Consider the following 184638-nt stretch of genomic DNA (forward strand, 5'->3'; position numbering starts at 1 on the left):
CGCCACAACGCTCGTGCCCTCACCGCCGCACATCGCTCCTTGCCCTTCGGGACCAAGGTGCGGGTGACCAACACGGCCAATGGCCGCTCGGTCGTGGTGCGCATCAACGATCGCGGCCCCTTTATCCGCGGTCGCGTCATCGATGTCTCGACCGCCGCAGCGGAAAGCCTCGGCTTTCGTCAGCGCGGAGTGGCGCGGGTCGACCTCGCCGTGGTCGAGTGACTATTCCGGAGTGAACGCCGCGCCGGGACGATGGTTCCTGAGTCGTGCTCAGGCCTCGCCCCGGCGGGCTTCCAGCAGCAGGCGGTAGCATTCCTGCAAATCGACCAGCGCCGCCTTCAGCTGCCGCACCTCGTCGTCCGAGAGGCCGTCCTCCGGCCCCTGCAGCGGACGGAACGAGGTCAGCCGTGCCGACGGCTCCTCATGCGCGGCGGATGCCGGCGCATAGGGCGCGGAGAACGGCTCGGGCGGCTCCGCATGGCGGGATGCCGTCATGGGCGGCTCCGGCTCGCCGCCGACGCCACGGAACGGAAACACCAGCCCGTCCTCGTCGGGGGAATCGAAACGGGGCGCGACATGTCTAGGCTCGACATGCCTCGGCTCCTGATGCGGCTCGACATGGCGCGACTCGGAATGCCGCGGCTCCATAGGGCGCGGCGGCTCGAAGCGCGGCGCGACATGACGCGGCTCCGTCTGGCGCGGATCGATGTCCGGCAGCAGCGGCATGTCGAGAAAGTTCGGTTCGTCATCGGACGGCCGCCGACGGCCCGGCTTGCGCGATGCCCCGCGCTCCGGCTCGATCTCGGGCTCGACCTCCCGCGTCGAGGCGCCACCGCGGCGGCCCGGCAGCAGGCCGAAGAACCCGCTCAGCGACGATGTCCTGGCTTCCGGCGCCGAGCGGCCCTCGCCGGCATCGGAACCGCCGCTCCCCGGCTCGCCCTCGCCTGGCGCGTCCATGGCTTCGCGCAGCACCGCCTGCACGTAGCGCGGCCCCTCCTCCTTGAGGATGCGCTGCACGCCGCGGATGGTGTAGCCCTCCCCGTAGAGCAGGTGGCGGATGCCGCGCAGCAGCTCCACGTCGTCGGGTCGGTAATAGCGGCGGCCGCCGCCGCGCTTGAGCGGGCGGATCTGCGGGAACTTGGTTTCCCAGAACCGCAGCACGTGCTGCGGCAGATCGAGCTCTTCGGCGACCTCGCTGATGGTGCGGAAGGCGTCCGGGCTCTTCTCCACGGCGAAGGTTCCTTCCCTTCGGCTCACGACACGGTTCGGCTCACTCTTCAGTGACCTCGTCGCCGTTGATTTGCTGCTTGAGGATGTTGGACGGCTTGAACACCATCACGCGGCGCGGCGCGATCGGCACTTCCTCGCCGGTCTTCGGGTTGCGGCCGATGCGCTCGCCCTTCTGGCGCACCACGAAGGAGCCGAAGGAAGAGAGTTTCACCGTCTCGCCCTTCGCCACGCAATCGGCGATCTCGGTGAGCACGGTCTCCACCAGCGCGGCGGATTCGGTCCGCGACAGTCCCACACGCTGATACACCGCCTCGCAAAGATCCGCGCGCGTGATCGTCCGACCTGCCATTGCCCCGTCTCCGCCTTCTTCGTGTTGTGGCGCTGCCCTGCGTCAACCTAGGCGCCGTCGCCCGCACAGGTCAACGGGCGAACGCATCGACGCCGTGCCGGCGTGCAGCCTACCAGCGAACCAGCGCCGAGGCCCAGGTGAAGCCGCCGCCCATGGCTTCCAGCAGCACGATGTCGCCGGCCTTGATCCGCCCGTCCGCCACCGCGGTGGCGAGCGCCAGCGGGATCGAGGCGGCGGAGGTATTGCCATGCCGGTCGACAGTCAGCACCACCTTTTCCGGCGCGATGCCGAGCTTGACCGCGCTGGCATCGATGATGCGACGATTGGCCTGGTGCGGCACGAACCAGTCGATGGTCGACGAGTCGATTCCGGTGGCATTGTAGGCATCGGTGATGACGTCGGTGATCATGCCGACCGCGTGGCGGAACACCTCGCGGCCTTCCATGCGCAGATAGCCGGTGGTCTTGGTCGAGGAGACGCCGCCATCGACATAGAGCTTGTGCTTGTGGCGGCCATCCGAGCGCAGATGCGTGGTCAGCACGCCGCGCTGGTCGGGCGCGCCGCTGGCCGGCACCGCCTCCAGCACCAGCGCGCCGGCGCCATCGCCGAACAGCACGCAGGTGGTGCGGTCCGACCAGTCGAGGATGCGCGAGAAGGTCTCGGCGCCGATGACCAAAGCGCGGCGGAAACTGCCGGCCTTGAGAAAATTGTCGGCGGTCGCCAGCGCGAAGACGAAGCCGGAGCACACCGCCTGCACGTCGAAGGCGGCACCATGGGTGATGCCGAGCCCGGCCTGCACCGTCACCGCCGAGGCCGGGAAGGTGTTGTCCGGCGTCGAGGTGGCGAGCACGATGAGGTCTATGTCCTGCGCGTCGAGCCCGGCATTGGCGAGCGCCGCCTGCGCCGCCTTGATTGCCAGATCGGACGTCACCTCGTCATCGGCGGCGATATGCCGCTCGCGAATGCCGGTGCGCTGGACGATCCACTCGTCGGAGGTGTCGACCATCTGGGCGAGGTCGGCATTGCTGAGGGCACGCGCCGGCAGATAGGCGCCGACGCCGCGCACCACTGAAGTCAAGCTGCTCACGATGAAACCTGCAATTCTGCCGCCTGCGTTCCGTCCTCGCCGGGCGAAGCGCCGGCGGAGGCCGCCTGCGGCCGCCCCTTGATGCCCGCCTCGATGCGCGACAGCAAGGCGTAACGCACCATGTCGTAGCCGATGTCGATCGCCGAGGCGAAACCCTCGGCATCGGTGCCGCCGTGGCTCTTGATCACCACGCCGTTGAGCCCGAGGAACACCCCGCCATTCGACTTGCCGGGGTCGAGCTTCTCGCGCAGCAGCCGGAAGGCGCCGCGCGCGAACAGATAGCCGATCTTCGCCATCAGGCTGGAGCGCATCGCCCCGCGCAGGAATTCGGCGAACTGCTTGACGGTGCCCTCGGCGGTCTTGAGCGCGATATTGCCGGAGAAGCCCTCGGTCACCACCACGTCGACAATGCCGCGGCCGATATCGTTGCCTTCGACGAAGCCATGATAGGCGAGCCCGGCATAGTCGGCGGCCCTGAGCGTCGCCCCGGCCTCCTTGACCTCCTCGACGCCCTTGATCTCCTCGACCCCGACATTGAGCAGGCCGACCTTCGGCGTCTCGATGTCGAACACGATGCGCGCCATCGCCGCGCCCATCACCGCCATGTCGACGAGATGCTGGGCGCTGGCACCGATCGAGGCGCCGACATCCAGCACCACGCTTTCCCCGCGCAGCGTCGGCCACAGGCAGGCGATGGCGGGGCGGGAGATGCCTTCCATGGTCTTGAGGTTGACCTTGGCCATCGCCATCAGCGCACCGGTATTGCCGGCCGAGACGGCGCAATCGGCCTCGCCGAGCCGCACCGCGTCGATCGCCTTCCACATGGAGGAGACCTTGCGGCCGCGCCGCAGCGCCTGGCTCGGCTTGTCCTCCATGGTGACGACGACGTCGGTGTGGACGATCGTGCTCGCCGCGGCGAGCTTGGGATGCTGGGCGAGGAGGCCGCGGATCTTCGCCTCGTCGCCGAACAGCAGGAAGCGAATGTCCGGGTGCCGCGTCAGCGCGACGGCGGCGCCGGGAATCACGACGTCGGCGCCGTGGTCCCCTCCCATAACGTCGAGCGCGATTCGGACGGGCGATGACATGAAGCGGCTACTGATCTCGTTCATTCGGGGCCGGCGGCTCGCGGCCGGCCGATCAGGGCATGCCCCAGTTGCGGGCGCGTGACAATAGCGGCTGGCCGCTGCGGGGCAACTTTACGGTCAGCTGTCGCCGCCGCTCTCGGTGTTTTTCAGCCGGGCGAGCGCGGCGAAGGGCGAGATTTCCTCCGGGCCCGGCCCGGCCGGCTTCTTGAACACCGCCCCCGGCTTGCGCGGATAGGGGTCGAGCCCCAGCGCCAGGAATTCCGCCACCACCGCGCCGATATCGATGACGCCGTCGACGATCGGATCGGGCAGGTCCTGCTCGCTCACCTCGATCTCCTGGCCGGGCCGAACCTCTGGCAGCCGGTCGGCCGGCGCGAAGCTGAGGTCGATCTCCTCACGCGCCGGCGCGTCGAAATCCTCCAGCGTCGCCACGCAGGTCTGGCGCACCACCGCCTCGATATGGCCGCCCACCCGGACGCCGCCGCCCCGCTCCGGGGTCAGGGTCACGGTGGCGTCGAGCCGGGGAATGCCGACAATGCCGAAATCCTTGGCGAGCGCCGCGCGCGCTGCCTCGTCCGGCGCGATTTTCACCGTCAGCCCGTCATCGGGGATCGAGGCGACAAGGATGGGATGGGTCAGGGGGGCCGCATCGCTCATGATGATGTGTTCTCCACGAAGGTGGGCGCGCCGGCGGCCGGCAGGGGCAATTCGCCGCGCGCGAAGGTCTCGAACGGCGTCGCTGCCAGCGCCGCCACCAGTTGGCGAAGCCGCACCGCCAGTGCGACGGACTCGGCCTGACGGTCCGGCGCCAAGGCATAGACGTTGCGCAGCAGCGCCTCGGCCAGCGCCGCCTCGCCGGTGCCGAGCGCCGTATCATAGACGCCGACGCGGCCATAGAAAGCCGAGGCGACCTTCTTCATCTTCTTCGGCACGGTGAGGTCGCCCACGCCCATCTCGCGCAGATTGGCGTCCATGTCCTTGCAGAAGGCGTCGAACACCCTCTGGCCCAGCTGCTTGCCCGCCTCACCGTCGTCCTTGAGGCGGTGAAACAGCAGGAAGGCATGCAGGAGGACCATCTCGAAGCGGCCGGCAATGGTGTCGGCGACGCCATAGATCGTGTAATAGGCGGGATCGCGCGACTGCGCCACGATCGCGCCATAGAGCCGCTGGATGGTCTCGCGTCCGTCGTTCCGGCGGAAGAATCGCAGGATCATGGCGGGCCTCTGCCTCGTTGCCGCCGCGCTGGCGCCGTATCGGGGCGGGTTAGCGCGGGTGTGAACGACTGGCAAGCCCGGACCGGGATTTCCCGTTGCCTCGCGGCGGCTCCTTGTGCTTTTTGCGCGGGACGATGTGCGAGAGTAGGCACAGGAGTAGGATGAATGGCAGTGCGGTTTGAGAGACGGCAGGCGGACCATCGGGGCGGACGCACCGGGCAGCGGCCCGCGCGCATCGCCGGGGTCGGCGGTGTCGCCGTCATCTGCGCCGGCCTTGCCGCCTGTGCCGACATGCCGGTGTCGACCGCCAGCATGGGCCTCGCCCGCACCCCCTCGAACTTCGTTTCCGAGCAGCAGCGCGGCTATGTCCCCACTCCCGGCGCGCTCGACCAGATCCCGGTCGGCTCCAGCCAGGAGCAGGTGCTGCTGGTGCTCGGCACGCCCTCCACCGTCGCCACCGTCGATGGCGAGGTGTTCTATTACATCTCGCAGAAGACCAAGAAGGTGATGTTCATGCGGCCCGAGGTGATCGAGCAGCGGGTGCTGGCGATCTATTTCGACCCCAAGGACAAGCGCGTCACCCGCATCGCCGACTATGGGCTGAAGGATGGCAAGGTGTTCGACTTCGTCTCGCGCACCACCCCGACCGGCGGCCAGGAACTGTCGGTGCTCGGCCAGATCTTCACCTCGGCGCTCGGCGGCCCCAGCAACGACTGACCGGCCTGCCGGCCGCCCGCCACGGCCCGCCGGCAGGCTTCAGCCGAAGCGCGCCGGCGCGAACGGTGCCGGGTCCACCGTCGGCGTCTCGCCGCTCATCATCTCGGCGAGCAGCCGCCCGGTGATCGGGCCGAGCGTGAAGCCGAGATGCTGGTGGCCGATGGCCAGCCACAGCCCGTTGAGCTTCTCGCCGCCGGGCCCCGTCGCCGGGCCGATCGCCGGCAGCATGTCCGGCAAGGCCGGCCGGCAGCCCATCCACGGCTCGGCCTCGACGCGCGCACCCAGCGGGAACAGCTTGCGGGCGATCGCCTCAGTGCGCTCCAGCTGCACCGGCGTCTTGCGGGCATCGCGGCGGGCGAATTCGACGCCGGTGGTCAGGCGGATGCCGAGCTCCATCGGGGTGATGACATAGCCGCCTTCCTCGTCGAGCACCGGCCGCGACAGCTTCGCCCCGCCCTCGCTCCTGTAGTGCATGTGGTAGCCGCGCTTCACCGCCAGCGGCAGCCGCACCCCGAAGGGCCGCAGCACGTCGTCCGCCCACGGCCCCAGCGCCACCACCACTTGGCGCGCCTCGACGAGGCCGCCGGCAGTGCTCATCGCCCAGCCGCTGCCGAGGCGGACCAGGCCGCGGGCGTCGCCGATGCGGATCTCGCCGCCCAGAGCCGCGAAGTGCCGCGCATAGGCGGCGGTGACGCCGCCGGGGCTGGAGACCGAATGCGGATCGCTCCAGATCACCGCGCCGGTGAAGTCCGGCCGCAGGTCCGGCTCCAGCGCCAGCGCCTCGTCGACGCTGAGCTCGCGCATGGAGAGCCCGTATTGCCGCGCCAGCGGGAATTCCAAGCGCTCATGGTCCAGCCCCTGCGGCGTGCGGTAGAGCTTCAGCCAGCCGCCCTCGCGGAAATAGGACTCAGCCCCGCTCAGCGCCGCCAGCCGCGCATGCTCGTCGAGGCTGTGGCGCAGCAGCGTCTCCATGGTGCGGGCATAGGCGAGGATGCGCTCCGGCGCCGAGGCCTTCCAATAGGCGTACATCCACGGGACCAGCCCCGGCAGCGCGTCCCAGTGGTAGTTCGCCGCCGGATTGCGGCCGAGAGCCACCTCCATCAGCGCCTTCAGGTCACGCGGGAAGGCGACCGGGTAGATCGACGCCCGCTCGACGAGGCCGGCATTGCCGTAGGAGGTCTCCTCGCCCGGCCCGCGCCGGTCCACCAGCACCACCGTCTGCCCGCGCAGCTTGAGATTGAGCGCCACGCTGGTGCCGACGATGCCGGCGCCGAGCACGAGCGTATCGACTTTCATGGGAGTTACCATCCGCTGGCCGACGCAGGCGCCGGGCTGACCTCGGCTGAGGGAAGACCGGCGCGGCCGCCCGCCGGGGACCGCCGCGCCGGTGAATGCGAGACCGCCGTCTCAGTAGATGTCGAAGGGGAAGTACTTCGCGTTGATCTTCTTGTAGGTGCCGTCGGCGACGATCTCCTTGATCGCCGCATTGATCTTCTCCCGCAGCGCGTTGTCCTCCTGGCGGACCGCGATGCCGGTGCCCTGCGGGTTGACGTCCTTCAGGTCCGGGCCGACGAACGTGCAGCACTTTCCGTCGCTGCTCTTCTCCAGCCATTCATACAGCACGAACTTGTCGGCGAGGATGCCGTCGAGCCGGCCGGCGGCGAGGTCGGCATTGGCCTCGTCCTGGGTCGGATACAGCTTGATCTCGGAATCCTTGTACTTCTCTTCCAGATACACCGCCGCCGTCGTCGAGGACTGGGTGCCGATGGTCTTGCCCTTCAGCGCCGCCGGCGAGATGTCGGTGATCTCGGTGTCCTTCGGGGCGATGAAGCTGCCGGGCGTCTGGTAGTAGGGGGCGGTGAAGGCCACCTTCTCCTTGCGCTCGTCGGTGATCGACATCGAGGCGACGATGGCGTCGAACTTCTTGGCGAGCAGCGCCGGGATGATGCCGTCCCAGTCCTGGGCGACGAAGGTGCATTCCACCTTCATCTTCTCGCACAGCGCCTTGGCGATATCGATGTCGAAGCCGACCAGCTGGCCGGAGGAATCGACCGAATTGAAGGGCGGATAGGCGCCTTCGGTGCCGATGCGGACGGTTTCTGCCTGCGCGGCGCCGACGGTCAGGGCGAGCACGGCGGCGGCGGCAAATAGCTTGGCGATCTTCATTGGCGAAGCCCTCGGTTGGGCGGGCCGGCGGGCCCGTCTGGGCGCAAGCTAGGGCGCCTCGATGTCATGGGCAATCCGCGGAAAGGCCGAGACGGCCGGTACCCTCAGAAATGACTGAAGCTGCGGCGGGAGAGCGCCATCTCGCTGCCGTCCGGCGCCCGCACCGCCAGCCCGGCGCCGGCAGGGTCGGCGGCGGGATCGATAGCATGGGTGGCGCCGATCACCGTCAGGCCGAAGCCGGCGGCGGTCGCCACCATGCTCAGCGCGTCGAGCCGGTCATGCGGCACCGTGGCGAGGATCTCGTAATCGTCGCCGCCGGTCAGCGCCGTCTCCAGCAGCGCCGGCTCGGCGGCCACCGCCGCCCGCGCCGCGGCGCTCAGCGGCACCGCACCGGCCTCGATGGTGCCGGCGACGCCCGATACCGCCAGGAGTTTCGCCGCATCGCCGATCAGCCCGTCCGAGATATCCATGGCGGCGCTGGCATGCGCGCGCAGCGCCTCGGCAAGCGCCAGCCGCGGGCGCGGATGCAGGTAGCGGTCGGCGAGCACCGCCCTTTCCGCCGGGCTGAGACCCCGGAAGCCCGGCCGCGCCGGATCGAGCCGCAGGGCGAGGCCCAGCGCACCGTCGCCGATGCTGCCGGTCACCACGATCGCCTGTCCGGGCCGGGCGCCGGAACGCCTCACCATCGTCCCGCTCGGCACCGCGCCGAGCGCGGTGATCGAGACGGTGAACGGTCCGGGCGTCTTCACCGTATCGCCGCCGAGCAGCGGCGCGCCATAGTCCCGCGCATCCTCGCCGATGCCGCGCGCGAACGCCTCCAGCGCCGCGGCATCCATGCCGGGCGGGATGGCGAAGGCAAGCAGCACCCCGAGCGGGCGGGCGCCCTTGGCGGCGAGATCGGAGAGGTTCACCCGCATCGCCTTGCGGGCGATGCTCGCCGGCGGATCGTCGGGGAAGAAATGCACCCCGGCCACCAGCGCGTCCTTGGTCAGCACGAGGTCGTGGCCGGGCGGCGGGGTGAGGAAGGCGGCGTCGTCGGTGAGCCCCAGCGCGCCGGGATGGGTGGCGAGCGAGCCGAACAGGCGGGCGATCAGCTTGTCCTCGCCGGAGGCACCTTCTTGACGGGAGGAACCCGCCTCGCCGGGGGCTCCGCCTTCGCCGGAGGGCTTCGCCCTGCCGGAACCGCCGCCCCGCCTGCCCGTCATGATCGCCTCAGCCGCCGAATTCACCCGCGCGCATCTCACGCGCCAGTCCATCCAACACCGCATTGACCATTCCGGTTTCCTCGCGATCGAGAAAAGCCGCGGCGACGTTGACATATTCGGCGACGACCACGCGGGCGGGAATGTCCGGCCGCCCGTGCAGCTCATAGGCGCCGGCGCGCAGCACCGCCCGCAGCACGGTCTCGATGCGCTTCAACGGCCAGCCCTTCACCAGCGCGGCGTCGAGCATCGGGTCGATGGCCCGCTGCTCGCGCACCACCCCGCCGACCACGTCGCGGAACAAAGTGAGGTCGGCGCTGGCGATCTCGTCGCCCTCGATCTCCTGGCCGATCCAGTGGCTCTCGAACTGGGCCAGGATCTCGGGGAGCGGCGTTGCCGCCACGTCCATCTGGTACAGCGCCTGCACCGCATTGAGCCGTGCCGCGCTCTTGCGCAGCGGCTTGTGGTTCGCCGGCTTGCCGCCAGAGGACTTGGCGTCGGTGGTTTTGGCGTCGGTGGTTTTGGCGTCGGTGGATTTGGCGTCGGTCGAGTTGTTCATCTTGGCCTCACCACGAACGGCGCTTCAGGCGCAGCAGCGCCAGCGCCGCCTCGACGGCGCCGCCGCCCTTGTTGCCGTCGGTCACCCGCGCGCGCGCCCAGGCCTGCTCGTCATTCTCCACCGTGAGAATGCCGTTGCCGAGCGGCAGCTTGCGGCTCACCGTCAGATCCATCAGCGCGCGGGAGGATTCCCCGGCGACGATCTCGAAATGATAGGTCTCGCCGCGCACCACGCAGCCGAGCGCCACCGCGGCGTCGAACGGCTTGCCGGCCGCCTCGGCGTCGTCGAGGGCGACGAGGATGGCGGTCGGAACCTCCAGCGCGCCGGGCACGGTGACCACCTCGCAGCTGGCGCCGACGGCCTCGACGGCGGCGCGGGCGCCGGCCAGCAGTTCGTCATTGAGGTCGTCGTAGAAACGGCCTTCGACGATCAGGATGCGAGCGCCGTCTAGACGCTCGGCCGCCTCGACGGCGCGGCGGGGGGTCGCCATGTGAAGAAACCTCGCATTCGAAAACGAAGCGACGACGTACGCCGCCCAGCGGAACTCCGCAAGACACGTCAGCGCAACTCTGATCTCCGCGCCGGCGCAACGCTGCCCCCGCCGCCGGGGGGCGACGCCGAAATCCCGCCTCAGCGAAATTCCGCCAGCCGCGCGGCGTAGCGGGCCATCATGTCGACCTCGATGTTCACCCGGTCGCCCGGCTGCACAGCGCCCCAGGTGGTATTGGCCAGCGTGTGCGGGATGAGCAGGCAGGAGAAGCGCTCGCCCTCCACCGTGTTGACGGTAAGCGAGGTGCCATCCAGCGTCACCGAGCCCTTGATGGCGATGAACGGCGCCAGCGCGCGCGGCGCGGCGAAGGTGAAGCGGGTGGTCTCGCCGAGGTCCTCGCGGGCGATCACCTCGGCCTGGCCGTCGACATGGCCCTGCACGATATGGCCGCCGAGCTCGTCGCCGATCTTCAGCGCCCGCTCCAGATTGATCCGCGCCCCCTCGGCCCAGTCGGCGACGGTGGTGAGCGCCAGCGTCTCCGGCGCCGCCTCCACCGAGAAGCGCGCCGGCTGGGTCTCCACCACGGTGAGGCACACCCCGGCGCAGGCGATGGAGGCGCCGAGATCGACGGTGGCGGTGTCATAGGCCGTCGCGATGGTCAGCCGGCGCACGTCGTTGCGGCGCTCCACCGCGACCACTTCGCCGATATCGGTGACGATCCCCGTGAACATGCTAGCGTCGCCTCAGAATGCGCAGCCGGTCCGGCCCGTGCCGCTCGGTTTCAACGGTGGTGAGATAGTCATCGAAGGCCGAGAGCGGCACCCCCTCCAGCGCATCGACCGCAGTATGTCCCAGCACGGTCGGCGCCTCGAACAGGCTCGCCTCGTCGACGAGGCCGGCGGCGAGGAAGGCGGTGGACAGCCTCGGCCCGGCCTCCACCATCGCGCGAGTGATGCCCCGCACCGCCAGCAGCCGCAGCGCCGCCTCGAGATCGAGCGCCCCGGCGGCGGTCATGCCGACCCGCATCACCTCGACGCCGCGTGCCACCAGCGCCCGCTCGGCCTCCGCCGGCGCATCCTCCCCGGCGACCACCCACACCGGCGCGACGTCGATATTGCCGAGCAGCCGCGCCGTCTGCGGCAGCCGCAGAGAGCTGTCGAGCACCACCCGCACCGGCGAGCGCTCCGCCATGCCGGGCAGGCGGCAGGTGAGGTCGGGATCGTCGGCCAGCACGGTGCCGATGCCGGTGAGCACCGCGTCAAAGGTGGCGCGCATCATGTGCACCCGCGCCCGCGCCGCCTCGCCGGTGATGGCGGCCGGACGCCGCCCCTCCAGCCCGGCCTTGCCGTCGGCGGAAATGGCGAGCTTCAGCATCACATGCGGGCGGCCGCGCAGGATGCGGCTGATATGGCCGGCATGGGCCAGCCGGGCCTCCCCGGCGCCCGGCCCCACCGTCACCTCGATGCCGGCCGCGCGCAGGATGGAAAAGCCGCGCCCGGCCACCCGCTCGTCGGGATCGCCGATCGCCGCCACCACGCGGGCGATGCCGGCGGCGCGGATGGCGTCGACGCAGGGCGGCGTCCGCCCATGATGCGAGCAGGGCTCCAGCGTCACGTAGAGCGTGGCGCCGCGCGCCGCCTCGCCGGCCTGGGCGAGCGCGTGTGGTTCGGCATGCGGGCGCCCGCCGGGGGCGGTGGCGCCGTGGCCGAGGATGAGCGGATTTTCCGCGCCGTCGAACCGGGCGACGACGGCGCCCACCGCCGGATTCGGCCAGGTCTGGCCGAGATGCCGGCGGCCCATCGCCAGCGCCGAGCCCATCAGCGCCGCATCCATCGCTTCCATATCCTTCGCCCTGGCATCGAGGCGCGGTTCGCCCTTCGGCTCGGGCGTCACCGGCCCGGATAGCTCGGGAGACGTGGCTAGGTCACTCTTTGTCGGGGTCGGCATCGGCGGGCAAACCGATCGGCACGTCGCGGGTCTGCAATTCGCCGATCAGCGCGTGGAAATCCTTCGCCTCGCGGAAATTGCGGTACACCGAGGCGAAGCGGACATAGGCGACGTCGTCGAGCTGCTTCAGGCTCTCCATCACCAATTCGCCGATCATCTCGGAGGAGATCTCGCTCTCGCCCTGGCTCTCCAGCCGGCGTACCAGGCCGGAGACCAGCCGCTCCACCCGCTCCGGGTCGACCGGCCGCTTGCGCAGCGCCACCTCGATGGAGCGGGCGAGCTTGTCGCGGTCGAACGGCACCCGGCGGCCGGAGCGCTTCAGCACGGTCAATTCGCGCAGCTGCACCCGCTCGAAGGTGGTGAAGCGGCCGCCGCAATCCGGGCAGATGCGGCGGCGGCGAATGGCGGCGCTGTCCTCGGTGGGACGGGAGTCCTTCACCTGGGTGTCGAGGCTCCCGCAATAGGGACAGCGCATGGCGTTTCCTTTTTGAGGCGATTTCCCTTTCGGGCGGGCCTCAGTTGTAGATAGGGAAGCGGGCCAGCAGCCCCTTGACCTTCTCGCGCACCGCGGCCTCGACGAGGCTGTCCTCATCGGTGCCCTTCTGCGACAGCACGTCCAGCACCTCGGCGATCATGTCGCCGATCTGCTGGAACTCGGCGACGCCGAAGCCGCGCGTGGTGCCGGCCGGGGTGCCGAGGCGGACACCCGAGGTAACGAACGGCTTCTCGGGATCGAACGGGATGCCGTTCTTGTTGGTGGTGATGTGGGCACGGCCGAGCGCGATCTCCGACACCTTGCCGGTGAGCTTCTTCGGCCGCAGGTCGACCAGCATCAGATGCGTGTCGGTGCCGCCGGAGACGATCTCGAAGCCGTGGCCCTTCAGGTTCTCGGCCAGCGCCTTGGCGTTCTCCACCACGTTCTTCGCATAGACCTTGAAGTCGGGGCGCAACGCCTCGCCGAACGCTACCGCCTTGGCGGCAATCACATGCATCAGCGGCCCGCCCTGGATGCCGGGGAAGATCGCCGAGTTGATCTTCTTGGCGATGTCCTCGTCATTGGTGAGGATCATGCCGCCGCGCGGGCCGCGCAGGGTCTTGTGGGTGGTGGTGGTCACCACATGCGCGTGCGGGATCGGCGAGGGATGCACGCCGCCGGCCACCAGCCCGGCGAAATGCGCCATGTCGACCATGAGATAGGCGCCGACCGAATCCGCGATCTCGCGCATCTTCGCGAAGTCGATATGGCGGGGATAGGCCGAACCGCCGGCGACGATCAGCTTCGGCTTGTGCTGCTCGGCCAGCTTGGCAACCTCGGCATAGTCGATGCGCTGGTCGTCCTCGCGCACGCCATAGGGCACCGCCTTGAACCACTTGCCGGACATGTTGACCGGCGAGCCGTGGGTGAGATGCCCGCCGGCCGCGAGGTTGAGGCCGAGATAGGTGTCGCCCGGCTGCAAGAGCGCGAAGAACACGCCCTGATTCGCCTGGCTGCCGGAATTCGGCTGCACATTGGCGAAGCCGGCGCCGAACAGCTTCTTGGCCCGCTCGATGGCGAGGTTCTCCGCCACGTCGACGAACTGGCAGCCGCCATAATAGCGCCGGCCCGGATAGCCCTCGGCATATTTGTTGGTGAGCACCGAGCCCTGCGCTTCCAGCACCGCCCGCGAGACGATGTTCTCCGAGGCGATCAGCTCGATCTCGTCGCGCTGGCGACCGAGTTCGGCGGAGATCGCCGAGGCGAGTTCGGGATCGGTCTCGGCAAGGCTCGCGGAAAAGAAAGAGTTCGCCGGCTGGGCGGCGGAAACGGGCGACGACATCAGGGGGCCTCCGTGGCTCCGGGCGCGACAGGCTTGGCGGAGAGAAGCGTGGCCGCACGCGCCCGTGCGAACATGCCGGGTCGCTTACCACAGCGGCAGCGGCGATTCAAAGCATGCCGGCGCAGGGCTGGCATGAAGACGGCGGCTTCGCCGCGCCCGGCGGCGCCAGCCTCACGTCTGCAGCACCCGCACATCGGCGCCTTCCAGCGCCACGCAGCTCAGCCGCCCGGTCTTGTAGGCGCCGGTATCGACGTCGATGCGGTTCGGCCGGATATCGACCCGCTCCACCGGCGTATGCCCATGCACCACCCGCTTGCCGAAATCGGCGGTGGAGTTGAGGAAGGCGCGCCGGATCCAGATCAGGTCCTCGTCGGTCTGCCGCTCCAGCGCTACGCTTGGCCGCACCCCGGCATGGCAGAAGAAATAGCCGCCGAAACTGGCGCTGACCTCGAGCGCCGCCAGGAACGCGGCATGCCCGGCCGGAATCGCCGCCTGCGCCGCCCGGCGCAATTCGGCCTCGCGGTCGCGGCCGTCGAAATCTTCCGCCCGCACGCCATAGGAGGCGAGCGCCGCGGCGCCGCCATTGTCGAGCCACCGCTCGAGCGGGCCGCTGCCGTCCAGCGCGGCGCGCATCATCGCCTCGTGATTGCCGGTGAGGCAGATGGCGCCGCGCGCCGCCTTCAGCACGGCCAGCCGCTCGATCACCGCCCGGCTGTCCGGCCCGCGGTCGACATAGTCGCCGAGGAACACCAGCCGCACATCCGCATGGCCGGCCGCGTCACGCTCCACCGCCTCCAGCAGCCGTTCCAGCAGATCGAGGCGGCCATGGATGTCGCCAAAGGCATAGACCCGCATCCCGTCGGGAATACGGTAGGGGGATGTCCCGGTGACGGCACCGCCCACGCTGTCCTCCCGCGCCCGCTTCACGGCGCCCCGAGCAGTTCCACCAGCCGGGCGGCGGCGCGAAAATCGCGCCAGCGTGCCTGCCGGCGCAGCTCGGCCTCGCGGTCGACGCCCCAGAACTCTTCCTGCACTTCCTCGTCGATATGCGCGGCGCGCCAGCCCTCTTCGGCGGTCAGGCGCCCGTGCAGCACCGCGAGGGCGATCAGTGCCGAGCCGCTCAGCGTGGTCATCAGGCTCAGCGCGGCGAGGCGCAGCGGGTCGCCGGGCAGCTGCGCCGCCACCGCGTCGAGCGACGCCGGCGGCTGGGCGACGTGCATCACCCCCTCGGCGAGCAGGAACCGCGCGTCGAACCGCGCCTTCGCCCAGTCGAGCACCGGGTCCCACAGCTCCGCCTGCAAGGCCACCAGCTTCACCGGCCCGTCGGTGCGGTAGCAGACCAGGTCGCTGCCGGCATAGCGCACGATCTCCGCGCCCACCGCCTCCATCGCCGCGGCAACGCCGTCATGCGCCGAATTGACCAGGCGGGTCACCGGCATGGAGACGGGATCGATGGTCTCGCCCTGCCCCGCCCATTCGGCGGCGATCTCCTGCGCCAGCGCCGCGCCGGGCACGCTGAGCGGGCGGCGGCCGGGCGTGCGCACCGGGCGGCCATCCAGCTGCACCTGGAACCCGTCCGGGCCCGGCACCGCGCTCACTTCCTTGTAGAAGCGCTTGATCGGCGCGGCGGCGCTGCCGAGGCTCATCGCCGAGTCCCCAAATTCTCCGTCCCCAAATTCTCCGCCACCAAACCTTCCGAGCCCAAACCTTCCGCCCCCGCGCTTTCCTGCGCCAATTGCTGCCAGATCTCGTCGAGCCCCTGCGCCAGGTCGCCGGCGCCGTTCACCAGCAGGTGCGCGCCGCCCTCCTCCAGCATGTCCGGCGCATGGTAGCCCCAGGTGACGCCGATGGCGCCGACCCCGGCGGCACGCGCCATGATCATGTCGTAGCTGGTGTCGCCGATCAGCACGGTCTCGTGCCGGCCAGCCCCCACCGCCGCCATCGCCTGCTCCACCATCGCCGGGTGCGGCTTGGAGGGCGCGTCGTCGGCGGTCTGGATGGTGACGAACCGGCCTTCCATGCCGTGATGCTTGAGCACCGAGGCGACGCCGCGCTGCGACTTGCCGGTGGCCATGCCGACCAGCACGTCGTCGCGCCGGTGCAGCGCCTCGATGAGATCGCGCATGCCGGGGAACATCGGCTCGGTGAAGTTGCCCTCGTCGCGCAGTTCGTGGAACGCCGTGCGGTAGAGCCCGGCCAGTTCCTCGGCGGGAAAATCCGGCGCGTTGTCGCCGAGCTTGCGCATCGCCTCCACCAGCGACAGCCCGACAATGCCGAGGATCGCCTCGCGCGGCGGCCGCACGATGCCGGCGCGGTCGAAGGCGCGGGTCATGGCGGAGACGATGACATGCTGGCTGTCCACCAGCGTTCCGTCGCAGTCGAAGAGGGCGAGTTTCACGTTCTTCCCATCCGGCATCGCGCCGGCTCCGGCCAGTCGCGACCGCTCGCGACAGGCGTCGATGGCATGAAGGAAAGCCGATGGCCCCTGGCCTGCGGTATCGGCTCGCCGCGCGGCGCGCTGCGGCCGGTGGTGGGCGGTGACGGGCTCGAACCGCCGACCCTCTCGGTGTAAACGAGATGCTCTACCAACTGAGCTAACCGCCCTCGCCGACCCGCGGCCATGCCGCTGCGTGTCCGGGCGTTGCCGATGGCCGCCGCACTGGCGGCCGAGGGCAGCACCCCGCCAGCCATGGCCGGCGCATGGGCGAGATAATCGGAATCAGCGGCCGCGTAAACGGTCTTGCCGCATATTCCCGCCGGATCGGCCGTGAACGGCAGCGGGCCGACGGGGTTTTGAAACCGGAATGCGGCGAACGGTGCCTCGCATATCCGTCGGCAGCGGAGCGCAACGCCCCGGTGCGGGAGCCTCCGCCGGCCAGGCGGCCGGCCGGAGGAGAACCGGAAACCCGCAAACCGGCTTCCCGCCGGGCAGCCCGGCATGGCGCCGGCTGCGGCAGGGCGCGCCCACTTGCGTGGCTGGCGCGCCCCGGTCCGCGCGTCCGAGCGGCGATCAGCCGTTGACGGTTTCCTTCAGGCCCTTGCCGGGCGTGAACTTCGGCGCCTTGGAGGCCTCGATCTTCACCGGGTTGCCGGTGCGGGGATTGCGGCCCTCGCGCGCGGCGCGGGTGACGACGGAAAAGCTGCCGAAACCGATGAGCTTCACTTCCTCGCCGGCCTTCAGCGAAGCGGCAATGGCATCGAAGGTCGCGTCGACCGCAGCGGCGGCGGCCGCCTTCGTCAGCTTGGCCTGCTCGGCCACGGCGGCGACGAGTTCGTTCTTCGTGGTCATGAGACCGTTCCTTCCCTTGATTGCACAAGAATCGTCAGTGGAGTGCACGGACGACGGGCGCGTACCTTTCCCTAAATTGCGGCGATTGCAAGCACGATCGGCCTCAAAACCCGCATGAATAAACGGTTTTATGCAGTTTAAGGTATTCTGATACATCAAGCGTGAGGTGTTTTGCACGCCTCCAATTTGAGCGTGGCGGCGCGTCCATCCGCCGCGCCGACTCAACGCCCGGTCGCCGACGACCGCCGGCCCAAACGAAAACGGCCCCGGATGTCCGGGGCCGTTCGCGTCTCAGGCGGTGGAACGGTCAGTGGGCGGCGGCAGCGCCACCTTCCTCCCGCGCGATCACCGGCTCGACCGGCGCCGGCGCGTCGATCGGCTTCTCTTCCCACACGATCGGTTCGAGCGGGCGCACCAGCGCATGACGGAGCACTTCGTCCATCCGCGACACCGGCACGATCTCCAGCGCGTTCTTCACATTGTCCGGGATATCCGCCAGATCCTTGGCGTTCTCCTCGGGGATGAGCACCTTCTTGATGCCGGCGCGCAGCGCCGCCAGCAGCTTCTCCTTCAGCCCGCCGATCGGCAGCACCCGGCCGCGCAGCGTGATCTCGCCGGTCATGGCGATGTCGCGGCGGATCGGGATGCCGGTCAGCACCGAGGTCAGCACGGTCGCCATGGCGACGCCGGCCGACGGACCGTCCTTCGGGGTTGCCCCCTCGGGAACGTGGACATGGATGTCCCGGCGCTCGAACAGCGGCGGCTCGACGCCGAAATCGACGGCCCGCGAGCGGACATAGGAGGCCGCCGCCGAGATCGATTCCTTCATCACGTCGCGCAGATTGCCGGTCACCGTCATCTTGCCCTTGCCGGGCATCATGACGCCTTCGATGGTCAGGATCTCGCCGCCGACTTCCGTCCAGGCAAGACCCGTCACCACGCCGACCTGGTCCTCGAGCTCGGCCTCGCCATAGCGGAACTTCGGCGGGCCGAGATACTCCTCCAGCTGCGCCACGGTGATCTTCACGCTCTTCTTCTTGGTGAGCATGAGTTCCTTCACCACCTTGCGCGCGAGGTTGGAAATCTCGCGCTCAAGGTTGCGCACGCCGGCTTCCCGCGTATAGCGGCGAACCAAAGTGAGCAGCGCCTCGTCGTCGATCGACCATTCCTCAGACTTCAGGCCATGCTTGGCCAGCGACTGCGGAATGAGATGCTTCTTGGCGATCTCGGCCTTCTCGTCCTCGGTGTAGCCGGCGATGCGGATCACTTCCATACGGTCCAGCAGGGCCGGCGGAATGTTCAGCGTGTTCGCCGTCGTCACGAACATCACGTTCGAGAGGTCGTAATCCACCTCCAGATAGTGATCGTTGAAGGTCGAGTTCTGCGACGGGTCGAGCACCTCGAGCAGCGCGGCGGAGGGATCGCCGCGGAAATCGGCGCCCATCTTGTCGATCTCGTCCAGCAGGATCAGCGGGTTGGCCTTCTTGGCCTTGCGCATGGACTGGATGATCTTGCCGGGCATGGAGCCGATATAGGTGCGCCGGTGGCCGCGGATCTCGGCCTCGTCACGCACGCCGCCCAGCGACATGCGCACGAATTCGCGCCCCGTCGCCTTGGCGATCGACTTGCCGAGCGAGGTCTTGCCGACGCCGGGCGGGCCGACGAGGCACAGGATCGGGCCGGTCAGCTTGTTCTGGCGGCTCTGCACCGCGAGATACTCGACGATGCGCTCCTTCACCTTGTCGAGGCCGTAATGCTCGGCGTCGAGCAGGCCCTGCGCGAAAGGCAGGTCCTTCTTGACCTTGGAACGGTTGCCCCACGGGATCGACAGCAGCCAGTCGAGATAGTTGCGCACCACGGTGGCTTCCGCCGACATCGGCGACATCTGCCGGAGCTTCTTCAGCTCGTGCGTCGCCTTCTCGCGGGCTTCCTTCGACAGCTTGACGGTCTTGATGCGCTCTTCCAGTTCGGCGAGTTCGTCGCGGCCTTCCTCGCCGTCGCCGAGTTCCTTCTGGATCGCCTTCATCTGCTCGTTGAGATAGTACTCGCGCTGGGTCTTCTCCATCTGGCGCTTGACGCGCGTGCGGATGCGCTTCTCGACCTGGAGCACCGAGATTTCGGACTCCATCAGCGAGAGAACCTTCTCCAGCCGCGCCGGAACCTTGAGGATCTCCAGCACCGCCTGCTTCTCGGGGATCTTCACCGCGAGATGCGAGGCGACGGTATCGGCCAGCTTCGAGTGGTCCTCGATCTGGGTGACGACGCCGACGACTTCCGGCGAGACCTTCTTGTTGAGCTTCACATAGCTCTCGAACTCCGAGAGCACCGAGCGGCCCAGCGCCTCGGCCTCGATCTTGTTGCCGCCGTCCTCCTCCAGCGCCACGGCCTCGGCCTCATAGAGGTCGGAGCGGTCGGTGTAGTGGCTGACCTTGGCGCGCGAGATGCCTTCGACCAGCACCTTCACGGTGCCGTCGGGCAGCTTCAGCAGCTGCAGCACGGAGGCGAGCGTACCGATCTTGTAGATGGCCTCGGTGGCCGGATCGTCGTCGGAGGCGTTCTCCTGCGTGGCGAGCAGGATGAAGGTGTCGTTGCGCATCACTTCCTCGAGCGCGCGGATCGACTTCTCGCGACCGACGAAGAGGGGCACGATCATATGCGGAAAGACGACGATGTCGCGCAGCGGCAGAACGGGGAAGGTCTGCGGAACGCCGGGCGTGAGCGCGGTGCGAGGCTTCGGGCTCGTCATGGCTCTTTACCTTTCTGTTGACGGCCGGCCGCCGGAGCTTTGCGCAGGATGAAATCCACGCAGCTTGCCGTGGGACCGTGCCGCAATGCGGCCGGAACGCGAACGAACTTTTGCTTGCGATTGCGGGAGGTTACGCCGCGTCGGGCAGGTCGTTCCGATCGAGGACCGGTGGTTGAAGCTCAGATGGAGATGCCGTCCGGCTCCGTCAAGGGCGCCTTCACCCCGTGGGAGAACCGCCGCCGCGCCCCGCGCGGCAACGCTGGTTCGGCTCCTCTGGGAAGCCTCGGCCGGGCCTTGGCGCCCGGCCGTATCCGTCCTTAGCGCGCCGTCAGGCACTCGCGCCCGCGTCGCCGGCAGCGGCACGGTCCGCATAGATGTAGAGCGGACGCGCGTTCTGCTCGACGACCTCCTTGGAGATCACCACCTCCTCGACGCCTTCCAGCCCCGGCAGGTCGAACATGGTGTCGAGCAGGATGCCTTCCATGATCGAGCGCAGGCCGCGGGCGCCGGTCTTGCGCTCGATGGCCTTGCGGGCGATGGCGCCGAGCGCCTCCTCATGGATGGTGAGCTCGACATTCTCCATCTCGAACAGGCGCTGATACTGCTTCACCAGCGCGTTCTTCGGCTCGGAGAGGATCTTCTTCAGCGCCGCCTCGTCGAGATCCTCGAGCGTGGCGATCACCGGCAGGCGGCCGATGAATTCCGGGATCAGCCCGTATTTCAGCAGGTCCTCCGGCTCCACCTCGCGAAACACCTCGCCCGGGCGACGGTCTTCCGGGGCATGCACGACCGCGCCGAAGCCGATCGAGGTGCCCTTGCCGCGCGAGGAGATGATCTTGTCCAGCCCGGCGAAGGCGCCGCCGCAGATGAACAGGATGTTGGTGGTGTCGACCTGCAGGAACTCCTGCTGCGGATGCTTGCGCCCGCCCTGCGGCGGCACGGAGGCGACGGTGCCTTCCATGATCTTCAGCAGCGCCTGCTGCACGCCCTCGCCCGAGACGTCGCGGGTGATCGAGGGGTTGTCGGACTTGCGGCTGATCTTGTCGATCTCGTCGATATAGACGATGCCGCGCTGCGCCCGCTCGACATTGTAGTCGGCCGACTGCAGCAGCTTGAGGATGATGTTCTCGACATCCTCGCCGACATAGCCCGCCTCGGTGAGGGTGGTGGCGTCGGCCATGGTGAACGGCACGTCGAGGATGCGGGCCAGCGTCTGCGCGAGCAGCGTCTTGCCCGAGCCGGTCGGCCCGATCAACAGGATGTTGGACTTGGCGAGCTCGACGTCACCATGCTTGGTGGCGTGGTTGAGCCGCTTGTAGTGGTTGTGCACCGCCACGGAGAGCACGCGCTTGGCGTGGAACTGGCCGATCACGTAATCGTCCAGGACCTTGCAGATCTCCTTGGGGGTGGGAATCCCGTCGCGGGACTTCACCAGCGAGGACTTGTTCTCCTCGCGGATGATGTCCATGCACAGCTCGACGCATTCATCGCAGATGAACACGGTCGGTCCCGCAATCAGCTTGCGGACCTCGTGCTGGCTTTTGCCGCAGAACGAGCAGTAGAGGGTGTTCTTGCTGTCGCTGCCGCCAACCTTGCTCATGCGTCTCTCCGTCCGCTCGGCGGACCGGGGATGCCCGGCCTCGCCTCAGTCTCGCAGGCCGCCGCGGGCCTCCAAGAGGGAGAAACGCGACGGCATCAGGGCCGTCTGTCAGAAAGTGACCCGAGGGTCCGAACCGCCGGCAAGCCGACCACACCTAGCCAACATTCCTAGCCAAGCATGGGTCCGCCGGACCGATCAAGAAGGCAATCGTGCCGTCCCCGCTTTCACATGGACCGAACGCTGCCTGTCGTCACCTCGTCACACCGCCTGATCAACAATTACGCACGCTGCCGCATCATGCAAATCGTCGCGACGCATGTCACCCATGCAAGCGCGATGCCGCCTTGTGTGCAAGTGCCGGTTTCCCGGACAGCCCGCCCTTTGCTCATATAGGGAGCCGGCGTTGCCCGGAAAACACGTTGTCACACGATATTCAGGTTACGTGGCTTAGCTTTTGGCGGATGCGTCATCAGGACGCTTGTCGATCACTTTGTCGATAATGCCGAACGCCTTGGCCGCATCGGCGGTCATGAAGTTGTCGCGCTCCAGCGCTTCCTCGACCTTTTTGAGCTCCTGTCCGGTGTGGTGGACATAGATCTCGTTGAGCCGCCGCTTCAGGCTCTCGACCTCGCGGGCGTGGATCAGGATGTCGGTGACCTGGCCCTGATAGCCGCCGGAGGGCTGGTGCACCATGATTCGCGCGTTCGGCAGCGCAAAGCGCATGTCCTTCTCGCCGGCGGCGAGCAGCAGCGAGCCCATCGAGGCCGCCTGGCCGATGCACAGCGTGGAAACCGCCGGCTTGATGAACTGCATGGTGTCGTAGATCGCCAGGCCCGACGTCACCACCCCGCCCGGGGAGTTGATGTACATCGAGATTTCCTTCTTGGGGTTCTCGGCTTCGAGGAACAGCAGCTGGGCGACCATCAGCGTCGACATGCCGTCCTCGACCGGCCCGGTCAGGAAGATGATGCGCTCCTTGAGCAGGCGCGAATAGATGTCGTAGGAGCGCTCGCCCCGGTTGGTCTGCTCGACCACCATCGGGACCAGATAGTTCATGTAAGTATCGATCGGATCACGCATATTTTATCCTCGACGGATCGGCGCCACAGGGCACCGCGAATCTTGTCCCACCCCACAATAGTGGGAAACGGCGTACCGACCAGCCCGCCCGGCCATTAAGCCGCGGGCATCCCCGCATAAGCGGAAGCCGCCGGCCGGGGGGCCGACGGCTTCGCAAGATCTCGACGATCTATCGAAAGCGTCAGGCCTTTTCGGCCGGCTTCTCGTCAGCGTCCTCGGCGTAGAGCTCCTCGCGGGTGACGGGAATTTCCTTCACCTGGGCGAGCTCCAGCAGGAAGTCGACGACCTTCTCCTCGAAGATCGGCGCGCGCAGCGTGGCAAGCGCCTGGGCGTTCTTGCGGTAGAACTCCCACACCTGCTGCTCCTGGCCGGGGAACTGGCGGGCACGTTCGACGACGGCGCGGGTCACTTCGTCGTCGCTGACCTGAATGTTGTTCTTCTCACCGATTTCCGCAAGCACCAGGCCCAGACGCACGCGGCGCTTGGCAATCTTCTCGTAGTCGGCGCGGGCGTCTTCCTCGGTGGTGCCCTCGTCGGAGAAGCTCTTCTTCTGGGCTTCCATCTCCTGGGTCACCGAACCCCAGATGCCCTCGAATTCCTGCTCGGCAAGGGTCGGGGGCACGTCGAACTGGTGCAGGCCGTCGAGCGCGTCGAGCAGGCGGCGCTTCACCTTGGCGCGGCTGGCCGCGGTGTGCTCCTGCACGATGCGGCTCTTCACCTGCTCCTTCAGCGCCTCGAGGCTGTCCATGCCGAGGATCTTGGCGAATTCGTCGTCGACCGTCAGCTCGCCGGGAGCCTCGATCTTCTTGGCGGTGGTCTCGAACTCGGCATCCTTGCCGGCGAGCTGCGCGGCCTGGTAGTCGGCCGGGAAGGTCACCTTCACGATGCGGGTCTCGTCGGCCTTGATGCCGGTGAGTTGATCCTCGAAGCCGGGGATGAAGCTGCCGGAGCCGATCACCAGCGGCACGTCCTCGGCGCTGCCGCCGTCGAACTTCTCGCCGTCGATCGAGCCGACGAAGGAGATGGTGACGCGGTCGCCCTTCTCGGCGGCGCCTTCCTTGTCGGTGAACGGACGGTTGGCCTCGGCGATGCGGGCCACCGCCTCGTCGACTTCTGTGTCGGCCACGGCGAGCACCGGCTTCTCGATGGCGATCGACTTGAAGTCGCCGAGCTCGATCTTGGGCAGCACCTCGATGCCGACGGTGTAGGAAAGGTCCGCCTTGCCGTCGATGACTTCCTGCACCGCCGCCTCGTCCTGCGGCAGCTCGACCTTCGGCTGCATGGCGAGCTTGAAGCCGCCATCCTCGACGATCTTGGAGTTGGCCTCGTTCACCGCCTGGTCGATGACCTCGGCGAGCACCGACTTGCCGTACATGCGCTTCAGGTGCGCGACCGGCACCTTGCCGGGGCGGAAGCCGTTGAGGCGGACCTTGTCCTTCATCTCGGCGAGACGGGCGTTCGCCTTGGCGTCCAGTTCGGTGGCCGGCAGCACCACGCGATATTCGCGCTTGAGACCTTCGGCGAGGAGTTCGGTGACCTGCATTGTCGTTCGGCCTTCGTCGTGAGCGCCGCGTCGTGGCGCATCTGATAGCGTCGGTTGCGAGGATGGCGCCGCGCGGAGCGGCCCCTGCCCTCGACGATGGGGTTGGCTCGGCGACAACGGACGGGGTCAAACCCTGGTGCGGGCGGAGGGGCTCGAACCCCCACGACTTTCGTCACTGGAACCTAAATCCAGCGCGTCTACCAGTTCCGCCACGCCCGCTTTGCACGCCGCCGCTTCGGTCATCGGCAGATGCCATCGACCAAGGCACACGGACGCGCGCACCCGAATAGGTGCCGCCAGCCGGGTGCGGGCTTATAGCACGGACCTGCCGCCGCGCCAGCCCAAAATGCGCGTGAGCTTTGGGTTCAGGCCGGCCCGCCGAGGCGCGCGAACAGCTGGCGATAGACCGGCCGCAGCGCCGCGACGAGATCGTCGGCGACCAGGCCCGGCCCCGCCGCGCGGCCGGCCTCGCCATGCAGCCACACCGCGGCGCTCGCGGCCTCGAAAGCCGGCATGCCCTGCGCCAGCAGCCCGCCGACGATTCCCGCCAGCACGTCGCCGGCGCCGGCGGTGGCGATATAGGGCGGGGCGTTGGCGGCGATGGCGGCGCGGCCGTCCGGGCTCGCCACCACGGTATCGGGGCCCTTCAGCAGCAGCACGGCGCCGGTGAGCGCCGCCCCGGCCCGCGCCCGCTCCAGCTTCGAGGGCGCCTCCAGCACCGAAGGCTCGTTGGCGAACAGCCGCGCGAACTCGCCGTCATGCGGCGTCAGCACCGCGGCGGGGGAGCGGGAGAGTGCCGCCGCCAGCTCCCGCGCATCGCCGGCAAAGGAGGTGATGAGGCCGGCATCGACCACCAGCCGCCGGTCGGCCGCCACCGCCAGCTTCTGCCGCGTCTCCGGCCCCACCCCGGCGCCGGGGCCAAGCACCACCGTGCCGAGCCGGCGGTCGGCGAGCAGTTGCGCCAGCCCGTCGGCATCCTCGACGGCGCGCACCATCACCGCCGAGAGCTTCGCGGCATGGATCGCCAGCGCCGCCTCCGGGCAGGCGACCGTCACCAGCCCGGCGCCGGCGCGCAGCGCCGCCGCCGCCGCCAGCCGCGTCGCCCCGGCGGCGGAAGCGGGACCGGAGACCGCGACGAGATGGCCGCGGCTATATTTGTGCCCGTCCATGCGCGGCAGCGGGAACTGCCCCGCCCACAGCTCCGGGAGGTTGGCGAAGGCAAGCGGACGGATCGCCTCCAGCACGCCGGCGCCGATGCCGATATCGGCGACCTCGAGCCGGCCGGCCAGCATCCGCCCCGGCATCAGCAAATGTCCGGGCTTCGGGCGGAAGAAGGTGACGCTCGCGCTCGCCCGTATCGCCACCCCGCGCACCGCGCCGGTCGCGCCGTCGATGCCTGACGGCAGGTCCACCGCCACCACCGGCACGCCGGCGGCGTTCACCCGCTCGACCAGGGCGAGCGCCTCCCCGTCGAGGTCGCGGGCGAGACCGGCGCCGAACAGCGCGTCGATGATCAGATCGGCCTGCCCGACATCGGTTTCGGCCGCTTCATACACCTCACCGGTCCACAGATCGGCCATGGCGGCGGCATCGCCGCGCAGGCCCGAGCGCGCGCCGAGCAGCGCCAGCGTGACCCGGTAGCCCTGCCCCGCCAACCGCCGCGCCGCCACGAAGCCGTCGCCGCCATTATTGCCCGGCCCGCACAGCACCAGCACCCGCCCGCCGGGAAGGCACAGCCGTGCCGCCGCCTGCGCCACCATGGCCCCGGCCCGCTCCATCAGCCGTGCCCCCGGCGTGCCGGCGGCGATGGTCAGGGCGTCCGCCCGCCCCATTTCGACGGGCGTCAGCAGCTCGATCCCGGCCATGTCGCCGCCTGCCCTTCGTGAGGCTGTGGACATCTCGCCCTCCTGCTTCGGCCGCGGGAAGCGGCAAAGCGACACACTTTGCCTAATTAAAGCGCAGCGCCCGAGCGGAATCCGGGTCGATTCCCGCTCGTTTCGTAATCATACTGACCAATAAATAATCATTCCCGCCCTACCGGTCGCTACGCTCGTCATACGCCACCTCGCAACAAGCTGATATCATGCGGCTTTCAGCGCTGCTATCGTGCTTGGCATGGGTTCTGCTTTGACGCGGGTGGCTCGGCGGCGGTGACGGCCGGGCCAGGGAGACGAGATCAGATGAAGAAGATTGAGGCCATCATCAAACCCTTCAAGCTCGACGAGGTGAAGGAAGCGCTGCAGGAAGTCGGCCTGCAGGGCATCACCGTGACCGAAGCCAAGGGTTTTGGCCGGCAGAAAGGCCACACGGAACTCTACCGTGGCGCCGAGTACGTGGTAGACTTCCTGCCTAAGGTGAAGATCGAGGTCGTCGTAGGCGACGAGATGGTGGAGACGGCGATCGATGCCATCCGGCGCGCGGCCCAGACCGGCCGCATCGGCGATGGCAAGATTTTCGTCTCCAATATCGAAGAGGCGATCCGCATCCGCACCGGGGAGTCCGGCGTCGACGCCATCTGATGGGGTTGTGCCGGGCTCTTGAATCACGCCCGGCAATCCCCGCTGCCTGACAAGGCAGGGCACATCAGAGGCAAGATACTATGACGACGGCCAAGGACGTCCTGAAGCTCATCAAGGACAACGACGTCAAATACGTCGACCTGCGCTTCACCGATCCGCGCGGCAAGTGGCAGCACGTCACCTTCGACATCACGATGGTCGACGAGGATTTCTTCGCCGAGGGGCAGGCGTTTGACGGTTCGTCCATCGCCGGCTGGAAGGCGATCAACGAATCCGACATGCATCTGCAGCCGGACCTCGATTCGGTCTGCGTCGACCCCTTCTTCGCCGAGACGACGCTGGTCGTCGTCTGCGACGTGCTGGAGCCGACCACCGGCGAGCCTTATGGGCGCGACCCGCGCGGCATCGCCAAGAAGGCTGAGGCCTATATGAAGAGCACCGGTGTCGGCGACACCGTCTATATCGGCCCTGAGGCCGAGTTCTTCATTTTCGACGACGTCCGCTTCAAGGCCGACCCCTACAATACCGGCTTCAAGCTCGATTCCAGCGAGCTGCCGACCAATGGCGACACCGACTATGAGGGTGGCAATCTCGGCCACCGCGTGCGCACCAAGGGCGGCTACTTCCCGGTTCCGCCGGTCGACAGCGCCCAGGACATGCGCGGCGAGATGCTGGCGGCGATGGCCCGCATGGGCGCCAAGGTCGAGAAGCACCACCACGAGGTGGCTTCCGCCCAGCACGAGCTGGGACTGAAGTTCAACACCCTCGTCACGATGGCCGACCACCTGCAGATCTACAAGTACTGCATCCACCAGGTCGCCAACGTCTACGGCAAGACCGCCACCTTCATGCCGAAGCCGGTCTATGGCGACAACGGCTCGGGCATGCATGTGCACCAGTCGATCTGGAAGGACGGCAAGCCGCAGTTCGCCGGCAACAAATATGCCGACCTCAGCCAGGAATGCCTGTGGTACATCGGCGGCATCATCAAGCATGCCAAGGCGCTGAACGCCTTCACCAACCCGCTGACCAACTCCTATAAGCGGCTGGTTCCGGGCTATGAGGCGCCGGTGCTGCTCGCCTATTCGGCGCGCAACCGCTCGGCCTCCTGCCGCATCCCCTACACCACGTCGCCGAAGGCCAAGCGCGTCGAGACCCGCTTCCCCGACCCCGGTGCGAACCCGTACCTCGCCTTCGCCGCGCTCTTGATGGCCGGCCTCGACGGCATCCAGAACAAGACCGATCCCGGCCCGGCGATGGACAAGGATCTCTATGACCTGCCGCCGCGCGAGCTGAAGAAGATCCCGACCGTGTGCGGCTCGCTGCGCGAGGCACTGTCCTCGCTCGACAAGGACCGCGAGTTCCTGAAGAAGGGCGGCGTGTTCGATGACGACTTCATCAACGCCTATATCGAGTTGAAGATGACCGAGGTGATGCGCTTCGAAATGACGCCGCACCCGGTCGAGTTCGAAATGTACTATTCGGTCTGATCCGATCGCGGGCTGCAAAGCCCCGAACGGCTGCCGCGAAACGGAAAAGGGCGCCACCGGCGCCCTTTTTCATGCGGGTCTGTTCGGCCGCATCTCGGCCGGCGCGGATGCATCACGACTCCGGACGGCTCGCCACGGCAGCGCCCAGCCCGCCGCCTGGCCGCTCCGCGCCACGGTCCCCGGCCGCGTGCAGCATCACCCGGTCGCGCCCTCCCTGCTTGGCGGCATAGAGCGCCATGTCCGCCTGCTCCTGCAGCGCCGCCAGCGCCTCGCCCGGCACGAGGGTCGGCAAATGGCCGGTCGCGATGCCGATGCTGGCCGATAGCCGCGTCTCGCGCATCGGCAGCTCCTCGCCGGAGTGACGGAAGGCGATACGGATGCGCTCGGCGATCTCGCGCGCCACCGCGGTCTCCGCTCCGGGCAGCACCACCCCGAACTCCTCGCCGCCCAGCCGTCCGACGATGTCGGTGCCGCGCAGATTGTCGCGCAGCACCCGGGCGAACAGGCGCAGCACGTCGTCGCCGGCGGCGTGGCCGTAGACGTCGTTGATGGTCTTGAAGCGGTCAAGATCGAGAGCCAGCACCGCGACCGGACCGCCGGCGGCGACGGCATCGCGGGTGCGGGTCAGAAATCCGCGCCGGTTCAGCAGGCCGGTCAGGTCGTCGATCAGCGCCGCCTCTTCGAACTGGCGCTCCCGTCGCTCGCGCACGAGGCCGATGACACAGAAGGCCATCAGCAGCTGAAACGCCACGAGCTCGAAGGCATAGACGATGAGCCCCGGGTCCCGCAGGATGTTGCCCTCGACATCGATGGTGGTGAGCCCGAACAGCAGCAGAGACGGCCGCGCCAGCAGCGCGCACAGATGCAGCGACAGCAGCCCGATCGCCAGCCAGCGCGCCACCAGCCCGTCGGCGCGGCGTCGATAAAGCTCGCGAATGCTGAGCAGCACCAGCAGGCTGGTAAAGGCCAGCATCGCCCACATGCGCGGCACCGCATCGTCACGGAGCGCGGGCAGCTGGCAGATGGCGAGCCACACGCCGATCAACACCGCCGGCAACAGAATCACCGGGCGGCGGCGATCGAAGGCGCGAAAGCCGTTCCAGCCCAGGCCCCAGGCCAGCAGCAGCGCGGCATTGGAGAGTTCGACGGAAATGAAGGCCGGCACCACGCCGCGCGCCGCGAGGCCGGCGAGGCTCATGGTCGTCACCACGAAGGCGATGCCCCAATAGCCGAGCGCGCTCTCTCCTGGCCACATGACCCAGGACACCAGCAGCACGCCGGCGATCAGCAGCGTCGAGAAGGTTGTGAAGGACCAGATCGTCAACGGGTCGTAGAACATGCGTCCTGCACCGAACGGGGCGGTTCCCCTGCCCTCCGAGATAGCGGAACGGCGCCGCCCTGCCTAGCAACCTTCCGAGGCTGGTCCCGCCTGGCGGCAAGGCGGCAAACAAAAAGGGCAGGCCGCGAGGCCTGCCCTTCGATGCGATGGCGAATGAAAGCGCCGATCAGCGCTTCGAGAACTGGAAGCTGCGGCGGGCCTTGGCACGGCCGTACTTCTTGCGCTCGACGACGCGCGAATCGCGGGTCAGGAAGCCGCCCTTCTTCAGCGGGCCGCGCAGCTCGGGCTCATAATAGGTGAGCGCGCGGGAGATGCCGTGACGCAGCGCGCCGGCCTGGCCGGAGAGGCCACCGCCGGAGACGGTGCAGACCACATCATACTGGCCGGTGCGGGCAGCCGCGGTGAAGGGCTGCTGGATGATCAGCCGCAGCACCGGACGCGCGAAATAAACTTCGAGCGCGCGGTCGTTGACGGTGATCTTGCCAGTGCCCGGACGGATCCAGACGCGGGCGACCGCGTCCTTGCGCTTGCCGGTAGCATAGGCGCGGCCGAACTTGTCGAGCTTCTGGACGTGCTTGGGCGCCTCGGGAGCCTGCGGCTTCAGGGCGTCGAGGGCGTCGAGGGACTGGAGAACCTCGGCCATGATCAGTTCCTCACATTCTTGCGGTTCAGCGCAGCGACGTCGAGCGCCACCGGCTGCTGGGCCTCATGCGGGTGAGCCGGGCCCTTATAGACGCGCAGATTGCCCATCAGCTTGCGGCCGAGAGGACCGCGGGCGAGCATGCGCTCTACCGCCTTCTCCACCACGCGCTCCGGGAAACGGCCGTCGAGCAGGAACTTCGCGGTCCGCTCCTTGATGCCGCCGGGGAAGCCGGTGTGGTGGTAATAGACCTTGTCGTTGCGCTTGTTGCCGGTCAGCGCCACCTTCTCGGCGTTGATGACGACGACATTGTCGCCGCAATCGACGTGCGGGGTGTAGATCGCCTTGTGCTTGCCCTTCAGGCGCGTGGCGATGATGGTCGCGAGACGGCCGACCACGAGGTCGGTCGCGTCGATCACCACCCACTTCTTCTCAATGTCGGCGGGTTTTGCCGAAAACGTCTTCATGGGATTGATCCATATACGTAAGGGTGCGGCCATGCGGCTGCACTTCACTTGGCGCGGCTTCTAACCGAGCGGCGCGTGCGCGTCAATCGCACAATGCGCAAATTAATGCAGCAAAATCAATTGCTTATAAAATAGGTATAAAAATACCTTGAAATAAGCCCCTCAAATCCCTCGCGGCGGGATGGAATAGGTGGTCACCGCGTGGGCGCACAGCTCGTCCTCCCCCTCCCCGCGCAGCGCGATCTCGCACACGGCCAGCCGCCGGCCGAGCTTCAGCAGGCTCGCCTGGGCGAGCATCGGCCCCGGCGCCGGCCGCCGCAGGAAATTGATGGAGAAATTGGTCGTCACCGCCAGCGGCACCGGACCGATGGCCGCGAGGATCGCCGCATAGGCGGCGATGTCGGCAAGGCCCATCATCGTCGGGCCGGAGACGGTGGCGCCGGGCCGCAGATGCTCGTCGCCGGCGATGAACCGCACCGTCACTCCTTCCGGGTCGGCGCCGGCCACCTCGTGCGGCCGGCCGGGACCGAAGGCCTGCGGGAACTCGGCGACGAGGTAGGACTGGAGCTGCCCGGCATCCATTGCCGCATCCGGCCGGCGGCTGGTCCCGGTGCCGGCCTCGCGCTGCGTCACATCCATTGCGTCCTCCCTTGCCTCGTTTGCGGCAGTATCGCCGCCGCCGGCGCTCCCGTCAGCCCGCGGTTCGGAGCATAGATTTCATGGGCGCCATCACCATATGCGATCGAAACCCATCGGGAACCGCCGCATGAATCACGACGCCTATTCCGACGCCTATATCGCCGAGCAGCTCGGCCGGGTGCGTACCATCGCCGTGGTCGGCGCCAGCCCGAATCCGGCGCGGCCCAGCCATGGCGTCGCCCGCTATCTCGCCTTGCACGGCTTCAAGGTGTTCGCCATCAATCCCGGCCAGGCCGGGCGCGACATTGCCAGCCTGCCGACCTATGCCCGCCTCGCCGACGTGCCGGAGCCGATCGACATGGTCGACGTGTTCCGCGCCCCGGAATATCTGCCGAAGGTGGTCGAGGAGGCGCTGGCGCTCATTCCCCTGCCGAAGCTGATCTGGTCCCAGCTCGGCGTGCGCGACGATGCCGCGGCGGCGCGCGCCGAAAAAGCTGGCGTCGCCGTCATCATGGACCGCTGCCCGGCCATCGAGATTCCGCGCCTGCGCCTCGCACGGGTCGATAGCTGACGCGTAGCGGGGCAGGCCGGCTCAGCGATAGCTGTAGAAGAAAATTTCGAAGGTTCGGAACTGCGGATTCCGCCTCGGCAGGACGGCGCCCTGTAGGACCTGGCTGGCCGGCACCAGCGAGGCCTGAAGCTGGCAGGAGGACAGGAAGGCGTCGAGGATCGACTTCACGAAGTCGGCGCGCAGCTCGGGAAGATCGGCATTGGAGTAGCTGGTCCCCACCGGCCGCACCGTCGGTTGGCGATCATAGACCAGCATCGGCGGCGACAGGGTCGGCAGATAGGCGAGCGCGCGCGGGCTGCCCGCTTGAACCGGCCGGCTGAAGCTATCCGACTGATCGGCGAAGCCCCGGACGAGAAGGCGGAACTGTCCGTAATTTTCGTCGAGCGCGAAATCCCAGAGATAGAGCGCCACGTAGAAAATCGATGTCAGCAGCTCCGCGGCATTCTGCACGGGAATATCGATGCCTCCCGCGCCGACCGAGCCTCCGGGACTGAACTGCGGCACCAGAAATCTGGCGTTCTGCTGGCGGCGCTCCCGCACGAACTCCTGCGCCAGCCGGCAGAAATAGGCACCGAAGGCAAAGGTGTCGGTCGGGTAATAGCGAAACTGATATTGTTCGGAGGCAAAGAGTTCGCCGAACTGCGGCCGCCCGGACGGCGTGATCTTGAATATGAGCGGATCGGCATCGCCGCGAATGATGGGCGCGTCGACCGAGGTGACCGTCAGCGCGGGAAACTGGCGCGTCAGCGTTTCCGCCATGTCGAGCCGTTCCTGCTGCGTGAAGCTGCGCTGCGGCGAGGAACTCGTCTGCGCCTCGGCAAACGTCATCGCGCCGACGAGCCAGAGCCCCGCCGCCAAGATGCGCGAAATCTGTAGAGGAGCTCGAAACGCCGCCATAGGTCGCCACCTCGTGCGATCCCCATCCCCACTACGATTCCACCGCGTGCGAACGATGTCCAGCACCGAACCGGGCACCCTCGCGCAGCGCGGTCTCGTACACGCGCGCGCATGGCCAAGCCGTGGACCACGCCCCATATTTACAGCACAAAAATGGCCTTATAACTGGTTCACGTCCATCTTGCGTTTTTTTGTGGCCCGGCGTGAACTGCCCATCAACACGCCCCAGCTCCGAGGAACGCCACGTGACCGATACATCCCAGCCGCAGACGCCCGGCTTCGCCACCCTCGCCGTCCATGCCGGCGCCGCGCCGGACCCGACCACCAAGGCGCGCGCCACGCCGATCTATCAGACGACGTCCTTCGTGTTCGACGATGTCGATCACGCCGCCGCGCTGTTCGGGCTGAAGGCGTTCGGCAACATCTATACCCGCATCGGCAACCCGACCAACGCGGTGCTGGAGGAACGGGTGGCGGCGCTCGAGGGCGGCACTGCCGCACTGGCGGTCGCCTCCGGCCATGCGGCGCAGCTGCTCGCCTTCCAGACGCTGCTGTCCCCCGGCGACGAGTTCATTGCCGGCAACAAGCTCTATGGCGGCTCGATCAACCAGTTCAACCACGCCTTCAAGAGCTTCGGCTGGAACGTGGTGTGGGCGGATGTCGATGACGTCGCCTCGTTCGAGCGCGCCATTTCGCCGAAGACCAAGGCGATCTTCATCGAATCGATCGCCAATCCGGGCGGAATCGTCACCGACATCGCCGCCATATCGAAGATCGCCAAGCGCGCCGGCGTGCCGCTGATCGTCGACAACACGCTGGCGACCCCCTATCTGATCCGGCCATTCGAGCACGGCGCCGACATCATCATCCACTCCGCCACCAAATTCCTTGGCGGCCACGGCAATTCCATCGGTGGCCTCCTCGTCGATGGCGGCAGCTTCAACTGGCTGCGCGAGGGGCGCTACCCGTTCCTTTCGCAGCCGCGGCCGGAATATGAAGGCATCGTCATCGGCGAGACCTTCGGCAATTTTGCCTTCGCCATCGCCGCCCGCGTGCTCGGCCTGCGCGATCTCGGGCCGGCGCTGTCGCCCTTCAATGCCTTTCTGATTCTCACCGGCATCGAGACGCTGCCGCTGCGGCTCCAGCGCCACAGCGACAACGCGCTCGCCGTCGCCAAATTCCTCGCCGAGCATCCCAAGGTGGAATGGGTCAGCTATCCCGGCCTGCCGGGCGACCGCTATTACAATCTCGCCCAGCGCTACACGCCGAAGGGCGCCGGCGCGGTATTCACTTTCGGGCTCAAGGGCGGCTTTGATGCCGGCGTGGCACTGGTGTCGAACGTCAAGCTGTTCTCCCACCTCGCCAATATCGGCGACACCCGTTCGCTGATCATCCATCCGGCCTCGACCACCCACCGCCAGCTTTCCGATACGCAGAAAGTGGCGGCCGGCGCCGGCCCGGACGTGGTGCGGCTGTCGGTCGGCATCGAGGACGTGGCCGACATCATCGCCGATCTCGATCAGGCACTGGCTGTGGCCTGAGTGCGGCGCAGCAAAGGCCAGCCGTGCAATTATGAATGAATTGTGGGCGTCTCATGCGCTCGACGCATGGCTGGGATGCCACATACATCCTACTGGATAAGCATGTTGTCGAATATATAGGCAGCGAAATGATTACGGAGCGTGCAGCCAAACCCGGTGACCGCTCCGCTTTCGCAACCTGATGGAGACTAACATGCTGCTCTGGGGCTTTATCGCCAAGCAGATCCGCCGCTGGCAGGCGTATCGTCGTACCGTTGTCGAACTTTCCCAGCTCGACGACCGCACCCTCGCCGACATCAATGTGTCGCGTTCGGAAATCTTCCGCGTGGCGCGTCAGGCGGCTGCTGCGGCCTGATGGCGGCTCACCCCGCCTGCGGATCTTCTGAGAACGCGGACTGAGCGGCCCCGGCCTTCCGGGGCCGTTTTCGTTTGCGGCCAGGGCTTTACCGGCCTTTCATGGATCCCCCTTGGGCCTCCCGCGTCTTGCTGGCACCCGGCTTCCTGCCGATGCGCGCGTGCGATAGTCCTGCGCCCGGCCACGATCCGTGCTAAGGGGCCGCCCGGAAAAGCGGACCCGACCGAGCATGAGCCTGAACACCCCTACTCCTGTCCATATCGTCGGCGGCGGCCTTGCCGGTTCGGAAGCCGCCTGGCAGCTCGCCCGTCGCGGCGTGCCGGTGGTGCTGCACGAGATGCGGCCGCACCGCGGCACCGATGCCCATAAGGGCGACGGCCTCGCCGAGCTGGTCTGCTCCAACTCCTTCCGCTCGGACGACCACACCTCCAACGCCGTCGGCGTGCTGCATGCGGAGATGCGTCGGCTGGGCTCGCTGATCATGGCCTGCGCCGATCGCCACCAGCTTCCCGCCGGCGGCGCGCTGGCGGTCGACCGCGACGGCTTCTCGCAGGCGGTCACCGAGGCGATCACCTCGCATCCGCTGATCACGCTGGAGCGCGGCGAAGTCGACGGACTGCCGCCGCCGGAGTGGGACAGCGTCATCGTCGCCACCGGCCCCCTCACCTCGCCGGCGCTCGCCGAGGCGATCCGCGCGCGCACCGGCGAAGGCGCGCTGGCGTTTTTCGACGCCATCGCCCCCATCGTGCATTTTGATTCGATCGACATGGACGTCGCCTGGTTCCAGTCGCGCTACGACAAGCCGGGGCCGGGCGGCACCGGCGCCGATTACATCAACTGCCCGATGGACAAGGCGCAGTACGACGCCTTCGTCGCCGCGCTGATCGCCTCCGACACCGTGCCGTTCCGCGAATTCGAAGCCAACACTCCCTATTTCGACGGCTGCCTGCCGATCGAGGTGATGGCCACGCGCGGCCCGGAGACGCTGCGCCACGGCCCGATGAAGCCGGTCGGCCTCACCAATCCGCGCAGCCCCGAGGTGAAGTCGCACGCCATCGTCCAGCTGCGGCAGGACAATGCGCTCGGCACGCTGTTCAACATGGTCGGCTTCCAGACCAAGGCCCGCCATGCCGAGCAGGTACGCATCCTGCGCATGATCCCCGGGCTGGAAAAGGCGGAATTCGCCCGCCTCGGCGGTTTGCACCGCAACACTTATCTCAACTCGCCGCGCGTGCTCGATCCGACGCTGCGGCTGGCGGTAGAGCCACGCCTGCGCTTCGCCGGCCAGATCACCGGCTGCGAGGGTTATGTGGAAAGCGCCGCCATGGGGCTGATCGCCGGCCTGTTCACCGCCGCCGAGCGGCTGGGCCAGCCGCTTCCGCCGCCGCCGGTCACCACCGCCCATGGCGCGCTGCTCGCCCACATCACCGGCGGCCACATCGAGACAGTGGAGCCGGGCCCGCGCTCGTTCCAGCCGATGAACGTCAATTTCGGCCTGTTTCCGCCGCTCGACGCCAATCCGACCCGCGACGCCGAGGGCAACCGCCTGCGCGGCACCCAGAAGACCGTCGCCAAGAAGCAGGAAATGGCCCGCCGCGCCCTGCGCGACATCGACGAATGGGCGCGCAGCGCCGTCCCCGGCGATGGCGAGGTGGCCGCGTGACCCGCCGTTTCGTCGATCCGCCGATGCCGACCGCCCGCTCCTCCGGCGGCCGCTTCGAGCTCGACACCGTGCTCAAGCGGGACATCTTCTCCACCATCGAGCGCGGCGTCTGGCACGATGCCGACGGCGAGCATCCCGCCGTGCGCCGGCACTATGCCGGCGTGAAATGGTGGGTGAAGCCGCTCGCCCGGCACTTCGCCCGCCGCGAGGCCCGCGCCCTGCGCCGGGCCAATGGCAGCGGCCACACCGTGCCGGTGTTCGCGCTGGAGGAAGGCTGGCTGGTGCGCGGCTTCGTCGATGGCCTGCCGCTGCAGATCGCCCGTCCGGTCGGCAACGCCGCCTGGTTCGCCGCCGCCCGCGAGGGGCTGCGCCAGGTGCATCGCCGCGGCATCGCCCACAACGATCTCGCCAAGCCGCAGAACTGGCTCTATGCCGCCGATGGCGGTGCGGTGCTGATGGATTTCCAGCTCGCCGTCTGCTTCTCCCGGCGCACCAAGCTGTTCCGCATCGCCGCTTACGAGGACATCCGTCACCTCCTGAAGCACAAGCGCAGCTTCTGCCCGGAGGCGCTCACCGCGCGCGAGAAGAAGATCCTCGCCCGCAAGAGCCTGATCAACCGGGTGTGGATGGCGACCGGCAAGCAGGTCTACATCTTCGTCACCCGCAAGCTCTTGAATTACCACGACACCGAAGGCCGCGGCCCGCGGGCGATGGAGGAAGGCCCGCGCATCGCCGCGGCGCTGGCCGCCGCGCCAGGGGTAAGGGCGGCGCATATCACCGATTTCCCGACCCCCGGCGGCAGCTTCGGCCTCTACGCCTTCGTCGAGGCGGGGCCGGAGGTCGCGGAGGCGCAGTTGCGCGCCCATCTCGCCGCCGCCCTGCCCGGCCACAATCCGCCCGAGCACGTCCAGCTGGTCGCCGAATTGCCCCGCGACGAGAAGGGCGAGGTGCGCGACGACCTCTTGCGCCTCGTCGCCCTCAACCAGCTCGACCAGATGGAGCAGCTGCCGCGCACGCCGGCGCAGCAGGCGGCGCTCGATGCCATCATCCGCGGGCGCCTGAACCTCAGCGACCGGGTGCGGCGCGGCATTTAGCCTCCGCAAGGACCACCCTGCCTTTCTCTTTCCTCTCCCCGTTGGGGAGAGGTGGCCCGCACAGCGGGTCGGTGAGGGGCTACGCCATTGGAAGGCGAAGAAGCCCGCTCATCCCACCCCTCTCCCCGACGGGGCGAGGGAGGCTCCCAAGCCGGCAGCGGCGGCTTCACCCACCCCCGCCACCGCCCGCAATTCCCGCACGAAGGCGTCGATCAGCGGCCGCTCGCCCTTGAGCCGCCGCGTGGCGACGAAATGCGCCGATTCGAAGCCGTAGCTTTCCGGCCGGATGACCCGCATCTGCCCGCGCCGCACCCAGTCCTCGCCGATATGGCGCGGCAGGTAGCCGATGAAATGGCCGGAGAGAATCAGCATCACCTGCGCCTCCATCTGCACGATCGAGGCGCTCGCACGCGGATGGTTCACCCGGTACAGGTCGTCGAAATGGCGATAGCCGCGCACGCTGAACAGCGCCGCCTCGATATCCGCCTGCCCGATCTCCCGCGCCGGTCGCTCGAACAGTTTATGGCCGCGCCCGCAATAGAGCGCCTGCGGCTCGCGATGCAGCGGGATATAGGCGATGCCCGGCACCTTCTGCGAGAAGGCGCCGATCACCACGTCGCGCTCGCCGTCCAGCAGCGCCTGCTCCAGCTCCTGCGGCGTGCCGAGCACCAGGTCGACGAACACATCCGCCGCATAGGCCATGTAGCGCGACAGCGCCGTCTGCAGGCCGAGATGCGGGTTGGTCACCACCCCGTCGAGAATGCCGATGCGCAACCGCCCGACCAGCCGGTGCCGGTCCTGGCCGATGCGGGCATGAAACCCTTCGATATCGTCGAACAGCCGGCGTGCCGCCGCCAGCGTCGCCTCGCCGAAGGGGGTAAGCCGGAATCCGGACCGCCCGCGCTCGCAGAGTTGGCCGCCGAGCTTGCGCTCCAGCGCCGCCAGATGGGTGGACAGCGTCGATTGCGACAGGTTAAGCGCGATCTGCGCGTCGTGGAAGCCGCCCTCATCGGCCAGCACCACGAACACCCGGAGCAGCCGCAGGTCGATATTGTCGAGGCGGCGCATCGCGGCTCCGGGCATTACATCGATAATTATCGATATAATCTTCCATTAAATGTGATTTCTGTGAATGTGAATCTGCGCCAGCATCGGTGGGTAGCTGGGAGAGACGCATGCCCGATATCGGCCTCGCCGGCCTTGCCGGCCGCACCGTGCTTGTGACCGGCTCCAGCCGCGGCATCGGGCTCGGCATCGCCCGCGGTTTTGCCGCCGCCGGCGCCCGGCTGCACATGCTCGCCGATGACGAGGCGGTCTTCGAGGCCGCCGAGCGGCTCGGCGCCACCGGGCACCGGGTCGACATCACCGATGCCGGCGACGTCGCGGCGCTGGCGGCGCAGCTGCCGCGGCTCGACGTGCTCGTCAACAATGCCGGCCTCGAACTGATCACCCCTCTCGACGATGCCAGCGAGGCGAACGAAGCCGCCTTCCGCCGCGTCGTCGAGATCAATGTCGTCGGCACCTTCCTCGTCACCCGCGCCGTGCTGCCGGGCATGGGTGCGGGCGGGCGCATCGTCAACACCGCCTCGGTGTGGTCGCGCGGGTCGGAAGCACTGTTCGGCGCCTATGTCGCCTCCAAGCACGCGGTGATCGGCCTCACCAAGACATGGGCGAAGGAACTCGGGCCGCGCGGCATCACCGTCAACGCGGTCTGCCCCGGCTGGGTGCGGACCGAAGCCTCGCTGCGTTCGCTCCATCGCATGGCTGAGACGCGCGGCGTTGCACCGGACGACCTCCTCAAGGAGATCGTTTCGGCGCAGATTCTCCCCGGTTTCATGGAGCCGGACGACATGGCCGGCACCTACCTGTTCCTGGCGTCCGACCTCGCGGCCAACATCACCGGCCAGAGCCTCGGCGTCGATCGTGGAGAATTCCCATGGTAGCGCCGCACAGGGATTTGCGGGTCGTCATCACCGGCGCGGCAAGCGGCATCGGCCTCGCCAGCGCCAACGCGCTCGCAGCCGCCGGCGCCAAGGTGGTCGGTTTCGATCTGCACCCGCCGGAGGTGGCGAACTGGCCGACCATCCTCACCAATGTCGCCGACGAGGCCGCCATCGCCGGCAGCATGGAGGCCGCCGCCGCCCATCTCGGCGGGCTCGACGTGATCGTGAACTGCGCCGGCATCTGCATCGAGACCCCGCTCGCCAGCTTCGACATCGCCGCCTATGAGCGCATGGCCAGCGTCAATATTCGCGGGCCGATCCTCATGGCCCGCGAGGCGCTGCGTTATTTCGCCGGCGAAGGATCGGCGAAGGGACGCATCATCAACATCGCTTCCGAGCTCGCCTTTCTCGGGCGTGCCGGCTATTCCGGCTATGCCGGCACCAAGGGCGCGATCATCACCCTCACCCGTTCCTGGGCGCGCGAGCTTGCCCCGCATATCCAGGTCAACGCCATCGCGCCCGGCCCGGTCGATACCCCGCTGCTCGACTTCGACAATCTCAGCGACGAGCTGAAGCGGCTGGAGACCGGCAACCCGTTCGGCCGCGTCGGCCGGCCGGAAGAGGTGGCACAGGCAGTACTGTTCCTCGCCAGCCGTGCGACAGGCTTCATCACCGGCCAATGCATCAGCGTCGATGGCGGCGCGGCAATGCACTGACATCAAAAACCCCAGAGGAAGAACATGGTCGACAGCATCCGTCTCGACGAACTGAGCTGGCCGGAATTCGCGCACAAGATCGCCGCCGGCGCCCCGGTCCTCCTGCCGCTTGGCACTACCGAGCAGCACGGCCCGCATCTGCCGCTCAATGTCGACGTGGTGCTGCCCACCGGCGTATGCGAGCGCGTCGCCCGGCAGGTCGGCGGCCTCGTGGCCCCGACCATCCCTTATGGCTACAAGTCGATGCCGCGCTCCGGCGGCGGCGAGGCCTTCCCCGGCACGCTCAGCCTCGACGCCAACACCTTCTCGCTGGTGGTGCGCGACGTCATCCGCGGCCTCGGCCATCACGGCGTGCGCCGGCTCATCGTCGTCAACGGCCATTTCGAGAATGCCTGGCCCTCGGTCGAAGGCCTCGATCTCGGCCTGCGCGAACTGCGCCGCGACGGCATCACCGACATGCAGGTGATGCGGCTGGAATATTGGGATTTCGTCAGGCGCGCCACGCTGGACAAGCTGTTCCCCGACGGCTTCCCCGGCACCGAGCTGGAGCATGCGAGCCTGCTGGAGACCTCGCTCATGCTGCTTCTGCGTCCGGAGTTGGTCGAGATGGACAAGGTTCCCTCCGATGGACCGGCGACATTCCCCACCTATGACTGCTTCCCGGTGCCGGCCGATTTCGGCCTCCCTCCCTCCGGCGTGCTTGCCGTCGCCCACGGCTCCTCCGCCGAAAAGGGCGGGTGGCTGATGGACGATCATGTGGCGCTGATGAGCGCCGCCATCCGCAAAGAATTCGGCCTCTGAGCCTCCGTCGCCTCTACCCGAGCAGGACATCCATGACCACGCAGTTCGAGCCGCTCGATTCCGGCGCCGTGCCCCGCTATGCCGGCATCCCCACCTTCATGCGGCTGCCGCAGGCCGAGCCGGCGGAAGTCGATATCGCCCTGCTCGGCATTCCCTATGATGGCGGCGCCACCAACCGGGTCGGCACCCGCCACGGCCCGCGCGAGATCCGCAACCAGTCGAGCCTGATGCGCCGCGTGCATCATGTCTCCGGCCTGTCACCCTATGACCGCGCCCGCATCGCCGATTGCGGCGACGTGCCGGTCGATCCGATGGACCTGATGCGCACGCTCGACCTCATCTCGGCGCATTATGCCGGGGTGAAGGCGGCCGGGGCGCTGCCGCTCACCGCCGGCGGCGACCATCTGGTGACGCTGCCGATCCTGCGCGGCCTCGCCGCCGACGGGCCGGTGGGGCTCATCCAGTTCGACGCCCATTCCGACACCTATGACAGCTTCTTCGGCGGCAGCCGCTACAATCACGGCACGCCGTTCCGCCGCGCCATCGAGGAAGGGCTGATCGATCCGAAGCGCTTCGTGCAGATCGGCCTGCGCGGCGCCATCTCGGATGCCTCGAACTACGATTTCGCCAAGGCCTGCGGCATCCGCATGATCTTCATCGAGGAGTTCACCGAGCGTGGCGTCGCCGAAATCATGGCCGAGGCCCGCGCCCTCGTCGGCGACCTGCCGACCTACGTCACCTTCGACATCGACGGCATCGATCCCTCGCAGGCGCCCGGCACCGGCACGCCGGAAATCGGCGGCTTCTCCACCCGCGAGGCGCAGCTTCTGGTGCGCAAGCTCGAAGGCCTGAACCTCATCGGCGCCGATGTCGTCGAGGTCGCCCCGCCGCTCGATCCGTCGGGCCTCACGGCGCTGACCGGCGCCACCATCATGTTCGAGCTGCTCTGCGTGCTCGCCGGCGTGGTCGCCAGCAAGGGAGGCAAGTAATGGCCCATGGTTATGAAGGCGGCCGGCTCGACCTGCCCTTCGTCGGCATCTGCACCTTCGGCAAATACCCGCTCCAGCTCGACTGGGAGAAGATCGACGCCGACGTCGCCGTGCTCGGCGCCCCCTTCGACCTCGGCACCCAGTGGCGCACCGGCACCCGCACCGGGCCGCGCGCCATCCGCGAAGCCTCGACGCTGTTCGCCTTCGGCCATGCCGGCGCCTATGACCACGAGGACGACGTCACCTATCTGGCGGCGGAGAACACCCGCATCGTCGATATCGGCGACGCCGACATCGTCCATACCGACACGCTGCGCAGCCACGCCAATATCGAGGCCGGCGTGCGCGCCATCCTTAAGGCCGGCGCGCTGCCCGTGGTGCTGGGCGGCGACCATTCGATCAACATCCCCTGCATCAACGCCTTCTCCGAGCAGGAGCCGATCCACATCGTCCAGTTCGATGCCCATCTCGATTTCGTCGATGAGCGGCACGGCGTGCGTTTCGGCCACGGCAACCCGCTGCGCCGCGCCGCCGAGAAGGATTATGTGACCGGCCTCACCCAGCTCGGCATCCGCAACGTCTCCTCCACCGCGCGGGAAGGCTACGAGGCGGCGCGCGCCATGGGCTCGGACATCCTCAGCGTGCGGCAGATCCGCAAGCTCGGCGCCGAGGCGGTGCTGGCCCGCATCCCCGCCGGCAAGCGCTACTACGTCACCATCGACATAGACGGCTTCGATCCCTCGATCGCGCCGGGCACCGGCACGCCGAGCCATGGCGGCTTCGCCTATTACGAGGTGCTGGAGCTGCTGGACGGGCTGACCAAGCGCGGCACGGTGGTCGGCGTCGATCTCGTCGAGGTCGCCCGCGAATACGATGCCGGCGGCATCACCGCCATCCTCGCCGCGCAGGTGCTGTTGAACTTCATCGGCCGCATCCTGCACAACCGCCGGGCCTGAGCCTTCTCTGGCACGCCATTGCGGCAAGATGCCTGCCGCTTGAACTGCGCGGTGCCCGCCCGATTTCCTCTGTATCGACGCCGCGCGGGGGTGGCCTCCCGCGCCCCGGCGGTGCCAAGATGCGCCGCCGGGTTCGTCAGTGTGAGAGAGAGGCGACATGCATTCGCACAAAACCAGCAACGATCTTCCGTCCAACGCCAAGAACGTGGCCATCGACCTGCTCAACAGCAATGTCGCGGCCTCCATCGACCTCGCCCTCGCCACCAAGCAGGCGCATTGGAACCTCAAGGGGCCGCAGTTCATCGCGGTGCATGAGATGCTGGACGGTTTCCGCACCCAGCTCGACGACCATGTGGACACCATGGCCGAGCGGGTGGTCCAGCTCGGCGGCACCGCGCTCGGCACCACCCAGACGGTGGCGAAGACGACCTCGCTCGATCCCTACCCGACCGACATCTTCAAGGTGAAGGCGCATCTGGAGGCGCTGATCGAGCGCTACGCCAAGGTGGCGAACACCGTGCGCAAGGCGATCGACGAGGCCGACGAGGCCGGCGATCCGACCACCGCCGACATCTTCACCGCCGCCTCGCGCGATCTCGACAAGGCGCTGTGGTTTCTCGAAGCGCATCTCCAGGAACCCGCCTGAGGCGACCGCCGCCTCGGCCGTCGCTCCCCTTCGCCGGCAACGGCTGGACCGGTTTCATTCGGTCCAGCCGTACGCAAAGCAGGGTGGACCGATGAGAAACGCCCCTGCCGGGCGAGCGGCCCGGGGGCAAGGAGAGGCCATGGTTGCCGGCCACTACTTGGCGGAGATCCCTCGTGGGCAAGCTAACTTTGCCTCTCTCCTCATATTTGTCTTTTTCGTACCAGCATTTAGGATCCAACTGCTAAAGAATCGGTGCGGTACCTTGCGGGGGTGCTGGAAAACCGCTGTATTGCGTCGGCAAGAGGGGATGGTACCGTATGGCTGGTAACGCGGCTTCGCCCGGCAAAACGCCGGAGAACGAGTTCGATCGCGACCTCATGCCACCGGATCCGCAAGGGTCTCACGATGTGGCGGGTGATTCGATCATCACCCATCTGGAAATTGCGCGGCTGATCGAGCGGGCACATCGGCGCTTCCTCGACCTTTTGCGCATGGAACTCACGCGCCTGTCCACCGATGACATCAGCCCCTCGCAGGTCATGCTGCTGTTCACCATCGGCGCGGACGAATTGTCGGTGCGCGATCTGCTGGAGCGTGGCCACTATCTCGGCTCCAACGCCTCCTACAATCTCAAGCAGTTGGTGGATGCGGGCTATGTGAACCGCACGGCGTCGCAGCGCGATCGGCGCTCGGCGCGGTTGCGGCTGACGCCCAAGGCGGTCGAGCTGTGCGACCGCATCCGCGCCATCCATGATTCGGTGCACCGCCAGAACGTGCGCGACGATGCCGATGCCCGCGATCTCGTCACCGCCTATAATGTGCTGCGTCGGCTCGAAATGTTGTGGACAGGTTCGCTGCGCTACGGCGAGGGCAACTGAGCCGCCATCAGCGCAAGCCGGACACAACAAAGCCGGACAATAAAAAGGGCGCCTGAGGCGCCCTTTTCTTGTTTTCGAGGCTCTCGTATTGCTCTCAGGTGACGACGTCCGGCGCGCTGCGCCCGGTGCGGCCTTCGATATCCGGCAGGCTGCGCGAGATCGCGATCAGGTCGGCCAGCGCCGCCTGCGTCTCCAACTCATGCTTGCCGGCGTCCGGCTCGAAACGCTCGATATAGACGCGCAGCGTCGCCCCGGCGGTGCCGGTGCCGGACAGACGGTAGACGATGCGCGAGCCGTCGGTGAAGAACACCCGCACCCCCTGCTTGGTCGTCACCGAGCCGTCGACCGGGTCGTGATAGGCGAAGTCGTCGGCCTTCTCCACCGTGAGTCCGCCGAGCGCCTGCCCGGCCAGCCCGTCGAGGCGGCCGCGCAGATCCGCCATCAGCCCGTCGGCGGCGGCGCTGTCGACCTCCTCATAGTCGTGGCGCGTATAGTAGTTGCGGCCATAGGTCGCCCAGTGCTCGCGGACGATCTCGACCACGCTCTGCTTGCGGGCGGCGAGGATGTTCAGCCACATCAGCACCGCCCACAGCCCGTCCTTCTCGCGCACATGGCTGGAGCCGGTGCCGGCACTCTCCTCGCCGCAGACGGTGGCGAGACCGGCATCGAGCAGGTTGCCGAAGAACTTCCAGCCGGTCGGCGTCTCGTAGCAGGTGATGCCGAGCTTCTCGGCAACGCGGTCCGCCGCCCCCGAGGTCGGCATGGAGCGGGCAATGCCGGCGATCCCCGCCTTGTAGCCCGGCGCCAGATGCGCGTTGGCGGCGATCATCGCCAGCGAGTCGGAGGGGGTGACGAACTGGCCGCGGCCGATGATCAGGTTGCGGTCGCCGTCGCCGTCCGAGGCGGCGCCGAGATCGGGCGCCCTGTCCGACATCAGGAGGTCGTAGAGGTCCTTGGCGTGGACGAGGTTAGGGTCGGGATGGTGGCCGCCGAAATCCGGCAGCGGCTCGCCATGCACCACCGTGCCTTCCGGCGCACCGAGCTCGCCTTCCAGGATCGCCTTGGCATAGGGGCCGGTCACCGCGCTCATGGCGTCGAAGCGCATGGAAAAGCCACCGGCGAACAGGTCGCGAATGGCGCCGAAGTCGAACAGCTGCGCCATCAGCTCGGCATAGTCCTCGACCGGATCGATGACGTCGACCACCATGTCCTCGACACGGGCAAGGCCCTGCACGTCGAGGTCGATGTCGTCGGCATCGGAGATCTTGTACGCGGCGATGGTCTTGCTGCGCTCGAAGATCGCGTCGGTGATGCGCTCGGGCGCCGGCCCGCCATTGCCGATATTGTACTTGATGCCGAAATCGCCGTGCGGGCCGCCGGGATTGTGGCTCGCCGACAGCACGATGCCGCCGAAGGCTTCATGCTTGCGGATGACGCAGGAGGCGGCGGGCGTCGACAGGATGCCGCCCTTGCCGACCAGCACGCGGCCGAACCCGGCGGCGGCGGCCATCTTGATCACCGTCTGGATCGCCTCGCGGTTGAAGTAGCGCCCGTCGCCGCCGATGACGAGCGTTTCTCCCTCATAATTCTCCAGGCTGTCGAAGACCGACTGGACGAAATTCTCGACATAGTGCGGCTGCTGGAACACGGGCACCTTCTTGCGCAGGCCGGACGTACCCGGCTTCTGCCCGTCGAAGGGCGTGGTGGCGACGGTGCGGATCATTTTACCCCCAAAGGATACGCCAATGCATGGAACGCGAATGGGCGGAAGGATTAGGCGGCGGGCGCGCCCAACGCGCTGAGATGCTGCAAGAGTCCGGCCGAGGAGCCGCTCAGCGAGGGCGGCGCAACGCCGCTCTCCACCGCCGGCAGCAGCGTGTCGGCGAGTTCCTTGCCAAGTTCCACCCCCCACTGGTCGAAGCTGTTGATGTCCCAGATCGCCCCTTCGACGAACACCCGGTGCTCGTAGAGCGCGATGATGCGCCCCAGCGCGTAGGGGTCGAGGATGCTATAGGCCAGCGTCACCGATGGCCGCGAGCCGGGGAACACCCGGTGCGGCGCCAGGCGCTCCGCCTCTTCCGGCGCCACGCCCTTGGCGAGAAGCTGGCCCCGCGCCTCCTCCAGCGTACGGCCGCGCATCAGCGCCTCGGATTGGGCGAGGCAGTTCGCCATCAGCATGGTGTGGTGGCGCTCCAGGCCCGGCTCGTGGCCGCGCGCGGCGACCAGGAACTCCACCGGCACCGGGCTGGTGCCCTGGTGGATCAGCTGGAAGAAGGCGTGCTGGCCATTGGTGCCCGGCTCGCCCCAGACCACCGGCCCGGTGTCATGGGCGACCGGCTTGCCCTCGCGGGTGACGCGCTTGCCGTTGCTCTCCATGTCGAGCTGCTGGAGATAGGCCGGCAGCCTTGCCAGATGCTGGTCATAGGGGATGACGGCACGGGTGGCATAGCCGCAGATGTCGCGGTGCCAGATGCCGGTGAGCGCCAGCAGCACCGGCAGGTTTTCCTCCAGCGGCGCCGCGGCGAAATGCGCGTCGAGATCGGCGGCTCCATCGAGGAAGGCGCGGAAGGCCTCGGCGCCGATGGCGATCATCAGCGGCAGTCCGACCGCCGACCAGATCGAATAGCGCCCGCCGACCCAGTCCCAGAAGCCGAAGACGCGATCGGGAGCGATACCGAAGGCGGACACCTTGTCGAGCGCGGTGGAGACCGCGGCGAAGTGCGAGCCGACCGCCGCTTCGCCCAGCGCCCCGGCCAGCCAGGCGCGCGCCGAGCGGGCATTCGCCATGGTCTCCTGGGTGGTGAAGGTCTTGGAGGCGACGATGAACAATGTCGTCTTCGGATCGAGCGATTTCAGCGTGTCGTAGAGATGCGCGCCGTCGACATTGGAGACGAAATGCAGCCGGGGCCCGTCATGATAGGGAGCCAGCGCCAGCGTCGCCATCGCCGGTCCGAGGTCGGAGCCGCCAATGCCGATGTTCACCACGTCGGTGAAGCGCTCGCCACCCTCACCGGTCACCGTACCGGCCCGTACGCCCTCGGCGAAAACGCCCATGGCGCCGAGCACGCCGACGACCTCCGGCATGACGTCCTGCCCGTCGACGAGCACCACCTCGCCCGCCCGCCGGCGCAGCGCGGTGTGCAGCACGGCGCGGTCCTCGGTGATGTTGATGCGCGCGCCCGCCAGCATGGCGTCGCGCTTGGCCTCGACCCCGGCGGCGCGGGCGAGGTCGAACAGCAGCGCGCGGGTGGTATCGGTCAGCGAAGTCTTTGAATAATCGAGAAGAAGATCGTCGAGCCGCAGCGAAAGCCGGCTGAAGCGATCGGGATCTGCGGCAAACAGGCTGGCAAGTGTGGCGCCCTTTTCCTGGGCATGGCTGTCGGTGAGGGCGTTGAAAATCCGGTCGATGTCGGCGCTCATAAATATCTCCGGCTCTGGCAATCCATGGCAGCCTACGATGTCGGCGCGAGGCTGTCCTTTACCGCTTCGATCAATTGCTTCAGCGTAAATGGCTTCGGCAAAAAGCCGAAATCCGCACCTTCGGGCAGGTTCTTGGCGAAGGCCTCCTCGGCATAACCCGACATGAATATGACTTTTATGTCGGGATAGGAGACCCGCAACTCCCGCAATAGGCTCGGCCCGTCCATTTCCGGCATCACAACGTCGGAGAGCACCAGCTGCACCGCGTTGCCATGTGCCTCCATCACCTCCAGCGCCTCGATGCCCGATCCGGCTTCCAGCACCTGATAGCCGCGCGAGGCGAGTGCGCGCGCCGCGAAGGCCCGCACCGCTTCCTCGTCCTCGACCAGCAGCAGCGTGCCGCGCCCGGTGAGGTCGGCCGGCTTGGCGGCCACCTCCGGTTCGGGGGCCTTCACCGGCGCGTCGTCCACATCCGGCACATGCCGCGGCAGGAACACCCGGAACACCGTGCCACGGCCCGGCACGCTCTCGAGGTCGATGGTGCCGCCGGTCTGCTTGACGATGCCGTACACCGTCGACAGGCCAAGGCCGGTCCCCTTGCCGACTTCCTTGGTGGAGAAGAACGGCTCGAAGATCTTGTCGATGATCTCGGACGGAATGCCGGTGCCGGTGTCCATCACCTCCACCAGCACATGGTCGGCTTCCGGCAGGCCGGCGCGGGCGTAAGGCTCCGTCTCCGCCGCCGTGACGTTGGCGGTGCGAATGGTCAATGTGCCGCCATCCGGCATGGCGTCGCGGGCGTTCACCGCCAGGTTGACGATCACCTGCTCGAACTGGTTGAGGTCGGCCTTCACCGGCCACAGGCCGCGCCCCTCCTTCACCTCCAGCTTCACTCGCTCGCCAAGCAGGCGCCGCAGCAGCATGGACAGGTCGCTCATCACGTCGCCGAGGTTCAGCACCTGCGGACGCAGGGTCTGCCGGCGGGAAAAGGCGAGCAACTGGCGGACCAGGCCCGCGGCGCGATTGGCGTTCTGCTTGATCTGCATCACGTCCTGGAAGGACGGATCGGTCGGCCGCGCATTGGCAAGCAGCAGGTCGGAATAGCCGATGATGGCGGTGAGCACATTGTTGAAGTCGTGCGCCACGCCGCCGGCAAGCTGGCCGACCGCCTGCATCTTCTGGCTCTGCGCGAACTGCGCCTCCAGCGTCCGCTGCTCGGTGGTCTCGATGGCGTAGACGATGGCGGCCTCCGCCTCCTCGCCGCCATCCTCGACCGGCGCGAGGTAGAAGCGGGCGGAGCGGGCGCTGTCGCCGGCGAAGCCGACATCCACCGGGCCGGGCGGCGCATGGCCGGTGAGCACCTGCTCCAGCCCGGTAACGAGAGCCGGCCGCGAAGCCTCCGCCGCGGCCTCGACGAGCCGGCGTGCCTGCCCGGTGTCGCCGCCGCCGAACTGGCGGGCGAACATGGCGTTGGCCCGTACGATCCGCCCCTTGCGGTCGATGGTGGCGATGGCGATCGGCGAATTGTGGAAGAAGCGGGCAAAGCGCACCTCCGCCGCCCGCAGCGGATCCGCCTCGTTATCGGCGCGGGAGCGGTTCACCACCAGGGTGCGCGAGGCACCGGGCGTGCCGTCGGCGGCAAAGGAAACGCGGTGCCACATGCGCACCGGCAGGCGCTGGCCGTTCTTGCGCTTGAGGTCGAGGTCGAACACCTCGGTGCGCACCCCGCCGGGCATCGGCGTCATGCCGGTCAGCAGCGCGGCGGAAGGGCCGGGCACGATATCGGCGACGGTCAGCCCGCCCGGCCCGAACTCGGCAAGGTCGTAGCCGAGCCAGTCCACCAGCGTGGCATTGATGTAATGGATCGCCCCGCCGGCCGCCGAGAAGAAGCCGGCCGGTGCATGGTCGAGATAGTCGATGACATGCTGGAGCTCGAGGAAGGCGGTCTCCTGCCTCTCCCTTTCGCGGGTGAGATCGTTCACCGTCCAGATCACCGCCCGGCCCGGTGCCGGACGGGCACCGAGCCTCAGCCAGCGCACCGCTCCTCCCGGCAGGCTGGCGATGCGCACCTCCTCGGAGACCGCGCGGCCGTCTCGCACGCCCTGCGCCAGACGATAGACCGCCTCCGAGGCGTCGGGATCGGCGGTGAACAGCCGCTCGACCGGGCGAACGTCATCCATGGAGATGGCGCCGGTGATGGCGAGGTAGCTCGCATTGGCGTGCAGCACCCGGCCAAGCGCGTCGACGATGCTCATGCCTTCCGGCGCGCTATCGACGATGCGGCGCGCGAGTTCATCGGAGGGGTCTGGCATGCCGAAGCGCAGCAGCCCGGCGGCGTAGGCGAACAAGGCGAAGACGCCGATCACCGCCAGCGCGCTGAGCAGGCCGACGATCCAGGGATCGGCGTTCTCGCGTCCGAGCAGCAGCAGCGACACCACCGCGCCGACGAGCGCCAGCGCCACCGCCAGCACCAGGCGGATGCTGCCGCCGATTTCACGACGGTCGAGGGGGTGATCGTCGGGTCCGCTGTCCGCCATGTCCATGCCAGAAGCCGTCCTGCATCCGCCGGCGCCGATGAAGCCTCCGCCGATGCCTCGGAAGGCGAGTCACTGATTCCCTTTGGTGCCCGAGCGCGCCCGCAGGGGCAAGGGCGGATTTGGCGCCGTACCGGATTTGCCCCAGTTGGGGCGTATGACGGGGAGGCACTCGGAAGGGAGCCAGGGTTGCCGCAGCCCCGGTTCCGCTCCAAAAAGAGGCGAGCGATGCCGTCGGTGGCCGTCAGCCGCCCCCGCGGCACCAGGGAGACAAGCTTTATGTTCGACACGCTCTTCGCCAATGGCAGCCTGACCGGCACCGGCGTGCTGGCCGCCATAGGCATCGGCCTCATCCTTCTCGTCGTGCTGGTGATCCGGCTCGGCCGGCGCAACCGCCACCGTCCCGTGACCGTCGGCGGCCTTCGCCTGGCGGTGCTCGACCAGATCCCCATCGACGAGACCCGGCGACTGGTGCTGATCCAGCGGGACGACGTCCAGCACCTCGTCATTCTCGGCGGCGGCAGCGATTTCCTGGTCGAGGCCGGCATTGGCCGCGCCCCGGCCCGGCAGGCCGCCGCTCCGGCCGAACCGGCGCCCGTGGCCGAGCGCGCGCCAGCGGCTCCCCCGAAGCCGGTACCCGCTCCCCGCCCGGCGGCCCCGGTGCGCGAAGCGACCCCGGTGCGCGAGGCTGCTCCGCCTCCGGTAGTCCCGGGCACACCGGCGACCAGCGCGCCCAGGCCGGCGGTTACCGCGGCGGCCGCGTCGGTGGTTGCCGCCGCGGCCGCCGTCCCGGACGCCCGGCCCAAGCCGACCGAGCCGCCGGTGCCGGTCTTCGACGCGACGGAGATGCTGCCGGAACCCGCGCCAGCCGAGCCGCCGGCCGCCGAAACCCGGCCTGCCGCGTCACAGCCTACCGAAGAGACGCGCGCACCCGGCGGCACCGGCCGCGTCGCGGTGAAGCTCGACCCGCATTTCGCCGGCATGGTCGATCAGTTGGAAGCGACGCTGCGCCGCCCGACGGCGGAGGCGGCTTCCCGCGCGGCGCCTCCCATCGGACCGGCGGAATCCGCCACCGATAACCCGCGCGCCGAGGCGCCGCTAGTGCAGCCGGCAGAACGCCCCGGCGTCGTCGATCCGGATTTCGAGAACGAGATGGCGAGCCTGCTCGGCCGCAACCGCCGCCCGTAGCAATGGCCTTCGGAAAATGAAAAGAGCGGCTCGCCGGCATGGCGGGCCGCTCTTTTCGTCTGATCGGATCGCGCGCTGTATGGCGGATCAATCGTCGCGATAGACACGCTCGCGGCGCTCGTGACGCTCCTGAGCCTCGATCGACAGGGTGGCGATCGGCCGGGCTTCGAGACGCTTGAGCGAAATCGGATCGCCAGTCTCTTCGCAATAGCCGTAGCTGCCGTCGTCGATACGTTCCAGCGCGGCGTCGATCTTGGCGATCAGCTTGCGCTGGCGGTCGCGAGCCCGCAGCTCGATGGCACGGTCGGTTTCGGAAGAAGCCCGGTCGGCGATGTCCGGGTGATTCTGGTTTTCGTCCTGGAGATGCTGAAGGGTTTCCTTCGCCTCGCGCAGAATGTCATCCTTCCACTGAAGCAGCTTGAGGCGGAAATACTCCCGCTGCCGCTCATTCATGAAAGGCTCGTCCTCGCGGGGGCGATATTCCTCGTCGATGACTACCGACATCGGCCTTCGTCCTCGTGTTGCAGGGTATGCCCCTTTCGGGCGCAGCTTATAGCGTCCCGAACCGCGCCGTACAACCATCCTCATTGTCATCCACATGACATGAAATGGCGGATTTTTCAGCAGCTTGCGCGGAAATTGCAGGCACGCTTCCGGTCTGGCCGTCCTCATCTCGAAACGACGCCGCCATCGTGCCGGGGCGGCCGCGACCGGTGAACGAAAAACCTGGCGCGAGCAAGCCCATATCTATGACCGGCGCCGCAGCATCAGGCATCCGCCCCGTCGGCATAGCGGGCACGCTCGCGATGCGCATCGTCGACGCGGTGCATTTCCCGCTCCCAAGCGTCGGCCGAGCGCCGAGCCAGCATCGGCGCACGATGTGCGTCGGCTCGAATGCTCCATCTTCATGGCACGGCGTGACGCGGGACGACGACCTGGCAAAACGAAAGGCCCCGCCAGGCAATGCGCCGGACGGGGCCTTGATCATGCTCGGATAGGCCTGGCGGGGCGCCAGCTCACTGGATGCCGAGGAAGAAGGTGTAGGACAGCGAGACGCCAGCCTGGAACTGGTTGCGGTCGCCGTTCTGAACTACCAGCGGGCTGTCGGCGGCATCGCCGGTCAGATACTCGTACTCGGCGAAGATCGAGCCGGTAATGTTCGGGTTGAAGCGCTTCATGATCTGGCCGCCGACGCCTACCGAATACACGCCGCCGCCAGCCTGATAGGGAGCGAGATCGTTGCCGAGCGAGATCGCCGTGGCCGACTGTTCCGGGGTGATGCCGAAATAGGTATCGACGAAGCCCGAGCTCGCCATCTTCAGGCGCGGACCGCCGGAGACGGTGAGGCCGCCCCAATAATCGGCGAAATGGATGGCATCGAGCGCGAAATCCGCCACCACACCCTCATAGCCGCCAAAGCCATAGCGCAGTTCGGTGCGGAAGCGCAGCCAGTCGAGCGGGTAGAATTGCAGGTAGCCGCCGACCTCGAAGGCGTAGTCGATGTCGCCCATGCCGCGCAGGTCGGACGAATCACCCTCGTCGCGCTTCCAGATCATGTTGGCCACCGGGCCAAGCTCGAAGGTGCCGACATTGAACAGCGCGATGCTCGGGCTGTCGTTGAAGCTGCTGAAGCGGCTCAGCTCGTTGGCGCGGTCGATGCTGATGATCGGCATGAAGCCGAACTCGTAATTGCCCGAGCCTAAATATTCAGGCTGCCCCGTGACATAACCGCCCAGCGTGAGCGTCCACTGCCGATCGGCGGGCGTCTCCGTCTGGATGGTTACCGGCTGGACGGCCGACATGTCGGCGGCCTGCGCCAGCGTCGCGAATCCCAGCACACTCGCCGCGACTGCCAGTCCCGTTACACCGATCGACCGCATCTACCCAACCCTATGCCCGCGTTACCGTTCGTTCATAGACCAGCCTAGCCGAACTTTGGTTGCGGAAAAGTCACTTAACGGAAGTCGTTTGTCACAATATCGCACCGGCGGGCAATCGGCCGCGCCACGCCTATATAGGGCTGTGTCATTCCTCTGGCCCGAGTTCACGCCATGCTGCGCCTGATGCTGTTCCGTCACGCCAAGTCCGACTGGCCCGCCGGCGTGGCCGATCGCGAGCGCCCGCTCGCGCCGCGCGGCCGCAGGGCGGCGCCGGTCATGGGCACCTACATGGTGCGCTCGGGCCTCACCCCGTCTCAGGTGCTGGTCTCCCCGGCCCGCCGCACGCTGGAGACCTGGGCCGCCGCGTGCGATTCCTGGGCCTCGCCGCCGCCCACCACCTATGAGGAGGCGATCTACGAGGCGGCGCCCGAGATGCTGCTCGACGTCGTTCGCCGGCGCGGCACCGATTCCCCCCTCATGCTGGTCGGCCACAATCCGGGCCTCGAATCGCTCACCTCCCGGCTGGTGGCGGCGGCCGACCGCGCCCGGCTGCCGGTGAAATTCCCCACCGGCGGTCTGGCGGTGATCGATCTGCCGGCGAAAGGTTGGGCCGAGGTCGGCCCCGGCACCGGCACGCTGGAGCGCTTCGTCACGCCGCGCAGCCTCGAAGCCGAGGAGGACTGAGGCTTTGCCGTCCTGGTACGAATCGCTGGTGGAGGAGGCCCGGCTCGCCGCCTTCACCCTGCTCGACCGCGCCGAGGAACTCACCAATCCGACGCTGCGGCTAGGCATTACCGGCCTGTCGCGCGCCGGCAAGACGGTGTTCACCACCGCCCTCATTCACGCGCTGATGCGCGGCGAGCGGATGCCGGTGTTCCGCGCCATGCATGAGGGCCGCATCGCCCGCGCCAATCTGGAGCCGCAGCCCGACGACGCCGTGCCGCGCTTTGACTATGAAGGCCATCTCGCCACATTGGTGGACGAGCGCCGCTGGCCGGAATCCACCCGCCGCATCAGCGAGCTGCGCCTCGTCATAGACTACGCGCCCGCCCGCGGCGGCCGGCGCAGCCTCACCCTCGATATCGTCGATTATCCCGGCGAGTGGCTGCTCGATCTGCCGCTGCTCCACCAGTCCTATGCCGATTTTGCCGCCCAGAGTCTGTCGCTCGCCCGCGCCCCGGCCCGGGCGGCGCTTGCCGCCCCCTTCCTCGGCGGGCTCGCCGCCGCCTCGCCCGAGGTACCGGCCGATGAGGCGCAGGCCCGCCAGCTCGCGGCGCTGTTCACCGATTATCTCGCCGCCTGCCGCACTGAATCGGTGTCGATGAGCCTGCTGCCGCCCGGCCGTTTCCTGATGCCCGGCGACCTCGAGGGCTCGCCCGCCCTCACCTTCGCCCCGCTCGACCTGCCCTCGGGCGCCGAGGCCGCCCCCGGCTCGCTGCACGCCATGATGGAGCGGCGCTTCGAGGCCTATAAGGAACGCGTGGTCCGCCCGTTCTTCCGCGACCATTTCGCCCGTCTCGACCGGCAGATCGTGCTGATCGACGTGCTGGCGGCGCTCAATGCCGGCCCGGCGGCGCTGGCCGATCTGGAGGCCGCGCTCGACGGTATCCTCGCCGCCTTCCGCACCGGCCGTGATTCATGGCTCACCGCGCTGTTCCGCCACCGCATCGACAAGGTGCTGTTCGCCGCCACCAAGGCGGACCACCTCCATCACGCCAGCCATGATCGGCTGGAGGCGATCCTGCGCCGTCTCGTCGAGCGCGCGCTGGCCCGCACCGAAGGCACCGGCGCCGAGATCGACGTGGTGGCGCTCGCCGCCGTCCGCGCCACCCGCGAGGCCAGCGTCAAGCGTGGCCGCGCGACCCTGCCCGCCATCATCGGCGTGCCGGAAGCCGGCCAACACGGCGCCGACGCCTTCGACGGCCTCGCCGAGGCCGCCGTCTTCCCCGGCGACCTGCCGGAAAACCCCGCCGCGCTGTTCGATCCGAGCCTCGGCTTTCGCGGGCTGGCCGACGCCGAGGGCGGCGATTTCCGCTTCCTGCGCTTCCGGCCGCCGCCGGTGACACGCAATGCCGAGGGACGCGCCCTCGCCTTGCCGCATATCCGGCTCGACCGTGCCCTCGACTTCCTGCTCGGCGACCGGCTGAGGTGATCATGAGCGACAAGAGCCCCCGACGCCCGCAAGCCTTCCGCCTCGACGACCCGGATGTCGTCGTCGCCGAGGACGGACGCCCCGCCCCGCGCGGCGCCATCGTCGTCACCCCGAGCCTTGCCCTGCCGGAGCCGGAGGAGACGCCGCCGCTGCCGGCCCCGCCGCCGAGTGCCTCGCGCTGGTCGACGCTGTTCTGGACCGGCCTTGGCGGCCTCGTGTCGCTCGGGCTCGGCCTCGCCGTCTCCAAGCTGATCGAGGACCTGTTCGCCCGTGCCGACTGGCTCGGCTATACCGGCATCGGCTTTGCGGCGCTGTTCGTCGCCGGCGCCCTCGCCCTGCTGGGACGCGAGGTGTTCGGCCTGATGCGCCTGCGCACTCTCAACGCGCTGCGCGAGCAGGCGGCGGAAGCCATCGCCAAGGACGACCGCAAGCAGGCCGAAGCGGTGACCCACGAGCTGATGGCGCTCGCCAAGACCTCCCCCCGCCTGTTTCGCGCCCGCACCGAGCTTGCCGGTCATCTCGACGCCATCATCGACGGCGCCGATCTGGTGCGCCTGACCGAGCGTCATCTGATGGCGCCGCTGGATGCCGAGGCGACGCAGCTGGTATCGAATGCCGCCAAGCGCGTATCGGTCGTCACCGCCGTCTCGCCCCGGGCGGCGGTGGATCTCATCTTCGTGCTGGTGACCGCCGTCGGCCTCGTGCGCCGGTTGTCGCTGCTTTATGGCGGACGTCCCGGCACCCTCGGCATGATCCGGCTGTTCCGGCAGGTCGTCGCCCATCTCGCCGTCACCGGCGGCATGGCGGCCGGCGATTCCATCCTGCAGCAGCTGGTCGGCCACGGCATCGCCGCCAAGCTTTCGGCCCGGCTGGGCGAAGGGGTGGTGAACGGCCTGCTCACCGCCCGCCTCGGCCTCGCCGCCATCGAGGTGACGCGCCCGCTGCCCTTCGCCGCCCTGCCGGCGCCGGCGCTCTCCGACGTCGCCTCCGGGCTGATCGCACGAAGCGCGAAGGACGGCGAAAAAGACGAGCCGAAACAAGGCTGAGCACGCGACCGCTGAATCGGGTCACGAGCCCGCCGGCTGGCGTGCCCGGCTCGGACAGGCACAGCCATTCGCTGCAAAAACCATGGAGAACCAGCGGGATCGCACGGCGAGCGGAATCATTTCCTCAGCCCGCCCCAGCCCGAAACCGTCAGCCGCCCGTACCTATGCCCTTTGCCCATGCCCGCGTACAGGCGGGAGCAGATGAATCTGGCTGTGAAGCCGATGAATCGCTACATGCGAAATCACGGAGAAGCCGCTGAAACGATTCACATTCCCCGGAACACGAGCGAGTTCCGGCACCATGCGAAGACGCCAAGCTCACGCCGCGCCGCATCACAGCCGCCGATCCGTCTCCGGTCGAGCAGACAAAGTGGCGGATGTTCTCAGCCCTGATGGGCGGGCGTGCGCACCACGAGGCCGTCCAGCGCCTCGGTGATCTTGATCTGGCAGGAGAGCCGCGAGCTGGGCTGAACATCGGACGCGAAGTCGAGCATGTCCTCTTCCATCGGCCCCGGCTCGCCGACGGTGGAGACCCAGGCCTCATCGACATAGACATGGCAGGTGGCGCAGGCGCAGGCACCACCGCATTCGGCGTCGATTCCGGGCACTCCGTTGCGGATCGCGGCCTCCATCACCGTGGAGCCGACAGGCGCATCCACCGCCCGCTCGGTGCCGGCAGCGTCGATAAAGGTAATCTTCGGCATGACTGACCGTTCGTGGAAAAAGAACAAATTCAGGCTAGAGTGACTTGATAGACTCGCCCGCCGGCGAAAGCCAGCCGTCCCGGCCCTAGCCCTCTGTAGGGGCCGCCGCGACGCAATGCTTTGAAAACAAGGCGTTAACAGGCATGGTGAACAGCCCGTTAACGATAACCACAATCAGCCGATCAACCCCAGTTCCATTTTCACTACGCACAAGCGTAGGATACGGGTGCGGTGAACTGCCGTTCCGACAAGGCTTTCCGGCGATTTGCCGGTCCAGCGCATGACATGCGCCGGAAACCCTGAAGGGATGGCGGGGACCGCATACCCCGGCACGGCGGCGCGAGCCGTTCGGAGTTGCGTAAGGACCGGAGGCGACCGCCTATGTCGACGAGCACGAAAAAGGTGCATCAGGATCCCGCCGAAGCGGCGCTTTCGGCGATCGAGGAGGCCCTGAGCCTTGACCTCGCCGAGGAAGAGGTACGCGCCGGACGGGTAGATACCCCGCACGTGCCATCGGGCGCCGAGGAAGCGGATGCAGCACGGCAAGAGGCCGGCGAGGCCAGCGCCCTCCCCGAGGGCGAGGCTGCCGACCTGCTGCCGGCCCGCGATCCCGAAGGGCCGCGGATCGAGATGCGCTCACGCGACGATTTCGACGACGAGGGGGATTTCGACACCGATGGCTCGCTCACGCGCGATGTCGAGCTCGGCGATTTCGACAGCGCGCTGTCGGACCCCGACGACGAGCCGGTGGCCAATCGCCTCGGCCCGCCGCCGATCCTCGATATTCCGCGCCCGGATTTCAGCGAGCCGGCGCCCGCACCGCGCGCCGCCGGCCGGAACGAGCTTTCCCCGGGCGCCGCGACCGGTCCGCGCGCTGCCAATGACGACCGCCAGTCCATCGGCCAGCTGCTGGCGGCGCTGCAGCGCCGTCCGTCCGCCACGCCCTATTATCTCGCCGCCGGTGCCTCCGTGGCCTGGGTCGCGGCGGGCAGCGCGCTGGCGGCCACCGCGTTCCGCGGCACCGGATTCGACCTTTCGCAGATGCTGACCTCGCCGGCCGCGCTCGCCGTGGCGGCTGGCCTCATCGTCCCGCCGGCCTTCTTCTTCACCCTGGCGGCGATGTCGCGCCGGATGCAGGAGATGCGCATCGTCGCCCAGTCCATGGCGCAGGTCGCCATGCGCCTCGCCGAGCCGGCGGCAGCGCCGGTCGCCGCCGAGGCCGTCCCGCCCGCCCGCATGCAGTCCGCCGTGCCGGCGGTCGACGAGGAAATCCATCGCAATCTCAGCCGCGCCGGCGAGCTGGAGATGCTGGTGCGCTCCGAAGTCTCCGAGCTCGAGCGCGCCTATGAAGTGAACGAGACGCGCATGCGCCAGCTCATCGAGCGGCTGCAGGGCGAGCGCGAGATGGTGCTGTCGCACGCCGAACACGTCCGCGAAGCGATCGCCGCGGCGCATTTCTCCTTCACCCATGAGGTGGACGGGGTCAGCGAGCGCATCAACACCACGGTGGCGGAAGCTGCCGACCGAGTCTCGACCACCTTGTCCGAGAAGGGCGAGCACATCACGGTGGCGCTCGGCCGCGTCGGCGACACCATCATCGACGCGCTGTCCGACAAGGGCGGTGACCTGATCACCCGGCTGCAGTCCACCGGCGCCGACGTCAACGCCAACCTGTCCACCGCCAGCAACACACTGATCTCCACCCTCGGCAGCCAGTCCGAGGAGATCACCACCCGCCTGTCCGGCATCACCGGCGAGCTCGCCACCACCCTGGCGAGCCGCACCGACGAGATCGGCGACCGGCTGATGCGCACCGCCAGCGAGCTCTCCGACGTGGTGACCAGCCGCACCGACGAACTCGGCGCCAAGCTGACCGCCGCCACGCTGAATCTGACCGAGACGCTGAGCAGCCGCTCCAGCGACATCACCGACGCGCTGGTCTCCACCGGCACCCGCCTCGCCGACGAGATCGCGGTGCGGGCGGGCGAAGTGAACCAGACGCTGAAGAGCACGGGCGACGGGCTGGTGCTCGACCTGTCGGTGCGCGGCGGCGAAGTGGTGCGCAAGCTGGAAGAGACCGGCGCGCGCGTCGCCGACACCATCACCGTGCGCGGCGACGACCTCGCCGACCGCATCGCCGACACCAGCAACCGCATCTACGAGACCATCGAGGGCCGCGGCGGCGATCTCGAGCGCCTGCTCGGCGAGACCGGCGAGCGCGTCGTCCACCAGATCACCCTGGCCAGCGCCGGCGTGCACGACACGCTTGCGGCCTCGGCGGAGCAGTTCGGCCAGGATCTCGCGCAGCGCGGCGGCACGATGAGCGAGCAGCTCTCGGCAGTCGGCAACGAGGTGGCCCAGACCATCGCCCAGCGCAGCCAGCGCGCCGACCAGCAGTTCCGCGAGAGCGTGGAGACGGCCACCTCCTCCCTCGCCTCGCGCAGCGACGCCGTGCGCGAGCTGCTCACCACCCGTATCAAGGCGATCGAGGAGACCCTCTCGGTGCGTGGCAACGAGCTTGCCGACCGCATCGGCTCCGACACCGCCCTGCTCGGCCGCCAGATCACCGACGGCCTGCGCGATTTCGACACCGTGCTGCAGACCCACGGCTCCGACATCGTCGAACGCATCACCGAGCGGGTCGAGACCATCGCCCGCGCGATGGACGTCAACCTCACCGGCTTCGACGACCAGGTCTCCGCCAAGACCGAGCAGGTCACCAATGCGCTCGACCAGCGCCTCGCCAATATCGAGGGCGTGCTGGACCGTGGGCTCGAAGGCCTGAACGACACGCTGTCCGGCCGCACCGTCGAATTCGCCAAGACCCTGACGGAAGGCGCCCAGCTCGCCACTGAGGCGATGGACAAGTCGCTCGGCACGCTCGACGGCTTCTTCGCCGACCGCGCCCGCCAGGTCACCGATACGCTCGCCGAGCGCATGGACCAGGCGGCACGTACCCTCACCGACGGCGCCCAGTCGGCCAATGACGCCATGAGCCAGTCGCTGGCGATGCTGGACGGCTTCTTCGAGGATCGCGCCCGCGGCGTCACCGAGGAGATCGGCCAGCGCATCGAGCTCGCCGACCGCACGCTCGCCAGCCGCTCGCGCGACATCGCCGAGGTGCTGGACGCCCGCGTCAACCGCTTCGAGGAAACCGTCGTCGGGCGGCTGGAAAGCGTTGCCACCTCGGTGGAAGTGCGTGGCGCCGCCATGGCCGATCTGCTCGGCCAGCGCGTCGGCGCCGTTGCCGGCCAGCTGCGTGGCGAGGCGAACGACATCGAGCAGAACCTTACCGTTCTCATCGACAATGTCAGCCGCACCCTCGCCGACCGCGCCGGCGACGTCGCCTCGCTGTTCGATACCCGTACCGAGGAGATCGGCCGCCTGTTCGACGAGCGCGGCAATGGCCTGCTCGCGGCGCTGGAAGATCGCAGCGTCGGCATCACCAGCGAGATCGGCCGCAGCTCGACCGAGATGCTCGCCGCCCTCGACGACCATCGCGACACGCTGGTGCAGGCGATCGACCGCACCCGTACCGGCGCGATGGAAGACATACAGCGCGCCAGCGAAGAGCTGCTGCACACGCTGGAATCGCGTTCCGACGTCATCGTCTCCGCCTTCGAGGCGACCACCAGCGAGCGGTCCGAGCAGCTGATGCGAGTCAGCGACGAAGTGCTGAGCGCCGTGGAAGCCCGCACCGTCGGCCTTCTCGACGCCTTCCAGCGCTCGACCGCCGGCGCCGCCGGTGACATGGCGCGGGTCGGCGACGACCTGATCTCCAACCTGCGGAACCAGAGCGGCGAGGTTGTCGCCGCCATGCAGCAGGCCGGTGGCCAGCTCGCCGAGGAACTGACCCGCAACTCCGCCGCCCTGGTCAACGACATTGACGGTCGCAGCGCCCAGCTGGTCGAGGTACTGCGCCAGTCGAGCGACGTCACCTCCGCCGAATTCCTGCGGCTCACCGAGCAGTTCGTGCGCGAGCTCGACGAGCGCGGCGGCACCATCGTCGATACCGCCCGCCAGACCGCCGAATTCGCCGCCGCCGAGCTGGCGCGCGTCAGCGAGGACTTTGCGGTCTCGCTCGACGGCCGCGGCGAAGCCATGGTCGACGCTGCCCGCCAGACCGCGGAAGCCGCCACCATCGAGCTTTCCCGTGTCAGCGACGAATTCGTCGCCTCGCTCGACGGCCGTGGCGAAGCCATGGTCGGCGCCGCCCGCCAGACGGCGGAAGCCGCCACCGCCGAGCTCGCCCGCGTCAGCGAAGAGTTTGTCACCTCCCTCGACGGCCGCGGCGAAGCCATGGTCCAGGTGGCGCGTCAGACCGCCGAAGCTGCCGCCGTGGAACTTGCCCGCCTCAGCGACGAGCTGGTGCAGGCGCTCGACGGACGCAGCGAAGCCATTGTCGATGCCGCCCGCCAGACCACCGATTACGCCGCCACCGAGCTGGCCCGGGTCAGCGAGGTCTTCCTCGGCTCGATCGATGGGCGCGGCGAAGCCATCGTCAGCGCTGCCCGCCAGACCACCGAATACGCCGCCGCCGAGCTGGCCCGCATCGGCGATGAGCTGACCGGCACCCTCGACGGGCGTGGCAACGCCATCGTCGACGCCGCCCGCCAGGCGGCCGAGTTCGCCTCTTCCGAACTGGTGCGCATCGGCGAGGAACTGGCCGGCACCCTCGACGGACGCGGCAACGCCATTGTCGACGCCGCCCGCCAGACCGCGGAAACCGCTGCCGCCGAGCTGGCGCGCATCAGCGAGCAGCTGGTGAGCGACCTCGACGGTCGCGGCGGCGCCATCGTCGATGCCGCCCGCCAGACCGCCGACTTCGCTTCCTCCGAACTGGCCCGCCTCAGCGAGGAGATCACCACCACCCTCGACGGACGCGGCACCAGCATCATCGATGCGATCGCCGAGAGCGGCCGCGCGGCGGTGGCGGAGATCGCCATCACCAACGAGGCGCTACGCGGCGATGTCGTCGGCCTTCTGGAGCGGCTCGGCGACGTCAACGTCCAGCTGCAGGACGTGCTCGCCGGCTCCACGGCCAATCTCGCGGAAATCGAGAACTCGATCTCCACGCGGCTCGACAGCTTCCGTTCCACCGTCGCCAGCATCGAGGAGACCAGCCAGCTCGCCTCCGGCCGCATGGACGAGCAGATTCGCGAGCTGCGCTCGGTTTCGACCGATGTGCTGCAGGATGTCTCGACGCTCACCCACAGCTTCAGCGAACAGGCCGGCCTCATCACCGATGTCGCCACCGCCCTCGGCTCGGCCCACGAGAATCTCGACGAGACGCTCGGCGGCCGCCACGAAGCGCTGCTCGCCCTTGCCGACACGCTGAAGGCCCGCACCGGCGAGATCGACGGCAGGCTCGCCGACTATGCCCGCGCACTCGACGACACCTTCGCCCGCGCCGAGACCCGCGCCGCCGAGCTGGCGCACAGCATCGTCGAGAGCGCCAGCTCTTCCGCCGATGCCGTCGTCACCCAGCAGGAAAAGCTGCGCCAGTCGGTCGAGAGCGAGCGCGAGCGCACCATCACCGATCTCCACCGCACCTATGAGCAGGCGGTGGACGAGGTGAGCGCCCTGATGGCCAAGGCGCAGGAGAGCTTCACCGGCACCGCCGACGAGTTGCGCCGGTCCGCCAACGACATCCAGGGCCTGCTGGAGAGCACCCGCGACGAGCTGAAGCGCGGCATCCTCGTACTGCCGGAAGAAACCGAAGCCAGCGCCGCGACGCTGCGCCGCACGGTCAGCGACCAGATCAAGGCGCTGGCCGAGCTCAACGACATCGTCGCCCGCCACGGCCGGGCGCTCGATATCGACACCGGCGCGCGCAGCCGTCAGGCCGCCCCCGCCCCGGTACCCGCACCGGCCCCCACGCGGACGGCCGAGCCCGCGCGCCGTGCCGAGGCCCCGCGCCCGGCGATACCGGCGCGCGCCGAAGCCCCGCGCTACGAGCCGGCCGCCCGCGCCTCGACCCCGGCCCCCGCGGCACGGCCTCAGGCTTCGACCACCCTGCCGCCGGTCCGCCGGCCGGTGCCGACCCCGCCGCCCGCCGCCCCGGACGCCCAGAGCGGCTGGCTGTCCGAATTGCTGGCCCGCGCCGACACGGAGGTTTCCGCCCCCGCGGCTCGGACGCCGCGCACGCCGGCGCCCGCCCGGCCGGCCGAACCCCGGCCGCCCGTCAACGAGCGCCCGGTGCAGCACACCATCGAATCGCTCGACTCGCTCTCGGTCGATATCGCCCGGATGATCGACCACGAGGCGGCGGTGGAGCTGTGGGAGCGCTACAAGCGTGGCGAGCGCAATGTCTTCACCCGCCGGCTCTACACCATGCAGGGCCAGCAGACCTTCGAGGAGATCCGCCGCAAATATCGCCGTGATCTCGAGTTCCGCGACACGGTGGACCGCTACATCCTGGAGTTCGAGCGGCTGCTCGAGCAGATCTCGCGCGACGAGCGCGGCCAGGCGCTGACCAACACCTATCTCACCTCGGACACCGGCAAGGTCTACACGCTCCTCGCCCATGCCGCCGGCCGCTTCGACTGAGCAAACGACGGGTAGGTTACGACATTAGGACGGGCGCCCTCGTGGCGCCCGTTCCGTTTTCAAGGCCGGAGGAACACCGCACGGTCGGGAGTGCCGCCGCGGCTCCCGCCGGCGACGTCTCATCCGGCCCGCAGCGCGGCGATGGGTGCGTCGTCCAGAGCTGAACCTTGATGAATCGGTCATGGCCATGGCGGGATCATTCTTCTAGCGCCGGGGAGGCCGAAGCGGGCGACGACCTCCCTCGGTTCAGCCAGGGTGAAGACCTGGCCGAGATAGGGCTTGCGGTGAAAGGCAAGCTCCTGCCGCGTGACGATCAGCAGGCTCGCCACGCTGTCGGGACAGGTGAAGGTCAAGCTTTGCGGCCGAAAGGCATCGAAGGGCAGCACCAGCGATGCCGGGCGGGACGGGTCGCGGCCATCAGCGAAATCGCCAAGGAAAAATACACGGGACGTTCGAGTGGCCGTCGCCGAGCTTGCGGCGGCGTTCCGCCCTCAGCCAGTCCGCGACGGCCAGCCGGCGCTCCAGATAATTCGCCCGGACCAGCCGCCTGCCCGACGCCCGGATCTCGTCGAGGATGCGCACGGCCTCGGCGGGCGGCAGATCGCAGAGATTCCTCCCGGCGCCCCGCGCGGGATCATGGTTATGGGTGATTACCGCCGGGAAAGACATCATGGCGGAATTCCCGTGGGACGAATATCGCCCGGGAGAGGCAGCAGCAGGTCGGCCCGACGGCTTCAGCGCCGGGCCGAGGCCCAGGTCACCAGCTCGGCCAGCACCTGATTGGACGCCTCGTCCAGCGCCCGCGTCGCCTCCGGCCCGCTGGTGCCGGCCGCCGCCGCCCGGCCGGTGAACACCCGCGCCGCGACGATGCGCCCGCTGGTGCCGGCGACGATGCGAGCGGAAATCTCCACCACCGCCTCGGTGCCGTCATGGGTCTGCAACCCGAAGGTGCGGATGTCGGTGAGCAGCTGATAGTCGGCCGAGACCCCGTCGCCGGCCCGCGTCACCCAGCGACCGCCGGTGCCGTTCTCGAAGGTCTCGATCAGCCGGGCCTGCAACAGCGCCGGCAGCCGGTCGCTCCACTGGGCGTCGCCGAGATAGGTGATCTGGCCCGGGCGCGGCTCGACGACGATCTGCTGGGTATCAAGCACCTGCAGCGCGGCCGGCGTACTTACCGACAACACGCCCGGCATGGTGCGCGGGGCACTGAAGCCGGCCGGCGCCGAAAGGTCGAAAGTCGGTATCGGCTTGCTGCCGAGCAGGGAAGCACAACCACCCAGCGCCAGCGATATCGCCAGCGCCACCGCGGCGCCGCGCAGCCGGCGTCGCCGTCCGTCCAGAACTCCCACGCGCAGGCCCCCACCCGTTCTTGATTCACGCCCAGCCATCATTATCGTCCAGTGTAGCTGGGAACAGACGACCCGCCAAAGATGAACTGGCGCGGGTTGCGTTCGAGATTGCGGAAAACCCGCTCGATCTCGGCCAGCGTGCGGCGACCATCGGCGGCCAGCGCCTCGTATTGCCGCAGGCCCGGGCCGGTGAACTGGTTGAGGTTCTTCGTCAGTTCGGCCGTGCGCACATCGAGATTGGCCGCCAGCTTCCGCACCTCGGCGGCGGCGGAGGAAATCTCGTTGAACATGCCCTTGCCTTCCTCGCTGGTGGTCAGTGCGTTGACGTTGTCGAGGATGGTGTCGACCTTGTCCGACATGGTGCCGAGCCGCGAGGTAAAGCCGCTGATGTCGTTCACCGTCGAACGTACCTTTTCCGGGTCCACCGCCTGCACCGTCTTGTCGAGATTGGCCGCCAGCTGGTCGATCCGCCGCGCCGCCGCGCCGACATCGTTGAGCAAGCCGTTGATATTGTCGGCATTATTGCCCAGCACGGTGGTGAACTTGTCGACATTGTCGATCACCGAGGTGATCTTGCCCTGGTTGTCGCGCAGGAGATCGTCGACGCGGCGCACCACATCGTCGACCCGGCCCATGATCTGCTTGGCGCCCTGCACCAGATCCTGCACCGCCCCGGTATCCGCCTCGATGCGCGGCAGCTGGCCTTCAGCCGGCGTCTGCAGCGGCTCGGCGGAGGCCAGGCCACCGACCAGCCCCACCGAGGCAAGGCCGGTCAGCACCTGCGCGTTGAGCTGGGCGCGGGTATCCGATTTCACCGGCGTCGTCGGCTGCACGGCGATGGTCGCCACCACCCGGCGCGGGTCGAGCGCATCGAGCCGCAGCCCGGTCACCTCGCCGACCGGTATGCCGTTGAAGGTGACGGCGGAACCGGTCTGCAAGCCGCTTACCGGGCCGTTGAACACCACGTCATAGAGGGTGCGCGGCCCGCGCGAAGCCGAGCCGTTGAACCACCACACGAAGGCGAAGCCCGCGGCGACCACCAGCAGGGTAAACAGGCCGATGATCGTATAATTGGCACGCGTTTCCATCGTCCGGTCTCACCGTCCCTCGTCGTGGCCATTCTGCGGGCCGATACCTGCCGCCCGCGCCCGCTTGCCATGGAAATAGGCATGCACCCAGGGATGGTCGGACTTCAGCATCGTCTCGATTGGTCCCACCGCGATCACCTTGCCGTCGGCAAGGGCCGCGATTCGGTCGCAGACGCTGTGCAGGCTGTCGAGATCGTGCGTTACCATGAATACGGTCAGGCCCAAAGTCTGCTGCAGCGTGGCGATCAGATCGTCGAATTCGCCGGCGCCGATCGGGTCGAGACCCGAGGTCGGCTCGTCGAGGAACAGGATTTCCGGGTCGAGCGCCAGCGCGCGGGCGAGCGCGACTCGCTTGATCATGCCGCCCGACAACTCGGAGGGCATCTTCTCGAGAACGTCGGGCGGAAGACCCACCATCTCGACCTTGGCGAGGGCGACCTCGTTCATCAGCCGCTGCGACATGGTGAGGAATTCGCGCATCGGAAACTGGATGTTCTGCTTCACGGTAAGCGAAGAGAACAACGCGCCCTGCTGGAACAGCACCCCCCAGCGCTGCTCGACCTTGCGACGCTCCTCGAAGCTCAACGCGTCGAGATCCTCGCCGAACACCTGCACCGTGCCGGAGACCTTCGGCACCAGGCCGAGGATGGTGCGGGTGAGCACCGACTTGCCGCCGCCGGAGGCGCCGACGAAGCCGAGGATCTCGCCGCGCCGCACGTCCAGCGACAGGCCCTTGAGGATCTTGCGCTCGCCGAAGGCGACCACGAGGTCGCGGACGTGAATGATCGCATCGTCATTCGGTTCGGCATGGGGTGGGGCGCGTTCGGTATCGAGCTGCATCGCCGGCCCCCTACATATCGATCGCGGCGAAGAACATGGCGAACAGGCCGTCCACCACGATCACCAGGAAGATCGCCTTCACCACCGAGGCGGTGGTGTGGGTGCCGAGCGATTCGGACGAGCCGCCCACCCGCATGCCCTCCATGCAGGCGATCAGGCCGATGATGGCGGCCATGAACGGCGCCTTGATCATCCCGACCTCGAAGGTGTTCAGCGAGATCGCCTCGCGCAGCCGGTTGATGAAGATCTCCGGCGAGATGCCGCCATAGAGCCAGGCCACCAGCCCGCCGCCGAACAGCGCGCACATCGAGCCGATGAAGGTGAGCAGCGGCACGGCGATGATCAGCGCCACCAGGCGCGGCAGCACCAGCACCTCGTTGGGATCGAACCCCATGACCCGCAGCGCGTCGACCTCCTCGCGCATCTTCATCGCGCCGAGCTCGGCGGTGAAGGCGCTGCCCGAGCGGCCGGCGACCATGATCGAGACGATCAACACGCCGAGCTCGCGCAAGGTGAGGATGCCCACCATGTCGACCACATAGGTGGTGGCGCCGAAGCGGCGGAAATGGAAGATGCCCTGCTGGGCGATGATGCAGCCGATCAGGAACGTCATCAGCGCGATGATCGGCACCGCCCGCAGGCCGGCCCGCTCCAGATGAAACACCATCGACGTCCAGCGGAAGGTCGTCGGCCGCACCAGCACCCGCAGGAATGCCGCCATCACCGCTCCGATGAAGGAGAGGAACAGCATCGAGTCCTTGCCGGTCGCCACCACCGTGCGGCCGGTGACATCGAGCCCGCCGATGATGGGATTGAGATGGCGCCGCGCCGGCGGCACCTCGTGACACCCCTGGGTTATTTCGTTCAACAGCGGCTGGAAGCGGCGCTCAAGGCCGACGAGACCGATCTTCGCTCCGTTTTCGCCGAGGCTGCGTACCAGCCGGTCGACCATCACCGCGCCGACCGTATCGAGGCTGCGCACGCCGGAAAGGTCGATCCGCACCGTCTCCGTGGCGCCGCTGCCAGCCTCGGCCAGCACCGCATCCACCGCCCCTTCGAGGGCGGCGCTCTGCGTTGCGACCCATCGGCCGTTTCCGACGACCACCAGCTCGCGCCCGTTGCGGGCCACGGCGAGCAGCGGTGCTTCAGCGGCTCCCAATTCCGGCTCCCCTCTTCCACGCGCGGCGCACGCCAAAATGGCATCACAGGAATCGGACGGCCAGCCGCAGATTCCCGCTAACCTCTTATCCGCGCAAAGGTCCCGCTGTCGAGGGTACGGGTGCGGCCACCCGGCAGGCGGAGGTAATATTACACAGTTAAACGATGGTCGGCCCGGCACTGTGCTTTCCCTGTGACGCCCTGACGCCACATTTGCCGGCACACTCGCCCTCGCCCCTGTCACGCGCCGATTCGCGCCTCTCGCTTCGCCTGTTGACCCATGCCCCAGCTCCTCGTCCGCACCGAACGTTTTCCGATTGCCGGGCGCTTCACCATCGCCCGCGGCTCCAAGACCGAGGCGGCGGTCGTCGTGGCCGAGGTGCGGGATGGCATGCATGTCGGGCGCGGTGAATGCGTGCCCTATCCGCGCTATGGCGAGAGCGTCGAGGCCACGGTCGCGACGCTGGAAGCCCTCGCCGACGCCGTTGCCGCCGGCCTCGACCGCCTCGCTTTGCAGCAGCGGCTCCCGCCCGGCGCCGCCCGCAACGCCCTCGACTGCGCCCTGTGGGATCTCGAGGCCAAGCGCAGCGGCCGCCGCGTCTTCGAACTCGCCGGCCTGCCGGAGCCGCAGCGCGTCGTCACCGCCTACACGATCAGCCTCGATACGCCGGAAGCCATGGCCGAGGCGGCCCGCGCCGCCGCCCGGCCGCTGCTCAAGCTGAAGCTCGGCGCTCCCGGCGACGCCGAGCGGCTGGCCGCCATCCGCGCCGCCGTGCCCACGAGCGAGTTGATCGTCGATGCCAATGAGGGCTGGCGGGCCGAGGAGCTGGCGCTGCATTTCGACGCCTGCGCCCGCTCTGGTGTTACCCTGATCGAGCAGCCGCTGCCGGCCGGCGCCGATGCGGCGCTCGCCGACCTCCCGCGTCCCGTGCCGGTCTGCGCCGATGAGAGCGTGCACGGCCGCGACAGCCTCGCCGGGCTGGTCGGCCGCTACGACGCCATCAACGTCAAGCTCGACAAGACCGGCGGGCTCACCGAGGCGCTGACATTGGCGCGCGAGGCCCGCGCCGCCGGGCTCGACATCATGGTGGGCTGCATGGTGGCGACCTCGCTCGCCATGGCGCCGGCGCTGCTGCTCGCCGGCCTCGCCCGCATCGTCGATCTCGACGGCCCGCTGCTGCTGGCGCGAGACCGCGAGCCGGCGCTGCGCTATGAGGGCAGCCTCGTCTTTCCGCCGGCACCGGAACTGTGGGGCTGAACCGCCCGGCCGGACCTCATCCTGCGTCCTGCGACCGCAGGCGATGGGTGAGCAGCGCCAGCACCGCGCCAACCGCGCCCAGCCCGGCCGACAGAAAGAAGGTCGCGGCGCCGATACGGCTCCACAGCGGCCCGGCTGCCAGCGTGGTCAGCGCCACGCCGATCGTCACGCCCCAGGTCGCCATCGCCTGCAGGCTCGCCCCGCGACCGGCCGGGGCGTAGCGCGCCACCAGCTCCACCATACCGAGATAGGTGCAGGCGAAGGTGCCGGCATGCAGCGTCTGCAGCAGCGGCAGCAGCGCCGCCGGCGGATCGAGGCCCATCGCGGCGAAGCGGACCACCACGCAAAGCCCGCCCAGCGCGATCAGCCGCGCCGGCCCAAGCCGCGCGGTCAGCCGGGTGCCGAAATGGAACAGTGCCACCTCCGCCATCACCCCCACCGCCCACAGTCCGCCGATGGCGCCGCCGCTCAGGCCCTGGGACTGCCAGTGCAGCGAGGAGAAGGCGTAGAGCACGCCGTGCGAGCCCTGCACCAGCGCCGCCGCGCCGAGACCGAGCAGCAGCACGGGCGGGATGCGCCCGCCGGCGGTCTCCCGTCGCGAGCCCGGCATCGCGGCTTCCTCCAGTGGCAGCGCCAGCAGCGCGCAGGCGAAGCATCCCGCCACGATCAGCCAGAGGATGCCGTCGCCGGGAAACGCCCCAAGCACCGCGCCACCCACGATGCTGCCGCCGATGAAGCTGATCGAACCCCAGAGCCGCGTGCGGCCATAGTCGAGGCCGATCGCCCGGCGTCGCGCCACCGTATAGGCGTCGAGCACCGGCAGCGTCGGCTGCCAGAACACCGAGGCGAGGCCTAGCGCCGCCAGCAACGTCCACGGCCCCGGCGCCGCCAGCACCGCGAGGAAGCACAGCGCCGAGGCGAGCGAATACAGGATCACCGTCAGCCGCGGCCGCCCGGTCCGGTCGGCGATGAGGCCTCCGAGCGGCTGGGTGCACAGCCGCGCCAGCAGCGGCACCGATAGCGCCACGGCGATGAAGGCGGCATCATATCCACGTCCCGCCAGCCATACCGGGAAGAACGGCAGATAGATGCCGATGCCGAAGAACAGCCCGACATAGACGCTGGCGATGATGTGGCGCTGGGCGATCACGGACGGTACGGGCACAGGAACCGACTCGCGCGGGATGCGCGGCCGGCGCTGCGATAGCACCGCCCGCCGCCGCTGCGAATGCCTGGCTGTCGCGAAGGCCCTTAATTGCTGCTCTTGCCCCACCAGGCGTGGAAATGATGCACCGGCCCGTGGCCATGCCCGATTTCCAGCTGGTCGGCGGCGCCGATGGCGCGGGTGAGATAGGCCTTGGCCGCCTCCACCGCCGGGCGAAGCGCCAGACCCCGCGCCAGTCCGGCGGCGATGGCGGAGGAGAGCGTGCAGCCGGTGCCGTGGGTGTTGCGGGTGGCGAGCCGCGGCGCCGACAATTCGAGGAACCCGGCATCGTCGAGCAGCACGTCGACGCTGTCCGGCCCCTCGCCATGGCCGCCCTTGATCAGCACGGCGCGGGCGCCGAGTGCGCGCAGCTTCTCCGCCTGCCGGCGCGCATCGGCAAGGCCGGCCGCCGGCGCCTCGTCGAGCAACGCCGCCGCTTCCGGCAGATTGGGGGTGATCAGCAGCGCCCGCGGCAGCAATTGCCGGCGCAGGCTGTCAATGGCTTCGGGCACCAGCAGCCGGTCGCCGGAGGCTGCCACCATCACCGGGTCGAGCACCACGGTGTTGAGGCGGTGCCGGTCGAGCCCCTCAGCCACCGCCTCGATCACTTGGGGACGCGAGAGCATGCCGATCTTCACCGCATCGACCTTGAGGTCGGAGAACACCGCATCCATCTGCGCGGCGATGAAGCTTGGGGGCACGTCGTGAATGCCGGTCACGCCCAGCGTATTCTGCGCGGTCAGCGCGGTAATGACGCTGGCGCCATAGACGCCGAGCGCCGAAAAGGTCTTGAGGTCGGCCTGGATGCCGGCACCGCCGCCGGAATCCGAGCCGGCGATGGTTACCGCAATAGCGGTGCGTAGGGTGTCGGCGGTGGTCGTCTGCTCGCTCATCGGCGCCTCCTGGCCGCCAAAGGCCGGGCGCGTCCGTGCGAGGCGCGAACGCCCCGTTGCGCGCGACCCGTTTCCTCCGCCGGCATGACCCGGATCAGGTTCGTGGGTTGGCACCGGAATTCCTCCCGGCATCGCCTCTCAGCCCCGCAGCTCGCCTGCGGGACACCCCAACGCGATCGTCGCCAATGAGTTAAGCGATGCCATCGTCCGGCGCAAGGCGGCGAGCGCTTCCGCGGGGGTTGCGCCGGCCGTGCCCTTCTGGTCCTGTGGCGCGATACGTTCAGGCTACCGGAATCCCCGCCATGGTCCCCTTCTTCATGCAGATCAAATGCCATCTCGGCCGCTCCTACGAGGTGGCCAACGCCCTTGCCGATGCCGAGATCGCGTCGGAGATCTATTCCACGGCCGGGGATTTCGACCTTCTGGTGAAGTTCTATGTGCCGTCGGAAACTGATATCGGCCATTTCGTGAACCAGAAGGTGCAGACCGTTCCCGGCATCCAGGACACCCGCACCATCATCACCTTCAAGGCGTTCTGACCGTCGTCGACGGTCGAAAGACGACATTCGGACGCCGGGCCGCCGGGCGGTCCGCGAGTAAGCTAGGTTGCCGGGCCGCCGGGCGGTCCGCGAGTAAGCTAGGTTGCCGGACCGCCGGGCGGTCCGCGAATAAGCTAGGTTGCCGGACCGCCGGGCGGTCCGCGAATAAGCTAGGTTGCCGGACCGCCGGGCGGTCCGCGAATAAGCTAGGTTGCCGGACCGCCGGGCGGTCCGGCTGCGGCATCCTGCTCCCGCTTCACCCCGAGCTGGCGCTCGCGCAGGATCACGAACAGCCCGGCGCCGATGACGATCAGCGCGCCGGCCACGACCAGCAGCGGCGGGATTTCGCCGAACAGCACGAAGCCGAGCAGCAGCGACCACACCATCGCCGAATAGTTGAACGGCGCCACCACCGAGGCCGGCGCGAAGCGATAGCTCTCGGTGAGCAGGATCTGCCCCACGCCGCCGAACAGGCCGATGGCGATCAGCAGCGCCGCATCGCCCCAGTTCGGCAGCACCCAGCCCCAGGCGGCGGTGGCGAGGCCGGCGACCGCCGCCAGCGACTGGAAATAGAACACGATCGCCGCCGTGCTCTCGGTGGCGGTCAGCCGCCGCACCTGCACCATGGCGCCGGCGGTGCAGAAGGCGCCGATCAGCGCGCAGGTGGCGCCGATGGCGCTTTCGCGCGTCTCGAAGCCGCCGCCTATATGCGGCCACAGCATCACCACCACCCCGGCAAGCCCCACCGCCACCGCCGCCCAGCGATAGAACTGCACCCGCTCGCCCAGCATCACCGCTGCCAGCGCCACGGTGATGAGCGGCGCGGTGAAGCCGATCGCGGTGGCGTCGGCGAGCGGGAGAAAGGCCAGCGCCGTAAAGGAGAGGCTCATCGCCAGCACGCCGATGAGGCCGCGCAGCACATGCCCGAGCGGATGGGCGGTACGCACCGCCGCGCCGATCTCATTGCGCAGCGCCAGCAGCGCCAGCAGCGGGAACAGCGCGAAGAAGGAACGCGCAAACACCACCTCGCCGGTCGGAATCCGTTCCGAGACGATGCGGACCATGGCGGCCATGATGGTGAAGACGAAGGTCGCGCCGATCTGCAGCGCGATCCCCTTGAGCGCGTTCATGCGCGCCATGGAGCATGAGTCCCGCCCTGCGACAAGATGATCTTCCGCAGGGCGGGAATGCGTCAGGGCAAGGGATTTCCACCCGCCAGTGCAATACCGCCGAACACGATCGCCGCCGATGCCACAAGGCAGGCCAGCGCCGCCGCGATCGACCCCGGCGTCGCCGCCGCGCGATCGGCATAGGCGCTCGCCGGCTTGTGGCCGGTGATCATCGCCTTGACGAGGTTATCGCCGCCGAACAGCGAATAGGCGATGTTGGCCGCCACATGCAGGCCGATCAGCCCCAGCAGGATCGGATAGATGCGCTGGTGCAGCATGGAGCCGAGCGAGATCGCCTCGCCGCTCGCCGCCGTCACCATCGGCCCGTCCACCATGATGTCGTCGGTGGTGTAGAGCCCCGCGACCGCCTGCGCCCCCACCGCCGCGAGCAGGGCGATGGTCATCCAGCCGCCCAGCGGGTTGTGGCCGAGATAGGCCACCTTTCTGCCGGTCACCAGCCCGCGCAGATAGGCGAAGGCCGAGGCCGGCCCGCGCAGGAAGCCGAGGAAGCGCGCCGTGCTGCCGCCGACAACGCCCCATAGCAGCCGGAACACCAGCACGGTGAGAATGGCGAGGCCGTTCCACATGTGCCAGACCAGCCCGACATCGCCGTAATATTTGCTGGCGAAGGCGAGCCCGACCAGCGCCGCCAGCGTCCATTTCGCCAGCCGCGTCGGCAGGTCCCAGGCCAGCACCGTCGCGGGGCCGGCCGGCGCGCTCCGCGACCTGCCGGACCGGGACGCCTCGGCCGGATACATCTCGGTTCGGGACATCTCAGCTCTTGGCGCGGAACGTCTGGTGGCAGGTGCCGCAGGTGCGCACCACGTCGGGGAAGTTCGCCTTGAAGCTCGCCTCGTCGGTGATCGCCGCCCGGGCGGCGGTGGCATCGGCGCCGAACTTGACGAACAGCGCGTTGAACTCGGCATTCTGCGTCCACACCGCCGGCAGCGCCTCGGTCTTGCCGCCATCCGATCCGGCGGGGAACAGGGCGGGCATGGTCGCCGCATGTTTCGCGTAAATGTCGAGCGCCGCCTGCACCGCGGTGAGGTCGAAAGGCTGGCTCCCCTTCAGCATGGCGCCGACCGGACGCGTCGCCTGGCCCCACTCCTTCATCAGCTTCTCGCGCTCGGCAATCGGATCCTGGGCGAGGACGGAAGTGGCGGCGACGGCGGAAATCACGGCGGCGACGGCAAAGGCCGCCTTACGGCTCATCATGAATGCGCTCCCTGCAACACCGGGCGAAATGGGTATCCCGGCGCGCAGCAGATTAGTGCCGCTCCAATCTGCTGCAACGCAATACAAGGCGCATCGCGCGCTCGTGATCGCCTTTTCCACCCGCGGTGTGGCGGCGTAGCACGCGACGGCGAAACAGGTTTTTCGCCGGTCGTGATTTCCCTAATATTTTCCGCCGCCGCCGTGACGTAGCGTCAGAATACTGCGTGGGAAACGCCGACCGAAAGAAAGTAAAACCATGTCCATCCGCACCGTCCTCCTCCATGCCGCCCCCGATAGCGGCTTCGACGACCGGCTCGCCTGCGCCCTGGCGCTGGCCAAGCAGGCCGGCGCCCGGCTGCTCGCGCTCTACACCCTCTATCCGGCCGGCGTGCCGCGGGTCGGCCGCGCCTTGTCCATCTATGTGAACGAGCTGAAGCGCGAGGCGCGCGAGAAGGAAGCGGCGATCCGCGCCCGCTTCGATGCCGCCGTCGCCGCCGCTGGCGTCGTCGCCGAATGGAGCGTGGTCGACGGCGAGGTGACCACCGAACTGCGCGAGGCCGCCGATTTCGCCGATATCACCGTGGTCAGCGAGACCGTCTCCGGCACCAGCGACGACGAGCTCGCGGCCATCCTGCCGGAGCATCTCGCCCTCACCTCCACCGCGCCGGTGGTGGTGGTGCCGACCGGCAAGAAGGTGCCGGCCCGCATCGGCCGCGTGGTGGTGGCGTGGAAGCCCTCGCGCGAGGCCGGCCACGCCGTCCGCCTCGCCTTGCCGTTGCTCGCCGCCGCCGATCAGGTGCTGGTGCTCACCGTCGGCGAGAACGGTGCCGCAGCGTCGCAGAGCGGCGCGCGCCTTGTCGATTTCCTCAAGACCCATGGCGTCAATGCCGAGCACAAGCATGCCGAGGGCGACGCCACCAAGGTAATCACCGCGGAGGCCGCCGCCTATCAGGCCGACCTGCTGGTGATGGGCGCCTATAGCCGGCCCCGCCTCACCGAGCTGGTGCTGGGCGGGGTCACCGCCTCGCTGATCGCCGATCCGCCGCTGCCGCTGCTCTGCGCGCATTGAGGGAGAGCCGGGCGGCGCGCGAGGCGCCGTCGGTCATGCACGCAGCCGCCGGGCGGCCTTCGCCGCCCGGTGGGCTTTCTCACCCTTCGAACGGCACCACCTTCTGGCGCTGCTCGCCCAGCCCCTCGATGCCGAGCGTCATCACGTCGCCCGGCTTCAGATAGAGCGGCGGCTTCATGCCGAGCCCGACGCCCGGCGGCGTGCCGGTGATGATCACGTCGCCGACATCGAGCACCATGAACTGGCTGAGATAGGACACCAGGAAGTCGACGCCGAAGATCATGGTCGCGGTGGAGCCGCGCTGGCGCCGCTCGCCGTTCACGTCGCACCACATGGCGAGCTTCTGCACGTCGTCGATCTCGTCCGGGGTGGCGAGGAAGGGGCCGAGCGGCCCGAAGGTCTCGCAGCTCTTGCCCTTGATCCACTGGCCGCCGCGCTCGATCTGGAAAGCGCGCTCGGAGACGTCGTTGGCGAGGCAGAAGCCGGCGATATGCGCCCGCGCATCAGCTTCGTCGACATAGCGGGCGCGCGAGCCGATGACGATGCCGAGTTCCACCTCCCAGTCGAGCTTGGTCGAGCCCTTGGGCTGGATCACGTCGTCATTCGGCCCGACGATGCAGTTCGGCGCCTTGGAGAACAGCACCGGCTCGGCCGGGATCGCCATGCCGGATTCCTCGGCATGATCGGCATAGTTGAGCCCGACGGCGATGAAGTGGCCGGGCCGCGCCACGCAGGCGCCGAGCCGCACGCCCGGCGGCGCCGCCGGCAGCGAAGCCGGCTCGATCGCCTTGAGCCGCGCGAGGCCGGCAGGGGTAAGCGCCGCGCCGCCGATATCGTCCACCACCCCGCTCAGGTCGCGCACCACGTCATTGGCGTCGAGCAGGCCGGGCTTCTCCTCTCCGGGAGCGCCGAAACGCACCAGTCTCATTCCGTCATCCTCACTTTGATCGGGCGGGCGCGGATCATCGTCCGGCCGGCGGCGCGAGGCAACCCGGCCCGGTTCTCCCCTTTGCGTCCCCGGATCGAATCCTCCTGTTCGAATCCCCCGGTCGATTTCGGGTTGCGGCGCGGCCTCGTCGTCACTAGCTCTGGCGTCGGCGGCCATGGGTGCCGCCCCCGGATGGTGTCCCTGTGAGCGTGCCGATCCTCTCCCTCATCCTGTTCGGCCTCGCCGGCGGCATCACGCCCGGACCGAACAACATGATCTCGGCCGGCACCGGCGCCGCTTTCGGCTTCCGCCGCACCGTGCCGCAGATCGTCGGCGTCGCCGTCGGCTTCGCCATCATGGTGATCGCGGTCGGACTGGGGCTCGGCAGCCTGTTCGTCGCCGTGCCGCAGTTGCACTGGATGCTGAAGATCGCCGGCGGCGCCTATCTGCTGTTCCTCGCCTGGAAGCTCGCCGGCGCGGCCGGCGGCATCGGCAGCACCGCCATGGAGCGGCCGCCGACCTTCCTGCAATCGGCGCTGTTCCAATGGGTGAACCCCAAGGCCTGGGCCTTCGCGCTCAGCGTCATTCCGGCCTTCACCACGCCGGGCGGCGACCTCATCGCCGAGGTGCTGCTGATCGCCCTGGTGCTGGGGCTGCTCAGCCTGCCCTGCCTGGCGGTCTGGGCCGGCTTCGGCGTGCTCATCGGCCGGCTGCTCTCGACGCCGCGCCAGCATCGCATTCTCAATATCGTCATGGGGTCGCTGGTGGCGCTCAGCGTGGTCACGCTGTTCCTCTGATTCCGCGATGCGGCAACCGTCATAAAAGCGTGATCCGAGTCGGGCTATGTGCCACCATGACCCTATGGAAGCGCCAGCCTGGCTCTGCTGCGGCGCGATGACGGGGAGGTCCTTCACGATGAACGACGCACCCGACGCGCGGCACTACCGCTCCATCTTCCTGTCCGACGTGCATCTGGGCACCAAAGGGTGCCAGGCGGACATGCTGCTGGATTTCCTGCGCTGGCATGAGGCCGATACCATCTACCTCGTCGGCGACATCGTCGACGGCTGGCGGCTGCGCACCGGCTGGTATTGGCCGCAGGCGCATAATGACGTGGTGCAGAAGCTGCTGCGCAAGGGGCGCAAGGGCGCGCGCATCGTCTATCTGCCGGGCAACCACGACGAATTCCTCCGCGACTATTACGGCAGCCATTTCGGCGGCATCGAAGTGGTGGAAACCGCCATTCACGAGGCGGCCGACGGCAGGCGCTTCCTCATCATCCATGGCGACGTCTTCGACGTCGTGGTGCGCCATGCCAAATGGCTCGCCTTCCTCGGCGACGGCGCCTACACCGCCGCGCTCGGCGTCAACACCTATCTCAACTGGGTGCGCCGCAAGCTCGGCTTCCCCTACTGGTCGCTGAGCCAGTGGGCCAAGCTCAAGGTGAAGAACGCGGTGAACTTCATCGGCCGCTTCGAGGAAGCGGTGGCGAACGAGGCGCGTCGGCACAAGGTGGACGGCGTCATCTGCGGCCACATCCACCACGCCGTCATGCATGACCGCTTCGGCGTCGACTATCTCAATTGCGGCGACTGGGTGGAGAGCTGCACCGCCATCGTCGAGCATCCCGACGGCCGCTTCGAGATGATAGACTGGGCGCGCCGGTCCCGCGAAGGCGTCAACGAGCCGCTCGCGCTTCCCGCCCCGAAAGTCGCCGCCTAATGCACATTCTCATCGCCACCGATGCCTGGACCCCGCAGGTCAACGGCGTGGTCCGCTCGCTGGAGCACACGGCCCACGAAGCCGCCTCCTTCGGTGCGCGCGTCTCCTTCCTGACGCCGCAGGATTTCCGCACCGTGCCGATGCCCACCTATCCCGAGGTGCGGCTGGCGCTGGCGACGCGCGCCATGGTGGCGCGGCGGATGAACGATATCGGCGCCGATTTCGTGCATATCGCCACCGAGGGGCCGATCGGCGTGCTGGCGCGCCGGGTGTGCCTGTCGCGCGGGCGGGTGTTCACCACCAGCTACCACACCCGGTTTCCGGAATATCTCGCCGCCCGCGCCCCGGTGCCGCGGGCGCTCTCCTATGCCTGGCTGCGGCGCTTCCACAATGCCGGCGCCGGCATCATGGTGGCGACCCAGACCATCGAGACCGAGCTGAGGAAGCGCGGCTTCCTGCGGCTGATGCACTGGACCCGCGGCGTCGATTCCGAGCTGTTCCGCCCGCGCGACGAGGTGGAGCGCGCCGCCGACCGGCAGATCGACCCGCTGCTCGACCTGCCGCGGCCGATCTTCCTCTATGTCGGCCGGGTGGCGGTGGAGAAGAACATCGGCGCCTTCCTCGATCTCGATCTGCCCGGCAGCAAGCTGGTGGTCGGCGACGGCCCGGCCCGCGCCGAGCTGCAGGCCAAGCACCCCAATGCCCGCTTCCTCGGCCTGCGCGAGGGGGCCGCGCTGGCCCGCGCCTATGCGGCGGCGGATGTCTTCGTGTTCCCGAGCCTCACCGACACCTTCGGCATCGTGCTTTTGGAAGCGCTGGCCAGCGGCCTGCCGGTCGCCGCCTTCCCGGTCGCCGGCCCGCTCGACGTCATCGGCTCGGCCCCGGCGGAGGCGCCGGTCGGCGTGCTCGACAACGATCTGCGCCGCGCGGCGCTGGCGGCGCTGGAGATCGGGCGGGAGGCGCCCCGCGCCTTCGCGCTGCGCCACAGCTGGCGGGCCTGCACCAAGCAGTTCCTCGACAATGTCGCGCAGGCGCAAACCGCCGCCGACAGCGCCCGCGCCCTCGCCGGCTGAACCTCGCTCCGCACGAAACACGCGCGACGACGCACGCCTCCGGCAAGCCGCGCCAGCAAACGGCGCAGGGCCGGGCGCGATCCCGAGCCCAGCCTCAGGCCGGCTGCGCCGCCGCGAAGTCGATGCAGCGCTGGAACATCGCGGCGTCGACATTGCCGCCGGACAGCACCACCGCCGCCACCTTGCCGGTCAGGTCGATCTTGCCGGCCAGCACCGCGGCCAGCGCCACCGCCCCGCCGGGTTCCACGACCAGCTTCAGTTCCTCGAAGGCGAAGGCCACCGCCCGCATCACCTCTTCGTCGGTGGCCGCCACGCCCTCGCCGACCAGCTGCGAGGAGATCTGGAAGGTCAGCTGCCCCGGCGTCGGCGCCAGCAGCGCGTCGCAGATCGAGCCGGCGACGCGGTTGTTGCGCTCGCGCCCGCCGGAGCGGAAGGAGCGTGCATGATCGTCGAAGCCGGCCGGCTCGGCGGTCAGCACCCGCGCATCGGGAAACATCTCCTTGACCGCCAGCGCGATGCCGGAGATCAGCCCGCCGCCGGAGGCGTTGGAGATCACCACATCCGGCTCGAGGTCGCGCCCCGACAGGTCGCGCACGATCTCCAGCCCCACCGTCCCCTGCCCGGCGATGATGTAGAAATCGTCATAGGGCGGCACGAACACCGCGCCGCGCTCGGTGGCGATGGCATGGGCGATGGCGTCGCGATCCTCGGTCTCGCGGTCATATTCGACCACTTCGGCACCGAAGGCGATGGTGCGCGCCTTCTTCATCGCCGGCGCGTCCTTGGGCATCACGATCACCGACGGCATGCCCATCAGCGTCGCCGCCGCCGCCACGCCCTGCGCATGGTTGCCGGAGGAGCAGGCGACCACGCCGCCGGTCTTCTGGCTTTCGGGCAGCCGCGAGATGCGGTTATAGGCGCCGCGGAACTTGAACGATCCGGTGCGCTGCAACGGCTCGGCCTTGAGGAACACCCGCCCGCCGGTGAGCGCGTCGAGGCGCGCCGAGTTCAGCAGCGGGGTGCGCACCGCCACGCCGTGCAGGCGATCGGCGGCGGAAACGACATCGTCGAAATTGGGGAGAAGCGGCTCGGTCATGCCGGCAACTTACCCTCCCCCGAAAGATTGCGCACCGTCCATGTCGTTGCACCATTGGCTGAGCACAACATTGTTCGCACCGTCGCTTCGTCAGGCCCACGTGCTTGCGCCGCCGGGGGACGCCGCCGTAAAATTCGGCTCCATAGAGGAAGGAAACAACATGTCAGGCCGCACGCGCAGCTTGGATCGTGGCGGCATGGAAGCCGGCGCCTTGGCGATCACCGGCCAGCTCGGCCGCACCATCCAGCGACTGCGCAAGACCTACAATTTGTCGCTTTCCGAGCTCTCCGAGCAGTCCGGGGTGGCGAAGTCGATCATCAGCCAGATCGAGCGCAACGAGACCAATCCGACGCTGGCCACGGTCTGGCGGCTGTCGCAGGCGCTGGACGTTTCCATCGAGCGTTTCCTCGCCGCCACCGATGACGAGCCCTTCGTCGAGCACCTCACCCGCGCCGACACGCCGATCCTGGTCTCCGAGGACGGCAAGTGCCGCCTCACCATCACCGGCTGGATCAAGACGGTGGAATGGCTGCAATGGTTCGACTTCGTTGCCGAACCCGGCGGCGAGCTGGTGTCCGACGGCCACCAGCGCGGCTCCATCGAATGCCTGTCGGTGCTCTCCGGCGAGTTGCAGGTGGAATGCGCCGATGTCACCGAACTCGCCCGCGCCGGCGAGACTCTGCGCTATCGCTGCGACCGCCGCCATGTCATCCGCAACACCGGCACCGAGCCGGCGCACGCCACCATGGTGTGCCTGCTGAAGGCCGCCGTGCTGGACTGAGCCCTGAAGCTCCCGACATGAAAAAGGCCCCGTTGCCGACGGCAGCGGGGCCTTTTCTTTGTTCTGGCGACGGGTGTCAGTGCGCGGCGTTCGCCGCCGCCGCCCTCGCCTCTTCCTTGCGGGCGCGCCGCTTCTCGCCGAAGCTCGCCAGCCAGCGGCACACCACATAGAAGGTCGGGGTGAACAGCAGGCCGAAGAAGGTCACGCCGATCATGCCGGAGAACACCGCCGTGCCGAGCGCCTGACGCAGCTCCGAGCCGGCGCCGGTGGCGATCACCAGCGGCACAACGCCGAGAATGAAGGCCAGCGAGGTCATGATGATCGGCCGCAGGCGCAGCTGGGCGGCCTGGGTCGCCGCCTCGAAGCGGCTGGATCCCCGGTCCTCCAGCTGCTTGGCGAATTCCACGATCAGGATCGCGTTTTTCGCCGCAAGGCCGATCAGCACGATGAAGCCCACCTGGCTCAGGATGTTGTTGTCCTGCCCCCTGATGAGAATGCCCGCCACCGCCGCGATCAGACACATCGGGACGATGAGAATGACCGCAAGGGGCAATGTCAGGCTCTCATACTGTGCCGCCAGCACCAGGAAGACGAACACCACGCCGAGCCCGAAGGCAAAGATCGCCGTGTTGCCCGCCCGCACCTGCTGGTAGGCCAGCGCCGTCCACTCATAGGCGAAGCCGTCCGGCAGCGTCTCGGCGGCGATCTGCTGCATCAGCTGGATCGCCTGCCCCTGCGAGATGCCGGCGACGTCGCCGTCGAGTTCCGCCGCCGGATAGAGGTTGTAGCGCGGCACCCGGAAGGGACCGGAGATGTCCCGCACCGTGGCGAAGGAGCCGAACGGCACCGTCTCGCCATTGGCGTTCTTCACCCTGAGTCTCAGCACGTCTTCCGGCGTCAGGCGATGGGGCGCATCCGCCTGCGCCTGCACCCGGTAGGTGCGGCCGAACAGGTTGAAGTCGTTGACATAGGTGGAGCCGATATAGGTCTGCAGCGTCGCGAAGGCATCGGCCATGTTGATGCCGAGCATCTGCGCCTTGGTGCGGTCGATGTCGAGGAACAGCTGCGGCGTCGAGGTCTCGAACAGCGAATAGACCTGCCGCAGCCCCGGCGTCTGGTTGGCCCGTCCCATCATGGCGTAGACCGCGCCCTGCAGCGCGTCGTAGCCGCGCCCGCCCCGGTCCTCGATCATCATGCGGTAGCCGCCGGCATTGCCGATGCCGTTCACCGGCGGCGGCATGACCACGATCATGAAGGCTTCCTGGATGGCGCCGAGCTTGCCGAACAGCGCGCCCTGGATCGCCGCCGCCGACTGGCCGGGATGCTTGGCCCGCTCGTCCGCCGGCCCGAGGATCACGAACATGGCGCCGGCATTCGGCGCGTTGGTGAAGGTCGCGCCGGAGAAGCCGACAATGTTCACCACATGGGCGACGCCCGGCGTGGCAAGCACTTCCTTGGCCGCGCGGGTCATCACCTCATTGGTGCGCGAGAGCGCGGCGCCGCCCGGCAGCTGCGAGGCGACGATCAGATAGCCGCGGTCCTGCGCCGGGATGAAGCCCTGCGGGGTCGAGCGGAACATCTCGAAGCCGCCGGCGAGAATGACGCCATAGACGATCAGCACCAGCACCGCGAAGCGCATCAGCCGGCCGGTCAGCCAGGCATAGCCGTGCGACAGCCCGTTGAAGCCCTTGTTGAAGTAGTGGAAGAAGCCGGTGATCGGCCGGGCGTACCAGGCCGGCTTGTGGTCGGGGTCGTGCGCCTTCAGCAGCAGCGCGCACATCGCCGGCGACAGCGTCAGCGACACCAGCAGCGAGATCAGCGTCGAGCCGGCGATGGTCAGCGCGAACTGGCGGTAGAACTCGCCGGAAATGCCGGTGATGAAGGCCGAGGGAATGAACACCGAGGCCAGCACCAGCGAGATCGCGACCAGCGCGCCGCCCACCTCGTCCATGGTCTTGTAGGCCGCATCGCGTGGCGACAGACCCGTCGAAATATTGTGCTCGACGCTCTCCACCACCACGATCGCGTCGTCGACCACGATGCCGATGGCGAGCACGAGGCCGAACAGCGACAGGTTGTTCAGCGAGAAGCCGAACAGGCTCATGATGAAGAAGGTGCCGATCAGCGACACCGGAATGGCGAGGATCGGAATGATCGCCGCGCGCCAGGATTGCAGGAACAGCACCACCACGATGACGACCAGTATGATCGCCTCGAAGATGGTGTGCTCCACCGCGCGCACGGATTCGGCGATGAACTGCGTCGGGTTGTAGGCGGTCGAATAGGCGATGCCGGCCGGGAAGCCCTCGGCGATGCGCTTGATCTCCGCCTCGATCGCCTGGCCGGTGGACAGCGCATTGGAGCCGGGAAGCTGGAAGATGCCGAGCGCCACCGAGGGCTTGGAGTCGAAATAGGAGATCGAGGAATTGTCCTGCCCCTCGATGTCGATCCGCGCGACGTCGCGCAGCCGCACCACGGCGGCGCCGGACTGGCGCACCACGATGTTGCCGAACTCCTCAGGCGTCGACAGGCGGCCGAGCGTGCGCACCGCCACCTGGAAGGCGAGTTGCTTTTCCACCGGCGGGGCGTTCAGCACGCCGGAGGCCACCTGCACGTTCTGCGCCTGCAGGGCGGCGGTGATGTCGGTGGGAGCGAGGTTCAGCGCCTGTAGCTTCTGCGGATCGAGCCAGACCTGCATCGCATAGTCGCGCGAGCCGAACACGGTGATCGAGCCGACGCCCGGCACGCGCTGCAACTGGTCCTTGATCTGCAGATTGGCGTAGTTGGAGATGAACAGGCTGTCGCGGGTGTCATCCGGCGAGAACAGGCTCACCACCATCAGGATGTCCGGCGAGGACTTCGCCACCGTCACGCCGATCTGCTGCACTTCCTGCGGCAGGCGCGGCGTCGCGGTGGCGACGCGGTTCTGCACCTGCACCTGCGCGATGTCGAGATCGGTGCCGATGTCGAAGGTCACGGCAATGGAGAAGCGGCCATCGGCGGTGGAGTTGGAGGAGATGTAGAGCATCCCCTCCACGCCGTTGATCTGCTGTTCGATCGGCGAGACCACGGTATCCGCCACCGTCTCGGCCGAAGCGCCGGGAAACTGGCCGGTGACGTTCACCACCGGCGGAGCGATGTCGGGATATTGCGCGACGGGGAGCGAGATATAGGCGACCACGCCGAGGATCATCACCACGATGGAAACCACCGAGGCGAAGATCGGGCGATCGATGAAGAAGTGCGAGAATTTCATGACGGACGCTCCCGCGCTCAGTTGGCGGGCTTGGCGGTGGTGCCTTCGCCCGCCGGGGCCGCGGCAGCCGGGGCAGCGGCCGGCTTGGCCGGCTCCGGCTGGCCGACCACCTTGGCGCCCGGACGGATGCGCACCAGCCCGTTGACCACCACCAGATCGTCCTTCTCGAGGCCGCTGGTGATGACCCGCAGCCCATCTTCCTGCCGGCCGAGGGTGACGTATTTGATCTTCGGCACCTGCGGCTCGCTGCCCGACGCCATCACATAGACGAATTTGCGGGTCTGCTCGGTGCCGATGGCGACGTCCGGCACCAGCAGCGCGTCATGCGGCAGCGAGGCCGGCACGCGGATGCGTCCGAACATGCCCGGCGTGAAGCTGCCGTCGGGATTGGCGAACACCGCGCGACCGCGAATGGTGCCGGTGTTCTCGCTGATCACGTTGTCGACGAAGTTCATCTCGCCCTTGTGGGGAAAGCCAGTCTCGGAAATGAGGCCGAGGCTGACCGGAATGGACGCGATGGAGCCGGAGGTGCGGCTGATCTTCTCCAGCTGCTGGTAGCGGATGTAGGAGGCCTCGTCGAACGTGAACTCGAAATAGATCGGGTCGGTCGAGACGATGGTGGCCAGCAGCGTATTGGTGCTGCCGCCCTGCCCGCCGGTGACGAGGTTGCCGATGGAAACCCGGCGATCGCCCATGCGGCCGTTGACCGGCGAGGTCAGCGTGGTGAATTCGAGGTCGAGCTCGGCGGCGTGCACCGCCGCCTGGTTCGCCGCCACCTGCGCGCGCGCCGAACGTTCGGTCTGCTGGCGCTGGTCGAAGGTCTGCTTGGAGATCGCCGTCGAGACGCGGTCCTCGATCAGCGTCTGCGCGCGCTGCAGATCGGAGATGGCGAAGTCGAGATCCGCCTGCGATCGCGCGAGATTCGCCTTCGCCTGGTCCAGCGCGACCTGATAGGGACGCGGGTCGATGCCGAACAGCTGATCGCCCTTCTTCACCAGCTGGCCATCGGTGAAGTTGATCTTGTCGAGGTAGCCCGAGACGCGCGCGGTAACCTGCACCAGGTCGATGGCGGTGAAGCGTCCGACATATTCGTCATAGTCGGTGATCTGCTTCACCTGCGGCTTGGCGACCGTCACCGGCGCCGCCTGCGGCGCACCGCCGCCCTGCTGCTTCTGATCCGAACAGGCGGCAAGACCGAACCCGAGGCCCGCAAGCACGAGAACGGGGGCAAAACGGCGAAGCGCAGGAAACGTCATGAGTTCAACTCCGGAACGAGTATCGGCAACGCGCACAACAAACGCGTCGCGCCGTCCGACGGGGGCCGCCATCCCTCGTCGCCCGGCATTCTGGCTAGGCTGGTACCACAATTTTGCTGCACTGCGTAAGCAATAAAATGTACACAATTGTTTTCCGGATCACGGTCGCAGCAGCGCTTTCAGCCGCCGCGGCCCCACCAGAACCGCCACCAGCAGCCCATAGGCACTGCCGCCCGCCGCGATGCACAAGGCAAGCCTCGCCTCGTCCTGCAGGCTGGGCAGCGCGGCGATCAGCGGGTCGCCGAACCGCGCCGCGGCGAACAGCGCCGCCGCGATGCCGAGCCCGATCAGGGCAAGGCGCGGCAGCAGCGCGACCAGCGCCGCATCGCCGCAGCCATAGCCGCGGCGCAGCGCGAAGACGATCAGCACGGCGAGGCTGATCCAGCCGCCGACCGAGGTGGCGAAGGCCAGTCCCACCTGAGCGAAATCGTGCATCAGCCAGATCTTCAGCGCGATGTTCACCACCGCGGCGCCCAGCGTGGCGATCACCGGCGTGCGGGTGTCGCCGCGGGCGTAGAAGGGCGACATGAAGGCGCGCAGCACCACGAAGGGAAGCAGCCCGATGGCATAGGCCGCCAGCGTCTGCGCCGCTGCCCGCGCCGCCTCGTCGGTGAAGGCGCCGCGCAGAAACAGGCCGCGCATGATCTGCTCGGGCACGATGAGGCAGGCGGCCAGGAACGGCAGCGCCAGCAGGATGATCAGCTCCAGCGCACGCGCCTGCGCATGTCGCGCGCCCTCTTCGTCGCCCGCGGCGATGCGGCGCGACATTTCCGGCAGCAGCACGATGCCGGCGGCGATGCCGATCACCCCGATCGGCAGCTGGTAGATGCGCTCGGCATAGAACAGCGCCGCGATCGCCCCCTGCGGCAGGAACGAGGCGACGATGGTATCGGCGAAGATGGCGAGCTGCATCCCGGCCGAGCCGAGGATCGCCGGGCCGAGGGCGATGAGGAAGCGCCTGGTCTGCGGGTCGAGACGCGGCAGTGCGAATCGCGGCCCGAGCCCATGCCGCTCGGCGTCGAACACCAGCAGCCCCACCTGGAGGAAGCCGGAAATCAGCACGCCCCAGGCCGCGGCGTCGCCGGCGGTGGCAAACCAGCCGGCAAGGCTCAGTGTGCCGACCATGGCGGCATTGAGCAGGATCGAGGCAGACGCCGCCGCCCAGAAGCGCTGGTTGGCATTGAGCACCCCGCCTACCAGCGTCACCACCGCGATCAGCCCGAGATAGGGAAAGGTGATGCGGGTATAGCCGACCGTCAGCGCGAAGCGCTCCGGGTCGTCGGCGAGGCCCGGCGCCAGCGTCGCCACCACCAGCGGCGTGGCGATGAGCGCGAAGGCAAGCACCGCCAGTTGCACCACCACCACGCCCGAAAGCACCCCGTCGGCGAAGCGCGCCGCCCTGACATCGCCCTCCTGCGTCTTCACCCGCGCATAGGCGGGAATGAAGGCGGTGTTGAAGGCGCCCTCGGCGAAGATGGCGCGAAAATGGTTGGGCAGGCGGAAGGCGATATAGAACGCGTCCGCCACCGGACCGGCGCCGAGCACCGCCGCCATCATGATGTCGCGCGCGAAGCCGGTAAGCCGGGACAGCAGCGTCCAGCCGCCGACCGAGAAGATGCTGCGAATCATGGAATGTCCGGCGTCGTTGAGCGTCGCGGGAACCTAACGGAGCCCGCCCTCGCCCGCCAGCGGATCGGGGAAGGCGACGTCCTCATAGACCTCGGACATGGCGAGTTCGGTGCCGATGACGCCGAGGTCGATCACCCCGTGGAGGCCGTCGAACTGCGCGATTTCCCACGCGCTGCCCGGCGCCCGCCACCACAGCAGCGCCCGCGGCAGGTCCGGCTCGACCAGCAGGATATAGGCGAGCGACGGCAGCGCCTTGTAGTCCTCGAGCCTGCGCACGAGATCGGTCTGGCGTGTCGAGGGCGAGAGCACGTCGACGACCAGACGCGGCGAGGTTGCCTCATGGGCGGTATCGGGCATTTCACCGCAATCCACCGACACATCCGGCCGGCGGATATTGCCGTTCATCGCCGCCACGGCGATGTCGTCGGTAGAAGGGCGGCAGGGCGACCCACGCAGCTTTGACGCAAGGTTGGACGACACATTCACGACAACCCGGTCGTGACGCCGGCTCGCCCCGGTCATCGCCTTCACGGGGAACCCGTCCACCAACTCGTAGCGGACGCCTTCCTCGCCCGGCCAGCGATAGAACTCTTCCGGCGACATACGCTTCAAGGCAGGCGGCGCCATGGACCGGCCCCTTCGGGAAACCGGCCCATCCTACAAAAGCCCGCGAACGCTGGCGACTCGGTTGTACGAAACGTACGAGCCCTCGGCGTCTGCAATTGCGCCATGCGGTCCGCCGGTCGTCAGGAGCGTCACACTCTCCCGACGATCCAGCTCGACATCCACGTGCGACGGCTTGAGGGGGTCCACAACGTCATCCCGGACGGCCACAGGCCGGGATCGCAAGCACTATGAAGAGCGATCCCGGCTCGCCGCTGCGCGGAGCCAGCTCTTGGGCTTGACGAAGGGAAGATACGAAGGGCCGGAATGACGAAGCGAGGCTTCAAGCCCCTTCCGCAGCAAGGCCGTCATCGCCGGGCTTGTCCCGGCTTTCCACGCAGTGCCGCCTGGCGCGCCCGGTCCAAGACGTGGATGCCCGGGACAAGCCCGGGCATGACGTTGTAACGGTGTACTTGGATCACGCGGACAGGACGGCCGCCAACGAGCGCCGCCGAAGCGACGAACCCGCGCCCCCGCCCTACTTCCCCAGCGCCCGGCGTACGGCGGCGATGATGCGGTCCTGCGAGGCCTCGTCGAGATAGGCGTGCATCGGCAGGCTGATCACCTCGCCGGAGAGCGCCTCGCTCACCGGCAGGCCGTTGCCGGCGGAAGGGTACTGCGCATAGGCCGGCTGCTTGTGCATCGGGATACGGTAATAGACCGCCGTCGGCACGCCTTCCTTCTGCAAGGCCGCGCCGAGATCGTCGCGCACGCCCTGCGGCAGGCGGATCGTGTACTGCGCCCAGATCGAGGTCGCGCGCGGATCAACCACCGGCACGATGCACACATCGGCCAGCGCCGCGTTGTAGCGCTTGGCGGCGCGGTCGCGGGCGGCGATCTCGTCCTCGAAGATGGCCAGCTTTTCCAGAAGGATGGCCGCCTGGATGGTGTCGAGCCGTCCGGTCATGCCGATACGGACGTTCTCGTATTTGTCGACGCCCTGGCCGTGCTCGCGCACGCTCTTCAGCACCGGCACGAGATCGTCGTCATCGGTGAACACCGCGCCGCCGTCGCCGAAGCAGCCGAGCGGCTTGGCCGGGAAGAAGCTGGTGGCGGAGGCGTCGCCGAAGGAGCCGGTGCGCTTGCCGTTCCAGGTGGCGCCGAAGCCCTGCGCGGTGTCGCACAGCACCTTGAGATTGCGGGCACGGGCGATGGCGCCGATGGCGTCCATGTCGGCCGGCTGGCCGAACAGGTCGACCGGGATCACCACGCGGGGCGTGAGCCCCTGCCGCTCGGCGACCGCGATGGCAGCCTCCAGGCTCGCCGGGTCCATGTTGAAGGTGTCCGGCAGCACGTCGACGAAGACCGGCGTCGCCCCGACCCACGGCACCACCTCGGCGGTGGCGCAGAAGGTGAAGGAGGGGCAGAACACCGCATCGCCCGGCCCGACGCCCCAGGCCATCAGCAGCATGGCCAGCGCGTCGGTGCCGCTGGAGCAGGAAATCGCGTGGCGGGCGCCGGCGAATTCCGCCAGCTGCTTCTCGAGCTCGGTGACTTCCGGACCGTTGACGAAGCGGCAATGGGTGAGGACGCGGGTCACCGCCTCGTCGACGCGGCTTCCGAGGCGGGCGCGCTGCGCGGCGATGTCGATGAAGGGCAGCGGCGCGGCGTTGGTGGTCACATGGCTGTTCATGTCGGTCCTCGAACTAGCCGGCGGCGCGGATGCGCGCGGATGGGACGGAGACCGGGCGCGCGGCCTCGGGCCCCTCCAGGCAACGGATGGCGGTGGCAAGGCTGGCGACGCCGTCCTCGCCGGTCACCGGAGCCGCCGCTTCCCCGCGCACGGCGGCGAGGAAGCGCGACAGCTCGACGCGCAGCGGCTCGGCATAGGCGACGGGCAGATGGCGCATCGAATAGCTGCCATCCGGCTTGTAGTCGAAACACTCGGTCACCTGCCGGGTCAGCAGGTCGCCGATGACGTATTTCTTGCGGGTGGCGACATGCACCGTGCGCGCCTTGAACGGCGTCAGCCAGTTGGTGTTGATGTGCGCCAGCACGCCGTTGGCGGTGCGGAACTGCAACAGCGCGATGTCCTCGCGCTCGGCCACCGCCGCCTTCACCTGCGGCTGGATCTCGGCGATCTCCGAGCCGGTGAAGTGGCAGATCAGGTCGATGTCGTGCACCGCGAGGTCGATCACCACGCCGACATTCGACATGCGCGGCGGAAACGGGCCGACGCGGGTGATGCCGATGGACAGTATCTCCTCGCCCTCGATCGCCTTCTTCACCGCCTCGACGGCGGGGTTGAAGCGCTCGACATGGCCGACCATCAGCGCGACGCCGCGGGCGCGGGCGGCCGCGACGATCGCCTCGCCTTCCGCGACGCTGGGCGCGATCGGCTTCTCCACCAGCACATGCGCACCGGCGCCGATGGCGGCCAGGGCGATATCGTGATGCAGATGCGTGGGCGCGGCGACCACCACCGCATCGACGCCGAGGGCGGTGAGCGCCTCGATATCCGCCACCGCGGCACAGCCGAGCAGCCCCGCCACCTTGCTCGCCTGGGCGGCGTCGGGATCGGCGATGCCGACCAGTTCGGCTCCGGGCAGGTCGGCCAGCACGCGGGCATGGTTCGCGCCCATGACCCCGACGCCCACCACCCCGACACGAACCGGGCGGGGCGCCTCTTTCAGGCTGTTCGACATGCGACGTTTCCTCGACTGCCAGCGTGACAAGCGCCGTCTAACATGCGCGTGCCGGGCTGACGAGGCGCCGGCCAGCCGGAAGGCATGGACGGCGCTTCACTAATTGATTCCGCATGTTACCGGGAAGGCTTGCGGCGCGGGCTTGCCGCGGAGGCACGCCTATTCGGTCACGGGGGTCGCGTCGGCTTCCCGGGGCGCACCGGCATTGAGGAAGCTCTTGTAGACGAAGCCGCGCTTGCCGTCGGCGACGATCTCGCACCAGCTGTCGCAGGCCACCAGTTCGACCTGCTGACCGCTCTTCAGAGTCTGCATCGCCGCCGCCCCCTTGTTCGGGCCGGTGCGCATGGTCACCGGCGAGCGGATCGTCGCGCCGCCAGTCGGCTCGGCACCGGCGTCGGCCGGAGCCGGATCGGTCGCATCGGCCACCGCATCGGCCTGCCCGGCGGAAGCCGGTGCGGGCGCTACGGCGGCGACCACAGCCGCGCGGCGCGGAGGAGCCGGCGGCGGCAGCGGCGCCTGGCGCGGCAGCTTGGCTTCTGGCGCCGCAGCCAGCGATGAAGGCTCCGGCGCGGCGAAAGCGGTCAATCCCGGCACCGCAGGCCCCGGCTCGACGGGATCCGGCGCCAGCAGGGTGCGGGCGGAAATCGAGGGCATTGCCGGCGGCGCTTGCACCGCCTCAAGCGCGCGAAGAGCGTCCGGCGCCGACGGAGCGGCGGCTTCAGCCACCTCGACGCGAGCCGGTTCAGGCGCCGACACGGCAACCGCCGGCGCAGGCACCGAAGGCGCTACCGCGGCGATAGCAGCGTTGCCGATCACTTCCGGCGCCACCCGTGCCTCGTCGCGTCCGACCACGGACTGCAGCGCCACGGCGGCCCCGCCCACCGCCGCGAAGCAGATGGCCAGCACGCCCAGCCGCTGCCAAGTGAAGGCCTCGCCGGAAGCGGCACGACGACGCCGTGCGGCCGGCTCGCTCTCGGTACGGCTGGGAGCGCCGAACATGCGTCGGCGGGTGGCCTGCGTCGCCGTGGCATCCGCCGACCCGGCGGAAGTATCGACCGTTGCCTCTGCCGCGGTCGCAGCGGCCGGGCGGCTCGACGGCATGATGTGGCGCGCATCGCTCAGCGCCGAAAGCTTGCTGCGCAGCTCGGCGAATCCCAGCGGCGTGGGGCGCGATGGAGAGGGTGCGGCGGGGCGGAATGACCGGATCACCGGCTCGGCCATCGTCCGCTCGGGCGAACCGGCGGCTTCAGGAGAAGACGAGGCCTCGTAGGCGGAAGGTGGAAGCTGCGGCCCCTCGCCTTTAGTCTGCTCCAGTGAGCTGATCATGGCGCGATAGTCGCGTACCAGCGAAGCGGAAAGCTCCGAGGCGGACCGTCCCTGCGAATTGGTCGTCATGGCGAACTCAGCCTTTCAACCGACGCAGGATACGAAGGACGGAAGCCTGAGACGGAAAACAGCGAGGCGAATCGGAAAGACCTTCTTCACTATAGCCGTTTGCGGCCATTGCGCCCGCCTGCCCGAACCCGCGGTCAAAACCGTTCATCATGCGTTACGCTCAACTCTTTCCGACAGGGGGCTCACATGCCCCACACTGATTCGTCCGCCCTGCACCGATTCTCCAGCCGGCCGCACAGTACCGACAGAAGGTATCTTGATGCAAGAAAGACACACGACTGAATTTTCACCATGAAGACGGATTGCGGCAACTCTTGGCCAAGCTTTCTGTGCCTTCCCCTTCGCAGGCACCCCAGCACCTCCCTGCATCAGTTATCCTCAACCCGCCTCACACCAGAACTTCGCGCTCGGTCTGCGCGGAGACGTGGAAGACTCGCTTGTAGCGGGCGATTTCCTCGGCCGGTCCCATCGCCTTGGTCGGGTTGTCAGAAAGCTTCACGGTGGGTCGCCCATCGGCCGAAACAACCTTGCAGACGATGGAGATCGGGTCGAGCGCGCCACCGGCGACGAAGCCGCGGAAATCGTTGGTGAGCAAGGTTCCCCAGCCGAAGCCGAGCTTCATCCGGCCATGGAAGTGGCGGTAGGTGCGGACGATATCGTCGACGTCGAGGGCGTCGGAAAAGATCGCGAGTTTCTCCGTCGGGTCCTGGCCGCGGGCCCGCCACCAGGCAATTGCCTCTTCGCCACCGGCGATCGGCTCCTTGCTGTCGATTCGGATGCCCGTCCATTTGTCCGCCCAATCGGGCGCCGCGGCGAGGAAACCGGTAGTACCGAAGGTGTCGGGCAGCATGACGCGCAGATTGCCCTCGTAATCCTGCTGCCAGTCGAGCAGCACCCGATAGGGCGCCTGGGCGAGTTCCTCGTCAGTATCGGCCAAAGCCGCATAAACCATGGGCAGTTCATGCGCGTTAGTGCCGGTTGCCTCCACCTCCCGCCTGAGCGCGATAAGGCAGTTGGAGGTGCCGAGGAAGCTGTCGCCGAGCCCCTCGATCATCGCCTGCACGCACCAGTCCTGCCATAGGAAGCCATGGCGGCGGCGGGTACCGAAATCGGCGACGTTTACCCCTTCGAGCGCGCGCAGCCGCTCCACCTTCTCCCACACGCGGGTCATGGCGCGGGCATAGAGCACCTGCAGCTCGAAGCGCCCCATGTCGCGCAATACCGCCCGCGAGCGCAACTCGTTGATGATGGCGAGCGCCGGAACTTCCCACATGGTGGTCTCGATCCACGGCCCCTCGAAGGTGAGCTCGAACTGCCCGTCGCGCTTCTCGAGGTGATAGGGCGGGAAACGGAAGCTCTCGAGCCAGGCGATGAAGTCCGGCGAGAACATCTGGCGCTTGCCGTAGAACATGTTGCCGCGCAGCCAGGTGGACTCGCCGCGCGTCAGCTTGAGCGTCCGCACATGATCGAGCTGCTCGCGCAATTCGCTCTCATCGACGAAGTCGGCGAGGCGCACGCTGCGTGTGCGGTTGATGATACCGAAGGTAACGCGGGTATGGAAATGGCGGCGATAAATCGTCTGCGCCATCAATAGCTTATAAAAATCCGTGTCGAGCACGGACCGGACGATCGGATCGATCTTCCAGGTATGATTGTAGACGCGCGATGCGATATCGATCATGAGCCCCGCCCGGTTCCGGCGAGCCTCTTCTAGAACACATTTGGCGCAGATCGAAATGACCTCAACGGCAACAATGTGCTCAAGCCCTTGAAGTTGGAGCCCTTCCAATAATCATCCGGGACAAGAAGCCGCCTGAGAGCCCCGCCAAAGCTCCCCGCTGCCCCGAGAGTCGAAAAGCGGTCAATCGAGCACCTCGACATGGCCATCGCCGGCCGGGGCGCGCGACGGCGCTTTCATTATCAAGAGCAGCAGCGCGGTCGGCAGCGTCACCAGCATCATGAACTTGAAGTCGTCGACATAGGCGATGGCCGTAGCCTGCTTGGTGATCTCGGCGTTGAGAGCCGCCAGCGTCGCCGGATTGGCGATGTTCCAGAACTGGTAGGCGCCGCCGCTCTGCACCGCGGCATTGAACGGCGTCACATGCTCGGCGATCTGCGCATGCATGATCTGGGTATTCTGCGCCAGCAGGAACGAGGTGATCGACACGCCGATGGCACTGCCGACATTGCGCACCAGGCTGAACAAGGCGGTGCCGTCGGTGCGCAGCTCCGGCGGTAGCGTGGCGAAGGCGACGACGGTGAGCGGCGTGAACACCAGGCCCAGCCCCGCCCCCTGAGCGATGCTGTTGATGATCATCGAGCGGGTATCGATGTCCGGCGTCCAGCCGGTCATCTCCCACAAGCTCCAGGCGATCATCGCGAGGCCGCAGAACATGACGATCCGCGGGTCCATGCGCGACACCAGCCGGCCGCCGATCATCATCGCGATCATGGTGCCGAAGCCGCGCGGCGCCATCAGCAGGCCGGCCGTCTGCACCGGATAGCCGCCGAGCCGCTGCAGATAGGGGGCGAGCAGTGCCGAGGTGGCGAGCAGCACCATGCCGATGGCGAACATGATCACCAGCCCGGCAGCGAAATTCCGGTCACGAAACAGGCGTGGGCTGAGGAACGGCTTGTCGTGCGTCGCCATGTGCACGGTGAAGAGATAGAGGCCGAGCCCGGCCAGCACCGCCTCCACCACGATCTCGGTCGAGCCGAACCAATCGAGCTGCTCGCCGCGGTCGAGCATCATCTGGAAGGCACCGATGCCGAGCGCCAGCACGCCGAAGCCGACCCAGTCGAAGCGCAGCGCATCGTTGCGGCCCTCGTCCTTCATGAAGACGACAAGGCCGGCGATGGCGATCAGACCAAAGGGCAGGTTCACGTAGAAAACCCAGCGCCAGTTATAGGCGTCGGTCAGCCAGCCGCCGAGCGTCGGACCGAGGATCGGCCCGAGCATGACCCCCATACCCCACACCGCCATCGCCTGCCCGCGCTGGGAGACCGGATAGATGTCCATCATGGTCGCCTGCGACAGCGGCACCAGCGCCGCGCCGAACACGCCCTGCGCGAGACGGAAGATCACCATCTGGGTGAGCGACTGCGCCACGCCGCACAGCATGGAGGCAATGGTGAAGCCGATCAGGCTGGCAAGGAATACCGTCTTGCGGCCGAAACGCGCCGAGAGCCAGCCGACCGGCGCCGTCATGATGGCGGCAGCGACGATATAGGAGGTCAGCACCCAGGTGATCTGATCGGCGGTGGCCGACAGCGAGCCCTGCATATAGGGCAGCGCCACATTGGCGATGGTGGCGTCGAGCGCCTGCATCAGCGTCGCGGTCATCGCGCAGACGGTGATGATGGTTCGTGTGGCGCCGATGGGACGCGCGGCATCGGCAGCAGGGGCGGCGGCGGACATTCGCATGCCTCATGGACCGGCGATCGGCCGGAAAGCGATGAAACGGGTGGGGTCGCGGGCCTGTGATGCCGAACCCCACCCGTCTCGACCGGCTGCTTTGGGGGGCGGAAGCAGCCGATGGGAAACCTAAAGAACGTCGCGCAGGCTGCGCGAATGCCCCGTATCGATCTCGACGAAGGCGCTCATGCCGGCGCGCAGCACCGGGTCTTCAGCCTGATGCGGGACCCGGATGCGCACCGGCACACGTTGCACGACCTTCACCCAGTTGCCGCTGGCGTTCTGCGCCGGCAGCACCGAGAATTCCGCGCCACTCGCCGGGGCGATGCTGTCGATGACACCGGTCCAGCGATGCCCGGGATAGGCGTCGATACTGACATCGACGGTGTCGCCGGCCTTCAGATAGGTCAGGTCCGTCTCCTTGATGTTGGCCTCGACCCACATGTCCTCACTGGAGATCAGCCCCACCGCACCCTGATTGGTAAGTGCCGCAGTGGCCGCGACCAGGTAGAGACCGGGCTGGAGGTTATCCACCTCGGTCACCGTGCCAGAGAACGGCGCGCGCACCGTGGCATGGTCGAGCTGCCGCTTGGATTCGTCGAACGCCGCCTGCGCCTGCAGATAGAGCGGATGCTGCTCAACCACGAGATCGGGCTTGCCACCGAGCTTGGCCAGCAGCACGGAGGCCTGCTGCTTGAGGGAGTCGACCTTGGCGCGATCGGATTCGAGCGTGAAGCGCGCCTGATCGTAGGACGCCTGCGACAAGGCAGCGGTGTCCTTCACCAGCACCTGATAGCGGTTGAATATCGCCTCATCGTTCTGAACCGTGGCGGCCGCGGCGGCGACATCGCTCGCCATGCGCTGATAGTCGACCTTCATCGATTCCAGCGTCAGCCGGGTCTGGTCGAGATTGGCCTGCGCATTGCGCACCGCGATCTCATACTGGCGCGGATCGACGCGGAACAGCACGTCGCCGGCCGCGACCTGCTGCCCTTCCTTGACATCGACATCGCTGACAATCCCCGACACGTCGGTGGAAACCATCAGCTTGCCGGCACGCACATAGGCGTCGTCGGTCGACACATAGCGCCCGCCGGTCAGCCACACATAGCCGGCACCAAGCGCCACCACGGCGATGCCGCCGAGCATCAACGTCGCCCGCCAGCGGCCGCGCCGCTTCGGCACGGGAGCTGGCACAGCCGGCACCACCGGAACGGATTTGGCCTCGGGATTCGCAGTGGAAGGCTCTTTGGTACGATCAAGCATGGGACGGTCTCACGGGGCGGCATCCGGCGGGCATGCCGCGCGGCTGTCGCAGGTCAGATTCGCTTTCATCAGGCCGAGGGTCGCCTCGATGCTGGCGAGCGCCTCCGGCGTCACGCTGGTCCCGATGAGCTGGGCCACCATCTCTTTGCGGGCGCGGGCAATCTCTTCGAGGATCGGTTTGGCCGCCGGCAGCAGATGCAGACGCCAAACCCGCCGGTCCTGCGGATCATGCCGACGCTCGACGAACCCGCGCGCCTGCAGGCGATCGACCAGCCGGGCGACAGTGATCGGCTCGACCTCGATAAGCTGAGCCAGCTCGTTCTGGGTCATGCCCGGCGAACGCTCCAGCTTCAGCAGAATGACCCACTGCGCCCGCGTCATGTCGTAGGCGCGTGCCCGCTGATCGAACTTGGTGCGCATCAGATGCGCCAGCTCGTGCAGCAGCGACAAAAAATCGTAATCGGGTTGGCACGTCATGTTTCACCTACGCGACACAATATAACGCGCGTTATTATCACCTGCAATATGGTACGCTCTGCTACTAAAGCAGTAGCCGACTATGCCCTTCGCATCTCTGGTGCGGTGCACACCGGTATCTATCTGAGCAAGGAAACCCCTGTTCGAGGACCTCTCGCATGACTGCCTCGCTTTTCGACCCCTATCGCCTCGGTGGCATCACGCTCACCAGCCGCGTCGTCATGGCGCCGCTCACCCGCAACCGCGCGATCGCGGGTACCGTGCCCAATCCGTTGTCGGTGAAGTATTACGCCCAGCGCGCAACCGCCGGCCTCATCGTGACCGAGGCTACCCAGGTCTCCGACACCGCCCAGGGCTATCAGGACACGCCCGGCCTGCACACGGCGGCGCAGATCGAAGGCTGGAAGCCGATCACCGAGGCCGTGCACGCCAAGGGCGGCCACATCTTCGTGCAGCTCTGGCATGTAGGGCGGGTATCGCACCGCTCGCTGCAGCCGGGCGGCGCGGCGCCGCTTGCTCCTTCCGCCATCCGCGCCGAGACCAAGACCTATGTGAACAACCAGTTCCTGGAGGTCGACGAGCCCCGCGCCCTGGAAACTCATGAAATCCCCGGCATCGTCGACGATTTCCGCAAGGCGGCCGCCAACGCCATTGCCGCCGGCTTCGACGGCGTGGAAATCCATGCCGCCAACGGCTATCTCATCGACCAGTTCCTGCGCGACGGTGCCAATCAGCGCACCGACCAGTATGGCGGCTCCATCGAGAACCGTACCCGCTTCCTGAAGGAAGTGATGGAGGCGGTTATCGGCGAGATCGGCGCCGATCGTACCGGCGTGCGCCTTTCGCCGGTCACACCGGCCAACGGCCTTACCGACAGCGACCCGGCCGCATTGTTCGCGCATGTGATGGATGTGGTGGAGAAGCTCGGGCCGGTCTACGTGCACATGATCGAGGGTGCCACCGGCGGACCGCGCGACATCGTGCCCGGCTTCGATTTCGAGGCGTTGCACAAGCGCTTCAGCCGTACCTGGATGGTGAATAACGGCTACGACAAGGCCCTGGCGGAGCAGGTGGTGGCTTCCGGCAAGGCAGATCTGGTCGCCTTCGGCAAGCCGTTCATCTCTTCGCCCGACGCGGTAGAGCGGCTGAAGCGGAACGCGCCCTTCAACGACCTCGACCGCGATCATCTCTATGGCGGCGGCGAAAAGGGCTACACCGACTATCCGACGCTGGAAGCCGCCGGCACCTGAGAGCTGTAAACACGAAGGGCCGCCCGGAAGAGCGGCCCTTCTCCATTGAACGATGCGTGATGGTTCAGGCCGCAGCGGGCTCGGACGGCGGCACCTGAGGCTCCGACGGCGGAGCCTCCGACCCCTCGGACACCAATGGATCAGACTCGGCGTCCGGTTGCACCAAACGCACGGACACGTCGACGGTCATCCCGAGATAATCACCGACCAGCCCGGTAAAGCCGCCGGATACCGGCACCGCCTGGGCGGGGTCGCGGGTCACCGCCACGCGGATCAGGTTGTCCGCGGCAATCGACCCGTTGGTGGGATCGAACTCGATCCAGCCCGCGCCCGGCAGATAGATATCTGCCCAGGCATGGGTGGCACCGGCGCCGACGATGCCGGCATTGTCGCCGTCGAGTGCCGGATCATACAGATAGCCGGTAACGAAACGAGCACCGAAGCCAAGCGAACGCACCGCCTCGATCAGCAACAGCGCGAAATCCCGGCACGATCCGGAACCGAGCCGCAACGTCTCCAGCGGTGGCTGAGTGCCCTGCTCGTGCCGCACCTGATAGGCGAAACCGGTATGGATGCCGGCGTTGATGTCGGCCAGCAGCGCCATGGTGTCGGTCGGCCGGCTGGCGATGAAGCTCTTGGCCCAGGCCTCCAGCTCGCCGTTCGGATCGGGATAGTGGCATTCGAGCATGCGGCCGAGATCGGTGCGGTCGTCGGTCGAATAGACGAAGGGGTAGATTTTCGCCCCCTCCTCCACCTCGAAGTTCGGCGTGCCCATGCCGTAGCGCTCGATGGTCAGCAGACTCTCGACCTTCAATTCGTTCGACGGCTCGATAAAATCCACCACCGCGACCGAATTGCCGAACACGTCGTGCATCCAGCGGACATTGCCGTGCGGCCACAGCGTCAACTCGGCGCCGACAAGACGCAGGTCGTGGCTGTCGCGGGGACGCAGCATCAGGCGATGCGGCTGGAACACCACCGGATTGGCATAGGTGTAGTGCGTGACGTGACGCACAGTGAGAGTTTGCATGCAGGCACTTCCTTGCGGATCGGCGATCAGCGTGACAGCAAACGACCGACCAGAAAACCGGTGATGCCGACGGCGATCAATGCGTTGAAGGAATATTTTCGCTCCGGCAGCCCGGCAGCACGCTCACGCGGCGGCGCATTGAGGATCACATCGTCTGGCACCGCCATATCCGGCAGCGCCGAGACCACGTCCTCGGAGGACCGGGGGGCTCGGGCGGCAGCCGCACGGGAACGCGGATTGCGCGGGAGCCGCCTCTTCGCGCTGGCATCGGCTATGTTCGAGGTGTCGGGCTTGGCCATCGCCGCTCTCCTGTGCTGAACAGATTCGACGCCACAACGCGCGAGACAATGTTTGGTTCGCCGTTCAGCGGCGGCCGGAAATGAACGCGACGACTTCCGTCGGGCCTTGCGCATGGAAAAGTTCGATGCGCCGGCCACCGCAAATGTCGCAGCGCAGCTGGGTTCTCGTCGTACCCGATGGGTCTGGGAGCGCTTGCAACTGCTCGCTGCGCCCGAGGATGGACCGCCGCCCGCAACGCAGGCAACGGGCACATAGCGTCCCGGTATCGTGAATGTGCTGGGTCTCCCAAGATGTGAGCCGACGGAATTCAGAAGCCGCGCATGGTAGCTGAACGGGCAGCCCGCGCCTATCGCGCAAAAACAGTGTGGCTGCTGACATGCCGACAGGCGGCGAGGATCCCGGGTCAGGCCAACCGAAGCGGCATGGAGGGCTTGCGGTTGGTGGGCGCACAAGGACTCGAACCTTGGACCCGCTGATTAAGAGTCAGCTGCTCTACCAACTGAGCTATGCGCCCGACCGGGGTGCGTCGACGAGGAGGTTTCACTCGCGAGCGGCGGTCGTGTACCAAAGCTACCCGGGCCTGTCTACCGGCCCGGGTACTTTTTCACTCTTTAAATGCCTCTTCGCGCTTCTTACGCACAGAAGGCAGCAGCACCACCGCCAGAGCCAGTACCGCCATCGCCAGCATCACCGCCGAGAGCGGACGGGTGACGAACACCGTCGGATCGCCGCGCGAGATCAGCATGGCACGGCGCAGATACTCCTCCAGCATCGGCCCGATGATGAAGCCGAGCAGCAGCGGCGCCGGTTCGCAGTCGAGCTTGACGAGCAGGTAGCCGAACACGCCGAACGCCGCCATCGCATAGACGTCGTAGACGTTGTTGTTCACGCTGTAGACGCCGATGCAGCAGAAGCCGATGATCAGCGGGAACAGGATGTGGTACGGCACCGTGAGCAGCCGTACCCACATGCCGATCAGCGGCAGGTTCAGGATCACCAGCATCAGATTGCCGAGCCACATGGAGGCGATAAGCCCCCAGAACAGATTCGGCTGCTCGTTCACCACGTTGGGGCCGGGCACGATGCCCTGGATGATCAAGGCGCCGATCATCAGCGCCATCACCGGATTGGACGGAATGCCGAGCGTCAGCATGGGGATGAAGGACGTCTGCGCACCGGCATTGTTGGCGCTTTCCGGCCCCGCAACGCCCTCGATCGCTCCCTTGCCGAACTGCTCCGGATATTTCGATACCCGCTTCTCGATCGAATAGGCCGCGAAGGAGGAAAGCATGGCGCCGCCGCCCGGAAGGATGCCGAGGAAAGAGCCGAGCACCGTGCCACGCAGCACCGGCGCTATGATCCGCTTGAAGTCCTCCTTGGTCAGCAGCAGCCCCTTGACCTTCTGCACCAGCACGGAACGGCCGTGCTCATCCTCGAGGTTGCGGATGATTTCCACCATGCCGAACAGGCCCATGGCCAGCGCCACGAACTCGATACCGTCGGCGAGTTCGATGAGGTCGAAGGTGAAGCGCGGAGTGCCGGTGTAGACGTCCTGACCCGACAACCCGAGCAGAATGCCGAGCACCACCATCGCCAGCGCCTTTACCACCGAGCCGGAGGCCAGCGACACCGAAGCCACAAGTCCCAGAACCATCAGCGAAAAATATTCCGGCGGCCCGAATTTCAACGCCACGTCGGCGAGCGGCGGGGCGAAGACGGCAAGCAGGAAGGTCGCGACAGAGCCGGCGAAGAAGGAACCGAGCGCTGCGGTGGCGAGCGCCGCCCCTGCGCGTCCCTGCCGCGCCATCTGATAGCCGTCGATGGCGGTGACCACCGAGGAGCTCTCGCCGGGCAGGTTGATCAGGATGGCGGTGGTCGAGCCCCCATACTGCGCGCCGTAATAGATGCCCGAGAGCATGATGAGCGCCGCCACTGGCGGCAAGCCGAAGGTGATCGGCAGCAGCATGGCGATGGTCGGAACCGGACCGAGGCCCGGTAGCACCCCGATCAGCGTGCCGAGCAGAACGCCGAGGAAACAGTAGAACAGGTTCTGGAAGGTGAAGGCGACCGAGAAGCCGAGGGCCAGATGATCGAATATTTCCATAGACTTAGCCTCCGATCAATAGCCACCCAGCCAAGGGCCGAGCATGGGAAGCGGCAGACCGAGGCCATGGACGAACACCGCCCAGGCGAACAGGACCATAACCGCTGCCATGGCGGCTCCGCTGACGAGGGTGAACCGGCGGCTGGCGGCGGAGGAGATGAACACCGCCAGCCCGATCGCCGGACCGAGGCCGAGCGGACGCACCGCCAGACCGAAGAGCACCACCGAGACGGTGATGAGAATCATCCCCTGCCAAGGTATCGCGATCCGCCGGGCGTCCTCGTCGACCTCCACGTCACCGCGAAAAGCCAGGCCGGTGAGAAGTACGATGAGGCCAAGTGCGGCCAGAATTCCGCACAGGACCAGCGGGAAGTAGCCCGGCCCCATCCGGATCGCCCGGCCGATCGGCAGATCGGCTCCGAGCCAGGCAAACCAGGCGGCCAGGAAGATGAGCAGCAACCCGGTGACGACGTCCTTCGGGCTTCGGACAAAGCGACCCATGCGGAACCTCGCGATGATGTAAGGCGACACCCGTCCGGCCTCCTGCCCCAGGGGCAGGCGGACGGACGGGGAGACGAGGGTCAGGAAATCCGGATCAGTCGGCGAAGATGCCGGCCTGCTCGATGACCGGCTTCCACTTGGCGACCTCTGAGGCGACGAAGGCCTTGTGCACCTCCGGCGTGGCGCGCTCCTGCGACACCGGCTCGGTGCCCAGATCGGCGAAGCGGGCAATCACCTTGGGATCCTGCAACGCCTGCTTCAGCGCGGCGTTCAGCTTGGCGACCACCGCCGGCGGCGTGCCCTTGGGTGCGTACATGCCGTGCCACACGGCGATCTCGAAATCCTTCACCCCGCCTTCCTGCATGGTGGGGACGTCGGGCAGCGCCTTGAGGCGGTTCTTGGTCGTCACCGCATAGGCCTTCACCTTGCCGGCCTTGATCTGGCCGGTGGTGTTGGTGGTCTGGTCGCACATCAGGTCGATCTGGCCGCCGACGAGGTCGTTCATCGCCGGCCCGGTGCCCTGGTAGGGCACGGTGGTCATCGGGGTGCCCAGCGCCGACATGAACAGCATGCCGCACAGATGTGAGGCGGAGCCGACGCCGGCATTGCCGTAGATCACCTTGTCCTTGTTTTCCTTCACATAGGCGACAAGGGCGGCGATGTCCTTCGGCTCCAGCGACGCCTTGGCGATCATCGTCATCGGCACATCAGTGACGAGGCCGACCTCCTCGAAGTCGGTCAGCACGTTGTAGGGCAGCTTGCGATACAGCGTCGCCGAGGTCGCCTGGCCGATATGGTGCAGGAGGATGGTGTAGCCGTCCGGCGTCGCCTTGGCGACCTGGCCGGCGCCGCGGGTGCCGCCGGCACCGCCGACATTTTCCACCACGATCTGCTGGCCGAGGCTGCGCGACATGGATTCGGCGATCAGCCGGGCGACGGTGTCGGTCGGACCGCCGGCCGCGAACGGCACGATCATCGAGATGGCGCGGGTCGGATAGTCCTGCGCCTTGGCACCGGCCAGCGGCACCAGTCCGAACGCGAGAGCCGCGAATCCGGCGGCGACTGTTTTCCATTTCATGCGGGCGTTCCTCCAGAAGCGATCATTGGGTCGATTGTTGTTTCCAGCGCCGGCCGGCTCGGCGGCGCCTTTTTGGTTGTGGCTAGGCGAGCATTCGACCGCCTCACCGTCAAGCTGCCTTTTCGACCTAACCTCAATATGTTTGCAATACTGATGCATCAGCACGCCAATTGCGACCAATGGGCCTTCCCTGCGCGCGCTGGCTAGGAAGTCGGCTGGCTTGGTCCCATATTCCGTGCATGATTCAGGAGCCGCCCCCGCTCGTCGTTTCGATCGACCATGCCGATCCGTGGCACGCCGCCCGGCGGCTGGCGGCGCGCTTTGACGGGCTCGCCTTTCTCGACAGCGCCATGGCGCATCCGCAGTTGGGGCGCTGGTCCTTCGTGGCGGCGGATCCGTTCGGCCGCTTTCGCGTCACCGGCGGCACCGCCTTCTGGAACGACGCCGCCGAGGACGGCACGCCCCTCGAAGCGCTGCGCCGCCGGCTGGCGCTCTACGCCCAGGGCCCCCTGCCCTGCGACGCGCCGTTCCAGGGCGGCGCCATCGGCACCTTCGCCTATGAGGCCGGCCGGCTGTTCGACCGTTTCCCGACACCGCAGCCCGAGCCCGGCGAGGGGCCGGAAATCGACCTCGGCTTCTACGACGTGGTGCTGGCCTTCGACATCGTCGGCCGGCGCGCCTTTCTGATTTCCACCGGCTGGCCGGAGACCGAGCCGCAGGCCCGGCTTGCCCGCGCCCGCGCCCGCATGGCGCAGATGAGCGCGGCACTCGCCGCGCCGCTGCCGGCGCTCGATACCGAGTTGCCGGCCGTCGAGTGGACGTCGAATTTCGATGCCGCGCGCTACGAGGCGGCGGTGGCAAGGGTGATCGCCTATATCCGCGCCGGCGACATCTTCCAGGCGAATTTCACCCAGCAGTTTCGCGCGCAGGTCGGGGCGGCCGACCCGCTCGCCGTCTATGAGCGGCTGCGCAACGCCAATCCGGCCACCTTCGCGGCGCTGATCCTCAGCGAGGGCCGCGCCGTCGCCTCCTCCTCGCCGGAACGGTTCCTGACCCTGCGGGCGGTCGCCGGCAGGCTGGAGGTGGAGACCCGGCCGATCAAGGGCACGCTGCCGCGCTCGGTGGAGCCGACGCTCGACGCTTTTCGCGGCCGCGAGCTGGTGGCCAGCGAGAAGGACCGCGCCGAGAACGTGATGATCGTCGACCTGCTGCGCAACGATCTCTCGCGGGTGTGCCGGCCCGGCACGGTGAAGGTGCCGCGGCTGTGCGGGCTGGAGACCTACGCCAATGTGCACCATCTCGTCTCGGTGGTGACCGGCACGCTGAAGCCGGGCCGCGACGGACTCGACCTGATTGCCGCCTCCTTCCCCGGGGGCTCGATCACCGGGGCGCCGAAGATCCGCGCCATGGAGATCATCCGCGAACTGGAAGGCGTGCCGCGCGGGGTCTATTGCGGCGCCATCGGCTATCTCGGCTTCGACGGCACCGCCGATCTCAACATCGCCATCCGCACCGTGACGCTGGAGGATGGCGTGGCCAGCTTCGGCGTCGGCGGCGGCATCACCCTGCTCTCCGATCCGGCGGCGGAATATCGCGAGAGCCTGACCAAGGCCGAGCGCATCTTCCGCGCCTTCCGGCAGGAAGAGCGATGACGTTGGGAGCGATTAGGTTGGGAGCGCTGACGTTGGGAGCGATGGCATGATCGTCCTGATCGACAATTACGACAGCTTCGCCTTCAACGTGGCCCGCTATCTCGTCGAGCTCGGCGCCGAGGTGGAGGTGCTGCGCAACGACGCGGTGGACGCCGAGACGCTGGCCGCACGCGCCGATCTCGCGGCGCTGGTGATCTCGCCCGGCCCCTGCGCACCCAACGAGGCCGGGGTGTCGCTGGCGGCGATCCGGCAGCTTTCCGGCAAAGTGCCGATCCTCGGCATCTGCCTCGGCCACCAATGCATCGCCCAGGCACTGGGCGGCCGGGTGGTGGGCGCGAAGCAGCCGATGCACGGGCGGCCTTCCGCCATCCGCCATCTCGGCACCGACGTGTTCGCTGGGCTGCCCTCCCCCTTCGCCGCCGGGCGCTATCATTCGCTGGCGGTGGAGCTCGATCCGGCCGGGCCGCTCACGGCCACCGCCTGGAGCGACGACGGCGAGATCATGGGGCTCACGCACCGCGCGCACCCGACCTATGGCGTGCAGTTCCACCCGGAATCGGTGCTGACCGAGCATGGCTACCGGCTGATGGAGAACTTCCTGACGCTGGCGGGCGTCAAGGTCGCGGCATGACCGCCAGCGTCAGCGTCGAGGATCGCGGCTTCACGCTCGGCGACGGGGTGTTCGACACCGCATTGGCGCTGGGCGGCACGGTGTTCGCCCGCGCGCGGCATGTCGAGCGGCTGCTTTCGGCGTGCGCCGCCATCGGCATCGCGGTGGCGCGCACGCGAATCGAAAAGGCACTCGATGCGGCGCTGACGCCGGCGCCCACCATACTGCGCACCACGGTGACGCGCGGCACCACCGCCCGCGGCCTCTGGCCGGCCAGCGTCGGCGAGCCGACCGTCGTGGTGACGGCGGCACCGTGGAGCCCGGCGCTGCTCGGGCAGAAGGCCCGCCTCGTCACCGCCAGCGGCCGGCGCAACGAATTCTCGCCGACCGCCAATCTCAAGGCGATCGGCTATCTCGATGCCATCCTCGCCGCCCGCGAGGCGGCGCAGGCCGGGGTCGACGACGCGCTGCTGCTGAACACCCGCGGACGGGTCGCCTGCACCACTATCACCAATGTCTTCGCGGTGATCGGCGGGCGGCTGGTGACGCCCGGCCTCACCGAGGGCTGCCTGCCGGGCATCGTGCGGGGGCTGGTGTGCGACATCGCTCCCGAGCTCGGCCTCGCGGTGGAAGAGCGCCCGCTGGCGCCGGCCGAGCTCGGCGGCGCCGAGGCGGTGTTCCTCAGCAACAGCGTGCGCTTGCTGCGCCCGGCGACGGCGCTGGACGGCGCCCCGCTGGCGGCCGGCTCCGCCGTCATCGAGGCGCTGATGGACGAACTGGGGCGGCGCGTCGCCGCCGAATGCGGCGTGGCGCTGACGCTGCACTGAGGTTCAGTGCACCGCCGGCAGGGCCAGCGCGGTCCAGTCCTGGCGTGGGATCGGCGCGCCGACCTTGAAGGCGAAGCCCACCACCTGGCGCAGGCTGCCATCGAGCTCACAGGAGAACGACACCTCGTACCATTTCAGGCCGCTGCGAAAGGCGCCGCCGCCGGCGATCAGGCTGTTGCCGCGCATGCGGGTGTCGGCGCGAGCATAATCGACCAGACGGTCGGGCTGGTAGCTGGGTCGCCAGGCATGGATCTGCTCCATCGCCTCGAGGTCGCAGAGCTGGGCGATGCGCTCCTCCTCCGCCAGCGTGGCAAGGGCGCGGCGCGTTGCCCGGCTGCGCGGATCGGCCAGCGCCTGCGCCGACAGCATGCGGGTGGGGCGGATCATGTCGTCGGGCTTCGCCGGCGCGGCGGCTGGCGGCAGCGTCGGCCCGGCGGGCGGCGTGCCCGGCACCGCCTCCGGCGCGGCGGCGAGCGACGGATCGGTGGGCGCCGGCGCGATGCCACGCTGGGCATCGAAATCGCGGGCGCTGATCACCTCGGTCTCCACCGCCGGCCCCTCCTGCAGATCGACGAACGGCGCGGCGCCGACCAGCAGCGCAGCCGCGAGCGCCACCAGATGCAGCGCCAGCGCACCGGCGAGCCGCGCCGCGACACCGCCGCGCCGCACCGGGGGGCGCGGGCGCAGCGCATCCAGCGCGCTCAGCTCGACGCTCGGGGCAGACGTCATGCAGGCAGCGCCATGCTGCGAATCTCCGATGGAGCGCCAGCCATTCCCGATCCGGCGGGCAGCATTATGGCGCGCGCCGTCGGCGAGGCCCGGATGGGAGTTGGCCTGGCGTCGGGCTTCGCCGACATTGGGGTCGCCCGACATGATTCTGGAGGCTCGCCGTGCATCCGTGGCGCCGCATCGTTCTGTCCGTCGCGTCGATATTGCTGCTGGCCTCGGCGACCACCGCCGCGAGCGCGCATTTACGCCCCAAGACGTCGACGGTGCCGGATCGCGCGGATACCCGCGTCTATCTGATGCGCGGCCTGTTCGGCGTGTTCTCGCAGGGCATGGACGATCTCGCCGGCAAGCTGCGAACGAGCGGATACAGCGCCGAAATCTACCCGTGGGACCAGTGGCAGCAGGTGCTCGCGCTGGCCGCGCAACGCTATAGCGTCGATCGCCCGAGCACCGTGGTGGTGATCGGTCACTCGCTGGGCGCCAACGCGGTGTTCAGCGTCGCCGACGGGCTGCAGCGACGCGGCATCCCGATCTATCTGGCGGTCACCTTCGACGCCACCCAGCCCCGCCCGGTGCCGGACAATGTGGCGAACTTCGTCAATGTCTGGGCCCGTGACGGCTTCGGCACCCCGGTGCGGGCGCTGCCGGACTATCGCGGCAATCTGCAGAACTTCGACCTGTCAGGTGCGCCGGGCGTCGACCATGAGACCATCGACCGCCTCGACCAGTTCCACCAGCTCATCCTCACCCAGCTGAACGAGCTGACCAACCAGTAGGCCGGCTTGCCCCGACAAGCGGGCTCCCCGCGCGCACTCGCCATGGCAGGCGCGGTGCTGGCGGGTGCGGCGGCGGGCTTCTGCGTCGCCCAGGCGATCTTCGACAAGGCCGACGCACCGCCTTCATGCCCAACTTTTTTAATCTCCGGCTTTTCGACGCAGCGAAATGCGGCGAGCGCCGCGACCTGTCGAATTATTATACAGACATGTTTTCGACATGATCTTCATGACAACAAGCACATCCCCACGGAGAACGTAAATACTTCTTTCTCATCTGAAACCTTTTCGATCGGTCAGCGTTGAAACGTACCTTGAAGACCGACTTTACGAGGTACCAACATGCTTCGTCTCAGCCGCCCTATACTCGCCATGGGCCTGGCCGCGAGCTTGCTCTCCACCGCCGCCGTGCTGCCGGCTATCGCCCAGACGCCCCCGCCGGCCGCCGCGCCGGCTGGACCGCCACCCGGCGGAGCGAGCCTCGACGTCAATGTGTTCTATGACCAGCTTGGCGATTACGGCTCGTGGGTCGAGCATCCCGACTACCAGTACGTGTTCATCCCCTCCAATGTCGCCCCGGGCTGGCGCCCCTATCAGGAAGGGCGCTGGGTTTGGACCGATGCCTATGGTTGGTACTGGGAATCCTACGAGCCCTTCGGCTGGGCCACCTATCATTACGGCCGCTGGGGCTATGACCCGGCCTATGGCTGGTTCTGGGTGCCGGGCGACACCTGGGCGCCGGCCTGGGTGACCTGGCGCCGGGGCGGCGGGCGCACAGGCTGGGCGCCGATCGCGCCGGAGCGCCCCGGCTATGCCGTGGGACGCGCCGCCCAATACAGCGCGCCGGTCGCCGAGAGCTGGGTGTTCGTCGAGGATCGCTACATGGGCGAGGAGGATCTCTCGCCCTATGTCGCGCCGATCCCCGCCATCGGCCTCTATCTGGAGGCGGCGCCGGACTATTACGAGCCGAGCTGGGACGACGGCTACTACGTCAATCGCGGCTTCGGAGCCGACGTCTACGGGCCGCCGATCCGCGAGCGCATCGTCTCGCGCGAGGTGGTCTATGTCGATCGCCAGGATGAATTGTTCTACGACGCCGGCCGGCTGGGCATCTTCGCCCCGTTCATCGCCTTCGGCGACCGGCTGGCGCCGCCGCCCCGCTATGAGCGTCGCATCGATCCCGACCGCCGGCCGCTGATCCGGCAATATGTCCGCGAAGGTCGTAACTACCGCGGCCAGCCCGGCCTGTACGCGCCCTCGGCGGCACTGCTGGGAGCGCTGGAGCCGGAGCAGCGGCGCGAACTGCGCCAGCGCCGCTATGGCGATCCCGACGGCTATCGCCGCGATATCGACCGGATCGAGCGCGAGCGCGCCGACCGGATCCGCGAACTGCGCCGCGAGGCGGATTCGCGCGCCGACACGCTGGAGCGCGAGCGGCGGCAGTCGGTGGAGCAGCGCCGCCAGCAGGTGGATCGCATCCGCGCCGAGCAGCGCGCGCGGGCGGAGCGGGTGAACGCACGTCCCGATGCCGCGCCCGGCGCCCGCCCCGGCATGCCCCCCGGTGCCCGGCCCGGCGTGCCACCGGGTGCCGGTCCCGCGCCGCGCCCCGGCATGCCGCCGGACCCGCGGCCGGACGCTGCGCGCGGCAACCAGCAGCAGGAAATCGAACGCCGGCGCGCCGAGCAGGACCGGCAGCGCCAGCAACAGGACCAGCAGCGCCAGCAGATGGAGCAACGTCGCCAGCAGGCCGACCAGCAGCGCCAGCAGCAGGACCGGCAACGCCAGCAGATGGAGCAGCGTCGCCAACAGGCCGACCAGCAGCGCCAGCAACAGGACCGGCAACGCCAGCAGATGGAGCAGCGCCGCCAGCAGGCCGATCAGCAGAGGCAGCAACAGGACCGGCAACGCCAGCAGATGGAGCAGCGCCGCCAGCAGGCTGACCAACAGAGGCAGCAACAGGACCAGCGCCGCCAGCAGATGGAGCAGCGGCGTCAGCAGGCTGACCAACAGAGGCAGCAGCAGGACCAGCGCCGGCAGCAGATGGAACAACGCCGCCAACAGGGCGACCAGCAGCGCCAACAGCAGCAGGACCAGCGTCGGCAGCAGATGGAGCAGCGGCGCCAGCAAGCCGATCAGCAGCGCCAGCAGCAGGAGCAGCGGCGCGGGCCGCCGCAGCAGCAGGGTGGCGGTGGAGGCGGTGACGGCAAACCGCAACGCAAGCTGCCGCAGCCCAACGAATAGGGATGGCTGGGGCCTCCAGCCCGCCCTTCCCTATGCCCCGGCGTCGAGCGCCCCTTCGGCCAGCGTTCGGTCAAAGACGGAGCGGGGCGCTCGCTCGCCGTCGTGTGCCGGGCATTCCCGAGACTTGCCGGCCCGGACGGGCCGTGCGCGTCCGGTTGCCGGCGAAGGCCAAGCAGGGCGCCATAAGAGGTGGACAGGACGCCGGTGTCGCCGACGCGTCTCGGGCCACCTCTCGATGGAACAGCAGAGCTTTCAGGACGGGGACGGCTCGCGCATGTTACGCCGCCCTGCCGCTGATGACCGCGTCGGCAGCCTCGACGAAGCCGGCGCCGCCGGGGTCACAGCGACGCCGGCGGACTGGAGGCGCTCCAGCGCGTCGTAGGTGCGCGCGGCGAGGCGGCGGCGAAAAGTGAGCGTCTCGTCCATCTCGGTGAGGACGAAACGCACGCTGCCAAAGCGCGCGGGATCGGCATCGGACAGCGGTGTCATCGCAACCTTCGACAGGGGGCGCGGGGCGGGTGCCCTGCGCCCCCCGCATCTCATTCCGCCGCCGGGCTGGCCTGCGCGTTCAGGCTCTGGCGCTTCGCCTGCAGCTTGTTGAGCGCGATGATATAGGCCTGCGCCGAGGCAACCAGCGTATCGGGATCGGAGCCGCGGCCGGTGACCGCCTTGTCGCCATCCTCCAGCCGCACCGACACCTCGGCCTGCGCGTCGGTGCCCTCGGTGACGGCGTGCACCTGATAGAGCGCCAGCTTGGCCGAGTGCGGCACGATCGCCTTGATGCAGTTGAAGGTGGCATCGACCGGGCCGTTGCCTTCCACCTCCTCGGTGGTGACCCGGCCGTCGACTTCCATCTTCATGGTGGCGCGCTGCGGGCCGTGGCTGCCGGCGATCACCGACAGCGAGACCAGCTTCATCCGGTCATGCGCCACCGCGATGCCCTGATCGACCAGCGCCTCGATGTCCTCGTCATAGACCACCTTCTTGCGGTCGGCCAAATCCTTGAAGCGGGTGAAGGCGTCGTTCAGCGCGTTCTCGCCCAGCTCGTAGCCCAGCGCCTTCAGCTTGTCGCGGAAGGCGGCGCGGCCGGAATGCTTGCCCATCACCAGCGAGGTCTTGGAAACGCCGACGCTTTCCGGCGTCATGATCTCGTAGGTGGTGTTGTTCTTCAGCATGCCGTCCTGGTGGATGCCGCTCTCATGCGCGAAGGCGTTCCGGCCGACGATCGCCTTGTTGTACTGCACCGGGAACGAGGTGACGGCCGACACCATCTTGGAGGCACGCGTCAGCATGCCGGCATCGATGCCGGTCTCGAAGGGCAATACGTCGCGGCGGGTGCGGATGGCCATGACCACCTCCTCCAGCGCCGCGTTGCCGGCACGCTCGCCGAGGCCGTTGATGGTGCACTCGATCTGCCGCGCGCCGCCGGCCAAGGCCGCCAGCGAGTTGGCCACCGCCAGGCCGAGATCGTCATGGCAATGGGCGGAGAACACGATGCGCTCGGGGTTCGCCACGCGGTCCTGGATGTAGGCGCGCACCCGCCGGAACATCGCTTCATATTCAGAAGGCGTCGCATACCCCACGGTGTCGGGCAGGTTGATGGTGGTGGCGCCGGCCTTGATCGCGGTCTCGACGCAGCGGGACAGATAGTCGATCGGGGTGCGGGTGGCGTCCATCGCCGACCATTCCACGTCGTCGACCAGGTTGCGCGCCTGCGTCACCGTGCCGGAGATGATGTCGATCACCTGCTCCTGCGTCTTGCGCATCTGGTGCTCCAGATGGATCGGCGAGGTGGAGACGAAGGTGTGGATGCGCGGGCGCTGCGCCGACTTCACCGCCTCGCCGGCGCGGGCGATATCGGCGGGAATGGCGCGGGCGAGGCCGGCGATCACCGCGCGCCGGGTGCGGCGGGCGATCTCGGCGACGGAGTCGAAATCGCCATTCGAGGCGATGGGGAAGCCGGCCTCGATGACATCGACGCCCATCTCGTCGAGCAGATCGGCAACCTCCAGCTTCTCCTCGAAGGTCATCGAGGCGCCGGGGCACTGCTCGCCGTCGCGCAGCGTGGTGTCGAAGATGACGACGCGATCGTGGGCGATATCGGACATGGCGTTCTTCCTTCTGGACGCGCGAGCCGGCGGCCCCTTGGGGTCACAGCGGCGGCTCGGAATTTCGGTGTCGAGGCGGTTCGGGCGTCATCCCCTGAGCGCCCAGGCACGCAGCCCGGCCGGCCCTCAGGGGCGGCTAAGAAGAAGCAGGCCGGACAGAATCAGAGCGTTCCCCGCAAACCGCTTGGCGGTCGGGGTCGCGGAAGTGCAGCGGGCGGACGAAGTCGTCACGGCTCGGCTCTCGCGAGGTTGCTCTTGAGCTTCGTCATAATGGAAACAGGCCGGGGCTGGCAAGCCCTCTCGGTTTCCCGCCTGCGCCCCCGCTCCTGCCCGTGCCGTCGCGTGGCTCACCGGGAGGACGACGCGCCCCTGGCGCCGTAGAGCTCGCGCAATGCCGCGATCAGCGTGTCGCGGTCATAGGGCTTGGCGAGGACGCGGGCATGGCCGCTGTCCGGCGGGATCATCGAGCGGTCGCCATAGCCGGTGGCGAACACGAAGGGCACGCCGCGCCGCCCCAGTTCCTCCGCCACCGGCGCCGAGGTGCCGGAGCCGAGATTGACGTCGAGCACCGCAATGTCCGGCGTGGCGTCCTTCAGCTTGCGCAGCGCATCGGCGGCCGAGGCGGCGGTGGTGATCCGGGTGATGCCGGCATCGTTCATCATGAACTCGACGTCCATGGCGATGATCATCTGGTCCTCGACCAGCAGCACCGTAGCGTCGGCAAGGGAAACCGGTTCCGCCGCCGCGACCGAACCGTCGGTCCACTCGTTCGCGCCGACTTCGCCGGTCGCGATGTGGCGGGCCGGCAACTTCAGCCGGGCGGTGAAGCCGCTCGCCTCGTAATGCATCTCGCTCTCGCCGCCGAGATCATAGGGAATGCTGCGCTCGATCAGGGCGGTGCCGAAGCCGCTGCGTCCGGGTCGGGCGACCGGCGGACCGCCGCTCTCGCGCCAGAGGATCTCGCAGTCGCCCGCGGCATCGGCGCTCCAGCGTACCTCGACATGGCCGCCGGGGCGCGACAGGGCGCCATATTTCGCCGCGTTGGTGGACAGCTCGTGCAGCACCAGCGCCATGACCGAGAAGGCGCGGGCGTCGAGCCAGATCATCGGCCCGCTCAAGGTGGTGCGGGTGGCGGCGCCCTCATAGGGCGAGAGTTCGGCACGGAGCAGATCGACGAGCGAGCCGCCGCCGGCACCGCGCACCACCTGGTCATGCGCCAGAGCCAGCGCCTGGATGCGCCCGCGCAGCGAGGCGACATAGTCCTGCACGGTGCGCCCGTCCTGGACAGAATGCTCCACCAGCGACTTGATCACCGCGAGAATGTTCTTCACCCGGTGGTTCAGCTCCTCATTGAGCAGGCGCTGGCGGGTATCGGCCTTTTCGCGCTCCTCCGCCATCAGCTCATTGTGGCGCAGCACGATCTCGACCAGGGCGGAGCGCGCCGCCTCGGCGATCTCGCGGTCCGCATCGGTCCACGGGCTGGCGCGACGGCGCACCGTCTCCTTCCAGATCGCGAAGCTCTTGCGCGGCGTGAGCCGGTCGCCATGCGGCCCGGTCTCGTAGTGCTTTTCCGGCCGGCCGGCCCAGGCGAGGGTCTGCACGATCTCGCGGCGGAAGAACAACAGATAGTCGCGCGGCAACTGCGACAGCGGCAAGGCCAGCACGCCGACCGCCGATTCCCAGAACGCTTCCGCCGGCGGCCAGAGCTCGACCAGCGAGTCGCTGGACCATACCCGGCCCTGCGCCTGCGAACCGATAAAGGCCGCCAGCTCCGGCACCGCCGGGGCGGGCGGGGCCGAACCATGCGCGGTCCACTCGCCGCCGAGCCACAGGCCGACGCCGTCGCAGGGCATCAGCGCGGCGAACTCCTCGATGTTGGCGCGCAGCAGCTCGCCGACATCGTCATGATGCGAGGCAAGGCGCAGGAAACGGTCGAGCGCGCCACGCGCGGCGGTGGCGACTTCCAGCGTGCGCTTCTGCTTCAGCGTGTGCAGGTGCAGAGCGAAGAAGGCGCCGAACATCTCCGCTGCCGCGCGCTCCGCCATCGGCAGGACACGCGGTGCGTAGTGATGGCAGGCGATCAGCCCCCAGAGCGCGCCCTCGACCAGCACCGAGATCGACATGGAGGCGGCCACCCCCATATTGCGCAGATATTCGAGATGGATCGGCGACACCGAGCGCAGATGCGCGTGCGACAGGTCGAGCGGCCGGCCGTGATCGTCATGCTCCGGCACCAGGCCGCAGCGCTCGCCCCCCGCATCGCCGATGACGCGGATAGTGTTGCGCTTGTAGAGCTCGCGCGCCTGCTGGGGGATATCGCTCGCCGGAAACCACTGGCCGAGAAAGCTCTCCAGTTCCTCCGCCCTGGCCTCGCCAACCACCTGCCCGGCGCCGTCCTGCGCGAAGCGATAGACCATCACCCGGTCATAGCCGAGCGCCTCGCGCACCACGCGCGGGGTCTGCGTCAGCAGATCGTCGACCGAAATTTCGCTGGCGATCCGGGCGATCATTGTGCGGGCGATGTCGAGCGCCGGCCCGCGCTCGTCGGAATGCCGCTCGAACTCGATCACGCCGGCACCGCCGGAACGGTGCACGGCAATGTCGAAACGCGCGCCGGACGCGGTCGCAACACCGAACATCAGCCGCGGCGGCATCCCTTCCCGCGTATCGGCCAGCACGGCGCCGATGCGCGCGGCGGCATCCTCGCCGACCAGTTCGTCGAGCCGACGCCCCTGCATCGCCTCGCCGGAGGCGAGGAAGGCCGGCGCATTGGACGACCAGCGCAACAGCCGGCCGTCCTCCAGCGCACTGACCACCAGACAGCCATTCGGCTGAGTACTCCCGGGAATGTGGATCGGTTCGCGATCGCAATTGGTAAGATCGACCACCTCAGGCGACGACATCGAGCGGCCTTTCGAAGGCGGCACCGGCGGCCGCGAAGGCAGCGAGCGCGGCATTCACCGTGCGCTCCATCTCGAACGGCTCGAAGGCCTCGATAATGGCGAGGAGCGCCGGCCAGCTGTCGCGATCCTCCGCCTGCGCGGCGAGATGGCGGGCACCGAACCGGCCATCAAAGCCGATGTCGGCCGCCCGCCGGTGCAGCACGCGGGCGCCGAGAGTGGAGCCTTCGAGCACATACAGCACGCCGAGCAGATCAGGCGGCGCCACCGGAAAGGCCGGCGGCACCGGCGGCGGCGCGATGCCGAGATCGGCGAGATCGGCACTCAGCAGCGGCGCCAGCGGCCGGAAGCGCCAATCGTCAAAGGCCGCCGGCCACGCCACCCGGGCGAGCCCCGCCTCGATGGCGTGGCGGAACACGTATTGTCCCTTGAGGTAGCGGACATAATCGACCGCCGCTTCGAAGCCGCCCACGCTGGCGTCGAACTCGGCATGGGCGTCTGTGGTCAGGGCGCGCAGTCTGTGCCGCCGGGATTCATGAAGCATCGGCAAACGCAATGTGAGGCGGGCGGGACGGCCCGGGGTGAGGTACCGACGAGAACGCCTCAGCCGTTCAGGGGTTCCCTGCCGCCGGCAAAACCTCCGCCCTCGCCAGCGCGCGCTCGTCATCGGTGATGAAGTCGCGGATTACCGGCACCGCATCGCGCTCATTGGCCAGCAACAGCTGATAGACCATGTTCGAGCCGTTGAGGAAGCCGAGCTCGACGGCGACGAGATAGAACTCCCACATGCGGGCGAAGCGCTCGCCCATCATCGCCACCACCTCGGGACGCTTCGCCTCGAAGTTCAGCCGCCAGTGGCGGATGGTCCAGTAATAGTGCAGGCGCAGCATCTCGCAGTCGCCCACCCACATGCTGGTGCGCTCCAGCGAGGCGAACACTTCCGACATCGCCGGCACATAGCCGCCGGGGAAGATGTATTTGCGGATGAACGGCGCAGTGGAGCCGGGCGGCGACATGCGGCCGATGGCGTGGATCATCGCATAGCCGCCGGGCACCAGCAGGCGCTTCACCGTGTTGAAGTAGTCGTCGAAATGATTGACGCCGACATGCTCCATCATGCCGACCGACACCACGCGGTCATAGGTGCCGGTCAATTCGCGGTAGTCGCGCTCGAAGAAGGTGATGCGGTCGAGCACGCCCGCCTCCGCGGCGCGCTTCTTCGATTCGGCGAGCTGCTCGGTGGCGACGTTGATCGCGGTGACGTGCGCGCCCTGCTGCGCCAGATAGATGGCGAGCGCCCCCCAGCCGGAGCCGATCTCCGCCACCCGCATGCCGGGCCGCAGTTGCAGCTTGGCGGCGATGTGCCGGAGCTTGGCCTGCTGCGCCTCTTCCAGCGACGTCTCGGGCGTCGGGAAATAGGCGCAGGAATAGATCATCTGGCTGTCGAGCCACAGCCGGTAGAACTCCGGCGGATTGTCGTAGTGGCTCTGGGCGTTCTTCGCCGCCTTGCCGAGCGCATTGGCCTGGTGCCAGCGCTTCAGCGCCCGCCAGGAGCGGCGCATCGCCTGCTGCACCGGATGGGCGGCGAGGCCGCGGCGGTTGATCGAGAACAGATAGAGGAAGTCGTAGAGGGTCGAACCGCTCTCGAAGCTGAGCCGGCCATCCATATAGGCCTCGGCCATCACCAGCTCGGGATTGAGGAACAGCTCGCGGTCGAGCTTGCCGTCATGCAGCCGCATGGTGACGCTGGGACCGTCCTTCCCCGAGCCGAAACTGTGCTGGGTGCCCTTCTCGTCGATGACGACGAGCCGGCCCTTTTCAACGAAACGCTTGAGGAGATGCGGAAGCAGGAACATGCGCGAGGCGACCCGACGGAGAAAACTGGCGGCATCGGGCATGGGCAGCCCGGGCCTGTCAAGGGAGCTCGCCTGTCAGGTCAATGTCGAGCTGCCGGTTCGCACGCCGATGCGCCGGCGCAGGGCCTAGGGCGGCAAACCGGCGAAAGGTGTTCCTGCCCGCCGCTTTCGCAGCGTAAAGAGCGTGATCGGCCTGGGTGAACAATTGGGCCGGACCGATGCCCAGCTCCGTGGCCGCAGCGATGCCGATCGAGGCGGTGACGGTGAGGGCCTGCCCCATCCACGCGACCGGCTGGCTCAGGCGGGCGATCGCCTCGGCGGCCAGGCTCTCGATGCGCTCGACATCGCCGGTGCCGAACGCCAGCACCGCGAACTCGTCGCCGCCGATCCGCGCCGTCAAGCTGTCGGCACCGAAGGCCGCCTCCAGCCGCCGCGCGGTCTGCCGCAGGCACTCGTCGCCGGCCGCGTGACCGAGGGTGTCGTTGACGTGCTTGAAGCCGTCGACATCCACCAGCACCAGCGCCGCCAACGCCTCCTGTCCCGCCCCCGCCGCGAGCGACGCGGCCAGGCGCTCTTCGAAAACCTTGCGGTTGGCGACGCCCGTCAGCGAATCGCATTCGGCCAGAGCCCGCATGCGGTTCCACAGCTCCTTCTCGAGCGTGATGTCCTGCTTGGTGCCGAAAATCCGAACCGGGCGCCCGTTCTCGCATTCGACATCGGCGGAAAGCCGGACCCAGCGCGGCGCGCCATCCAGGTTGCGCACCCTTATGTCGAGGGTGAAGCTGCCGGCCTCGCGGATCGCTTTCTCCCTGAGGCGCTCCATCTCCTGCCGCGATTCGTCGGCATAGAGCGCCAACACCGTCTCGCGGCTGACCCGGCAGCCGCGCGGCAGGCCGAATATGTCGTAGACACCATCGGTCCAGCTCAGTTCCTCGGTGGCGAGGTCGCATTCCCACACCCCGATCTTGGCCAGGGCCGAGGAACGTTCATACATCTTGCGATAACGCGCCAAAGCGGCGTCGCAATCGTGCAGGTGGCGGGCGCGCTCGGCCAGCAGCCTCTCCAGCCGCAGCAGAAGCCGCTCGGAGCCCGCTTCGGCGCATGTGCCGAGACTGCGGCGCAACTCTGCAAGCAGAACCGCACCTTCATCCACCGGTGGCGAATCTTGTTGCTTCAGCATCGTCGATCCGACGTCCGCAGGATATTCACGATTCTCTAGCGGGAATTCGCTGCGTTGACAAACGAGCCGGCCGCCGACGCTAGCTCGCCGTCTCCCGCACCGCCAGCGCCTTCTGCTGGGTCTCGGCGCGCAGCGACTTACGCACCGCCGGGCTCGCCACGATCTGGCCCCTGGCGAAGAACGCCTCGTGATTGGCCTCGATATCCTCGGTGAGATAGCGGTAGTTCACCATCAGCCCGGCGGCCTGCTGGATCCCCTTCGCCGACAGGTCGCCGAACGGGTTGATGCGTTCCAGCCGCGCACCATTGCCGAGATGGAAGCGCGCCACCGGATCGAGCGGGCGCCCCTTTGGCGAGCGGACGATCAGGAAATAATGCGCGGCGAGCGCCGCGAGCACCGGCCGCAGCGCCGTCAGCCGCGCCTCGTCCTCCGTCAGCCCCGGCGCATCGAGCGCCGCGAGCGCGGCCCGGTCATCGGCGGTGAGCACGGCGGAGGACGGCGACGCGCGCTCCGCCTCCAGCCAGGCGCGGAAGGTCGGCACCGGCGACAGGGTGACGAAGGTCTTGAGGTTCGGCAACTCGCGCGAGATTTCCTCCACCACCTGCTTGATGAGGAAATTGCCGAAGCTCACCCCACCGAGCCCGGCCTGGGTGTTGGAGATGGAATAGAACACCGCCACGCTGGCCTTGGCGGGATCGAGATGGGCACGCTTCTCGGCCAGCACCGGCGCGATCCCCGCCGGGATGTCCTTCGTCAGCGCCACCTCGACGAAGATCAGCGGCTCGTCGACCAGGGTGGGATGGAAGAAGGCGTAGCAGCGCCGGTCCGGGCTGTCGACGCGGGCGCGCAGGTCGTTCCAGTCGCGGATCTCATGCACCGCCTCATAGCGGATGATCTTTTCGAGCACGTTGGCGGGCGTCGACCAGTCGATCCGGCGCAGCACGAGAAACCCCCGATTGAACCAGGACGCGAAGAGATGGGTGAAGTCGCGGTCGACCTCGGCGAGGTCGCGGCGGCGCGCCAGGCTGGCGAGCAGATCGGCCCGCATGCCGACCAGGCGTGCCGTGGCGCCGGGCGCCAGATTCAGCCGGCGAATGAGTTCCTGCCGCCGCGGCTCGCTCGCCTGATGCAGTTCGCTCGCCGTGGCGGCGGAAGGCTTGGCGGCATAGGCGGCGACGGCCTTTTCCAGCCGCGCCGCATTGGGGCCGAAGGTACCGGCCAGCGCCTCGAAGAAGGCGATGCGCTCCCCGCTCTTGAGCGCGCCATAGGCGATCAGGATTTCGCTGGCGAGCGCCACCCCCGACGCCTCGCCGCGCCCGGAAAGCAACTGCTCGCACAGGGAGACCACGCTGGCCGCCCGCACCGCGCCGGCCGGGCGGCGCTCGCGCCCGAGGTCCAGCAGTGCGCGCCCGCGCTCGGCGATGGTGCCGAGCAGGTCACCGAAAAAACTGGTCGTATCGTTCATGGCTCCCCCACGGGGCCCTCCCGCGTCGCCCGGAGGCGACGGGGCCACCCTATCAGGATTCCATGAGACGCTCACGCCGCGGCGGGCGCAAGACGGCCTTTTGACGAGGCGCGATCACGAGCCCGTCACGAAGTCGAACAGCAGCTTCATGTTGAGCGTGATGATCAGTGTCGCCGCCAGTATCGCCAGCACGGTCTGCCAGCGCGGCGCCACCAGCGTGCCCATCTTGTGCCGATCGGCGGTGAACATGATCAGCGGCACGATGGCGAAGGGCAATTGCAGGCTGAGCACCACCTGGCTGAGGATCAGCAGCGAGCCGGCGCCCTGCTCGCCATAGGCGATGGTGACGATGGAGGCCGGCACGATGGCGATGGTGCGGGTGATCAGCCGCCGCAGCCAGGGCGCGAGGCGGAAATTGAGGAAGCCCTCCATCACCGCCTGGCCGGCAATGGTCGCCGTCACCGTCGAATTGAGGCCGCAGCACAAAAGCGCGACGGCGAACAGCGTCGGCGCAAGCGCGCTGCCGAGCAGCGGGTTCAGCAATTCATGCGCCTTGCCGAGATCGGCCACCTCCCCCGCGCCGCCGGCATGGAAGGCGGAAGCGGCGAGGATGAGGATCGAGGCGTTGATGGTGAGCGCGAACATCAGCGCAAAGGTGGAATCCCAGGTGGCGTATTTGATCGCCTCGCGCTTGCCCTCCAGCGTGCCATCGTGCCGGCGGGTCTGCACGATGGCCGAGTGCAGGTAGAGATTGTGCGGCATCACCGTGGCGCCGAGGATGCCGAGCGCGAGATACAGCATCTGCGGGTTGCGCACGATTTCGGTGGTGGGCGCGAAGCCGCGGATCACCTCGCCCCAGTTCGGATCGGCAAGCGCGATCTGCACGCCGAAGCAGACGGCGATGACCGCCAGCATGCCGATCACCATCGCCTCCACCCAGCGGAAGCCGAGATTCTGCAGCCACAGGATCAGGAACACGTCGAGCGCGGTGAGGATCACGCCGATTTCCAGCGGCAGGCCGAACAGCAGGTTGAGGCCGATGGCGGTACCAATCACCTCAGCAAGATCGGTGGCACAGATGGCCGCCTCAGCGAGGATCCACAACACGAAGGCGACCGGACGGGGAAATGCGTCGCGGCAGGCCTGGGCGAGGTCGCGACCCGAGGCGACACCGAGCCGCGAGCACAGAGCCTGCAGCAGGATGGCGATCATATTGGAAAGCAGCGCCACGGTGAGCAGGCTGTAGCCGAACTTGGAGCCGCCGGCGAGCGAGGTCGCCCAGTTGCCCGGATCCATGTAGCCGGTGGCGACCAGATAGCCCGGCCCGATGAAGGCGAGCACGCGGCGCAGACCTGCCCGCTTGGGCACCGCGATGGAGCCATGCACCTCCGACAGGGCGGGATCCCCGCGTTCGCGCCGCCACCCGCCCGAGGAAAGGCTGTCCAACATGATTTCATCCGCTCTTGCAACTCAGTCGCAAGAAAAATGCGATTCATTCGCAACCCTGTCAACCGGGCCGATGCGCGGCATCGTGCGAACACGATTTCGCCAGCGGCCTTGCAGGCTCTGGATTTTGCCGCCGGTCCGCGCACATTGTGCGCCATGCTGCGCGCCACCCGCTTCGTCCGCCTCGGCCTCCTGCTGTTCTTCGCCCTGCCGCTCGCCGCGCATGCGCTGGTGACATGGCAGACCTCCGATCTCTCGATCGGCTGGCGCTCCGCCGACTGGTCGAGCACCGGCACCCTGCCCGCCGCCCCGCAAATGCCGGAAGCGATGGTGCGCATCTATTGCGCCCCGGTCGGCGGCTGGCGCAGCATTTTCGCGGTGCATTGCTGGGTGGTGTACAAGGAGGCCGGCGCGGCCGCCTATCAGCGCTACGATGTGATGGGCTATTCCGGCGTGCCCATTCGCCATAATCGCTTTCCGCCGGACGGCAAATGGTACGGCAACACGCCCGAACTGGTGGCCGAGACCACCGGCACGGCAGCGGCGGCGCTGATCCCGAAGGTGAAGGCGGCGATCGCCGACTATCCATTTGCCGGCATGGGCGATTATGTGATCTGGCCGGGGCCGAACTCCAACACCTTCATCGCCCATGTGGTGCGGCAGGTGCCGGAATTGCAGGCCGTCCTGCCCTCCACCGCCATCGGCAAGGACTTTCCGGTCGATGGCCAGTGGCTCGATTGGGCGCCCTCGCGCACCGGCGTGACCGCGAGCCTCGGCGGCTATGCCGGGCTGACGCTGGCCTGGGTGGAAGGCGTGGAGATCAACGTGCTGGGCGCGGTGGCCGGGCTAGACCTGCGCCAGCCGGGCATCAAGCTGCCGGGATTCGGGCGGATCGGGCTGTAGCACGGGATGTCATCGACCGGGCGCAGGCCGCCGGTCGGGAAGAAGCGGACGCCGGCAGCACCGGCGCCCGCGAAGGCTCACGCGACCTTCTTCACCGTCTTGGCGACCTCGGCGACCTCGCCGTCATATTTGGCGGCGAGCGCGGCGAAAGCGTCAGCTTCCGCCGACAGCGAGCGCTTCAGATCTTCCGCCCAGGTGGTGTGGCGCAGGGTGAAGGTCGACGTCGCCGAGGAGCCGTACTTCGTGGACAGGCGGACATTCACCTTGAAGGGAATCGGCTCGGAAGCGAGATAGCGGGTGGTCGGGTGCTCCTTCACGAAGGCGGCGAAAGCCTGGCCGACCTCCTCATACTTGTCGGCGTTGATGAGGTCGGTCACCTGCTTCAGGAAGGCGGGCAGCGCGGAATGGGGGGCGGACATGGGTGTTTCCCTTTGCGAACGTCTTTGCATCCTCGTGGAATGCTGGTCTGCGGCATCTGGTATACAACACACCGGCCGAGTTCCAAAGCGCCAGATTTTCCGATTGCCGCGGCGTCGCATCCCGCGAATGAAAAACGCCGAGGCTTCCCCGCTCTCCGCCCGGACGGTCCCGCATGTCCTCCGCCTCCGACATTGACGAGCACAACTGGTCCGCCTGGTCGCCGCAGCAGCTGGCGCAGCGGCTCGCCGGGGTGGGGGCGCCATGGTGCATCGCCGGGGGATGGGCGCTCGATCTGTGGCACGGCCTGGAGACCCGCGCGCACGAGGATATCGAGTTCACCGTGCTGGCGGAGGATCTGCCGCTGTTCCGGCAGGCGCTGGGGGCGATGGAGTTCTACACCGCGCATGACGGCGCGCTGGCGCCGCTGCCGCGCCATGCCGTACCGCCGGCCCACATCGCTCAGATCTGGTGCCGCGATGCCGAGGCACGCTGCTGGCGGGCGGACATGATGATCGAGCGCGGAACCCCATCGACCTGGATCTACAAGCGTGATCCGGCCATCACCTGCCCGCGCGCCGAGGCTGTCGGCCGGACGCCGGACGGTCTCGCCTATCTGCGGCCGGCGATCGTGCTGCTGTTCAAGGCCAAGCACCGACGCCCGAAGGACGAGGGCGACTTCGCCCGCGCCCTGCCCCGGATGGACAGGCGCGAACGCCAACGCCTGAAGCACTGGCTCGCCGTCGCGCATCCCGGCCACGACTGGGCCGCCGCGCTGTAGCCGCAAAAGCAAAGGGGCGCGTCGCCGCGCCCCTCGCCGAACGTTCGGATGCGTCGGCGGTCAGCCGAGATGGAACTTCGACAGGTCGCGGTGCTCGGCCGAGATCCAGCGCACCGTGCCGGAAGCGGAGCGCATGACCACGGTCTGGGTCTCCACCACCTCGCCGCGATACTTCACGCCCTTGAGCAGGTTGCCGGTGGTCACGCCGGTGGCCGCGAACAGGCAGTCGCCCTGCACCATGTCGTGGATGGTGTAGATCTTCTTCGGGTCGCTGACGCCCATCTTATTGGCGCGCTCGCGCTTCTCCTCGGTGTCGAGGATCAGGCGGGTGAACATCTGGCCGCCGATGCAGCGCAGTGCCGCCGCCGCCAGCACGCCTTCCGGCGCGCCGCCGGTGCCGAGATAGATGTCGACGCCGGTCTCGTCCGGGTTGGTGGTGTCGATCACGCCGGCCACGTCGCCATCGAGGATCAGCTGCACCGAGGCGCCGGTCTTGCGCACCGCCTCGATGATCGCCGCATGACGCGGGCGATCGAGGATCAGCGCGGTGATCTCATGCGGCTTCACGCCCTTCGCCTTGGCCAGCGAGTGGATGTTGTCGGCCGGGCTGGCGTCGATGTCGATCGTGCCCTGGGCATAGCCCGGACCGATGGCGATCTTGTCCATGTAGACGTCGGGCGCATACAGCATGGTGCCGCCCTCGGCCATCGCCATCACCGCGATGGAGCCGGGCATGTTCTTGGCGCAAAGCGTGGTGCCCTCGAGCGGATCGACGGCGATGTCCACCGCCGGGCCCTTGCCGGTTCCCAGCTCCTCGCCGATGAACAGCATCGGCGCTTCGTCGCGCTCGCCCTCGCCGATGACGATGCGGCCGGCGATCGGCAGGCGGTTAAGCTCGCGCCGCATGGCATCGACCGCCGCCTTGTCGGCGGCCTTCTCGTCGCCGCGCCCGCGCAGCGCCGCCGAGGCAACCGCTGCGCGCTCGGTGACGCGCACCAGCTCCAGCGTCAGGATGCGCTCAAGCGCCTGATCCGGTTTGACCGTGATTTCCGCCATCGTCCCAGCCCTCAATCCTTCTCGATCCGAATAACCTGCGGAGGCGACGTGATCACGCCATCCGCCTCGATGGCGTCGATGGCGCGGCGCACCGCCTCTTCCGTCGTCGCATAGGTAATCAGCACCACCGGCGCAGGCCCCCCAGCGCTGTCGGCCCGGTCGCCGCCATGCGGTCGACCGCGCCGATGCTGCATTATGGACTCGAGCGAAATATTCCGCTCGGCCATATGACGGGCAATGGCTGCCGCCGTTCCGGGCCGATCGACGGCGGCAAGGCGGATGTAGTAGCCGCCCTCATGGCGCTGGATGGCCGGCTTGCCGGCCGGACGCAGCCGCGCAACCGGCCAGCCGAAGGGCCGGCTGACCCGCGCAGCCGCGAGATCGCAGAGGTCGCCGACCACCGCCGAGGCGGTGGCATCGCCGCCGGCGCCGGGACCGACCAGGGTGAGCGCCACCGCATCGCCATCCACCGCCACCGCATTGGTGACGCCGGAGACCTGGGCGATTGGCCAATGTTTGGGCACCATGGTCGGATGGACCCGCAGCTCGACCTCGTCGCCGGCACGGGCGGCGACGCCGAGCAGCTTCACCCGGTAGCCGAGTTCGTCGGCGGCATCGAGGTCGGCCAGCGTGATCGAGCGGATGCCCTCGACATGGATGGCGCCGGGATCCGGCTGCACGCCGAAGGCCAGCGTCGCCAGCAAGGCGAGCTTGTGGGCGGTATCGAAGCCGTCGACGTCGAAGCTGGGATCGGCCTCGGCATAGCCGAGTTGCTGCGCCTCGGCGAGGCAGGTCTCGAAGGAAAGCCCCTCTTCCCGCATCTTCGTCAGGATGTAGTTGCAGGTGCCGTTGAGGATGCCGGAGACGCGCGCCATCCGGTTGCCCAGCAGCGCCTCGCGCAGCGTCTTGACGATCGGGATGCCGCCGGCGACCGCCGCCTCGAAATGGATGCCGGCGCCGTTCTGCTCCGCCAGCGTCGCGAGGGCGACGCCGTGATGGGCCAGCAGCGCCTTGTTGGCGGTGACCACCGGCTTGCCGGCTTCCAGCGCCGCGGCGACCGCCTCGCGGGCGGCCCCGTCCGAGCCGCCGATCAGCTCGACGAAGACGTCAATGCCGGGATCGCGGGCGAGCGCGACCGGGCTTTCCGCCCAGCGCACCGAGGAAAGATCGCAATCGCGGCTACGCGAGCGGTCACGCGCACTGACCGCCACGACCTCGACCGCGCGCCCGCAGCGCGCGGCGATCTCGTCATTGCGACGGGCAAGCATACGCATGACGCCCGCTCCGACCGTACCCAGGCCGGCGATGCCAATTTTAAGCGGCGGCGCCATCAAACTATCCGAACATCAGAAACAAAAGAACAGCGCCGGCCCGCAATCGACGGACACTCAACGCGCCGCGGCGAGCGGCACGACGTTGTGCAATGTTTCCGCGCCCGTTTCAAGGAAGCGCCGGACATTGCGCGCGGCCTGGCGGATGCGCTGCTCGTTCTCCACAAGCGCGATGCGGACATATTCGTCGCCGTGCTCGCCGAAGCCGACGCCCGGCGCCACCGCCACATCCGCTTTCTCGATCAGCAGCTTGGAGAATTCCAGGCTGCCGAGGTTGCGGAATTTTTCCGGAATCGGCGCCCAGGCGAACATCGAGGCGCTCGGCGAGGGAATCTCCCAGCCGGCCTTGCCGAAGCTGTCGACCAGCGCGTCGCGGCGCTTGCGGTACACCGAGCGCATCTCGGCGATGCAGTCCTGCGGACCGTTGAGCGCCGCCGCGGCGGCGACCTGGATCGGCGTATAGGCGCCATAGTCGAGATAGGACTTCACGCGGGCGAGCGCGGCGATCAGACGCTCATTGCCGACCGCAAACCCCATGCGCCAGCCGGCCATGGAGAAGGTCTTCGACATCGAGGTGAATTCGACCGTCACGTCCATCGCGCCCGGCACCTGCAGCACCGAGGGCGGCGGATCGCCGTCGAAATACACCTCGGAATAGGCGAGATCGGAGAGCACGATCAGGTCGTGCTTCTTCGCGAAGGCGACGACGTCGCGATAGAAATCGAGATCGGCGACGCAGGCGGTCGGGTTCGACGGATAGCAGAGCACCAGCGCCAGCGGCGAGGGGATCGAATGGGCGACGGCGCGCTCCAGCGCGCGGAAGAATTCCGGCCCCGGCTCGCACGGAACCGAGCGGATCGCCGCCCCCGCCATCAGGAAGCCGAAGGCATGGATCGGATAGGACGGGTTCGGCACCAGGATCACGTCGCCGGGGGCGGTGATCGCCTGCGCCATATTGGCGAAGCCTTCCTTGGAGCCCAGCGTGGCGACCACCTGGGTATCGGGGTTCACCTTCACCCCGAAGCGGCGCTCGTAATAGGCCGCCTGCGCGCGGCGCAGGCCGGGAATGCCCTTGGAGGCGGAATAGCGGTCGGTCCGGGGCCTGCCGATGGTATCCTTCAACTTCTCGACGACATGGGCGGGAGCGTCGAGATCCGGATTACCCATGCCGAGGTCCACGATGTCGGCGCCGGCGTTGCGGGCGGTAGCCTTCACACGGTTGACCTGCTCGAACACATAAGGCGGAAGCCGGCGGATACGGTGGAAATCGGTCATCGGTCTCAAGCTCCAAGCCGGCCGTTTTCCTCAGACGGCGCGGCACAACGGGCGTTTCTATCATTTTCACCACGCCCATCCCAGAAGGCATGACAAGCGATGGTGGCGCAAGCGTGGTGAATCAATCGGTAACAGAGCTCTCGGCTGCCCGTTTCATACGGCTTTTGTCACTGGCCGGCGTTCAGGTCGTCGCCCTGATTGATCTGCTGCTCCATCTGGCCGGCATGGTTGCGCGCCAGGCCTTCAAGGCTCGACTGCGTCTTCGCCTGGGCGGTGGCGTCCATCACCGGCCGGGTGCCGATCTGCGCCGGGGCGCCGAAGCTCGGATAGGCGAGCTTCTGGTCGGGCACGCTGGTCTTCGGCATGCCGGGGGGGGCGCAGCCTGCGAGGCCGAGCCCAAGACCGAGACAAACCGCCGCGCCCGCGAGCAGGCGTGCGCGGGCAGGAGATTTCGGCGGAAGGGCGAAGTGGCGCGTCATGTCCCTGTTTCCCGAACTGTCATCGACTCCGCGCTAGGCTCTCGCTCGAACCGGGCGTCGCGTCTATGATGCCCTCACCTATGAACGCACGCACCCGCGGGGACAAGCGGTGAGTAACCGAAACACCGACCGCTCCACCAGCCGGCGGCGCACCGCCGCGCGCTCCACCGCCACCGACGAAACCTCGACGGAAACCGCCGCTCCCTCCTCCTCGAAGACCGGCGCTTCGAAAAAGCCGGGCAAGGCAGCGGCCGGCGCGGCGGTGGGCGCGAGTAAGCCCGCGGCCACCGCCGCGACGACACAGCGCGCCGCGAAAGCGACGGGGACGGCAGCCAAGCCAGCATCGACCAAGCTGGTATCCGCGAAGCCGACATCCGCCAAAACCACGCCGGCACCTTCGAAGGCGCGCGGCGGTGCGGCGGCTCCCGCCAAGGCGCAGGCCACCAAGCGCGAGGTTGCGGCAGCCGGCAAAGTCGCCGCAACGCCGCCGGCGCCCAAAACTGCGGCCTCCAAAGGTGCAGCGCCCAAGTCGGTAGCTCCCAAGGCTGCAACGCCTAAGACTGCAGCGTCGAAAACCGCAACGGCCAAGGCAGCGGCCGCGAAGCCCGCGGCATCCCACACCGCCGCCCGCAAGCCGGCGGCCGAAGCGGCGGCGCCGATTCCTGCCGCCCCCCTTCCCCGGCCGCGCCGGGTGTCGCAGACCCGTTCGGCCGCCAGCCATGTGCGTTTCGTCCGCCGGCCCGAGCCCGAGATCGCTGCCGCAGCAGCGGCGGACGTCGCCGTGCCGCCGCAGCCGGCTCCGGCCTCGGCCCCCACCCCAGCTCCCCGCGCGGCGGACCGTTCCGACCCACCTGCGCCGGGCCCGATCGATTTCGAAACCTTTGCCGGCAATCTTGCCCGCCTCGTCGAGGAGGGCGGCAAGGCGATGGCCGCCTATCTGCGCCCGCGCGAGGAAGGCCGGGTGAAGGACGACATCGCCGAAGAGGTCGCCGACGTGATGAAGACGCTCGGCCACGTCGCCGAATACTGGCTGACCGACCCCAAGCGCACCGTCGACGTGCAGTCGCGGCTGATCGGCGGCTATCTGTCGCTGTGGTCCTCGACGCTCAAGCGGCTCGCCGGCGAAGAGGTCGCCCCCATCGCCCGGCCGCCCGCGCGCGACGGGCGCTTCGTCGATCCGGAATGGACGACCAATCCCTTCTTCGACGCGCTGAAGCAGACCTATCTGCTCACCGCCAACTGGGCGGAGAAGCTGGTCGAGGACGCCGAGATCGACAAGCACACCAAGCACAAGGCCGAATTCTACGTGCGGCAGATCGCCAGCGCGGTGTCGCCGTCGAACTTCGTCTTCACCAATCCCGAGCTTCTGCGCGCCACCTTCGCCTCCAACGGCGAGAACCTGGTGCGCGGCATGAAGATGCTGGCCGAGGACATCGAGGCCGGCGACGGCGAATTGAAGATCCGCCAGACCGACAATTCGAAGTTCAAGGTCGGCGAGAACCTCGCCATCACCCCTGGCAAGGTGATCTTCCAGAACGAGCTGATGCAGCTCATCCAGTACAGCCCCACCACCGAGACCGTGCTGAAGGTGCCGGTGGTGATCGTGCCGCCCTGGATCAACAAATTCTACGTGCTCGACCTCAACCCGGAGAAATCCTTCGTCCGCTGGGCGGTGGCCCAGGGGTTGACGGTGTTCATCGTCTCCTGGGTCAACCCCTCCCCGGCCCTCGCCGACAAGGGCTTCGAGGACTACATGCGCGCCGGCGTGCTGTCGGCGATCGAGACCGCCAAACAGGCGACCGGTGCCGAGCAGGTGCATGCGGTCGGCTATTGCGTCGGCGGCACCATGCTCGCCATGACGCTGGCCTGGCTCGCCGCCGCCGGCAAGGATGCCGGCATCCGCTCCGCAACCTACCTGACCACCCAGGTCGACTTCACCCAGGCCGGCGACCTGAAGGTGTTCATCGACGAGGAGCAGGTGGCAGTGCTGGAACGGCGCATGCTCGAATCCGGCATCATGGACGGCCGGGTGATGGCCAACGCCTTCAACATGCTGCGCGCCAACGACCTGATCTGGCCCTATGTGGTGAACAACTACCTGAAGGGACAGGCGCCCTTCCCGTTCGACATCCTCTACTGGAACGCGGATTCGACGCGGCTGCCGCGCGCCAACCACTCGTTCTACCTGCGCAACTGCTATCTCGATAACAAGTTCGCCACCGGCAATCTGTCGCTGGGCGGCCACAGGCTCGATCTCGGCCGGGTGGCGATCCCGACCTACAGCCTGGCGACGCGCGAGGACCACATCGCCCCGGCGGTATCGGTGTTCAACGGGCTCCAGCTGTTCGGCGCGCCGGCCCGCTTCGTGCTGGCGGGGTCGGGCCACATCGCCGGGGTGATCAACCCGCCGGCGCGTGCCAAGTACCAGTACTGGACCGGCGATGCGCCGGCCGGCAGCCTGGAGGAATGGATCGCCGGGGCCGAGATGCATCCCGGTTCCTGGTGGCCGGACTGGCTCGGCTGGCTGGAGGCGCAGGACGCCGAGCGGGTGCCGGCGCGCGAGCCCGGCGGCGGCGTGTTCGCTCCGGTCGAGGACGCGCCGGGCAGCTATGTGAAGGTGAAGACGTGACATCGGCCATCCTGGCCGGCGGCCTCGGCTTTTTCGCGACGCTGGTCGCGGCCTTCGCGCCGGTCCCGGCCGGCGCCGCGAGCTTCGACTGCGGCAAGGCGCGGACGCCGGACGAACGCGCCGTCTGCGCCGACACCGCTTTGTCGGCCCTCGACAGCGAGATGGGCGCGCTGTGGTTCAGCTACAGCCGATTCCAGCTGATGATGGGGGCCAATGGCGCGCGTCGCGACGATGCGCGCGCCTTCCTGGCCGCGCGGGCGAAATGCGGCGCAGATGCGAGCTGCCTCGCCCCGCTCTACCGCCAGCGCAACGCGGCGCTGAAGCAGCAGATCGCTGCCGCCATCACCAATGTGACCCATCAGGCGGATACCGACCCCACTCCCGCCGCGCCGGCGCCGCAGCCGGTGATGGACGAGGTCGCCGGCCTCTTCGCGCAGTGCCGGGCGGCGGGCGGCGAGCTGAAGGGCAATGCCTGGCCGGAGATGATGAGCGCCGATCTCGACCATGACGGCCGGCCGGACTATCTGCTCAACGCGCAGAACCTGCGCTGCGACGGCGCCGCCACCGCCTATTGCGCCAATGACGGCTGCGACATCTCCGTCAGCCTGTCGAGCGCCGGCTATGCGCCGATGAAGCTGCGCGGCAGCCGGCCGACGCTGGTGCAGGGCACCGAGCAGACCACGCTCGACATCTGGGTCGACCGCTTCCAGTGCGACAATGCCGCGCCCGGCGCCGCCTGCTGGGGCTCCTGGCGCTGGAACGGTTCGGCGCTCAAGCCGAGCTACGCGGTACGCGCCGCGCCGTAAGCGCCGCCGTCAGGCGAGGAAATCCACCTTGCCGTTTGCGAGGTTGTAGACGCCGCCGACGACGCGCAGCTTGTTCGCGCTGATGGCCTCCGCCACCAACTCGCTCGCCCTGGCGATGTGGGCCGCCACATCCTCGACATTGGCACGCACCGCGTCATCGAGAAGCATGTGGCCGTCGCGGCGTGCCCGCAGCACGGCGGGCACGATCGGCTGCACCATGTCGCCGATGAAGCCCGGGAATTGCGTGCCCACGGAAATCACCTCGCCCGCCGCCTCCACCGCGCCGCACTGGCTATGCCCCATCACCATGACGAGCGGCGCGCCGAGCACCGCCACCGCATACTCGATAGAGCCAATGGCGGTGGTATCGGCCGTGTTGCCGGCCACACGGATGATGAACAGCTCGCCGAGCCCAGTTGTGAAGACGTGCTCCGGCGGGGTGCGCGAATCCGAGCAGCCGAGCACCACGGCGAAGGGCGCCTGGCCGGCGCTGAGCGTGCTGATTGGCACCGGCCCCCCGGCCGGGATGCAGGCGCCGCCGGCGACGAAGGCCGCGTTACCCGCCTTCAACTTGGCCAGCGCCTCCTCGGCGGACAGGCTGGTCTTGGCGAGGGGCGAGGCCGCGCGGGCAGGCCGCGATCCCAAGCCGGCCGCGGCGACGCAGCCGCAGGCCAGCGTTCCGAATACGTTTCGGCGAGACACGACAGACAGATTGGTCATGACGGGCTCCATGAGCTGAAAACCGCCCATGGAGCACACCATTATACCAAAGTTGCAATCGGTATTATTCCGCTCCCCGCGCGCCTGCGCGGCGCTCGCAACTCAGGGAAACAGCGCCAGCTGCTCCAGCCCCAGCGTCTCGGGGAAGCCGAGCACCAGGTTCATGTTCTGCACCGCCTGCCCCGATGCGCCCTTGACGAGATTGTCGGTGGTGGAGATCAGGATCACCCGGCCGGGCTGGCGGTCGGCCACCACGCCCATGACGATCATGTTCGAGCCCTTGACGAAGCGCGTCTGCGGCACCTGGCCGAGCGGCAGCACATGCACGAAGGGCTCGGACTTGTAGAAATCCGTCAGTACGCGATGCACGTCCGCCGCGCCGACGCCGGCGCCGGTCTTGGCGTAGATGGTCGCGTAGATGCCGCGGCTCATCGGGATGAGGTGCGGGGTGAAGCTCGGCACGATCGTGCGGCCGGCGGCCTTGGAATATTCCTGATCGAGCTCGGCGGTGTGCCGGTGATTGGCGACGCCATAAGCATGCATGCCATCCGTCACCTCGGTATAGAGCAGCGATTCCTTGGCCGAGCGGCCGGCGCCGGTAACGCCGCTCTTGGCGTCGATGACGAGGCCTTCCGGCTCGATGGCGCCCGCCTCGATCAGCGGCACCACCGGCAGGATGGCGGTGGTGGTGTAGCAGCCGGGATTGGCGATCAGCCGCGCCTTACGGATGTCGTCGCGATAGAGCTCGACGAGGCCGTACACCGCCTCCTGCTGCAGCTCCAGCGCCTGATGCGCGTGGCCGTACCACTGCTCATAGGCACCGGGATCGCGCAGGCGGAAATCCGCCGACAGGTCGACCATCTTGATGTGCGGCGCGGCTTCGAGCACCCGCTTGATCACCTGCTGCGTGGTGCCGTGCGGCAGGGCGCAGAAGGCGAGATCGACATGCGCCCACGCCACCTCGTCGATGGTGACGAGCTTGGGCAAAGCGAGCTTACCGAATTGCGGGAACACGTCGGCCATCGACTGGCCGGCCTTGCGGTCGGCAGTGAGGGCGACGATCTCGACGCGCGGATGGCGGGCCAGCAATCGCACGAGTTCCGAGCCGGTATAGCCCGAGGCCCCGAGGATGGCGATCCGCGCCTTCGTCTCCGTCATCGTCCGTCTCCCTGAAGAGGGTACAAGCCCGGCAATCCGCCGGAGCGAGCGCGTGTACACCCGTTGCGCGACGGACGGAAGACGTGCCCGCCCCTGTGCCGCCGCCGCAGCCTTCCGATTTGCGCAGGGCTGCCCCGCGTCGATTGTCGGGAACGAATGTGGTCCTGAAGATCTTGCCGTCCCGCTGCCCAGACCGGGCTTCGAGGAACCACATCATGATGCATCCCCTCGCCTTCTTCTCGCTCGGCATGAGCATGGCCCGCCTTGGCCTCGACGCGCAGGTGGTCATCGCCGAGCGGATGAACCGGCTGGCGCGCGGCGACTTCGCCGCCGGCGTCGAGGCGACGCGCATGGTTACCGAGAAGGCGCTGGCAATGGGCGAGGTGAATGCCCGGCTCGCGAGGGCCGCTGCGGCCGGCACGCTGGACAAGGTCGGCCCGGAGATCGTCAGGTTCTACGGCCGCAAGGTGCGCGCCAATCGGCGGCGGCTCGGCAAATAAGCCACGCCGGGCGAGTTTTCGTTCATGGAATGTTCACGGCTGTGACTCACACTGGCATAATGTGGTGTAATGGGATGATCCACAGATGCCCGCCAGCGAAAGTCCTGCCCGCCCCATGCCGGAACCCGAGAAGAGCCTGTTCGACGCCGTGCCCGAGACGCCGCGCCCCGCCGCCGCCAAGGCGTCGCGGGCGCCCGCTCAGCCGACGGGCGCCGAGAGCGCCTACACGGCCGCCCATATCGAGGTGCTGGAAGGTCTCGAGCCGGTGCGTCGCCGGCCCGGCATGTATATTGGCGGCACCGACGAGAAGGCGCTGCACCATCTCTTCGCCGAGGTGATCGACAATTCGATGGACGAGGCGGTGGCCGGCCATGCCAGCTTCATCGATGTCGAACTCACCGCCGACGGCTTCCTGACCGTCACCGACAATGGCCGCGGCATCCCGATCGAGAATCACCCGAAATTCCCCGGCAAGTCGGCGCTGGAGGTGATCCTCACCACGCTGCATGCCGGCGGCAAGTTCGACAGCAAGGTCTACGAGACCTCCGGCGGCCTGCACGGCGTCGGCGTCTCGGTGGTGAACGCGCTCTCCGACGTGCTGGAGATCGAGGTGGCGCGCGGGCAGACGCTCTACCGGCAGACCTATTCGCGCGGCCTGCCGCAGGGGCCGATCGCCGAAGTCGGCCGGGTGCTGAACCGGCGCGGCACCAAGGTGCGCTTTCACCCCGACCCGATGATCTTCGGCACCGAGGCCCGCTTCAGGCCGGCGCGCGTGTTCAAGATGGCGCGCTCCAAGGCCTATCTGTTCGGCGGGGTGGAAATCCGCTGGAGCTGCGACGCCGCGCTGGTCGCCGGCACCGAGGTGCCGCCGGAGGCAGTGTTCCGCTTTCCCGGCGGCCTCAAGGACTATCTCGCCGCCGACATTGCCGGCCACACGCTGGTGCATCCCGAGATCTTCTCCGGCAAGACCTCCAAGCCCGGCGGCCATGGCTCGGCGGAATGGGCGGTGGCCTGGCTCGCCGATGCCGACGGCGCGGTTTCCTCCTATTGCAACACCATCCCCACCGCCGAAGGCGGCACCCACGAGGCCGGCTTCCGCTCCGCACTGCTGCGCGGGCTGCGCGACCATGCCGAGCGCACCGGCAACGCCAAGCGGGCGAGCGCCATCACCTCCGACGACATCATGGCCGGCTGTTTCGCCATGCTCTCGGTGTTCGTGCGCGAGCCGGAATTCCAGGGCCAGACCAAGGAGAAGCTCGCTACCGCCGAAGCGGCGCGCATCGTCGAGCAGGCGATTCGCGACCCGTTCGACCATTGGCTCGGCGGCAACCCGGTGCAGGCCAGCCGGCTGCTCGACTGGGTGATCGAGCGCGCCGAAGAACGGCTACGCCGGCGGCAGGAGAAGGAAGTCTCGCGCAAGAGCGCCGTGCGCAAGCTGCGCCTGCCGGGCAAGCTCGCCGACTGCTCCAACAATTCGGCGGCGGGTTCGGAACTGTTCATCGTCGAGGGCGATTCGGCCGGCGGCTCCGCCAAGCAGGCCCGCGAGCGCCAGACCCAGGCCGTGCTGCCGCTGCGCGGCAAGATCCTCAACGTCGCCAGCGCCGGGCGCGACAAGCTCGCGCAGAACCAGCAGCTCGCCGACCTGATCCAGGCGCTCGGCTGCGGCACCGGCACGCAGTATCGCGAGGAAGACCTGCGCTATGAGCGCGTGGTCATCATGACCGATGCCGATGTCGACGGCGCGCATATCGCCTCGCTGCTGGTCACCTTCTTCTTCAGGCAGATGCCGAAGATGATCGAGAACGGCCACCTGTTCCTCGCCGTGCCGCCGCTCTACCGCATCACGCAAGGTCCGAAGACGCTCTATGCCCGCGACGAGGCGCATCGCGACGAGTTGCTGAAGAAGGAATTTTCCGGCCGCGGCAAGGTGGATATCGGCCGCTTCAAGGGCCTCGGCGAGATGATGCCGGCGCAGCTGAAGGAAACCACCATGAACCGCAAGTCGCGTACGCTGCTGCGCGTCACCGTCGCCGATGCCGAGCGCGTCGAAACCGCCGACGCCATCGAGCGGCTGATGGGCAACAAGCCGGAGAGCCGCTTCGCCTTCATCTCCGAGCGGGCGGCCTTCGCCAGCGAGGAATTGCTGGATATCTGAGGCCTCGCCCCGAAGCCGGCGAAGGGCGTCGTCGCAGCGGCTGCGGCGGCCATGAAGCTTTCATGGGAGCCAGACGGCATGTCCCGTTTCAACGACAAGCGCGTGCTCATCACCGGCGGCAGCAGCGGCATGGGTCTTGCCGGTGCCCGGCGGATCGCCGCCGAGGGCGGTGCGGTGGCGGTGACCGGGCTCGACGCCGGCCGCCTCGCCGAGGCCGCGAAAGCCCTGCCGCACGGCTCGCCGGTCCTGCACAACGACGCGGCCGATCCGGCTGCCGCCTCCGACCTCGCCGAGGCCGTACAGGAATGGGGGCTGCTCGACGGGCTGTGGCTCAACGCCGGCTATGCCGCCATCGGCCCGCTGGAGGAAATCGACGCCGCCGCCTTCGACGCGATGATGGCTGCCAATGTGCGCGGGCCGATGCTGCAACTGGCCGCGCTGTCGCCGCTGCTGGCGCCCGGCGCCTCGGTGGTCGTCACCTCGTCGAGCTCGACCTATGAAGGCGCGGCGATGACCAGCCTCTATGCCGCCACCAAGGGCGCGCTCGTCGCCATGGCGCGCAGCTGGGCCTCGGCACTGGCGCCGCGCGGCATCCGCGTGAACGTACTGGTGCCGGGACCGATCGAGACCAATTTCCGGCATTTCCTGCCCGACACCGCCCGCGACGCCTTCGAAAGCTTTGTGGTGAGCCAGGTGCCGCTCGCCCGCGCCGGCACCGCAGATGAGGCCGCCGCCGTGGCGCTGTTCCTGCTCTCGGACGACGCTTCCTACGTCACCGGCAGTCAATACGCGGTCGATGGTGGGCTGGTGATGCTTTGAGGCGGCTCACCGCCGCTCGAAGGCGATGCGGGCGGCGAGGCCGAGGAAGATCACCCCGGTGAGACGCTGAAAGGCGCGCGAAAAACCCGCGCGGCCCGCCAGCCAGCGCCCGACGGCGCCGGCGAAGCCGCCGACCAACCCGTTCACGATCATGCCGCCAATGTTGAGGATGGCGCCGAGCAGCAGGAACTGCACGAAGGGCGACCCGCGCGCCGGATCGACGAATTGCGGCAGGAACGCCAGCACGAACACGACGATCTTCGGATTGGCGAGATTCACCAGCACCGCCTGCCGGAACGCCGCCCCCGCGCTCCCGCGAAGCGCCGCCTCGGCACCCGTGAGCGGCCCTGCCGCGGTGAAGGCCTTGAAAGCCAGCCAGACGAGATAGCCGACGCCCGCCCAGCGTATCGCCTCGAAGGCGGCCGGATGCGTCGCCAGCAGCGCCGCCAGCCCCAGCCCGGCGGCGACCGTGTGGATGAAACCGCCGACGGTGATGCCGAGACTGGCCGCCAGCCCGGCCTTCGGCCCGGATTTCATGCCCTGCCCGAGGCAGAACAGCATGTCGTTGCCGGGCGTGAGATTGAGCATCAGCGCCGCCGGCGCAAAAACGAGCAGGGTGTCGACGGGAATCAGCATGCCAGCCCTCTAATCCGCTTCCGGCGCCGGATCGACGGCGACGATTTCCATGGTGCCGGCCGGCAGGTCGATCTCGTCGCCGATCCATTTGCCCACCAGCGCACGGGCCACCGGCGAGACCCAGGCGATGCGCCCTTCCTTCGGCTCGGCCTCGTCCTCGCCGACGATGCGGAAGCTGCGACGTTTGCCGTGCTCGTCCTCCAGCATCACCGCCATGCCGAAGGTGATCGCCTGGCCCCGCGGCGGCGGGTCCACCGGTTCGGCGCTGGCCCGCCGTGCGCTCCAGTAGCGCAGCTCGCGCGAGGCCCGCGCCGCGGCATCGCGCTCGCCCCCCGCCCCGGCGGCGGCGAGCGCCGCGCGTTGACGGGCGATCTCGGCCTCGATCAGGGCAAGACCGCGCCGCGTGACGAGGTTGCGATTGGCGCTGACCGGGCGCTCCGGCAGCGCCTCGGCACCACTGTCCTCCTTGACGAAGGCTCGGCTCATGACACCCTCCCGGCGGCGGGAAGCGGACGCGCCGGCAGGACCGGAGCCTGAACCATCGGCGCGTTTCCCATTGGCAACATCGGCCCACTCCGGCAGCCACGCTCCTTAGCGTTGCCTGATCGCCAAGGCGCCCTATCACACAAATGCGCGTTTTGTCGCCCCAACCCCTTGAATATCCTGAAAAGCATTGACTTCCGGGCCATTATGCCTATGTTGCGCTGCATCGTCTGACCCAATCCGACCGATGCGCTCCGCGCGATGACGATGCAGCCCGTCCCCGGTTACGGCTCGGGGGATGTCAGGGTGAGCGGTGCGCTGCCGCAGAATTGACCCTCGATGCCTTTCAACGAACTGGGCCTGAGCGACAAAGTGCTCTCGGCTGTCGCCGATACGGGTTACACGGAACCGACGCCGATCCAGGCGCAGGCTATTCCTCATGTGCTCGCCCGCCGCGATGTGCTGGGCCTCGCCCAGACCGGCACCGGCAAGACCGCCGCCTTCGTCCTGCCAATGCTGACAATGCTGGAGCAGGGGCGCGCCCGTGCCCGCATGCCGCGCACGCTGATCCTGGAGCCGACGCGCGAACTCGCGGCGCAGGTGGAGGAGAACTTCACCCGCTACGGCAAGAACCACAAGCTGAACGTCGCGCTGCTGATCGGCGGCGTCTCCTTCGGCGACCAGGATGCCAAGCTGGTGCGCGGCGTCGACGTGCTGATCGCCACGCCCGGCCGCCTGCTCGACCATGTCGAGCGCGGGCGGCTGCTGCTCTCCGGCATCGAGATCCTCGTCATCGACGAGGCCGACCGCATGCTGGACATGGGCTTCATCCCGGACATCGAGCGCGTCTGCAAGCTGGTGCCCTTCACCCGGCAGACGCTGTTCTTCTCCGCCACCATGCCGCCGGAAATCCAGCGGCTGGTGTCGCAGTTCCTGTCCAATCCGGTGCAGGTGGAAGCCTCCCGCCCCTCCTCCACCGCCTCGACCATCACCCAGCTTCTGGTGGCGAGCGGCAAGGAGGACTATGAGAAGCGCGATACGCTGCGCCGCCTCATCGACAACGCCGAGAACCTGCAGAACGGCATCATCTTCTGCAACCGCAAGAGCGAAGTCGCGGTGGTGCACAAGTCGCTGCTGCGGCATGGCTACAAGGCCGTCTGCCTGCATGGCGACATGGACCAGCGCTCGCGCATGAACGCGCTCGACCAGTTCCGCACCGGCGAGGCGACCCTGCTGGTCGCCTCCGACGTCGCGGCGCGCGGGCTCGACATTCCCGCCGTGAGCCACGTGTTCAATTTCGACACGCCGCACCATGCCGAGGACTATGTGCACCGCATCGGCCGTACCGGCCGCGCCGGCCGTGCCGGCGCCGCGTTCACCATGGTGACCCATGCCGACGTCAAGTCGCTGGCCGCTATCGAGAAGCTGATCGGCCGTCCCATTGAGTGGCAGGGTGATCCGCTCGGCGATGCGCCGCCACGCGAAGCCCGCGGCGCCCGGCCCACCGGCCGCGGTGAGCGGCCCGAACGCGGCGAGCGCAAGGAACGTGGTGAACGCAGCGGTGGCGAACGCAGTGGCTCCGGTAGCGAGCGCGGCGCCGGTTCCGAGCGTCGTGGCGCCCGTCCGGCTCGTCGCCGGGACGGCACGGCTCCCGCTCCGGTCGAGATCGAGATCGAGGAGAGCGCCGCTCCGGCGCCCGTCGCCGCTCGCTCCTCGCGGCGCAAGCCCGCCGCCGATGCTCCGGCCAAGGCACCTGTCGCCGCCGCTCCGACCCGCGCGCCGGTGACGCCAACCTCGGTTCGCCATGGCGAGGAGCGTCGCTCCTCCTATAATGACGAGCCCGCCGATACCTCGCACCTGCCGGCCTTCCTGCTGCGCCCGGTGCGCATCAAGGCCGGCTGAGCACCTTCCAAATCATCAGGCGGCGGAATTCTCCGCCGCCCTGAGCCGTCCGCGCAGATGGCGGATCAATGCCGCCTTCACCGCGCCGTCATCGCCGGTATTGGTCCAGGCCGCGACGGTGATCTCCACCCGGTCGAGCAGCAGCTTCGACACCGATGCCGACGGGCCGGGACTGGACAGCACGCGCGTGTCGCCCTTCAGAAAATCGACCGACTCCGCCATCGCCACCTCGGCATCGGCGGTACCCGGCAGCTCCAGCGTCACGGCGAACTGCCGCTGGCCATAGGCCGAGTTGTTGACGATATTCGCGCCCCACACCTTGGCGTTGGGGATCAGCACCTGCACATTGGTGCCCGAAGCAAGCTCGGTGGTGAACAGCGACAGGCCCTTCACCGTGCCGGCGACGCCCGCCACCTCGACGCTGTCGCCGAGCTTGAACGGACGGAACAGCAGCAGCATCACCCCCGCCGCGAGATTCGACAGCGTGCCCTGCAAGGCGAGGCCAATCGCCAGCGAGGTGGCACCCAGCACGGCGATGATGCTGGTGGTCTGGATGCCGAAGCGCTGCAGCACCGCCACCCCGACGAACACCAAAACCGTGTAGCGGGCGATGCTGGCGAGGAAGCCGGAGACGGTGATGTCGATCCGCCGCGTGGCGCCAAGCGCCCGCAGCACCAGCCGTTCCACGAAAGTGGCCAGCCACCAGCCGACGACGATCAGGCCGATGGCATAGAGGATGTTGAGTCCGTAGAGGACGAGCAGGTTGCCGAGGCTTTCGAAATTGAGGCGGTCGAGATCCATGCGGTTTTCCCTATCGTTGCGACAGGGGTAACGGGCGGCGGCGCCGAGGGTTCACCGCGAAGCGCTATCAATTGGTCGGAAGCTGGCGGCGCGTCGGCGGACCGCGCTTGGCCTTCGCCGGCGACCGCCGCGCCACCGCCAAGGCAGCGCGGGCGATCTCGGCGAGAGCCTCGGCATCGTCGAGCGCCGCCTCGGGCGCCGACCAGTAGCCGAGTTCCACCCGGCGCCCCCGGCGATCATAGGTGAACGGCACCGATCCGCCCGCCGCGAGACGCTCCGCAAGAGCCGGATCGGCCTTGAAGTAGAGGGTATCGTCGATCACGAGCGCCAGCATCAGACCGTCGGCGAACACGCCCAGCCCGCCGAACATCCGTTTGACGCGCACTGGACCGAAGGCTGCCAGCAGATCCGCGACCGTCTCGGCATCCACCGGGCCGCCTCAGGCGCTGGCAGCCGCCGCCTCGGGATTCGCCGCGTCAGCCTTGGCCGGCGTGATGGCGACCGATTCACCGCAGCCACAGGCCGAGGTCTGGTTCGGGTTGTTGAACACGAACTGCGCCGACATCTTGTCGATGCGGTAGTCCATCTCGGTGCCGAGCAGATACAGGATGGCCTTGGGATCGATGATCACCCGCGCGCCCTTGTCCTCGACGATCTCGTCGAAGCGGCCGGCCTCCTCGGCGAATTCCATCGTGTATTCCATGCCGGCGCAGCCGCCATTCTTGATGCCAACGCGCAGGCCGGCGGCCGGTTTGTTGCTGCGCTCCATGAGCGCACGCACACGCGCGGCGGCGGCATCGGTCAGCTTCATCACAGCTGGGCGGGGACGGGCTTCGGTCATATCTGTCGTCTCCAACTCGACGCCGGTTCAAGGCCGGCGGATCGGCACGCTCAAAATGGGATATCAGACGGCCGCAGGCAAGACCAAGAGATTGCACACGCCCCATGCGTCGGCGCGGAGGCTCAGGCTCAGTAATTCAGCCACAGCCCCGGCGTCGCCAACTCGACGAGGTTCCGGTCCGGGTCGCGAAAATACAGGCTCACGCCGCCGCCCTTCCATTCGACGCGGCTTTCGAGCGGGACCGCTGCCCGCTCCAGATGGGTGATCCAGGCTTCCAGCGTGTCGCGCGGTATCGCCAGCGCATAGTGCAGCGGGCCGTGGCCGTCATGCGGCGGGATCACCCCGCCGGGCACATCGACCGGCTCCAGCGTGGCGCCGCGCTTGAACAGCAGCAGCACGCTTGCCGTCCCGGCATTGTAGGCGCAGAAGCGCGCATCGGCGACCATCGGTGTCAGGCCGAGCACGCCCTCGTAGAAGGCGCGCGCCCGGACAACATCATCGACATAGAGGCCGGTCTCCAGCACGCCGGATATCGGTGGCGCATCAGCGACCGGCATCGGGCTCACCACAGATTGAGGGCGAGCCGCGCCTCTTCCGACATCCGGCCCTGGTCCCAGGGCGGATCGAAGGTGAGGTTGACATTGACGCCGGAGACGCCGCCGACGCTGGCCACCGCGCCTTCCACCATGCCGGGAAGCTCGGCGGCGGAGGGGCAATTGGGCGTGGTCAGCGTCATCTCCACCGCCACCTGGCGGTCGTCGGCGATGTCGACCTTGTAGATCAGGCCGAGCTCATAGATGTCGACCGGAATCTCGGGATCGTAGACCGTCTTCAGCGCCGCGACGATGTCGTCGGTCAGCCGGTCCAGTTCCTCCTGCGGAATCTGCGAGTCGATGGCCGGCACGTTGGGCGCATCGGCAGAAGATATGTCGCTCATGCGAACAGGTCCTGAGCCTTGACGAGGGCGTCGGCCAACCGGTCGACTTCCTCATGGGTGTTGTACAGCGCGAACGACGCCCGGCACGTCGCTGTCACTCCATATCGTCCAAGAAGCGGCATTGCGCAATGGGTGCCTGCCCGCACCGCCACGCCCGCCCGGTCGATAATGGTGGCGATGTCGTGCGGATGCGCGCCCTTGACGTCGAAGGCGAAGATCGCGCCCTTGCCCGGCGCGTCGCCATAGATCTGCACCGAGTTGATCGCCGAGAGCCGCTGCCGGGCATAGGCGCCGAGCGAGGCCTCGTGCGCGGCGATGCGCTCGCGGCCGAGGCTTTCCATATAGACCAGCGCCTCGCCGAGGCCGATCGCCTGCACGATCGGCGGCGTGCCGGCCTCGAAGCGGTGCGGCGGCTCGCCATAGGTGACGCCGTCTTCGGTGACGGTGCGGATCATCTCGCCGCCACCCTCATAGGGCGGCAGGGCGCGCAGCCGCTCGATCTTGCCGTAGAGCACGCCGATGCCGGTCGGCCCATAGAGCTTGTGGCCGGTAACGCCGTAGAAATCGACGTCGAGATCCTGCACGTCGACCGGCATATGCACCGCCGCCTGCGCGCCATCGACCACCACCACCGCCCCGACGTCATGGGCGAGGCGGGCGATCTCCTTCACCGGCGTCACCGTGCCGAGCACGTTCGACATGTGGGTGACGGCGACGATCTTGGTCCGCTCGGTCAGCAGGTCCTTATAGGCGTTGAGATCGAAGGCGCCGTCTTCCAGCACCGGCACCCATTTGATCACCGCACCCTTGCGCTCGCGCAGGTAATTCCACGGCACGATGTTGGAATGGTGCTCCATGATCGAGAGCACGATCTCGTCGCCTTCCTTGATCGACTGCCCGAGCGAGGAGGCGACGAGGTTGATGGCGCCGGTGACCGAGCGGGTGAAGATCACCTCCTCCAGCGTCGGCGCGTTGAGGAAGGCGCGGCAACGCTCGCGCGCCTGCTCATAGGCCTCGGTCATCGCGTTGGCGAGGAAGTGCAGCCCACGATGAACGTTGGAATATTCGTTCTCATAGGCGTAGCGCATGCGATCCAGCACCTGGACCGGCTTCTGCGCCGAGGCCGCATTGTCGAGATAGACCAGCGGCTTGCCATAGACCTGCTTGGACAGGATCGGAAAATCCTGCCGCACGCGCTCGACATCATAGCTGCCATTGGCCACGGCGGGGTGGATGATGGTCATCGGCTTAACCCGTTTTCTACGGCGCTTTCATACCACACGCCGTCATGCCCGGGCCTCGCCCGGGCATCCACGCCTTTCGGCGCGGAGGAAAGACGAGGATGGCCGGGCCAAGCCCGGCCATGACGAATCGAACCGGCGCACCGCCGGCGCGGGCTCAGGCCCGCGCCTTCAGCCAGGTCTCGGCACGCTCGACCAGCGCGTCGCGCAGCGCGTCATTGGCGACCGTCTCGATGGCCTCGCCGACGAAGGCTTGCACCAGAAGGCTCTGCGCTTCCTTCAGCGGGATGCCACGGGCACGCAAATAGAACAGCAGGTCGTCGTCGATCGCGCCGCACGTGGCCCCATGGCCGCAGGCGACGTCATCGGCGAAGATCTCGAGCTCCGGCTTGTTGTCCATCTCGGCATCGTCGCCGAGGATGAGCGCGCGGCTCATCATCCGCCCGTCGGTCTTCTGGGCCGGCTGGCGCACTACGATCTTGCCCTGAAACACACCGCGCGAAGAATCGTCCAGCACGTGCTTGAACAATTCACGGCTCTCGCAACCGGTGGTCTGGTGATCGACGAACAGCGTCGAATCCGCGTGCTGGCGATCCTTGAGCAGCAGCGCGCCGTTGAACGACACCGCACTGTCGGCGCCAATGAGCCGGGCATAGAGCGAAGTGCGCGACACCGCGGCACCCGAGGTGAAGCCGAAGGCGTTCAGCTTCACGTCCTTGCCGACCTCGAAAAGCAGCGTCGACAGATGGATGGCGCTGGCGCCCTCCTCCTGCACCCGCACCACGTCGAGACTGGAGGCGTCGGCGACCACGAATTCGGTGGCGCTGTTCACCTGATAGGCGGCGCCTTCCGGCCCCTCGAAGCTCTCGGCATAGGTGAGGCTGGCGCCTTCGCCCAGCACCACGAGGTTGCGGGCGAAGCTCGCCGCCGCCTTGCCGCTGAACACATGCGCGACATGGATCGGCCGCTCGATCACCGTACCCGGCGCCACCGCGATCACCACGCCATCGACGGCGAGCGCGGTGTTGAGGGCGAGCACCGCGTCGTAGCGGCCGGGCTCGAGCGAACCGAGCCGGGTGACGACATCGCTGCCGGCGGCAAGCGCCTGCGCCAGCGGCTGGATGCTGAGCCCCGGCTCCAGATCGGCGAAGCCGGACAATTCCGGCACCACCGCGCCATTGGCGACGACGATGCGACGGACCTCGGTGTCGACCAGCAGCCGGGCATGCGCCTCGACCACCACCGACTGCGCCGGCGTGGAGATCGGCAGCGCCTCGCGCACCAGCGTACGCAGATCGGTGTATTTCCACTCCTCCACCCGGCGATGGGGAAGGCCGTTATCGTTGAAGGCCTTGGCCGCGGCTTCGCGCAGCGCAACGATGCGCGCGCCGCCGGTTGCCGACAGCTTCTTGAGCTCACCCGACAGGCCCTGCTCGGCCGGGGTGCGCATAGGACGAACTTCCGCGTTCATCGTATCCCCCCCCTCACGCCGCGTCCTGCTGGTACTCGGCATAGCCATTGGCTTCGAGTTCCAGCGCCAGCTCCTTGCCGCCCGAGCGCACGATGCGGCCATTGTTCATCACATGCACGAAGTCGGGCACGATGTGATTGAGCAGGCGCTGGTAGTGGGTGATGACGATCATGCCGCGATCCGGCGAGCGCAGGGCGTTGACGCCCTCCGACACGATCTTCAGCGCATCGATGTCCAGGCCGGAATCGGTCTCGTCGAGGATGGCGATCTTGGGCTCCAGAATGGCCATCTGCAGGATCTCGGCGCGCTTCTTCTCGCCGCCGGAGAAGCCGACATTGACGCCGCGCTTCAGCATGTCCTGGCTGATGCCGAGGCCGGCGGCCTTGGCCTTCACCAGCCGCAGGAAGTCCGGCGTGGAGATCTCCTCCTCGCCGCGCTTCTTGCGCTGGGCGTTCAGCGCCGAGCGCAGGAAGGTCATGGTGGCGACGCCGGGCACCTCGATCGGGTACTGGAAGGCGAGGAACACGCCCTTGGCGGCGCGCTCGTCGATTTCCATCTCCAGCAGGTTCTCGCCGTCGAGCGTCACCGAGCCCTCGGTGACTTCATAGTCTTCCTTGCCGGCGAGGATGTAGGAGAGCGTCGACTTGCCCGAGCCATTCGGGCCCATGATGGCGTGGACCTCGCCGGGATTCACCTTCAGCGACAGGCCCTTGAGGATCTCCCTGCCGTCCTCGCCCTCGATCTTGGCGTGGAGGTTGTCGATGTCGAGCATGGCCATTGCGTTGGTTCCGTTACCTGAGTGGCGCGACATCCTGGGCCGTACGGCCGGGCGCGCCGAATGTGCGAAAAGCGGCGAAGCGTCCCGGCGAGCCGGGACGCAAAAGGGCGTCAGCCCACCGAGCCTTCGAGGCTCACCGAGATCAGCTTCTGCGCCTCGACCGCGAACTCCATCGGGAGCTGCTGCAGCACGTCCTTGACGAAGCCATTGACGATCAGCGCCGTCGCCTCCTCGGGATCGAGGCCGCGCTGCCGGCAATAGAACAGCTGGTCCTCGGAGATCTTCGAGGTGGTGGCCTCATGCTCGAAATGCGCGCTCGAGTTCTTGCTCTCGATATAGGGCACGGTATGCGCGCCGCACTGATCGCCGATCAGCAACGAGTCGCAATTGGTGAAGTTGCGCGCGCCGGTCGCCTTGCGGTGCGCCGAGACGAGACCGCGATAGGTGTTGTCCGAGCGGCCGGCGGCGATGCCCTTGGAGATGATGCGGCTCGACGTGTTCTTGCCGAGATGGATCATCTTGGTGCCGCTGTCGACCTGCTGGCGGCCGTTGGAGATGGCGATCGAGTAGAACTCGCCCTGCGAATTGTCGCCGCGCAGGATGCAGCTCGGATACTTCCAGGTGATCGCCGAGCCGGTCTCGACCTGCGTCCAGGAGATCTTCGAGCGATCGCCGCGGCAATCGCCGCGCTTGGTGACGAAGTTGAAGATGCCGCCCTTGCCCTGACTGTCGCCCGGATACCAGTTCTGCACCGTCGAGTACTTGATCTCGGCATCGGCCAGCGCCACCAGCTCGACCACCGCCGCGTGCAGCTGGTTCTCGTCGCGCATCGGCGCGGTGCAGCCTTCGAGATAGCTCACATAGGAGCCCTCGTCGGCGATGATCAGCGTGCGCTCGAACTGGCCGGTGTTGCGCTCGTTGATGCGGAAATAGGTCGAGAGCTCCATCGGGCAGCGCACGCCCTTCGGCACGTACACAAACGAGCCGTCGGAGAACACCGCCGAGTTCAGCGTGGCGAAGAAATTGTCGGTCACCGGCACGACCGAGCCGAGATATTTCTTCACCAGTTCGGGATGCTCGCGCACCGCCTCCGAGATCGGCATGAAGATGACGCCGGCCTTGGCGAGCTCTTCCTTGAAGGTGGTCGCCACCGAGACGCTGTCGAACACCGCGTCGACCGCGACGCGGGAGCCGCCGGTGCTCTCGATGCCGAGCAGCGCATCGCGCTCGCGCAAGGGTATGCCGAGCTTCTCATAGGTGGCGAGGATTTCCGGGTCGATCTCGTCGATCGACTTCGGTCCCGCCTTCTGCTTCGGCGCCGAGTAGTAATAGAGCTCCTGATAGGGGATCGCCGGATAGTCGACCCGCGCCCATTTCGGTTCCTGCATGGTCTGCCAGCGGCGGAAGGCGTCGAGCCGCCACTCCAGCAGCCATTCGGGCTCGTTCTTCTTGGCCGAGATGAAGCGGACGGTGTCCTCGTCCAGTCCCTTCGGCGCCTTCTCCGACTCGATATCGGTGAAGAACCCGTATTTGTACTGATCGACGTCGATGGAGCGGACCTGCTCCACTGTCTCCTGTACGGCCGGCATCGTCTCATCTCCTCTCCCACGCGGGGTCAAGGCCCGCGGGTGCAGGTCAACACGTCACATCGGCAGCGCCGCGCCTGCGGTCGTCGCCGTATTCAAGCGTCGGCGCCACCGGGACGCCGCCGCCAAATCCTTCGTCACGCCGCCCGTGCGCGACGCAACAGCCCCGGGATCACCCGGCGGAACACGCTGAGCGCCTGGTCGACATCCTCGTCCTGGCTCGACCAGCCGAAGGACAGCCGGAACGCCGAACGGGCGATCTTCTCCGGCACGCCCATCGCGGCCAGCACATGCGACGGGCCGACCTTGCCCGACGAGCAGGCGGCCCCGGCGCTCACCGAAAGCCCGGCAAGATCAAGCGCGATCACCACCGTCTCGGCCGGCGCGCCCGGCAGGGCGAAGCACGCGGTATTGGGCAGGCGATCGACATCGCCGACCAACAGCACCAGTTCCGGGAACTCGCACCTTAGAGCGTCTTCAAGCCGTTCGCGCAAGCCGCCAATGCGGATGATTTCACCATCGAGCGCCAGCCGGGCGCTCTTCGCCGCGGCTCCGAAGGCGGCGATGGCGGGGGCGTTCTCGCTGCCGGCCCGCCGGCCGCGCTCCTGTCCGCCGCCGGCGAACACCGGTGCGGGGCGCAGGTCCGGATCGGCGAACACCAGCGCGCCGGCACCCGGCGCACCGCCGATCTTGTGGGCGGAGACCGAGACGGCGTCGACGCCGAGCTCGGCAAGATCGACGCGGATACGGCCGGCCGCCTGCACCGCGTCGGTGTGGATCAGCCCGCCATGGGCATGGACGCGGCGCGCCGCCTCGGCCACCGGCTGGATCACCCCGGTCTCGTTATTGGCCAGCATCAGCGACACCAGCACCCGGTGCCCGGCCTCGGCATGGGCGGCGAGCGCGGCATCAAGCGCATCGAGCCGCAGCCGGCCGCGCGCATCCACCGGCAGGATTTCCACCTTGTCGGCGGCAAAGCGGTGGCCGCGCAACACGGCGGCATGCTCGACGGCGCTGATCAGCAGCACGTCACAGGGGAGCGGCTCGCCGGCGCGCTGATAGTCCGGGATCAGCGCCAGCGCATCGGCCTCGGTGCCGCCGGCAGTGAAGATCACGCCACGCGCATCGCCACCGACCAGCGCCGCCACCTCGACGCGCGCCTGCTCGATGCGGGCACGGGTCGCCCGCCCCTCGCCATGGATGGCCGAGGCATTGCCGGTCGCGGCCAGCGCGGCAGTCAGCGCCTCGACCGCTTCCGGGCGTACCGGTGCGGTGGCATTGTGATCGAGATAGATGCGTTCGTTCATCACGGCTCGGTTCGGTGATTCAGCGCCTGCCCGCCTATATAGTAGGACACCGCCGCTTTCGCTGCGGTCTCCGTTGATTTGCTTGCAAAACAAGCTCATCTCATTCATAGCTTCAGCTCCGCACAGTCCGCGGGCGACGCTGGAAATGGTTGCATGACATCGGCACGCAACCATACGTAGAAATTTAGAATTATTCTAATAAATTAGGGATCACACCCTATGTCGTCAAGGCGCTCGCGGTATTATGTACACCTGCAGGAAAATTGAAACGGCGGCCCCGCGCCTTGGCTGCCTGCCTGCGCAGGGCGGTTGCGCCGCCCGTATCTAGGATCACACACTTCATGCCCGAGGTCATCTTCACCGGCGAGAAGGGGCGTCTGGAAGGGCGGTACCAGCCGGCCAAGCAGCGCCACGCGCCGATCGCCATCATCCTGCACCCGCACCCGCAGTTCGGGGGCACGATGAACAATCCGGTGGTCTACAATCTCTATTACCAGTTCGTGAACCGTGGCTTCTCGACGCTGCGCTTCAACTTCCGCGGCGTCGGCCGCAGCCAGGGTTCCTTCGACCACGGCCAGGGCGAACTCGCCGATGCCGCCGCCGCGCTGGACTGGGCGCAGTCGATCAACCCCGATGCGCGCGCCTGCTGGATCGCCGGCTTCTCCTTCGGGGCCTGGATCGGCATGCAGCTGCTGATGCGCCGGCCGGAGGTGGAAGGCTTCATCTCGGTGGCCGCGCCGGCCAATCTCTACGACTTCTCCTTCCTCGCGCCCTGCCCCTCCTCCGGCCTGTTCGTTCACGGCGACAAGGACGCGGTGGTGCCGTTCTCGGCGGTGAACACGCTGGTGGAGAAGCTGAAGACGCAGAAGGGCATCGTCATCGAGCAGCAGACCGTGCCCGGCGCCAACCACTTCTTCGACAACCGGACCGAGGAACTGACCGAGTTGATCGGCGGCTATCTCGACCGGCGCCTGCCGGACACCCGCAAAAGCGACAACGCCGCCTGAGCGGGATCCGCCTACGACAACGACAAATAAAAGCCCGGCACTTGGCCGGGCTTTTCATTTTCGAGACGCAGCAGGACGCCGTTGCGACGGCTCAGTTGAGCACGAGGCGGTCCGGATGGGTCACGGTCACGCTGTCGCCGCGACGCGCGATCTCGACCTGGCTCACATCGGCACCCTCGGGACCGGGCACGGAGAAGCTCACCGCCTGCTCCGGCTGCAGCGTGGCCGCGACGCGGATCGGCGCACCGCCGGCAACGCTGAGCGTCGCCACGACGTGATAGCCGTCCGCCTGCGGGGTGTAATAGGCGACGCCGCGCACATAGCCGATATTGATCGTCTGTGCCGCCACGGGGCGCGCGCCAATCCGATCGGCGGCAAAGCCGGGGGCGATGAAGGCGACGGCGATCAGCCCACCCGCCAAGGCGAGGGGCAGAATGTCACGAGAAAGGTTGCGCATCTCGATTGCTCCAAGTTCTGTCCAGGCGTTTTGATCAGAAGCTGCCTGCCTGGCGAGCCGGACTTCCGGGAGCCGTCAACATACGCATTATATTGTGCGGCGCATCATACGTTTGCGCATCGCACCATTGCGTTTCAGGAATACTTCGCTGATAAGAGGTAAAATTCAGTTTTTCTGAACATCGGCTTCAGCTTTGCTTCAGCCGCGGCGCCGCTGTCGCGCCACGCTTCAGTCCAACGCCACCGCGACCCCGCCGGCCATCGGCGCCGGCACCCCCGTGGTGGTGGGGAAGCTGAGCGGCAGCCCCCGTAGCGCGCGCACCGCCAGGAAGGCGAAGGCCTGCGCCTCCATCGCATCCGAGGACAGGCCGAGCGCATCGGCCGGCGTCACCGGCACGCCGAGCCGGTCGGCCAGCATGGCGAGCAGCGTCGGGTTATGCGCGCCGCCGCCGGCCGCCACCACCGATTGCGGCCGTTGCGGCAGCAAGGGCAGCGCGGCGGCCACCGTCGCCGCGCTGAGCGCGGTCAGCGTCGCCGCACCATCTTCGGTGCTCCTCGCCGCCAGCCCGGCATACTCCGCCACGAAGACCTTGAAATCGTTGCGGTCCAGCGATTTCGGCGGACGCTGGGCGAAGAAGGGATGCGCCAGCAGCCGCGACAGCGCCGCCTCGTCGACATGCCCCGCCGCCGCACAGGCGCCATCGGCGTCGACCGGCAACCCGGTGCGTTCCTTCATGAAGTCGTCGATCAGCGCGTTGGCCGGACCAGTGTCGAAGGCGATGGGATCGTTGATGCCGTCGATATAGGTGACGTTGGCCACCCCGCCGAGATTGAGGAACAGCACCGGCAGGCCCAGCCGATCCACGAGCCCCTTGGCCAGCGCCGCGTGATAGACCGGCACCAGCGGCGCCCCCTGCCCGCCTGCCGCCACGTCGGCGGCGCGCAGGTCGTAAACCAGCTCGCCCCCCGGCTTCAGCCCCGCCGCCCGCAGCGCCCGCGCCAGCACCGGCCCGTCGCCGATCTGCACGGTGAGGGCGATCTCCGGCCGGTGCAGCACCGTCTGGCCATGGAAGCCGACCACCTGCGCTTTCGCCGCCTGCGGATGCGTGGCGACGAAGCGCACCACCGCCTCGCCATGGCGCGCCGTCAGCATCAGCTCGGCCTCGGCCAGCACGCCCGGGCGCGCCGTGCGGTCGGCCAGCATTTTTGCCTCCTCGATGGCCCGCACCAGCAGCGCCCGGTCCTCGGTCCGATAAGGATAGGTGGCCGAGGGACCAAAGGCGGCGATGCTCTCGCCGTCGGTCTCGATCAGCGCCACATCGATGCCGTCGAGCGAGGTGCCGCTCATCAGACCGATCGCCACCACGGACTCCGCCATCTCGCCCTCCCGGCGTGCATGTGCCGCCCGAAGCTGCTACATGACGCGCCCAATCCTTTACCTTGAACCTTTACATGGCGTTGATGCCGGCAGGCCAGACATGACGACGTTCCGTTCCGACTTCCTGCGCACCCTTTCCGAGCGCGGCTTCGTTCATCAGATCTCGGACCCCGAGGGGCTCGACACGCTCTTCGCCACGGAAACCGTCACCGCCTATATCGGCTTCGACCCCACCGCGCCGAGCCTGCATGCCGGCGGCCTGATCCAGATCATGATGCTGCATTGGCTGCAGGCGACCGGTCATCGCCCGGTCTCGCTGATGGGCGGCGGCACCGGCATGGTGGGCGACCCCTCCTTCAAGGAGGAGGCCCGCAAGCTGATGACGGTGGAGACCATCGAGGAGAACATCGCCTCGATCAAGCAGGTGTTTTCCAGCTACCTGAGCTATGGCGACGCCCCCACCGGCGCCATGATGATCAACAATGCCGAATGGCTGCGCGACCTCAACTATCTCGAATTCCTGCGCGATGTCGGCCGGCACTTCTCGGTCAACCGCATGCTGTCCTTCGACAGCGTGAAGACGCGGCTGGAGCGCGAGCAGTCGCTGTCCTTCCTCGAATTCAACTACATGATCCTGCAGGCCTACGACTTCGTCGAACTGTCGAAGCGCTACGGCGTGCGCCTGCAGATGGGCGGCTCCGACCAGTGGGGCAACATCGTCAACGGCATCGATCTCGGCCACCGCATGGGCACGCAGCAGCTCTACGCCCTGACCTCGCCGCTGCTCACCACCGCCTCCGGCGCCAAGATGGGCAAGTCGCTGAGCGGCGCGGTGTGGCTGAACGCCGACATGCTGAGCCCCTACGAGTTCTGGCAGTACTGGCGCAACACCGAGGATGCGGATGTCGAGCGCTTCCTGAAGCTCTACACCACGCTGCCGATGGACGAGATCGCCCGCCTCGCCGACGAGGCCAAGGGCGCGGCGATCAACGAGGTGAAGAAGATCCTGGCCACCGAGGTCACCGCCATGCTGCACGGCCGCGCCGCGGCGGAGGCGGCGGCCGAGACGGCGCGCAAGACCTTCGAGGAAGGCGGTCTTTCCGCCGATCTGCCGACCGTCGAGATCCCCGCGGCGGAATTGGAAGCCGGCATCGGCGTGCTGAGCGTGTTCGCGGAGAAGACCGGCCTCGTCGCCTCGAACGGCGAGGCCCGCCGGCAGATCAAGAGCGGCGGGCTCAAGGTGAACGACGCCACCGTCACCGACGACAAGGCGGCGGTAAGCGCCCGCGATCTCACGCCCGAGGGCGTGGTGAAACTGTCTTTCGGCAAGAAGAAGCACGTGCTGCTGAAGCCGGTGTGAGCGGGACGAGACGCACGGAAACCGAAAAGCCCGGGCAGCGCCCGGGCTTTTTCATGCCTACCGCGTCGGCACCACCGCCGGCGGCGTCGGATCCGGCGCCTGCCGATACTCGAAGATCTTGCGCAGGAAGCCCGGCGCCACGGCGGAGATCGGGTTCACCCGCAGCGTCGGCCCGCTGAGCGGCCCGACGATCTCGTAGGTCACGCCCACCAGCCCCTCATTCGGCCCGCCGCCGAGGAAGAAGCCGAGCACCGGCAGGCGCGAGAACAGATTGTTCAGCCCATAGGCCGGCACATAGGTGCCCTGGATCGAGATGCGGTCGCGCGCATAATCGAGCGAACCGTCGAAGGTCGAGCCCACCGCCGGGCCCCAGACCACGCCGTCTCGGATGGTCAGTTGCTCGGCCGAGCGGGTGAAGCTCACCTGCAGCTTCTTGAAGGTGATCGCCGCGCCGGGCTGCGGGCGCCCGTTGACGGCGGTCGCCGGCGCGGCCGCGATCAGCCGGTCCAGCCCGGCCTCGCCGCGCACCACGAAGTCGCGCATGTTGATGACGCCGTTCTGCGGCGTCCCGTCGCCGTTCGGCGGGTCGATGTCGATCCACAGATCGCCGCCATAGATGCGCGAGTAGAAATTGATGAAGCGCAGCAGCGCGCCGGCATCGGTCGTCGCCACCCGCATCACCTTGGTGCCGCCGGCGCCGTTCATGATCTGCCCGGTCACCCCGCCGTCGCGGCCGACCAGCGCGCCGAGCGAGAAGGTGCGCAGCGCCCCGTCGCGCCGCGACAGCTTCAGCACCGCCTCGCGCATGGTCTCGCCATTATTGCCCACCACGACGTTGAGGTTCACGTCGAGATCGACATCCACCGGCTTGGCCTGGTCGGTATTGCCGGCGATCGGCGCCTCCAGCAGGTTCTTCAGGAAAGCCCGCGCCTCGATCACCTCGCCGCGCACGGTGATCCGCGCCACCCCTCCCACCTGGTCGACCTTCACGCTCGCCTTGTCGCCGTCCGAAAGCTGGAAGGTCGGCAAGTCGGCGCTCACCGGCACGCCCTTGGCATCCAGCACCACCGAGCCGCGTATGTTCACGCCCGCGCCGGAGACCACGAGATTGTCCAGCTTGATGGAATCATCGGTCTTGCTGAGCCTGGCGGTCAGCCGCGCCGGCTTACCCGCCGGCTTCGACCAGCCGGGCACCAGTTCGGCGAGCCGGGCCTTGGTGAGATCGATATCGACATCGGCGCTCATCTTGCCGTTCGCCGTGGTGGTGCCGTTCAGCTTGACCGCGACCGTGCCGCCGAGGCCGGCGAGATCGATATCGAGCTTGTCGCGCGTCGCCTGGTCGAATGTTGCCGCCATGGTGAAGGAAGCGTCGCCCTTGACGGGAAGCGTGTAGTCGAAGCTCACCGGCGCGCCGCCGAGCTTGCCGTCGCCGCGGAACACGCTGGCCTGCGGCGTCACGAAGGCGCGGACATCAGCGTCGTCGAGGTCATGGCCGAGCACCATCTTGTCGGCCGAAAAATCGTTCAGCGTGGCCTCGAAGGCAAAGTCGACATCGGCGGGCTTGATGTTGTCCGACAGCCGGATGCTGACCTGCGCCACGCCCTGGAAATCGCCGGACACCGTCGCCGGGTCAAGCGGCGAGGCCGCCGCGTGGCTGCGCAGCGAGGGCAGGCTCGCCAGCTCGGCCATGCCGGCGACGGCGCCGTTGAGAGCGATGCGGATCTTGGCGGTCGGCGTTTTCGGCGCCGTGTCCGGCACGTCGAAGACGCTCTCGGATATGGTGAGCTTGCGCCCGGCCGGCGTCTGCAACCCGGCTTTGGAGGCTTCCACATGGGCGGTGCGGCCGGTCACATGCACGCTGACATCGGCGCCGGTGACCGCCGGCAGTTCCGGGAGCACGCGGAACGATCCGTTACCGGCGACGATGTCGATGCGCAGGGCTTCGTCCGGCAGCGGGTTGTCGGAGTTGCCGATGGAGGACAGCGGCGCGTTCAGCGCGATCTCGGCGCGGCTGACCTCGCCGGAGACCACGTTGTCATAAACCCAGTCCCGCACCTCGGGCGCCGCCAGCACCGGCCAGATACGCTTCAGCGTAGTCGCCGAGGTCGGGGTGGTCGAGACATTGAGGCTGAGCGCCGGCTCCGCTCCGCCCAGCTCCACCCCGCCGCCGACCGTGATCTCGGCCTGATCGCTGCTCACCTTGGCATTGTCGATGCTCAGGCTCTTCGCCTTGGGATCGTAGCGCAGATCGAGCGCGATGTTTCCGGCGACGAAGGGCGGCTCCTTCTCGGAGAGCGGGCCGCCGCCGCCGAGGCTGCCTTTCGCCTGGGTGGCGTGCAGCGTCCAGATGCCATCCTCGGTCTGCGGCAGATTGAGATCGGCGGCGATTTCGAGGTCGAGGGGGCCGGCATGGATGGAGAGCGGCTTGATCGCCACTTTGCGGCTGTGCGGATCGAAGCTGAAATCGAGCGACACCTCGTCGATGATCATCCGTCCGAGCTCGTCCTTGCCCAGCTGCAACTCGCCGGCGCCGACCAGCATCCGGCCGGCGGAGCCGACAAGGTCGCCATGCTCGTCGATCTGGGCATGGATCTCGCCGGAGAGCGGCGAGGTGGCGACGAGGTCCGCATCGGCCATGCCGGCGGCGATCATCAGGTCACGCGGGGCGAGGTCGCGAATGCCGACATCGATATCGCGGCGCCCGTTCACCATCGGGGCGATGGTCGCCTGCGCCGACCAGGGACCGTCCGCCCCGCCGGCGCGCAGGTCGAAGGTCAGGCCGCCGGCAGACGGACGGGAGAGGTTGATGTCGATGGCGTTGAACACCCAGCTGCGCCCACTCACCTCGCTGCGCAGCGTCAGCGTGCCGTCCTTCAGGCCGATATCGGACAGTTCGCCGCCATCGAGCCCGCCACGGTCGAGGGCATCGGCCAGTGCCGCGAGGCTGGCGAGGCGAATCGGGCCGATGGGTGGTGCGGTGTCGGCTTCGGCGGGAGCGATCGCAGCCGATGCGTCCGCCGACACGGCGGCGGCAGCGGGCGCGGCGCCGATCGAGGCGGACGGACGGGCCGTGTGGCCCGGCGCCGGGGTATGCATCGGCTTGGCGTTCTCGCCGGTGGAGACCGCGAGCCCGCCATCCGCGGTGACCCACACCTGCAGCTTGACGCCGATCAGGTCGATGCGTTTCGGCCCCGCCATCCACGGCATCAGGCGGTCCTGCAGGGCGATCTCCGCCTGCGGCGCCGAGGCGATCACGTCTCCCGCCTCGTCGCGCACCACGATGTCGTTGACGCGCAGCGTCATGCCGCCCGGCGCGGCGCCGTTGGAGACGATCTCGCCGATTTTCACGCTGCGCCCGGCGCCGAGCCGCTCGGAGAGCGCCCGCTCGACATAGGGACGGGCGATGTTCACCGTCACCAGCCCGGTCGAGAACAGCACATAGACCGTCATCACCGCTGCGATGGCCAGGCCGAGCAGGCTGCCGAACGACCAGCCACAGACGCGAACCCACCGGCGACGACGGCGCGGCGCCTCGCAGGCGCGCGCTATCCGCCGCAGACGCGGGCGCTTTCCCGGCCCGGCACGCCCGCCGGCACTGCGCATCGTCCTGTCGATCATCTACCGCCCGAATCTCTGCATGTGGATGATAGCGCCTCAGCGGGGTCTATCGCGATATCCTGTCTGTTTCTTGTCCGCCGGCAAATCTATGACGGGGATCGGCACGGGCTGGTGCGCTGCCACGCGCGGCATCGCCGCAAAAGCCGACGAAAGGAAGGCAAATGACCACCATCGCCGCCGGAGAGCCGGCACCCGACTTCGAACTGCCCTGCGACGACGGCAGGATCGTACGCCTCGCCGATTTCCGCGGCCGCAAGCTGGTGCTGTATTTCTATCCCAAGGCCAGCACCCCCGGCTGCACCATCGAGGCGCACGACTTCAACCGTCTGCTGCCGGAGTTCGAGAAGGCGGGCACCTCGGTGCTCGGGGTTTCCGCCGATCCCGCCAAGGCGCTGGTGAAGTTCCGGGACAAGGAGTGTCTCGCCTTCCCGCTCGCCACCGACGAGTCGCACGCCATGCTCTCCGCCTATGGCGTCTGGGGCGAAAAGAGCATGTACGGCAAGACCTTCATGGGCATAGAGCGCTCGACGCTGCTGATCGACGCCGAGGGACGCGTCGCGCAGGTCTGGCCGAAGGTGAAGGTCGCCGGCCATGCCGAGGCGGTGCTCGCCGCGGCCCAGGCCCTCTAGGGCAGGCTCTCTAGCACACGCCCCTGAGGCGCGCCTCGACGCGCCTCAGTCGACGTCGTCGACGCTCGCCGGGCCGCCGCCATAGGCGCGCTGGGCGAGCGCGGCTTCCATGAACGGATCGAGGTCGCCGTCCAGCACCTCCTGCGGCGTGCCGGAGGTGACGCCGGTGCGCAGGTCCTTCACCAGCTGGTAGGGCTGCAGCACATAGGAGCGGATCTGGTGGCCCCAGCCGATATCGGTCTTGGCGGCCTGGTCGGCGGCGGCCTGCGCCTCGCGCTTCTTCAGTTCCAGCTCGTAAAGCTTGGCGCGCAGCATCTCCCACGCGGTGGCGCGGTTCTTGTGCTGCGAGCGGTCGCCCTGCGCCACCACGGCGATGCCGGTGGGGATATGGGTGAAGCGCACCGCCGATTCGGTCTTGTTGACGTGCTGGCCGCCGGCGCCGCCCGACCGCATGGTGTCGACGCGCAGGTCGCTCTCCTTGATGTCGACGACGATACGGTCGTCGATCACAGGATAGACGTCCACCGACGAGAACGAGGTCTGGCGCCGGGCGTTCGAATCGAACGGCGAAATGCGCACCAGCCGGTGCACGCCGCCCTCGGTCTTCAGCCAGCCATAGGCGTTGTGGCCCTTGACCAGAATGGTGGCGGACTTGATGCCGGCGGTCTCGCCACCGGTCTCGTCCACCAGCTCCACCTTGAAGCCGCGCCGCTCCGCCCAGCGCGTGTACATGCGCAGCAGCATCAGTGCCCAGTCCTGGCTGTCGGTGCCGCCGGCGCCGGCATGGACTTCGAGATAGCTGTCATTGGCGTCCGCCTCGCCCGACAGCAGCGCCTCCAGCTGTCGGCGCGCCACTTCGGCCTTGAGGCGCTGAAGCGCCGCGGCGGCTTCGGTGACGATGTCCTCGTCGCCTTCCATCTCGCCGAGTTCGATCAGCTCGACATTGTCGGCCAGCTCGCGGTTGATACGCTCGATGGCGCCGAGCCCATCCTCCAGCGTGCCGCGCTCCTGCATCAGCTTCTGCGCGCGCTCGGGGTCGTTCCAGAGATTCGGGTCTTCCGCCATCGCGTTGAGCTCGGCGAGACGGGCTTTGGAACGATCGAAATCGATGTGCTGTCGCAGGAGACCGGCAGCTTCGCGGATTTCGTCGACGCTCGCGGCGAGGTCGGCGCGCATGATGGACACTCTCGAACCGTAGGAGAAAGGCGGCGGAAAATAGAGAGGAAGCACCGGACTGTAAACGCCCCTCCTCTCCCGCCCTCCCCGTGCGTCCACCGGCGCGGCAAGAACGCCCGTCGAGCGAGCAGGCGATTGCCAGCGTCTCCGCCCACCCGGACCAGGCGCTTTGCCCTTCATCGACACAACCGGACGCGGAGAAGTGAGACCAGTCGCTCGGTTGCCGAAGCCAAATACCAGCCCGCAGGCCGCGCATGGCCGCCTGCCGGGAAGGGATTCAATCCCGACCACGCGCGGCGATCATCAATTCGCGCGAGATCGGCCGCTCCGGCTCCGACCGCAGCACCAGCGAGGTCGTCACCTCGCCGAAGCGGCCGATGGCATCGACGATGATCGCGAGATGCTCCGGCGCCGGCACGATCGCCTTCAGCACGAAGCAGTCATTGCCGGTGACGCGGTGCACCTCGACGATATAGGGGAGCGCCTCAAAGGCGTTGAGGCAGGGGCGGATATGCTCATGCGTGGTCTTGAGCCGGATGATGGCGGTCATCCGCAGCCCCACGGCGGCAAGATCGATGCGCGCACCATAGCCGGCGATGACGCCGCGCTCCTCCAGCCGCTTCACCCGCTCGGAGACCGCCGGCTGGGAGAGGCCGATGCGGCGCCCGAGTTCGGAGAGCGGCAACCGCCCGTCCTCCTGCAAGGCTTCCAGAATAGCGAAGTCGCGGTCGTCGAGCCCCACCACCGCCGGCCGGACGCCGGGGAGGCGTGCGCCGCGACTCTCGGTGCGCTTTGAATCCATAGGCAGAACCCCGTTTTCGCCGATGGATCAGCATGGCACCGGCCACCGGCATTTGCCATGTTGCCGAGGCGGCTCGGCGCCGGCCGCCGCAGCACATCACGATCGGGAGAAGACTCCCGCGCGGTCATACATCCGGACGCGTGGAGGTCGGTTCCGCGCCGTCGCACACATCTTTTGGACCTGCGGGGCCAGTCCCGCGCTTTGTGGAGCCTTCCATGCGCCTTATCGGCATGCTCGATTCGCCCTATGTCCGGCGGGTCGCAATCTCGCTGAAGTTCCTGCGTCTGCCCTTCACCCATGAACCGGTATCGGTGTTCCGGCATTTCGACGCCTTCGGCGCCATCAACCCGGTGGTGAAGGCGCCGACCTTCATCACCGATGCGGACGTGACGCTGATGGATTCGACGCTGATCCTCGCTCATGTCGAGCGCCTCGCCGACCCGGCGCTGACGCTCGAGCCGGCCGACATCCCCGACCATGCCCGCGCCCAGCGCGTCATCGGCCTCGCCCTGGCCGCCTGCGAGAAGACGATGCAGATCGTCTATGAGCTTGAGCTGCGTCCGCAGGAGAAGCGCCACGAGCCATGGCTCGCGCGGGTGCGCGGCCAGCTCCACGCCGCCTATGGGCTGCTGGAGGCGGAGATCGATGCGGATGAGGGCTGGCTGTTCGGCGAACGGCCGATGCAGGCGGACATCACCGCCGCCGTGGCGCTCGGCTTCACCCGCCTGATGCTGCCGGGCGAGATCGAGGATGCGCAGATCCCGGCGCTCGCGAGCCTCGCGGCGCGGGCGGAGGCGTTGCCGGAATTCACCGGCACGCCGATGCTGTGAGACGGCGGCGGCGGCGCCTCAGTAGAGGCCGCCGGTGCCGCTGTTGCCGATGGCACGGTCGGCTTCCGGCGAGACCGTGGTCGGCCGGCCGGTGGCGTCGGTGGCACCGACGATCGAATAATTGTCGGGCGGCGCCGTGCCCGGCTTGAACGCCTCGAGGATCGACTTCTCGCCCGGCCCGGCGCGCAGGCCGCTCTTCGGGTTGATGCGGATAAGCTTCATACCCGGCGGCACCCGGAACGGCACCGCCGCGCGGTCGGCCAGCGCCACCTGCATGAAGTCGCGCACCACCGGCGCCGAGATCAGGCCGCCGGTCGAGCCCTTGCCCATCGGCTTGGGGGTGTCGAAGCCGAGATAGACCGCCACCACCATGTCCGGGGTGAAGCCGACGAACCAGGCGTCCTTCTCCTCGTTGGTGGTGCCGCTCTTTCCGGCCACCGGCTTGCCCAGCACCTTCAGCGCCGTGCCGGTGCCGCGCTGGACCACGCCCTCCATCATCGAGACCATCTGGTAGGCGGTCATCGGGTCGAGCACCTGCTCGCGGCGGTCGATCAGCGTCGGCTCGGGCTGGTCCTGCCATTGCGCGGCGTCGCAGCCGCGGCATTCGCGCTCGTCATGCTTGTAGATGGTCTTGCCGTAGCGGTCCTGAACGCGGTCGATCAGCGTCGGCTTGATGCGCCGGCCGCCATTGGCGAACATCGAATAGCCGCCGGCCATCCGCATCACCGTGGTCTCGCCGGCGCCCAGCGACATCGACAGCACCGGCAGTAGATTGTCGTAGATGCCGAAGCGCTTGGCATAGTCCACGATCACCGGCATGCCGAGATCGTTGGCGAGCCGCACCGTCATCACGTTGCGCGACTGTTCGAGACCGAAGCGCAGCGTCTGCGGGCCGTAGAACTTGCCGGAATAGTTCTCCGGCCGCCAGGTCGCCTGCCCGGCCTGGCTCAACTCGAACGGCGCGTCGAGCACGATGCTCGACGGGGTGTAGCCATTGTCGATCGCCGAGGCGTAGACGAACGGCTTGAAGGACGAGCCCGGCTGGCGCTGCGCCTGCGTCGCGCGGTTGAACTGGCTCTCGTCGAAGGAGAAGCCACCGGCCATCGCCAGCACGCGCCCGGTCCACGGGTCCATGGCCACCAGCGCGCCCTCGATCTTCGGCTGCTGGCGCAGGCGCCACTGGTCGGGCTTGCCGTCCACCGGCTCGACATAGATGACGTCGCCGGCCTTCAGCACGGCGTTGACGCCCTTCTTGCCGCGCAGCGCCCACTTCACCCCGTCGGCGGTGACGATGCCGACCTCGCGCTGGTCGGGCAGCTGGCCGGAACGGTCGCGCTGCGGCTGCAGCCCGATGCGCGCCGAGTCGGCACCAGCCTCCAGCACCACGGCGAGGCGCCAGGGGATGTCGCTGAAGGCGCGGACATCGGCGAGGCGGGCGCCCCAGTCGCCGGACACCTCGATGCCGGTGATGGCGCCGCGATAGCCCCGCTGCTCGTCATAGCGGGTCAGGCCGTCGAGCAGCGACTTCTTGGCGATCTGCTGGAGCTTGGGATTGAGCGTGGTGCGCACCGACAGGCCGCCGCCATAGAGCTTGTCCTCGCCATAGCGCTCGAAGATCTCGCGGCGCACTTCCTCGGCGAAATACTCGGCGGAGAAGATGTGGGCGCCGGTCGGCCGCACGGTGACGGCGAGGTCGGTGGCCTTGGCCTTGTCGGCCTGCTCCTGGGTGATGTAGCCGTTCTCGGCCATGCGGTCGATCACCCAGTTGCGGCGCTCGACGGCGGCGTCGTGGCGACGGAACGGGTGGTAGTTATTCGGTCCCTTGGGCAGGGCGGCGAGATAGGCGGCCTCGGCAATGGTGAGCTCGTTCACCGACTTGTCGAAATACAGCAGCGAGGCGGCGGCGACGCCATAGGAGCCGATGCCGAGATAGATCTCGTTGAGATAGAGCTCGAGAATCTTGTCCTTGGAATAGGCGCGCTCCATGCGCAGGGCGAGCAGCGCCTCCTTGATCTTGCGATCGAGCGAGACCTCATTGGTCAGGAGGAAGTTCTTCGCCACCTGCTGGGTGATGGTCGAGGCGCCCTGCGGCCGGCGGCCCGAGCCGTAATTCTGCAGGAAGGCATAGCCGGCGCGGCCGATGCCGGTGATGTCGATGCCGCCATGCGAATAGAAGTTCTTGTCCTCGGCGGAGATGAAGGCTTCCTTCACCAGGTCGGGGATGTTCTGGATCGGTAGATAGAGCCGGCGCTCCTTGGCATATTCGGCCAGCAGCGAGCCGTCGGTCGCGTGGATGCGCGTCATCACCGGCGGTTCGTAGTTCTGCAGCTGGGTGTAGTCAGGAAGATCCTGCGAGTACTTCCAGACGAAATAGCTGGCCACGGCCCCGCCCACCACGAACAGGATGGTGCCGACCGCGAACAGGAAACCCAGGAACCGCAACAACAGCCGCATTCGGCCTTGACCCCGCATGCTAGTGCGCCCGCCGCGACACGCGGCGGACAGGCGCAATGAACCGACGTCGCCTCCACGCACCCTGTGCGCAGCAACTATGGCCTAATCGCGGCCGGAGCCACGCGGGCGCCGTCGACCGCGTCTTCCAGCCCGCCCGGCAAGGCGACCGACATGCCGTCCGTCGGCTTCTGAGCGGTGAAATAGGCCTCGATGGCCGTCGTCATCGCATCGGTGACCTTAGACTGCCATTCATCCGATGTCATGAGTTCGAGATCCTTGCGGCTGGAAAGATAGCCGAGCTCGAACAGCACGGAAGGCACGTCCGGCGCCTTGAGCACCCGGAATCCCGCCGATTTGAGCGGGGATTTGTGCATGCGCGCGGTGGATTCGACATGGTTCGCCAGCGTGCGTGCGAAGGCAGCGGAGAAATTGCGCGTCTCGCGCTGCGCGAGGTCGAACAGGATGCCGGCGACGTCGGCCGGCTCCTCGGAGAGATCGAGGCCGGCGATCTTGTCGGATTTGTTCTCGGTGTCGGCCAGCCGCTGCGATTCCGCGTCGGAAGCCCGGTCGGACAGGGTGTAGATGGTGGCGCCGCGCACATCGCCGTCGCGCGCCGAGAGCGAATCGGCATGCAGCGAGATGAACAGCCGCGCCTTGGCCTCGCGGGCGATCTCCACCCGCTGGCCCAGCGCCACATATGTGTCGTCGTCGCGGGTCATCACCGCGCGATACCGCCCTGTCTTCTCCAGCTTGTCGCGCAGCATGAGGCCGATCTTGAGCGTCAGCTCCTTTTCGACCGCCCCGAAAGCGGCATTGGTAGCGCCGGGATCGATGCCGCCATGGCCGGGATCGATCACCACCACCGGGCGCACATCGCCCGGCGCCGCCGGCGCAGGACGCGCCGTCGCGCGGTCCGGCAGGCTGCGCACCGGCGCGGCGACGGCCTTGAGGAAGGTGGCGCGATCGACCTTGACCAGATCGACCACCAGCCGCGCCGGCTGCCCGTCCATCGGGTCGAGCACGAACGCCTTGTCGATGGTCACCGGCGCGGAGAGGTCCATCACGATGCGCCCCTTGCGCGGGGCGAACAGGCCGAAGCGATAGGCGGTGACGAGGCCCCGCCCCTCCTGGCCGGAGGCCGCCGGCAGCGAGAACACCACGTCCGGCACGTCGATGACGACGCGGTACGGATCGGCGAGGGTGAAGGCTCCGAGCGCGACCGAGCGCGACAGATCGACCACGAGGCGCGTGCGCTCGTCATCGCCGGCAAGCCGGGCGTCGGTCGCCACTGCGGGTTCGGCCGCGGCCGCCGGCGCATCCTCGGCGCTCGCCACCGCAATCTGGGTCACCAGCCCGATCGCCAGAAGCAGCGTCGCCAGCAGCGCGCCCCTGAAACTTTTCGATCGCCTGCGCGTCGTCAGCGTCGTCTCTCCGAAACGTCTGGCCCCCGCCCGCTATCTAACGGAATAGGGAACCCGGGTTAACCACTCGTTGACCGCCGGAGTTCCCGTCCCGTCGCAGCGTGGCCGGCGGGCAACGCTCAAGCGACGCGCGGCTTGCCAAATCGGCACGCGTGCCGCTATTAAGAGCATGCATATGGTTCGCCTGCAGGGACGTCGGGTTATCCGGCTTTCGCGATCCGATGGCGCCGGGCGGTCCAGTGATGGAGGAGCCCAGCATCCGGCCACGATCAGGCCCGTCCGGGCCAGCTCCATTACAGGGCGCGTGAGGATGCTAGAGAGCGGCCCTCGCGGACCGCGCGCCGCGGGGACGCTTCAGCCGACGACGTGTCGAGGCCGCGGAACGCCGCTTGTCGGCGCCGGCTCGTTCCGAGCTGACCGCGCGCTTCTACCTCGCCATATGCCGCCGGCCGGGTCGTTCGCGACCGCGGCTACCTGTTCGGTCGAGGAATGGACGACACCAGAGTGATGACACGTCAGCCGGCATGGGCGGATCGGGCACCGAGCGGGATTTCCCGCCCGGCGCGTGATCGCCGGATGTCGGCGCCGCGTCGCTCGCGCCCCGCATGCGAGGCTGCTCGTCCTCCTGGCCCGTTATCGCCCCCCGCTTACAGGCACGCTTTCCGCCGTCCGGCCGCGCTCGCGCCGCCGACGCCGCCGTGCCCCCATATGAGAGTTCAATGGCCAACAAGATGCTTATCGACGCCACCCACCCGGAGGAGACCCGGGTCGTGGTGGTGCGCGGCAGTCGAGTCGAGGAATTCGACTTCGAGGCCGCCAACCGCAAGCCGCTGCGCGGCAACATCTATCTCGCCAAGGTCACGCGGGTAGAGCCGTCCCTTCAGGCCGCCTTCATCGAATATGGCGGCAACCGGCACGGCTTCCTCGCCTTCAGCGAGATCCACCCCGACTATTACCAGATCCCGGTCGCCGACCGGCAGGCGCTGCTTGCCGAGGAGGAGCGCCAGCAGCGCAAGGACGCCGAGGAAGAGAACGAGGAGCGCCCCCGCGGCCGCAGCCGTCGCGGTCGCGACGACAAGGCAGGCGCCAAGCGCGCCGCCGGCGACGAGACGGTGAGCGAGGACGCCTCCACGGAGAGCGCCGCCACCGACGCCGACGCCGACATTGACGAGCCCACCTCGCGCCCCTCCCGCCGGCCGCGCCGGCCTTCCGCCGATGACGAGCCGACCGGCGAGGTCGAGGAAATCGCCGGCGAGGAGGAAGTCGTCGAGCAGGTCGGCTCCGACGATGCCCTTGAGGAAGTGCCGGAGCGCGCGCCGCAGCGCCGTGCCCGCACCTACAAGATCCAGGAAGTGATCAAGCGCCGGCAGGTGATGCTGGTGCAGGTCGTGAAGGAAGAGCGCGGCAACAAGGGCGCGGCGCTCACCACCTATCTGTCGCTCGCCGGCCGCTATTCGGTGCTGATGCCGAACACCGCGCGCGGCGGCGGCATTTCCCGCAAGATCACCTCGGCCGAGGACCGCAAGCGGCTGAAGGAGGTCGCCTCCGACCTCGACGTGCCGGAGGGGATGGGCATCATCCTGCGCACCGCCGGTGCCAGCCGTACGAAGACCGAGATCAAGCGCGACTTCGAATATCTGCTGCGCCTGTGGGAGAACGTGCGCGAACTCACCCTCGCCTCCACCGCCCCGGCGCTGGTCTATGAGGAAGGCTCGCTGATCAAGCGCTCGATCCGCGATCTCTACAACAAGGACATCGACGAGGTCCTGGTCTCCGGTGACGAGGGCTATCGCGAGGCCAAGGACTTCATGCGCATGCTCATGCCGAGCCATGCCAAGAACGTGAAGCCCTATCGCGAGCAGCAGCCGGTCTTTGCCCGCTTCGGGGTGGAGAGCCAGCTCGACGCGATGTTCCTGCCGGTGGTTCAGCTCAAGTCCGGCGGCTATCTCGTCATTAACCCAACCGAGGCGCTGGTCTCGATCGACGTGAACTCGGGTCGCTCGACCCGCGAGCACAATATCGAGGACACCGCGCTCAAGACCAACCTGGAGGCCGCCGAAGAGGTAGCCCGCCAGTTGCGCCTGCGCGATCTTGCCGGTCTCGTCGTGATCGATTTCATCGACATGGACGAGAAGCGCAACAACCGGGCGGTCGAGCGCAAACTCAAGGAGTGCCTGAAGAACGACCGCGCCCGCATCCAGCTTGGCCGCATCTCGCATTTCGGCCTGATGGAGATGAGCCGCCAGCGCATCCGCACCGGCGTGCTGGAGTCCTCCACCGAGGTCTGCCCGCATTGCGGCGGCACCGGCCATGTGCGCGCCTCCTCCTCCGTGGCGCTGCAGCTGCTGCGCGCCGCTGAGGACATGCTGCTCAAGTCGAACACGCACAACCTCATCGTGCGCACCCGCGCCGAGAACGCGCTTTATGTGCTCAACCACAAGCGCGCGCATCTGCATGAGCTGGAGACCCGCTTCGGCGTACTGATCACCATCTCCGCCGATGCGTCGCTGACTGGCCTGATTCCCTTCGCCATCGACAAGGGCGAGGCGGTGCTCAACCCGATACCGCTGCCGCGCCCGAGCGAGCCGGTGGTGGAGATCGAGGACGAAATCGCGATTGTCGAGGAAGAGGAAGAAGAGGTTGCGGAGGTCGAGAGCGCCGCAGCCCCGACGCCGGCTCCCGCTCCGGCCGAACCCGGCGAGGCCGCGTCGCAGGGCGATGGCAATCGCCGCCGCCGCCGCCGGCGTCGCCGCCGGCGTGGCGGTGGAGCCAATGGCGACGCCCCCGGTTCGGCCAGCGATGGCGAAATGAGCGGCGTCGAGTTCGAGGGTGACGACGAGGACGGCGAGGAAGCCGTCGGCGATGAAGCTGTCGGCGAGGATTGGGCGGTTGGTGTGCCGGCCGCCGAGGCGCCGGTGATCGCCGCCGCCCCGGTCGAGGGCGAGGCCGCGGTGGAAGCGGCCGTGCAGGCCGGCGAAGCCGCAGCCGAGATTCCGGCTGCCGACACGTCTGCCGTCGATGTTGCGGTGACGGATACTCCGGTCGCCGAGGCCGCCCTCTTCGAGGCCCCTGTGGACGAGGCCGTCGTGGTGGAAGCGTCCGCCGAGGCGGCACCGGCCGAGGAGGCCGCACCCAAGCCGCGTTCGCGCGCCCGTCGCCCCAGCACCCGCCGCTCGCGCGCCGACAAGGCCGCTGCTCCGACCGAGGCCGCAGGCAGCGAGGCGGCGCCGGCCGATGCGGAAGCCCCGGCTCCGGTGGTGGAAGCTGCGCCGGTTGCCGTCGAGGCGGAAGCCCCGAAGCCGCGCCGCCGTCGCTCGACGGTGCGCGAGGCCGCTCCGGTGGTGACGGAATCGACCGCGGAGGGATTGGCGCAGCCGGTGTCCGCCCCGGCCGAGCCTGTGGCTCCGGCGGAAACGCCCGCCCCGGCGCCGGTGGCGAGCGAGGGCGCGGAGACAGCGACCCCTGCCGACGACGCGACCGACGCGCCGACCGATGATCGTCCGCGCCGCACCGGCTGGTGGCAGCGCAAGATCTTCGGTAGCTGAGCGACCGCCCGCCTCTGAAACATAAAACCCCGGCCCGCCGACGCGGACCGGGGTTTTTCTTTTGCCATCCCGTCGGTGGCGGTGGAGTTCGCCGCCGCGTGCCTCGTCCCCGCTGCGCGGGCTCCGGATCGCCTACCCCCGGCGCAGGAAGGCGCCGATCCGCTCCACCGCCAGCGCCATCTCGCCCAGCGCTCCGGCATAGGAAAAGCGCAGATAGTGATGGCCGCGATGCGGGTCGAAATCGACCCCCGGTGTCGCCGCCACCCCCGCCTCGTCGAGCAATCGCCGCGCGAAAGCCGCCGAATCGTCGGTGAAGCGCGAAACGTCGGCGTAGAGATAGAAGGCGCCGTCCACCGGCAGGAACTCCGGCAGCCCGGCCTTGGGCAGTTCGCGGGTCAGCAGCAGCCGGTTCGCTTCATAGCCATGCTTCACCTCTTCCATCTCGGCGGCACCGTCGAAAGCGGCTTCCGCGGCGACCTGCGACAGCGTCGGCACCGAGATCATCAGATTCTGCTGCAGGCGCTCCGCCGCCCGCACCAGCGGCGCCGGCATCACCATCCAGCCGACGCGCCAGCCGGTCATGCAGAAATACTTCGAGAAGGAGTGGATCACCGTCGCATTGGGCGAGATCGCCGCTGCGGTGGTGGCAGGAAAGGCGTAGTCGAGGCCGTGATAGATCTCGTCGGAAATAAAGCGGATGCCCTCCGCCTCGGCGGTGGCGATCAGCTCGGCAAGCGCCTCGGGCCGCATCATGGTGCCGGTCGGATTGGCCGGGCTCGCCACCAGCACCCCCTTGAGCGGTGCCTGCCGATGCGCCGCGAGCAGCGCCTCGGGCGTGATCACCCAGCGCGAGGCGGCGTCGGTCTCGATCAGAACCGGCTCGCAGCCGAGCGCGGTGAGAATGTGCCGGTAGGGCGGATAGCCGGGATTGGCGATCGCTACTCGGTCGCCGGGCTCGAACAGCGCCAGGAAGGCCAGCAGGAAGCCGGCGGAAGAGCCCGTCGTCACCACCACCCGCGCCGGGTCGAGATCGACGCCATAGGCCTCACCATAGTGCCGGGCGATGCGCGCCCTCAGGCCCGGCAGCCCGAGCGCCGTGGTGTAGCCGACCCGTCCCTCGTCGAGCGCCCGCCGGGCCGCCGCGCGGGCGGCGAGCGGCGCGGGCGCGGCCGGCTGGCCGACCTCCATATGCACGACATGGCCACCCGCCGCCTCGATCTGCGCCGCCCGCTCCATCACGTCCATGACGATGAACGGCGCGATGTCGCTGCGCCGGGAGGGGGTGGCGAGCAGCGCCGCCGCGGCGTCGAGGGTGATGGAGGAGGGAAAAGCGCCGGTCATGGATGGGGTCTCGTCATGTCGCCGCATCGGTGCCGCAATCTGCGGTTCGTGTGCGACGTTACGTTCAAACGAAGATGATGCATGCCGCTCTTGACCCCGGCTCGGAGAGCGGGTCAGGTCGCGACACCCGCCTGCAGCCGATGGATGATGCTTCTGACCAGCCTTGACAACCCCCCGCTTCGGCGGAGCGTGACGAAACACGGGTTTGCCAAAGTCGGCCGCCGCCTCGCACCGGCGGCGGGCACGCTGGCGCTTGCTCTGGCGCTTGCCATCCCGCCGGCGCTCGCCCCCATCGCCTTCTCGCCCGCTGCGCTGGCGCAGCAGAATGCGCCGCGTCGGTCGCCGACCACCATCCGCGACACCGAGATCGAGAACCTGCTGCGCGACTATATGCGGCCGATCTGGCGCGCCGCCGGGCTGACGCAGCAGAACCTGCGGGTCGTCATCATCTCCGATCCCTCGTTCAACGCCTTCGTGATGGACGGCAAGCGGATATTCGTGAACACCGGAGCCTTGGCCAGCAGCGAGACGCCGAACGAGATCATCGGCGTGCTGGCGCACGAGACCGGCCACATCGCCGGCGGCCATCTCGCCCGCATGCGCCTGGAACTGGAGAATGCCCAGACCATGGCGATCATCGGCACGCTGCTCGCCGCCGGCGGCGTGGCGGCCGGGGCGGCGTCCGGCGGCAATATGGGCGGCGCCGCCGCCGCGCTCGCCGGACCGCAGGAGATCGCCCGCCGCTCGGTGCTGGCCTATGCCCGCGCCCAGGAACAGGCGGCGGACCGTTCGGCGGTCACCTATCTCAACGCCACCAAGCAGTCGCCGGTCGGCATGGTAAGAACCTTCGAGCGCATGCAGAACGACCAGATGTTCATCAGCCAGCGCGTCGATCCCTATGTGCTGAGCCACCCGATGGCGCGCGAGCGCGTCGCGGCGCTGGAGGATCTGGTCGCCAAGAGTCCCTACAAGAACGTCAAGGACTCGCCGGAGCTTCAGGCGCGTCACGACATGATGCGCGCCAAGCTGGTGGGCTTCTCGCAACCGCCGGATGCGGTGGCGCGGCGCTATCCCCCGTCCAACACCTCGCGGCCGGCCCGCTATGCCCGTGCCATCTCCGCCTATCGCTATGGCGCGGTGCCGGATGCCATCCGCCAGATCGATGCGCTGATCGCCGAACAGCCGAACAACCCCTATTTCTACGAGCTCAAGGGCCAGGCGCTGCTGGAAGCGAGCCGCGCCCGCGAGGCGATCCCGCCGCTGCGCCGGGCGGTGCAGCTGTCGAACGGCGCGCCGCTCATCCGCACCCTGCTCGGCCAGGCGCTGGTGGCGGCCAATGACAAGGCCTCTCTCGACGAGGCGGTGCGCGAGCTTACCTTCGGCGTGCAGCGCGAACCGGATTCGGCCGCCGGCTGGCGCTTCCTCGCCCAAGCCTATGGCCAGAAGGGCGATTTGCCGAATGCCGATCTCGCCTCGGCACAGTCCACCCTCCTCACCGGCGATATCCGCCTCGCCCGCGAGCTGGCCGCCCGTGCCCGCCAGGCCTTCCCCTATGGCTCGCCCGGCTGGCTGAAGGCGGACGACATCGTGAATCTCAAGCCGCCGCCCAAGCAGATCCGACGGCAGACGCCGTGATCGGCACGCCAACCCATCTTCCCGTGAAAGCCGCATTTCTGGAGACCGTCATGTCGCCGACTTCCCCCTTCCGCCGCGCGGCGCGCAGCCTGCTCGCGGCGAGTTTCGCGATCTGCCTCGCGCTCGGCATCGGCGCCGCCCCGGCCTCCGCGCTGGACGATGTCCAGCGCAAGGAATTCGAGAGCGTCATCCGCGATTACCTGCTGAAGAACCCGGAGGTGATCCAGGAGGCGATCGGTGAATTGCAGAAGAAACAGGCCGTCGCCGCCGACCAGCAGCGCAAGCAGGCGATCGCCCAGCTGAAGCCGCAGATCTTCGATTCGCCGCACGGCGTGGTGGTCGGCAACCCGAAGGGCGACGTCACGCTGGTGGAGTTCTTCGATTACAATTGCGGCTACTGCAAGCGCTCGCTGCCCGACCTCGTCCAGCTGATCGAGAGCGACCCCAAGCTCAAGGTGGTGCTGAAGGAATTCCCGGTGCTCGGGCCGGGCTCGGTGGAGGCGGCGCAGGTGGCGGTCGGCGTCAAGCTGGTCGCGCCGGAGAAGTATCTCGCCTTCCACAAGGCCCTTCTCGGCGGCCGCGGCCAGGCCAACAAGGCCCGCGCGCTGGAGGCCGCCGCCGAGGCCGGCATCGACCGTGCCGCGGTCGAGAAGGCAATGGCCCGCCCGGAGGTCAACGCCGCACTGCAGGAAAGCATGCAGATCGCCGATGCGCTCGGCATCGACGGCACGCCGAGCTATGTTGCCGGCGATGCGGTGATCATCGGCGCCGTCGGCCATGACCAGCTGAAGGGCACCATCGATTCCGTGCGCAGCTGCGGCAAAGCCACCTGCTGACACCCTCGCGCCAGCCGCCCCGGCCGCGGCCGGGGCGGTTTTCCCACAGTTACCCGCGGGCAAGCGGGCCGCCGGAGCCGGGGGAAACCGTTAGGGGCTTGGCCTCGGGCGAGCCTTTGCCTATAACCCCGCGGTCATGCCGGCTTCCGCCGGCCGGGCCGTCACTCGGGGCACCATGACCGATACCATCCAATCTGGCACCGTTCACGTCATCAACGGACCGAACCTCAACCTGCTCGGCACGCGCGAGCCGGCGATCTATGGCCATACCACGCTCGCCGACATCGAGGCGCTGAGCCGCGCGGCCTGCGAGCGCCACGGGCTCACCCTCGTCTTCGGGCAGTCGAACCACGAGGGCGAGCTGGTCGAGATGATCCACGCCGCGCGGGGGTCGCTCGGCGTGGTGCTGAATGCGGCGGCCTATACCCACACATCGGTCGCGCTGGCCGACGCCATCAAGGCGGTCGGCGTCGCGGCGATCGAAGTCCATCTGTCAAACGTCTTTGCCCGCGAGGCATTCCGCCACCACTCCTACATTTCGTCGGTCGCCCGCGGGGTGATCTGCGGCCTGGGGAGCGAAGGCTACCGGCTCGCGATCGACGCGCTGGCCGCAAGCCGCGTAACTCCGGCCGCGTGAGTTGAGGGAGACGGGCAAGGACCGTCACGGGATCATGATGAAAACGACCAAACCCGCCATTGACCCCGCGCTGGTGCGCGAGATCGCCAACCTTCTCTCCGAGAGCGACCTCACCGAGATCGAGGTGCAGCACGAGGATCTGCGCATCCGCGTCGTCCGCGCCGCGCCGACCGTCTATGCTGCCCCGGCACCGGCCTTCGCCGCCCCGGCCGCACCTGCCCCGCTGGCCGCCCCGGTGGCGGGCGTGGCGCCGGCCTCGGCCGATCCGGCCAAGCATCCCGGCGTGGTGCCCTCGCCGATGGTCGGCACCGCCTATCTCTCGCCCGAGCCCGGTGCCCGCGCCTTCATCGACATCGGCACGGTGGTGAAGGAGGGCCAGACCCTGCTTATCGTCGAGGCGATGAAGACGATGAACGCCATTCCCGCGCCCCGCGCCGGCACCGTCACCCAGATTCTGGTGAATAATGGTCAGCCCGTCGAATATGGCGAGCCGCTCGTGATCGTCGAGTGAGGAAGCCGATGTTCGGCAAGATCCTGATCGCCAATCGCGGCGAGATCGCCCTGCGGGTGCTGCGCGCCTGCAAGGAGCTCGGCATTGCCACCGTCGCGGTGCACTCCACCGCCGACGCCGACGCCATGCACGTCAAGCTTGCCGACGAGAGCGTGTGCATCGGCCCGGCCGCCGCCAGGGACAGCTACCTCAACATCCCCGCCATTCTCGCCGCCTGCGAGATCACCGGCGCCGAGGCGGTGCATCCGGGTTACGGATTCCTGTCCGAGAACGCCCGCTTCGCCGAAATCCTCATCGATCATGGCGTGAAGTTCATCGGGCCCAAGCCCGAGCACATCCGCATCATGGGCGACAAGATCGAGGCGAAGCGGACCGCCAAGGCACTCGGCATTCCCTGCGTGCCCGGCTCCGAGGGCGGCGTCTCCACCGATGAGGAAGCCGCCCGCGTCGCCGCGGAGATCGGCTTCCCGGTGCTGATCAAGGCCGCCGCCGGAGGCGGCGGGCGCGGCATGAAGGTCGCGCGCTCGCTCGAGGAACTCTCCTCGGCGCTGTCGACCGCCCGCTCCGAGGCGCGGGCCGCCTTCGGCGACGATGCGGTCTATATCGAGAAATATCTCGGCACGCCGCGCCATATCGAGATCCAGATCTTCGGCGACGGCCGGGGCAATGCGGTGCATCTCGGCGAGCGCGACTGCTCGCTGCAGCGCCGGCACCAGAAGGTTCTCGAGGAGGCCCCCTCCCCGGTAATCACGCCGGAGCAGCGCGCCCGCATCGGCGGCACCGTCGCCAAGGCCATGCGCGACATGCAGTATCTCGGCGCCGGCACCATCGAGTTCCTGTATGAGAACGGCGAGTTCTATTTCATCGAGATGAACACCCGCATCCAGGTGGAGCATCCGGTGACCGAGGCGATCACCGGCTTCGACCTGATCCGCGAGCAGATCCGCGTCGCCGCCGGCGAGGCGCTGAGCTTCGCCCAGGAAGACGTGATCCTGCGGGGCCACGCCATCGAGTGCCGCGTCAACGCCGAGCATCCGCGCACCTTCCGCCCCTCACCGGGCAAGCTGGCCTATTGGCACGTGCCGGGCGGCCTCGGGGTGCGCATGGATTCGGCGGTCTATCAGGGCTATTCGATCCCGCCCTATTACGACAGCATGATCGGCAAGCTGATCATCCACGGCCGCGACCGCACCGAGTGTCTGGCCCGTCTCAAGCGGGCGCTGGACGAGTTCGTGGTCGAGGGCATCGAGACCACGCTGCCGCTGTTCCGCGAGCTGGTGGTCAATGACGACATCAAGCGCGGCGCCTATGACATCCACTGGCTCGAAGCCTTCCTCGCCGAAGGCGAGCCGGCCAGCTGAACCCTGCTGAAGGCGCCCTCGGGCGCCTTCACTCTTTGCGGATCCGGCCGGCACGAGCCTTCACACCTTCGTTCCACTACGTCATGCTGCACGCATGTCACGCCCGCGCGAACAACAGGTCGAGATCACCCCGGAGGTGCTGCTGAAGGCCTATGCCTGCGGCATCTTCCCCATGGCGGAAAGCGCGGACGACCCCGGCCTCTACTGGATCGAGCCGGACAAGCGCGGCATCATCCCGCTCGACAGCTTTTCCATCTCCAGCCGCCTCGCCCGCACCGTGCGTGCGGATCGGTTCGAGATCCGCATCGATCATGATTTCGAGGCGGTGATGCGCGGCTGCGCGACGCCGGCGCAGGGACGCCCCTCCACCTGGATCAACGCCCGCATCCACAAGCTCTATTGCGACCTGCACGCGCGCGGCTATTGCCACTCGGTCGAGGCCTGGCAGGACGGCGCACTGGTGGGCGGGCTTTACGGCGTCAGGCTCGGCCGCGCCTTCTTCGGCGAGAGCATGTTCCACAGCGCCCGCGACGCCTCCAAGGTCGCCCTGGTGCATCTGGTGGCACGGCTGAAGAAGGGCGGCTTCACGCTGCTCGACACCCAGTTCGTCACCGACCACCTGCGCAGCTTCGGCGCCGTCGAGGTGACGCGCCAGCGCTACACCGCGCTGCTCGCCCAGGCGCTGCAAGGCAGCGAAGCGGATTTCTACTGCTGGGGGCCCGGCGAGGCGATCACCGGCGCCGACTGCTTGCAGTCGATCAGCCAGGCATCATAGATCGGGTGCTCGATGCCGTGCAGGCCGGGGCTGGAAGCGAACATCCAGCCGCCGAACAGCGGCTTGATCTCGCCGTCGAGCGCGATCTCCTGCACCTCGACGAAGCCGGTGGTGTTCTGCGTCTCGTTCTCCGGCCGTGTGTAGCAGGCGCGCGGGGTGATGCGCAGCGCGCCGAACTGCACCGTCTCGCCCACCGCGGCGTCGAAGGTGATGATGCGGCCGGTGATCTTGTCGAGACCGGAGAACACCGCCGTCTTGTTGGCGATCTTCTGCGCCGGCGGCTGCACCACCTCGATATCGCCCTGCGGGCCCACCGTGGCGCTGCCCGGCACTTCCGGCGGCGGCGCGGCGGGGGCACGCGGCTCCTCGGCGCGCGGTGCCTCGCCGCCGGTCGGCGGCTCCATGATCGAGGGCACGCCGGGACCGCCCGGCAGCGGCGAATCGGGGTTCTCTACCGGCCCGCCGGTCGGCGGGGCGAGCGGTGCCGATTCGACCCCGCCCTGCCAGCCCTGCTGGGCGAGGGCCGGCACGCCCGACAGCAAGGCGAACGCGAGCGCGAAGGTCGGCGTGGTGGCAAGCGCGCGCCGAAGCCGGGAGCGTCGAAGCGCGGCGGTCGAAACCGAAGTCATGATGCAGCCTCTATCGGCGCCGTCCGCAGCGCGGCCCGCCTGTCGGCAGATGGCGAGGCAATGCGGCGATGTAGGGGCGGCCGCGCGATACGGCGGCTCACAAACGCGCGCAGCGCCACCGCGCCGGCTTCGCTCACTCCGGGGTCCAGGCCCGGTAGTCGCCGGTCACCGCCGGGCGGTGGCCGAAGCCGAGCGTCGAGCCCGCCGGCCGATAGGCGTCGGCGGTGCCGGTCGGGTTGGCGCGGTGCGGCTTCTCCCACTCGTGCGCCTTGTAGCTTTCCTGGCTCGGCGGCACGTCGGAGCGCTGGTGCATCCAGGCGTGCCAGCCGGGCGGAATCGCGGTCGCCTCGGCATAGCCGTTGAAGATCACCCAGCGACGCTCGAAGCCGAGGGCCGGGTCGATGGCACCACCCTTGGTACGATAATACTTGTTGCCGAACTGGTCCTCGCCGACGAACTCGCCGTACCGCCAGGTGTGGACGCGGGTCCCGATGGTGTTGCCGTTCCACCAGGTGAAGAGTTCGGTGACGAAGGTCGAGAGATTCACGGGCTGCGTCCCTGAAGGCCGAGAAGGGCCGAGAGCTGGATTGGCGGGAACATGCCACCCGCGCCGCCGCCTGTCCAGACAAGGAGCGGTGTAGCGTGGCGTCAGGCCGCTGTGCCGCGCGCTTCGGTGGCAAAATAACCGAGCGCGGCGAGCATGGCGACTACGCCCGCCGCCGACACCGCGTACCAGCCGCCGAGCACATAGAGCGGGCTGGCGATCGCCGAGCCCAGCGCCCCGCCGAGGAAGAACAGCGCGATATAGAGCGCGTTCAGCCGCGAGCGGATCGCCGGATCGAGCATGAACAGCGCCCGCTGGCCGAAGACCAGGTTGGCGGCGGCCGCGAGGTCGAGCACCACCGCGCCGATGACCAGCGCCGCCACCGAGCTGTACGCCACCCCGATGGCGGCGATGGCGAAGCCGATAGCGGCGCCGGCAAGCGCCAGCGCGGTGCCGAGCCGCGAATAGCCGCGATCGGCCAGCCGTCCCGCCAGCGAGGAGCCGAACACCCCGGCCGCGCCGGCGAGGGCGAACAGCGCGATGCCGCTCTGGTCGAAGCCGAAGGCCGGCCCGGCGAGTTCCAGCGGCACCGCGGTCCAGAACAGGATGAAGGCGCCGAACATCGGCATCTGGTAGGCGATGCGCCGGCGCAGCACCGGCTGGGTGCGCAGCAGCGTCGGGAACGAACCGAGCAGCGCCCACAGGCTGAGCCCGCCCTGCGGCCGGCGCGGCGGCAGCAGCAGGCGCAATCCGGCCGCCAGCGCCAGCATCAGCACTGCCGAGGCAAGAAAGACCGCCCGCCAGCCGAACCAGTGGGCGATGAGGCTGGCGGCCGGCCGCGCCAGCATGATGCCGGCCATCAGCCCGCTCACCACATTGCCGACCTTGCGCCCGCGCTCCTCCGGCCGTGCCAGATGCGAGGCGAACGGCACCGCCACCTGCGCCACCACCGAGCCGAATCCGAAGATCACCGCCGCGCCGGCGAACACCAGCGGCGAATGCGCGCCGGCCGCGGCGATGAGCCCAGCGCAGGCGCAGAGCAGCACCAGGCCGAACAGCCGGCGATTCTCGATCGCGTCGCCCAGCGGCACCACCAGCAGCAGGCCGGCGATGTAGCCGATCTGGCCGAGGGTAACGACGAGGCTCGCCACGCTTTCGTCGAGGCCGATATCGGCGCTGATCAGCGCGATCAGCGGCTGGGCATAATAGAGATTCGCGGCCCCGGCCCCCGCCGCGAGGGCGAGAAGAAAAAAGGTGAGGTCGCTGGCGGTCCCATGGGGCCGCTCATCCGCTCCGTTCATCGGCGCTCTCCGGTAGGAGGGCCGTTCTGCGGCGCCGGAGCCTGTCTGTCCACCGGCGCAAATGCAGGGCGGGCATGCGCTGGCTCGCGGCGAGGCACATGCGGGGCCTACGCACGCCTGTCATGAGCACGCATTAAAATATGGCCTGGGAGACTGTCCCCACTTTTCTCGTAGTTCCGGCCGCCTCGCATTTGTGCGGCCCGCCGGCTGGACTCGGATCACGAATCCGCGCTCGATAAGGGCTCGGGGTGGAATGTGAAGCCCCCCGCCCCTATCTACGAGATGTAGAGGTTCTGTTTACCGACCCCCTATATCTTGACCTCACACGCCGATTCATTCAGGTTGATTTCACTCTCGGCGGTTTGGCGTTCGTGTCGGTCCGGTAGTGACTTCAGCCCAGTCATCGCGTTTTTCCGGCGGCAACGCCGGAGCGTTTTTGCGTGCGGGTTCAGCAAAGAAATGGAAACGGCAGGCGCCTCGGGCGGTTGTTTCCAGACGAGACAGGGGTGGCTTGGACGGAGAGCCAAGCCTTATCGAACAAGGCGCGCCACGACAGGGCCGCGCCTCGGAGCGAGTTGGGGACGAAGATCATGCGCATCGAGCGCCGCTATACCAAGGCCGGCCGGTCACCCTATGCGGACATCGGGTTCCGCACCGCGACGAGCGAAATCCGCAATCCGGATGGCTCCATCGTCTTCCGCCTGGAAGGGATCGAGGTGCCCGAGCACTTCTCCCAGGTAGCAAGCGACATCCTTGCGCAGAAATATTTCCGCAAGGCGGGCGTGCCTGCCCGGCTGAAGCGCGTCGAGGAGGAGACCGTTCCCTCCTTCCTGTGGCGCGGCGCGGCCGACGACAAGGCGCTCGCCGCCCTGCCCGAGAAGGAACGCGTCATCGGCGAGACCGATGCCCGGCAGGTCTTCGACCGCCTGGCCGGCACCTGGACCTATTGGGGCTGGAAGGGCGGCTACTTCGATTCGGAGGAGGACGCGCAGGCCTTCTTCGACGAGCACCGCTACATGCTCGCCATGCAGATGGCGGCGCCGAACTCGCCGCAATGGTTCAACACCGGCCTGCACTGGGCCTATGGTATCGACGGCCCCGGCCAGGGCCACTTCTATGTCGACTACGTCACCGGCAAGCTGACCCGCTCGAAGTCCTCCTACGAGCATCCCCAGCCGCATGCCTGCTTCATCCAGTCGGTGGGCGACGACCTCGTGAACGAGGGCGGCATCATGGACCTGTGGGTGCGTGAGGCTCGCCTGTTCAAATATGGCTCCGGCACCGGCTCCAATTTCTCGGCGCTGCGCGGCGAGGGCGAGAAGCTCTCCGGCGGCGGCCGTTCCTCCGGCCTGATGAGCTTCCTCAAGATCGGCGACCGCGCCGCCGGCGCCATCAAGTCGGGCGGCACCACCCGCCGCGCCGCCAAGATGGTGGTAGTCGACGCCGACCATCCCGATATCGAGACCTATATCGACTGGAAGGTGAAGGAAGAGCAGAAGGTCGCCGCCCTCGTCGCCGGCTCCAAGCTCGTCGCCAGGCACATGAAGGCCGTCATGAAGGCCTGCGTGAACTGCGAAGGCGACGGCGCCGACTGCTACGACCCGGAGAAGAACACCGCCCTGAAGCGCGAGATCCGTGCCGCCAAGAAGGCGCAGGTGCCGGAGAACTACATCCGCCGTGTCATCCAGTTCGCCCAGCAGGGCTATAAGGACATCGATTTCCCGGTCTACGACACCGATTGGGATTCCGAGGCCTATCTCACCGTCGCCGGGCAGAATTCCAACAATTCGGTCCGCGTCGACGACGCCTTCCTCAACGCGGTCGGCGCCGATGCCGATTGGAACCTGGTCGGCCGCACCACCGGCAAGATCACCAAGACGCTGAAGGCCCGCGAGTTGTGGGAGAAGATCGGCCACGCCGCCTGGGCCTGCGCCGATCCCGGCATCCAGTTCCACACCACCATCAATGACTGGCACACCAGCCCGGCCGGCGGCCCGATCCGTGCGTCGAACCCGTGCTCGGAATACATGTTCCTCGACGACACGGCCTGCAACCTCGCCTCGCTGAACCTGCTGCAGTTCCGCAACGCCGACGGCACCTTCAATGTCGAGAGCTACGAGCATGCCTGCCGCCTGTGGACGGTGGTGCTGGAAATCTCGATCCTGATGGCACAGTTCCCCTCGAAGGAGATCGCCAAGCTTTCCTTCGAGTACCGTACGCTCGGCCTCGGCTACGCCAATATCGGCGGCCTCTTGATGACCTCCGGCATCCCCTATGATTCGGCGGAAGGCCGCGCCTATGGCGGCGCCCTCACCGCGATCATGACCGGCGTGTCCTACGCCACCTCGGCCGAGATGGCGAAGGAGCTCGGGCCGTTCCCGAACTACGCGCCCAATGCCGAGAACATGCTGCGCGTCATCCGCAACCATCGCCGCGCCGCCTATGGCGAGGCTGGCGGCTATGAGGCGCTCGCCACCAGCCCGGTGCCGCTCGACCACGCCTCCTGCCCCGAGCCCATCCTGATCGAACGCGCCAAGGCGACCTGGGACCAGGCGCTGGCGCTCGGCGTCGAGCATGGCTACCGCAACGCCCAGACCACGCTGCTGGCGCCCACCGGCACCATCGGCCTCGTCATGGATTGCGACACCACCGGCATCGAGCCCGATTTCGCGCTGGTGAAGTTCAAGAAGCTGGCCGGCGGCGGCTACTTCAAGATCATCAACCGCGCGGTGCCGGAAGCGCTGCGCACGCTCGGCTATTCCGAGAGCCAGATCGCCGAGATCGAGGCCTATGCGGTCGGCCATGGCTCGATCACCCAGGCCCCGGCGATCAACCATGGTTCGCTGCGCGCCAAGGGCTTCGACGACGCCATGCTGTCGAAGATCGACGGCAGCGTGAAGGCCGCCTTCGACATCAAGTTCGTGTTCAACCGCTGGACGCTCGGCGACGACACGCTGGCCAAGCTCGGCGTCCCCGCCGACAAGCTGGCCGATCCGGCCTTCGACCTCTTGTCCTTCCTCGGCTTCTCGAAGAAGGACGTCGAGAACGCCAACATCCATGTCTGCGGCGCCATGACGCTGGAAGGCGCGCCCTTCCTCAAGGTCGAGCACTACCCGGTGTTCGACTGCGCCAATCCCTGCGGGCGCATCGGCAAGCGCTTCCTCTCGGTGGAGAGCCACATCCGCATGATGGCGGCGGCGCAGCCCTTCCTGTCGGGCGCCATCTCCAAGACCATCAACATGCCGAACGAGGCCACCGTCGAGGACTGCAAGGAGGCCTACCTGCTCTCCTGGCGCCTCGCCTTGAAGGCCAACGCGCTCTATCGCGACGGCTCCAAGCTCTCCCAGCCGCTGAACTCGCAGCTCGTCGCCGATGAGGACGACGAGGAGGACGCGGTCGAGGCGCTGCTGGAGAAGCCCGCCGCCGCCCGCACGACGCAGATCGTCGAGAAGGTGGTGGAGAAGATCGTCGAGCGCATCGTCGCGGTGCATGACCGCGAGAAGATGCCGGACCGCCGCAAGGGCTACACCCAGAAGGCAGTGGTCGGCGGCCACAAGGTTTATCTGCGCACCGGCGAATATGATGACGGCCGCCTCGGCGAGATCTTCATCGACATGCACAAGGAAGGCGCGGCTTTGCGCTCCTTCATCAACAATTTCGCCATCTCGGTGTCGCTGGGCCTGCAATACGGCGTGCCGCTGGAGGAATATGTCGACGCCTTCACCTTCACCCGCTTCGAGCCCGCCGGCCCGGTGCAGGGCAACGACACGATCAAATATGCGACGTCGATCCTCGACTACATCTTCCGCGAGCTCGCCGTCTCCTATCTCGGCCGCAACGATCTCGGCCATGTCGATCTGAGCGAGTCGAATTTCGACGCGCTCGGCAAGGGCGTGGACGAGGGCAAGGCCGCCCCGGCGGCGACCCCGGCCTCGCGCATGGTCTCCAAGGGCCTGACGCGCGGCCGTTCGGTCGGGCTGATGGTGGTGCCCTCCTCGGCGGTGGGCAGCGAGACCCGCTCCGCCGGCGGCGTGCAGGGCGCGGCGGTGAACGTCACCACCCTGCGCGGCGGCCTGACCCAGGGCGCCACGGCGCTGAAGCCGGAGCTGGAGGACGAGGCGGAAGCGGCGGGTGAGACCGACGCGCTGCCGTGGTCGGCGCCGGCGGCAAGCGCCGCCCAGCCGTCGAAGGCCGAGGCCCGCGCCATCGCCCGCGCCAAGGGCTATGAAGGCGAGTCCTGCCCCGAGTGCCAGAACTTCACCATGGTGCGCAACGGCACCTGCCTGAAGTGCGAGACCTGCGGTAGCACGACGGGGTGCTCGTGACCCTTTCTCCTCGGCGGCGCAACTGAACCCATCGCCGCCGGCATCGATACAATGCGGAAAGGCCGGATCTACCGGCCTTTTTCATTGACCGGCTTCATCGGCCTGCGCCGGGGGCATCGCCTCATTTCCTTAGCCGGCTTTCCACCAACCGACCGACTTGATCAGTGTACCCGCCTCCCGTTGCCCGAGATCGGGATACCAGGCGATCCGCCCGGAGCCGTGCGCGGCGAGCGAGTGGGCCGCCGCACGCATCGCTTCGGACGCTTCCAGCAGGAAGAAGAAGCGCGCGGAGAATGCCGAGCTTCGCAGCGCATCCACCCGCTCGAAGCCGGCCTCGCGCAGCCGCTGCCCCCAATGTTCGAGCTCGGCCGCCCGGCCGCCGCTCATGCGGGTCTGGTGGTGATAGACGACGAGGAACCGCCCCGGCGCCTTGAGGCTGACGATCTCCGCTAGGGCGACGCTCTTGCCCGCCTTGGCGGCGCCCGGATCGAAGCCCTTGGTCTCGAAACCATTGTCGGGATCGAGGAAGACCAGATCGGCCGGCTCCAGCTTTGCGCGTAGCCGGTCCAGCCAATCGGTCCGCGCCAGCCGGCGCTCCGTAGGCGTGCCGACGGTAGGGATGATCTCGTCGAAATAGAGCGCGCCGGGCAGCAGCCCCTCATGCTGCAGCCCGGACACATGGCGCTGCCCGCCCTCGACCAGGGCACCCAGATGGTCGAACAGCACCGGATCCAGCGTGCGCCAGCGGTCGGGACGTTGTAGATAAGCGATGTGCCGCCCGGCGCCGTCGTGGCTCTCGTCGGGATAGAGCCACCAGCCGATACCCAGCCGGCGGCCTGGGGCCAGTGCCCGCAGGATGGCGAGCTTCATATAGTCGCCGATGTCTCCCGCATAACGATGCTGCATTCCCCCCTGCTCCAGCGCGCCCATCAGCATGACCGGCGCGCCGCGCGAGCACCAGCGGCAAGCAGCGAGCCGAACCGACCGGGTTCGCCGGCCAAGCCCAAGGAGCCACCCGCGAGCCCCTCCAAAGGGCCGGACGCGCGCCCTCATCTCGACATCCCCCTCCCCCTCGTCCACCCTTCCGGTCTCACGACTCGATCCGACAGGAGGCCCGATGTCCGATGCTCCCGCCGCCGCCGCGAAGCTCCATACCGGCGCCTGCCATTGCGGTGCGGTGCAGTTCGAGGTGAGCCTCGACCTCGCCGGCGCCATCGCCTGCAATTGCTCGATCTGCTCGGCCAAGGGGCTGATCCTCGCCTTCGCTCCCGCCGACGCCTTCCGCATCACCGCCGGCGAGGACCGGCTGAACGAATACCGCTTCAACCGTCACGTCATCGGCCACATGTTCTGCGACACCTGCGGCGTCGAGCCGTTCGCGAGAGGCCAGTTGCCGGACGGTACGCCGATGGCGGCGGTGAATGTCCGGGCGCTGAAAGAGATCGACCTCGCCGCCCTCACCCCGGCGCCCTATGATGGGCGTGCGGCCTGACGCGCAAAGCCTGACGCGCAAGGCTTGACGTGCAAGGACTGACGCGCGCAAGACCGAGCCCCGCCCATCCCGGGCCGGAACCGCCGCCGCAGACGCCAGAGTGGGCCGGCGGCGGCACCGGCCGATATCCGAGAGCACCATGGTCGAGATCCCGCCCCTCCTCACCCCGCGGCTCCGGCTGCGCGGCTATCGCAGCGACGAATTCGACGCCTATGCGGCGATGTGGAGCGAAGCCGCCGTCATCCGCTTCATCGGCGGCACCCCGCTGCCGCGCGAGGCGGCCTGGAGCCGGTTCCTGCGCCAGATCGGGCTCTGGCACCATCTCGGCTTCGGCTTCTTCGCCGTTGAGGACCGCGAAACCGGCGCCTTCATCGGCGAGGCCGGCTTCCACGATCTCAAGCGGGCGATCAGCCCGTCGATCGAGGGCACCATGGAGGCCGGCTGGGCGCTGGTCGGCGCGGCGCAAGGCCGGGGGCTGGCGGAAGAGGCGATGCGCGCCGCGCTCGACTGGGCGGCACGGCACGGCACCGGCGAGCGCGTCACCTGCATCATCCATCCCGAGCACACCGCCTCGCTGCATGTCGCCGGCAAGCTCGGCTTCGTCGCCTTTGGCGACGGCACCTATCAGGGCCACCCGATGACGCTGCTGGAGCGCCCGCGCGTCCCCGTCACCCGCAGCTAGAGTGCACGGGCGCTGCGCAGCCCGCCACGGCCGGTACGCCCCGCCGCGCTCCTTGCCGTCGGCGACACCTCTCGGCCCGATTGCCGGCGCAAAGAAAAAGCCGCCTTTGCCGGTTGGGCAAGGCGGCTTTTCCGTGTCGATCGGGCGACGGTGGCCGCCCGCGCGAGATCAGCTCACATGGAGATTGACGGCCGAGGTCTTGCCCGAGCGCTGATCGGTCTGCAGCTCGAAGGAGAGCTTCTCGCCATCGCGCAGGCCCTGAAGGCCCGAGCGCTGCACGGCGCTGATGTGGACGAACACATCCTTGCCGCCGTTGTCGGGCTGGATGAATCCATAGCCCTTCTGATCATTGAACCACTTAACGGTGCCGGTCTGGGTCGACATAGAGGGTAGTCTCTCGCCTAAGGTTACAGTGTGCGGCCGCAGCCACTTTTCGAATTTGGAAGAAATTCTGAACGTGCACCGGCAACTGCAGGTGAAACGACCCAGTAATTCGTCCAAAGTCGCAGGAGAGACTAGACGGAATGACCGGCAATGCAAGCGTCTCCGCCGCCAACCGAGCGCTCCATGAAAGAAAACCGCCGCTCCGTAAGGAACGGCGGTAATCTATCGCGGATTAAGCGTTCCGGCCCCAGACGTAGAGAGACCGGAAACGACTACAGTCAGAGCGGGCGCAGATTGACCGCGGAGGTCTTGCCCGAGCGCTGGTCGGTCTGCAGCTCGAAGGAGAGCTTCTCGCCGTCGCGCAGGCCCTGCAGGCCGGAGCGCTGAACCGCGCTGATGTGGACGAACACGTCCTTGCCGCCGCTGTCGGGCTGGATAAAGCCGTAGCCCTTCTGCTCGTTGAACCACTTCACGGTGCCGGTATCAGCCATCGATAAAACCTTCGGAAGACGATGTTATTACATGCACGCCGGATGCTGGGCGGCAACCGTGCGCTCGCCACGCTTAGACAGGCTGACAAACCGCCCGGACGCCGGACGGTTCTTTAGCCAAACGAGACTGCGCACAGGATGGTCACGATTATGGCTTTTGCACGGCAGAATCCGCCACAATCGCGCCACAAATCCCGTCCCGTTACCGGCAATTGCGCCGATGCACCCGCACCACCCGCCCATTGGACTGCCGGAGATAGCAGTTGCCGCGGCGCCAGAAATAGTAGGAACGGACGCGGCGGTTGCGGTCGGACTGGGCGCCGATGACGGCCCCGGTGCCGGCGCCGATGGCACCGCCCACCAGTGCGCCGGAACCGCTGCCGGTCACGGCGCCGCCGACCACCGCGCCGGTGACGCCGCCGACGATGGCACCGGTGGTGGCGCGGTTCTGCGCCCCGGCCGGCGCGCTCGACAGGCTCGCAAGGCCCGCCGCCGCGAACAGGGCGAGCGCAAAGGACTTACGAAACATCATCTGCTGTCTTCTCCTGCGGCGAGACGCCGGCCGGCATCCCGCCTCCTGAGAGCTGAAACGATCAGCCCTGCGCCTCGACCACGGCGATGGCGGTCATGTTGACGATGCCGCGCGCCGTCACCGAGGGGGTGAGGATATGCACCGGCTTGGCGGTTCCCAGCAGGATCGGCCCCACCGGCAGCGCGTCGCCGAACACCTTCACCATCTGGTAGGCGATGTTGGCGGCATCGAGATTCGGCATG

At 68.0% G+C, this 184638-nt stretch carries 167 protein-coding genes, 3 tRNA genes and 1 pseudogene (1 of these 171 cut by a window edge); 58 read left to right on the forward strand and 113 right to left on the reverse strand.

Going from position 1 to position 184638, the window contains the following annotated elements:
* On the forward strand, positions 1-222 hold the 3' portion of the coding sequence (locus KHC24_RS10075; protein WP_213363134.1) for a septal ring lytic transglycosylase RlpA family protein. It extends 156 nt beyond the left edge of the window; the window shows 222 of its 378 coding nt (coding positions 157-378); its start codon lies off the left edge, out of view; it ends in the stop codon at positions 220-222.
* 752 nt (positions 223-974) lie between these two features.
* Here the strand turns inward: KHC24_RS10075 and KHC24_RS25040 are convergent.
* From KHC24_RS25040 to KHC24_RS10105, 6 genes and pseudogenes are all read right to left on the reverse strand, one after another.
* Positions 975-1230: pseudogene (locus KHC24_RS25040) on the reverse strand (MerR family transcriptional regulator); the annotation flags it as partial.
* Between the two features lie 40 nt (positions 1231-1270).
* A complete protein-coding gene (locus KHC24_RS10085; RefSeq protein ID WP_213363136.1) occupies positions 1271-1579 on the reverse strand; it encodes an integration host factor subunit alpha in 309 nt (102 codons plus the stop codon).
* Positions 1580-1688: 109 nt separating this feature from the next.
* On the reverse strand, positions 1689-2666 hold the full coding sequence (locus KHC24_RS10090) for a beta-ketoacyl-ACP synthase III (RefSeq protein WP_213363137.1): 978 nt from the start codon (positions 2664-2666) through the stop codon (positions 1689-1691).
* Positions 2663-3751 (reverse strand): phosphate acyltransferase PlsX, encoded by a 1089-nt coding sequence (gene plsX / locus KHC24_RS10095; protein ID WP_213363138.1) that lies wholly within the window; start codon positions 3749-3751, stop codon positions 2663-2665. Before plsX ends, KHC24_RS10090 begins: the two co-directional genes overlap by 4 nt.
* A gap of 117 nt (positions 3752-3868) precedes the next feature.
* Positions 3869-4408 (reverse strand): YceD family protein, encoded by a 540-nt coding sequence (locus tag KHC24_RS10100; RefSeq protein ID WP_213363139.1) that lies wholly within the window; start codon positions 4406-4408, stop codon positions 3869-3871.
* Positions 4405-4965 (reverse strand): ubiquinol-cytochrome C chaperone family protein, encoded by a 561-nt coding sequence (locus KHC24_RS10105; protein ID WP_213363140.1) that lies wholly within the window; start codon positions 4963-4965, stop codon positions 4405-4407. The genes KHC24_RS10100 and KHC24_RS10105 overlap by 4 nt, the downstream gene beginning before the upstream one ends.
* 291 nt (positions 4966-5256) lie before the next feature.
* Here KHC24_RS10105 and KHC24_RS10110 point away from each other — a divergent pair, with 291 nt between their 5' ends.
* On the forward strand, positions 5257-5682 hold the full coding sequence (locus KHC24_RS10110; protein WP_213363288.1) for an outer membrane protein assembly factor BamE: 426 nt from the start codon (positions 5257-5259) through the stop codon (positions 5680-5682).
* Between the two features lie 39 nt (positions 5683-5721).
* Here the strand turns inward: KHC24_RS10110 and KHC24_RS10115 are convergent, their stop codons facing one another.
* From KHC24_RS10115 to KHC24_RS10210, 20 genes are all read right to left on the reverse strand, one after another.
* Positions 5722-6978: an NAD(P)/FAD-dependent oxidoreductase gene (locus KHC24_RS10115; RefSeq protein ID WP_213363141.1), complete on the reverse strand. Its 1257-nt coding sequence runs from the start codon at positions 6976-6978 to the stop codon at positions 5722-5724.
* A 111-nt stretch (positions 6979-7089) separates the two neighbouring features.
* Positions 7090-7848, reverse strand: a complete 759-nt coding sequence (locus KHC24_RS10120) for an ABC transporter substrate-binding protein (protein WP_213363142.1) — start codon at positions 7846-7848, stop codon at positions 7090-7092.
* A 104-nt stretch (positions 7849-7952) separates the two neighbouring features.
* On the reverse strand, positions 7953-9053 hold the full coding sequence (gene thiL / locus KHC24_RS10125; protein WP_213363143.1) for a thiamine-phosphate kinase: 1101 nt from the start codon (positions 9051-9053) through the stop codon (positions 7953-7955).
* 7 nt (positions 9054-9060) lie between these two features.
* On the reverse strand, positions 9061-9609 hold the full coding sequence (nusB, locus tag KHC24_RS10130) for a transcription antitermination factor NusB (protein ID WP_213363144.1): 549 nt from the start codon (positions 9607-9609) through the stop codon (positions 9061-9063).
* Positions 9610-9616: 7 nt separating this feature from the next.
* On the reverse strand, positions 9617-10099 hold the full coding sequence (ribH, locus tag KHC24_RS10135; RefSeq protein WP_213363145.1) for a 6,7-dimethyl-8-ribityllumazine synthase: 483 nt from the start codon (positions 10097-10099) through the stop codon (positions 9617-9619).
* 140 nt (positions 10100-10239) lie between these two features.
* Positions 10240-10830, reverse strand: a complete 591-nt coding sequence (locus KHC24_RS10140) for a riboflavin synthase (RefSeq protein ID WP_213363146.1) — start codon at positions 10828-10830, stop codon at positions 10240-10242.
* Position 10831: 1 nt separating this feature from the next.
* Positions 10832-11917 carry a bifunctional diaminohydroxyphosphoribosylaminopyrimidine deaminase/5-amino-6-(5-phosphoribosylamino)uracil reductase RibD gene (gene ribD / locus KHC24_RS10145; RefSeq protein WP_213363290.1) on the reverse strand — a complete coding sequence of 362 codons (1086 nt, stop codon included), beginning with the start codon at positions 11915-11917 and terminating at the stop codon, positions 10832-10834.
* A gap of 106 nt (positions 11918-12023) precedes the next feature.
* A complete protein-coding gene (nrdR, locus tag KHC24_RS10150) occupies positions 12024-12521 on the reverse strand; it encodes a transcriptional regulator NrdR (RefSeq protein ID WP_213363147.1) in 498 nt (165 codons plus the stop codon).
* Positions 12522-12561: 40 nt separating this feature from the next.
* On the reverse strand, positions 12562-13863 hold the full coding sequence (gene glyA, locus KHC24_RS10155) for a serine hydroxymethyltransferase (RefSeq protein WP_213363148.1): 1302 nt from the start codon (positions 13861-13863) through the stop codon (positions 12562-12564).
* Between the two features lie 171 nt (positions 13864-14034).
* Complete coding sequence (locus KHC24_RS10160; RefSeq protein ID WP_271180507.1) at positions 14035-14766, reverse strand: metallophosphoesterase family protein; 732 nt, start codon at positions 14764-14766, stop codon at positions 14035-14037.
* A gap of 20 nt (positions 14767-14786) precedes the next feature.
* A complete protein-coding gene (locus KHC24_RS10165) occupies positions 14787-15509 on the reverse strand; it encodes an ATP12 family chaperone protein (RefSeq protein ID WP_213363149.1) in 723 nt (240 codons plus the stop codon).
* Positions 15506-16261 (reverse strand): HAD-IA family hydrolase, encoded by a 756-nt coding sequence (locus KHC24_RS10170; RefSeq protein WP_213363150.1) that lies wholly within the window; start codon positions 16259-16261, stop codon positions 15506-15508. Before KHC24_RS10170 ends, KHC24_RS10165 begins: the two co-directional genes overlap by 4 nt.
* A gap of 130 nt (positions 16262-16391) precedes the next feature.
* A tRNA-Val gene (locus tag KHC24_RS10175) sits at positions 16392-16467 on the reverse strand.
* A gap of 406 nt (positions 16468-16873) precedes the next feature.
* Positions 16874-17152, reverse strand: coding sequence for an HU family DNA-binding protein (locus tag KHC24_RS10180; RefSeq protein WP_018386927.1), 279 nt, complete (start codon positions 17150-17152; stop codon positions 16874-16876).
* A gap of 307 nt (positions 17153-17459) precedes the next feature.
* Positions 17460-19898 (reverse strand): endopeptidase La, encoded by a 2439-nt coding sequence (lon, locus tag KHC24_RS10185; RefSeq protein WP_213363151.1) that lies wholly within the window; start codon positions 19896-19898, stop codon positions 17460-17462.
* Between the two features lie 328 nt (positions 19899-20226).
* Positions 20227-21498, reverse strand: coding sequence for an ATP-dependent Clp protease ATP-binding subunit ClpX (clpX, locus tag KHC24_RS10190; protein ID WP_213363152.1), 1272 nt, complete (start codon positions 21496-21498; stop codon positions 20227-20229).
* A 447-nt stretch (positions 21499-21945) separates the two neighbouring features.
* On the reverse strand, positions 21946-22578 hold the full coding sequence (locus tag KHC24_RS10195; protein ID WP_213363153.1) for an ATP-dependent Clp protease proteolytic subunit: 633 nt from the start codon (positions 22576-22578) through the stop codon (positions 21946-21948).
* Between the two features lie 181 nt (positions 22579-22759).
* Positions 22760-24121, reverse strand: coding sequence for a trigger factor (gene tig, locus KHC24_RS10200; RefSeq protein WP_213363154.1), 1362 nt, complete (start codon positions 24119-24121; stop codon positions 22760-22762).
* Positions 24122-24255: 134 nt separating this feature from the next.
* A tRNA-Leu gene (locus KHC24_RS10205) sits at positions 24256-24340 on the reverse strand.
* 146 nt (positions 24341-24486) lie between these two features.
* Positions 24487-25977 carry an NAD(P)H-hydrate dehydratase gene (locus KHC24_RS10210; protein ID WP_213363293.1) on the reverse strand — a complete coding sequence of 497 codons (1491 nt, stop codon included), beginning with the start codon at positions 25975-25977 and terminating at the stop codon, positions 24487-24489.
* 324 nt (positions 25978-26301) lie between these two features.
* Between KHC24_RS10210 and KHC24_RS10215 the strand changes: the two genes are divergently transcribed.
* The gene (locus KHC24_RS10215) at positions 26302-26640 is read left to right on the forward strand and encodes a P-II family nitrogen regulator (protein ID WP_213355983.1); all 339 of its coding nucleotides are present in this window, start codon (positions 26302-26304) and stop codon (positions 26638-26640) included.
* A gap of 80 nt (positions 26641-26720) precedes the next feature.
* Positions 26721-28130, forward strand: a complete 1410-nt coding sequence (gene glnA, locus KHC24_RS10220) for a type I glutamate--ammonia ligase (protein ID WP_213363155.1) — start codon at positions 26721-26723, stop codon at positions 28128-28130.
* A gap of 112 nt (positions 28131-28242) precedes the next feature.
* Here the strand turns inward: glnA and KHC24_RS10225 are convergent, their stop codons facing one another.
* From KHC24_RS10225 to KHC24_RS10240, 4 genes are all read right to left on the reverse strand, one after another.
* Positions 28243-29469 carry a GGDEF domain-containing protein gene (locus KHC24_RS10225; protein WP_213363156.1) on the reverse strand — a complete coding sequence of 409 codons (1227 nt, stop codon included), beginning with the start codon at positions 29467-29469 and terminating at the stop codon, positions 28243-28245.
* Positions 29470-29635: 166 nt separating this feature from the next.
* Entirely contained in the window at positions 29636-30112 is a 477-nt protein-coding gene (rpsI, locus tag KHC24_RS10230) for a 30S ribosomal protein S9 (protein ID WP_213363157.1), read from the reverse strand.
* Positions 30113-30114: 2 nt separating this feature from the next.
* Positions 30115-30576, reverse strand: coding sequence for a 50S ribosomal protein L13 (gene rplM / locus KHC24_RS10235; RefSeq protein ID WP_213363158.1), 462 nt, complete (start codon positions 30574-30576; stop codon positions 30115-30117).
* 162 nt (positions 30577-30738) lie between these two features.
* Positions 30739-31215, reverse strand: a complete 477-nt coding sequence (locus KHC24_RS10240) for a PaaI family thioesterase (RefSeq protein ID WP_246546569.1) — start codon at positions 31213-31215, stop codon at positions 30739-30741.
* 127 nt (positions 31216-31342) lie between these two features.
* On the opposite strand from KHC24_RS10240, the gene KHC24_RS10245 reads away from it, so the two are divergent.
* Complete coding sequence (locus KHC24_RS10245; protein WP_213363159.1) at positions 31343-31786, forward strand: CoA-binding protein; 444 nt, start codon at positions 31343-31345, stop codon at positions 31784-31786.
* A gap of 21 nt (positions 31787-31807) precedes the next feature.
* Here the strand turns inward: KHC24_RS10245 and KHC24_RS10250 are convergent, their stop codons facing one another.
* Complete coding sequence (locus KHC24_RS10250) at positions 31808-32749, reverse strand: hypothetical protein (RefSeq protein ID WP_213363160.1); 942 nt, start codon at positions 32747-32749, stop codon at positions 31808-31810.
* A 179-nt stretch (positions 32750-32928) separates the two neighbouring features.
* Here KHC24_RS10250 and KHC24_RS10255 point away from each other — a divergent pair, with 179 nt between their 5' ends.
* The 4 genes from KHC24_RS10255 to KHC24_RS10270 all read left to right on the forward strand — a co-directional run bounded on the left by KHC24_RS10255 (position 32929) and on the right by KHC24_RS10270 (position 37336).
* A complete protein-coding gene (locus KHC24_RS10255; protein WP_213363161.1) occupies positions 32929-34224 on the forward strand; it encodes an O-acetylhomoserine aminocarboxypropyltransferase in 1296 nt (431 codons plus the stop codon).
* A 193-nt stretch (positions 34225-34417) separates the two neighbouring features.
* On the forward strand, positions 34418-34579 hold the full coding sequence (locus tag KHC24_RS10260) for a DUF1127 domain-containing protein (protein ID WP_213363162.1): 162 nt from the start codon (positions 34418-34420) through the stop codon (positions 34577-34579).
* 229 nt (positions 34580-34808) lie between these two features.
* Entirely contained in the window at positions 34809-36242 is a 1434-nt protein-coding gene (gene trmFO / locus KHC24_RS10265; protein ID WP_213363163.1) for a methylenetetrahydrofolate--tRNA-(uracil(54)-C(5))-methyltransferase (FADH(2)-oxidizing) TrmFO, read from the forward strand.
* On the forward strand, positions 36239-37336 hold the full coding sequence (locus KHC24_RS10270) for a serine/threonine protein kinase (RefSeq protein ID WP_271180508.1): 1098 nt from the start codon (positions 36239-36241) through the stop codon (positions 37334-37336). Before trmFO ends, KHC24_RS10270 begins: the two co-directional genes overlap by 4 nt.
* 108 nt (positions 37337-37444) lie before the next feature.
* On the opposite strand, the gene KHC24_RS10275 is transcribed toward KHC24_RS10270, so the two are convergent.
* Complete coding sequence (locus KHC24_RS10275) at positions 37445-38404, reverse strand: LysR family transcriptional regulator (RefSeq protein WP_213363164.1); 960 nt, start codon at positions 38402-38404, stop codon at positions 37445-37447.
* Between the two features lie 107 nt (positions 38405-38511).
* Here KHC24_RS10275 and KHC24_RS10280 point away from each other — a divergent pair, with 107 nt between their 5' ends.
* From KHC24_RS10280 to KHC24_RS10310, 7 genes are all read left to right on the forward strand, one after another.
* On the forward strand, positions 38512-39279 hold the full coding sequence (locus KHC24_RS10280) for an SDR family NAD(P)-dependent oxidoreductase (RefSeq protein WP_246546577.1): 768 nt from the start codon (positions 38512-38514) through the stop codon (positions 39277-39279).
* Complete coding sequence (locus KHC24_RS10285) at positions 39273-39995, forward strand: SDR family NAD(P)-dependent oxidoreductase (RefSeq protein ID WP_213363165.1); 723 nt, start codon at positions 39273-39275, stop codon at positions 39993-39995. The genes KHC24_RS10280 and KHC24_RS10285 overlap by 7 nt, the downstream gene beginning before the upstream one ends.
* Positions 39996-40019: 24 nt before the next feature.
* Entirely contained in the window at positions 40020-40796 is a 777-nt protein-coding gene (locus KHC24_RS10290) for a creatininase (protein WP_213363166.1), read from the forward strand.
* Between the two features lie 32 nt (positions 40797-40828).
* Positions 40829-41785, forward strand: coding sequence for an agmatinase (gene speB, locus KHC24_RS10295; RefSeq protein WP_213363167.1), 957 nt, complete (start codon positions 40829-40831; stop codon positions 41783-41785).
* Positions 41785-42741 carry an agmatinase gene (gene speB / locus KHC24_RS10300; RefSeq protein WP_213363168.1) on the forward strand — a complete coding sequence of 319 codons (957 nt, stop codon included), beginning with the start codon at positions 41785-41787 and terminating at the stop codon, positions 42739-42741. Before speB (KHC24_RS10295) ends, speB (KHC24_RS10300) begins: the two co-directional genes overlap by 1 nt.
* A 157-nt stretch (positions 42742-42898) precedes the next feature.
* Positions 42899-43387, forward strand: a complete 489-nt coding sequence (dps, locus tag KHC24_RS10305) for a DNA starvation/stationary phase protection protein Dps (protein ID WP_213363169.1) — start codon at positions 42899-42901, stop codon at positions 43385-43387.
* 317 nt (positions 43388-43704) lie between these two features.
* On the forward strand, positions 43705-44265 hold the full coding sequence (locus tag KHC24_RS10310) for a MarR family winged helix-turn-helix transcriptional regulator (protein WP_246546580.1): 561 nt from the start codon (positions 43705-43707) through the stop codon (positions 44263-44265).
* 94 nt (positions 44266-44359) lie between these two features.
* On the opposite strand, the gene KHC24_RS10315 is transcribed toward KHC24_RS10310, so the two are convergent.
* From KHC24_RS10315 to cckA, 3 genes are read right to left on the reverse strand one after another with little or no spacing between them, the layout of a single operon-like run.
* A complete protein-coding gene (locus KHC24_RS10315; protein ID WP_213363170.1) occupies positions 44360-45988 on the reverse strand; it encodes an alpha-D-glucose phosphate-specific phosphoglucomutase in 1629 nt (542 codons plus the stop codon).
* A gap of 50 nt (positions 45989-46038) precedes the next feature.
* A complete protein-coding gene (gene pgi / locus KHC24_RS10320; protein WP_213363171.1) occupies positions 46039-47685 on the reverse strand; it encodes a glucose-6-phosphate isomerase in 1647 nt (548 codons plus the stop codon).
* A 32-nt stretch (positions 47686-47717) separates the two neighbouring features.
* A complete protein-coding gene (cckA, locus tag KHC24_RS10325) occupies positions 47718-50222 on the reverse strand; it encodes a cell cycle histidine kinase CckA (protein WP_213363299.1) in 2505 nt (834 codons plus the stop codon).
* A 276-nt stretch (positions 50223-50498) separates the two neighbouring features.
* Here cckA and KHC24_RS10330 point away from each other — a divergent pair, with 276 nt between their 5' ends.
* Positions 50499-51407, forward strand: coding sequence for a flagellar biosynthetic protein FliO (locus tag KHC24_RS10330; RefSeq protein WP_213363172.1), 909 nt, complete (start codon positions 50499-50501; stop codon positions 51405-51407).
* A gap of 87 nt (positions 51408-51494) precedes the next feature.
* Here KHC24_RS10330 and dksA read toward each other — a convergent pair whose 3' ends face one another.
* Complete coding sequence (gene dksA / locus KHC24_RS10335; RefSeq protein WP_213363173.1) at positions 51495-51911, reverse strand: RNA polymerase-binding protein DksA; 417 nt, start codon at positions 51909-51911, stop codon at positions 51495-51497.
* Between the two features lie 104 nt (positions 51912-52015).
* Between dksA and KHC24_RS10340 the strand changes: the two genes are divergently transcribed.
* The gene (locus tag KHC24_RS10340; protein ID WP_213363174.1) at positions 52016-52405 is read left to right on the forward strand and encodes a hypothetical protein; all 390 of its coding nucleotides are present in this window, start codon (positions 52016-52018) and stop codon (positions 52403-52405) included.
* A gap of 18 nt (positions 52406-52423) precedes the next feature.
* On the opposite strand, the gene KHC24_RS10345 is transcribed toward KHC24_RS10340, so the two are convergent.
* Complete coding sequence (locus KHC24_RS10345) at positions 52424-53287, reverse strand: MipA/OmpV family protein (RefSeq protein ID WP_213363175.1); 864 nt, start codon at positions 53285-53287, stop codon at positions 52424-52426.
* 171 nt (positions 53288-53458) lie between these two features.
* On the opposite strand from KHC24_RS10345, the gene KHC24_RS10350 reads away from it, so the two are divergent.
* The 3 genes from KHC24_RS10350 to KHC24_RS10360 are packed head-to-tail and all read left to right on the forward strand — an operon-like array spanning position 53459 to position 56485.
* The gene (locus KHC24_RS10350; protein ID WP_213363176.1) at positions 53459-53971 is read left to right on the forward strand and encodes a SixA phosphatase family protein; all 513 of its coding nucleotides are present in this window, start codon (positions 53459-53461) and stop codon (positions 53969-53971) included.
* Positions 53972-53975: 4 nt separating this feature from the next.
* Positions 53976-55439 (forward strand): YcjX family GTP-binding protein, encoded by a 1464-nt coding sequence (locus KHC24_RS10355; RefSeq protein ID WP_213363177.1) that lies wholly within the window; start codon positions 53976-53978, stop codon positions 55437-55439.
* A gap of 2 nt (positions 55440-55441) precedes the next feature.
* Positions 55442-56485 carry a YcjF family protein gene (locus KHC24_RS10360; RefSeq protein WP_213363178.1) on the forward strand — a complete coding sequence of 348 codons (1044 nt, stop codon included), beginning with the start codon at positions 55442-55444 and terminating at the stop codon, positions 56483-56485.
* A gap of 383 nt (positions 56486-56868) precedes the next feature.
* Here KHC24_RS10360 and KHC24_RS10365 read toward each other — a convergent pair whose 3' ends face one another.
* Positions 56869-57189: a 2Fe-2S iron-sulfur cluster-binding protein gene (locus KHC24_RS10365; protein ID WP_213363179.1), complete on the reverse strand. Its 321-nt coding sequence runs from the start codon at positions 57187-57189 to the stop codon at positions 56869-56871.
* A 381-nt stretch (positions 57190-57570) separates the two neighbouring features.
* On the opposite strand from KHC24_RS10365, the gene KHC24_RS10370 reads away from it, so the two are divergent.
* A complete protein-coding gene (locus tag KHC24_RS10370) occupies positions 57571-63738 on the forward strand; it encodes an apolipoprotein A-IV repeat region-like domain-containing protein (protein WP_213363180.1) in 6168 nt (2055 codons plus the stop codon).
* A 179-nt stretch (positions 63739-63917) separates the two neighbouring features.
* On the opposite strand, the gene KHC24_RS10375 is transcribed toward KHC24_RS10370, so the two are convergent.
* From KHC24_RS10375 to KHC24_RS10400, 6 genes are all read right to left on the reverse strand, one after another.
* Positions 63918-64124: a hypothetical protein gene (locus KHC24_RS10375; RefSeq protein ID WP_213363181.1), complete on the reverse strand. Its 207-nt coding sequence runs from the start codon at positions 64122-64124 to the stop codon at positions 63918-63920.
* Positions 64125-64155: 31 nt separating this feature from the next.
* Positions 64156-64410, reverse strand: coding sequence for a hypothetical protein (locus KHC24_RS10380; protein WP_213363182.1), 255 nt, complete (start codon positions 64408-64410; stop codon positions 64156-64158).
* 62 nt (positions 64411-64472) lie between these two features.
* Positions 64473-65087 (reverse strand): ABC-type transport auxiliary lipoprotein family protein, encoded by a 615-nt coding sequence (locus KHC24_RS10385; protein WP_271180510.1) that lies wholly within the window; start codon positions 65085-65087, stop codon positions 64473-64475.
* Positions 65088-65128: 41 nt separating this feature from the next.
* Complete coding sequence (locus KHC24_RS10390; protein WP_213363184.1) at positions 65129-66175, reverse strand: MlaD family protein; 1047 nt, start codon at positions 66173-66175, stop codon at positions 65129-65131.
* Positions 66176-66184: 9 nt separating this feature from the next.
* Positions 66185-67015, reverse strand: coding sequence for an ABC transporter ATP-binding protein (locus KHC24_RS10395; RefSeq protein ID WP_213363185.1), 831 nt, complete (start codon positions 67013-67015; stop codon positions 66185-66187).
* Between the two features lie 10 nt (positions 67016-67025).
* The gene (locus tag KHC24_RS10400; protein WP_213363186.1) at positions 67026-68174 is read right to left on the reverse strand and encodes an ABC transporter permease; all 1149 of its coding nucleotides are present in this window, start codon (positions 68172-68174) and stop codon (positions 67026-67028) included.
* A gap of 279 nt (positions 68175-68453) precedes the next feature.
* Between KHC24_RS10400 and dgcA the strand changes: the two genes are divergently transcribed.
* Positions 68454-69431 carry an N-acetyl-D-Glu racemase DgcA gene (dgcA, locus tag KHC24_RS10405; RefSeq protein WP_213363187.1) on the forward strand — a complete coding sequence of 326 codons (978 nt, stop codon included), beginning with the start codon at positions 68454-68456 and terminating at the stop codon, positions 69429-69431.
* Positions 69432-69447: 16 nt separating this feature from the next.
* Here dgcA and KHC24_RS10410 read toward each other — a convergent pair whose 3' ends face one another.
* Together KHC24_RS10410 and thiD are read right to left on the reverse strand one after the other, a co-directional pair.
* A complete protein-coding gene (locus KHC24_RS10410; RefSeq protein WP_271180511.1) occupies positions 69448-70596 on the reverse strand; it encodes an MFS transporter in 1149 nt (382 codons plus the stop codon).
* 86 nt (positions 70597-70682) lie between these two features.
* Positions 70683-71528, reverse strand: coding sequence for a bifunctional hydroxymethylpyrimidine kinase/phosphomethylpyrimidine kinase (gene thiD, locus KHC24_RS10415; RefSeq protein ID WP_213363188.1), 846 nt, complete (start codon positions 71526-71528; stop codon positions 70683-70685).
* A gap of 302 nt (positions 71529-71830) precedes the next feature.
* Here thiD and KHC24_RS10420 point away from each other — a divergent pair, with 302 nt between their 5' ends.
* On the forward strand, positions 71831-72067 hold the full coding sequence (locus KHC24_RS10420) for an Lrp/AsnC ligand binding domain-containing protein (protein WP_213363189.1): 237 nt from the start codon (positions 71831-71833) through the stop codon (positions 72065-72067).
* Positions 72068-72273: 206 nt separating this feature from the next.
* Here KHC24_RS10420 and KHC24_RS10425 read toward each other — a convergent pair whose 3' ends face one another.
* From KHC24_RS10425 to KHC24_RS10435, 3 genes are read right to left on the reverse strand one after another with little or no spacing between them, the layout of a single operon-like run.
* Positions 72274-73206, reverse strand: coding sequence for a DMT family transporter (locus KHC24_RS10425; protein WP_246546582.1), 933 nt, complete (start codon positions 73204-73206; stop codon positions 72274-72276).
* Positions 73207-73259: 53 nt separating this feature from the next.
* On the reverse strand, positions 73260-74009 hold the full coding sequence (locus tag KHC24_RS10430; protein WP_246546588.1) for a cytochrome b/b6 domain-containing protein: 750 nt from the start codon (positions 74007-74009) through the stop codon (positions 73260-73262).
* Between the two features lies 1 nt (position 74010).
* Positions 74011-74451 (reverse strand): c-type cytochrome, encoded by a 441-nt coding sequence (locus KHC24_RS10435; protein WP_213363190.1) that lies wholly within the window; start codon positions 74449-74451, stop codon positions 74011-74013.
* A 256-nt stretch (positions 74452-74707) separates the two neighbouring features.
* Here KHC24_RS10435 and KHC24_RS10440 point away from each other — a divergent pair, with 256 nt between their 5' ends.
* Positions 74708-75520, forward strand: coding sequence for a universal stress protein (locus tag KHC24_RS10440; RefSeq protein WP_213363191.1), 813 nt, complete (start codon positions 74708-74710; stop codon positions 75518-75520).
* Positions 75521-75599: 79 nt separating this feature from the next.
* On the opposite strand, the gene KHC24_RS10445 is transcribed toward KHC24_RS10440, so the two are convergent.
* Positions 75600-76448, reverse strand: a complete 849-nt coding sequence (locus KHC24_RS10445; RefSeq protein ID WP_213363192.1) for a fumarylacetoacetate hydrolase family protein — start codon at positions 76446-76448, stop codon at positions 75600-75602.
* A 203-nt stretch (positions 76449-76651) separates the two neighbouring features.
* Here KHC24_RS10445 and KHC24_RS10450 point away from each other — a divergent pair, with 203 nt between their 5' ends.
* The 3 genes from KHC24_RS10450 to KHC24_RS10460 all read left to right on the forward strand — a co-directional run bounded on the left by KHC24_RS10450 (position 76652) and on the right by KHC24_RS10460 (position 79243).
* Complete coding sequence (locus tag KHC24_RS10450) at positions 76652-77245, forward strand: LysE family translocator (protein ID WP_271180512.1); 594 nt, start codon at positions 76652-76654, stop codon at positions 77243-77245.
* 118 nt (positions 77246-77363) lie between these two features.
* Positions 77364-78170, forward strand: a complete 807-nt coding sequence (locus KHC24_RS10455) for a UDP-2,3-diacylglucosamine diphosphatase (RefSeq protein WP_213363193.1) — start codon at positions 77364-77366, stop codon at positions 78168-78170.
* Positions 78170-79243 carry a glycosyltransferase family 4 protein gene (locus KHC24_RS10460; protein ID WP_213363194.1) on the forward strand — a complete coding sequence of 358 codons (1074 nt, stop codon included), beginning with the start codon at positions 78170-78172 and terminating at the stop codon, positions 79241-79243. The genes KHC24_RS10455 and KHC24_RS10460 overlap by 1 nt, the downstream gene beginning before the upstream one ends.
* A 94-nt stretch (positions 79244-79337) precedes the next feature.
* On the opposite strand, the gene KHC24_RS10465 is transcribed toward KHC24_RS10460, so the two are convergent.
* On the reverse strand, positions 79338-80339 hold the full coding sequence (locus KHC24_RS10465) for a threonine ammonia-lyase (protein WP_213363195.1): 1002 nt from the start codon (positions 80337-80339) through the stop codon (positions 79338-79340).
* A 160-nt stretch (positions 80340-80499) separates the two neighbouring features.
* Here KHC24_RS10465 and KHC24_RS10470 point away from each other — a divergent pair, with 160 nt between their 5' ends.
* Positions 80500-81120, forward strand: a complete 621-nt coding sequence (locus tag KHC24_RS10470) for a helix-turn-helix domain-containing protein (protein ID WP_213363196.1) — start codon at positions 80500-80502, stop codon at positions 81118-81120.
* A 76-nt stretch (positions 81121-81196) separates the two neighbouring features.
* Here KHC24_RS10470 and KHC24_RS10475 read toward each other — a convergent pair whose 3' ends face one another.
* The 11 genes from KHC24_RS10475 to KHC24_RS10525 all read right to left on the reverse strand — a co-directional run bounded on the left by KHC24_RS10475 (position 81197) and on the right by KHC24_RS10525 (position 97155).
* Positions 81197-84376, reverse strand: a complete 3180-nt coding sequence (locus KHC24_RS10475; RefSeq protein ID WP_213363197.1) for an efflux RND transporter permease subunit — start codon at positions 84374-84376, stop codon at positions 81197-81199.
* A 17-nt stretch (positions 84377-84393) separates the two neighbouring features.
* Positions 84394-85632: an efflux RND transporter periplasmic adaptor subunit gene (locus KHC24_RS10480; RefSeq protein WP_213363198.1), complete on the reverse strand. Its 1239-nt coding sequence runs from the start codon at positions 85630-85632 to the stop codon at positions 84394-84396.
* A 159-nt stretch (positions 85633-85791) separates the two neighbouring features.
* On the reverse strand, positions 85792-87321 hold the full coding sequence (gene murJ / locus KHC24_RS10485) for a murein biosynthesis integral membrane protein MurJ (protein WP_213363199.1): 1530 nt from the start codon (positions 87319-87321) through the stop codon (positions 85792-85794).
* Positions 87322-87354: 33 nt separating this feature from the next.
* Positions 87355-87948 (reverse strand): Uma2 family endonuclease, encoded by a 594-nt coding sequence (locus KHC24_RS10490; protein WP_213363200.1) that lies wholly within the window; start codon positions 87946-87948, stop codon positions 87355-87357.
* Between the two features lie 514 nt (positions 87949-88462).
* Positions 88463-89617, reverse strand: coding sequence for a DegT/DnrJ/EryC1/StrS family aminotransferase (locus KHC24_RS10495; RefSeq protein ID WP_213363201.1), 1155 nt, complete (start codon positions 89615-89617; stop codon positions 88463-88465).
* A 13-nt stretch (positions 89618-89630) separates the two neighbouring features.
* Positions 89631-90629, reverse strand: coding sequence for a Gfo/Idh/MocA family protein (locus KHC24_RS10500; protein ID WP_213363202.1), 999 nt, complete (start codon positions 90627-90629; stop codon positions 89631-89633).
* Between the two features lie 159 nt (positions 90630-90788).
* A complete protein-coding gene (locus KHC24_RS10505; RefSeq protein ID WP_213363203.1) occupies positions 90789-92024 on the reverse strand; it encodes an SH3 domain-containing protein in 1236 nt (411 codons plus the stop codon).
* Between the two features lie 388 nt (positions 92025-92412).
* Positions 92413-93705, reverse strand: coding sequence for a nicotinate phosphoribosyltransferase (pncB, locus tag KHC24_RS10510; protein ID WP_213363204.1), 1293 nt, complete (start codon positions 93703-93705; stop codon positions 92413-92415).
* A gap of 180 nt (positions 93706-93885) precedes the next feature.
* On the reverse strand, positions 93886-95442 hold the full coding sequence (locus tag KHC24_RS10515) for a DHA2 family efflux MFS transporter permease subunit (protein WP_373878551.1): 1557 nt from the start codon (positions 95440-95442) through the stop codon (positions 93886-93888).
* 126 nt (positions 95443-95568) lie between these two features.
* Complete coding sequence (locus tag KHC24_RS10520; RefSeq protein WP_213363206.1) at positions 95569-96705, reverse strand: HlyD family secretion protein; 1137 nt, start codon at positions 96703-96705, stop codon at positions 95569-95571.
* Positions 96706-96714: 9 nt separating this feature from the next.
* Complete coding sequence (locus KHC24_RS10525) at positions 96715-97155, reverse strand: MarR family winged helix-turn-helix transcriptional regulator (protein ID WP_246546589.1); 441 nt, start codon at positions 97153-97155, stop codon at positions 96715-96717.
* Positions 97156-97340: 185 nt separating this feature from the next.
* Between KHC24_RS10525 and KHC24_RS10530 the strand changes: the two genes are divergently transcribed.
* Positions 97341-98432 (forward strand): alkene reductase, encoded by a 1092-nt coding sequence (locus KHC24_RS10530; RefSeq protein ID WP_213363208.1) that lies wholly within the window; start codon positions 97341-97343, stop codon positions 98430-98432.
* Positions 98433-98496: 64 nt separating this feature from the next.
* Here the strand turns inward: KHC24_RS10530 and KHC24_RS10535 are convergent, their stop codons facing one another.
* The 6 genes from KHC24_RS10535 to KHC24_RS10560 all read right to left on the reverse strand — a co-directional run bounded on the left by KHC24_RS10535 (position 98497) and on the right by KHC24_RS10560 (position 103445).
* Positions 98497-99462 carry a transglutaminase family protein gene (locus KHC24_RS10535; protein ID WP_213363209.1) on the reverse strand — a complete coding sequence of 322 codons (966 nt, stop codon included), beginning with the start codon at positions 99460-99462 and terminating at the stop codon, positions 98497-98499.
* A 26-nt stretch (positions 99463-99488) separates the two neighbouring features.
* Complete coding sequence (locus tag KHC24_RS10540) at positions 99489-99761, reverse strand: hypothetical protein (protein ID WP_213363210.1); 273 nt, start codon at positions 99759-99761, stop codon at positions 99489-99491.
* A 439-nt stretch (positions 99762-100200) separates the two neighbouring features.
* A tRNA-Lys gene (locus tag KHC24_RS10545) sits at positions 100201-100276 on the reverse strand.
* A gap of 90 nt (positions 100277-100366) precedes the next feature.
* The gene (locus KHC24_RS10550) at positions 100367-101866 is read right to left on the reverse strand and encodes a tripartite tricarboxylate transporter permease (protein ID WP_213363211.1); all 1500 of its coding nucleotides are present in this window, start codon (positions 101864-101866) and stop codon (positions 100367-100369) included.
* A gap of 15 nt (positions 101867-101881) precedes the next feature.
* Positions 101882-102325: a tripartite tricarboxylate transporter TctB family protein gene (locus KHC24_RS10555; protein ID WP_246546591.1), complete on the reverse strand. Its 444-nt coding sequence runs from the start codon at positions 102323-102325 to the stop codon at positions 101882-101884.
* 136 nt (positions 102326-102461) lie between these two features.
* Positions 102462-103445, reverse strand: coding sequence for a tripartite tricarboxylate transporter substrate binding protein BugD (locus KHC24_RS10560; RefSeq protein ID WP_213363213.1), 984 nt, complete (start codon positions 103443-103445; stop codon positions 102462-102464).
* 239 nt (positions 103446-103684) lie between these two features.
* Here KHC24_RS10560 and pabB point away from each other — a divergent pair, with 239 nt between their 5' ends.
* Genes pabB through KHC24_RS10575 form a run of 3 tightly spaced genes read left to right on the forward strand, consistent with a single transcriptional unit; the run spans position 103685 to position 106534 of the window.
* Positions 103685-105097, forward strand: coding sequence for an aminodeoxychorismate synthase component I (gene pabB / locus KHC24_RS10565; RefSeq protein ID WP_213363214.1), 1413 nt, complete (start codon positions 103685-103687; stop codon positions 105095-105097).
* Between the two features lie 46 nt (positions 105098-105143).
* Positions 105144-105728 (forward strand): anthranilate synthase component II, encoded by a 585-nt coding sequence (locus tag KHC24_RS10570; protein ID WP_213363215.1) that lies wholly within the window; start codon positions 105144-105146, stop codon positions 105726-105728.
* Positions 105725-106534 (forward strand): aminotransferase class IV, encoded by an 810-nt coding sequence (locus KHC24_RS10575; protein WP_213363216.1) that lies wholly within the window; start codon positions 105725-105727, stop codon positions 106532-106534. The genes KHC24_RS10570 and KHC24_RS10575 overlap by 4 nt, the downstream gene beginning before the upstream one ends.
* A 3-nt stretch (positions 106535-106537) precedes the next feature.
* Here the strand turns inward: KHC24_RS10575 and KHC24_RS25045 are convergent, their stop codons facing one another.
* Positions 106538-107263, reverse strand: coding sequence for a DUF930 domain-containing protein (locus KHC24_RS25045; RefSeq protein WP_246546592.1), 726 nt, complete (start codon positions 107261-107263; stop codon positions 106538-106540).
* Positions 107264-107424: 161 nt separating this feature from the next.
* Here KHC24_RS25045 and KHC24_RS10585 point away from each other — a divergent pair, with 161 nt between their 5' ends.
* From KHC24_RS10585 to KHC24_RS10595, 3 genes are read left to right on the forward strand one after another with little or no spacing between them, the layout of a single operon-like run.
* A complete protein-coding gene (locus KHC24_RS10585; RefSeq protein WP_213363217.1) occupies positions 107425-108039 on the forward strand; it encodes an alpha/beta hydrolase family protein in 615 nt (204 codons plus the stop codon).
* Between the two features lie 42 nt (positions 108040-108081).
* Entirely contained in the window at positions 108082-108342 is a 261-nt protein-coding gene (locus tag KHC24_RS10590) for a hypothetical protein (RefSeq protein ID WP_213363218.1), read from the forward strand.
* A gap of 36 nt (positions 108343-108378) precedes the next feature.
* Positions 108379-110277: a DUF6600 domain-containing protein gene (locus KHC24_RS10595; RefSeq protein ID WP_213363219.1), complete on the forward strand. Its 1899-nt coding sequence runs from the start codon at positions 108379-108381 to the stop codon at positions 110275-110277.
* A gap of 252 nt (positions 110278-110529) precedes the next feature.
* Here the strand turns inward: KHC24_RS10595 and KHC24_RS10600 are convergent, their stop codons facing one another.
* The 8 genes from KHC24_RS10600 to KHC24_RS10635 all read right to left on the reverse strand — a co-directional run bounded on the left by KHC24_RS10600 (position 110530) and on the right by KHC24_RS10635 (position 121235).
* Positions 110530-110766 carry a hypothetical protein gene (locus tag KHC24_RS10600; protein WP_246546593.1) on the reverse strand — a complete coding sequence of 79 codons (237 nt, stop codon included), beginning with the start codon at positions 110764-110766 and terminating at the stop codon, positions 110530-110532.
* 50 nt (positions 110767-110816) lie between these two features.
* On the reverse strand, positions 110817-112385 hold the full coding sequence (locus KHC24_RS10605) for a 2-isopropylmalate synthase (protein WP_213363220.1): 1569 nt from the start codon (positions 112383-112385) through the stop codon (positions 110817-110819).
* A 347-nt stretch (positions 112386-112732) separates the two neighbouring features.
* Positions 112733-115288, reverse strand: coding sequence for an HWE histidine kinase domain-containing protein (locus KHC24_RS10610; protein WP_213363221.1), 2556 nt, complete (start codon positions 115286-115288; stop codon positions 112733-112735).
* The gene (locus KHC24_RS10615) at positions 115275-115829 is read right to left on the reverse strand and encodes a biliverdin-producing heme oxygenase (RefSeq protein WP_213363222.1); all 555 of its coding nucleotides are present in this window, start codon (positions 115827-115829) and stop codon (positions 115275-115277) included. The genes KHC24_RS10610 and KHC24_RS10615 overlap by 14 nt, the downstream gene beginning before the upstream one ends.
* A 67-nt stretch (positions 115830-115896) precedes the next feature.
* Entirely contained in the window at positions 115897-117141 is a 1245-nt protein-coding gene (locus KHC24_RS10620; RefSeq protein WP_213363305.1) for an SAM-dependent methyltransferase, read from the reverse strand.
* Positions 117142-117199: 58 nt separating this feature from the next.
* On the reverse strand, positions 117200-118321 hold the full coding sequence (locus tag KHC24_RS10625; protein ID WP_213363223.1) for a sensor domain-containing diguanylate cyclase: 1122 nt from the start codon (positions 118319-118321) through the stop codon (positions 117200-117202).
* 79 nt (positions 118322-118400) lie between these two features.
* Positions 118401-119786: a malonyl-CoA decarboxylase gene (locus KHC24_RS10630; protein WP_213363224.1), complete on the reverse strand. Its 1386-nt coding sequence runs from the start codon at positions 119784-119786 to the stop codon at positions 118401-118403.
* Between the two features lie 114 nt (positions 119787-119900).
* A complete protein-coding gene (locus KHC24_RS10635; RefSeq protein WP_213363225.1) occupies positions 119901-121235 on the reverse strand; it encodes an Nramp family divalent metal transporter in 1335 nt (444 codons plus the stop codon).
* 108 nt (positions 121236-121343) lie between these two features.
* On the opposite strand from KHC24_RS10635, the gene KHC24_RS10640 reads away from it, so the two are divergent.
* Positions 121344-122135, forward strand: a complete 792-nt coding sequence (locus KHC24_RS10640) for a DUF3750 domain-containing protein (protein WP_309299313.1) — start codon at positions 121344-121346, stop codon at positions 122133-122135.
* 77 nt (positions 122136-122212) lie between these two features.
* Here KHC24_RS10640 and KHC24_RS10645 read toward each other — a convergent pair whose 3' ends face one another.
* Positions 122213-122554 (reverse strand): hypothetical protein, encoded by a 342-nt coding sequence (locus KHC24_RS10645; RefSeq protein WP_213363226.1) that lies wholly within the window; start codon positions 122552-122554, stop codon positions 122213-122215.
* A gap of 173 nt (positions 122555-122727) precedes the next feature.
* On the opposite strand from KHC24_RS10645, the gene KHC24_RS10650 reads away from it, so the two are divergent.
* The gene (locus tag KHC24_RS10650; RefSeq protein WP_213363227.1) at positions 122728-123333 is read left to right on the forward strand and encodes a nucleotidyltransferase domain-containing protein; all 606 of its coding nucleotides are present in this window, start codon (positions 122728-122730) and stop codon (positions 123331-123333) included.
* Between the two features lie 60 nt (positions 123334-123393).
* Here KHC24_RS10650 and glpX read toward each other — a convergent pair whose 3' ends face one another.
* The 5 genes from glpX to KHC24_RS10675 all read right to left on the reverse strand — a co-directional run bounded on the left by glpX (position 123394) and on the right by KHC24_RS10675 (position 127906).
* Positions 123394-124389 carry a class II fructose-bisphosphatase gene (gene glpX / locus KHC24_RS10655; protein ID WP_213363228.1) on the reverse strand — a complete coding sequence of 332 codons (996 nt, stop codon included), beginning with the start codon at positions 124387-124389 and terminating at the stop codon, positions 123394-123396.
* A gap of 11 nt (positions 124390-124400) precedes the next feature.
* The gene (locus tag KHC24_RS10660) at positions 124401-125720 is read right to left on the reverse strand and encodes a homoserine dehydrogenase (RefSeq protein ID WP_213363229.1); all 1320 of its coding nucleotides are present in this window, start codon (positions 125718-125720) and stop codon (positions 124401-124403) included.
* A 57-nt stretch (positions 125721-125777) separates the two neighbouring features.
* Entirely contained in the window at positions 125778-126995 is a 1218-nt protein-coding gene (locus KHC24_RS10665; protein WP_213363230.1) for an LL-diaminopimelate aminotransferase, read from the reverse strand.
* A 167-nt stretch (positions 126996-127162) separates the two neighbouring features.
* The gene (locus KHC24_RS10670) at positions 127163-127474 is read right to left on the reverse strand and encodes a hypothetical protein (protein WP_213363231.1); all 312 of its coding nucleotides are present in this window, start codon (positions 127472-127474) and stop codon (positions 127163-127165) included.
* Positions 127475-127552: 78 nt separating this feature from the next.
* Complete coding sequence (locus KHC24_RS10675; protein WP_213363232.1) at positions 127553-127906, reverse strand: hypothetical protein; 354 nt, start codon at positions 127904-127906, stop codon at positions 127553-127555.
* Positions 127907-128165: 259 nt separating this feature from the next.
* On the opposite strand from KHC24_RS10675, the gene phaC reads away from it, so the two are divergent.
* Both phaC and KHC24_RS10685 read left to right on the forward strand, forming a co-directional pair.
* Complete coding sequence (gene phaC, locus KHC24_RS10680) at positions 128166-130103, forward strand: class I poly(R)-hydroxyalkanoic acid synthase (RefSeq protein ID WP_271180513.1); 1938 nt, start codon at positions 128166-128168, stop codon at positions 130101-130103.
* A complete protein-coding gene (locus tag KHC24_RS10685) occupies positions 130100-130909 on the forward strand; it encodes a lysozyme inhibitor LprI family protein (protein WP_213363233.1) in 810 nt (269 codons plus the stop codon). The genes phaC and KHC24_RS10685 overlap by 4 nt, the downstream gene beginning before the upstream one ends.
* Before the next feature lie 9 nt (positions 130910-130918).
* Here KHC24_RS10685 and KHC24_RS10690 read toward each other — a convergent pair whose 3' ends face one another.
* Positions 130919-131659: a carbonic anhydrase gene (locus KHC24_RS10690; RefSeq protein WP_213363234.1), complete on the reverse strand. Its 741-nt coding sequence runs from the start codon at positions 131657-131659 to the stop codon at positions 130919-130921.
* 72 nt (positions 131660-131731) lie between these two features.
* A complete protein-coding gene (gene argC, locus KHC24_RS10695) occupies positions 131732-132787 on the reverse strand; it encodes an N-acetyl-gamma-glutamyl-phosphate reductase (protein WP_213363235.1) in 1056 nt (351 codons plus the stop codon).
* Between the two features lie 215 nt (positions 132788-133002).
* On the opposite strand from argC, the gene KHC24_RS10700 reads away from it, so the two are divergent.
* The 3 genes from KHC24_RS10700 to KHC24_RS10710 all read left to right on the forward strand — a co-directional run bounded on the left by KHC24_RS10700 (position 133003) and on the right by KHC24_RS10710 (position 136261).
* Positions 133003-133287 carry a hypothetical protein gene (locus KHC24_RS10700; protein WP_213363236.1) on the forward strand — a complete coding sequence of 95 codons (285 nt, stop codon included), beginning with the start codon at positions 133003-133005 and terminating at the stop codon, positions 133285-133287.
* Positions 133288-133402: 115 nt separating this feature from the next.
* Positions 133403-135442: a DNA topoisomerase IV subunit B gene (parE, locus tag KHC24_RS10705; protein ID WP_213363308.1), complete on the forward strand. Its 2040-nt coding sequence runs from the start codon at positions 133403-133405 to the stop codon at positions 135440-135442.
* A 78-nt stretch (positions 135443-135520) separates the two neighbouring features.
* The gene (locus KHC24_RS10710; protein ID WP_213363237.1) at positions 135521-136261 is read left to right on the forward strand and encodes an SDR family oxidoreductase; all 741 of its coding nucleotides are present in this window, start codon (positions 135521-135523) and stop codon (positions 136259-136261) included.
* A 6-nt stretch (positions 136262-136267) separates the two neighbouring features.
* Here KHC24_RS10710 and KHC24_RS10715 read toward each other — a convergent pair whose 3' ends face one another.
* Both KHC24_RS10715 and KHC24_RS10720 read right to left on the reverse strand, forming a co-directional pair.
* The gene (locus KHC24_RS10715; RefSeq protein WP_213363238.1) at positions 136268-136897 is read right to left on the reverse strand and encodes a LysE family translocator; all 630 of its coding nucleotides are present in this window, start codon (positions 136895-136897) and stop codon (positions 136268-136270) included.
* Between the two features lie 9 nt (positions 136898-136906).
* Entirely contained in the window at positions 136907-137383 is a 477-nt protein-coding gene (locus tag KHC24_RS10720; RefSeq protein WP_213363239.1) for a GreA/GreB family elongation factor, read from the reverse strand.
* 336 nt (positions 137384-137719) lie between these two features.
* Between KHC24_RS10720 and KHC24_RS10725 the strand changes: the two genes are divergently transcribed.
* Positions 137720-139282, forward strand: coding sequence for a DEAD/DEAH box helicase (locus tag KHC24_RS10725; RefSeq protein WP_213363240.1), 1563 nt, complete (start codon positions 137720-137722; stop codon positions 139280-139282).
* A gap of 15 nt (positions 139283-139297) precedes the next feature.
* On the opposite strand, the gene KHC24_RS10730 is transcribed toward KHC24_RS10725, so the two are convergent.
* From KHC24_RS10730 to KHC24_RS10775, 10 genes are all read right to left on the reverse strand, one after another.
* Complete coding sequence (locus KHC24_RS10730) at positions 139298-140083, reverse strand: mechanosensitive ion channel family protein (RefSeq protein ID WP_213363242.1); 786 nt, start codon at positions 140081-140083, stop codon at positions 139298-139300.
* Positions 140084-140150: 67 nt separating this feature from the next.
* On the reverse strand, positions 140151-140513 hold the full coding sequence (locus KHC24_RS10735; RefSeq protein WP_213363243.1) for a TfoX/Sxy family protein: 363 nt from the start codon (positions 140511-140513) through the stop codon (positions 140151-140153).
* A gap of 9 nt (positions 140514-140522) precedes the next feature.
* Positions 140523-140924 carry a HesB/IscA family protein gene (locus KHC24_RS10740; RefSeq protein WP_246546601.1) on the reverse strand — a complete coding sequence of 134 codons (402 nt, stop codon included), beginning with the start codon at positions 140922-140924 and terminating at the stop codon, positions 140523-140525.
* Positions 140925-141052: 128 nt separating this feature from the next.
* On the reverse strand, positions 141053-141481 hold the full coding sequence (locus KHC24_RS10745; protein ID WP_213363244.1) for a VOC family protein: 429 nt from the start codon (positions 141479-141481) through the stop codon (positions 141053-141055).
* Between the two features lie 5 nt (positions 141482-141486).
* On the reverse strand, positions 141487-141861 hold the full coding sequence (locus tag KHC24_RS10750) for an SUF system Fe-S cluster assembly protein (protein ID WP_213363245.1): 375 nt from the start codon (positions 141859-141861) through the stop codon (positions 141487-141489).
* Positions 141858-143105 (reverse strand): cysteine desulfurase, encoded by a 1248-nt coding sequence (locus KHC24_RS10755; protein ID WP_213363246.1) that lies wholly within the window; start codon positions 143103-143105, stop codon positions 141858-141860. The genes KHC24_RS10750 and KHC24_RS10755 overlap by 4 nt, the downstream gene beginning before the upstream one ends.
* 154 nt (positions 143106-143259) lie before the next feature.
* Complete coding sequence (gene sufD, locus KHC24_RS10760) at positions 143260-144573, reverse strand: Fe-S cluster assembly protein SufD (protein WP_213363247.1); 1314 nt, start codon at positions 144571-144573, stop codon at positions 143260-143262.
* A 13-nt stretch (positions 144574-144586) separates the two neighbouring features.
* Positions 144587-145345 (reverse strand): Fe-S cluster assembly ATPase SufC, encoded by a 759-nt coding sequence (sufC, locus tag KHC24_RS10765; RefSeq protein ID WP_213363310.1) that lies wholly within the window; start codon positions 145343-145345, stop codon positions 144587-144589.
* 116 nt (positions 145346-145461) lie between these two features.
* A complete protein-coding gene (sufB, locus tag KHC24_RS10770) occupies positions 145462-146940 on the reverse strand; it encodes a Fe-S cluster assembly protein SufB (protein WP_213363248.1) in 1479 nt (492 codons plus the stop codon).
* A 134-nt stretch (positions 146941-147074) separates the two neighbouring features.
* Positions 147075-148244 (reverse strand): cysteine desulfurase family protein, encoded by a 1170-nt coding sequence (locus KHC24_RS10775; RefSeq protein ID WP_213363249.1) that lies wholly within the window; start codon positions 148242-148244, stop codon positions 147075-147077.
* 341 nt (positions 148245-148585) lie between these two features.
* Here KHC24_RS10775 and KHC24_RS10780 point away from each other — a divergent pair, with 341 nt between their 5' ends.
* Positions 148586-149251 (forward strand): alpha/beta hydrolase, encoded by a 666-nt coding sequence (locus KHC24_RS10780; protein ID WP_213363250.1) that lies wholly within the window; start codon positions 148586-148588, stop codon positions 149249-149251.
* A 91-nt stretch (positions 149252-149342) separates the two neighbouring features.
* On the opposite strand, the gene KHC24_RS10785 is transcribed toward KHC24_RS10780, so the two are convergent.
* A complete protein-coding gene (locus tag KHC24_RS10785) occupies positions 149343-149708 on the reverse strand; it encodes a hypothetical protein (RefSeq protein ID WP_213363251.1) in 366 nt (121 codons plus the stop codon).
* 228 nt (positions 149709-149936) lie between these two features.
* Positions 149937-151085, reverse strand: a complete 1149-nt coding sequence (locus tag KHC24_RS10790) for an anhydro-N-acetylmuramic acid kinase (RefSeq protein WP_213363252.1) — start codon at positions 151083-151085, stop codon at positions 149937-149939.
* A gap of 100 nt (positions 151086-151185) precedes the next feature.
* On the opposite strand from KHC24_RS10790, the gene tyrS reads away from it, so the two are divergent.
* Entirely contained in the window at positions 151186-152445 is a 1260-nt protein-coding gene (tyrS, locus tag KHC24_RS10795; RefSeq protein WP_213363253.1) for a tyrosine--tRNA ligase, read from the forward strand.
* Positions 152446-152502: 57 nt separating this feature from the next.
* Here the strand turns inward: tyrS and KHC24_RS10800 are convergent, their stop codons facing one another.
* Positions 152503-156063: a YhdP family protein gene (locus tag KHC24_RS10800; protein ID WP_213363255.1), complete on the reverse strand. Its 3561-nt coding sequence runs from the start codon at positions 156061-156063 to the stop codon at positions 152503-152505.
* A 161-nt stretch (positions 156064-156224) separates the two neighbouring features.
* Between KHC24_RS10800 and bcp the strand changes: the two genes are divergently transcribed.
* Entirely contained in the window at positions 156225-156692 is a 468-nt protein-coding gene (bcp, locus tag KHC24_RS10805; protein ID WP_213363256.1) for a thioredoxin-dependent thiol peroxidase, read from the forward strand.
* A gap of 45 nt (positions 156693-156737) precedes the next feature.
* On the opposite strand, the gene prfB is transcribed toward bcp, so the two are convergent.
* Together prfB and KHC24_RS10815 are read right to left on the reverse strand one after the other, a co-directional pair.
* Entirely contained in the window at positions 156738-157868 is a 1131-nt protein-coding gene (gene prfB, locus KHC24_RS10810) for a peptide chain release factor 2 (RefSeq protein WP_213363257.1), read from the reverse strand.
* A 277-nt stretch (positions 157869-158145) separates the two neighbouring features.
* Complete coding sequence (locus KHC24_RS10815) at positions 158146-158670, reverse strand: Lrp/AsnC family transcriptional regulator (protein WP_213363258.1); 525 nt, start codon at positions 158668-158670, stop codon at positions 158146-158148.
* Between the two features lie 215 nt (positions 158671-158885).
* Here KHC24_RS10815 and KHC24_RS10820 point away from each other — a divergent pair, with 215 nt between their 5' ends.
* Positions 158886-159500 carry a glutathione S-transferase gene (locus KHC24_RS10820; RefSeq protein WP_213363259.1) on the forward strand — a complete coding sequence of 205 codons (615 nt, stop codon included), beginning with the start codon at positions 158886-158888 and terminating at the stop codon, positions 159498-159500.
* 18 nt (positions 159501-159518) lie between these two features.
* Here the strand turns inward: KHC24_RS10820 and KHC24_RS10825 are convergent, their stop codons facing one another.
* Positions 159519-161954, reverse strand: a complete 2436-nt coding sequence (locus tag KHC24_RS10825) for a penicillin-binding protein 1A (RefSeq protein ID WP_213363260.1) — start codon at positions 161952-161954, stop codon at positions 159519-159521.
* Positions 161955-162049: 95 nt separating this feature from the next.
* The gene (locus KHC24_RS10830; RefSeq protein WP_271180515.1) at positions 162050-163306 is read right to left on the reverse strand and encodes an N-acetylmuramoyl-L-alanine amidase; all 1257 of its coding nucleotides are present in this window, start codon (positions 163304-163306) and stop codon (positions 162050-162052) included.
* A gap of 788 nt (positions 163307-164094) precedes the next feature.
* Between KHC24_RS10830 and KHC24_RS10835 the strand changes: the two genes are divergently transcribed.
* Positions 164095-166920: an Rne/Rng family ribonuclease gene (locus tag KHC24_RS10835; RefSeq protein WP_213363261.1), complete on the forward strand. Its 2826-nt coding sequence runs from the start codon at positions 164095-164097 to the stop codon at positions 166918-166920.
* Positions 166921-167052: 132 nt separating this feature from the next.
* Here KHC24_RS10835 and KHC24_RS10840 read toward each other — a convergent pair whose 3' ends face one another.
* The gene (locus tag KHC24_RS10840) at positions 167053-168261 is read right to left on the reverse strand and encodes a pyridoxal phosphate-dependent aminotransferase (protein ID WP_213363263.1); all 1209 of its coding nucleotides are present in this window, start codon (positions 168259-168261) and stop codon (positions 167053-167055) included.
* Positions 168262-168405: 144 nt separating this feature from the next.
* Here KHC24_RS10840 and KHC24_RS10845 point away from each other — a divergent pair, with 144 nt between their 5' ends.
* From KHC24_RS10845 to aat, 6 genes are all read left to right on the forward strand, one after another.
* A complete protein-coding gene (locus KHC24_RS10845; protein WP_246546605.1) occupies positions 168406-169896 on the forward strand; it encodes a M48 family metalloprotease in 1491 nt (496 codons plus the stop codon).
* A 50-nt stretch (positions 169897-169946) separates the two neighbouring features.
* A complete protein-coding gene (locus KHC24_RS10850; RefSeq protein ID WP_213363264.1) occupies positions 169947-170732 on the forward strand; it encodes a DsbA family protein in 786 nt (261 codons plus the stop codon).
* Positions 170733-170907: 175 nt separating this feature from the next.
* Complete coding sequence (aroQ, locus tag KHC24_RS10855; protein WP_213363265.1) at positions 170908-171369, forward strand: type II 3-dehydroquinate dehydratase; 462 nt, start codon at positions 170908-170910, stop codon at positions 171367-171369.
* A 37-nt stretch (positions 171370-171406) separates the two neighbouring features.
* Complete coding sequence (gene accB, locus KHC24_RS10860; protein WP_213363313.1) at positions 171407-171880, forward strand: acetyl-CoA carboxylase biotin carboxyl carrier protein; 474 nt, start codon at positions 171407-171409, stop codon at positions 171878-171880.
* An 8-nt stretch (positions 171881-171888) separates the two neighbouring features.
* Positions 171889-173241, forward strand: coding sequence for an acetyl-CoA carboxylase biotin carboxylase subunit (gene accC, locus KHC24_RS10865; RefSeq protein WP_213363266.1), 1353 nt, complete (start codon positions 171889-171891; stop codon positions 173239-173241).
* A 94-nt stretch (positions 173242-173335) separates the two neighbouring features.
* Positions 173336-174016: a leucyl/phenylalanyl-tRNA--protein transferase gene (aat, locus tag KHC24_RS10870; protein WP_213363269.1), complete on the forward strand. Its 681-nt coding sequence runs from the start codon at positions 173336-173338 to the stop codon at positions 174014-174016.
* Here aat and KHC24_RS25625 read toward each other — a convergent pair.
* The 3 genes from KHC24_RS25625 to KHC24_RS10885 all read right to left on the reverse strand — a co-directional run bounded on the left by KHC24_RS25625 (position 173947) and on the right by KHC24_RS10885 (position 176490).
* Entirely contained in the window at positions 173947-174645 is a 699-nt protein-coding gene (locus KHC24_RS25625) for a DUF2155 domain-containing protein (protein WP_213363270.1), read from the reverse strand. The two genes, aat and KHC24_RS25625, sit on opposite strands and share 70 nt — an antisense overlap.
* A gap of 133 nt (positions 174646-174778) precedes the next feature.
* The gene (locus KHC24_RS10880; RefSeq protein WP_213363271.1) at positions 174779-175192 is read right to left on the reverse strand and encodes an NADH:ubiquinone oxidoreductase subunit NDUFA12; all 414 of its coding nucleotides are present in this window, start codon (positions 175190-175192) and stop codon (positions 174779-174781) included.
* Between the two features lie 101 nt (positions 175193-175293).
* Entirely contained in the window at positions 175294-176490 is a 1197-nt protein-coding gene (locus KHC24_RS10885) for an MFS transporter (protein WP_213363272.1), read from the reverse strand.
* A gap of 590 nt (positions 176491-177080) precedes the next feature.
* On the opposite strand from KHC24_RS10885, the gene KHC24_RS10890 reads away from it, so the two are divergent.
* On the forward strand, positions 177081-180815 hold the full coding sequence (locus KHC24_RS10890; RefSeq protein WP_213363273.1) for a vitamin B12-dependent ribonucleotide reductase: 3735 nt from the start codon (positions 177081-177083) through the stop codon (positions 180813-180815).
* A gap of 129 nt (positions 180816-180944) precedes the next feature.
* Here KHC24_RS10890 and KHC24_RS10895 read toward each other — a convergent pair whose 3' ends face one another.
* A complete protein-coding gene (locus KHC24_RS10895) occupies positions 180945-181721 on the reverse strand; it encodes a hypothetical protein (protein ID WP_213363274.1) in 777 nt (258 codons plus the stop codon).
* A gap of 211 nt (positions 181722-181932) precedes the next feature.
* On the opposite strand from KHC24_RS10895, the gene KHC24_RS10900 reads away from it, so the two are divergent.
* Together KHC24_RS10900 and KHC24_RS10905 are read left to right on the forward strand one after the other, a co-directional pair.
* Positions 181933-182307, forward strand: a complete 375-nt coding sequence (locus tag KHC24_RS10900) for a GFA family protein (RefSeq protein ID WP_213363275.1) — start codon at positions 181933-181935, stop codon at positions 182305-182307.
* 139 nt (positions 182308-182446) lie between these two features.
* Positions 182447-182989, forward strand: coding sequence for a GNAT family N-acetyltransferase (locus tag KHC24_RS10905; protein WP_213363277.1), 543 nt, complete (start codon positions 182447-182449; stop codon positions 182987-182989).
* 168 nt (positions 182990-183157) lie between these two features.
* Here the strand turns inward: KHC24_RS10905 and KHC24_RS10910 are convergent, their stop codons facing one another.
* The 4 genes from KHC24_RS10910 to KHC24_RS10925 form a co-directional block, all read right to left on the reverse strand.
* Positions 183158-183373 carry a cold-shock protein gene (locus KHC24_RS10910; protein ID WP_213363278.1) on the reverse strand — a complete coding sequence of 72 codons (216 nt, stop codon included), beginning with the start codon at positions 183371-183373 and terminating at the stop codon, positions 183158-183160.
* Positions 183374-183651: 278 nt separating this feature from the next.
* Complete coding sequence (locus tag KHC24_RS10915) at positions 183652-183864, reverse strand: cold-shock protein (protein WP_213363279.1); 213 nt, start codon at positions 183862-183864, stop codon at positions 183652-183654.
* Between the two features lie 202 nt (positions 183865-184066).
* On the reverse strand, positions 184067-184396 hold the full coding sequence (locus KHC24_RS10920; protein ID WP_213363280.1) for a glycine zipper domain-containing protein: 330 nt from the start codon (positions 184394-184396) through the stop codon (positions 184067-184069).
* A gap of 61 nt (positions 184397-184457) precedes the next feature.
* On the reverse strand, positions 184458-184638 hold a 181-nt coding region (locus KHC24_RS10925), incomplete at its 5' end, for a phosphate acyltransferase (protein WP_213363281.1).

This window comes from Ancylobacter defluvii (assembly GCF_018390605.1).
GTDB classification, from domain to species: domain Bacteria; phylum Pseudomonadota; class Alphaproteobacteria; order Rhizobiales; family Xanthobacteraceae; genus Ancylobacter; species Ancylobacter defluvii.

Coding starts and splice junctions, on each gene's coding strand:
- KHC24_RS10085 (WP_213363136.1), bottom strand. CDS start 1,579: ATGGCAGGTCGGACGATCACGCGCGCGGATCTTTGCGAGGCGGTGTAT.
- plsX (WP_213363138.1), bottom strand. CDS start 3,751: ATGTCATCGCCCGTCCGAATCGCGCTCGACGTTATGGGAGGGGACCAC.
- KHC24_RS10100 (WP_213363139.1), bottom strand. CDS start 4,408: ATGAGCGATGCGGCCCCCCTGACCCATCCCATCCTTGTCGCCTCGATC.
- KHC24_RS10105 (WP_213363140.1), bottom strand. CDS start 4,965: ATGATCCTGCGATTCTTCCGCCGGAACGACGGACGCGAGACCATCCAG.
- KHC24_RS10110 (WP_213363288.1), top strand. CDS start 5,257: ATGCCGGTGTCGACCGCCAGCATGGGCCTCGCCCGCACCCCCTCGAAC.
- KHC24_RS10115 (WP_213363141.1), bottom strand. CDS start 6,978: ATGAAAGTCGATACGCTCGTGCTCGGCGCCGGCATCGTCGGCACCAGC.
- KHC24_RS10120 (WP_213363142.1), bottom strand. CDS start 7,848: ATGAAGATCGCCAAGCTATTTGCCGCCGCCGCCGTGCTCGCCCTGACC.
- thiL (WP_213363143.1), bottom strand. CDS start 9,053: ATGACGGGCAGGCGGGGCGGCGGTTCCGGCAGGGCGAAGCCCTCCGGC.
- nusB (WP_213363144.1), bottom strand. CDS start 9,609: ATGAACAACTCGACCGACGCCAAATCCACCGACGCCAAAACCACCGAC.
- ribH (WP_213363145.1), bottom strand. CDS start 10,099: ATGGCGACCCCCCGCCGCGCCGTCGAGGCGGCCGAGCGTCTAGACGGC.
- KHC24_RS10140 (WP_213363146.1), bottom strand. CDS start 10,830: ATGTTCACGGGGATCGTCACCGATATCGGCGAAGTGGTCGCGGTGGAG.
- ribD (WP_213363290.1), bottom strand. CDS start 11,917: ATGGGCTCGGCGCTGGCGATGGGCCGCCGGCATCTCGGCCAGACCTGG.
- nrdR (WP_213363147.1), bottom strand. CDS start 12,521: ATGCGCTGTCCCTATTGCGGGAGCCTCGACACCCAGGTGAAGGACTCC.
- glyA (WP_213363148.1), bottom strand. CDS start 13,863: ATGTCGTCGCCCGTTTCCGCCGCCCAGCCGGCGAACTCTTTCTTTTCC.
- KHC24_RS10165 (WP_213363149.1), bottom strand. CDS start 15,509: ATGAGCCTCGGCAGCGCCGCCGCGCCGATCAAGCGCTTCTACAAGGAA.
- KHC24_RS10180 (WP_018386927.1), bottom strand. CDS start 17,152: ATGACCACGAAGAACGAACTCGTCGCCGCCGTGGCCGAGCAGGCCAAG.
- lon (WP_213363151.1), bottom strand. CDS start 19,898: ATGACGAGCCCGAAGCCTCGCACCGCGCTCACGCCCGGCGTTCCGCAG.
- clpX (WP_213363152.1), bottom strand. CDS start 21,498: ATGAGCAAGGTTGGCGGCAGCGACAGCAAGAACACCCTCTACTGCTCG.
- KHC24_RS10195 (WP_213363153.1), bottom strand. CDS start 22,578: ATGCGTGATCCGATCGATACTTACATGAACTATCTGGTCCCGATGGTG.
- tig (WP_213363154.1), bottom strand. CDS start 24,121: ATGCAGGTCACCGAACTCCTCGCCGAAGGTCTCAAGCGCGAATATCGC.
- KHC24_RS10215 (WP_213355983.1), top strand. CDS start 26,302: ATGAAGAAGATTGAGGCCATCATCAAACCCTTCAAGCTCGACGAGGTG.
- glnA (WP_213363155.1), top strand. CDS start 26,721: ATGACGACGGCCAAGGACGTCCTGAAGCTCATCAAGGACAACGACGTC.
- KHC24_RS10225 (WP_213363156.1), bottom strand. CDS start 29,469: ATGTTCTACGACCCGTTGACGATCTGGTCCTTCACAACCTTCTCGACG.
- rpsI (WP_213363157.1), bottom strand. CDS start 30,112: ATGGCCGAGGTTCTCCAGTCCCTCGACGCCCTCGACGCCCTGAAGCCG.
- rplM (WP_213363158.1), bottom strand. CDS start 30,576: ATGAAGACGTTTTCGGCAAAACCCGCCGACATTGAGAAGAAGTGGGTG.
- KHC24_RS10240 (WP_246546569.1), bottom strand. CDS start 31,215: ATGGATGTGACGCAGCGCGAGGCCGGCACCGGGACCAGCCGCCGGCCG.
- KHC24_RS10245 (WP_213363159.1), top strand. CDS start 31,343: ATGAATCACGACGCCTATTCCGACGCCTATATCGCCGAGCAGCTCGGC.
- KHC24_RS10260 (WP_213363162.1), top strand. CDS start 34,418: ATGCTGCTCTGGGGCTTTATCGCCAAGCAGATCCGCCGCTGGCAGGCG.
- trmFO (WP_213363163.1), top strand. CDS start 34,809: ATGAGCCTGAACACCCCTACTCCTGTCCATATCGTCGGCGGCGGCCTT.
- KHC24_RS10275 (WP_213363164.1), bottom strand. CDS start 38,404: ATGCGCCGCCTCGACAATATCGACCTGCGGCTGCTCCGGGTGTTCGTG.
- KHC24_RS10280 (WP_246546577.1), top strand. CDS start 38,512: ATGCCCGATATCGGCCTCGCCGGCCTTGCCGGCCGCACCGTGCTTGTG.
- KHC24_RS10285 (WP_213363165.1), top strand. CDS start 39,273: ATGGTAGCGCCGCACAGGGATTTGCGGGTCGTCATCACCGGCGCGGCA.
- KHC24_RS10290 (WP_213363166.1), top strand. CDS start 40,020: ATGGTCGACAGCATCCGTCTCGACGAACTGAGCTGGCCGGAATTCGCG.
- speB (WP_213363167.1), top strand. CDS start 40,829: ATGACCACGCAGTTCGAGCCGCTCGATTCCGGCGCCGTGCCCCGCTAT.
- speB (WP_213363168.1), top strand. CDS start 41,785: ATGGCCCATGGTTATGAAGGCGGCCGGCTCGACCTGCCCTTCGTCGGC.
- dps (WP_213363169.1), top strand. CDS start 42,899: ATGCATTCGCACAAAACCAGCAACGATCTTCCGTCCAACGCCAAGAAC.
- KHC24_RS10310 (WP_246546580.1), top strand. CDS start 43,705: ATGGCTGGTAACGCGGCTTCGCCCGGCAAAACGCCGGAGAACGAGTTC.
- KHC24_RS10315 (WP_213363170.1), bottom strand. CDS start 45,988: ATGATCCGCACCGTCGCCACCACGCCCTTCGACGGGCAGAAGCCGGGT.
- pgi (WP_213363171.1), bottom strand. CDS start 47,685: ATGAGCGCCGACATCGACCGGATTTTCAACGCCCTCACCGACAGCCAT.
- cckA (WP_213363299.1), bottom strand. CDS start 50,222: ATGGCGGACAGCGGACCCGACGATCACCCCCTCGACCGTCGTGAAATC.
- KHC24_RS10330 (WP_213363172.1), top strand. CDS start 50,499: ATGTTCGACACGCTCTTCGCCAATGGCAGCCTGACCGGCACCGGCGTG.
- dksA (WP_213363173.1), bottom strand. CDS start 51,911: ATGTCGGTAGTCATCGACGAGGAATATCGCCCCCGCGAGGACGAGCCT.
- KHC24_RS10340 (WP_213363174.1), top strand. CDS start 52,016: ATGGCGGATTTTTCAGCAGCTTGCGCGGAAATTGCAGGCACGCTTCCG.
- KHC24_RS10345 (WP_213363175.1), bottom strand. CDS start 53,287: ATGCGGTCGATCGGTGTAACGGGACTGGCAGTCGCGGCGAGTGTGCTG.
- KHC24_RS10350 (WP_213363176.1), top strand. CDS start 53,459: ATGCTGCGCCTGATGCTGTTCCGTCACGCCAAGTCCGACTGGCCCGCC.
- KHC24_RS10360 (WP_213363178.1), top strand. CDS start 55,442: ATGAGCGACAAGAGCCCCCGACGCCCGCAAGCCTTCCGCCTCGACGAC.
- KHC24_RS10365 (WP_213363179.1), bottom strand. CDS start 57,189: ATGCCGAAGATTACCTTTATCGACGCTGCCGGCACCGAGCGGGCGGTG.
- KHC24_RS10370 (WP_213363180.1), top strand. CDS start 57,571: ATGTCGACGAGCACGAAAAAGGTGCATCAGGATCCCGCCGAAGCGGCG.
- KHC24_RS10380 (WP_213363182.1), bottom strand. CDS start 64,410: ATGATGTCTTTCCCGGCGGTAATCACCCATAACCATGATCCCGCGCGG.
- KHC24_RS10390 (WP_213363184.1), bottom strand. CDS start 66,175: ATGGAAACGCGTGCCAATTATACGATCATCGGCCTGTTTACCCTGCTG.
- KHC24_RS10395 (WP_213363185.1), bottom strand. CDS start 67,015: ATGCAGCTCGATACCGAACGCGCCCCACCCCATGCCGAACCGAATGAC.
- dgcA (WP_213363187.1), top strand. CDS start 68,454: ATGCCCCAGCTCCTCGTCCGCACCGAACGTTTTCCGATTGCCGGGCGC.
- thiD (WP_213363188.1), bottom strand. CDS start 71,528: ATGAGCGAGCAGACGACCACCGCCGACACCCTACGCACCGCTATTGCG.
- KHC24_RS10420 (WP_213363189.1), top strand. CDS start 71,831: ATGGTCCCCTTCTTCATGCAGATCAAATGCCATCTCGGCCGCTCCTAC.
- KHC24_RS10425 (WP_246546582.1), bottom strand. CDS start 73,206: ATGGCGCGCATGAACGCGCTCAAGGGGATCGCGCTGCAGATCGGCGCG.
- KHC24_RS10430 (WP_246546588.1), bottom strand. CDS start 74,009: ATGTCCCGAACCGAGATGTATCCGGCCGAGGCGTCCCGGTCCGGCAGG.
- KHC24_RS10435 (WP_213363190.1), bottom strand. CDS start 74,451: ATGATGAGCCGTAAGGCGGCCTTTGCCGTCGCCGCCGTGATTTCCGCC.
- KHC24_RS10440 (WP_213363191.1), top strand. CDS start 74,708: ATGTCCATCCGCACCGTCCTCCTCCATGCCGCCCCCGATAGCGGCTTC.
- KHC24_RS10445 (WP_213363192.1), bottom strand. CDS start 76,448: ATGAGACTGGTGCGTTTCGGCGCTCCCGGAGAGGAGAAGCCCGGCCTG.
- KHC24_RS10455 (WP_213363193.1), top strand. CDS start 77,364: ATGAACGACGCACCCGACGCGCGGCACTACCGCTCCATCTTCCTGTCC.
- KHC24_RS10460 (WP_213363194.1), top strand. CDS start 78,170: ATGCACATTCTCATCGCCACCGATGCCTGGACCCCGCAGGTCAACGGC.
- KHC24_RS10465 (WP_213363195.1), bottom strand. CDS start 80,339: ATGACCGAGCCGCTTCTCCCCAATTTCGACGATGTCGTTTCCGCCGCC.
- KHC24_RS10470 (WP_213363196.1), top strand. CDS start 80,500: ATGTCAGGCCGCACGCGCAGCTTGGATCGTGGCGGCATGGAAGCCGGC.
- KHC24_RS10475 (WP_213363197.1), bottom strand. CDS start 84,376: ATGAAATTCTCGCACTTCTTCATCGATCGCCCGATCTTCGCCTCGGTG.
- KHC24_RS10480 (WP_213363198.1), bottom strand. CDS start 85,632: ATGACGTTTCCTGCGCTTCGCCGTTTTGCCCCCGTTCTCGTGCTTGCG.
- murJ (WP_213363199.1), bottom strand. CDS start 87,321: ATGATTCGCAGCATCTTCTCGGTCGGCGGCTGGACGCTGCTGTCCCGG.
- KHC24_RS10490 (WP_213363200.1), bottom strand. CDS start 87,948: ATGGCGCCGCCTGCCTTGAAGCGTATGTCGCCGGAAGAGTTCTATCGC.
- KHC24_RS10495 (WP_213363201.1), bottom strand. CDS start 89,617: ATGAACAGCCATGTGACCACCAACGCCGCGCCGCTGCCCTTCATCGAC.
- KHC24_RS10500 (WP_213363202.1), bottom strand. CDS start 90,629: ATGTCGAACAGCCTGAAAGAGGCGCCCCGCCCGGTTCGTGTCGGGGTG.
- KHC24_RS10505 (WP_213363203.1), bottom strand. CDS start 92,024: ATGACGACCAATTCGCAGGGACGGTCCGCCTCGGAGCTTTCCGCTTCG.
- pncB (WP_213363204.1), bottom strand. CDS start 93,705: ATGATCGATATCGCATCGCGCGTCTACAATCATACCTGGAAGATCGAT.
- KHC24_RS10515 (WP_373878551.1), bottom strand. CDS start 95,442: ATGTCCGCCGCCGCCCCTGCTGCCGATGCCGCGCGTCCCATCGGCGCC.
- KHC24_RS10520 (WP_213363206.1), bottom strand. CDS start 96,705: ATGCTTGATCGTACCAAAGAGCCTTCCACTGCGAATCCCGAGGCCAAA.
- KHC24_RS10530 (WP_213363208.1), top strand. CDS start 97,341: ATGACTGCCTCGCTTTTCGACCCCTATCGCCTCGGTGGCATCACGCTC.
- KHC24_RS10535 (WP_213363209.1), bottom strand. CDS start 99,462: ATGCAAACTCTCACTGTGCGTCACGTCACGCACTACACCTATGCCAAT.
- KHC24_RS10540 (WP_213363210.1), bottom strand. CDS start 99,761: ATGGCCAAGCCCGACACCTCGAACATAGCCGATGCCAGCGCGAAGAGG.
- KHC24_RS10550 (WP_213363211.1), bottom strand. CDS start 101,866: ATGGAAATATTCGATCATCTGGCCCTCGGCTTCTCGGTCGCCTTCACC.
- KHC24_RS10560 (WP_213363213.1), bottom strand. CDS start 103,445: ATGAAATGGAAAACAGTCGCCGCCGGATTCGCGGCTCTCGCGTTCGGA.
- pabB (WP_213363214.1), top strand. CDS start 103,685: ATGATTCAGGAGCCGCCCCCGCTCGTCGTTTCGATCGACCATGCCGAT.
- KHC24_RS10570 (WP_213363215.1), top strand. CDS start 105,144: ATGATCGTCCTGATCGACAATTACGACAGCTTCGCCTTCAACGTGGCC.
- KHC24_RS10575 (WP_213363216.1), top strand. CDS start 105,725: ATGACCGCCAGCGTCAGCGTCGAGGATCGCGGCTTCACGCTCGGCGAC.
- KHC24_RS25045 (WP_246546592.1), bottom strand. CDS start 107,263: ATGACGTCTGCCCCGAGCGTCGAGCTGAGCGCGCTGGATGCGCTGCGC.
- KHC24_RS10590 (WP_213363218.1), top strand. CDS start 108,082: ATGGCAGGCGCGGTGCTGGCGGGTGCGGCGGCGGGCTTCTGCGTCGCC.
- KHC24_RS10595 (WP_213363219.1), top strand. CDS start 108,379: ATGCTTCGTCTCAGCCGCCCTATACTCGCCATGGGCCTGGCCGCGAGC.
- KHC24_RS10600 (WP_246546593.1), bottom strand. CDS start 110,766: ATGACACCGCTGTCCGATGCCGATCCCGCGCGCTTTGGCAGCGTGCGT.
- KHC24_RS10605 (WP_213363220.1), bottom strand. CDS start 112,385: ATGTCCGATATCGCCCACGATCGCGTCGTCATCTTCGACACCACGCTG.
- KHC24_RS10610 (WP_213363221.1), bottom strand. CDS start 115,288: ATGTCGTCGCCTGAGGTGGTCGATCTTACCAATTGCGATCGCGAACCG.
- KHC24_RS10615 (WP_213363222.1), bottom strand. CDS start 115,829: ATGCTTCATGAATCCCGGCGGCACAGACTGCGCGCCCTGACCACAGAC.
- KHC24_RS10620 (WP_213363305.1), bottom strand. CDS start 117,141: ATGTTCCTGCTTCCGCATCTCCTCAAGCGTTTCGTTGAAAAGGGCCGG.
- KHC24_RS10625 (WP_213363223.1), bottom strand. CDS start 118,321: ATGCTGAAGCAACAAGATTCGCCACCGGTGGATGAAGGTGCGGTTCTG.
- KHC24_RS10630 (WP_213363224.1), bottom strand. CDS start 119,786: ATGAACGATACGACCAGTTTTTTCGGTGACCTGCTCGGCACCATCGCC.
- KHC24_RS10635 (WP_213363225.1), bottom strand. CDS start 121,235: ATGTTGGACAGCCTTTCCTCGGGCGGGTGGCGGCGCGAACGCGGGGAT.
- KHC24_RS10645 (WP_213363226.1), bottom strand. CDS start 122,554: ATGTCCGCCCCCCATTCCGCGCTGCCCGCCTTCCTGAAGCAGGTGACC.
- KHC24_RS10650 (WP_213363227.1), top strand. CDS start 122,728: ATGTCCTCCGCCTCCGACATTGACGAGCACAACTGGTCCGCCTGGTCG.
- glpX (WP_213363228.1), bottom strand. CDS start 124,389: ATGGCGGAAATCACGGTCAAACCGGATCAGGCGCTTGAGCGCATCCTG.
- KHC24_RS10660 (WP_213363229.1), bottom strand. CDS start 125,720: ATGGCGCCGCCGCTTAAAATTGGCATCGCCGGCCTGGGTACGGTCGGA.
- KHC24_RS10665 (WP_213363230.1), bottom strand. CDS start 126,995: ATGACCGATTTCCACCGTATCCGCCGGCTTCCGCCTTATGTGTTCGAG.
- KHC24_RS10670 (WP_213363231.1), bottom strand. CDS start 127,474: ATGACGCGCCACTTCGCCCTTCCGCCGAAATCTCCTGCCCGCGCACGC.
- KHC24_RS10690 (WP_213363234.1), bottom strand. CDS start 131,659: ATGGGCGGTTTTCAGCTCATGGAGCCCGTCATGACCAATCTGTCTGTC.
- argC (WP_213363235.1), bottom strand. CDS start 132,787: ATGACGGAGACGAAGGCGCGGATCGCCATCCTCGGGGCCTCGGGCTAT.
- KHC24_RS10700 (WP_213363236.1), top strand. CDS start 133,003: ATGATGCATCCCCTCGCCTTCTTCTCGCTCGGCATGAGCATGGCCCGC.
- parE (WP_213363308.1), top strand. CDS start 133,403: ATGCCGGAACCCGAGAAGAGCCTGTTCGACGCCGTGCCCGAGACGCCG.
- KHC24_RS10710 (WP_213363237.1), top strand. CDS start 135,521: ATGTCCCGTTTCAACGACAAGCGCGTGCTCATCACCGGCGGCAGCAGC.
- KHC24_RS10715 (WP_213363238.1), bottom strand. CDS start 136,897: ATGCTGATTCCCGTCGACACCCTGCTCGTTTTTGCGCCGGCGGCGCTG.
- KHC24_RS10720 (WP_213363239.1), bottom strand. CDS start 137,383: ATGAGCCGAGCCTTCGTCAAGGAGGACAGTGGTGCCGAGGCGCTGCCG.
- KHC24_RS10725 (WP_213363240.1), top strand. CDS start 137,720: ATGCCTTTCAACGAACTGGGCCTGAGCGACAAAGTGCTCTCGGCTGTC.
- KHC24_RS10730 (WP_213363242.1), bottom strand. CDS start 140,083: ATGGATCTCGACCGCCTCAATTTCGAAAGCCTCGGCAACCTGCTCGTC.
- KHC24_RS10740 (WP_246546601.1), bottom strand. CDS start 140,924: ATGACCGAAGCCCGTCCCCGCCCAGCTGTGATGAAGCTGACCGATGCC.
- KHC24_RS10745 (WP_213363244.1), bottom strand. CDS start 141,481: ATGCCGGTCGCTGATGCGCCACCGATATCCGGCGTGCTGGAGACCGGC.
- KHC24_RS10750 (WP_213363245.1), bottom strand. CDS start 141,861: ATGAGCGACATATCTTCTGCCGATGCGCCCAACGTGCCGGCCATCGAC.
- KHC24_RS10755 (WP_213363246.1), bottom strand. CDS start 143,105: ATGACCATCATCCACCCCGCCGTGGCCAATGGCAGCTATGATGTCGAG.
- sufD (WP_213363247.1), bottom strand. CDS start 144,573: ATGAACGCGGAAGTTCGTCCTATGCGCACCCCGGCCGAGCAGGGCCTG.
- sufC (WP_213363310.1), bottom strand. CDS start 145,345: ATGCTCGACATCGACAACCTCCACGCCAAGATCGAGGGCGAGGACGGC.
- sufB (WP_213363248.1), bottom strand. CDS start 146,940: ATGCCGGCCGTACAGGAGACAGTGGAGCAGGTCCGCTCCATCGACGTC.
- KHC24_RS10775 (WP_213363249.1), bottom strand. CDS start 148,244: ATGAACGAACGCATCTATCTCGATCACAATGCCACCGCACCGGTACGC.
- KHC24_RS10780 (WP_213363250.1), top strand. CDS start 148,586: ATGCCCGAGGTCATCTTCACCGGCGAGAAGGGGCGTCTGGAAGGGCGG.
- KHC24_RS10785 (WP_213363251.1), bottom strand. CDS start 149,708: ATGCGCAACCTTTCTCGTGACATTCTGCCCCTCGCCTTGGCGGGTGGG.
- KHC24_RS10790 (WP_213363252.1), bottom strand. CDS start 151,085: ATGGCGGAGTCCGTGGTGGCGATCGGTCTGATGAGCGGCACCTCGCTC.
- tyrS (WP_213363253.1), top strand. CDS start 151,186: ATGACGACGTTCCGTTCCGACTTCCTGCGCACCCTTTCCGAGCGCGGC.
- KHC24_RS10800 (WP_213363255.1), bottom strand. CDS start 156,063: ATGATCGACAGGACGATGCGCAGTGCCGGCGGGCGTGCCGGGCCGGGA.
- bcp (WP_213363256.1), top strand. CDS start 156,225: ATGACCACCATCGCCGCCGGAGAGCCGGCACCCGACTTCGAACTGCCC.
- prfB (WP_213363257.1), bottom strand. CDS start 157,868: ATGCGCGCCGACCTCGCCGCGAGCGTCGACGAAATCCGCGAAGCTGCC.
- KHC24_RS10815 (WP_213363258.1), bottom strand. CDS start 158,670: ATGGATTCAAAGCGCACCGAGAGTCGCGGCGCACGCCTCCCCGGCGTC.
- KHC24_RS10820 (WP_213363259.1), top strand. CDS start 158,886: ATGCGCCTTATCGGCATGCTCGATTCGCCCTATGTCCGGCGGGTCGCA.
- KHC24_RS10825 (WP_213363260.1), bottom strand. CDS start 161,954: ATGCGGCTGTTGTTGCGGTTCCTGGGTTTCCTGTTCGCGGTCGGCACC.
- KHC24_RS10835 (WP_213363261.1), top strand. CDS start 164,095: ATGGCCAACAAGATGCTTATCGACGCCACCCACCCGGAGGAGACCCGG.
- KHC24_RS10840 (WP_213363263.1), bottom strand. CDS start 168,261: ATGACCGGCGCTTTTCCCTCCTCCATCACCCTCGACGCCGCGGCGGCG.
- KHC24_RS10845 (WP_246546605.1), top strand. CDS start 168,406: ATGATGCTTCTGACCAGCCTTGACAACCCCCCGCTTCGGCGGAGCGTG.
- KHC24_RS10850 (WP_213363264.1), top strand. CDS start 169,947: ATGTCGCCGACTTCCCCCTTCCGCCGCGCGGCGCGCAGCCTGCTCGCG.
- aroQ (WP_213363265.1), top strand. CDS start 170,908: ATGACCGATACCATCCAATCTGGCACCGTTCACGTCATCAACGGACCG.
- accB (WP_213363313.1), top strand. CDS start 171,407: ATGAAAACGACCAAACCCGCCATTGACCCCGCGCTGGTGCGCGAGATC.
- accC (WP_213363266.1), top strand. CDS start 171,889: ATGTTCGGCAAGATCCTGATCGCCAATCGCGGCGAGATCGCCCTGCGG.
- aat (WP_213363269.1), top strand. CDS start 173,336: ATGTCACGCCCGCGCGAACAACAGGTCGAGATCACCCCGGAGGTGCTG.
- KHC24_RS25625 (WP_213363270.1), bottom strand. CDS start 174,645: ATGACTTCGGTTTCGACCGCCGCGCTTCGACGCTCCCGGCTTCGGCGC.
- KHC24_RS10885 (WP_213363272.1), bottom strand. CDS start 176,490: ATGAACGGAGCGGATGAGCGGCCCCATGGGACCGCCAGCGACCTCACC.
- KHC24_RS10890 (WP_213363273.1), top strand. CDS start 177,081: ATGCGCATCGAGCGCCGCTATACCAAGGCCGGCCGGTCACCCTATGCG.
- KHC24_RS10895 (WP_213363274.1), bottom strand. CDS start 181,721: ATGCAGCATCGTTATGCGGGAGACATCGGCGACTATATGAAGCTCGCC.
- KHC24_RS10900 (WP_213363275.1), top strand. CDS start 181,933: ATGTCCGATGCTCCCGCCGCCGCCGCGAAGCTCCATACCGGCGCCTGC.
- KHC24_RS10905 (WP_213363277.1), top strand. CDS start 182,447: ATGGTCGAGATCCCGCCCCTCCTCACCCCGCGGCTCCGGCTGCGCGGC.
- KHC24_RS10910 (WP_213363278.1), bottom strand. CDS start 183,373: ATGTCGACCCAGACCGGCACCGTTAAGTGGTTCAATGATCAGAAGGGC.
- KHC24_RS10915 (WP_213363279.1), bottom strand. CDS start 183,864: ATGGCTGATACCGGCACCGTGAAGTGGTTCAACGAGCAGAAGGGCTAC.
- KHC24_RS10920 (WP_213363280.1), bottom strand. CDS start 184,396: ATGATGTTTCGTAAGTCCTTTGCGCTCGCCCTGTTCGCGGCGGCGGGC.